General features: G+C 48.5%; 167 protein-coding genes, 1 tRNA gene and 2 riboswitches. Of the genes, 6 read left to right on the forward strand and 162 right to left on the reverse strand.

The features are described 5' to 3' along the window. Positions 1–72: 72 nt before the first annotated feature. Both GF409_01450 and GF409_01455 read right to left on the reverse strand, forming a co-directional pair. The gene (locus GF409_01450; protein ID MBD3425878.1) at positions 73–492 is read right to left on the reverse strand and encodes a DUF296 domain-containing protein; all 420 of its coding nucleotides are present in this window, start codon (positions 490–492) and stop codon (positions 73–75) included. Positions 493–527: 35 nt separating this feature from the next. Next, positions 528–815: a hypothetical protein gene (locus tag GF409_01455; GenBank protein ID MBD3425879.1), complete on the reverse strand. Its 288-nt coding sequence runs from the start codon at positions 813–815 to the stop codon at positions 528–530. A gap of 132 nt (positions 816–947) precedes the next feature. Between GF409_01455 and GF409_01460 the strand changes: the two genes are divergently transcribed. Continuing rightward, positions 948–2258 carry a hypothetical protein gene (locus GF409_01460; GenBank protein ID MBD3425880.1) on the forward strand — a complete coding sequence of 437 codons (1311 nt, stop codon included), beginning with the start codon at positions 948–950 and terminating at the stop codon, positions 2256–2258. Positions 2259–2413: 155 nt separating this feature from the next. Next, positions 2414–3040 carry a hypothetical protein gene (locus GF409_01465; protein MBD3425881.1) on the forward strand — a complete coding sequence of 209 codons (627 nt, stop codon included), beginning with the start codon at positions 2414–2416 and terminating at the stop codon, positions 3038–3040. 55 nt (positions 3041–3095) lie between these two features. On the opposite strand, the gene GF409_01470 is transcribed toward GF409_01465, so the two are convergent. The 18 genes from GF409_01470 to GF409_01555 all read right to left on the reverse strand — a co-directional run bounded on the left by GF409_01470 (position 3096) and on the right by GF409_01555 (position 20138). Further along, complete coding sequence (locus tag GF409_01470; GenBank protein ID MBD3425882.1) at positions 3096–3281, reverse strand: hypothetical protein; 186 nt, start codon at positions 3279–3281, stop codon at positions 3096–3098. A 230-nt stretch (positions 3282–3511) separates the two neighbouring features. Beyond that, positions 3512–3712, reverse strand: a complete 201-nt coding sequence (locus GF409_01475) for a cold-shock protein (GenBank protein MBD3425883.1) — start codon at positions 3710–3712, stop codon at positions 3512–3514. Between the two features lie 255 nt (positions 3713–3967). Next, on the reverse strand, positions 3968–4780 hold the full coding sequence (locus tag GF409_01480) for a hypothetical protein (GenBank protein MBD3425884.1): 813 nt from the start codon (positions 4778–4780) through the stop codon (positions 3968–3970). Between the two features lie 141 nt (positions 4781–4921). Continuing rightward, positions 4922–9028, reverse strand: coding sequence for a hypothetical protein (locus tag GF409_01485; GenBank protein MBD3425885.1), 4107 nt, complete (start codon positions 9026–9028; stop codon positions 4922–4924). 435 nt (positions 9029–9463) lie between these two features. Then, on the reverse strand, positions 9464–10207 hold the full coding sequence (locus GF409_01490; GenBank protein ID MBD3425886.1) for a PAS domain-containing protein: 744 nt from the start codon (positions 10205–10207) through the stop codon (positions 9464–9466). Beyond that, entirely contained in the window at positions 10135–10833 is a 699-nt protein-coding gene (locus tag GF409_01495) for a CPBP family intramembrane metalloprotease (protein MBD3425887.1), read from the reverse strand. The genes GF409_01490 and GF409_01495 overlap by 73 nt, the downstream gene beginning before the upstream one ends. 18 nt (positions 10834–10851) lie before the next feature. Beyond that, on the reverse strand, positions 10852–11715 hold the full coding sequence (locus GF409_01500; GenBank protein MBD3425888.1) for a rubrerythrin family protein: 864 nt from the start codon (positions 11713–11715) through the stop codon (positions 10852–10854). 41 nt (positions 11716–11756) lie between these two features. After that, entirely contained in the window at positions 11757–12092 is a 336-nt protein-coding gene (locus tag GF409_01505) for an FMN-binding protein (GenBank protein ID MBD3425889.1), read from the reverse strand. Between the two features lie 66 nt (positions 12093–12158). Then, on the reverse strand, positions 12159–12455 hold the full coding sequence (locus GF409_01510) for a hypothetical protein (GenBank protein ID MBD3425890.1): 297 nt from the start codon (positions 12453–12455) through the stop codon (positions 12159–12161). 150 nt (positions 12456–12605) lie between these two features. Beyond that, positions 12606–13421, reverse strand: a complete 816-nt coding sequence (locus GF409_01515; protein ID MBD3425891.1) for a hypothetical protein — start codon at positions 13419–13421, stop codon at positions 12606–12608. An 18-nt stretch (positions 13422–13439) separates the two neighbouring features. Further along, the gene (locus GF409_01520) at positions 13440–14423 is read right to left on the reverse strand and encodes a trypsin-like serine protease (protein MBD3425892.1); all 984 of its coding nucleotides are present in this window, start codon (positions 14421–14423) and stop codon (positions 13440–13442) included. Positions 14424–14449: 26 nt separating this feature from the next. Beyond that, positions 14450–14872 carry a peptidylprolyl isomerase gene (locus tag GF409_01525; GenBank protein ID MBD3425893.1) on the reverse strand — a complete coding sequence of 141 codons (423 nt, stop codon included), beginning with the start codon at positions 14870–14872 and terminating at the stop codon, positions 14450–14452. A 191-nt stretch (positions 14873–15063) separates the two neighbouring features. Then, positions 15064–15720: a hypothetical protein gene (locus GF409_01530; protein ID MBD3425894.1), complete on the reverse strand. Its 657-nt coding sequence runs from the start codon at positions 15718–15720 to the stop codon at positions 15064–15066. A 2-nt stretch (positions 15721–15722) separates the two neighbouring features. Then, on the reverse strand, positions 15723–16985 hold the full coding sequence (gene umuC, locus GF409_01535) for a translesion error-prone DNA polymerase V subunit UmuC (protein MBD3425895.1): 1263 nt from the start codon (positions 16983–16985) through the stop codon (positions 15723–15725). Beyond that, positions 16982–17533, reverse strand: coding sequence for a translesion error-prone DNA polymerase V autoproteolytic subunit (gene umuD / locus GF409_01540; protein ID MBD3425896.1), 552 nt, complete (start codon positions 17531–17533; stop codon positions 16982–16984). Before umuD ends, umuC begins: the two co-directional genes overlap by 4 nt. Positions 17534–17642: 109 nt before the next feature. Beyond that, on the reverse strand, positions 17643–19205 hold the full coding sequence (locus GF409_01545; GenBank protein MBD3425897.1) for a hypothetical protein: 1563 nt from the start codon (positions 19203–19205) through the stop codon (positions 17643–17645). Position 19206: 1 nt separating this feature from the next. Next, positions 19207–19695: a hypothetical protein gene (locus tag GF409_01550; GenBank protein MBD3425898.1), complete on the reverse strand. Its 489-nt coding sequence runs from the start codon at positions 19693–19695 to the stop codon at positions 19207–19209. A 14-nt stretch (positions 19696–19709) separates the two neighbouring features. Next, the gene (locus GF409_01555) at positions 19710–20138 is read right to left on the reverse strand and encodes a pyridoxamine 5'-phosphate oxidase family protein (protein ID MBD3425899.1); all 429 of its coding nucleotides are present in this window, start codon (positions 20136–20138) and stop codon (positions 19710–19712) included. 116 nt (positions 20139–20254) lie between these two features. On the opposite strand from GF409_01555, the gene uvsE reads away from it, so the two are divergent. Then, positions 20255–21142, forward strand: coding sequence for a UV DNA damage repair endonuclease UvsE (gene uvsE / locus GF409_01560; protein MBD3425900.1), 888 nt, complete (start codon positions 20255–20257; stop codon positions 21140–21142). 60 nt (positions 21143–21202) lie between these two features. Here the strand turns inward: uvsE and GF409_01565 are convergent, their stop codons facing one another. The 30 genes from GF409_01565 to GF409_01710 all read right to left on the reverse strand — a co-directional run bounded on the left by GF409_01565 (position 21203) and on the right by GF409_01710 (position 62860). Next, positions 21203–21400: a DUF378 domain-containing protein gene (locus GF409_01565; GenBank protein ID MBD3425901.1), complete on the reverse strand. Its 198-nt coding sequence runs from the start codon at positions 21398–21400 to the stop codon at positions 21203–21205. 109 nt (positions 21401–21509) lie between these two features. Beyond that, positions 21510–22859, reverse strand: coding sequence for a deoxyribodipyrimidine photo-lyase (phrB, locus tag GF409_01570; GenBank protein ID MBD3425902.1), 1350 nt, complete (start codon positions 22857–22859; stop codon positions 21510–21512). After that, positions 22850–23095, reverse strand: a complete 246-nt coding sequence (locus tag GF409_01575) for a hypothetical protein (GenBank protein MBD3425903.1) — start codon at positions 23093–23095, stop codon at positions 22850–22852. The genes phrB and GF409_01575 overlap by 10 nt, the downstream gene beginning before the upstream one ends. Positions 23096–23203: 108 nt before the next feature. Then, a complete protein-coding gene (locus GF409_01580) occupies positions 23204–25945 on the reverse strand; it encodes a hypothetical protein (GenBank protein ID MBD3425904.1) in 2742 nt (913 codons plus the stop codon). After that, a complete protein-coding gene (locus GF409_01585) occupies positions 25837–27441 on the reverse strand; it encodes a TrkH family potassium uptake protein (protein ID MBD3425905.1) in 1605 nt (534 codons plus the stop codon). Before GF409_01585 ends, GF409_01580 begins: the two co-directional genes overlap by 109 nt. After that, on the reverse strand, positions 27438–28802 hold the full coding sequence (gene trkA / locus GF409_01590; GenBank protein ID MBD3425906.1) for a Trk system potassium transporter TrkA: 1365 nt from the start codon (positions 28800–28802) through the stop codon (positions 27438–27440). Before trkA ends, GF409_01585 begins: the two co-directional genes overlap by 4 nt. A gap of 71 nt (positions 28803–28873) precedes the next feature. Then, positions 28874–29314 (reverse strand): hypothetical protein, encoded by a 441-nt coding sequence (locus tag GF409_01595; protein ID MBD3425907.1) that lies wholly within the window; start codon positions 29312–29314, stop codon positions 28874–28876. A 41-nt stretch (positions 29315–29355) separates the two neighbouring features. Further along, on the reverse strand, positions 29356–30369 hold the full coding sequence (locus GF409_01600; GenBank protein MBD3425908.1) for a hypothetical protein: 1014 nt from the start codon (positions 30367–30369) through the stop codon (positions 29356–29358). Positions 30370–30400: 31 nt separating this feature from the next. Further along, entirely contained in the window at positions 30401–31747 is a 1347-nt protein-coding gene (locus GF409_01605; GenBank protein MBD3425909.1) for an MATE family efflux transporter, read from the reverse strand. Positions 31748–31775: 28 nt separating this feature from the next. Beyond that, the gene (locus tag GF409_01610; GenBank protein ID MBD3425910.1) at positions 31776–32951 is read right to left on the reverse strand and encodes an MFS transporter; all 1176 of its coding nucleotides are present in this window, start codon (positions 32949–32951) and stop codon (positions 31776–31778) included. Continuing rightward, entirely contained in the window at positions 32948–33532 is a 585-nt protein-coding gene (locus GF409_01615) for a hypothetical protein (GenBank protein ID MBD3425911.1), read from the reverse strand. Before GF409_01615 ends, GF409_01610 begins: the two co-directional genes overlap by 4 nt. Further along, positions 33510–33791: an acylphosphatase gene (locus GF409_01620; protein MBD3425912.1), complete on the reverse strand. Its 282-nt coding sequence runs from the start codon at positions 33789–33791 to the stop codon at positions 33510–33512. The genes GF409_01615 and GF409_01620 overlap by 23 nt, the downstream gene beginning before the upstream one ends. Further along, complete coding sequence (locus tag GF409_01625) at positions 33788–33988, reverse strand: hypothetical protein (protein ID MBD3425913.1); 201 nt, start codon at positions 33986–33988, stop codon at positions 33788–33790. Before GF409_01625 ends, GF409_01620 begins: the two co-directional genes overlap by 4 nt. Then, positions 33985–34671: a response regulator gene (locus GF409_01630; protein ID MBD3425914.1), complete on the reverse strand. Its 687-nt coding sequence runs from the start codon at positions 34669–34671 to the stop codon at positions 33985–33987. The genes GF409_01625 and GF409_01630 overlap by 4 nt, the downstream gene beginning before the upstream one ends. Before the next feature lie 15 nt (positions 34672–34686). Continuing rightward, positions 34687–35205 carry a thiol peroxidase gene (locus GF409_01635; GenBank protein MBD3425915.1) on the reverse strand — a complete coding sequence of 173 codons (519 nt, stop codon included), beginning with the start codon at positions 35203–35205 and terminating at the stop codon, positions 34687–34689. Positions 35206–35297: 92 nt separating this feature from the next. After that, positions 35298–48362: a hypothetical protein gene (locus GF409_01640; protein ID MBD3425916.1), complete on the reverse strand. Its 13065-nt coding sequence runs from the start codon at positions 48360–48362 to the stop codon at positions 35298–35300. 178 nt (positions 48363–48540) lie between these two features. Next, entirely contained in the window at positions 48541–50061 is a 1521-nt protein-coding gene (locus GF409_01645) for a 4Fe-4S binding protein (protein ID MBD3425917.1), read from the reverse strand. Next, positions 50058–51044, reverse strand: coding sequence for a DUF362 domain-containing protein (locus GF409_01650; GenBank protein ID MBD3425918.1), 987 nt, complete (start codon positions 51042–51044; stop codon positions 50058–50060). Before GF409_01650 ends, GF409_01645 begins: the two co-directional genes overlap by 4 nt. A gap of 88 nt (positions 51045–51132) precedes the next feature. Then, positions 51133–52401, reverse strand: a complete 1269-nt coding sequence (locus GF409_01655; GenBank protein ID MBD3425919.1) for a malate dehydrogenase — start codon at positions 52399–52401, stop codon at positions 51133–51135. 18 nt (positions 52402–52419) lie between these two features. Beyond that, on the reverse strand, positions 52420–52692 hold the full coding sequence (locus GF409_01660; protein MBD3425920.1) for a hypothetical protein: 273 nt from the start codon (positions 52690–52692) through the stop codon (positions 52420–52422). A 93-nt stretch (positions 52693–52785) separates the two neighbouring features. Further along, positions 52786–52995: a hypothetical protein gene (locus GF409_01665; protein MBD3425921.1), complete on the reverse strand. Its 210-nt coding sequence runs from the start codon at positions 52993–52995 to the stop codon at positions 52786–52788. Between the two features lie 7 nt (positions 52996–53002). After that, entirely contained in the window at positions 53003–53389 is a 387-nt protein-coding gene (locus GF409_01670; protein ID MBD3425922.1) for a hypothetical protein, read from the reverse strand. A 33-nt stretch (positions 53390–53422) separates the two neighbouring features. Next, on the reverse strand, positions 53423–54223 hold the full coding sequence (gene purQ, locus GF409_01675; GenBank protein MBD3425923.1) for a phosphoribosylformylglycinamidine synthase I: 801 nt from the start codon (positions 54221–54223) through the stop codon (positions 53423–53425). Then, positions 54210–57092, reverse strand: a complete 2883-nt coding sequence (gene purL / locus GF409_01680) for a phosphoribosylformylglycinamidine synthase subunit PurL (GenBank protein ID MBD3425924.1) — start codon at positions 57090–57092, stop codon at positions 54210–54212. The genes purQ and purL overlap by 14 nt, the downstream gene beginning before the upstream one ends. Next, complete coding sequence (gene guaA / locus GF409_01685; GenBank protein ID MBD3425925.1) at positions 57092–58645, reverse strand: glutamine-hydrolyzing GMP synthase; 1554 nt, start codon at positions 58643–58645, stop codon at positions 57092–57094. The genes purL and guaA overlap by 1 nt, the downstream gene beginning before the upstream one ends. Positions 58646–58666: 21 nt before the next feature. Then, complete coding sequence (locus GF409_01690) at positions 58667–59875, reverse strand: isocitrate/isopropylmalate dehydrogenase family protein (GenBank protein MBD3425926.1); 1209 nt, start codon at positions 59873–59875, stop codon at positions 58667–58669. 187 nt (positions 59876–60062) lie between these two features. Next, entirely contained in the window at positions 60063–60257 is a 195-nt protein-coding gene (locus GF409_01695; protein ID MBD3425927.1) for a hypothetical protein, read from the reverse strand. Then, positions 60254–60430, reverse strand: coding sequence for a hypothetical protein (locus GF409_01700; protein MBD3425928.1), 177 nt, complete (start codon positions 60428–60430; stop codon positions 60254–60256). Before GF409_01700 ends, GF409_01695 begins: the two co-directional genes overlap by 4 nt. Positions 60431–60519: 89 nt before the next feature. Beyond that, positions 60520–61254 carry a SagB/ThcOx family dehydrogenase gene (locus tag GF409_01705; protein MBD3425929.1) on the reverse strand — a complete coding sequence of 245 codons (735 nt, stop codon included), beginning with the start codon at positions 61252–61254 and terminating at the stop codon, positions 60520–60522. Between the two features lie 187 nt (positions 61255–61441). Further along, on the reverse strand, positions 61442–62860 hold the full coding sequence (locus tag GF409_01710; GenBank protein ID MBD3425930.1) for an amidophosphoribosyltransferase: 1419 nt from the start codon (positions 62858–62860) through the stop codon (positions 61442–61444). A gap of 27 nt (positions 62861–62887) precedes the next feature. Here GF409_01710 and GF409_01715 point away from each other — a divergent pair, with 27 nt between their 5' ends. Then, on the forward strand, positions 62888–64762 hold the full coding sequence (locus GF409_01715) for a hypothetical protein (protein ID MBD3425931.1): 1875 nt from the start codon (positions 62888–62890) through the stop codon (positions 64760–64762). Here GF409_01715 and GF409_01720 read toward each other — a convergent pair whose 3' ends face one another. The 24 genes from GF409_01720 to GF409_01835 form a co-directional block, all read right to left on the reverse strand. Further along, positions 64763–78136, reverse strand: a complete 13374-nt coding sequence (locus GF409_01720; protein MBD3425932.1) for a DUF2341 domain-containing protein — start codon at positions 78134–78136, stop codon at positions 64763–64765. Positions 78137–78170: 34 nt separating this feature from the next. Beyond that, a riboswitch (cyclic di-GMP riboswitch) is annotated at positions 78171–78255 on the reverse strand. A 221-nt stretch (positions 78256–78476) separates the two neighbouring features. Continuing rightward, the gene (gltA, locus tag GF409_01725; GenBank protein MBD3425933.1) at positions 78477–79889 is read right to left on the reverse strand and encodes an NADPH-dependent glutamate synthase; all 1413 of its coding nucleotides are present in this window, start codon (positions 79887–79889) and stop codon (positions 78477–78479) included. Next, entirely contained in the window at positions 79856–80707 is an 852-nt protein-coding gene (locus GF409_01730; protein MBD3425934.1) for a sulfide/dihydroorotate dehydrogenase-like FAD/NAD-binding protein, read from the reverse strand. Before GF409_01730 ends, gltA begins: the two co-directional genes overlap by 34 nt. A gap of 67 nt (positions 80708–80774) precedes the next feature. Continuing rightward, a complete protein-coding gene (locus tag GF409_01735; protein MBD3425935.1) occupies positions 80775–81722 on the reverse strand; it encodes a radical SAM protein in 948 nt (315 codons plus the stop codon). Positions 81723–81790: 68 nt separating this feature from the next. Beyond that, positions 81791–81928, reverse strand: a complete 138-nt coding sequence (locus GF409_01740; GenBank protein MBD3425936.1) for a hypothetical protein — start codon at positions 81926–81928, stop codon at positions 81791–81793. Between the two features lie 90 nt (positions 81929–82018). Continuing rightward, on the reverse strand, positions 82019–82705 hold the full coding sequence (locus tag GF409_01745) for a hypothetical protein (GenBank protein MBD3425937.1): 687 nt from the start codon (positions 82703–82705) through the stop codon (positions 82019–82021). Next, on the reverse strand, positions 82702–83694 hold the full coding sequence (locus GF409_01750; protein ID MBD3425938.1) for a DUF21 domain-containing protein: 993 nt from the start codon (positions 83692–83694) through the stop codon (positions 82702–82704). The genes GF409_01745 and GF409_01750 overlap by 4 nt, the downstream gene beginning before the upstream one ends. Next, positions 83691–84911 carry a DUF21 domain-containing protein gene (locus tag GF409_01755; GenBank protein ID MBD3425939.1) on the reverse strand — a complete coding sequence of 407 codons (1221 nt, stop codon included), beginning with the start codon at positions 84909–84911 and terminating at the stop codon, positions 83691–83693. Before GF409_01755 ends, GF409_01750 begins: the two co-directional genes overlap by 4 nt. Before the next feature lie 13 nt (positions 84912–84924). Further along, entirely contained in the window at positions 84925–85368 is a 444-nt protein-coding gene (locus tag GF409_01760) for a GatB/YqeY domain-containing protein (protein MBD3425940.1), read from the reverse strand. Beyond that, positions 85313–85888 carry a peptide deformylase gene (gene def / locus GF409_01765; GenBank protein ID MBD3425941.1) on the reverse strand — a complete coding sequence of 192 codons (576 nt, stop codon included), beginning with the start codon at positions 85886–85888 and terminating at the stop codon, positions 85313–85315. Before def ends, GF409_01760 begins: the two co-directional genes overlap by 56 nt. Beyond that, positions 85889–86242: an aspartate 1-decarboxylase gene (locus GF409_01770; GenBank protein MBD3425942.1), complete on the reverse strand. Its 354-nt coding sequence runs from the start codon at positions 86240–86242 to the stop codon at positions 85889–85891. Positions 86243–86284: 42 nt separating this feature from the next. Beyond that, positions 86285–86650, reverse strand: coding sequence for a hypothetical protein (locus tag GF409_01775; protein ID MBD3425943.1), 366 nt, complete (start codon positions 86648–86650; stop codon positions 86285–86287). An 18-nt stretch (positions 86651–86668) separates the two neighbouring features. Continuing rightward, positions 86669–87037 carry a hypothetical protein gene (locus GF409_01780; protein MBD3425944.1) on the reverse strand — a complete coding sequence of 123 codons (369 nt, stop codon included), beginning with the start codon at positions 87035–87037 and terminating at the stop codon, positions 86669–86671. Positions 87038–87193: 156 nt separating this feature from the next. After that, a complete protein-coding gene (locus GF409_01785; GenBank protein ID MBD3425945.1) occupies positions 87194–87619 on the reverse strand; it encodes an exosortase system-associated protein, TIGR04073 family in 426 nt (141 codons plus the stop codon). 56 nt (positions 87620–87675) lie between these two features. Continuing rightward, entirely contained in the window at positions 87676–89502 is a 1827-nt protein-coding gene (locus tag GF409_01790; protein ID MBD3425946.1) for a hypothetical protein, read from the reverse strand. Then, on the reverse strand, positions 89499–90068 hold the full coding sequence (locus tag GF409_01795) for a hypothetical protein (GenBank protein MBD3425947.1): 570 nt from the start codon (positions 90066–90068) through the stop codon (positions 89499–89501). The genes GF409_01790 and GF409_01795 overlap by 4 nt, the downstream gene beginning before the upstream one ends. Before the next feature lie 77 nt (positions 90069–90145). Further along, a complete protein-coding gene (locus GF409_01800) occupies positions 90146–90712 on the reverse strand; it encodes a DUF4416 family protein (protein ID MBD3425948.1) in 567 nt (188 codons plus the stop codon). Continuing rightward, on the reverse strand, positions 90681–91097 hold the full coding sequence (locus tag GF409_01805) for a YjbQ family protein (GenBank protein ID MBD3425949.1): 417 nt from the start codon (positions 91095–91097) through the stop codon (positions 90681–90683). Before GF409_01805 ends, GF409_01800 begins: the two co-directional genes overlap by 32 nt. Positions 91098–91104: 7 nt before the next feature. Then, positions 91105–91467: a hypothetical protein gene (locus GF409_01810; GenBank protein ID MBD3425950.1), complete on the reverse strand. Its 363-nt coding sequence runs from the start codon at positions 91465–91467 to the stop codon at positions 91105–91107. Between the two features lie 54 nt (positions 91468–91521). Beyond that, positions 91522–91869, reverse strand: coding sequence for an HIT domain-containing protein (locus tag GF409_01815; protein ID MBD3425951.1), 348 nt, complete (start codon positions 91867–91869; stop codon positions 91522–91524). A gap of 148 nt (positions 91870–92017) precedes the next feature. Then, entirely contained in the window at positions 92018–92515 is a 498-nt protein-coding gene (locus GF409_01820) for a hypothetical protein (protein ID MBD3425952.1), read from the reverse strand. Between the two features lie 19 nt (positions 92516–92534). Beyond that, complete coding sequence (locus GF409_01825) at positions 92535–92930, reverse strand: hypothetical protein (protein MBD3425953.1); 396 nt, start codon at positions 92928–92930, stop codon at positions 92535–92537. Positions 92931–92994: 64 nt separating this feature from the next. Then, on the reverse strand, positions 92995–93321 hold the full coding sequence (locus GF409_01830) for an exosortase system-associated protein, TIGR04073 family (protein MBD3425954.1): 327 nt from the start codon (positions 93319–93321) through the stop codon (positions 92995–92997). Positions 93322–93408: 87 nt separating this feature from the next. Then, the gene (locus tag GF409_01835) at positions 93409–93777 is read right to left on the reverse strand and encodes a hypothetical protein (protein MBD3425955.1); all 369 of its coding nucleotides are present in this window, start codon (positions 93775–93777) and stop codon (positions 93409–93411) included. Positions 93778–93912: 135 nt separating this feature from the next. Between GF409_01835 and GF409_01840 the strand changes: the two genes are divergently transcribed. Further along, the gene (locus tag GF409_01840) at positions 93913–94734 is read left to right on the forward strand and encodes an AAA family ATPase (protein ID MBD3425956.1); all 822 of its coding nucleotides are present in this window, start codon (positions 93913–93915) and stop codon (positions 94732–94734) included. Next, positions 94731–95384: a hypothetical protein gene (locus GF409_01845; GenBank protein ID MBD3425957.1), complete on the forward strand. Its 654-nt coding sequence runs from the start codon at positions 94731–94733 to the stop codon at positions 95382–95384. The genes GF409_01840 and GF409_01845 overlap by 4 nt, the downstream gene beginning before the upstream one ends. Before the next feature lie 15 nt (positions 95385–95399). On the opposite strand, the gene GF409_01850 is transcribed toward GF409_01845, so the two are convergent. From GF409_01850 to tuf, 88 genes are all read right to left on the reverse strand, one after another. After that, positions 95400–95795 (reverse strand): YbgC/FadM family acyl-CoA thioesterase, encoded by a 396-nt coding sequence (locus GF409_01850; GenBank protein ID MBD3425958.1) that lies wholly within the window; start codon positions 95793–95795, stop codon positions 95400–95402. Between the two features lies 1 nt (position 95796). Beyond that, entirely contained in the window at positions 95797–96192 is a 396-nt protein-coding gene (locus tag GF409_01855) for a YjbQ family protein (protein ID MBD3425959.1), read from the reverse strand. 1 nt (position 96193) lies between these two features. Further along, positions 96194–97288, reverse strand: coding sequence for a 3-dehydroquinate synthase (gene aroB / locus GF409_01860; protein ID MBD3425960.1), 1095 nt, complete (start codon positions 97286–97288; stop codon positions 96194–96196). A gap of 42 nt (positions 97289–97330) precedes the next feature. Then, a complete protein-coding gene (locus tag GF409_01865) occupies positions 97331–98149 on the reverse strand; it encodes an NAD(P)H-hydrate epimerase (GenBank protein MBD3425961.1) in 819 nt (272 codons plus the stop codon). Continuing rightward, positions 98085–98405 (reverse strand): methionine--tRNA ligase subunit beta, encoded by a 321-nt coding sequence (locus tag GF409_01870; GenBank protein ID MBD3425962.1) that lies wholly within the window; start codon positions 98403–98405, stop codon positions 98085–98087. Before GF409_01870 ends, GF409_01865 begins: the two co-directional genes overlap by 65 nt. Positions 98406–98416: 11 nt before the next feature. Next, a complete protein-coding gene (locus tag GF409_01875) occupies positions 98417–98728 on the reverse strand; it encodes a small basic protein (protein MBD3425963.1) in 312 nt (103 codons plus the stop codon). Positions 98729–98771: 43 nt separating this feature from the next. Next, positions 98772–99407: a hypothetical protein gene (locus GF409_01880; GenBank protein MBD3425964.1), complete on the reverse strand. Its 636-nt coding sequence runs from the start codon at positions 99405–99407 to the stop codon at positions 98772–98774. A 97-nt stretch (positions 99408–99504) separates the two neighbouring features. Continuing rightward, on the reverse strand, positions 99505–100065 hold the full coding sequence (locus GF409_01885) for a hypothetical protein (protein ID MBD3425965.1): 561 nt from the start codon (positions 100063–100065) through the stop codon (positions 99505–99507). Beyond that, positions 100049–100324 (reverse strand): hypothetical protein, encoded by a 276-nt coding sequence (locus tag GF409_01890; protein ID MBD3425966.1) that lies wholly within the window; start codon positions 100322–100324, stop codon positions 100049–100051. Before GF409_01890 ends, GF409_01885 begins: the two co-directional genes overlap by 17 nt. Beyond that, a complete protein-coding gene (locus tag GF409_01895; protein ID MBD3425967.1) occupies positions 100324–101811 on the reverse strand; it encodes an HD domain-containing protein in 1488 nt (495 codons plus the stop codon). The genes GF409_01890 and GF409_01895 overlap by 1 nt, the downstream gene beginning before the upstream one ends. A gap of 7 nt (positions 101812–101818) precedes the next feature. Further along, positions 101819–102982: a deoxyguanosinetriphosphate triphosphohydrolase gene (locus GF409_01900; protein ID MBD3425968.1), complete on the reverse strand. Its 1164-nt coding sequence runs from the start codon at positions 102980–102982 to the stop codon at positions 101819–101821. A 32-nt stretch (positions 102983–103014) separates the two neighbouring features. Then, positions 103015–103992, reverse strand: coding sequence for a hypothetical protein (locus GF409_01905; GenBank protein MBD3425969.1), 978 nt, complete (start codon positions 103990–103992; stop codon positions 103015–103017). 13 nt (positions 103993–104005) lie between these two features. Beyond that, complete coding sequence (locus tag GF409_01910) at positions 104006–104497, reverse strand: YfcE family phosphodiesterase (protein ID MBD3425970.1); 492 nt, start codon at positions 104495–104497, stop codon at positions 104006–104008. Then, complete coding sequence (locus tag GF409_01915) at positions 104494–106134, reverse strand: hypothetical protein (GenBank protein MBD3425971.1); 1641 nt, start codon at positions 106132–106134, stop codon at positions 104494–104496. Before GF409_01915 ends, GF409_01910 begins: the two co-directional genes overlap by 4 nt. A gap of 307 nt (positions 106135–106441) precedes the next feature. Beyond that, positions 106442–106999 (reverse strand): RNA 2'-phosphotransferase, encoded by a 558-nt coding sequence (locus GF409_01920; GenBank protein ID MBD3425972.1) that lies wholly within the window; start codon positions 106997–106999, stop codon positions 106442–106444. A 12-nt stretch (positions 107000–107011) separates the two neighbouring features. Further along, entirely contained in the window at positions 107012–107260 is a 249-nt protein-coding gene (locus GF409_01925) for a hypothetical protein (protein ID MBD3425973.1), read from the reverse strand. Between the two features lie 17 nt (positions 107261–107277). Next, a complete protein-coding gene (locus GF409_01930) occupies positions 107278–107958 on the reverse strand; it encodes a hypothetical protein (GenBank protein ID MBD3425974.1) in 681 nt (226 codons plus the stop codon). A gap of 290 nt (positions 107959–108248) precedes the next feature. Continuing rightward, on the reverse strand, positions 108249–108497 hold the full coding sequence (locus GF409_01935; GenBank protein ID MBD3425975.1) for a hypothetical protein: 249 nt from the start codon (positions 108495–108497) through the stop codon (positions 108249–108251). 62 nt (positions 108498–108559) lie between these two features. Next, complete coding sequence (locus tag GF409_01940) at positions 108560–109204, reverse strand: thioredoxin fold domain-containing protein (GenBank protein ID MBD3425976.1); 645 nt, start codon at positions 109202–109204, stop codon at positions 108560–108562. A 98-nt stretch (positions 109205–109302) separates the two neighbouring features. Next, positions 109303–109617, reverse strand: coding sequence for a hypothetical protein (locus GF409_01945; protein MBD3425977.1), 315 nt, complete (start codon positions 109615–109617; stop codon positions 109303–109305). A gap of 30 nt (positions 109618–109647) precedes the next feature. Continuing rightward, positions 109648–109953 (reverse strand): hypothetical protein, encoded by a 306-nt coding sequence (locus tag GF409_01950; protein MBD3425978.1) that lies wholly within the window; start codon positions 109951–109953, stop codon positions 109648–109650. 164 nt (positions 109954–110117) lie between these two features. Continuing rightward, positions 110118–110191 (reverse strand) — tRNA-Gly (locus GF409_01955). Further along, positions 110191–111090, reverse strand: a complete 900-nt coding sequence (locus GF409_01960; GenBank protein ID MBD3425979.1) for a sugar kinase — start codon at positions 111088–111090, stop codon at positions 110191–110193. Before GF409_01960 ends, GF409_01955 begins: the two co-directional genes overlap by 1 nt. Before the next feature lies 1 nt (position 111091). Continuing rightward, positions 111092–112351: a phosphomethylpyrimidine synthase ThiC gene (thiC, locus tag GF409_01965; protein MBD3425980.1), complete on the reverse strand. Its 1260-nt coding sequence runs from the start codon at positions 112349–112351 to the stop codon at positions 111092–111094. A 2-nt stretch (positions 112352–112353) separates the two neighbouring features. Further along, a complete protein-coding gene (locus GF409_01970) occupies positions 112354–112779 on the reverse strand; it encodes a thiamine-phosphate pyrophosphorylase (protein MBD3425981.1) in 426 nt (141 codons plus the stop codon). Beyond that, positions 112772–113260: a D-glycero-beta-D-manno-heptose 1-phosphate adenylyltransferase gene (rfaE2, locus tag GF409_01975; GenBank protein MBD3425982.1), complete on the reverse strand. Its 489-nt coding sequence runs from the start codon at positions 113258–113260 to the stop codon at positions 112772–112774. Before rfaE2 ends, GF409_01970 begins: the two co-directional genes overlap by 8 nt. Positions 113261–113276: 16 nt before the next feature. Beyond that, positions 113277–113849, reverse strand: coding sequence for an SIS domain-containing protein (locus tag GF409_01980; protein ID MBD3425983.1), 573 nt, complete (start codon positions 113847–113849; stop codon positions 113277–113279). Between the two features lie 12 nt (positions 113850–113861). Continuing rightward, complete coding sequence (gene amaP, locus GF409_01985; GenBank protein ID MBD3425984.1) at positions 113862–114458, reverse strand: alkaline shock response membrane anchor protein AmaP; 597 nt, start codon at positions 114456–114458, stop codon at positions 113862–113864. 50 nt (positions 114459–114508) lie between these two features. Then, positions 114509–115858, reverse strand: coding sequence for an acetyl-CoA carboxylase biotin carboxylase subunit (accC, locus tag GF409_01990; GenBank protein ID MBD3425985.1), 1350 nt, complete (start codon positions 115856–115858; stop codon positions 114509–114511). Positions 115859–115881: 23 nt separating this feature from the next. Next, entirely contained in the window at positions 115882–116337 is a 456-nt protein-coding gene (accB, locus tag GF409_01995) for an acetyl-CoA carboxylase biotin carboxyl carrier protein (protein ID MBD3425986.1), read from the reverse strand. 26 nt (positions 116338–116363) lie between these two features. After that, entirely contained in the window at positions 116364–116921 is a 558-nt protein-coding gene (gene efp / locus GF409_02000) for an elongation factor P (GenBank protein MBD3425987.1), read from the reverse strand. Next, the gene (locus GF409_02005) at positions 116918–117982 is read right to left on the reverse strand and encodes a M24 family metallopeptidase (protein MBD3425988.1); all 1065 of its coding nucleotides are present in this window, start codon (positions 117980–117982) and stop codon (positions 116918–116920) included. Before GF409_02005 ends, efp begins: the two co-directional genes overlap by 4 nt. Further along, positions 117975–118406, reverse strand: coding sequence for a type II 3-dehydroquinate dehydratase (gene aroQ, locus GF409_02010; GenBank protein ID MBD3425989.1), 432 nt, complete (start codon positions 118404–118406; stop codon positions 117975–117977). The genes GF409_02005 and aroQ overlap by 8 nt, the downstream gene beginning before the upstream one ends. 9 nt (positions 118407–118415) lie before the next feature. Continuing rightward, positions 118416–119426: a flippase-like domain-containing protein gene (locus tag GF409_02015; GenBank protein MBD3425990.1), complete on the reverse strand. Its 1011-nt coding sequence runs from the start codon at positions 119424–119426 to the stop codon at positions 118416–118418. Between the two features lie 7 nt (positions 119427–119433). Continuing rightward, a complete protein-coding gene (locus tag GF409_02020) occupies positions 119434–120231 on the reverse strand; it encodes a hypothetical protein (GenBank protein ID MBD3425991.1) in 798 nt (265 codons plus the stop codon). A 9-nt stretch (positions 120232–120240) separates the two neighbouring features. Then, a complete protein-coding gene (gene amrB, locus GF409_02025) occupies positions 120241–121041 on the reverse strand; it encodes an AmmeMemoRadiSam system protein B (protein ID MBD3425992.1) in 801 nt (266 codons plus the stop codon). 105 nt (positions 121042–121146) lie between these two features. After that, positions 121147–123717 carry a hypothetical protein gene (locus tag GF409_02030; protein MBD3425993.1) on the reverse strand — a complete coding sequence of 857 codons (2571 nt, stop codon included), beginning with the start codon at positions 123715–123717 and terminating at the stop codon, positions 121147–121149. 97 nt (positions 123718–123814) lie between these two features. Next, positions 123815–126955 carry an AcrB/AcrD/AcrF family protein gene (locus GF409_02035; GenBank protein ID MBD3425994.1) on the reverse strand — a complete coding sequence of 1047 codons (3141 nt, stop codon included), beginning with the start codon at positions 126953–126955 and terminating at the stop codon, positions 123815–123817. Then, entirely contained in the window at positions 126952–128445 is a 1494-nt protein-coding gene (locus GF409_02040) for a hypothetical protein (protein ID MBD3425995.1), read from the reverse strand. The genes GF409_02035 and GF409_02040 overlap by 4 nt, the downstream gene beginning before the upstream one ends. After that, entirely contained in the window at positions 128442–128888 is a 447-nt protein-coding gene (locus tag GF409_02045) for a MarR family transcriptional regulator (GenBank protein MBD3425996.1), read from the reverse strand. The genes GF409_02040 and GF409_02045 overlap by 4 nt, the downstream gene beginning before the upstream one ends. A 106-nt stretch (positions 128889–128994) precedes the next feature. After that, complete coding sequence (locus GF409_02050; GenBank protein ID MBD3425997.1) at positions 128995–129606, reverse strand: hypothetical protein; 612 nt, start codon at positions 129604–129606, stop codon at positions 128995–128997. 101 nt (positions 129607–129707) lie between these two features. Next, complete coding sequence (locus GF409_02055) at positions 129708–131732, reverse strand: TonB-dependent receptor (protein MBD3425998.1); 2025 nt, start codon at positions 131730–131732, stop codon at positions 129708–129710. A 108-nt stretch (positions 131733–131840) separates the two neighbouring features. Beyond that, positions 131841–132024, reverse strand: a riboswitch (cobalamin riboswitch). Beyond that, positions 132025–132534 carry a hypothetical protein gene (locus tag GF409_02060; protein ID MBD3425999.1) on the reverse strand — a complete coding sequence of 170 codons (510 nt, stop codon included), beginning with the start codon at positions 132532–132534 and terminating at the stop codon, positions 132025–132027. Between the two features lie 57 nt (positions 132535–132591). Beyond that, a complete protein-coding gene (locus GF409_02065) occupies positions 132592–133536 on the reverse strand; it encodes a DUF368 domain-containing protein (GenBank protein MBD3426000.1) in 945 nt (314 codons plus the stop codon). After that, on the reverse strand, positions 133457–134104 hold the full coding sequence (locus GF409_02070) for a protein-L-isoaspartate(D-aspartate) O-methyltransferase (GenBank protein MBD3426001.1): 648 nt from the start codon (positions 134102–134104) through the stop codon (positions 133457–133459). Before GF409_02070 ends, GF409_02065 begins: the two co-directional genes overlap by 80 nt. Continuing rightward, positions 134067–134786: a glycosyltransferase gene (locus GF409_02075; GenBank protein ID MBD3426002.1), complete on the reverse strand. Its 720-nt coding sequence runs from the start codon at positions 134784–134786 to the stop codon at positions 134067–134069. Before GF409_02075 ends, GF409_02070 begins: the two co-directional genes overlap by 38 nt. Beyond that, positions 134780–135631, reverse strand: coding sequence for a hypothetical protein (locus GF409_02080; GenBank protein MBD3426003.1), 852 nt, complete (start codon positions 135629–135631; stop codon positions 134780–134782). The genes GF409_02075 and GF409_02080 overlap by 7 nt, the downstream gene beginning before the upstream one ends. Positions 135632–135633: 2 nt before the next feature. After that, the gene (locus GF409_02085) at positions 135634–136749 is read right to left on the reverse strand and encodes a glycosyltransferase (GenBank protein ID MBD3426004.1); all 1116 of its coding nucleotides are present in this window, start codon (positions 136747–136749) and stop codon (positions 135634–135636) included. Between the two features lie 32 nt (positions 136750–136781). Then, positions 136782–137018: a hypothetical protein gene (locus GF409_02090; GenBank protein MBD3426005.1), complete on the reverse strand. Its 237-nt coding sequence runs from the start codon at positions 137016–137018 to the stop codon at positions 136782–136784. Then, positions 137009–137668 carry a lipoyl(octanoyl) transferase LipB gene (gene lipB / locus GF409_02095; protein MBD3426006.1) on the reverse strand — a complete coding sequence of 220 codons (660 nt, stop codon included), beginning with the start codon at positions 137666–137668 and terminating at the stop codon, positions 137009–137011. The genes GF409_02090 and lipB overlap by 10 nt, the downstream gene beginning before the upstream one ends. 15 nt (positions 137669–137683) lie before the next feature. Beyond that, the gene (locus GF409_02100; GenBank protein ID MBD3426007.1) at positions 137684–138184 is read right to left on the reverse strand and encodes a 3-isopropylmalate dehydratase; all 501 of its coding nucleotides are present in this window, start codon (positions 138182–138184) and stop codon (positions 137684–137686) included. A 17-nt stretch (positions 138185–138201) separates the two neighbouring features. Then, entirely contained in the window at positions 138202–139464 is a 1263-nt protein-coding gene (locus GF409_02105; protein MBD3426008.1) for a homoaconitate hydratase family protein, read from the reverse strand. Positions 139465–139501: 37 nt separating this feature from the next. Next, the gene (locus GF409_02110; GenBank protein ID MBD3426009.1) at positions 139502–140674 is read right to left on the reverse strand and encodes an aminotransferase class I/II-fold pyridoxal phosphate-dependent enzyme; all 1173 of its coding nucleotides are present in this window, start codon (positions 140672–140674) and stop codon (positions 139502–139504) included. A gap of 129 nt (positions 140675–140803) precedes the next feature. After that, positions 140804–141664: a hypothetical protein gene (locus GF409_02115; GenBank protein MBD3426010.1), complete on the reverse strand. Its 861-nt coding sequence runs from the start codon at positions 141662–141664 to the stop codon at positions 140804–140806. After that, the gene (gene nth / locus GF409_02120) at positions 141595–142245 is read right to left on the reverse strand and encodes an endonuclease III (GenBank protein MBD3426011.1); all 651 of its coding nucleotides are present in this window, start codon (positions 142243–142245) and stop codon (positions 141595–141597) included. Before nth ends, GF409_02115 begins: the two co-directional genes overlap by 70 nt. A 9-nt stretch (positions 142246–142254) precedes the next feature. After that, positions 142255–144012, reverse strand: coding sequence for a DNA mismatch repair endonuclease MutL (gene mutL / locus GF409_02125; GenBank protein ID MBD3426012.1), 1758 nt, complete (start codon positions 144010–144012; stop codon positions 142255–142257). A gap of 16 nt (positions 144013–144028) precedes the next feature. Then, entirely contained in the window at positions 144029–146641 is a 2613-nt protein-coding gene (gene mutS / locus GF409_02130) for a DNA mismatch repair protein MutS (GenBank protein ID MBD3426013.1), read from the reverse strand. 161 nt (positions 146642–146802) lie between these two features. Continuing rightward, on the reverse strand, positions 146803–147423 hold the full coding sequence (rplQ, locus tag GF409_02135) for a 50S ribosomal protein L17 (protein MBD3426014.1): 621 nt from the start codon (positions 147421–147423) through the stop codon (positions 146803–146805). Between the two features lie 15 nt (positions 147424–147438). Further along, complete coding sequence (locus GF409_02140) at positions 147439–148416, reverse strand: DNA-directed RNA polymerase subunit alpha (protein MBD3426015.1); 978 nt, start codon at positions 148414–148416, stop codon at positions 147439–147441. Between the two features lie 52 nt (positions 148417–148468). After that, positions 148469–149098 carry a 30S ribosomal protein S4 gene (gene rpsD / locus GF409_02145; protein ID MBD3426016.1) on the reverse strand — a complete coding sequence of 210 codons (630 nt, stop codon included), beginning with the start codon at positions 149096–149098 and terminating at the stop codon, positions 148469–148471. A 23-nt stretch (positions 149099–149121) separates the two neighbouring features. Continuing rightward, positions 149122–149514 carry a 30S ribosomal protein S11 gene (rpsK, locus tag GF409_02150; protein MBD3426017.1) on the reverse strand — a complete coding sequence of 131 codons (393 nt, stop codon included), beginning with the start codon at positions 149512–149514 and terminating at the stop codon, positions 149122–149124. A 25-nt stretch (positions 149515–149539) separates the two neighbouring features. Next, positions 149540–149941, reverse strand: coding sequence for a 30S ribosomal protein S13 (gene rpsM / locus GF409_02155; protein ID MBD3426018.1), 402 nt, complete (start codon positions 149939–149941; stop codon positions 149540–149542). A gap of 12 nt (positions 149942–149953) precedes the next feature. Next, positions 149954–150067, reverse strand: coding sequence for a 50S ribosomal protein L36 (gene rpmJ / locus GF409_02160; protein MBD3426019.1), 114 nt, complete (start codon positions 150065–150067; stop codon positions 149954–149956). 2 nt (positions 150068–150069) lie between these two features. Next, a complete protein-coding gene (gene infA / locus GF409_02165) occupies positions 150070–150291 on the reverse strand; it encodes a translation initiation factor IF-1 (GenBank protein ID MBD3426020.1) in 222 nt (73 codons plus the stop codon). Next, complete coding sequence (gene map, locus GF409_02170; protein MBD3426021.1) at positions 150288–151031, reverse strand: type I methionyl aminopeptidase; 744 nt, start codon at positions 151029–151031, stop codon at positions 150288–150290. The genes infA and map overlap by 4 nt, the downstream gene beginning before the upstream one ends. After that, positions 151012–151710: an adenylate kinase gene (locus GF409_02175; protein MBD3426022.1), complete on the reverse strand. Its 699-nt coding sequence runs from the start codon at positions 151708–151710 to the stop codon at positions 151012–151014. The genes map and GF409_02175 overlap by 20 nt, the downstream gene beginning before the upstream one ends. Then, a complete protein-coding gene (gene secY / locus GF409_02180) occupies positions 151707–153056 on the reverse strand; it encodes a preprotein translocase subunit SecY (GenBank protein ID MBD3426023.1) in 1350 nt (449 codons plus the stop codon). The genes GF409_02175 and secY overlap by 4 nt, the downstream gene beginning before the upstream one ends. A 40-nt stretch (positions 153057–153096) precedes the next feature. Then, entirely contained in the window at positions 153097–153582 is a 486-nt protein-coding gene (rplO, locus tag GF409_02185; GenBank protein ID MBD3426024.1) for a 50S ribosomal protein L15, read from the reverse strand. A 1-nt stretch (position 153583) separates the two neighbouring features. Then, positions 153584–154015 (reverse strand): 30S ribosomal protein S5, encoded by a 432-nt coding sequence (gene rpsE / locus GF409_02190; GenBank protein MBD3426025.1) that lies wholly within the window; start codon positions 154013–154015, stop codon positions 153584–153586. A gap of 291 nt (positions 154016–154306) precedes the next feature. Continuing rightward, a complete protein-coding gene (locus GF409_02195; protein MBD3426026.1) occupies positions 154307–154669 on the reverse strand; it encodes a 50S ribosomal protein L18 in 363 nt (120 codons plus the stop codon). 31 nt (positions 154670–154700) lie between these two features. Then, positions 154701–155237, reverse strand: coding sequence for a 50S ribosomal protein L6 (gene rplF / locus GF409_02200; GenBank protein MBD3426027.1), 537 nt, complete (start codon positions 155235–155237; stop codon positions 154701–154703). A gap of 28 nt (positions 155238–155265) precedes the next feature. Further along, the gene (rpsH, locus tag GF409_02205; protein MBD3426028.1) at positions 155266–155664 is read right to left on the reverse strand and encodes a 30S ribosomal protein S8; all 399 of its coding nucleotides are present in this window, start codon (positions 155662–155664) and stop codon (positions 155266–155268) included. A 40-nt stretch (positions 155665–155704) separates the two neighbouring features. Further along, on the reverse strand, positions 155705–155890 hold the full coding sequence (locus GF409_02210; GenBank protein MBD3426029.1) for a type Z 30S ribosomal protein S14: 186 nt from the start codon (positions 155888–155890) through the stop codon (positions 155705–155707). Positions 155891–155907: 17 nt separating this feature from the next. Next, positions 155908–156450 (reverse strand): 50S ribosomal protein L5, encoded by a 543-nt coding sequence (gene rplE, locus GF409_02215; protein MBD3426030.1) that lies wholly within the window; start codon positions 156448–156450, stop codon positions 155908–155910. Between the two features lie 23 nt (positions 156451–156473). Continuing rightward, positions 156474–156785, reverse strand: coding sequence for a 50S ribosomal protein L24 (locus tag GF409_02220; GenBank protein ID MBD3426031.1), 312 nt, complete (start codon positions 156783–156785; stop codon positions 156474–156476). Between the two features lie 13 nt (positions 156786–156798). Then, positions 156799–157167, reverse strand: coding sequence for a 50S ribosomal protein L14 (rplN, locus tag GF409_02225; protein ID MBD3426032.1), 369 nt, complete (start codon positions 157165–157167; stop codon positions 156799–156801). Between the two features lie 5 nt (positions 157168–157172). After that, positions 157173–157439 carry a 30S ribosomal protein S17 gene (gene rpsQ / locus GF409_02230; protein ID MBD3426033.1) on the reverse strand — a complete coding sequence of 89 codons (267 nt, stop codon included), beginning with the start codon at positions 157437–157439 and terminating at the stop codon, positions 157173–157175. Beyond that, positions 157417–157623 (reverse strand): 50S ribosomal protein L29, encoded by a 207-nt coding sequence (gene rpmC, locus GF409_02235; GenBank protein MBD3426034.1) that lies wholly within the window; start codon positions 157621–157623, stop codon positions 157417–157419. Before rpmC ends, rpsQ begins: the two co-directional genes overlap by 23 nt. A 5-nt stretch (positions 157624–157628) precedes the next feature. Continuing rightward, positions 157629–158039, reverse strand: coding sequence for a 50S ribosomal protein L16 (gene rplP, locus GF409_02240; protein ID MBD3426035.1), 411 nt, complete (start codon positions 158037–158039; stop codon positions 157629–157631). Between the two features lie 6 nt (positions 158040–158045). Further along, entirely contained in the window at positions 158046–158729 is a 684-nt protein-coding gene (gene rpsC, locus GF409_02245; protein MBD3426036.1) for a 30S ribosomal protein S3, read from the reverse strand. A 1-nt stretch (position 158730) separates the two neighbouring features. Continuing rightward, positions 158731–159108 carry a 50S ribosomal protein L22 gene (gene rplV, locus GF409_02250; protein MBD3426037.1) on the reverse strand — a complete coding sequence of 126 codons (378 nt, stop codon included), beginning with the start codon at positions 159106–159108 and terminating at the stop codon, positions 158731–158733. 18 nt (positions 159109–159126) lie between these two features. Continuing rightward, positions 159127–159411, reverse strand: coding sequence for a 30S ribosomal protein S19 (gene rpsS / locus GF409_02255; GenBank protein MBD3426038.1), 285 nt, complete (start codon positions 159409–159411; stop codon positions 159127–159129). A gap of 16 nt (positions 159412–159427) precedes the next feature. After that, entirely contained in the window at positions 159428–160261 is an 834-nt protein-coding gene (gene rplB, locus GF409_02260) for a 50S ribosomal protein L2 (protein MBD3426039.1), read from the reverse strand. Between the two features lies 1 nt (position 160262). Beyond that, the gene (rplW, locus tag GF409_02265) at positions 160263–160541 is read right to left on the reverse strand and encodes a 50S ribosomal protein L23 (protein ID MBD3426040.1); all 279 of its coding nucleotides are present in this window, start codon (positions 160539–160541) and stop codon (positions 160263–160265) included. Further along, positions 160538–161173, reverse strand: coding sequence for a 50S ribosomal protein L4 (rplD, locus tag GF409_02270; protein MBD3426041.1), 636 nt, complete (start codon positions 161171–161173; stop codon positions 160538–160540). Before rplD ends, rplW begins: the two co-directional genes overlap by 4 nt. Next, on the reverse strand, positions 161170–161973 hold the full coding sequence (gene rplC, locus GF409_02275; protein ID MBD3426042.1) for a 50S ribosomal protein L3: 804 nt from the start codon (positions 161971–161973) through the stop codon (positions 161170–161172). The genes rplD and rplC overlap by 4 nt, the downstream gene beginning before the upstream one ends. A 43-nt stretch (positions 161974–162016) precedes the next feature. Then, positions 162017–162340, reverse strand: coding sequence for a 30S ribosomal protein S10 (gene rpsJ / locus GF409_02280; protein MBD3426043.1), 324 nt, complete (start codon positions 162338–162340; stop codon positions 162017–162019). Positions 162341–162412: 72 nt separating this feature from the next. Next, on the reverse strand, positions 162413–162755 hold a 343-nt coding region (tuf, locus tag GF409_02285), incomplete at its 5' end, for an elongation factor Tu (GenBank protein ID MBD3426044.1).

A 162755-nucleotide genomic window follows, 5' to 3' on the forward strand; every position in this document is an offset into this window, starting at 1 on the left:
CTCCCCCTGCTCCGCATAATGGCTCTAGACAATTAATTGCGGAGCCAAGAACCTTGGCGCTCCCTTGCCTGCTCACCGCCAAAGGCTCAATCCCGTCTCCTGATCGAACTCTCTTGATAATTTACCTCCCGTAAGCTCTTTTATGTAATATTCGCCCGCGAATATCCTCGCTTCCGGCATGAGATGCCCGCCGTAACAGCTGCCTTTATGATCGGCCAGTGTAATATGCGCGTGCACGAAGACCTCCCCGTCCTTATCGGATATATTGCCGGTGCATGAGGTTATCTCAAGTTTCTTATCCAGGCTCGCGCATTCTGTGTATTCCTGCTCATTCTGTTTGTAATATCCAAGCTTCACCGAGTCCAGCGCCCCTATGACCGAGAACACTCCAAGGCGTATATCCTCTTTTTTACAAAGAGATGTTAACTCCTCCAGCAGGTCTGACCTGTGCTTGAGCCTGCCCATGAAGATCCTTCCCTGTTTCAGCTGCATAAAAACTCCTCCTTGCCGATTTCTCTTCCCTGGAACTACTCCACATTCCCCTCTTCATCACAGTAACAGGCATCCGTCTGGAACTTTTCCCAGAGAGCCTTGAATTTTTCAAGTTTTTCAAGGTGTTTACGTATATTATCGCTTCCTTTGACGACTTGCTTCTCATCTACCAGAACAGGCGGTTTTGAGCCCTCTGGAAGGCTCTCAGGGAGCTTTTCTCCCTTTTCGAGGGTGATTACCTTATGGGCGAGCACCATCTCCTCCAGGGCGTCCTGGACGGCCTGGCACCACTTGCAATCCCTGGTCCTGTAAAAATAGATCATATCCCCTCCCCCCTATAAACCAAAAAGGCAACCCCTCCTTCCGGAGAAGTCGCCTCACCCAGTAGTTGTTCATTTACCCGCGGTCACTTACTGTCCCTCTATTGGTGGTCAATATCCATAAAGGCTGAATAAATGTATTATACACCCGGGATCTCTCTATTACAAATCCTCAGGGGGGATCTCCTGTTCTCTCACCCGCCTGCAGTATCCTTATCTTCACTGAAAATAAATACCCAGCTGGTTGTACAAACTATAAAATATGCTATAATTTCTTTAAATTGCACAATTAAAAGAAAAGAGGCCGCTATGTTGAAACGCATTATCCTTTGTTTTCTTTTCGTTATATTCTTCAGCCCCCTGGCGTCTGGCGAAAAACCCGCTGAAGTCCGGAAAAAGGACATAGTCAAGGAAGCCGCCCGCGAGATTGATCAGGCCGTTGATGAAGAAGCGGTAAAGGCCGTTTCCGCAGACATAGTCGAGGAGGTAAAGCAAGCCCACGTCCAGAGGGACGTACAGGTAACCCGCCCGCTCAGGGACCAAGGCCCCACTCAGGTCCGGGTCTCGGTCTATGTGGTCGATATAGACGACGTTGATACGGCAAGCCAGAAATTCGACGCGAACGTGTATTACGAATTCACCTGGAACGACCCCCGCCTCGCCGGGCAGTATGATGAAAAGGTGCGTAAACCCCTCGGTGCGGTGTGGCACCCCCAGATGCAGTTCATCAACCAGCAGCGACTCTGGGAAACCTATCCTCGGCAGGTTGAAATATATCCCGACGGAAGGGTCGTCTACAAGCAGCGCTCCTGGGGTTCTTTCTCGCAGCCTCTTAAGCTGAAGGATTTTCCATTCGACAAACAGTCCTTTAACATCCTCCTTACCGCGTCCAGGTACACCGATCAGGAAGTGCGGTTCCAGAATAATGAGGATCTCCCGTGCGGGATAGCGGAGGAGGTCTCCGTCGCCGACTGGAGGATAATCGGGCTGGAAGCCGGCCCCGTTCCCTCTCCCCTTGCTCTTGACAAGAAAGTATTTTCCCTGTCAATAAAAGCCGCCCGCGTTTCAGGGTATTATATCATCCAGATAATAGTGCCTTTACTCTTCATTATCATGATGTCCTGGATCGTTTTCTGGATAGACCCCACGGAAACGGGCACACAGCTTTCGATAGGGACAACGGCCATGCTCACGCTCATCGCTTTCAGGTTCATGACCGGTATTACCCTACCTAAAATAGAATACCTGACAAGGCTTGATTATTTTATTCTGGTCGCGACCATCCTGGTCTTTCTGGCCCTTATAGAAGTGGTGATAACATCCTGGTTCGCGAGGTCCGGCAGGATCGGAACGGCCAGGAAAATCGATCTTGTGGCCAGGGTCGCTTTTCCCCTGGTCTTTGTTCTTGCTGCACTGGAAACTCTCTTATTCCGGGTATTGATGTAGCCGGCTCGGGATCATTACCCTGACCAGTGAAGGGCCCTTCCCAGGTTAAGGGCCTCGATGTTCACCTGGTCCAAGGGTTCTGTCCGTTTGAAATGTACGCGGCAATGGGTTACAATAAATCATTGATATATTTGTAGGAACATAAGGTTATCGACATGTCCATGACCAAAGCCGGAATTATAATAGTCTTATTGAACCTCATAGTGGTCGCCACTGCCCTTTTCCTCGGGGAGACCCCGGATGAGTATTTTGCCGAAGGCGCGCTGGCCACTTATATCTCTTTTATCCAGCTCGCGTTAATATCCGTTCTCTGCTGGTTCGTCTTCAGGATCAAAAGAACGGCTATATGGATCGTTATTTGCGCGGGGTTCGCTTTTCTGGCGCTTGATGAGGTCATAATGATCCATGAGAAGATAGATATGTTCATCCACTGGCTTTTCCGGATGGAGGAGACCGCCCTTACCGACAGGATAGATGACCTTGTTATACTTGCCTATGCCGCAGTGGGATTGGGAGTTCTCTATCGCTACCGCAAAGAGTTCTACTCCCTCAAAAAAGCGGCCCCCGCCCTTATCGCGGGGGTTCTTTTCATGGGGATAATGGTTGCCGGGGATATTATCTCGAACCGCGCGGACATACTTACCGACCCCCTTCTCCGCTCCTGGGTATCGGCCATGGAAGATGCGTTCAAGCTTTTCGCCGAAGGCGCCTTTCTTTTTGCCGCGTATTACTCTTACCGGATGAATAAAGTCTCTTTTCCGGGCAAGTGGCAGGTTGTTTGATCGTTATATCTGCCGCGTGCAGCCTCTCGGCGTTACCTTTTTCCGGTGACTTATATCATTCCTCGAAGTGCACGCTTTTATTTATGTCCCTTCCAGCTGCCCTGTTGGCAAGCCAGCATATCGGGCAGATCTTTTCAAAAACCCGCGCCATGCGGTAAAGGAAAGTAGGCCTCCTGCAGCTTCTTGTGTACCTGCAGGTCGGGCACTTGGAGCAGATCTTTATCCAGATGTTAGAATGCATGTCAGCTCCTCTTTTTAAACCATATCTATTATACTGCTCGGGGCTATATCCCCGGGTTTCATATTGATCATCTTCCCCCTGCTCCGCATAATGACGCAAGCCAATTAATTGCGGAGCCAAGACCCCTGGCGCCAGACTCGGTCAACCTGAAACGCCCCATACCGGTCCTTGTAAAAAAAACAAGGCCCGGCGTTATGTAACTTTACCGGACCTTGTTTATCTTGAGCGGATTACAGCTTTACTACATTTACGGCCATCGGCCCCTTGGCGCCCTGCTGAATCTCGAATTCAACAGCTTGCCCTTCTTCGAGGGACTTGTAACCTTCACCCTGGATCTCGTTATGATGCACGAATACATCATCACCGGATTCAGGAGCAATAAATCCATAACCTTTTTGGTTATTGAACCATTTTACTGTGCCTTTTACCATTATAAACTACCTCCTTCCGCATTTTTTATAGTAAATAATGGTAAGTATAAAAAAACCACAAGGTGTACGTTTCCAACCTTGTGGGATAAACTTTACGCCTTATTTACTAACTTTCATATATTATATCACAATTCCCGGAACTGTCAAGAAAAATATCCGCCATGACCGGTCTTAATCCTGTTCCGCATAATGAGCCGCATACCATTAATCGAGGAGCCTCTTCCACGGGTGATTTCCTTCACCGGTCAACCCGGACTACCTGTACTCGACCGGCTTTATATCGGGTGAGGGGCCTTTATACCGGCGGTACCTTTCAGTGTCCCGGCTGGCCTTGTCAACGAGAACCGCGAAAGCCGGGCAGAGGTTGTAGCACTTCATGCAGAGGATGCATTTATCCCCGAAGACAGCGCCCTTGCCGGGGTCTATCTCTATGTTCTCCACAGGGCACATCCTGTAGCAGAGGCCGCACCTGGTGCACCTATCGCTGTCGCAGATAAAGAACTTCCTGGCATAATCGGTGAATGGCTTAAGGCCCGCTCTCTGGACCCATCCGAAGAGCCTTGAAAAGGGGCTCACCCCGTCAACTTTCCCCTCGCCTTCAAGGACCGAGGAGCATATTTTCTCAAGGCGCCGGGAAGCCTCTTTCAGTATTTTCTGCTTTTTATCCTCATCCGGCACCTTCCACAGGTTCCACCCGGGTATATTTATGTTTATCGGCATGAACAGGTGGTCTATGTAGAACGCATCATAGCCCTTTTTCCCGAGGAGCTTTTTCCAGTACATGCCGGTATCCCCGGTAAAGACAGCGCAGTTTCCCACCAGGAAGACCTTCCTGCCCTCTGCTCCAGGCAAACCTTCCAGCCTCTCCCTCACGGGATCGGGCATGTTGGATCCCCAGACGGGATAGAGAACCCCCAGCATATCACAGTTTTCGCTGAATTCCTTTCCCGCGGTGACCGCGTCGAAGAGCCTGACCGTGTGCCCCTCTTCTTCCATGAAGCTCTTTGCTTTCCGGGCAAGCCAGAGAGTGTTGCCGGTTGAAGTAAAGTACAGGATATTTATGACCACCTGTGCCCCCTTTAGGTATTTACAGGATATTCTATCACTTTATTCTGCCGGGTGCCATCTAAAAGGTGGGAGTTTCACTTAAAAGATCGGGATAGAGTGAATCCATCCAGGGTGGAATATATGAGCCGCGAAAAACTATTATTACGCGGCCTGTATAAGGGCAAGCATGTTCTCGTTCAGGTCGCGCAGCTGGTCGTATTTAAGTCTTTCCACCGGCGGCAGGTAGAAAATAACTGTTTTAGCGAACTCCTTAACGTCGCTTACCGCGGGAGGCAGTTTGCCCGTGAGGAGCCTGTATATATTCCTGAGTGCTGATATGTTCTCGGCATGATATGCCCTTAACGCAGCCAAAACGCCTTCGAACTGCCTGAATTCGCCAAGTTCTCCTTCGAAAACAAGGCCCTGTATTCCTTTGGCGTCAAGTTCAAGCATGATATCCCTGCTCGTGCAGGCCGCCATTACTATGTTATTGGGGTCCTGCGCAAGTTCTGCCGCTTTTGGTATGAGTTTCTCCCCCTCTCCCTCGACAAGAAGTATCCTCTCGGGTGAACCCGCTTTTATAAGAGCCTGGCTCAGGCTTTGCATGGCCGTTTGCTGGCCGGCAGGTATCATCGATACCGGTATCACGTGCCACAGCGTCTTATCTTCAGAAATAGCCGGTTCTATGGAGAGATTGGTAAGGTGTATCTTCTCTGCCGTTATCCTGATAACTGACTTGCGTATGTCGGATATCACATCGGGAGCAAGTTGCGTACGGCAGCTTTCCATCTGGGGTATCCTCTCCCTGAGCTCGGCCACCTCCTCTTCGGTAAGGGCTGCGACCATCGGGCTGAGTTTGTAGATGTAAGCCTCGCCCCTGTTGCGTCTTGTGAGGTTCGTGACCGCTAAGAACCCAAGGTTCTTGAGAAAGTCAAGCTCCCTCTCCACCGTGACCGGTGAATACTCCTGGCCGTTATCCTTCCGGCTGCGCCACGAGGCGGAATTCTCCGCGGAAATATCCTTGCCGGCTAAGGCTTCACGGTTGCGGATAAGGTCGGCTAAAGCCTCCCCCGGAGAGCCGAGCCCGTCCTTTTCAGCTATGAGCTCCTCTTCCGCTACGGACCTTACCCTCAATAACTCCGCCGCTTCCACTACCTTGCCTTCGGCCATGTATTGTTCTATTGGTTCGTTGATAAGAGCGAGAATTTCCCTGAGAGAACGGATACGCAGCCATTTCATGAAGGACTCGCCATCGGCGAGCTCCCTTAAGAAACTGAGCTGTTCTTCGCTCATTCCCTCAACATCATGGAAAGTGAGGTCCTCAATGGTCTCCGATTCCGAATCCTTGTATCCCCAGAGCCTGAGTCCGGTCCTTCTGCCGTCCTTATCCCTCTTGAGGAAAGTAAGCACCGCACCTCTGTTGGCGTATCCTTCGGACATCTCGTAGTCTATATGCAAAATGCCGCTGCCAGTGTCGGTAAATATGTTCACGAAAGGCATTTGGGTATCGCCCTTGGCGAACTTCTTACGTTCATTGTGCCCCAGTATCATCATGAATGACACCGGACGGGCTGAATACTCCTGTACGGGGAAACCGAGTATATCCGCTCCCAGTTCGGCCGGTCCGCCCAGGTCGACGAACTCCCTGACCGCGGCCGCTTTAGCGTAGGCTTTCTTGTCGGAATACCATTCATTTATGATGGTAAGGGCCTCGCCCACCTCTTCCCACATCTTTTTCCGGAAAGCGTGGGAATCGGGTATTTCCCGGTAGCCGATGAAAAAATTGCGTATGTCTTCCTGCATCATTTCAAGCGCGGGAAGGCCTTTAAGCTCTTTGTATTCGACCGTCAGTTTTTTCGTCTCCGGGTCAAAAGGCAGTATCCCGTGCATATGGAGGTTCCCGAACATGTCAACGTAGAAAAGCCTGAGGTTCTGCAGGTCCCAGAGGGTTTTCTCCATCACTTCAGGAGCTCTCCTGTAATTGTCCAGTGTGACTATGTCTATCTCTATCGGCTTTATGTCAAGCCCGTGTCCGGCATTTATCTGGGCTATGATCTCATTCCTCCGGTCCAGCTCGGCTCTGAGATAAGCAAGTGTCTTTTTCAGGATATTGGGGAGCTTGACCTCCTCCTTGCGCTGGTAATCCGGATCGTTCCTGTGGGCTTCATTCTCCGACCGTATCTTGGCGTTTATCTTTTTCTTGGCCTTGAGGTCGCTGTCGAACTCGCAGCGCTTTGAAGCTATATCGATCTTTTCTATCTCATCTATGCCGTTAAGCCGCAGCACCTCGTTAACGCGGCTAATCGCTTTGTTGGCCCTGCGCTCGTTTACCTGGTCTATTTCTATATTCCCCCATCCGGCATGCTCAAAAGCGTCCCGCGCCCAGTACCCTATATGATGGTTCTTATTGGCCTTGAGACGATAGTCCACTTCAACAAGCCTTTCTTCCAGTTCTTCGCGGAGCCTTTGCGCCTCTTCCTTCTCGCCCTTCTCTTCGGCGATGCCTATAAGTTTACCGTAGGTATCGCGCAGCCTGTCCGTTACCACATCAAAGTATTCGTGGACCCCAAGAACTGAGATGGCCCTCCAGAAATCATGATTGCCGGTTATGGGCTTGAGTTTACGAGACTGGTTGAGCCAGGATACAAGCTCGTAAGTGCCGACCGGGTCATTGCCCCTGTCGTATTTATCGCTGAGCCCGGCGAACCTGAGGTTAAGTTCGTCCACGTTGATGTTTTCCTCGGCAAGTATCCTTTTGAGGTCTTCAACGTTATTTATCCTGCTGTAGCCACCTTCATCAAGACCGAGAGCGAAACCTATAAGAGAGGCCGCTCTTCGATGTCCGCCGTGAAGGTCCTGCATGGTCACCAGTTTCGGCAGGTTCCCCCTTCCCGGCATGTCCAGTTCTTTTTCGATCTCTCCTATCAGCCACCGGAGCTCTATTATTCTTCTTTCCTTGGCGGAATTATCGAAAAGTATCTGGTTGAAGGCGAATTTGACGTTCTTGTTGTCTATAACAGAATATCCCCTGCCTACTTTTGAGAGCGTGTTAGCGAGATAGCGATGCTCCTCCGGAGACAGCATCCTGTCACCTTTGTCCATCTCAAGATGCATCTTTTTGAATATGAGCCTTATCATATGCTGCACGTTCGGAAACTGATCGTTATCGAATATCGACATACAGAAAACGAACCTCCCGTGCATCTTTAACTGGTGTATATTATATTTGTTATAAAGCTCAAAGGCTTTCTGTTGGAGATTCGTCCAGAAAAGATTGCCCCCGGATCTTTCGTTAAGGGCTCCGGCATTGCGCATTTTCCACTCATTAAGTTCCTTTATAGCCTTGTCGGGGTCGGGTTTAAGGTCCTCGGCATTGACGGTATTGTTATAATCCCTCTGACGCAGGGCATTCAGGTCAACGAAGCGGGCATTTTTGAGGTCTATTTTTTGGTCCGTACGCATGGAAATGCTCTGCAGGAGCGGCTCTGGATCGAATGCGGCGCTGGATGCTTTTGAAGAGGCTTCGGTAAATGCAACATAGGCCTCGCGTACGTCCTTTTGCATGTATTGGGCGTTATTGACCGCGGAGGGTAGCCCCGCTTTGGCAAGGACCTCATGGAGTAGCGCCAGCTCAAGCTCAAGCGCGCTCTCTCTGTCCTTTACATGAATGGCAATATTAGATGCGTGGTCTACGTGTTCGGCAGGAACATCACGAAGTCCGACGACTTTGAAAATGCGGTTCTCGCCGGCAAAGTTCTCCAGATCTTCGGCTAGCCCTCCGCAACCCAGACCGTTAAGAAAACTCAGTATATTGCGCACACTGATATCGGCGCTTCCGATTATTACTCTCTGACCGGGCTCAAGCGCATCCAGAACACTGTCGGTATTCTTCTCATGTTCTATGTAAGCTTCTATCTCTTCCCTTTCGGCGCGTTCTCCTTTAGCTGAAACAAGCTGTGCGGGTTTCAGGGCCACTACTTCCTTTTCCGTGAAGATCCTCACGGTGGGCGAGCTTAGATCATTTTCAAGTGATATGTACGCCGTATAATTATTGCTGTTCACTTTACACGGAAGCAAAAGAGCTTTATCGTTCAGTCTGACCCTGTTCTCAAAATCCATGAAAGCTTTTGTCTGTTCGCTGATCCTCTCTTCAATGGAAAGGTCGGTCTCCATAAATACGCGCGGAGATTTTTTCAGGTGACACATTAAAAGATATTCCAAAAGAGCGACATCTTTTATCTGGTGGTCCTCAAGAGGTGAGAAAACCATCTGTGGAGCGAGATTCTGAATATTTTGTGAGGCTTTAAAAGGCTTCACTTCGGGTAGGGCATATCCCGGTACAGAGGACAATATCGTAAATACCGTAAATACAACAGAAAAAACGAGTTTGACAGCCTTATTACGCATATCTTCTCCCTTCGGAGTTTAACTATTATAATTAGATAGATTGATTCAAAATCAAATTCACCCCATTATACCATATCTGGGTATTTAATAAGCTAACTATATCTAGCTATTTTTTCTCTAACTTTTAAATCTATTAACCGAACTGCTAATAGGGATCGACACGTATAATTATAGTCAAATAGGGGCTCTATCGGTCTTTTTGTGGGGATTTTATGCTGGTCTACGCTCTAAAGAGCGATTTTGGGCCCAATCGCTCCCGCATAAAGCTGAAAGAGGTGAAAATGTTCAATTAGAAGTTCAAGTGAGCTGGTCGGCCAATTCCGGGTATAGCTTTTTCAGGCAATCAGGACATATGCCATGCGATAGATCGGTTTCTACGGCCTTTAAAAAACGCTTCTCCACTTCCACCCAGTCTTCTTCCTTGAGCTTAAGTTTTTTACAACTTGCACAGATGCGGATAAGCTGCTCTTCCCGTCCTTTTGGGATAGCCTTGCGCAATAGAGCCAGAATGGTTTCATCCTTTGTCTTTTTCCTGAGTTCGGAGCCAAGGTCAAGGACTATACCCCTGAGCATGAGAGGCTCTCCTGATCCTGATCTTTCCATGATCACGCCCCGGTCCACATACCATGTATAGGTTCCATCGGCTTTTCTTATTCTGTAATCTATCTGGTACAACGGCGCTCTGCCTTCGAGGTGGTCCCTCATCGCGTCCATTGCACGTTCATGATCATCAGGGTGCAGCAGGTCCGTAAAAGCCTGGTACCCAACGTCGGCGAAATCCTTCGGGTCGTATCCTATCATTGTGACCTTAAGGTCGTTAAAGGTTACTTTGTTGTCGGGAATCTCCCACTGCCACCAGGCGAATTCGGACGTGCGGAGGCTTTCATCAAGCAAACGTTTAAGTTCTTTGTCTGTGTTTTTGGACATGTTTTTTCCTTTGCGTTTTACCTTCAAAAAAAGCTGTTCGATCAAGATCCTGAAAAAATAAAATATTTCCAGGATATGAACGCGATAAGCCCGTGTGATACCGCTGGAGCCCATATATTACCGAAATATCTGTAGAGATATCCCCAGAACGCCCCTAGAAGGGCGATAACCGCTATAAGAGCGGTTGCCGCCAGAGGCGGGATTATGATAAAAAGATAAAAATGCATTAGACCGAATACAGCCGCCGTTATCCAAATTGCCACGTGTACCGGAAAAAAGTTCTTCATTTTCGCCTGGAAAAAACCACGCCAGAACATCTCTTCGCCCAGCCCCACCAGCAGAACACTGTAAAAAAGCGAGGCCAGCCATATTGACGGCCGGTCGTTCGCCCTGAGAAGACGGAACCCCAGTTCGTTCTTTATTGAAATATCAAGCCCCAGGGATCTTAGTATTCCGTTCATCTCGGTGACCTTGTCCAGGGCATATCCTGTTAACCCCGCGGTTTTAAGGACGGTCCCTCCCAGAAAAGCCAGAACAACCCCTGAAAGCAGCCCCGCCGCCAGAGAAGCCCAGATCCGGTCTTTCCTGATGCCGAGCGTGGATATATCCTTTCCCCGAACTGCTACCTGCCATAAAAGAGGTATCGAGAAAGTCACGGTAAAAGTGCCGTAAATACCGAAAATGAGCGATATTAACGGCAGGAGAAAAGCTATCATGCTGATAAATATGCGTTTGTTCATGAATTGACTCTGCTTAAGCTACTCGATCCCGAGCCCCATCCTCACGATAAGGCCTATCAGGAAGGACACAAGAGCGACGCCCATGCTTATCGTGATCATCTCCAGGAAACGTTTCTTGAATGAGACTTCCTGGGCGACGGATACATAGAAGGTAAATATGAATATTATCAACACTGCCATTATCAGTGAGACCCCCAAGCATAGATAAAGGTGGCCAAGCACCAAAAATGGCAGGATAAGAAGAGCCACGGCGAAGATATACGCGAACCCCGTATACGTAGCCGCTTTGACGGGATTTTTATCGCTTGGCTCGCTTCTGGTAGAGAGATATTCACTGGCTGCCATGGAGAGCGATGCGGCGATACCGGTGACCAGGCCCGCGGTCGCCACAAGGCGTGTATCCTGCAAGGCAAATGTAAGACCCGCAAGAGCGCCGATGAGTTCGACCAAGGCGTCATTAAGCCCCAGAACGATGGAGCCCACGTATTTAAGGCGTTCTTCATCAAGCAGGCTTAACAGCTCCCTCTCATGTTCGTTCTCATCCTCTTTTATGTCCCTCGCTTCGGGGAAGCTTTCAGTGATACTATCATATGCCTCTTGAGCGTTCTCCTCGCCCTTTTCCATGAGCTTGACCCCGAAGGTGAGTCCCAGGACCCTTGAGATCGTTATATAATACCATATCCTGAACCTGTCGGGCTTTACCTCGGTACCGGTATGCTCACGCAGTATATCGTAATGCTTTTTCTCTTCATCGGCTATTCTTTGAAGAACCTGGCTGTTATTGGGGTCTTTTATAAGAGTGGCAAGTTTTCTATAGATGTGGTATTCGGTTATCTCGTTCTTCTGAAAAACGAGCATCTGTTCGCGTACGGCATCATCCATTATTCACCCTTTCCGTTATTTGGGATCTTTATAAAGGCTTCCTACCTGCTCTGGGCTTTTTCCAGAGCGCTTTGCACTGCGTTTATGGTATTGATGCTGCTTACCGTAGCTCCGGTGACCGCATCGACATCAGTGGACTGCTTGTTTATTATTTCGTCCAATAAAGGTTCGACCATTTCCTCGTATTTTTCACCTCCACCGCCGTGATGCAGTATCTTTATGTCGGAAATACTGCCCTGGTCCACGGTAACCTTTACTTTAACGAAGGAATACTCCCCCTCGTATGTCCCGTCGGTATAATTCCCCGCACCGAAAGAGACCGAAACGATCCCAAAAACGAACAAAACAGTTAAAAATATCGTTCGATAATAAGTCATGATCTCCCCTTTATCTTGCCGTAGACAGCAGTGTCGTCGCGTGCAGCCATAATAAGATTCTGACAACTAGCGAACTCTCTCGCCCGGCGGATTGGAAGCACCACCAGCCGCCCTATCTTCTATCCATATAGGCTGAACTACATTGGTCCATAACTGGCGCATGAACAAGAAAGCGAAATAAAATATACCAATGATCAGTATCGACCAGAGAATGAAAGCCAAAACTCCCTTGAAACTTCTTTTCGGGGGAATATCCTCACTCTCCGGGGCCTGTTCTGGCTCTTGCTTTGTTCTCCCTGCGAACAGGCACGCTCCCCAGAAGTCCCTGCACCGTTCTTTATATTTCTCCAGCCTTTTGCCCATGTTTTTCCTCCGTCGTTTTTACGCCGGATGTAGTGTCCCCGGATAACCGAAAATATTCCTCATATCCAATGAAAGGACCCTGAAAAGCGGCGTGGCAGCGGTAACGACATTTTAATTTCGGCAGACTCATGATGTAAATTTGCATGTTTATCATCTATCAGAGCCTTCCGGGCTCGTACCGGCATCCGGGAGAAAAGTCCCACCTTTTTTAACCCCGCCCCTGTGTTCAACACCCTTATGCATAACCGCGAACTCGTTGAACTCTTTACGCAGCCCCTCAGGGAGCTTTTCTATAGAGACCGTCACCCTGGACCTTTTACCGCTTCCTATGTGCTCGACTGTGAGCTTGACACCTGTAATTGTCGATGCCGTTTCCGGGTCAAGTTTGAACAGCGCCTTCTGCCCGGTTATCTCACCTCGTGCCTGTGAAGCGAGCAGCCCCAGCGATACCGCCATGCCAACGGTATCTATCCCCCTTGCGGTGCCGCCCCTGGCGTGTTCCTGTCCTGTCACGTGACATGACCCGCCGGAGGTGCACCTGTTCCCGTAAGCGCCGTAAGCCGCGCCGATGGCCGTGAATACAACGGTCGCGGGCATCCTGAAAAGGGATTCCTTGGTACCGTATATTTCATTGTAGCTCTCAGGCCGTAGTCGCCGACTACCGGCAAGAAGTTTGGTATCGATGACCTTCCACTTTCTTGATTCAGCTCCTTCTCCGGTAGCTAGGGATGCTACTTCAATGTTGACTTCACCTTTTTTCGTTACCTGATAGAGGATGCCGACATTCGCCTTGAAGTTCCTTTTTTCTGAGGATCTGAATTCGATCCATTCCTCAGAGATACCCTTTAACTGTTCTTCTCTTGCTTTTTGCAGATCATGCATCGTGGGTTTGCCGGGCGCTCCCTGGGCACAGGACTCGTGAAAAGGAATGACCAGCAAAGCGATCAAGGCTATTTTCAGGATCATGCCGTATACCTCCGGTATTTAATCGACCTTTGTCCCAAGATACTTTTGTAGAAGAGTTACGACCTTGTCCACTTTCACCGCGAAACCTATATTCTGGGCTTTCTGGATCACGGCAAGATTGATGCCCACCAGTTCCCCGTCCAGGTTGAGAAGAGCCCCGCCGCTAGAGCCGAGGTTGATGGATGCATCTGTCTGCAGAAGGTCCCTGCAGACATATTTATCGCAGTTGGGATGCTTGAAAGCCCTGTCTATTCCGCTAATGACACCTGCGGTGACCGAATTCTCAAGTCCGAAGGGATTACCTATGGAAACAACGGTCTCGCCGATCATGATTTTCCTGGGATCGGCAAAATCGATCTCGGGAAGTTTTTCCATGGAATCGGTCTTTATAAGTGCGAGATCGTTAACGAAATCCTTGATAACCACTTCTCCCTCCATGACCTTGCCGTAATCAAGGACCACCAGGATATTGGTAGCTTTCTGAACAACATGGAGATTGGTGCAAACGAGGCCCCTTGAATCGACTATTACCCCTGAGCCGAGACTTGTCGTGGTCAAAGTACCCTCTGAATAAGATTCTCCGAAGTACTCCTCGAAGAATTTATCGAAAAAGCCGCCGTAACTGCCCCATTCCTCGAAGTCTTTGAGATTTATGACCTTTTCTGTACGGATATTAACAACGGCGGGGCCTGACTTTTTAACAACCTCTACAATAGGTGTCTTCCTCAGATTTTCCGAATAGGAAATCCCCGCCACGAAAGAAAATACGAGGATCAAAACTGTAATGCCCAAGAATCGTTTCATCCGGCGTCTCCTTATTATTATTACTATTAGGGAAAACACTGGCCTCTCATTCGGGTGTAATCGACCCATCTCCCCTGAACTCAAAGGAACCAGCACATACTGAATTATTATAACAGAATACGCGTCAAAATGATATCGTGCAATGAAAGGCGTGTTTGATGGAAAGAAAAGGGCCCGTATCCTGATCCCCGAGACCATGATAGAGCCCTGTTGATATTCAGCCGTTAGTCCACTGACATGATCTCAACATCGAATGTCAGTGTCTTGCCCGCAAGAGGATGGTTGAGGTCAACCACGACAGTATCCGGTTTTATCTCAGATATCCTTATTACGGAAGTCGCTCCCGAGGGAGATTTTGATTCGAGAAGCATGCCTACCTGGGGCTCCACGTTACCGGGAAGCGCGGTTCGGGGCAACTCCTTGAAGGCCGCTTCGCTCCTTGCCCCGTATGCTTTTTCCGGCGGGATTTCAATGGACTTCTTTTCCCCGATTTCCATGCCCTCGAGGTTTTCCGCAAGAGCGGGAAGTATTTTTTCTTCGCCGTGCACATATACGAAAGGTTCGGTGCCTTCTGTGCTGTCTACGGTCTGACCCTCGGTAGTTACTGTATAGTTAAGTGTGACTTTTTTGCCTTTTTCGATCCCCATGATGCCTCCTTTTTTTGTGCGTCATAAAAAAGAAAGCCACAAGTGCAAATATCCTCTTACTTGTGGCTTTTAAGATATTCAATCATGCACGCGTATCATTCCAGCCTTGATATAACATCATTGTTATATATTTAGCGGGTATTGTCAAAGGTTTTCGGGATAGACATGAAAAACGAATAGAACCGGATGCCCTATGCCGGGCGGGTTACCTCTTCCTGATCGTTCTGAGGTGAATTGACCAGCCTCGAGACCTCATGCGCCCGCATGCTGCCCTCAAAAGGTCTCAGCAAGCCGATCACATTCTCCAGAGAGGTATTGCTGTCGAGATACGCGTGCTCCCCATCTTCCGGCAGAATGACTGGCATCCTCTGATGTATTTCTCCCATAAGAGCGTTAGGAGACGTGGTTATGATCGCGCATGAGTATACTTTCTCCCCGTCCGAGGTCCACTTATCCCATATACCGGCAAAGCTGAAAAGAGAGCCGTCTTCAAGTTCGATTCTGTAAGGCACCTTCCCCGAAGGTGTGCTTTTCCATTCGTAAAAAGAATCGCCTATCACCAGACACCTGTTATTCCGTATCGGCCCCTTGTAACTGGGCTTCTTTAGTATCGATTCCGCACGCGCGTTTATCATGCTGTAACGGGCGTCGATCTCTTTTGTCCAGTGAGGCACCAGCCCCCATCTCATGTGTGTTATTTCCTCAGGGGATTTGTTCGATATGACCGCTATCTTCTGTGAAGGCGCAATGTTGTAGCGAGGTTTCAGATCCCGGGACATTTTCCTCACCTTGAACCTTTTCGCAAGCTTTTTTTTGCCAGTTTTGGTAAGACTGTATCTTCCGCACATAACTAAGCCTTTACGATCGGTATCTCATCCCAGCGAGTGGAATATCCGGGGGAAAGTATCCTCCGGCGCATCGCCCATTTCTTCATGATTCCGTTGGAGGCATATGAAAGAAGCCCCCTGCCCCATCTTGAATTCAATTTATCCACGGCGTGCATCAGCGCCTCGCTTTTACTATTATAGTAACCGGCCTCGAACAAATCCAGCTGTAAATTCCTCCTGCCGGATATATCCATGAGGATCACGCCCGCCTTCGCGTACCGCTTCCCTTCGAGGTATATACGATCTATTATCCCGTGCGCCGCTCTTATGATCGCCGAAGTTCCGGCCGTGGGCGTTGCCAGTGACCGGTAAGAGCCGTTATAATAGCGGTCTCTGTCATAAGAAGAGGTCATGATAAAAACGAACAGTCCGGAACAGACGCTTCCCTGACGCCTGAGTTTTACGGCTGCCCTTGTCGCATAATCCGAAACGGCTTCTTTTATCTGGTTTATATCCGTGATCTTCCGTCCGAAAGACCTGCTCGAGGTTATTTCCTTCTTGTTCTTTGATACGGACTCTATATCCATGCAGCAGGTCCCGTTAAGCTCGCGGACAAGCCTTTCTCCGGTAACGGTCATGTGGGCTCTTGCCCACCGGGGATCAACCCTTTTGAGATCCAAAGCGGTGCTTATGCGGTGCCTTTTGAGGTATTTCGCGTATTGGGTGCCTACGCCCCATATACCCTCAACGGGAAAACTGCCGAGAATCTGCTCGGCCTTCTTTGCAGGAAGCGCCGAAAGATCGAACACACCGTCATGCCGGAGGTCCTTCTTGGCCAGTTCATTCGCGATCTTGGCAAGCACCTTGGTGCCGGCTATGCCCACTGAGACGGGTATTCCGGTCCACGCCAGAACAGTTCGCCTGATCTTGCGGCCCTGACCGGTTAAATTCCCGCGCGCATCCGGAAGTTTAAGGAAGGCCTCGTCTATGGAATAGACCTCTATGTCAGGAGCGAAACCCGAGAGGGTCTCCATGACCCTTTTTGACATATCCGCGTACAAGGCGTAGTTTGAGGAGAATATCTTGACTCCGTGCTCCCGGAGAAATGTCTCGCATTTGAACAGCGGCGCGCCCATTTTGATCCCGAGATCTTTGGATTCCTGCGATCTGGATATGACACAACCGTCATTATTGGAAAGAACGACAACGGCTCTTCCGTTTAGGGAAGGTTTGAATACCCGTTCGCAGGATACATAAAAATTATTACAATCGACCAGTGCTATCATACCGGATGTATCACGTTGGTCACCACGCCCCAGACCACGAATTCCTCTTCCCCGGTTATCTCTATCTCGGAGTATTCCTCGTTTTCAGGGACAAGGTAAAGTTTTTTGCGTGTTTTTCGTATGCGCTTGACCGTAAGTTCCCCGTTGAGGACCGCTATGACTATACTGCTGTTCCCTGGGGTCCTGGACCTGTCGACCACGAGTATATCCCCGTGATTTATGCCGGCATCCTGCATCGAGTCACCCGAAACCCTGACGAAAAAGGTCGAGGCGGGATTTTTTATGACAAGGTCGTTCAGGTTAAGCCGTTTCTCGATATAATCGTCCGCCGGGGACGGAAATCCCGCCGATATATGCGATGTGTATAAGGGCATTCTGCGGATCGGCACGGTAGCGTCGCCATAAAGCGTTAATGCCCCGGGAACGGTAACCCCCGCGAGATCACCCGCGCTTACCTTGAGGACGCGGGCAAGACGGGCCAGTTCGGACACCTTGGGCTCCCTTCTTCCGCCCTCCCAGTTGGCAACGCACCCCTGCACCACCCCCATAAGAGCGGCGAGTTTCTGCTGGGAATATCCTTTTTGCTTGCGTATCCTTTTGAGGTTCTCTGAAAATCGCATGTAAAGCATATTATCACATATTGTGATAATATGCAATTCAGAATGTGTGGGAGAATTTGACGGTGAATTGCTGGGTTTTCTGGAAAGAGGCGCCCACGTGCCACAGGGACCGGGTCCTTACGAAAACCCCCGAAATGGAGTCCGCCTTGGTCAGTTTCCAGCGGATCTCGGTGTATATCATATTGTGGAGAGAGCTGTCGTGCGGTCTGTATGAAAAACTGTCGCTGAAGATCGCCTTAAAACGGCCGTCGAACAGCTCGCGCGAGACGAACAGCGTCGCCGCATGCGATACAAGCACTTTCGGACTGTAATAGTTATATTCAAAGGGTGAATTGTTAAGCGTTATGTCCTTTCTCAAAAAATCCAGTCTGTGGTATGTATATGAAAGATCGACCGTCGAAGGTCCCTTCAGTATATGCATTATGGGTGAAGCGCTGATCGACAGGCTCGCGTTATTGTCGGGGGCCTGCCCATGGGTATAAGAATCGGCTTCCACATCTGCGTTGAAGCTCAGGTATCTGGCAAGATCCACATGCGCCCCAAGCACAAACCCGTGCCTATCCACCCGTTGTGTCAGTATTTCCTTTTTGGCATCCTGGTGTTCTTTCTCGTAGGCGAAGTTGATGCTCATATGAGGCCCTATATTCTTCAGGCCCCGGAAATAACAATCGAATATCGCCTGTTCATCCATGCTGTAATACTTGAAGACACCGCCGCCGAAAAGTACCAGGTCTTCGGTAAAGGCTTTGCTGATCTCGATAGTGCCTATTTTCCTCGAATATCTATCTACCCCGGGCTCGGTCCTGCGCTTATCGACAAAGGTCGATTCCATCTGGTATCCGTCCTGCAGATACATCGATCCCCCGTAGGTCTGCACGAGATGTCTGGCGTCCCCCTTGACCTTGAAAAAATCTATCTGCGTGAATACCTGAGGTTTCATGAGCCTTTCTATCTGGTCCAGTCTCCTCTGCGCGCGCACGTTGCCCGGGTAAAGCTCAAGTATGCCCAGATAATATTGCCGGGCCTTTTCATAGGCGCTCGTGTGCAGATACTCGTCCGCCAGCTTTTTATAGGTTTCAAGCTGTTCCGGATGCTTTCGTATCCGGTCGACTACATGCCCGTGACGCGTCCGTGTGTCATGGTGGGAATGCTTCATGGAATCCAGGTGTTTCAGTGTTCTTTTTACGAATATCTTGTTTGGATCTTTTTCAAGAACTTCTTTTAAAAGTTCCCGCGCCTTGCGGTAATGGCCCGTCCACATATATTCAAGCCCAAGACCTTCCTTGGCTCCGATATCATCGGGGTCTATTTCAAGTATCCTCTTGAACTGTTCTATGGCTTTCTCAGGCTTGTCCACGGTTATGTAAAGCGCGGCAAGTCTTTTTCTGAGATCCTTGTTCCGGGGCTCCTCTTTTATTTTTTCCTTCAGCCGGGCGATGCTCCCGGCCTTGTCCTCGGCGTGGCATCTCTTCGCCGCTCCGAAAAGCAAAATAAGCGCCAGGCTCGCCAGAAGAGCCTTCCAGATAGCACCGCGGAATCCATACCGGCGTGAAGGGGGTATCGCGCATTTTCCGGTTATTGATCCTCTCACTCGAAACATCTTAAAGCTCTCCCTCCATTCTATATGCCAGGTGGTCCTTGAGCTTCACCCGGGATAAGTATTCATCGGTAAGCCGTTCAGTGACTTCTTCAGGGAAACTCACTATATCAACAATGCCTTTATGTGAGGCCTTCCTGCGCTGCTCGAGAACAAGTTCCCTGAATTGCTTAACACCCTTTGTGATCTTGATGAAGGAAAAATGCGTATTTGTGAACTTGTGAAGGATCTTGTAGATCTTCTGTTTGCCGACAGCACCGCATTCGCCCCAGAATACCGGTTTACCCCTCACATCGAGCATTACAAGATCCGGCTTGTATCTTTCCCCTATGCGCATCTCTATCTGCAGGTCGGGATAAAAGGGGTAGTATAAAGCGTAGCACAGTATTTTGCCCGCTACATGCGCGAATGTTTCATGACTTTTCTTGATAAGGACTATTTTCTTATCACGTATTTTGAACGTGAATTTCTTTCTGAGATCTATGTCGCCCATTTAAGATATGCTATTTAAGGGATAAGCTCGGTAACTTGCCTGAGCCCCGCTACCAGAATATACTTCTCCACCCGGATATTTATCATTATACAGGATGGGTCCATCACAAAGTCTTCAAGGGAGGGGAACCTCTCAAGATACGGTTCCGCCATTCTGTCTTTATCAGCTCTCCGGGCGGCACCAAGCACTGTTACCGCGTGTGCCTGCCTGAAATCAGATGCGCGAGCCCCAGTATTTACCAGGAGTGACACCATCGGGTCCTTTTTTATGTTCGAATACTTGCTCGTATCCTCAAGGGTCGGGAAATACACGTTGAGTAGATCCGGGGTTCCCGCAAAACAGATAAGTGACGTGTAGGGGTATGGCTCTCCTTTTGTAGCAAGAACGCCAAGTCTTTGCTCGCGCAGGATATTTTCTATGGTCTGCCGTGTGTCCTTTTCCATCAAACGTTACTTTCCTTTGCCTGATATTTTTCAATCATTTTACACCCTTGCAGGTCATATTGAAAGTTTTATGATTTATATTTTTTTATTTCGATTAATATGATTAAATAGTATCTATGAGGATAGGCTACCCCTGCATAAATAGAAGCATAGACTGCAGAGCAAGCAGCACTTTCCGGCTGGCTTCTTATTCCGAAAAAAGGCTGAAACAGACCGTTAGGAACAACCTTTCCTGCTTGTTGAGGATCCTTGAGTACAATCTTTCCCACGATATACTGTTTTTCAGGATAAGCTCGGATCTGGTCCCTTTTGCTTCCCACCCCGTCTGTAAATTCGACTGGAAGAAGCATTTCAGAAAAGACCTGCACCGGATCGGTGATTTCATTAAAGAAAACCGGATGCGCATATCCATGCACCCTGACCAGTTCATTCTCATTAATTCTCCTAAAGAAGATGTCATAAGACGAAGCGTGGCAGAACTTGAATACCATTGCACCCTTCTGGATGTGATGGGGCTGGACCGAAATGCCAAGGTTCAGATACATGTAGGCGGAGTATACCAGGACAAGCCGGGCGCGATCGAAAGGTTCTCCAGAAACTATAAAAATCTCGAAAGAAAAATCAAAAAAAGGCTTGTAATCGAAAATGATGACAAGCTTTACAGTCTCAGGGACTGTCTTTCAGTTCACGAAAGAACGGGCGTTCCCATCCTTTTCGATGTTTTTCACCACAAGTGCCTGAATAACGGTGAAAAACTTCGAGATGCCCTGCTCAAGGCAAGAAAGACCTGGCAGAAAAAGGACGGGATGATCATGGTCGACTTCTCCAGCCAGGAAAAAGGCCGGCCCAAAGGCACCCACACCTCAACTATAAACACACGTTCATTTAAAGGATTTATCCGCGATATCAGCGGCATAGACGCGGATATCATGCTGGAGATAAAGGACAAGGAAAAAAGCGCCTTGAAAGCTGTCAGGGTTCTAAAAGATCTCCGTAGAATATAAAAATAGGGACGGTCCGGTCAAAACTGGAACCGGACCGTCCGTTCTTTTGTTAGGGTCGCTTTATTCCTTTATTATCTTACCGAGGATAACAAGAGAATATATCGCCGCAAGCCCCACGAGCGAATACACTATTTTCGCAGGAACCGTCATATCACCTAAAAGAGCGGCAACCAGGTCAAAATTGAATATGCCCACAAGACCCCAGTTAACGCCCCCCACTATAACCAGAATAAGCGCAATGACATTCAAGGCTTTCATACATATCCCCCCTTTTTTTAGCCTGCACAACCATAATGAACCTTCTGATAAAGTATATATTCTTTTTCGGAAAATACAACAGCAGGAAACGATTTTCCAAAAAGGCGGTTCAATCCTGCTGCTTTTCTATGTACTTATCAACATTGAACTTTGATTTGCATCCGTTATAGCTCATATAGCGGATCTTACCGAATATTGCCCGTTCTGGCCAGGCGCGGTCGTGAATACCGCCTATCGACCAGGCAACACCCGCGTATCCATTAGGATCTCTCCCGTCAAGTTCATACTTATCATTCAGCGAAATAGCCACCTTGAACGCTTTTTCCGGGGACTGGGACCATTCAAGTATCTTTTTGCCCCAGTACATGCGCAAATAACCGTGCATCTTCCCCGTTCTTACAAGCTGGGTCTGCGCTGCGTTCCACAGGGGGTCATGCGTTTTGGACTCTTCGAACCGCTTTAAAGAATAAGTGTATCCCCTTTTATCCTTACGATGCTCGTTTAGCGTCTTTTTCGCCCAGGGCTGCAATCCCCGGAATTTATCATAATCCTTATTGTAATAGCAGAGGTTATCCGAAAGTTCACGCCTTACTATAAGTTCTTCCAGGAACGCTTCTTTGGCTTTTCGGGGTGCCTTCGCATCACGGATCTTCAAAGCGACCCTTTGCGCGGAGATCTGTCCGAAATGCAAATAAGGCGAAAGATCGGAAGTCCCCTCTTCTGTAGGGTCATTCCTCGCATCGTCATAATCGGCAAGTCTTTTCTTGATAAATCTATTTAAAACATAGGTCGCAGCTCTTTCCCCCGGGCTCAACCAGGAGATCTCAGGGACGGATGTGTCGATCTTGAGACTTTTCCGGGCTTTAGCCCAGTCCGAGGTGCTTTTTTGCCTCTTCCACGGGATATTATGCGGCCTGAGGGGCGGGAACTGTTCCAGATACTCCGGCAGTAGGCTGTTGATCTTCGGCCGGAAAGTATAAGCGGCATACTCTTGTTTATCTGATGCGACCCAGCAGGGAACTATATTATGGGCATCCACTTCGTAAAAAGGGATGGATATTTTATTTGAAACTTTCTTTTTCCAAGTCCGTTTTATCTTCAGGGGGTCAAAATCAGTGACCAGTGCTCCCGCTCTATATTTATCGATGAATTTTGGTATTTCCCCAGATGGATCTCCCTGGAGCAGATAGAAGGGTATGTGTTTTTTCTCGAGATCCTCTTCGGTGGTCTTTAAGCCTTCCAGCATAAAGCCATATTGCCTGATCGCAGCCCCCAAAAAGTCCGGCACAAAACAAAAGACCACGGCGAGCGGCTGCCCAAGTTCCTGAGCTTTCTGCTTAGCGAATAAAAGAGCCCAGTTATTCTTAGCGCGCTGGTCCCTGCTCATCCAGTAGATGACAGGCCCCTTGCGTTCGTTGCCCTTTTTGAGGAGTCTCGTTCGTTCGGGTTTTACATGCATGGGGTGTCCTCCGGGGAAGGTTCGCCGATCTCGTCTTCACCAAAAGCGCTGGCGCTCTTAACTTTCCAGATGTTCATCTGGCGGTCAAAAACCAGATTCACCCTGTATTTGGATTTTTCTGTCGTGATATAGACAAGCGCCATGCCATTGCAGTCGGACATCAGTTCAGCCCTTGAATAGCCGGGGTCCCTGGCCGATTTCTTAATGAAATGCCGGGCGGCCTCGCTGGGTGTCATTCGCTCTGGCGACCGGCGGAAAGAGGCACAGCTTGTAAGGAAAAACGCCAAAAAGATTAAAATGAAGTATCGCGGCATGTACAGTCTCCTGCTGATCTCTTTGACGTCTCAGAGCCCCAGCATCTTTTTCAATTCTTTTTTCTTTTCTTCTAGCTCTTTTTTGGTCCGTTTCAGGTCACGCACCGCATGGGCAGCTTTCCTGCGGGTTTCGTCAAGGTCTTCGATAACAGGGGCCAATTTCTGCTTGACGGCGGCCTTTATCTTCTCTTTGATGCCGTGCTCAAGTTGTTCTTCCATTCCGGCAACGTGAACATCGGTAGCTGTCTCGTTATTTGCCTCATTAACTTCCTGGATTTTATTTGCCGGATCCACTCTAACTTTTACATGAAAAAGTCCTTTTTCCCTCGCATTCTCCAAAAAAGAGAAGCTCTCGCTGCTGCCGCTTTTAACAAGCGGTAATGACCTGCGGTCGATCTCGCTTTGGTCAGCGGTCACCAGAACCTCGACGTTACGGATATCCACCGGACCGTTATTGCGAACCGTGATCCTGGCCACTACGTCATCACCGACCTCAGGATTCTCAGGGATGATCTTTAGATCCTCGGCAAAGATCGCGAGATCGGCGCCTTTTGACCTGTAATAGCCCGAAGGGAGCTCGGCGCCTTCGGCGGGAACGGTGAAATAGGCGCTTTTTGTAACTGTATTTTCAGTTCCCTTATCGTTTACCACGGCCTTGGCCGTAACCCTGAACCTGCCCGGATAAACCGCTTTATAAGGGAATACGAGCTGGAACGTGCCGTTATTCACTATCCCCGGGCGAACCTGTCTTTTACCACCCGCACCGTACTTGGCCAGGTACTTGCGCACGTCCATGTTCTCCACCTTGACCTGGACATGTATATCTTCAAGAGACTCTCCAGATACATTCTTGAAATAAGCGCCTATCTCTCGAGTCTGGCCAAGCGACAGAGCTTTGTCCACACCGGTGAAACCCGTGACTTCTATGGCCGTTGTTTCTGCCTGTTCGGCTTTTTCCCGGGCCTCGCGCAGGATCTGCTGTCGCTTTTCGACCTGCTTCTTTTCATAATATTCTTCAGAGCCCGGCTGGACTGTCTTTTCCGGTGCGGGTTTTACCCTGATCTTTCTAATAAGCGTGTTATCGGAAGTCTCTTCATCGGCATTGCCGCCAATCACTGAGACCTTCACTGCGTGCTCCCCTTCAACCGCATTCCACTGGAGGGAATCCCCCCGTGGGAAGCCATCCCCAAAGGTCTCTTCTTTACCAGGCGGCGTATTTACCGTAAGCGTTTTGATCTTCCTGTTGTCCACATAAAGATCAAGGCGAGAGGTTACGTTCATTGTCCCCTTATTGGCGACATCCACCAGAAAGCTGATCTTTTCACCCTCTTCAGGCAAAAGCGGAAGATAACTTATATCGTTCACCGACCAGTCATACCTGTGACCCAAGACTTCCGCTTCGAGGATGCCGGTATTATTAGCCTCATTCTCCTCTTCAATCGAATCATCTGGGTCTGCCATCGCGCTGAAAATATATTTGCCGGGCCTCTCCGGGTTCCAGGGGATATGGATCGTCCTGTCGTGGCCGGATTCAATCAGATCAAGCATCTCGGTTTTTACCATGCGCTCTCCTTCGCGGACGTTTACTCTGACATTTCGGGCTTCAGCACCACCCAGATTATATATATTGAAATATATCCCGGCACTTTCTCCCACCCTTATATTCTTGCCTGACCCGGGAGTGATCGTCGAATACTGAAAAAGAAGGTCCGGTTTAGACGGAACTGACGGTGGCAAGGGTTCCGGTTCTGATGCGGGCTGGGGCATCTGCTCTTCTTCGATTGAAGGCAATCCCTCCGGCATATTTACACTTACTTCACTGACACCCAGCCCTCTTGTAGAGAGGATCCTGCCGTTGTCATCCCCGAAATGCGGAGAATGGTTGTAAAAATCTATGTAGGCGTTAACACTGCCAACGCCTACGCCGACACAGGCCACGTAAGAATCCAGTGACACGTAACATCTGTATACCTTGTCCGCTTCAACTGGAAGACCGCTGAATTCCACCCAGACGTTCTGCGCGATGGCTTCGTCAACATCAAGCGCGTCAAGCGCGAATGAAGCTGTATCCCAGACAACACCGACAGCAACACCCCCTGCTTCCCCGGCAGCTTCGCCAATTATTTCCCCGGCCGTTGTCCACAACACTTCATCACTCCAGTCTTTCCAGGACTTTTTATTTGTTCTGGCCCACAGAACAGTTTCCGCAAGAGGCGAATCCCAGTTGCCGAAAGAACCTTCGAGGATCCCTGCGGTGATCTTAGCCTTGTAATGCGAAGCCGCATTGGCATAGGTAGTCGAATTTATCAGGCCATACAGGGAGACCTTGAATCTTATGTCTGTATTGAATTTCGTACCGTCCTTGATGTTATCGAAGCGGAATCCGCGATAATGGAAAGCTCGGACCGAACCATGCACACCACCTATCCAGGCGTTAGCATAACACCAAGACTTGAGCCCCAGCGGACCGTCTTCCACGTCCCATTTACTCTCGACTCGCCGGAGTTTGAGCCCTTCTTCTTCGGCGTGATCCTTGTCGAAAAAAGCCCCATTCGAGTAGATGCGGACCTGCGGTTGCCCGGCAAGAGCATTTCCGGCCGGGAATGTACAAATCATAACTAACAATATGATTATTAGGGGTTTCATATGAATGCTGAAATATCTCATTTTCGCCAGGATATCGGTGAAAAAGCTATAAGAACGGTATATATCTCCAGTCTGCCCAGGAGCATGCATGCGACAAGTATCCATTTGCCGGGTATGGGTATCCATGCGTAGTTTTCCGTTGCGCCTACCGCCGAAAGTCCCGGGCCTATGTTACACATGGTCGCCACTACAGAAACAAAAGCTGTAGTAAGATCCTTTATAAGATAGCACATCATTGCGGAAAATATCACAAAACATCCCAGAAAAAGCGCGATAAACCCCAGAATATTCATTATCTGTTTATCTTCTATGGCTTTGCCGGCGATCTTTATCGGAGCTATGATCCTGGGCTGGATGATCGTCTTTATTTCGCGCAGGGCAGTTTTGAGAAATATCATTATCCTCACCATTTTAATCCCGCCGCCCGTCGAGCCGGCGCACCCGCCGAAGAACATGAGAACGACCAGCATGAAGCGAATGAAGTTCGGCCATATATCAGAATCAGCCGTCGTATAACCGGTGGTGGTCGTAATGGATACCACCTGGAAAGCGGCGTGACGCACGGTGTCGTACGGGGTGCGTATCTTAGCCTTTTCTGTGTCTACCTTCTCAATGAGCTCGCTGGCCGAAAGCGGTTCATGCCGGTAACTCATCCTGATCTGTTCCGGCGAAGAAACGCCGCCCATTTTTAGAACTACCGATGCAAGGATGATCGCGGTGACAAGCACGCCTGCATAGAAGTGGAATTCCCGGTTATTTTTAACCAGATCCAATTTACGCGTAAAAAGTACCTGGTAGTGTATAACGAAGTTCATTCCTGCAAGGAACATGAACACTAGGACAACCCAGTCTATATAGCTTGAATTGTAGTATCCGATGGATGCATTCTTCGTTGAAAACCCCCCGGTAGCCATGGTGCCGAAGGCGTGGCAGAAGGAGTCGAACATGGTCATCCCCCCGAACCTGAGAAGGATGACCTCGGCAAGCGTCAGAACCGCATAAGCACCCCATAATATCTTTGCCGTTTGGGCGAGTCTGGGCCTCAGCCTTTCAGCCGTTGGTCCAGGCACTTCACCGCGGAACATCTGGTAACTCGCGATACCGAAAGCAGGAAGTATCGCCAGGGCGAGCGTCACTATCCCCATTCCTCCCAGCCAGTGTGTCAGACTGCGCCAGAAGAGTATGCCCCGGGGTATGACCTCCACATCGTTGATAATAGTAGCTCCGGTTGTGGTGAAACCGCTCATTATCTCGAAATATGAATCGGTGAAAGCCCGGATAAGACTGGAAAGATTCACCGTATCTCCCTGCGAAAGAAAATATATGACCAGCGGTATGGAACCGAAGAAAGTAAGGATGATCCAGCTGAAAGTTACGATCGCGAAACCGTCACGGATACCGTTGCCTACGATCTCGCCGCTGCCGAAGAACCTGAGCACCAGACCGGTAATGGCCGAGGATATAATAGCTATCAGGAATCCCGCAAGACGAGGATCGATGAGTACTTGCGGAATACTTTTGGGGGATATCTCGAAAAAAGCTATGCCTGCAGGAATAAGCAGTATGAGCGCAAGCACTTGGAGCAGTTTGCCTATTGCGGATATTATGAATTTCGTGTTCATTCTTTTGAAGAAGGATTGAAAAGTTTATGGACCCTCTTAAGATGTTCTTTCTGGCAAAAGACCAGGGCTTCGTCTTTTTCCTGTATGGTCGTTTCGCCCCACGGTATAATTACTTCTTCGTCACGGATGATGCAGCCGATGATCACGGATTTCTTGAAGTCTCTATCTAATTGTTTCAAGGGCTTGCCTATAAGAGAACTTTTTTTCCGCACTTCGAGCCTGATGACTTCAGTATCCGTTGATCTTAACTTCAGGTAAGTGCCGATAGAAACGGTCTGTATTCTCTCAATTATCGAGTTTAATGTTATCTCGCGCGTATTGATCACGTGGTCAAGACCGATAGAATCAAAAAGACCCGAATACCGGTCGTCATCCCTTATGGCTATGACCATCTGGGCTCCTTCCGCTTTTGCCAGAAGGCATGACATGATGTTGTCCTCGGCATCCTTGCCAGCCGCGATAAAGCAGTCGGCCCCTCTTACGTTGATCTCATCGAGAATCGTGGCATTCGTGCTGTCCCCGTGAAAAACATCTATCCCCTGAAGCACGGAGGCTGCGTATTGGCCGTGTTCGGCATCGGGATCGACCAGAAATACCTGCTTGGCGAAGGGTCTCAGGGCTTCTGCAAGATGTATGGCGGTTATGGAGTTACCGGAGACGACTATTTTATTCATCATGGAAGACTTGCTGTTGATCATCTCGCGGAAGACCGGAAAGGATTCACGGGGCATTATCGCCGCGATCTTGTCGCCGGGCTGAAGTATCTTGTCTCCCGTCGGCGGTATATCCTTATCTCCCCGCGCTATCGCCACAACAAGCATCGGGGAATCGCCCGCCATCACTTTTATCTCTTTAAGGGTCTTATTGGCAATAGGCATATCCTCCTTTACCATATAACCGCGGAGATATATTTTATTGGACTGGAAGTTTGCCGTCTCAAGCACGTTTGGAAGTTCAACATACTGGAGTATGCGGTCCACAACACCCCGTTCAGGTTCGATAACACTGGTCACCCCGACCCTCTCAAGGCTTATATTAGGCACGTTCGCTGTATATATAGACGCCTTGATACGTGCGATGCGTTTAGCGACACCGTTCTGCATGGCGAAATTACAAGCCAGAAGGTTGGTCTCATCGTTGGAAGTGACAGCAATGAGCATATGGGCGTTCTCGATCTTTGCCTCGGCAAGAACACTAGGGTCGCTACCCAGACCGGGCACGACGAACACGTCTAGTTTGCTGTTCACCTGGTCGCAAAGATCCCTGTCCTGGTCTACCACGGTGATCTGGTGTCCGATGGCGGAAAAATATTCCGCCAGGTTGAATCCCACGTTACCTGCGCCTACGATAATAATATTCATAATAGGTCCAATTTTATCATGTACTGTGCGTTGATTCAATAAATTGAGCTATACTAGTAAAAAAAGGAGCCCTAAACACCGGATGATCGCGGATCACCGCCGAGGTGTTCGCTTTTTTCGTTTCGCCCGGCTGACCCCTGTCCTTCTGGTATGATCACAAGCTTTGCTTTTTTCATGAAGACCGCTGCGGCCAGGACAACGGGAAAGCAGAGTGTACCCAGCACCCACCAGGCTATGAAACTCCTGCCTTTCAGCTTTGCTATACCGGCCGGCAGAAGAGCTATCCCCAGGGCGAACAGGACCAGTCTCAGAACTAGACCCTGGCCTCTAGTGAACGGGATGTCCATTCCGGTCTTTTTGGGAGCAGCGGGTCTATCCAGCCCCATCTGCTGCCTCGCTTCGCTTCTTGCCCTAGCTCTTATTTCATCAAGATTCTGCGCATGAGAACCGGATGGAACCATCATATAACAAAAGATAAGAACTGCAAGAACAATAAATGCGGTTTTTTTCATATATGCCCCCATGAGTTATCGACCGATAAATTATTATTTATCTAGAGCTTGAACCCTGCGCCCAAATAAACAGACTTTTCAGACGCCCTTGAAAAGAGTCTCAGAAAAGCCTCACCGTCGCCGCCTATCAGCTCGCGTGAGAGTTCCACCCTAACCCCCATGTCCTGCTCATCCAGATAGTGCCTTAGTTTGAAAGAGACCCTGCCGGTATCCTTGAGATGGGCTTCAGCGCCGAAAACCATCGAATAAGGTTCCCTCCCTCTGTAATCCGCCTCAAAGACCAGACCGAGGCCTTTTGTGACCTTCCATCTTCCGGAAAACCGTATTTTGCGTTCAACGGGCTTCTGGGCACCGGATACCCTGATACCCAGTTCGTATTTTATCTGTCTGCCAGTGAATACCCCGGCTCTGGTCATGAACTCGAATGCCGAATCGGATTTCTTACTCAGCCTGTAGGAGAGTCTATACCTGCCGCTGATCTGCCATTTCCCCCGAAAAACAAGGGTATGTAGCTTTTTCCTTTTACGGACCATCCGGGCGCTTTCATATTCGTACACGATCGAGTGATCCTTGTTGATATCCCAGGCTCCCTTGAATATGAGCACGTCGTGCTTGCCCTTTTCTTTTTTCACCCTGAAATTCAACCGATTCCGGCTGTCGGCCTGCCACCTGCCCTTAAGCTCCAGAACGTAAGTAAAGGGTTCGTCCTTCTTTGACCGTGAAGACACTGCGAAAAGAAGAGCATTATCCCTTACATCGAGAATCTCCCCTCTTAAGGTAATCTTATCTCCCAGGGTTTTTCTTCCCTTCTTGTCAACCGTGAATCTCAGTTCATGCTTATCTGTAAGGCTCCATTCGCCTTTCAAACTGATCTGATGTGGAACATCCGCACCTGCATCTTCAGGAGACCTTACCTTATAGGTGAGGTTGTTGTCCTTGTCTGTGCTGAACCTACCTTCAATGACCTGTCTGAAACGCGGAAGACCGCTTTTTCTGCCCGATGCAAGGAGCACAAGCCGATTGTACGGGTCGATCTCGATCTTTTGTTTATACATATGTGTCCTCCGACTGGCTCATATCGCCCGTTTAGACAGCGACGTCCATCCCCATGGATATCCATCTTTTCTGCCAATAGCGATATGTCATCAGTATCGCATGGACGATTATGGATATATTCATCGACCACCATATGGACACAGCCCCAAGACCAAGTTCTATGCCCAGATAATAGCAAAGCGGAATTCGAATCAACCATATACTTATGAACATTATCAGCATAACGCTTCTTGTGTCACCTGCCCCGTTAAGGCCGCCGGCAAGTATAAGCCCCCAGGCGAGAAAAGGCTGGCCGATGAGGGCGATGTGGATATATTTGACACTTTCTCTGGTGACTATGGGGTTATCGGAAAGAAAAGAAGCTACATGGCGAGCATTTAGCATGACAAGGAGTATAATGGCTATCACCATGGCAACGCCCATGACGGCAGTTATGACGCCTCCACGGAAAGCGCCTTGTTTGTCCCTTATCCCCAGATGTCTGCCCACTATCACGGCAGCCCCCAGATTAAAAGCTATAGCAGGCAGAAATATCGCGGATTCTATCTTGAGACCGTTGGTCAGGGCGGCCATTATTTCGGTGTTATACCTGGGCAGCATGCCCAGGATAAGGAAAAGAACAAGATATCCAATTTGCAGGAAAGCCTGAAGCAAGCCTGACGGCCAGCTTATATTGAGCACTTCCTTAACTATCCTGATGGAGAAGCTGAATACCCCGGAAAGCCTTCCCGTGAAATATAAGGTGAGGGCCGCTCCGGTAAAGAGACTTATAACCGTAGCCACCGCTATTCCGTTCAGGCCTAGTGGCGTGCGGAAGGCGAGCAGAAAATTCAGAGCTATGTTCATCATGCAGACTATGGTCATTACCCAGAGGGATCTTTTGACCATACCGCATGCACGTAATATGCCGTTATTGTTCATCAGAACGTAATCGAACAGGAAAGCCAGAGAGTATATCCTCATGAACGGTATCGCAAGGGACTTGACCGGTAAAGGGATATTCACGCCGCTTATGATATTGCCGGACAGGAAAAAACCCAGGATAACGAATATTATACCCAGAGCGGCTGAAGTGCCCACGCAGGAAGCTACCGCCGATCTGAAAGCGTGTGTCCTTTCCGCGGAATAAAGCCGTGAGACGACAGAAACCGTGCCTATACTAAGAGCTATCCCGATGATTATGAACACAAAGTACAGCTGGAAGGAAAACCCGTAAGCCGCCTGCGCGGTCTTGCCGAATCTTCCGGCCACGTAAATATCCGCAAGGCCTATGAGGAACTCATAGAACATTATGAAGGTCATGGGCCAGCTCACGGACCAGCTCTCACGCGCGATGTCGCTTAAAGTATGGATCTTTGAAGCGTTATCGGAGTTCATTTTTTTTATTCAACCGGTTTACAGCCCGTCAGGCTCTGCGAATGTCCATCCGGAACCTTTTAAAAACGAAATACCCGAGCCCCAAAAGGCCGAACAATGCCAATAGACCGAAAAGGTAAAAAACAGTATCCACGCCCCAGTGGTCCATGAATATGCCCGCCAGCAGAGGGGTTATGGCTAATCCAACGCTTCTTGCCGTATTAATTATCCCCATCCAGGCCCCCATCCCGGCTTTGTGGCCTATAGTGACCGAAAGGCTGCTTATAGCCGGTACCGCTATAGCCGCTCCCAGCCCCACAAGAGAGCCCGCAACAAGCAGCGCGTCAAACCCGGGACAGAAAGGCATGGCGAAAAGAGCCGTCATGCCTATGGTAGTGCCTGATCCGATCTGTATGAACTTGCCTGCCCGGTCAAGCCTGTCGGAGAACCTGCCGAAAGGGACCTGGAGAACTCCGGCAAGGAATATTCCTATGGATATTATAATGCCTATGTGATCCGGGTCAACATCAACCAGAGTCGCAAGAGACGGAAGAAACGATATGAAAACCGCTGTGGTAAGGGTTATTAGAAGCGCGCTTAAAAGGACGGCTTTCACGAAATTGTAGCGCATAAGCGCTCTGAAGCCCCATTCCGCGGGATCGGACACGAGAACACCCTTGCTGTCCGGCAGAAAGAAAAGCACTATAAAAAATGTAAAGGCGCCTATGATCCCCATAAGATGAAATACCGCGTCGAAACCATAGTTCTCGCCGATAATACCTCCGAGAAAGGGTCCGGTGGCAAGCCCTATATAGAAAACCATGTTCAGTGTGCCCATCCTCAGACCTTCCCTGCCCTTTTCGGCGATCTCCCCGACATAGGCCATGACGATGGGCATGATCAGGCCTGCGGCAAGACCGTGAATAAGCCTTATCGCGGTCATTTCGTAGACGTTACGCGCGAGGGGATAAAAAAGCGATATGATCGTGAATATGAGCAGGCCCGAAGAGACAAAGACCTTCTTTCCGGTCTTGTCAGATACCCTGCCGACCAGGGGCATTATTATCGCCCGGGAAATCCCGAAACCGGCGAAGATCATTCCTATCCAGAAGCCGTTAGCCCCGTGCTTTTCTATGAAAGCCGGCATAAATGGCGAGATGATACCGAGACCGATGACCGCGGAGAACGCGCAAATAAGAAGGATACAATACGTGCTCTTTTTCATAAAGCGGGTTCTTCATAGGTAAGTTCTTCGTGACCGGGATCAACCACTCCTTGCGGCCCCTCGGGCATGCTGTCCAGGGCTTTGACCTGTTCCCGGTTGAGTATTTGCAAAAGTTCATCATGCGCAGAGACCATCTCCAGTTCCTTTTTTCGCATAAGCTGGTGCTTCTGCGCGATCAGTTCGTTTATCGCATCAAGGTCGAATTCCTCCCAGCTCATCGTGTTGATCTGAACGTCAAGCGTAGAGATCTTCTTGTTGAGCGGTTTGAGAGCGTTCTTTGCATTATTGCGAAGCTCGGTTATTTGCTGGACCTGTGAGTCCCTAAGAGAGAGTTTCTTTTTATTATTCAGTATTATGCCGATCCTTTCGAAGAACCTGCTCTCAAAGTCCCCCTTCGACCATATCCTTGAGATCTCTTCGTGAGTCTCTAGTATCTTTTTCGGAGCTTTTGCCGGACTTCTTTGCGCAAAAGACTGGGTACAAGCGCACATGCTGACAAGAACCGTTAAAGACCATATTACAAGCAGCTTCGCACTCTTCATGATTGCTCCTTTTACATTAGTATTTGACCGCAAAACCATCAAATTCCCCGGTGGCTTTTTCCCAGACGACCTCAACCTTATCAACTCTCGCTGAAGGAGGACCTTTGTAGAACCAGGAGATTATTTTATCTATATCGCTCTTTTCTCCCTCAACATAAGCCTCGACGCTTCCGTCCCACCGGTTCTTTATCCATCCAGTAAGCCCATAATGCTCGGCCATATCCCTCGCATTTGAACGGAAAAGAACTCCCTGTACCGCTCCGGATACAATAACATGCGCCCTGTCGATCTCCCTCACCTGTAAGCCGCTCCCAGTATTCCCACGAGAAGATATAATGCCAGTGAACAGAATATCCCCTTGGCCAGCATATACCAGGCGATCGCATCATTGGTGAATTTTCCCTCGAATGCCTGATTGCCGAGCAGGAAACTGTACACGCAGATAAGGAATACCATAACAGCGGCTATTATCGTCAAAACCCTGAGCTTTTTCATTTCTCCTCCAGCTTGTACCCTATTCCTCTGACGTTCTTGATCATTTCACCGGTCTTACCCAGTTTTTCACGGAGATGGCGGATATGCACGTCCACGGTCCTTTCGACCACGACCTTCTCCTCTCCCCACAGGTAATCAAGTATTCTCTCCCTTGTGAAGACCTGTCCTTTTCTGGAAGCCAAAAGCTCGAGTATCCTGAACTCCGTCGGTGTAAGGTCTACCTCTTCGCCGCATGAAGTGACAATATAACGTTCAAGGTCTATGGTAAGATCCGGGCTCACTTCTATCTTGTTCTCTTTAAGGTCACTGTACCTTCTTCTTAAAACGGCCCTCACGCGCGCGCCCAGCTCCTCCACCGAAAACGGCTTGACGACATAATCGTCCGCTCCCAGATCAAGACCCGAAATCTTATCTGATTCTTCGGCTTTTCCTGAAAGGATAATTATGGGTATAGCGGTTGTCCTGTCCTTCTCCCGCAATTTTTTGCAAACCTCGAACCCGTTCATGCCCGGCAGCATCAAATCGAGTATTATAAGGTCCGGCAAAGTGTTTTCCAGATAGGCGAACAGGCTTTCCGCGTCATCCATCCCTTTTGCCTTGAAGCCGTCCTTTGTCAGGTACTGGGATACCAGGGACTGTATTTCCTTGTCGTCATCGACTATTGCGATAAGCTTATCTGTCATGATCTCCTCTCGCTCCTATTCCGTTGCCACCGAACCCAAAGCTTCCAGCGCATTGTCGTAATCCGGAGGCGAACTTATCTCTTTTACATACTGGCTGTACGTGACCTTGTTTTCCTTGTTTACAACGAACACAGCGCGGGACAGGAGCCTCAGCTCTTTTATGAGAACGCCATATGCCTTGCCGAATGACGCCTCACGATGGTCGGAATATGTTTTTACCCTCTTGATCTCATAGGTCTGACAGAACCGCTTCTGTGCGAACGGCAGGTCCATGCTTATAAAGAGCACGACTATATCTTTGGAAAGGTTCACCGCTTCGTCATTGAACCTCTTGATCTGAAGATCGCAAACAGGAGTGTCCAGCGAGGGTACAGAAGCGAGCAGCTTGATCTTGCCGGAGAAATCATTCAGGGATACTTCGTTAAGGTCTGAGTCAAGAAGTTTGAACCCGGGAGCATCGTCCCCGGGCTTTATTTCGTCACCAATAAGTGTCAATGGCTGTCCCTTGAAGGTAATTACGTCGCTTCTTTCCATGGCCCTCTCCTTCATTTGCTTGAGATTAATCGATAATATTTATAATATTATACGTAATAATCCCGCAAAAGGGAAATATTTAGACGTGATTTTTAGGCAGCTTTAAGGAATCTTTTTATTCCGGCGTACCGTTTCAGAAGGTCTGCTGTATCGCAGGGCTCGGCATCGGGAAGGAGTTTGAATATAAGGGTCTTACCCTGTCTTGTAACTGATTCGATATTTATCCGCGATAGATCGAGTCCGCTGGACAGACTTTTGAGAGGAGCATTTTCCACGATAGGGTCTTCAAATAACTGTGAAAGGGCCATGGCAACTATTTCCGCCAAGGGATAATACGAGCTGTACGGGAAATCCTCCTCGTCGATATATACCGCTCGCAATCTTGATTCCAGTTCGCAAAGTTCCTGCCTTGAAGTTTCAAGCGCGAACATGAACACTTCAGTATCTTCTTTATCTGCATATTCGCCCAGCAGATCACCCAGCTCTTCGCCGGGAGCGCGGACAATGATCAGGTTCTTGAGTATCCGGGCATATCGTGGATCCTGCTTCAACTTCTCCAGTGAAGAAAAAATACTGACCGGATCGGCAGAGTGGCACGAAGCTATCGTGCTGTCAAATCCCAGAACAAGTTTTCTGTTGAATGTAACAGAAAGCAGCATTTCCACAAGCCCCAGCGAAAGCTGCTGGGGATCGTTAAGCTGCCTAAGAGGAGACGCAACAAGGGTGCGCTCATCCTGGTGGAGTTCACTATCCTTATCCTTCCGAGTTTCCTCAACATCACCGGGAGACATTTGACCGTCGGGCCTTCCTATCCCGGAGGGAAATGCTTTTATGCCATAATTCTGGTTGTCACATCCTCTTACCAGATATTCCCATATCGCGGCTCTTACCTCTCTTTCATTCATGGGAATAAGACTGTACAAGAACCTGAAATACCCGTTTGAACCGTACCTGTCCTTGAGGTTCTTAACATAAAGTTCCACTCTGTTTTTCAGTTCACCGTTCATGGGTGAAAGAAATATGTACTTGAGGAAGAAATAATCCCTGTGCACGCATTTGGCTTCCTCTTTCAGTTCTTCCTCAATACTGTCCTTATATTTATCGGAGTGGGAGAGCTCATGGTTCAGCCGTTCGCATAACAGCCAGATAGATATGTATTTATTCTCGAGTCCTTTTGGCGGGAAATAATACCCCAGCGCCGCATCTTCAAAGAATGCCCTGTTTAACACAAGCACGCTCACCCCGCCTGTTTCATACAAGGCCGAGTCCCAAGGCAGGTTCTCCGCCACACGCACAAGAAGCCCCTCATGTTTTCTAACATCGTTCCAGAAAGCATCGTATAGGTCCATAATTGCGGTTTGGTTATCATCATCCGCCTGAAGGCTCTTTAAAGCGGTCTCCCTGAAAAAGCCCATCGCTACCGCTAGCGTCTCCCTGACAATATGAGCGTCCCGGCCGGTTTTTTCCATGTATTTCAATGCTCTATATGGCTGGAAGTCTTCACATTTTCTGGCATCGTACTTCTTGCTGTCGTGCCCGAAAGCCACACCATCATACTTCTGAACGAACCTGAGGTCCTTATAACGGACTTTCCCGCTGCCCCTACGACCGGAATTGAACCTTTTGGGCAAACCAGCTTTACCCGCGCTATTATCCACAAGTGAAAAACTGAAAAAGCTCCCGCATTTATCGAGAAAATCCCTGCCGAAGACCTGTATGGGCTCCTCGAGACGGAATTTTCTGTCCAGAAGCCAGGGAACGAGGAATTCATCGACCACCTTCTTTCTTGCAACAGCGTCTTCTGGCAGGTATCCCCGGCGAACATAAAAGAAGAACGCGTCCCATGAAGTTATTTGTTCAACAGGTACTTTGAACTCTTCCGGTTGGTATAGCTGGCAGAAAAGCGACTGGCGCATCTCAAAGAAGACTTGCATATGCCCCTTTCCCTTGAAGGTGGGGTCATCTATCCCCATGAGCATCTTAACCGAGGTCTTTCCGTTCTCTTTTTCTATTGGTGAAACAGCATGTGCAATAAATGTATTGTCGACGTAAAAATACTCCACGAATTCATCGCAATCTCTCCCCGTTCCGGGATCTACCTGGAAAGATATATGCAGATGCTGATGACCACCTCTAGAGGTCTTGGCAATGTATGCCTGTTTCGTCTCGTTTTTAAGCACATCAAAGAAATGTTCTATGAAAAAACCCAGTGAATTGGGTTCATGACCTATGGGAAGGCCTTCCAGCGAGAGAAACTCAACGAGAGCATCCTTCCTCGAAAAGCTATAGTACTGGTGGTCGGCATCCTGCAGAAGCCTGGCCCTGTTCTTCAGAAATCTCTGCTTACGAGCTTCATCGGGATCAGATGCATCCAGCTTCAGGTGCCAGAGACTCGCCTTTCTCCTGCCGAGAGTCTTTTCCGTTTTATGCCAGTCATCCCTGAACGGGCGCCTGTAATTCCCCTTGAGATTACCCTGGCTCAAGGACTTGTCATTTCCGTACCGCGCGCGGATCTCTTCCTCAGTTGAGGCGTAAAGTACCTTGAATCCGGCCATTCTTGCCAGATTTATCAGGTGATCAACGGCAAAACGGTTCCAGTCTCGGAATTTTTCACGTTTCCCCGCCGGTTTTATTCTTCTTAGGCCTATACTGGGCTGGACTTCATCTATCCACAGCGCGGCCTCTTCTCCGTCCCTCAATTCCTGGATGCGGACAACCCCGAAAAGACCCTTATCCGGGACATATGCGTCAGTGGCTTCTTCCTCGAGCTTTTCAAGCTCAGGATTACTGACCAGGGTCTCTCGGTCCGGAAATACCTGCAGGCATTTTTCCTCGGCGTCATACAATATCAACGCACCGACCTTATCGGAGGCTTCACCCCATTCATACCTCATATTTTTCAGTATCAGCTGTTCAAGGGTTCTGAATTCTTTTCCCTCTTTCAGAGCAATATACAATCTTTCGTCAGGGCTTGCGGGAACCGCAGGCTCCCCTTCTACCGTCAGCCCCATCCTGGCCAGAACATAGATCCACTTGGCGAATTCAACGGGATTTCTGAGAACCTTGTTGAGAGCTACTGTAAATTCCCTTATCGTATATTCGCCTTCAGCAAGGTTGTCAACAACCTCCGGAACAATGGCATTCATCTGTTTATTGTCATGGGCATGGCTGATCCTATTTATCACCGCATCAAGCGGAGTATCGGCTTTTTTACGCCATAATCTTGTCTGCCTCCTGCCCAGAGCAAAATCTATTTTTTCCCAGTTCTCCCTGAAGGGCCGGTTGTAATTCTCCCTGACGTTGCCCTGGTTCAGCAGATCGCCGTATTTCTGGCGCAGTTCGGTTTCCGTTGAGCCGTAAACGGTCTTAAATCCCGCCTTCATGGCCAGCTTCGCTATATGTTCTATGGCCGCGGTGTTCCAGTCCCTGAACTTCTGTCTGGCCGAAGCGGGTTTTATCTTTCTGATACCTATACTGGGCTGGACCTCCTCTATCCAAAGTATGTTTTCATTACTGGTTCTGATCACATCTATCAATATGTGACCGAAGACCCCTTCAGCGGGCACAAGTATGGAATCAGCAGGCATATCCAGCATCTCAAGTTCTGGAAAGGACTTTTTGGTATTTTCAGCGGGGAATATCTGGATGGTCCTGTAACCATCATAACGGATGCGGGCATTTATCCTGTTCTGTCCTTCCCCCCATGAGAAATCCGGTTCGGCGAGCAGCAGTCCGTCCATCCTGTCGAATTCCGGACCCATTACAAGCGGCATATACCCTCTGGTGCCCTTTCTCTGTTCGGGTCTAACCAGAGTTTCACTGCCGCAGGCCCCAAGCCGGTCCAGCACGTATTCGAACCTTCCCCGGTAAGGAAAAGTGTCCCCAGAGGTGCCGGAACTTTGAGATTCCGACAGGACATATTTGATCTGGTAATTGATCTGCCCGAACTCTAAAAGATTCCTGTCCATGAGTTCCATGGTAAGCTTGACCATTGCGTTGAGTCTCTGGTCAGTGTCCGCCTGTTTGATGGCTTGCATGAGACGGCCGGTCCTAGAAGCTACATGTTCTGCCGGGGACTTTTTATGCAATCTGGCGGGTTCTTCCTCGACAACGAACAGCCTCATGTCCTTGAATGTATCAGGCGCCCGTGAAATCATCGGCGTTCCCCAGAATCTCTCGTCAAACTGTTCAAAAGTAAAACACAGATCGACCTCATCAATACGGAGCCAGAAGTGGTCCCTCCATTCGTCTTTTTCGGGGCTATACCACATGCCGTAGATCTGTTTTACCCGTGATGGCGACAATACATCTTTCAACGCTTCGGCGGCGACCGAAGAAACAGTGTCACAGAACTCCGCACCGGGGGTCCTTACTCCCTTGAGATAGTCCTCTTCGGTCGTAATGTCCGAAGCGCGCGTTAACTGGTACTGAAGGTCTGTGATCTTGTATTCCGCCAGTTTTCGGTAAAACTGTTCTTGCCCGTTAGCGAAAACGGTCGAGATCACCTCCGCATTTAATTTTCCGGTGTATGCACCAAGCGGCATAAAAATACTTTTGATAAGCTGTTTCAGTTCTCTGGCCCTCTGCAGACGCTCGCGGAAGAGCTCCCTTTCCAATTCAGCTTTATGTTTTTCATCGATGAATATGCTGCTGTCCCTGTAAGGCTTGACCTCTTTGCGGACCATACGGAACCATTCTTCCTGTGTCAATGGCATGGTGTTGCCGGCTGATGCCGTTTCTTTTGTTAGACCCGTCCGCCCGGGCTTGGCGGGGTTATGTTCCGAAAGGGAACATGTCTGCCCGGGCGCGGGGTCCTCTTCAGTTATCTGTGCCGAGGGATTGACTACCCGGTAAAACCGGTTCATGCTGTTCATGCCCTCATAATCGCCGTTGAAATATTTTCCGTCTGACAAAAGTTCATGTTCAGGGAATTGCTCGCTGAGAGCCTCCGTAAGCCACTCGTCACGCTCGTCTATCAACAGATACCCTCTTCTTCTTAAAAGCTGCGCGGCTTTAGCCAACCATTGCTTCGGCTCTCCGATGGGGCCCGCCCCGATCAGGTCGACGAAAGTAAGTAGATCCACGCTGTTCTCTTCAAGACCATGTTCTGAAAGGCCCACTGAACCGATCTCCCCGGTTATAACCTTTATTTCGACGGAGCCTTCTATTCCCGCGTCTGCGAGATCGCTGTTAAGGTCCGTAACGAAAAGCTCCATAGCGTCAACCATTACCGGATCAAGATTGACGAAAGTAACATTCTTGCCCATAAGCGCCAGCAGAAACGGTAATGACGAAAGCCCAGCCCCGATTATCATTACATCATCTATTCCGTGCTTTACGAGCTCTTTGGCGAATTCGTTTGAATACACAAGATCCCTCTTGTAAACAATTCCTGCGAATTCACGGAAGAACGAACAGGCATCTTCCAGGCTCATATGAGGCCTGGCGGTCTCATCTTTTGCCATGTCCGGGGCTTCAGGCTTCTGCAGATGCTCCCTGCTTTTTCGCTGTTCTTTAGGAAGAAGAGAATTCTTCCTTTTCTCTTCCTCGGAGGATATCGCTGTATCCTCACTAGGTAGTTGCAGCGCGACCGGACCGATATTTTTTTTGCCTGCAAGGTTTTTGCGTAAGCGGGGCAGATAATTCTTGGAAAGGATGTCGGCATATCCCCCGTCATGCCCGTCCAGAAGAGCTTTCTCTTCCTGCTCAAGGTCCCACTTCGAACCGAATGCGCTCTCTTCAGCATAGGTTTTTTTGACCAGCTTAATGCGTGGCAGATTATGATGTTTGAGGGCTTTGAATACCGCAAAAACGCGGACACCGGATCTTCTGCGGGGAAGATCAGCGATGTATTCAAGTTCTTTATGGCTCGGGTAGGAACCGAATCTTCTGTAATATGCGGAAAAAGCGAGAAAGAGTTTTCTGGCAGGTGAATTGGCAGGTCCCATCTCCTCAAGTGCCGAGAAGAGAATATCCAGCATTTCCTCTTTCACATCAAGCTTGAATGCTCCTTCGGGCTTTATGCTTTTTTGAAGATCAGGCACATCATTCTCATCTATACTTTCCTTTCCGTTCCGATCGTCTCCGATGGAGGCAGGGGAATATCCCTCCTCTTCAAAGGCCATCTCGTTCAGGTATTGGTGAACGTCGGCATTGATACTGTACATGATGTATATAAAGACCGTGAAAAGTCCCGTTGCCAGTAGCGGATTCTGGCATAACGGTCCTGAAATGGGAACAAATACCGAGAAAAGCAGCCCCGTGACGAAATGCATCAGGCCTACGGCCAAGGGAGCCTTGAAAGCCCAGGACATCCTGTATAGAACCCCTTTTTCTTTTACTTCAGGAGGCGCGCGGAGGTAATTGACAAAGTGAGATCCGATAAATACTGCCGAAAAAGCGCCAATAAGATAGGAAGCGCCCCAGAATCCGATCCTGCCGGATATCACAAGCCCGGATATCACAGCCAGCGGCCCCGCCAGGAAGAGCCCTGTTTCAATGCGTGGAGCTTTTTCTATCGCGTAATCCTTATCCAGAGAGAACAGGCTGGCGGGAGGATCACCTTTTATCACACTTTCCCCGGAAAGTTCATTTTTAGTGATTTCCAGTTTCGCCTGTACGCCTTTTGAGATCCGGCTTCCTCCGGTCATTCTGAACTTGCCGGTACTGGCATCAAGCACCCAGGACTTACCATTCGTGTTGTAGACCACTCGCCCCTTTCTGAAAGGTGAACTTTCTCCGGTAATTGTCCTGAACCCATGCCCCCGCCCCTTATACATATATCCCTCGTCAAAGCTCATCTTTCTGGTTCTTTCAAGGTCTTCTATCCCGGGGCCCAGGTCACGAGCCGTGATCCTGAAAAGAACATCATCATCCTGTTCTTCGGTCTCGATAAGTATGATTCCCCCGAAACCGTTTCTAATACAATTGACAGCCAGTTCATAGGCACATCTTCCGATCTCTCCAAAAACCCGCCTCGGAACAGCTTCTGAAGAGAGGCATATTTCGCTCAGTTGCGCTGCCTTCCTTTCAGCTAAAAGGGCCTGCCTATAATGCCCTTTTTCGGTCGTAGTTTTATTTATAGCCGCACATACAGCATTTTCCCGAGGTGATAACCCGAGTTCAACCATAAGGCTCCGAACATTCTCATCGCTGTTTGCGCCATGTCTTTTCATGTATTCGATAAGCTCGCATAGGATACGGTCGGTATCATCGATCGAAAGTTCTTCACTTGCCATATCAGGCGCTTCTGGCTTATTATCATGCCCAGCAAACAGCACGGGAAAAGATTTGCGTATCATATTGCTGAAACTTCCTTCAAAATATGGCGCCGCAGCCCTGTTTGTTGCATGCTTAAGACCTTTTTCCCTTACGTCCTTGAACTTTAAGTTGCCGAATCGTGCCCGCAGATCCTGGCGAAACGCCTCATTTGCGGGATCTTCTTCAAGCCGCAGATAATCCCGGTAAAGCCCGGGAAAGATACGTTTGAATTTGTGGCGTACCGAATCTATCCCGTCCTGTTCCGTTTTCCAGGAGTTATAGATATCAAGCTCGTCCAGATCGAACTTTTCCGTCCTGAAGCTTTCCGCTACAACACATGGCAGGGAACCTTTGAACCACGGACACAGGTTACTGTTTCCCGCTGAACCTGCCTGCCATCTGCTTAAACGAGTTTTGCCTATTTTGCGGAGTTTTTTCCTCAGAGCCTCCTGTTCGTCTATCGTCCCGCCTTTAAAGGCTATTCTTTCCCATTCAAGGTAAAGGTCGGGGTCATATCTTGAAAGCTTGAATCTCAGGTTCGCAACAGATTCCTCCTTTGATCCCCAGGAAAGCTCAAAGTCCCTTCTTTCTAAGGGTATGTTCGGGGTGGAAAAAGCCTCAATGAAAACATCCATAGCTCTTTTCGTTGGGGTCTGTATCCTGCCATCCTTGAGTCTCTTAAGCGGCCCGCCCCATTCACGGAAGTCTCTGTCGGTCAGGGCCTCTATGCATTCACGAACCTTTATCGCTTCCTCGAGGGAAACAGGTTCGGTCTTTGATGCCTCCCATAGATCATATATCTCAGGATGTCTCCTTTTGAAGTGATGCCAGACGAATCTGATCACTTCATCCATCACCTTTTCCTCATCGGAGGAGACGGTCTGATAACTTACATCTTCCGGAAGAAGTTCGAACCCAGGACAGGAAAAGCTCTTGCTTATCATAACGGCAACGGAACCTTCGAAATACGGAGCCGCTTCATCATGAAGACCGCCGGCAAGCCGCATCCATTCAATATCGCCTTCCCACTCGGTCGAGGCGAACTCCTGCCTCAGAAGCTGCTTCTCTTTTTCATTGAGCTTACCATCCCGAGCGAGAGTCCATCTGTAAAAGAATTCAGGCCTGTATTTCTTGAATTTGTGGCGAACGTTCTTGATGCCCATTTGCTCATCTTCCATGTTCCCGCGAATATCCTGCCACCAAAGGACAAAGTCCCGGACATCCATCTTCAGCTCCGGAAAAGCTCCCACCACCATAAGCCTGTGGTTACCGATAATATGCGGCTTCAGTCCATATGCAAGTCTTATTCGGGTTGACTGACCGAAATCCTTTGCCTGCAGCAAAGAAAGGATATATTCGGCCTGTCCGGGGAAGTTCTTGAGCACGAAATCGAAACCTTTTTCGGCGATAACCCCCATGATCTTCCGCGCTTTGTTCTTGCCGTGCTTTTGTAGCATCGGGTCATCATACCTGGCGAACCATCTTTTAAGCGTCTCTTCAAGTGGAACATCTCCTCTGCCGGGTTTTTTCACGTTCCGTGCTATCTCCTCGATGAACTTAATGATCTTAGCCCTGAAGAACGCGTTCTTGAAAGTCATCGACTGTTTCCAGACATGATGCCGTCTATCCTTGTTCTCATAAAGTTCGAAGACCTCCTGGAAATGGCGAGAAGAAGCAAGGTCCTCTAAATAACGGCCTTCTGGGTTCTGAAATAGTCTCCTCTGATCGCTTTGCGGAAAATACGTGCCCCTGAGGCCGAGCTCTTTTCTTACGTGGTCGAGTTTTCTTGTGCGCTGTTTAAGTTCACTCGTGCTTATGCCGAGCCTTGCGGCGACATCTTTAAGGGACGGGATATCACCGGCCTCCAGATACAACTGCCAGGCTGCCTCTTCCATATTCTCGGTTGAGAGTTCTTCTTCCCGGTGGGATAGGCCCCCGTAGTCGATCTTACCCAGGCGCCCTTTTCTGATGGCACCGTTATCACCATATCTGGCCATGTCCGCGGGTTCCGGCTTGAAACTGACAGGTTGTTCGGTAACGCCCCTTTGCGGGAATATCCGTTCCTGCTCAGAGATCGGGGAAATATCGATAGAGTCAAGGAGGTCTTCATCATGCTCGATAACAACTGAGGGATCAGGGGCCACGGAGATACTGCCATGGAGATTCACCCATTCACCACCGATCTTGCGGGGCGGTTTTAGTATATGCTGCGCTTCTTCCAGTAAAAGCTGCGCGAGTTGCTGAACAGAGATCCTTTCCAGGAGCACTTCACCCAACCATATCGTCGGCTGAAGACCGTGCCTGTTTTCGCTGAAACCGGTCCTGACATGAGTAATAACACTGCGGGTTATGTGCCGTGACCCTCTCTTGACGCTCTTTTTGCCTATAATGACCTTGCCGATGAGTATACTCAATGATACATTCTGGATTATATGCACTAGGTGCAGTTTTTCAATATTCGTGAGGTTACGGAAGTTCTCTTTCCCGGCGAGTATTTGCGAAAGGAGCGAGATATCTTTGGCTTTTCTGATCTTCGCAAAAAGACCGTTATCCCTGAACTTCTCTTCAACAGGTGGCGCTCTGGAAATAGTTCCATCCAGACGTATATTCTGGACGGTCTGGCTTTTTTCATCAACCTCGACTGCGATGCCCTTGCGGATATGCTTGATCAAAAGCGGATTAGTGGTATCACCGTCAGTAACCCCGCTTCGCAAGGAGGTGTCTTTATCTGCACCAGCCATATCCGGGGACTCCGGTTTTGTTTCAACGCCTCTATTCCGACTTTCAGGATCGCGTTTCAATATTTCTCCGTAGCCCGGCTCCGGCTCTCTCCTGCCGAACTCAACGGTATCGGACTTTTGTGCAGGTCTTATTCTCTGTATTCTCTCATGCGGCTGGTCAAAATACTTCTTCACCTCTTGCTCTATCAGGAACCTGTTATCCTTAATCGATTGCATAAATTCCGCCAGGGGGATCGCGGCCACCGATGAAGCAATTATGCTGGGGGAGATATCAAGCAAATATTGCTGCATATCGGCTGAAAGACGTTTTACGGCCTTGATTCGCTTTGCTATATGTGCCGCGCTGGTGGCGAGGATCCGTTCCGCGCGTGCTCTGAAAAAGGGATCCGAATCCAGCAGCTCCCTTACTTTCTGACCGATGATCGGCCTGATAATATCCTGGTCCGGCAGAGGCATACTGCCACCGATGGGCCCTGCTCCGCTGACCATCTTGAATATTCCGCCGGTAAGATAAAGAAGTGCTACGGTAACAAAGACGGGGGTAAAACCGTGAAAGAAGCCGGAGCTTCCCGCAGAAGCAGAAACCGCAGCCGGAACACCAGAAGCTGCTATCGCACCCAGAGCTGGCAGACTGAATACGCACAGGGACATCAAGATCCCCTTTTTGTTCCTGCCCAGCAACGAGATGATCCTTTTGGCAAATCCATTGATATGCACGAAGACGATAGTTTTTAAGAGGATCTCGATATCGTATATCCAGGACTTTTGCCTCAGGTATTCAAGGTCGGTCTCTTTCTTCGGTATGTCGGTATTTCTCTGCCATCCTTCTCCATGGACTTTAAGCGCACGAAGACTGAATAAACCGGGTTTGATCCCGTGCAGAACATCATCTATGTATGCCTGGTCTATTTCGTCAGGACTGTACGGCCTTGGGCCGAACCACTGCATATCCCCGTTTATTATCGAAAGAAGCTGCGGCAGCTCATCAAAACCCGGCAGTCTCACGAGCTTTCCGTAAAAGGTGACCTTTCTTTGAGCGGGGTCTTTCTCGGTCGTCATCGTTCGGAACTTCCATACGGTTATGGGCTTTCCTCTTTCCCCTATCCTGCGCTGTCTGTAGAATACCGGCCCTTTTGAGGTAAATATGATCACCGGCGCGGATACCAGAAAGACAAGAAAAGCTAGAGGTAGGAGGGCCATAGCGAAGAGTTTGCCTACTTCCTGAAGCAAGTTGTCAAGTTCGTGCACGCGGCTTAACGGGCTGAATCTGGCCACCACTTTCCTGAGAGGGTCTTTAACCGTACCGTCCCTGAGGTCAAGCATGACAGAACTTCCTTCGGTAACAGCTGTCTTGAACGGAAGCTTCATGCGGTAAAGAGCTCCGGCCAGAAGCCTGTGATTATCGAGAGAAAGCTTTTGCGCAAGCCCGCTCTTTTTAAGATCGCGCCTTATGATAATGAACTGCAGCCTTGCCTTATTGGCACCGAGACTCGAAAGCACGTTCGACATGTCCTTAACGCCCAGCGCGACCGCTCTCACGGCTTTATCATAGGATAATTCATGCAGGTTTGACAGGTTAGTATGGGTAATCGCGCCTATATGCTTGACCGGATCATATGCCAAAAGATAATTACAGTGTATCGCACCGCCTTCTGAGAGCACTTCGGGGGATTCGCCTGTTTTAAACCAGTTGGGACCTGTGATCTCTGTGCCGGGAACCTTGAACTGGTAGATATTGTCTGCCGGACCGGAACCGGTTCTCTTTTTGGATTTATCCCCGGGCACGCCTCTCGTATCATCTGAAAGCGGCAGTTCAATCGTGAACTTCGCGCCTCCGGCCTCTGCATTTTCCGCGGTAATGGACCCTTTACATTCTGTGACTGTAACCCAGGCTTCAGCAAGTCCTATGCCTGTTCCGCCATCCCTTGCGGTGGCTCTCAGTCGGAATAAAACGGGTCTTCCGGTTTCGGGATCCTCGCGAAGCATTTTTTCATCGATCCCGGGGCCGTTATCAGAGATGGTCACCCTGGCCCACTTATCCTCTCGGTCAAGGGATATCCTGATCTCGGCGGAATCGCCTCTCCTGTCACGGGCGAAATGCAGCGCGTTATTTAGAATATTTATAAGTGTGCTCCTTAACGACAATTTATCGCCGAGCACGTTTACTTTTTCAGGTTCACCCTCTATTCTCAAATAATCCTTGAACTGATCCTCTTCCGCCAATTCACGGACCATCTCATCGAGCGAGACCTGTGCCTTGCGCATCTCTCCCGTGGCAAAGGCTATGCGGTTATCGACAAGTGTCATGGCCTCATCAAGTGTTTCTACTGCTATTTTCAAGTAATCGTCCTGGGTATCAGGATCTTTAGCTTCGGGATATATACGCTTCTTTTCCAAAAGGTCACGTCGAATAAAACTTAACCGGTCGTAGATCTCAACTAGTTCCGTAAGAAACCCCACCGCTTCATCAAATGACAGGGTCCCTTTCCGCTTTAAAGCATGGCTCAGCGTATTAGAAAGATCCTTGAACCTTAATGCGATCGATAACCCGCTCATATGCAAATCCATGAAAGCGCGGGATTCGGCACCAAGCAGCGTAAATTCCTTTATCATCTGCAGGGAGGTCGCGAATATGGACAAAGGCTCCATCGCATCAAAAAGACCATCATTATGCCCCAGAGAAGAAATGCTTATGACCATTCTCTCCACCTGAGCATCGATATGGGAGGAATCTTGGGTGTTTAAGGACCCCGCGATGTCATCCGAGGGAATACGTAAGGAATTGTCTTCCGGGTTAATCAGTACATTGAATTTTTTATTCTCGACAAAACAAGGAACAAGCCATTCTTTGCCTATCCGGATCTTCCTGTCGAAATGGATATCTACTCTCTTGCCTTTTATATTTGGGTATAAATGCAGCTCCAGGTCTTTAAGCGGCATATGGAAAGATTCAATGTAAGACTGAATACTGAATTCAAGGAATGCGCGGTCCGGTGTAGCCCATGAAAGTAATGCTGGCTGGAGTTTTTGTATGCCGGAATCAGACCGGAATATGTCAGGATTGGCCCAAGCGATATTGTTGACCATGAAAAGACACAATACAGCTAACACCACAATCCTTGTAAATATTTTGTATTTTGTTAAATACCCCGACATAAATGTTTCCCCGCCAATAATGATCTTTCTTGCACTGGTATCTCTGGTTAATATATAAGAAAGTTATAATATTATAGCAAAATACCGAAGTTAGCACAAGAAATAGTTAGATAGCTTTTATTTTCCTAACGTATTTGTAGGTTGTTTAAATATAATATGTTATGTGGAGTTAAAAGGATCAGAGCCTGTCGGCTGTTGAGGGGTCAACTCTTATCGCCCGATCCGGTCTGACCGGACATTTCGCCTGGCATATGCCGCAGCCAACACAGAGAGTTGGATCGACAAAGGGTTTTTTGAATATCTTGCCATTGTGCCTTTCTTCTGTCACCTTTATAGCTTTATCCGGCACAGGACAATGCTCTTCGCATACAATGCAATCTGACTTATGATTCCATGGAAGACATATCGACCTGTCTACCATGGCCGTGCCCAGCTTTATGGTTAACTTGCGCGAATGAGACAGTTCCGTGATAGCCCCTGTCGGGCACACGCTCCCGCAAAGAGTGCATTGATATTCGCAATAACCTATCTCGGGAACAAGAGCAGGGGTCCACAGGCTTTCAACCCCTGCCTGCAGCATTACAGGCTGAAGTCCGTTGGTCGGGCATACCTTCATGCAGTTACCGCATCTTATACAGCGGTCATTAAAATCTTTTTCTTTCAAGGCTGCCGGTGGCCTTATAACCGGGCCGGCACCTTTTTTCATGTTAGGGTTCCGCCTTTTGTATCCCAGCGCGAAAATGGAAGTAAGCAAAAGAAAAAGAAAACTTTTGCGTGAAAGGCCTCTACCCTCCTCCCTGTCATCCCCTTCTTGGGCTTTTTGCCGTTTTATAAATGAAAACCGGGTGGTTTTCTGGGGACAGGAATAAATGCAATCCATGCAGAGAATACATTCACCGGAGTTATAAGAAGCTGCTCCGGTTATGGCCCCTGTCCTGCACATCTCCACGCACACACCGCAATCAGTGCATTTATCCACTACACGCCGAAGAAGTGAAAATCTTGCCACCAGCGCGTAAAAAGCACCCAGGGGGCACACGCTCCTGCACCATAACCTTGAGATGAATAGTGACCCCCCGCAGACAGCGGCAAACACAGCAAATATTATAAGTGAATTCGAAAAATAATGGACATTTACCCCGAGAAAGGTGGTTTTCAGACCACGGTAGAGGTCATAAAAACCACCATATAGTTCAAAATTCCGGATGATCAATACGAACGTCCTGTCGATAAGTAACGTCACCGTTGGTATCAGATTGAGCGAGACGAACCTCGCGACTATTGTCATCGGGTCAAGTACCCATGCTAGCTGTATACCAGCAAGCGCGAATATGAAAATAACGCCCAGGATAATGAATTTTCCCTTGCGGATCCTGCTATTCAAACCGTTATCAGGGATATATTTCCGCTTTTTAAGAGCCCCTGTTACATCAATCATCGTACCCAGGGGGCAAACCCATCCGCAGTAGAACCTGCCGAAAATGAACGTGAGCACCAGCATCAGCCCCGCAAAAATGAGACCGGCCAGGAGTACTCTTTCGCTAATTGATGTAAAGAGCATGATCGAAGGGTTCGTCTTAAAAAAAGTCTCTGGCGGCAATAACCCCGTCAATGGATAGGTGGTTGACCATAGTATATATATGAAAAGCAGCAGGAAAAAGCCTTGGGAGACCCTTCGCAAAAAGATGAGTTTTTTCATCTGCCCCCCTTGACCTTGAGTATATCCGCCTTGGTCAGGTCAGCCGACCCGTAGCCGAGCCTGACGGCCTGTTCAATATAGGTTATGGACATGGGATCCCTGTCCACAAGCGTGCAGGCATAGGAATCGGCGAGAACGGGATCGGTGCCCGCGATAACTGTGTCCATCCTTGCGACATCATCAAGACTGCCCCCGCTGGGTCCGTTCCTCAAAAGCACCCGAGTAGCATCGATCACGGTTAGTTCCGGACTTATGTAATCGGTCAGGTCCGCGAGCTTGCGCCCTATTCCCGCATGGATCAGCCCCCGGGTACCGCTGCAAACGCCCATAAGGTTCTTCATCGAGAGCGTGAGCCCTGTTAGCCTGTGATGCTTGAGAATGGGCACGTTTATGAAGACGTCACATTCAACCGCTTCCCTGTAGATCGGCCAGTCATGCATGGGGCTGCGATAGGGGAACTCTGCTTTGACAACGTTCCAGTTATCGACAAAGTGAACATAAGCGCCTTTTTCACGGGCGACCCTGGGTATCTCGGAGTTGTCATAAGATCTGCGAGCTTCGTTACATGTATTATCTGACATATTGACGCGTTTGGCACCCGCTGCGTAACACATATCGACAAGTGCGGCAACAACATAGGGGTTAGTGTTGCCCGCCTGCTCGGGAGACCGGTCCCAGGAAATATTCGCCTTGAGGAAGACCACGTCCCCCTTTTTGACAAAACGGTCCATCCCCCCAATGCCCTCAATGGCCTTTTCTGTATTATTGTAGGGATCCGGTCCTTTGGAAACGACCAGGTCGTGGTCTCCCTTTATGTTCTTCTTGGGCCTCCCACCGGATCGCGCTGTTCTGGCGAAAGCATATTTCAGGAGGGCATTATTCGAAATAAAGTAAAGAGCCCCTCCCAGAAGCAGCTTAATGAATCTGCCTCGCGAGATATGCTGCTTCAAAAAGCATTCAAGATTATAGAAGAATCTGTCCATCCTCCCCCTTTCGGATCGTAAATCACGATGAATGCCGCATAATTAATATTACATTATGGTCATAACAAAGGCAAACTTACCTGGAAGTTCACTGGTAGGAGGGTATTTCTCGCAGGGAGGCGGTTCCTTCTTCAATGGCCGCCCGGGCGACGGCAGCAGACTCCCATCTCTTTATCCTGGGGTCAAAGGGCGTGGGGATAATATAATCGGTGCCGAAGACGAATTCGCGGTTATATGCTTTTTTTACGACGTCGGGGACGAATTCCTCTCTTGCCAATGCTGCGAGAGCTTCTGCTGCGGCGATCTTCATACCCATGGTTATCTTGCTCGCCCTGACATCAAGCGCTCCGCGGAAGATAAAAGGAAACCCGAGCACGTTGTTCACCTGATTGGGGTAATCCGACCGGCCTGTCGCCATCACGAATTCACGCCCCTGCATGCATTCCTTTACGGTATCCGGCATGATCTCCGGCACCGGATTGGCCATGGCGAATATGGCCGGATAATCCGCCATGGAAAGCACCATCTCTTTGTTGAGGCAACCAGCCACGGACACGCCGATAAAGACGTCAGATCCTTTTATCGCGTCCTCAAGAGTGCGTTTATCGGTATCTACCGCGTGCACCTGCTTGTATTTATTGAGGTCCGTCCGGGACATGTTGAGCGTCCCCTTGGAATCACATAATATGCAATCGGTTACGCCTTCTGCTTTTATCATTTCTGCTATTCTCAAACCGGCTGCCCCGGCGCCGTTTACGACAACTTTAAGGTCCCTCGGCGACTTGCCGGAGAGAATACAGTAATTCTTAACAGCAGCAAGGGTTATTATGGCCGTTCCCCACTGGTCATCATGAAATACCGGTATCTCCAGCATCTGGTCAAGCCTGTCCTCTATTTCAAAACATGCCGGAGCCGCGATATCTTCCAGGTTTATGCCTCCGTACATACCGGACACATTCACCGTCGCTTCAACGAACTTATCGACATCGGTCCGTCCATCGTCACCAAGCACTCCCTCAAGGGGCACCGGCCATCCGTCAACGCCGGCAAAAGCCTTGAATAGAACACTTTTACCCTCCATTACGGGAATGGAGGCCAGTGCTCCTATGTTGCCAAGACCAAGAACAGCCGTGCCATCGGTCACAACGGCCACAAGGTTCCCTTTTGAGGTAAGAGAATAGGCGCGCCTGGCATCATTTTTTATGGCCTCGCATATCTTTGACACACCGGGCGTGTAGGCCATGCTGAGGTCTTTCTGGTTAGCCAGTTGCTTCGTAAGATCCAGAGCTATCTTACCGCCCAGATGATATTCGAATATCTCTTCATCGGTAAGCTTGAATTTATTGGTTATGGACATATCTTCCCCGTTTTCCCCTTAAACAATATCCCTGTACGCGCACCCATGCCTTAAAGTCCCCGCGCCTATATGTTCGCGGATCGAGACGCAGTTGAATTCCTTGCCCGATACGGTTCTCTGCGGTCCCAACCTGTTGTTGTAATCCCTGCAGAAGTACTCGCCGCTTGCCACACGGACAAGATTGGCGCAGGGGTCGTCTGAAGCCCCGCAGCATCTGCCGCATCTTTTGCAGAGGGACTCGAACTCCCGTTCTTTTAACGAAGTGTATTTTAAGTATGTTGCAGAATCCATGATCGATCTCTCAGCAGGATTTAACCATGGCGGCCCTACATCCTCAAACTGGAAGAGTTGACCGCCCAGACCGGAACTTATGATCCCGGCCGATCATTTCCTTGTAATTATCTGCCTGGTAAGATGCCCCACAAGCACGACGATATAGAAAAGGAGGACCACGAAAAGTATGCCCGCCAGGACCGTCAAGAGGAACGAGCTTATCCCTATAAGCACCGGCCATGCCAGGAATACCAACGCGATTATTATCAGTGAGAGCAATATAACGAAAAGGCCAATAAAAAAGTTCTTCAGTGTTTCCATATCTGCCTCATTCTTTCAAAAGCTGTTTGATTTCTTCTTCGGTCATGTCCTTTTTCCGCAGGAAACAGATGCCGATATCGTATGATTTGCCGGGCTCGCCTTCGGCTATCCTCACGACCCGGCCGTAGACACCGTTATTGTGGATCACAAGGTCATTCTCTATTTCGGCGCATATGTTCATCATTTTCGGGTCAAGCTCTATCCAGACAATACTCGAAAGCGATGGTATTGACGCATCTGTAGATGTGCGGAAAAGCAGCCCGCAGGCGCTTATATTCCGTGATTGCACATCGGATTTTGCCGTGAGTTTGTCTTCTTTAAGAACCTTGAAGTTCAGCGGGGTTTCATAATCCACCCTTAAGAATTCTCTTTTGTCATCGCCCTCTGCGTTCATCTTGTGCTCCTTTTACCATTTACTGATAATATATTATAGATGATTCTTAACGTAATTGACACCATTTTTAAAGATTTTCAGGCCAATGCCCATGTTATCTGCATTGGGCGAGAGCCTTCTCCAATTTGGATGCTGCAGGTAGCTGATATGTCTTTCCGGATGCGGCATCATTCCAAGTATCCGGCCGGTAGGATCGGTTATGCCGGCTATGTCATCGACCGAACCGTTGGGATTGTACGGAAAGCCCCTGCGTTCCCCCTTGCTGTCACAGTAGCGGAACACAACCTGCTCGTTCCGCTTCAGCGTATCGAGCACGCTCTTATTCCTGGGTATGAATTTGCCCTCGGCATGGGCTATCGGTACATATACGATATCCGGAAGTCCCACTGTCCAGACGCATCCGGTTTCATCCTCCCGCTTAAGGTGGACCCATTTTGCCTGGAACTTACCGCAATCGTTCAGGCTGAGAGTGGATTCGACCGGGCTGTCTTTTTTCCCTGAAAGACGCGGAAGAAGGCCCATTTTCACGAGCACCTGAAAACCGTTACAGATACCGATCACCAGTTTGCCGTGATCGACAAAATCGGACAACTGCCCCTTTAACTTGAATCTGAGCTCGTTGGCGAGGATCTTGCCGCTGGCTACGTCATCCCCGTAGGTGAAACCGCCCGGGATGGCAAGAATATGGTAGTTGGCGAGTTTCTTTTTCCCGGAAACCAACGTGTTTATGTGCACGAGATCCGCTTCGCTTCCAGCCTGCTGGAAGGCATAAGCGGTCTCTTTGTCGCAATTGGTGCCAGCCGTGCGCAATACTATTGTTTTAACTTTTTTCATGCATCAGCCTTTTGAAGGGTTTTTGCCAACTTTTCTTCAATGATCCGACAGGGACATTCACAACGGTTTTTCCATTAAGCCCATTAATAATAAGCCTGCCCGTCCCTTCCACCTCGCCGATCAATCCAATGGGCATGCCTTTTAGCGCCTTTTCGAACTGCTCCTTTTTGCCGGGTTCTATCTCGACAATGAACCTCGAATTGGATTCGGAAAAAAGCAACACGTCATCCCTTTTTATGGAACGCGTTCTGGACACCTTCCTGAGGTTCACGCTGCCACCGAATCCTCCGGCGAAGAGCATCTCGGAGAGGGCAACACCAAGGCCTCCTTCGGAACAGTCATGGGCCGATTCAACAAGCCCCTCGCGTATGGCGCCGGAGAGCTTCCGCATCAACTTGAGGGACTTGACCGGATCCACGCGCGGGACCATGCCTCCCTTTTTGCCCCGGACACGGAAATACTGGCTGCCCCCCAGCTCCTGGTATGTCTTACCCACCAGATAGATAAGGTTACCCGGGCTTTTCGCGTCGGAGGAGATCGTCTTGGCGACATCATCGACAACGCCAATGGCAGAGATCAAAAGCGTCGGCGGTATCGATTCGGTCTTTTTGCCTGTATTGAACTCATTGTTCAAGCTGTCCTTACCGGATATGAACGGGGTCCCGTATACCTTCGCCATGTCGTAACATGCCCGGGATGCCCTGACCAGTCCGCCCAGCTGCCGGGGTTTTTCGGTATTTCCCCAGCAGAAATTATCGAGGATGGCGGTTCTTTCAATGTCGCCGCCCACGGCTACGATCTGCCGCAACGCCTCGTCAATGACGCTGGCGGCCATCCAGTAAGGGTCGATATCCCCGTAAGATGGATTTATCCCGTTCGAGAGGATTATCCCCTTTCGGCTGCTGAAAAGCGGTCTTGTTACTGAAGCGTCCGCAGGCCCGTCATTATCAACTCCCACCATAGGTTTGAGGACACTGCCTCCCTGAACCTCGTGATCATACTGGCGGATGATCCATTCCTTGCTGCATACATTCCATGCGGAAAGAACACTCAGAAGGTCATTTGACAGATCCGCTCTTTTCCTGGGAAGGGCGTTCCTGTCCTCTTTTTTAGGCTTCCACACGGCTTTACGCGTTACTTTCGGAAGACCGTCATGCAGAAATGACATATCAAGGTCCGATACCATGTGCCCCTTGTAAAAAAGCCGCAGTTTTTTCGTATCGGTAAACTTGCCTATAACGGTAGCTTCCACGTCCTCGCTTTTGAATATCTCCATTATGCGCCTCAAGTTCTTCGGCTTAACGGCAAGGACCATCCTTTCCTGTGCCTCGGAAACCCATATCTCCCAGGGTTTCAGGCCTTCATACTTGAGCGGCGCCTTCTCAAGGTGCACTTCCGCCCCGGTATCTTCGCCCATTTCACCGACCGCGCTTGAAAACCCGCCGGCCCCGCAATCGGTTATAGCCTCATAGAGCTTGAGGTCACGCGCCTTGATAAGGGTATCCAGCATCTTTTTTTCCGTGATGGGATTGCCTATCTGCACGGCGGTCGAAGAAATATTCTCGGATTCGGTAGTAAGTTCGGCCGATGAGAACGTGGCTCCGTGAATACCGTCACGTCCGGTCCTGCCGCCAACGGCCAGTATAAGATCACCCGGGCAGACCTTCTTTGTCGAGAATTGTTTAGGCATTATTCCAACATTGCCGCAGAAGACCAGGGGATTACCGGTGTATCTCCGGTCAAAACATACCGCGCCGTTGACGGTTGGTATCCCCATTTTGTTCCCATAATCGCGCACGCCGCTGACGACGCCTTTAAGCACCCTCCTGGGATGCAGGGCGCCTTTAGGGACCTTTGACTGCGGCATATCAGGCATGCCGAAACAAAAGACGTCAGTGTTGATTATAGGCTTGGATCCCCTGCCTGTACCCATGGGGTCGCGTATGACCCCTCCGATACCCGTCTCCGCGCCTCCGTAGGGCTCGAGCGCTGAAGGGTGGTTATGGGTCTCCACCTTGAAACAGATATTGTTCTTTGAATCGAATTTAATGATACCCGCGTTATCCTTGAAGACCGAAACGCACCAGGGACGGTCCAACTCCCCGGTAACTTTCATAACGGTCTCCTTCAGGAGGTTCTTTATGGTCTTTCCGTTGTATTCTATCGACCCCATCATCGTTTTATGCTTGCAGTGTTCGCTCCATGTCTGCGCAAGGGTCTCAAGTTCGCAATCGGTAGGATCTCTTTTAAGGTCCGTGAAATGCCGCTGTATGGCCTTCATTTCCTCAATGTTCAGATACAGCTGCCCATCCCGGGAGATCTCCATCAGCTGCTTGTCGCTGGCCCCGATGATCCCGACCTGGACAGGTTCGAACCTGTAAGTGGCTGTCTTTTTTTGTTCTTCCTTGTGGGTCACTACATGCTGAATAACCTTATTGTAAAGGAGCTTTTCTGTGATCTTCTCAAGCTGAGCGCGGGGAACTTTCCCAGTAAGAACATATTTTTTGGAAGTGCTTACCGATTCTATCCCTTTCACCCCCATATCCTTTATGGCTTTTTTCACGCTTTCTTCCACCGGATCCATGACCCCGGGATTATATGCGATTTCGACTACATGTCTGTTCCCGGAGACATCCCTGTGGAAACCGCCTTCGCAATGGTATTCCTGCGAGACCTTGTCGGTAAGGATATCGCTGGCTATCTTTTTTATGGTATTTTTGGTGAAATCACCGAGAAAGGTGTAAACCTGCACATACTCGGCATCCTGGACCGTCTTTATGCCCAGGTCAAGTATATCCGTTTTAAGAGCTTCGGCAACAGCGTCATAGACGCCTTTTTTGTCACGGACTTCTACTCTTGCGTATCTCATCATTCCCATTCTATGGTGCTTGGAGGTTTTGAACTGATATCATATACTACCCTGTTGACACCCTCGACCTGATTGATTATCCGGTTGGACATCTCTCCGAGCGCCTCATAGGGTATCTTCGCCCAGTCCGCTGTCATGCCGTCGACACTCGTGACCGCCCTGATAGCGATGGTATTCTCGTAAGTGCGGTCGTCTCCCATCACCCCCACACTCTTTACCGGAAGAAGTACTCCGAATATCTGCCATGTCTTTTTATAGATCCCGCGGTCCTTGGCCACATCCATGATTATCCAGTCGGCTTCCTTAAGGGTTTCGAGCCTTTTCTTTGTGATGGCCCCTATCACCCTGACCCCCAGGCCCGGACCCGGGAAAGGCTGGCGATCGGTTATTTCGCTCTGCAGGCCCAGTTCACGCCCCACCTCACGGACCTCGTCCTTGAAAAGGTCCCTGAGCGGCTCGACCAGTTTAAGCCCCATTTTCCTGGGAAGACCTCCCACGTTATGATGGGATTTAATGGTCTTGCTGGGACCGCCGAAAAAGGTCTGTGACTCTATGACATCGGGGTACAAGGTCCCCTGCGCAAGAAAAGTAGCGTTCTTGATCTTCTTGGCGTTCTCCTCGAATACCCTTATGAAGGTATTACCTATTATCTTGCGTTTTTTTTCGGGATCTGTAACCCCCTCTAGCGCTTTGAGGAAACGCTTTTCTGCATCCACTACCCTGAGGTCAAGGCGTATATGCTTACCGAAAAGATCCTTGACCCTTTCAACCTCATCCTTTCTGAGAAGCCCGTTGTCGACCAGTATGCAGTGAAGCTTTTTGCCGAGAGCCATATGAAGCAGAACGGCGCTCACGGTCGAATCAACGCCGCCGGAAAGCCCCAGAATGACGTCCTGATCACCGACCTGGTCCTTTATAGCGTCTATCTTGTGCTGTATGAACGATTTCATGGTCCAAGTCCTTTTGCATCCGCAGACCTCGAAAAGAAAATTCTTCAGCATCTTCCTGCCGTTTTCGGTATGCACGACCTCAGGGTGGAACTGGACACCGTAGATCTTCATTTTGTTATTGCTGAATGCGGCGCAACTGGTGTTCTCACTGCCGGCTATCGCCCTGAAACCGTCGGGGAGGGCTTCAACCTTGTCCCTATGGCTCATCCACGTAACGCCTTCCGGGTCTATCCCCTTGAAAAGCTTATTGTCTCTCTTGAATTTGACTAGGGTACGCCCATACTCGCGTTTACCGCTTCTTCGTATATGGCCACCCATGAGCTTGCCTATGAGCTGCATGCCGTAACAGATGCCTAGAACTGGAATGCCAAGTTCAACGAATTTCTTGTCAAAGGAAGGAGCTTTTTTGTCATACACGCTTGAAGGACCGCCCGAAAGAATGATCCCGCAGGGATCTATCCGTTTTATCTCCTCCACGGATATCGTAGGAGGAACAACTACCGAATGGACATGGCTCTCTCGTATCCTTCTTGCGATGAGTTGTACATACTGCGACCCGAAATCTATGACCAGTATACCTTCTTTTTGCTGAATGTTCTTCATTATCGAATAGACCCGTGTTTTTTACGCGCCCGTATATTCCTTCCATTTTTTTTCTAGCTTGGGGTTTTCTACCCACTCAAGGATATATGAGGTGAATTCCTCGCCCGTTGCGCCGGTATCACGTCCGGTAATTTTGAGCTTTTTCTCGAACTGTCCGCATACCTCAAGCGCCATCTCAAGCTGGTGGGCTCTTTCTGGAAAACCAATATGTCGTATCAGCATTGCGCTTGCCCTTATCATGGAGGAGGGATCGGCGTAGATATCCCTGCCTTCATCCACCATGCGCGGAGCGCTTCCGTGGATCGCCTCGAACATGGCCCACTTTTTCCCTATGTTGGCACTGCCGGCCGTGCCGACTCCGCCCTGCATCTGGGCGGCCTCATCGGTAAGTATATCACCGTAAAGATTGGGCAGGACCATTACCTGGAAATCCTTCCGTCTTGCCGGATCGAGCAGCTTGGCGGTCATTATGTCTATGTACCATTCGTCCTGCTCTATGCCGTGCTTTGCGTATTCTTCCGCTATGCGCTTGGCCGCACGGGAGAATCTTCCGTCGGTCGTCTTAACCACATTGGCTTTGGTCACAGCAGTAACCTTTTTATACCCGTTCTGCCGGGCATATTCAAAGGCAAGCCGTATAATGCGTTCGGCCCCCGGTTCAGTTATCACCTTGAAATCCACGCTCAGGTCCTCGCTGACATCCAACCCCCTCGAACCAAGAACATAGGCCCCTTCGGTATTCTCCCTGAAAAATGTCCAATCGATCCCTTCTGAGGCTATTTTTACCGGGCGCACATTAGCGAAAAGGTCCAGTTCACGCCTCATAGCAACATTGGCGCTTTCGATATTGGGCCATTTGTCGCCTGCCTGCGGTGTCGTGGTAGGCCCTTTGAGAATGACGTGACAGGCCTTGATCTCTTCGAGCACCTCATCAGGTATGGCTTTCCCGTGCTTGACACGGTTCTCTATGGTAAGACCCGAGATCTGGCGGAATTCCACCTTCCCGCGCGAAACCTCCTCTTTGAGCATGTGTTCCAGAACGCGCTGGGAATGCTTGGATATTATCTTACCGATACCGTCGCCCCAGCAGACCCCGATCAATATCGGTTCCAGCTCACTGTAATCGGTCCAAGACTGCTCTTTTTTCATTATCTTGATCCGGTCCAGCTGTTCCCTGACAAGTTCAGCGAAATGTTCCGTGGCGTTGTGTATAAGATCTTTCTCGTTCATGTGAGGTAATCTCCTTGCATCAAATATAGTGGATTTTATTATGCCAGTTTGAGATGGATATTATAGTATGTATAACATTAAAATTCAATGGATAAAAAGCGCTGTGAGGGAGAAAATGAGGCTATAAACCGAAAATTATGCAGATATTGGCCAAAAACTAATCGTTTAAAAAATGCCTGACCGAAATCTAGTCACTCTTTATCGCCCGATACAGTTCTTCAACCTGGCTCTTGTAGTACTTTTTATAAATATCACCGATACTCTTCTTGTGAGGTTCAACGCTTTTGTGGTTGGGGCTGACGAGCTTCTTTCCGGTAATCCTTTTCCTGCCACAGTATAGTTCTGTAACCGCGCAATAATGCGTATATTTGCGCTTTTTCATCCCTTCACCTCCTTCTTATTGTTCTTGAGAAATATCACTTTACCGTTATCTTCAACGACGAAAACCACTTTGTCGCGCGAATTTATATTAAAATACTCCTGAAGAGCCTTGGGTATGAAGATCTGTCCCCTGTCCGAGACCGTTGCGGAAAATTTAAATCTGTTCTTTTTCATAACACACTCCTTGTTACAAGTATATAGCAAGTTTTTATACTTGTCAAGCTAATATATTTTTTTAATGAGTACTTTAGGGAAAATAGTTGTTATTTGCTGAAAGGTCGGCCTACCGCGCTCATGTAAAGGACACTCTCCTCTTTGCCGTCAACACCCAAAAGACCGTTGACCTCGTCATCGAAAAGAGCTCCTATCTGACAGCTTCCCAACCCCAGGCTTACAGCGGCAAGGGATAGTTGGGCCGCGATATGACCCGCATCAAGGTAGACATATCGGTATGCACGCTGGCCGTATTTCCATTTCGATCTCTGGAAAACAGCAGTCCACATGAAAATGACCGCAGCACGGGCGCACATACCCTGCCCCAGCGCAGCATCAGCGGTCTTCTGTCTCATGTCGCCTTTGTTTAGAAGTTCCAGCTTGTGATCTTGCACCGAATAGTGGTAAATGCCGGGGGTGTTATCCGAGATATTATTCGAGGCGATATAGGTTTCAATGGGATACAACGCACCCGCCGAAGGTGCCGTGCGGAATTCATAACCATGTTCCTCCCTGGATAGACCTGTTGAAGCCCAAAGCAGATAAGAGACTTCTTGCAAGGAAAGTGGCTCGTCAGTGAAATCCCGCTCGCTCTTTCTCGTCTTCACGACATTATGGAAATCAAGGTTTTCCGGAGGTTCCGGTGAAGGAAGGCTTGTTGTTTCGGCCTCAGAATATGTCTTATAGACCCCTGGGCGTGAATCAAGGTCAAGATAGCCCCCGGGCATCCTGTTCCGGAGATATTTGGTCTGGTTCTGGAACCTGTCCCCTGCGCCTTCAGCCATGTTATGAGATGATCTCCGGTTAAAAGACTTATTTTTCGTTTTTTAGTTCTTTCAGGTCCTCGCGAAGTTTCTGGATCTCGAGCGTGAGGCGCTCGACTTCTTCCTGCAGGATCCTGAGGTTACCTTTGACCTCATAATATTCCCACCATTCAAGTGACATAGACATGCACTCCCTTCATGAGAGACACTATTTACTGTCAAACGCTTCTTTTACGGACCTCTTCCGTACCTTAGTCGGATATCTCCCGCTGAAACAAGCTGCGCAGAACGTGCTTTTATCCCCGCATACCGCATCCATCATGCCTTCAAGACTCAGGTATTTGAGGCTGTCAACCCCGATGAACCTCGCGATCTCATCGATAGATTCAAGCTGGTTTGCAATAAGCTCTTTTCTGCTGGGGAAATCTATACCGTAAAAACAGGGGAACTTGATCGGAGGACAGCTTATTCTCATGTGTATCTCTTTCACTCCTGCTTCACGTAAAGCTCTTATCCTCCCGCTCGTGGTCGTACCCCTTACTATGGAGTCTTCGACGACCACCACTTTCTTGCCTTTCAATATATCTTTAACGGGATTGAGCTTGATCTTGACCCCGTGTTTTCTCATCTCCTGAGAGGGCTGGATGAAAGTTCTGCCGATATAATGGTTCCTGATCATACCGAATTCGAAAGGCAGGCCGCTCTGCTCAGAATATCCCAGAGCCGCGTAATTACCCGAATCAGGGATTGACATGACGATATCGGCGTCAGCCGGATGCTCTGCGGCCAGTTTGCGCCCCAGTCTTTTGCGGACCTCGAGAACACTGTCTTCGAATATGCGGCTGTCCGGGCGGGAAAAATAGATGAACTCGAATACGCAGGGAGACGGCTTCCTTGCCCCGAAAGGCTTGACTGATTCCAACCCCTCCTCGGAAATAATAACCATTTCCCCCGGCGCTACATCACGCACGTACTCGGCGTCAATGAGATCAAGTGAACATGTTTCGCTCGCAAGCACATAGGAGCCGTCCTTTTTACCGAGACAAAGAGGCCGGAAACCATAAGGGTCTCTCACCCCCACCAGCTTGTCCTCGGTGAGAAACAGCATTGTAAAAGCTCCTTCGCACTTGGTTAACGCGTCTTTAAGGCGTTCTTCGAAGAGGTCCTTACCGGAACGGACCAGAAGGTGCAGCACGATCTCCGAATCCATGGTCGTCTGGAAGATAGCTCCATTATCCTCGAGTTTCCTTCTCAATTTCACAGCGTTGGTGAGGTTGCCGTTATGAGCAATGGAAACGGATATCTTGTTGTGGCTTATCATGAAGGGCTGGGCGTTCCTCAGGATGCTTGAGCCGGTCGTGGAATAACGAACATGACCTATGGCGCGCATGCCGGTGAGGCCGTTCAGTTTATCATCATTCTTGAATACCTCAGAAACCAGGCCCATCCCTGTATGCTGCCTGATACGTTTCCCGTCAGAGACGGCGATCCCGCAGGACTCCTCTCCCCTGTGCTGGAGAGAGTAGAGTCCAAGGTAGGTGATCTCCCTGGCATTTTGATGGTCGAATATGCCGAAAACCCCGCAGTATTCTTTTTTGTCGCTTTTGTCACTAAGGAAAGTTTCCATATGTTGAGATTACCATCCTAGTTGGTGATGATGGGGACACTCACATATTATATGGATATATACCGAAAATTCAACCGCTATTTACAAAACCATTCGGCTGAAAAGCTGCAAAAATGTTTGAATACCGTGAACCTCTTATGTAAACTATATAGAAATCCGAAGAACGTGATTGGATATTTTCGATTTTTTAAGGAGTCTCCGACATTGAAAACCTCGACAAATCGCTTTTTTTTGATATTTATCCTGGTATTCCTGCCTTTATTTTTCTCAAAGCGCATTACTCACGCCCAGCCTGATGTGGGACAGGCCACACAGGAAGTCGACCGTAAGATACGCCGTGAGGTCCAGAAAGAACTTCAGCCTCCTCCTCCGGAAAAACCGGACATAGAGGAAAAAGAAGCTGAAAAAGTAACCAAGGGTCCCAGTTTTTCTGTCAAAAAGATCATTCTTAAAGGCACCAAGACGTTCAAACCGGAACAGTTCTCCCACCTTATCGAAAAATACGAAAATCGCGAAGTTAACATGGGAGAGCTTAATTCCCTGGCAAAGGAAGTAGAAAGAGAATACCTGAGAAAAGGTGTTATAGCCGCCTGTTATATCCCGCCTCAGGAGGTCCGCGACGGAGTGGTTACCCTCCAGGTCGTGGAGGCCAGATTCGGTTCTCTCAAGATCAAAGAACATAAATTCTTCGAAGAAGAACGCCTGCAGTATTACTGGAGTACCCGCCCCGGGGAAGTCCTGCGCTATGATAAAATGGCACGTGATCTATATGAAATGAACAAAAACCCAGACAGGGTCGTGAAATCCACACTTTACGCCGGTGATAAACCGGGAACCACGGATGTGCTGCTCGACGCCCAAACAACCTTCCCCGTTCATCCGAGCTTCACTTATGACCGAGAGGGAGTGGTTTCCTCCGGCAAGGACAGGCTGGGATGGGGGCTGCGGCACAATAATCTGCTTTTTGTGGATGACATACTGATAACCGGGTATAATTTCGGTGAGCATTTCTGGGGCATCTACGGGTATCATTCGGTCCCCATCACCCCTTTCGGGACTTCTGTAATGTACGGGTACAGCTACAGTGAATCTTCCCCAAAAAAAGATTTCGCGCCACTCCTGCTCGAATCCCGCTCCTCCAACAGCAGTTTTTTCGTGCACCAGGACCTTTTCACAAAAGGACGGTACATTGGCGAGCTATACACAGGCTTCGAAGCCAAGGACAAGACTTCCACCATAGCCGACGGAACTCTGAACAGGGACAGGCTCAGGCTTCTCAGGTTCGGGGGTAATTTCATTATCCAGCGCCCCGGCAGCGTTACCTACATCAATCCCGAACTTACGCAGGGGATAAACGGTTTCGGTGCCCGTGGAAAGACGCCATTTTCTTCGAGGGACACGAGCAATACTTTTTTCATAGCAAAAGGCGACCTGACACACAGGGTCGCACTTGATCTGGGCATTCAAGGAGTGGTGCGTCTTTCTGGGCAGGTCGCCGGTGAAATGCTTCCGCCCCAGGAACAATACAGCCTTGGAGGCATTGACACTATTAGAGGATATCCTCCTGGAGACTATCTAGCCGATAACGCGTTCCGGTCGAATTTCGAGCTTCTGCTTCCGGGATCATTTCTGCCCATCCACATCAAACTGCCTTTTTCCGATAAGCTTCTCCGTGACGCGGTTACCGGAATCGTTTTTTTTGACTACGGATACGGCGAAAAACGCGGCGATCGCACCACCGAGGAAAAGAACATGAACCTCGCCAGCATAGGCACCGGAATGCGGATCAATCTTTACGACAAATTCACGCTCAGGCTCGAATGGGGTTTTGTTACCGGAGATAAGCCTATGACCGAATACGCTAAAAGCAGGTTCCACATATCCCTTGACCTTAGGTACTGATCAGGGAGTTATGTTCCAGTCCACATTGTCGCCGCCATCAACAGAATCTGTGGCGTTAATAACCGTTCCGCTTACGTTAACCGAATCGCTTACATTGACATAATTCACGCTTCTCGAACCCTGGGGATCGATATACCAGGGGGTACCTGGTGAAGTGCTTGCCAGGTATACCGGATTCCCGGAAGCGCCGATAATGGTCAAGGTCCCGGCAATGGTCTGAGTGGATCCCGCCTCGAAAAAGAGTCTCTTGCCGGCAGTAGAACAGGTCAGGTTATAAAAGATAGTATCGCCGAGTATATTAGATATCCTGCTCGCGTCATCGAAAGTAATAGTTCCCGAACCACTGAATCCTCCGGCGGTAGTGTCGAGATCCCCTCCGATAGTTATATTATAACCTGTTGTTCCTATATCTATCGATCCGGCCTGGGCATCAGCGCTGAAGAAAGTTCCGGGATCGGACTGGTTGTTAAATTCGGTAAGTATCCAGTTGGCTGATCGGGCCGTATCAAGGAGCTTAACCTCATCCACCAGACCATCCCATCCGTCCGTTCCTCCAGTATCGAGAACTCCCTTACCGATAAGCAGTTTGGTCGCGCCGAATAATGTAGTCGTTCTTGGAGGAGTATTGTAAGTAGGTGCTGTAGCTGCGCCATCGATGTAAAGTGCCGCTTCCTCTCCCCTTGACCAGGTAAGAACAAGATTCTGCCATGATGTAGACTGGGCGCTGTCGGCACTTTCGATCCTTACCTGACTCTTATCGGGATACCCCAACACTCCCACGCTCCCGCGGATTACATCCGATCCACCTCCGTCCTGCCCTTCGGCGTCATAACGAAGGCCTATTCCGTGTATCTCGAGGCCATCCGCGTCGGGATCGCCGCATGTAACTATACCTTTATCGACCCCCGTAACATCCGATTTGGCCCACAACGAAAGCGTGAATGATTTCATTCCGTTTATATAAGAACCCGCGTCAGGATCTTCAAGATACGACCCGTTTTCGAGATCCCGACCCTGTCCCAGTATCCCTGCAGCTGAACCGGCGCCGTTATTGGTGAGATGCCGGGCGGCAGAAGTAGAATCATTCTCGTCGTCTTCCAGATGCCAGACCCCCCTGTAGGCGCCTGACCAGAGATCCGTATCGTTCGAAAGGTCGGCGGTAACATTACCCGCGTAAACATAGAAGCTCGTATCAGCGCTTGCGCTGATCCTGTCCGCCTTGAACCAGAGCTCCCCTGTCTGGGCGTCTTTATCAATGGACACGAGCTCACGTTTAAGTACGGTTACGCCGTCAAATGAAGTGACAACTATATCGGACCCGTCGGATTTCACCGCATCGAAAAAATCGGGACCGAACTGCGAAAGGTCAACGTACAAAATAAAATCTTCGACGGTTTCGGGAACCTTCGCCGAGTCAACGGCTATCTTTGTTCTGTGGGACCAGTTCACGTCATACCAGTCATCAAGGGCAAGAGTGAGGTTATTATTGACGTCAAGATCGGCCGTCAACTGGTATGTCCCGCCCCCCGTAAAAGTAAGATCGTAATAATTGTTCCCCGCGACTAGTCCTGTATAGAGGTCATCGCCGTAATATTCGACCTCTCCCGAATCGGAGTCCATTGTAAGGCCGATTATAGTCTGGCTGCCTTCAAGCCTCAATTTGCCGTCATTAGAAAATGTCGATCCCGTAGCATCCAGATCAAAATCCACCAAATCAAGCACCGCGCCCGGGCCTATCTCTATGGCACCGCTTATTGTTGTATCCTTGTCCAGCGAGATGGGCGTTCCCGAAGCATTAAGGACTTTAAGTCCGGGGAACGACAGATTAAACGTCTCGAATGACTGCGCCACGGAACCGTCTAGAACAAGGGCCCCGCCGGCGCCAGATGTGAAATCTGCCCCGTCCCCGCTGAAATCGGTGGCCAGTTTCATGTCACCCCCGTTGAAATGTATAGTGGTTACGGCCGACGGCTGGTCCGTGACAGAGTAGAATGTTCCAGGTGAAGACTGGTTATTATACTCCGTTTCGACCCATCCGGGACTCCTGGCCACATCCTGTATGCGAACCTCATCCAATGTCCCCTCCCAGCCGTATCGACTGACAGCGGGAACAGAATAAGCGCTGATATTTAGATATCCGTCATTAGTAACCAGAGGATTCGTAGCAGAACTATTCACCAGGCGCGCTCCATTCACGAATACGCTCGCGTTGTCCAAAGAATCGTTGTAGGTTGACGCCACATAATACCACTGTCCCGTTGTTAGACCCGCTCCTGATGTCACGTACTGCTGCTGTCCTCCGTTTACATAGCCGAAACTCAATTCTGTTCCCTGAACGGCGAGACTATAATTAATCTCGGTAAGGGTGCTGCCTTTCGCGATAATGCTCCTGATCCCTCCAAGAGCGTCGGCATAAACCCATGCCGAAAGCGTAAGTTCACCGGTTATGTCCAACCCGGCATTATCCCCGATAAGTATATATCCCGGGTTGCCGGGATTGCTCTCAAGCGTGAATTCGTCTCCCGTGCCGATCTGTCCGGAAGCTGATCTGTCAACTTCCCCTATCGTAAAAGCGAATACTGTACCGTCGTTCATGTTTTGCGTGGAATCCGCCACCAGCCCTGAGGTATCGTCCATGTGCCATACGCCCTGGTAATCAACCCCCCAAAGCCCGGAGGGATCTTCGGTGGAAGAAGTGATCCTGTCGTTACCATACCTGAGATGAACTGTCGTCGCAAGGCTCGCAGAAACATTCGGCACCTTCACCCATGCTATAACAGTACCCGTGGCAGGATCGTAATATTCTATTTCATGATCATAAGCCGTTCCGTCTTCGGAAGTGAACACTATATCATAAGCCTCGGCGCTTGTAACGCTGCCTCCGTTCGCCATGGTCCTGAGATCGCTATCGGTCATGTTCACCAGAAGCGGATAATCCGTCAGGTCCTCTGCGACCAGTGACGGATCGATGTTTATCACTTTAATGCCTGTATAGCCGGAAGCACCGGCAAAGGTAAGCGCTCCGTCGATATCTATATCGCTGTCAAGCGAATATGTTGAGGTATTGGCGAAAGTCACGTCATTGAACGTGGCGCCGTTCGGATCAAGTACATTGTCAGTGTCGGAGGCGTTAAAAACAAAGGTTCCGGAATTATGCTCGAAAATGCCTCCCGTGCGGACAAAATCCCCATCAAGAACAACCTGCCCCGAAGAAGCCACGAAATGTGAATCAACCTGGCTAAAGTTTCCGTTCACAGTGACCGCGTAACTTCCGCAATCGACTTTAGGTGACGCTTCCGCCTGATCTCCCATAGCGTAAAAAGTCCCGGGAGAAGTGATGTTATTGTATTCAGTGCTCATCCAGCCTTCGGTCTTCCTCGTTGTGGAAAATCTCACCTCGTCAAGAGTGCCATCAAGATACCGGGTCTGATCGCCAGAAACATTGAAGGTATCAAAGGTCGTACGGCCTATCTCGAAAGCCGCCTGACCGCTGAAATCCTGGTTCGCCGCGACCGAATTCTCTTGCGCGCCGTCCACGAATACATATGTTTCGGCATTGCCCCAGGCCACCCCGACATGGTACCACTGTCCGGCGTTCCATGTGTTCGTGGTCGAGGAGATATATTGCGCCCCGGATTCTTCCATTTTAACCTGTATGTTCCCGGTGGTCCCATCACCCGAGGCATAGTCAGCTCCCCTCAATGCTATGCTGAAATTGTCGTTTCCGTCGACATACATGCCCACTATTCCCTGAGTTTCCGCAGAAGAGGTTCCGAATGTCGAATCAGGCTTCATCCAAAAGGATACAGTACCGGTATTCTGGTTAAACAGTGTCCCGAAATCTATATAATCATCCGTTCCGTCGAAGTTATCGGCCCCGTCTATTATCCCCGCAGCGTCCATATTCGAATTAGGGCTTATATTCTCTGTCCCGTCATTAAAGAAAGCAGAAGAATCAACGACCGTACCAGACTTCTCATCCAGGTGCCAGACACCGATATACGCTCCTCCCCATGTTCCCGCCGGATCCTCCTGTGGGGTCGTGACCGAGCTGTTCTTGTAGTACATAAAGATCATTGTATCCTCGGCATCGGAAAGATTCGGCACTCGTATCCAGGCAATAACGTTTCCAGTTGAGGGATCGTAAGCTTCTATCTCGTGATCAAGGGAATTGCCGTTCTGATCGGTAAAAACTATATCATCGCCGGTTGAACTGGTAACTTCCCCTCCGTTGGCAACGGTAGCCAATGATGGATCAGTCACGCTGAAAAGAACCGGATAATTAACAAGCGTCTCATTCACCTGGGAACTATTTATTGTTATTAGTTTCCTGTAATAATAACCGTTAGGCCAGGGGATGCCGGCCGTTCCCTTAAGGCTGAGGTCACCCGCAACGTTGAGGTCGGCGTCAAGGATGTAAACCCCTACTCCGGAAAATGACAGGTTGAAATAATCATCGCCTAGCAAAAGACCGGTATAATAGTTATCTCCCGTATATTCTATCGTGCCGGAATCGGTGTCCATCACAAGACCCGTAACGGTCTGTCCGCCGTGCAGTTTCAGTGTGCCATCATTAGAAAAAGAGGCGCCTGTAGCGGTAATATTGAATCCTTTGACATCGAGCACACCGTCAGTTTCAATATTGAAAATATTGGTAACGATAAGGTCGTCCATCATCTGCACGCCGTCCGATGACTGGTTCACGATGTTCAGGTCGTAAAAAGTGAAACTGCCCGGTGTTATTTCCTGCTTGGCCGTTCCGTCGAATATGAAATTACTATTCCCGTCCAGGCCGTCACCGGAGTTGACCAGGTCACCTGCCACGTTAACGTTGTAATTGACCGTGTGCAACACACCGATCGGGGTTTCCTCAGAACCGGCAGAAGAAAAAGCTGAGGGAGTCTTGACGTTATCGTACTCGGCGGCTATCCATTCAGGGGACATAGCCTCCTGGGCTATCCGGACCTCGTCTATCCCGCCGAACGAATAGTCCGGCTCCAGGTCTATAACACCTATATAGAGATCAGAACCGTTATTGGTAGTATCCCCCGCCGGGGCGGTGTTGTTCCCGATCTCAGCCCCATCCAGGTACAGTCTCATTGTCCCGCCGTCGTATGTGCCTGCCAGATGATGCCACTCGCCGGTAACGATGCTTCCGGCCCTGATGTAATCGAGCCCGCCGAACCTGGTGTTGATCGTAAAAGCATATTCCTCCCCGGGATTGCCTCCCCTGAGATACAAGTTATACCCATCCCCGTTCCAGCCATCGGACGTGCCACCAAGATCGTAGAAATCCGTGTTGTCCTCCGGATATATCCACATCGAAAAGGTGAGCGCGGACATACCGTTATTGCCGATCGAATTATCATCAGGAATGACTATAAAATCGTCATCGTTATTATCGCAGAATACCGCCCCGTCCACTATGCCCTGGTAGTCCTGGAGCCCCGGGAAAGTAAAGTCCGGAGTGCCGTTATTCCCGTTGGAAGTTGAATCGAGAACACTCCCTGAAGTCTCGTCAAGATGCCATATCCCCTCATATTTGCCGTCCCAGACACCGTTTATATTCTCCTGGGAGGTGGTTATGGACGAATTGCCGTAGTAGAGATAAAAGGTCGTATCAGATGCCGATGTAACTGTCGGGATCTTTACCCATGCTATGATCTTGCCCGAAGTATTATCGTAATACTCTATCTGGTGATCATATTGCGCGCCGGCAAGGTCCGTGAATATGAGGTCGTAACCACTATCTTCGGTCAGATGTCCGCCGTTCAGTATATTAGCGAGTTCAGAATCGGTTAGGGAGAAAAGGAACGGAAAATCCTCAAGATCAGCATCTATATAAGAGGAATCTATAGTGACCAGACGTCGGTAGGAATAACCATTCGGCCAGGGCACAGAGGTGGCGAATATAAGATCTCCGTTCACGTCCAGGTCCGCGTTCAGTGTGAACTCGCCTCCCCCGGCAAAAGTAAGATCGTAATAGGCGTTGCCGGCTGCAAGGCCTGTATACGTCCCGTTACCCACGTAACGGACTTCACCCGAATCGCTGTCCATTGTGAGTCCGGTAATGGTCTGGCCGCCATCAAGCTTTATGCGGCCTTCATTGGAAACTACGCTCCCAGTAGAAGTTACATTTTTATCAGACAGATCAAGGACCCCGTCAGTGTAAACTTCGATCGGACCCGATATAGAAAGATCATCGGCCAGCACAAGGCCGGCGGATGAGGTATTCGTCACCCTGAGGCCGTAAAACTGCGCACCGCCCGATGTCAGGTTCTGCTGTCCTGTACCGTTAAAGACCACGGTCGAAGTGATGGCATTATATGTGCCCCCGTTCACCATGTCTCCCGAAATATTTATAAACCCTCCTGATGCACCGTTTAAGACGGCTCCTGACTGTATCAAAATGTCCTCGCAGGTAAGATCCCCTCCCGGAGCATAGGTATAATTCTGGCGGACAATGAAGTCCGGGCCCGATACAACGGTTACGTCATTCCCACTTGCCGAATAAAGTATATCGACGTCTGACAGGGAGCCTATAGCCGAAGCCAGTTCGACGTTAGATATTGGTCCGGCGTCTTCGTGTCTTACCATAACTGCGCCGCCCCATATATCGAGGTCCACTATATCCGAATCCTCAGGCATGGTTACTGTATTACCATCAACGGCATTGTTGTTAATATACACCATGAGGCCTTGATCCGCGAAAACGGGGATATTCGTGAAGGTATACCTGCTTGAACCGTTCGTATCTGTATTGCCGCGGTCGGTACCGTTCACGAGAATGACTATATTAACCCCGGAACCTATGAGAGTGCTCCCCAGGTCGGAATAAACGTCTCCGGACACATTAATGAAGGACAGGCCCGGATAGATCCAGTAGGACCCTGTCGGACCAATATCCACGTTAGCACCGGGGGCAGAATTATTAGCCGTGATGCTGCTACCCGCATCGTCGACATCCGAATTGGAAACACTCACATAATCCACTGTCTGCGGACTGTCCACTTTAATGATAAACTGGCTGACACCATCCTGGCTGTCTAGAACCACATCCTGGGAGACTGATCCCGTCAGGGTCAGGGCGCCGTTTACGGTGAACTTTTCCCCTTCTTTGAACCTCAGCGTCTTGCCCGGGGTCGTAGAACTCAGATTATGGAAAGTGATACCCCCGGTGATGTCGGACGGGGCCGTTCCGTCAAATACGAAAGTGCCCGATCCGATAATATTATCACCTTCGGCGGTGAGGTCTTCGGCCACGCTGACGTTATAAGTTCCGGTATCAAGGGTGGCAGAGGCCTCGGCCCCGGTAGCGCTTACCGAATGAAAGGATCCGGGATCGTCCTGGTTGTTGAACTCGGTCTCTATCCATTGCGGTGTTCTCGCGGAATTGGATAGCCTTGCTTCGTCCATTGAACCGTTGAAATAGTTCGTGGGTCCCTTGTTGGCATCAAAGGAAGACGATTCAGACCCCACTCCCAGATAACCGTACCTGGTTTTGCCCCGCCCCAGAGTGGAACCCCTTGTTGTTGAATTATCGACCGAACCGTCTATATAAATGATCACGTCACCGTTATCATAAACTCCGGAGACGTGGTGCCATGTACCGTCGTCGACCCTTGAATTGCTCCCGAAGTCCTGTTGTCCCGCCTCTGTCATGACATCCCAGCCGATCTCGCCTGTTCCCGCGCGCCCGTTAACTTCCAGGCGCCAGAACTCGTTCCTGTCATAGGAGCCTATGATCTGATTGCCTCCGTCTGCTGTATTGATCCACGCGCTGAAAGTAACAGCAGGGTATCCCGTCCCGGTATAGAAGAAATTGTCCAGAGCCACATAATCGTTGCCCCCGGCAAAAAGGCTGCCGCCGCCTATCTTCCCCGCCGCCGTTTGGTCCAGGCCGTTCCTTGGAGTCCCGTCAGTTCCGTTCGAAGTCGAATCAGCCATCGTGCCGCTCGTTTCGTCCATGTGCCATACACCCTGGAAATCACTGTCCCATACCCCGTTTACGTTCTCCTGTGAAGTAGTCACGGCGCTATTCCCGTAATACAGGAAGAATGTAGTATCCGTTGAACCTGAAAGAGATGGGGCTCTTGTCCAGAATATCACCTGTCCGGTCACCGGGTCGTAGCTTTCAATCTCGTGATCAAGCTGATTATTGTTAGAATCGGTGAGTATTATGTCAAACCCGTTCGCACTTGTAACATTTCCACCATTGGCGGTCGTGGCAAGCTCGGGGTCTATAAAGCTCAAAAGAACAGCGAAATCCGCGAGATTACCCGCCACGAGAGAGCTGTCAATAACTACAAGTTTTCTGTAGGAATAACCGTTCGGCCACACACCTCCCGCCTCAAGCAGGAGATCCCCGTTGATATCCAGATCATTATCCAGGGCCCATACACCGTAACCCGAAAAGGTAAGGTCATAATATGAATCACCCGCGGCAAGTCCCGAGTAAACACCATTGCCCGTATATTCGACCAGACCGGAGTCGGTATCCATCGTAAGGCCGGTTATGGTCTGTCCTCCGGTAAGCCTGAAAATGCCTTCATTGTCAAGAGAACCGGAAGCGCTCAGATCGTTCCCCTCGATATCAAGAACCGCCGCATTTTGAATGAAAATATTATCTGCCGAAACCTCACCTGCAGGAGTGAAACTATCCGACTGCCACACAAGAAGATCCGTCCCGGTGTTCACGGAAAGATCTGGCCCTGTTACCGTATACAGTATTTCAGTATCAGCAAGAGCTCCCTTTGCCGAGGAGAGTAGCACGTTTGAGGCGGGGCCGGCGTTCTCATGCCTTACTGTAAGCGTATCGCCGTAAATATCCACACCGGACATGTTCGCGGATATCGCTGATGTCACGGTATTCCCCTCAACAGTTGCATCGTCGATATAGACCAGAATAGCATCACCAGAAGAAACGCTCAGGTTGCTGAACTTATAACGGCTGTCGCCTCCGGTATCGGTATTAGCAAGCTCTGTCCCCTCTATAACCAGAACCACGTTGGTGCCGCTGCCTACCAGCGTGATACCCCTGTCAGAATACACATAACCTTCAAGCTTGGCTCTAGCCCCGAAAACGACCACTGCCCCCGTGTAACCGTCGTCATTATTGCCGCCGTTTATCGAGTTAAGAGCGATAATATTCTCTCCTGTGTCATCCACCTCAAGGTCGGAAATATCCGTAAAGTTCACCGTCTGTTCGGATAACACTTTGAGCGTGAAACGAGTCACACCATCCTGACTCTCAAGAACTATCTCGTTGCCGGACGCACCGGTCAACGCAAACGTCCCTTCCACCGTAAAGGTATCCCCCTCTTTGAACTTAAGTGTTTTACCTGCGGCAGTGCAGGAAAGACCGCTGAAAACCGTATCGCCCGTGATCGAACCTGTTCCCGATCCGTCAAAGATCACCGTATTGCCGTTATGCGTGAAAGTCCCCGAATTATCCCAATCCCCCCCGACCGTTATCGTCTCTCCGGAGGCGTCTAACCCGCCCGAAGATATGTTCAGGTCCCCGTCCACTTCTAGTGGATCCAGCAACCCGTATGTACCCGTCCCGGTAAGAGTGAGATCGTTGAAAGCCGAACCGTTCGATGTTACCGAACGGCTACCAGAGCCTGTAAGCGATACCACGGATGTCCCTGGATTGAAAGCCCCAGAATTGATCCAGTCACCCGTGAGGGTTATTGTGGAGCCGGAAGCCGCGTTAAGCGCCGATCCGGCGCCTATCAAAAGATCAGTCGAGTCAATATCGCCTCCGGGAGTAAAGATATCTCCGTCCCGGAGAACAAGGGATACGCCGCTGTCCAAGAGGAGGTCGTTCCCCGTAACCGAGTAAACGATATCGATATCGCTCAATGCTCCTTTTGCCGTTGCCAGATCCGCGTTCGACACCGGACCGGTTCTTTCGTGCCTTACTATCACCGAATCGCCGTAAATATCAAGATCTGTTATATCAAGATCCCCGGGAAGTGTCACAGATGCCCCATTTACCGCGTTATCGTTGATGTAGACAAGCGCGATCTCGGTCCCTTGCAAGATCAACCCTGTAAACTCATAGCGGCTCGACCCGTCGGTGTCGTCACTGCCTATGACAGACCCGTCGATCACGAGCACTATCTCTGACCCGGGACCGATCAAGGTGACGCCCCTGTCCGTATAAACCAGTCCGGATAAGTTTATCGGATTGGCAAATATCCAGTATGAGCCGACCGGCCCTGTATCGTTATTCGTATTATCGATCGAGTTCTGGGCTATTATGTTGCTGCCGCCGTCATCGACATCCGAGTTCGACACGTCCACATAATCTACGGTCTGCTCTGATGCCACGGAGAATGTGAAGCGCGTGGAGCCATCCTGACTGTTCAGGACTATCTCATTGCCCGAAACGCCGGTAAGAGTGAGCGTGCCGTTGAATGTAAAGATATCCCCCTGCATGAATTCAAGGGTCTTACCCTCGGTTGTGCATGTGAAATTGTAAAATACAGTACTTCCGGTTAACTGCGACGTTCCGGCACCATTAAAAGTGACCGTCCCGGAATTGGCTGACCAGGTTCCCGTATGTGTCCAGTTGCCGGAGACGGATATATTCGCTCCCGGATCGGGTTTCATTATTCCGTTCGTGCCGATAGACACATTGTTGTATGTATCGCCGGTCGAAGGAGACCACTGCCCGTCAGTTACCGAAAGGTTATTTATTACGGTCTGAGCGGCATTAGGATCAACGTCTATCGAATCGCCAGGTGAAGAGGCGGTATTGTTTATTGTCAGGTTATACCAGGTATTCGTTCCCGTTATCGCCTGGGCTGCCGAACCGTTAAAGACCGCCGTGCCGGAATTGTGGGCAAATGTGCCTCCTGTCCTGCTGAAATTGCCGCTTATGTTAAGACTGCCTGCCGGAGCGGTAAAACTGCCTCCGGACTGGCTAAAATTCCCGTTAACGGTAACATTTGTAGCCCCGGAACCGCCCACGAACGTGCCTCCGGCCTGCTGGAAGTTATTGGCCGTTATGCTAACACCCGTATTCTGGGTTATAGTACCTGTATATCCGGCCTCTATTATGAAGTCACCCCCCGACCAGGACCCTACATTATCTATAATACAATCATCCCCTGATGTACCGTTAAATCTGACTTCGTCCGTTCCTGTGGGGAGTGCATTCCCGGACCAGTTCTGGTTCCTGGACCAATCATTGTGCACCGGATGCCCCCCGTCCCAAACAGGGTCGATATCAAGATTAACATTATTCCCCGCGTTAACGCCATCGGGGATTATGACCGTATCCAGGGCATGGCAATCGCTCCCATTTACCTTGTCGAGCGTGTAATTTTCGGACTTGACATCAAGAAACCAAGCTGAGCCCTTTTCATGCGACCTCAGTTTAATGTAAAATTCCTCCGGCCCCTGGTCAGGAGCACCGATTATTCTTAAATCGCCCTTGAAAGTATATGTCTTACCCGGATGAAAATAGATCTCTTTGTCCGGAATAAGACATTCGAAGTTATGGAAGGTTATATTTCCGTGCAAATGGACAGGCTCATCCCCCGTGAGGCGGACATTTTCCGCTTCGAGGACGAGGTCGGATCCTTTTTTATACCCGACAGCACCCCAGCTGTCGAGGGTGGTGTGAGGGTCGGGACCCCTGATGAAAATTGTAGACCCGAGCCCCCAGATCTCTGATACGTTTATATCACCCTGTATTCTGTGAATATAAGTGAGGTTGGCAGAAATACCCACAGGATTGTCGGGCGTACCTATACGGCGGGCAACGATCTTTGCCTGGTTTGCCGGTATCAAGACCCCGGGGGCCGTGTCCATGTCTCTGTTCGTCTTTATAGTTATATTGTGTGTTTTTATGTACGTAACCTTCCCGAATCCGCTGCCCTCGATAGCAACGGCATCCTCAAGGATCTCTATTATTTTATCTATGTATATATCACTGTCATTATCATGCACCAGGGTGGTTAATGCCCCGGTATTAATGTCAAAGTGTCCGGCCTCAAGTTCGATATTTTTACCCGGCAAGGGCACCGGATCGATCTGAACGATACTGCCCTCCCGGGCTTTGAGTTTAACTTCTCCGCTGGATGCATAAAGAAGCTTATCTCCCCGTTCGGTATGAAGAGAGGTGATATTTTCGCCCCTTTCGACCTTATTTATGCGCATATCGCCTTTTGAGTGAATATATTCCGGGCTTCCCGTTATGCTATCAGGCATCCTTCTGGCACCAATTTTGATGGCCCCCAACTCCGAAATTAAGGTTTTGAGGCTCATTTCACCGGAACCGTCAATATAGATATCTCCCTTACCCGTAGCCTCGATAATTCCCACCACCTGAGTGAAACTGCCTTTTCCGTCACCGTCACTATCGGCGAAAAGGTCTATGTCACCTCCATATGCCTTTATATCGGCAAGGATATTCACATCTTGCTCTGACTTTACCTCAACGGCCGATGCCTCTATTTCGGTGGCTACATTAACATTACCGCTGGCGGTAATACGGACCACTCCGTCCTTCTTTTCTATCCTGTTCGCGGAAACACATCCTTCAAGATTAATTGCATTGCGGAATACATCTGTAACATGTTCCGCCTTGAGAACAACTGTACCAGCCTCAAGTTCGCCGGTATTCTTGATCTGGTCTGTTATCGGATTGCCCTGGTGATCAAGTATATTTGATGCTGTCTTCTCGAGTATAGCTACGGAGATAAGACCGTTCCCGGCAATATCAAGCTTGATCGCGTCCCCGGCAGCGAGAACGATCTTTCCTGCGGGTGCGATGATTTTCCCGCGGTTTTCGATAGCACCCGCTATCAATACCCCGAAACCGCCTTCGCGTATATTGATCTTACCCTCGTTCAAAAGAAGGCCATCAACTTCTTCTTTTGTGAGTTTCTTGAAAACGTGTTTTCCCGAAAGAAAATCGGAATCGGTAATATCCCTAGTGGAAAGAACAAGGCTCTGCACGTCTACATTCGCGTTGGGGCCGACATATACCCCGGACTTATTCACGAGAATGAAGATGCCGTTACACTCGAGTCTTCCCATGATTTCGCTGCGCGAAGACCCAAGAACCCTGTTCAGAACCTTGGAATCGACCTTGGGAAGAGAAACTATAACTGATTCGTTCTCTGCTATATCAAATGTGGAATAATTGATGATAGTGTTATCGGCAGCGTCTATGCGCATGGTATTATCGGAAACATTAACTTCCGCCTTGCCTGAGACCACTTCATCCACCTTGGGAAGGGCATAGAGAGAGGTGGCGAACGCGATAACGATCGCGAGCACGAACACCGGTATTTGTAAAATACGCCTGTGATCTGCCATTTCTGCCAACCTCACTCCGTTCAAATACAAAAAACCCATGTACCTAGGTCCATGGGTTTACAATAGTTCGTCAATTCGCAACTGACTACCGTAGCCTTCAGGCCTTAGGCTCTAGAGCTTTGCGTCCCCCGCTTTCACGGGTTTTGCCCTAATCGAATAAAAAGCAATGTATTCGCAAACTTTTATATCAAAATAACTTACATATCTATTTTACCTTATGTCATTATGATAGTCAAACATATAGATAATATATTTTGCTGTCAAAAACGAGTTATAAAATGAACAGATCACTCGATTTCTAACTATCTATATCTGTTGGGATTATGAAAAGCACATGCCTTTTTGTATTCCTAACGAGACAAAGAAAAAATTTTATTCTTTATTTTTTCTTTGATCTGAGGTATTCATCGATCGATCGAGCGGCCCTTTTTCCCGCTCCCATAGCGGCGATAACGGTTGCCGCCCCGGTAACGATATCACCACCGGCGAATATGTCTTCAATATTCGTCCTGCAGGTCTCTTCATCAGCGTCAATATTGCCCCATTTGCCGAGTTTGAGATCATTTATCGTATTTACAAGAACTGGGTTCGGGGAGTTACCTATCGCGATTATGACCGTATCCATATCCATTTCATATTCGGAGCCCTTTACCGGAACAGGCCTTCTACGTCCGCTTGCATCCGGCTCGCCGAGTTCGTTCTTTATACACACGAGCTTCTTGACCTCGCCCTTTTCATCACCGATGATCTCAACTGGCGTGGTCAGAAGGTGGAATTCAATGCCTTCCTGCTGGGCGTGATGTATCTCATCTATCCTCGCGGGCATCTCTTTCTCGCTGCGCCTGTAAACGATATAAACCTTTTCCGCACCGAGACGCAAAGCGCTCCTGGCCGAATCCATTGCAACATTACCGGCGCCGACAACGGCTACACGTTTTCCGACATTAACGGGTGTATCGTATTCGGGGAACTTGTAGGCCTTCATAAGATTGACCCTAGTGAGGAACTCATTCGCCGAATAAACACCGTTCAGGTTCTCGCCCGGGATACCCATGAAATTCGGAAGCCCCGCGCCGGTTCCGATAAAAAAGGCTTTGAACCCTTCATCCCTAAGCTCTTCAATGGTCTTTATCTTGCCTATTATATAATTGCACTTGATGTCCACGCCAAGCTTCTTGATACTTTCGACCTCATCCATGACTATGTCCTTAGGGAGCCTGAACTCCGGGATCCCGTAAGTCAGCACCCCGCCCGGCTTGTGAAGAGCCTCGAAAACAGTGACATCATAGCCCATTTTGGCAAGATCCGAGGCACACACCAGCCCTGCCGGACCGGCCCCTATGACACCGACCTTCTCTGGCTTATCATGTTCGGGTGCCTTCTTCTCGATCGCCTTCTGCCTGTTCTCCCTCTCCCAGTCCGCGGCGAATCTCTCAAGCGCGCCTATATTGATGGGCTCACCTGTCCTTGCCAGGACACATTGGGCTTCGCACTGGTCTTCCTGGGGGCATACCCTGCCGCAAACGGCGCCGAGATTATTGGTCCTTTTGATGATCTCTATGGCCTCGGCGAACCTTTTCTCCTTGATCGCTTTTATGAACGCGGGTATATCCACCTCAGCCGGGCAGCCGGCAACGCACGGAGCCACCTTGCACTGAAGGCATCTTGATGCCTCCCTGACAGCTTCCTCTTCGCTGTAGCCCCTGGGCACCTCGTTGAAGTTCTTGACGCGCTCCTCGGGGGACTGCTCTCTCATCTCTACTTGTTGTTTTTTTTCAGGCCTATCTTGCATTGTTCCTCGTAATGGCTAGCAGCTTCTGTTTCCTTGTCCTTGTACCTATCCCCTCTTTTCATAAGGTCAGCAAAATCCACCAGATGAGCGTCGAATTCCGGGCCGTCCACACAGGCGAACTTGGGTTTGCCGTCAAAAAGAAGCCTGCACCCGCCGCACATTCCGGTACCGTCTATCATTATGGAATTAAGCGAGACAAGGGTCCTCACCTCAGATTCGCGCGTAAGATCAGAAACGGCCTTCATCATTATGACCGGTCCGATCGCGAATACCAGGTCGTGCTCTTCCTTCTCCAGCAGCCTTTTCAGGACATCGGTAACGAAACCTTTTTCGCCGTAGCTGCCGTCATCCGTCGTTATGTATACGTCGTCACAGAACTGGCGTATATCATCCTCGCAGATAACAAGGTCCTTCGTCCGGGCCCCGATAATGACCGTGACATCATTACCGCTTTCTTTCATGGCTCGGGCGATCGGGTAGGCTTCCGCCGTGCCGACACCGCCGCCTATGCATATGACCTTTCCGATATCCCGCGTTTCAGTGGCATGCCCCAGCGGTCCGACAGCGTCAAGTATTGAATCGCCGACCTCCAAAGCGCAAAGTTTCTTCGTGCTGACACCCACCGCCTGGCAGACAACGGTGACAGTCCCCTTCTCGCTGTCCCAGTCATAAAGCGTCAGGGGGAATCTCTCTCCCGTTTCATCGATCCGGAGAATGACGAACTGCCCCGCCTCAGCGGCCTTGGCAAGGTCAGGCGCCTTGAATTCCACAAGACATATTTCTGGATTAAGCTGTTCTTTTCTGGTAATTTTGTGCATATTAACCTCTGGTTAGTTCCATCAGCGTCCTATTATTATTAATTAGGCTACAGCTGTCAAGGAAAAATCAGATATTCGGCTTGAAATTCTCCCCCGCGAATCTTTCGTCGAAGCCCCCGTGGTAAGACTGCACCCATCCGTTATCAAGCCCCCGCTGCTCCATTTTGTCGATTACAGCGTGGTAATCATCAAGACTAATGCTGCCGGCCAACTCGGCGTACTCCCCGGCCTTATACGCCGGGTAGTACTGGCTCATAACGCTTATATACGTGTCTTTGCCCAGTTCCTCCGCGATGAATTCGAGAGTATTTAAAGTTCCCGAGATGTTTCCCGGCAGTATCAGAAGTCTTATGATAAGGCCTCTTTTGGCCACGCCGTCTTCAGTGACCAGTCTACTCACCTGGCTATTCATCTGACTGACTATAGCACGATTATTGGCGACATAGTCCGGTGAGCAGGAATATTTTTCGGCCATCCGGTCATCCGAATAACGCATATCGGGCAGGTAAATATCCACAATGCCATCCAGGGCCTTGATCACCGCAAGAGAATCATACCCACCAGTATTATAAACAACCGGTATTTCCAATCCTCTGATACAAGCCTCCCTCAACGCCTCCAGGATCGGATAAACAAAATGAGTAGGTGTGACCAGGTTGATATTATGGGCCCCTGTATCCTGCAGCTCCATCATGATCCCGGCAAGTTCACTTGAGGTTACTTCCCGGCCAAGTTCGGATTGGCTGAACTGGTAATTCTGGCAATAGACACAACCCATGCTGCAGTTGGAAAAGAATATCGTCCCTGAACCTCCATACCCCGAGATGGGTGGTTCTTCACCGTGATGAAGGCCATAACTGTGGATGACCGCATTAAACCCGGAGCGGCAGTATCCCCCCTGACCTTTAGCACGCTCGGCGCGGCATTCCCTCCTACAGAGAACGCACACTTCCAGCATCTTTCTAATGTCGGGAAGCACTTTTTCGATCCGGACTCTTTTATCGTCGGTTGCCATTCGGAACACGCAAAACGAGCCGAACCCGATTTAACGGTTTTCGGCTCGCCTCCTGATTTAAACGAACTTTAGTCCCTTACAAAGACAGTTTTTACGCCTTTGCCGATGCGTTTGGTGTCCTTGATCATCCCGTTTACGGTCTCTCCACAACCGGCAAGAAAAGCGGTTATGACAAGAATCGCAACGAGAGAATAGAGTCTATTCATTGATCCCTCCGTTCGGCTTTTATAAGAATATATTTCCCGGAATTTACAATAAATGTAACATAAAAAAGCAATTTGTCAAGAATGGCTAATTTATTCGTTTTCTGCTTCGGCGGTGATCTTCTCTATATTGTGCAGCTTACCGTAACAGATAAGAGTGTCCCCAACAAGCAACTTATCGGAAGCGTGAGGAGCCGGGATGACCCCGGAATGCCTCTCAATGGCGATTATGAGAATATCCTTCTGCCTGAAAGAGGAATCGAACAGGGTTTTGCCTATATCGCCGCATTTTTCGTCAAGGGTGACTTCGGCGATACCATACCCCTCCGCAAGCCTCAAGATCTCCTCAACGGGTCTCTTGGTAAAAGTAGGGCTTTTTATGAGCTTCTGCTGTATCTTTTTAGTAAGTTTCCTTGTTATGCCCTTATGCAGGGATACTCGGATGATAAGAAGTATCGCCAGCAGGATCACCACCACATTGATCAATACCGGGGTTATGCCCCCTTTCTGGAAAGACAGTATCAATGTAGTTATGACGGTAATGAAACCAGCGTTACCTAGGATCATGAGGAAAATGATAATCTTCCTTCTTATATCATTATTGACCACGAGTTCGGAATCTCTTGTCGTGAAACCTGTTCCCGTGAAGGCCGACAGGGCCTGGAAGAACGAACGCTTATCGTCAAGCCCGGTAAGGTTAAGGGCCACCGACCCGATCTTGACTATGAATACCGATATAACAATGATGACAATTACGGGTATTACAAAAAGTGAAGTCATAGTTCCTGTCCTGTGTCTTCTATTTCACCTACGATCTCTTCAAGAATGTCCTCTATCGTTACTATCCCGACTACCTTTTCATCTTCCCCGGTCACAATGCCCATAGGCTGTTTTTTGTGCCTCAAACGGGCTAGCGCGATATCAAGCCCGTCTTTTCTGTTAATGTAAACAGGGTCCCGGAGGAAGTCTTCTATCCCCTGGGTCTCTTCCTCCATATGGAAAAGTATATCATAAATGTTCACTATGCCGGCGATATTATTCTTATTTCCTTTATAAATCGGAATTCGCGAGAAACCCGTCATGGAAACAAGTCTTTTTAGATTGTCAGTAGAATCCTCTATGTTCAGGGAGGATACCCGGTACATCGGTACCATTATGCTTTCGACCTTCTTTTTGCCAAAATCAAGCACTCTGTGGATCAGCTCAACCTCATCAGCCTCAACCTCGCCGGTTTCGTGGCCGAGAAGCAGCACCTTCTTAAGATCGCTCTTGGTGAATGTAACGTCCCAGTTGACACGGCGGCGTCCGAAAGGAAAAAGAAGTATCTTGGCCGTGGTGTTGACCGCCAGGATTATTGGAGAAAAGATTCTCCTGAACCCGCCCAGAGCGGACTGTGCCTTAAGCGAGAATTCCGTTGCATACTGCCGGGATATCATCTTGGGCACTATCTCGGCAAATACAAGCGAAACCGGAACCATGATGATCGTGGCAAGAAGCGGCGCAATGGCGGTTCCGCAATACTCGGCAAATATCCTTGTCGCAAGCACACTAGATATAATAACAGCAATATTCGTTCCTACCAGGGTGGTTCCGAGATAGCCTCCCTCTTCATGGAGAAAAGCGTTGAGCTTAACGGCTTCCGGATCCCCAGACTCCATCAGCCCCTTCAGTTTTATGCGGTTCACGCTCGTAAAGGCCATTTCTGAGGCAGTAAAAAAGGCCTGCATAAGGATCGCCCCGATTACCAGTATGGTGTAAATAGTGATCATTGCATTCTTTCTATGACAAGACCCGTCACCCTGTTCTTAGAAACATCCTTGACCGTTACCACAAAATCGTTGACATCGACAGTATCCCCGGCCTGCGGGATCTTCCCGAACTTGAGTATGACGTACCCACCAATAGTGTCGACCTCTTCGGTCTCAATGCCCATATTGAGCTGCTCGTTAACCTCGTCGATATGGGTCTGCCCGTTCACCTCAAATGTTTTCTGGTCTATTTTTTTTATGTTAGGGGTCTCAAAGTCAAGCTCATCCCGTATCTCACCCACTATTTCTTCCAATATGTCTTCTATCGTAACAAGGCCTGAAGTGACCCCGTACTCGTCGGTCACAACAGCAGCATGAAGATGATGCCTCTGCAGCTCCTGTAGAAGGTCATCTATCTTCATGCTCTCGGGCGCAAAATATGGTTTTTTTACAAGATCTTTTACCGGTTTATTCTCACTCAGGAGAAAATCCTTTGAATGTATTATCCCGACTATGTTGTCGATCGTGTGCACGTAGACAGGCAACCTTGAATACTGACTCTCCTTTATCTGGCGGATCAGGTCTTCTCTTCCGGCTGTCATGTCGAGGGCCACCATTTCGATCCTCGGGGTCATTATATCAGCCGCGTTAAGCTCCTTGAATTCGAGGATACTGTCGATCATGTCTTTTTCTTTTTCCTTGACGATGCCCCTTTTTTTACCCAGATGCAGAAGGGACCTTATCTCCTGTTCGGTTATCCCGGGCTTTTCAAGCGAAACGTTAACGCCGATGCTTTTTACTATCCTGTGGGATATCCCGCTCAGGACGTACCTCAGTGGAGCGAAAAGTTTTTCGAAAAACAGAAGCGGAAAGGATGCGAAGAAAGAAACCTTCATGGCGTTGGCAAGAGCAAACATCTTAGGGGTAACTTCGCCAAAGACCAGCACTATGGCTGTCATCGATATAATCGATACTATTATCCCTTTTTCCCCGAGGGTTTTATAGGAGATCTGCGTGAATACGCTACTTGCGGCAATATTTACAAGTGTATTACCGACAAGGATAGTAACAAGAAGCTTATGGGGATTTCGGAGAAGGGAGACGACTTTTCTGGCGGCTGGGCGGCCCATCCCCTCTATCTGCTTGAGCTTTATCTTGCCTATTGAAAGAAAAGCGGTCTCCGAACTCGAAAAAAATGCGGAAGCGACCAATAATAAAATAAATATAGTTATATACACTTCGTTCTGCTTGTTATGACAACTTCTCTTTCACGATCCTGCTAACAGTCTTCCCGTCAGCCCGTCCCGACACGCGTCCGAGAACTTCCCCCATGACCTTGCCCATGTCCCGGGGCGAAGAAGCACCTGTTTTATCTATCGCCTCATTGATTATCCCTATCAGCTCTTCCTCGGGCAACTGTTCTGGCAGATATTCATCCAGTACCTTCATTTCTGCGGACTCTTTGTCTACGAGATCCTGTCTTTCTCCTTTTTTGAACTGTTCTATGGATTCTTTATGTTTCCGGGCCATTTTCTGTATAACGGAAATGACCTGCTGGTCACCGAGCTGGTCTACCCTTTCTGCGATCTTTTTATTCTTGATCTCGCTCAGTACCATCCTGAGAACGGATACTTTCGTCTTATCTTTTGCCTTCAGCGCCGCGGCCAGGTCTTCCGTTATCTTTTTTTCCAACATGGCATATTACCTCACATGTTTTGATGTGCTGTTTACGTTTATGTGTAGAGAGTTTGAATTTAGCGATAAAGTGCCTTACGGGATCCAAGTAATCAATAATGAGTTTTCCGGCAAGGTGGTCGATCTCATGTTGCACTGCCTTGGCTTCAAGGGCATCCAGCCTTTTAATGAAGAATTCGCCCCTTGCATCCTGAGCCCGCACTTTGACATTAGCAGGACGAGAAACGTTGACCAGAACGCCAGGCAGGCTAAGACACCCTTCTTCCATGCTGGTCTTGTGGTCGGAAACTTCGATGATCTGCGGGTTAATGAAATTAACTAGACCCGAACCGGTGTCCATGACGAAAATACTGAGACCAAGCCCTACCTGCGGCGCTGCAAGACCGATGCCCTGGTTCACATACATAATGTCCGCCATAACACGCAGGATCTTATCGAGATCTTTATCGAATTGCTCGACCGGTTTGGTCTTGATCCTAAGACACGGATCGGGATATGTTTTAAGTTCTAGCTGCTCCACTTATTTAGACTTACACTGGTTGTTCTTGCCGAGAGCGACCTTCCTCATATTGAAATTATGGCGTTCCTTGGTTTCCATAATGCAATAAGATAGGATGACAAGCCCGTCTCCTACCTCGCCTTTTCTTGCAGCGGGGCCATAGAGTATTATCTTGCCCGAATTCTCCTCTTCTTCTATCACGTAGGTTGTCAGACGTTCGCCGTTGTTGGCATTAAGCACCTGGACCTGTTCGCCCGGCATAATATCAGTTGCGTCAAGTATCGCTTTATCTATACCAATGCTTCCGTTATATTCAAGATGTTTATCCGTAATCGAAGCATTTGTTATCTTGGACTTGCAAAATATCCTTAACATAGTTGAGAGCTCCCATGCGGAAAAGACCCCAAGGCGGCATGATCACTTTATATTCAGATCATCGGCACTTTTGCCCATTGGTCTTTTGCTTATATTCGTCAGATTGTCTCCATCAAAGTAAAGGTACAGGTCATCCGAAAGATATCCGGCATTCATCGGCAGGGCCGATACTGTAGCTTTGTAGAACCATTCCTCCCTCGGCTCTTTCCATTCACCGGACTTTACCATACGTTTGCCGTTCGGCTCCCCGTACATATCCTCAACATGATCCTTCGTCATACCAAGTTCAAGCCCTCCGTTACCCAGAGGTTGTTTAAGGAATTCGTCCGTGTTTGGCGACTCTATTCCGGAACAGCCCGCAAGCATAAAACACACTAACACAACGGCAACTAAATCGGGATACTTCAAGTTACACCTCCGGGAAGATTAAGTGCGCTCCTTGTACGTGGAAGAATACAGAAGGTCACATAAGTATTTCAAAAATACGTTCTTATTCTCATCTTTGATCTGGGTTATCTCTATACCGACATCATAAGGAGCGTTATCTTCCAGGCTGGTCTTTGTCTGCCAGATAACCTTTCCCACGAGACCAATGGGTTCTTCGCTCGTGGGAAGATAAAGTGACATCTTAAGGTCCTCGTCCTTCTCAAACTGCTTATCCACCGTAAATCGCAGACCCACAGGGGAAACGTTCTTTGTAACGACCTCCTCCTTGCGTCCATCAGTGTTAACAATGACCTTCAGAGGTATTTCAACTCTTATGAAACGTCTTCTTTCGGGTAACTTCAGCTTCATATTATCCCTAAATTTAATTGAAAGCGAGCGACATCAACATGTTCAGAGCGCTCGCTTTCAAATTTGTTAAACAAAAAATAGAAAGAACTGACAACTACCTGCCCAACAAAATTATACATATTGTAACATATAGACTGAGTTGAACTAAACTTAAAATCAATCGCGTGCCGCGGGCATATCCGGTAAAACGGCAGGTTCCTCGTATCCACCTATTGGGAAAGTCGCCAGATCCGCTGCTCCTGAAACAGTCCTCGCGAACGCCCTGCAGACACCCTGCCATCCGCCCACCAAAAGACCGGTTATGGGATTGCTCGCTTTTGTCTTGTCAACCACACCCCTGGGGATTTCGCTCCATCCGAAAGCGAGGTTCATAAATCCCCTTTCGGCCTTCTGTATCGGTCCTGCGGGATATCCCGAAGGCGTTTTGGCAGAAGAAGCCGGCATTCTTTTCATTTCGGTCTTTTCCGGCATATCAGCAGCGAATGCGGTGAAAGTGATAGATAAAACTAATATAGCGAGAAAAAAAACGGTTAAAAACTTTTTCATCTCCACCCCCTTAATTATTTGTCTGAAATATAACATAATATAACCCAAAAGTCAAATAAACCATAATTAATAATATTATATAGTATAGCCATTTACGGCTGTGGAGCACTCTTGGTTGGCTCCGCCGGAACGGGCGCGGAACTATCGTGTATCCATTTACTGATCGTACGCAAAACATCCGGATTTATGAGAAACTCCCATGAATCATCTTTTGCGGCCATTGCCCCCATATACCGTCCCGGATAACGAAATTCAGCGACTTTGTTGAGTTTATTCTTCTGTTTAAGCGCAACTTTTAGTCTGGCGATCAACCTCGGATCAAAATATTTATCGTCCCGACCCACAACCAGGAACAGGGGCTTATCATATGACAACATAAGTTCATACGGTTTTCTTTCGATGAGCTGCCTGTATTCTCTCACGGGCATTTCCATCCCCATGAAATATGTCACATTTTCACCGGATTGCAAGATCGATAAAAGATGTTCTCTGACCATATCCGCGATGGTTTGCATGAACTGGTCATCCAAGGGGCCTATACCCTGCTCTTCAAGCAGTTTTTGCACGGTTTTCGACAGATCAGTTTCCGAAAGTATCTCTTTTTCAAATCCAGTGGGAAGGCCCAATAATATGCAGGAATGGATATTTTCATCCAAGTAAGCGGTCTTGATCGCTATGAACCCGCCTTCAGAGTAGCCTACAAGGGACACTGAAGCGGCATTGGCCCCGGGTTGCTGGCTCAAGAACCGAACTGCGTCCTTTATAATCGCAATCCGCTTGCCGTCATCCATACTGGAAAAAGATCCCTGGCTTTTCCCCTGCCCCGGCCCGTCGTAAACCATAGCAATTATGCCGTAAGTTGACAAGTTCCTTGCGATCGCTTTCAGCATGGACCTCTCTCCGGTGGTAACAGGACCGTCCTCCGGTATAAGTAGAACGGCAGGAAAGGGTCCCTCCTCTGCGGGGGGATACCAGATCTTACCCGAAAGGATAAGATTGTCGCTTTCGAAGAAAACTTCTCGTGAACCGTTGATCTTTCTATCAGGACTTTTGTGAACGTCAGTTCTTTCAGCAGCCCGCCTCTCCGCATCCGAGTGCTTTCCACCGAACAAAGAGCCGCCTTTTTTCAGCAAATCCACCCATTCACTGAATTTCTCCATGAAAGGCCTGAGCCGTTTTCCGGGTCCTTCTATATATCCGATAAGATCGAATCTCATCTTCCCCTGTCCTACATCAAGTGCAAGCACCCGGTGGCCATACTTTGAGACAACTACCGTCGCCTCGGGTATACCCCTTGCGCTGATCTTGTAGCTTTCCCCCTCTATCCTTCTGCCCATAACGGGTATATATTCGTCACGAAGATACCTCACCTCTATCTTTTCACGCAAAGGAGGTATCGGACTTTCCGGTGGGATCATGACCTCGAAGAACTGAGCGCCTTTTTTCCAGTAATTGTATTTCTCCATGAGCGGCATATATGACAGGACATCCCGAGGCGAAAAGATCATTGTCTTTTCACCGGTTTCAAACTCCTTAAGGGTTATGTACCTTGGGTGTTCCAGATAGAGGAAATCCGTCAATTCATCATTCTGGTCGAGCATGATGATACGTTTCCGCCCGCGAGTGCCGACAGACTCACTAGTGAACTTAATAGGCATCTTTGTCCTCTTGTTAAGGAAGAGTTTTTCGCTGGTTGTCGGGTACCCCATTGAATACGGAAAAATAGAAGAGCTCTTAAACACTATTTTGTTCTCGGTAACGTACCTGTCGACCTTGACGGAACCGTAAAGCCTCCCTCCCACGAAGACTTCATAGGCGAAATTCCTGTGACCGCTCATATCGATGTATAAAAATGCGGTCACGAAAAGTAGTATTACAAGAATGACCGCTGCGACGAAGGATATGACGAGCTTTTTCATATTACATCCAGCCCCACTACGGAGCATGTTAAGGTCAGGTTGCCGTAGGAATCGCGCTTTGCGAACCTTGACTTCCTTGAAACTTCTGAGATAACTTTCTTGGGACAATTTAGCAACGGATAAGCGAACGAGATCTCCTCGCCGGGAGAAAGTATGTTCTTCTTGGGCTGTGTCCCGAAGAACACCGAAGGATCCCCGTAGGGCTCCTCCCCCAGGGGATAGAACCAGCGCCTGTAAATCACGTTGCCGTCGGGTTCCTGGATATATACTTCCACTAAAAGTGAAGTGATGGTCTTATCGGTGTTATTCTTTATAGTACCCTCGAAAAGCGGTTTTCCCGAAAAGGGCTCCTTCTGTTTCATTCTAAGGCTGACGTTCTTTATAAGAACGTCGCTCTTAAAAAGTTCCGCGGTAAGTTTATATATTGAATTACGGTAATCCAGCGCGAAACTGTCTTTTTTCCACTGGATATACAGCATGTACCCGGCAAAGGTGGCCATAAGCACGACCGATATGATCAGTGAAGAGAATATGGCTACCAGTATATGCTTCTTTTTAATTGGCATGGCAAGTAAATCCAAAATAATCGCTTGTAAAAGTGAAATTAATATTTATCATCCAAAGGCTCTAATGTCAAGAGCCGTCATAAATCTTTTCGATCCAGCGCATAAAGCTCTCGCACCTCATTAAAGTAAGCTATGGACTCCTTGGACGCGTAATCCGGATAAGTCCATGGCCAGCTTTTAAACGTTCCGCCCTGATAATGAAGAGTGGATTCGGCGAATATGTTATTGCCAATATGTATCCTGTGACTGTAATCCTTGGTCGTAAGGAGTACTAGCTTGGCTTCAGTAACATAGCCGGGGTCTATATTGAATCTCCTTTTACCATCCTGCCTGAAACCGTCTTCGATCCTGTTCGCAGCTATCTTGACCAGAGGCATTTTCTCTAGCCCCACAGGTCTCTTGAAACATATAAATCTGCGTTCAAGGGGCTTGCCGAATTCCTTCTGGTAATAATCGGTAAAATCGAAGGGAAGTTTCCTCGTCAGGCCCTCCAGGAAGCCGAATTCGTCCACAAGAGAACTCTCGACCCAGGAGGTGGATTCACCTTCTCTGCAGATGATACTGGCGATGAGTTTGACTGGTTTTTGATCGACGATAACGCCCATGCTAATATCATTCCCCGATAACCTGAACAACGAGTTCACGCCTGCGAGGACGCGTATCAAAGTCGCAGAAAACGATCTGCTGCCATGTTCCCAGGGTCAACTGCCGGCCCGTAAAAGGAACCGTTATGGACGGCCCCATAAGTGAAGCCCTGACGTGAGATGATCCGTTATCATCGTGCCAGGTCTTTGCGTGGTGATATGTTTTATCAGAAGGGGCGACTATTTCAAGTGCCTCGCGAAAGTCCTTCACCAGGTTAGGCTCAAATTCAATGGTCGTGAGGCTACCCGTAGACCCAGGATTGAAAATGATCATCGATCCGTTATCCAAACCGGTCGAATCCAGTATTTCGCGGCAATCCGTTGTTATATCTATAACATCGGTATTTCCCTTGGTATCAACAGAAATACTTTTGGTAATAACCATAGTAAGGTCAATTGCCTTTGGATTCGATGTATTTTACCAGGATATCCCTCTCTTTGGGGAGTAGAGAGCTGAAAAAGATCGCGACATCATAATGTTCTACCCGTCCGTCCTTCATAACAGGATGTTCCCTTACGACAACGCCGTCAATGTTCATGTTGAGCGACCTCGATGATCTGTTTTTGCCGGGTATGGTGAGAACGACCTGCACCTTAGTCATGACGGGAATCTTTTCGGCAACTTTACAGTAGACACCTGATGCGCTTACGTCAAGGCTCTGAGTTATGGCGTTAAAGCCGTCACCGGAGAGTTTTATTGATATGTCCTTATCCTTTACACGCGGATATTTACGCCTTTCGGTTTTTTGGGCCATTTTTCCTCCAAGAAATGTTATTTATCTTTTCACGACGCTTTTGACAAAAAGATCTTATCCGGGCGGCCACTCGAACTTCCTGCCGCCAAGAAGGTGTACATGGATATGGAACACTTCCTGACCAGCATCCTGATTACAGTTTATAACGACCCTGTAACCCTTCTCCGCCACATCGCTTTCGCCGGCTAGATCCTTTATCTTTACAAGGATACGTCCGATGAGCGAAGCGTCTTCATCGGATACGTCATTCAGATTTGCTATATGTTTTTTCGGTATGAAAAGAAGATGTACCGGCGACTTGGGATTGATATCCTTGAAAGCTATCATTTGATCGTCTTCATAGACGATATCTGCCGGTATTTCTTTATCAATTATTTTACAAAATAGACAATCTTCACTCATAACAAGATTATTATAACATGGCAGAAGTATTTTTCAATGCATTCATTACGGCTTTATTCTTCAAGGAAGTGTTCTACATAAAAAAAGACCCAAGGTCCGATCTTCATAAAAACGAACCTTGGGCCCATGATCCACTTATGGAAAGATCCTATTCCTTGGGACCTTCTTCAGCAGCCTTCTTTGCTTCTTCTTGGGCCTTTTGGGCCTCTTCCTCGGCCTTTTTGCGATCTTCCTCAACCTTACGCTTAAAGCATTTTTTCGTGCAATAGAATCCACCGTTCCTGTAATACCAAAGGCGCTTCCTCAAAGGTTTACCGCATCCGGCACATTCGGTGGGTTTAGGCGGCTTTGTGGCCTTGGGCTGGCTTGATGGTCCTTTCTTGGACTCTTCAGTTTCTTCCTTCTTCTCTTCTTCCGCGGGTTTCTCTTCGGCCGGCTTCTCTTCCTTCTTTTCTTCTTTCGTGGGTTTCTCCTCAGCCGGCTTCTCTTCCTTCTTTTCTTCTTCCGCGGGTTTCTCCTCAGCCGGCCTCTCTTCCTTCTTTTCTTTTTCCGCAGCCTTCTCAGGAGCTTTTTCTTCTACAGGTTTTTCTTCTTTGCCGGCTTCTTCAGGTGTTTTCTTTTCATTTTTTTCTTCATTCGAAACCATTATACTCCTCCAATTCCGTTTATTTTATATCAGCACCGGAAGGCATTATCCAATTCTGATAGATGTACTCCAGTATCCTGCCCCTGTCGCCGTTGCATACTTTATGGAATTTCATCCCGCTTTTCCGATGAACGTTATCAGCTATGGGATCACCTGACCATGCGATCTCCCCCTGCAACATGACGGGCACATTATCGCCCGGTATCATGAGCTCTATTTCGACCTTCTCCCCCGGGGAGAAAGATTCTTTGCTAAGCAGGCCTATCCCTTCTTTACTGAAATTATTGACTTTTAATTTCCGCTGAACACCTTTTCTGTGGCATATTGCATCCAGCAGGACATTGAATCGCATGTACTTTCTTTTTTCTTCTGCCATTTGTTCCTCGTTAAAATCAAATATTCCGGTTAAAGCCATAATAACAGAAAAGGGACGATGTGAAATCGCCCCCTTTCTGTATATCAATCTAACCTTTGGTGCATTATTCGCTGAACACAAATTCCGGTTCGAGAACAGGCTGGTAGTCCTCAGGTATCGGAAACGGGAATGTCACTGTTTCATATACACCAGCACCCGTCCTGACTATTGTCATACCGACGCCTTTGGCCAGACCCATCGTAAGCCCGGAAAGTACGTTTTCTTCAACACTCGTATCATAGATGTTCTTAGGAAGCTCTACCCAACCCGTGAGAATGTTGGCCAGACCTCTGCCAAGCTTCTTCGCAGGATCCTGTGCATAACACTGGGTAGCCATACCTACCATCGCTATGATGACAAAACAAATCATTAAAGTTTTTATCGCCTTCATGTTTTCACCTCCTCCTCAAAAAAAAATACAATTTATAAACATCTATTATTAAAATTACCAGAAGTATATCATGGGTATATTGGTATGTCAAGTTTTGGCCCTTAATATATCTTCGACCATCCTAGAAATCCTGAGACGGTCCTTTTCGGATATGTCCGTGAACTCTATACCCATGTCATACCTCGGCTTCTCCTCTCCGGTTGTAGGATGTCTTTTTACGACCCAGACCACCGTACCGCCGCATCTGAACGGCTCCTTGTCTTCCTGCAGATATATCTCCATCGAAACATTCTCAAAGAGCTTGAATTCTTTCTCGAGCACCACGCAAATGCCACCGGCACCGATATTTTCAGTAAAAGTTTCAATAAGTTCTTCCTTGCCGCCCCTCGAAAAACGAATACGGCATTTGTAACTTATCCGGGGAAACCTTCTCTGGTCTATTCCATCCCACATCATAACAATTAAATATTACCTTAGTATTCATCCAAATTCAAGCGCTTCGTCGAAACTTACCAAGGGTGCTCTCAGATTTCGCTTTACAGCAATATCTAACGAGGTATAATACTATTGTAAAAGGAGGTTGTCCGCTAGATGTATCTTGATTTTTTCGGCCTTAAAGAAAACCCTTTCAACGTCACCAGCGACCCGGATTTTCTTTATCTTAGCCATACCCACAGAGAAGCGCTGGATCACCTTCTCTACGGCATACATGCCAGGAAAGGTTTCATCGAAATAACCGGTGAGGTCGGTGCCGGCAAAACTACATTATGCAGGGCTCTTATCAAGCAGCTTGACGAAAAGACCAAGACCTCACTCATCTTTAATTCGAGCCTGCCGGAAACACAGCTACTTGAAGCTATAGTAACTGATTTCGGTATCGAACCTGAAAGACGCAACAAAGTGGCATTCCTGAAACAGCTTAACCAGTTCCTTCTGGAAGAACTCGCACTGGGCAACAATACCGTTCTTATAATAGATGAAGCTCAAAACCTGCGTAAGTCAACTCTCGAGACCATTCGAATGCTGTCCAATCTTGAAACAGACAAGGAAAAACTGCTGCAGATAATACTTGTGGGACAACCGGAACTTCATGACAAGCTGAATTCCCGTGCCCTTGTACAGTTGCGCCAGCGAATAAGCGTCCGGTTCCACATCAGGGCCCTTGAACGGAATGAACTCGACGGATACATACATCACCGGCTGGCGATCGCGGGCTCTTCACAGAGCATAAGTTTCTTTCCCGAGTCCTGCGACCTTATATACTCATATTCCAACGGAATCCCTCGTCTTATAAACCTTCTCTGCGACAAAGCGCTGCTGATGGGGTTCGTGCAGGAGACACATGATATAGGTCCGGGCGTGATCGAAAAGAGCATAGAGGAAATAGAAGGACGGTACAGTATCGCATTATGAGCATAATAGCCAAGGCATTGCAAAAAGCCCAGAAGGAACGGGCTGAAAAGATTAAACGCGAAGAAGAAGAGCTCAAAAAGGTCCGGGCCGAAGCTGCCGCCCGCATGCAGCGCATGGAAAAAGCCGCTGGCCCCGAAACAATCGATAATCCCGGACCCATTCAAGAACACACAGCAACCTCTAAAACAGAAAAAACGAACAGAAAAAAAAGCCCCCATGCGCATTACCTTATAACCATCGGTATAATAGTAGCCTCCGGGGCCTTCATCCTGTCTTTCCTTCTTTTGCGACCCTTTTTAGATAAACGGGCTGGAACTTCCGAACAAGCACCTGAAGTCACAAGAGCGGGCTTGAACGAGGCTGCTGAGCGGACAGCGATCCCAGCCAAAGAGAACGCCAAAAAGAATGAAATGCCTGTGGCAAGTGAAGAGCTTGCTCCTACGGCTAAAAATCCTGTCCCGGCGCCCGAAGCATCTGATCTGCCCCAGATAAGCGGTATAATGTATTCCCCCTCTGCGCCCCAAGCTATCATCGGCGGCGTCCTCGTAACCGAAGGTGAGACCGTCAACGGTTATACCATTATCAGGATAGAGCCTTCGGTAGTGATCATATCCTCACAGGACAAGGAATACGAACTTCATATGCGTTAAGTTCAGGAATAATTGTTATCTCGAGAGATTCTCCCTGATCGTCTCCGGGATGGAGATAGGTCTGCCGCTGCCATTGACGAAAACGTGCTTCGTATAGCCTGTTGTAGTGATCGCACCGTCCCTGGTTATCTCATACTCAAAAACCATCCTGGACCGCACTATGTCGCTTAGCCTGGTTTTGACCCTGACCACTTCGTCATATCTGACCGGAGCCCGGTAGACGCAGTGAGATTCGACTACAGGCAGGAATATCTTTTCCTTCTCTTCCAGGTCCTTATATACAAGACCCCTTGACCTGAAATATTCGGTACGCCCCACCTCGAACCATACCAGGTAATTAGAATAATAAACGACCCTCATCTGGTCTGTTTCTTTATATGTGACCCTGTGTTCTATGGTGTGCTCTCTCACTCTATCCTTCCAGTACCTTTATATGGACCTTCCTGGTGCGAGGCCCGTCATATTCACAAAAATATATTCCCTGCCAGGTTCCCAGGACCAGTTTACCGTTATCTACTATGACCGAAACCGAGATACCGGTAAGAGAAGCCTTTATGTGGGAGGGTGAATTTCCTTCCATATGGCTGTAATCCAGTCCTTCGGGAACGATCTTGCCAAGTCCCATGAGAAAATCGGATTTGACATCCGGGTCGGCGTTCTCGTTGACCGTCACAGCAGCGGTGGTGTGGGGCACGTAAACCATACATATGCCCTCTTTTGCGCCGCTTTTTCTGACGGCGTCGGCCACCTGTGAAGTGATATCAACGATCTGGTCTTTCCGTGAGCTCTTGACGTTTATGGTGGTCATGTTACGGGGTGACATATTCTTTGACAACGGTCTTGATCAAAAGGTCCGGTATGTCTTCGACCACTTCGACCTTGCCTATTTTTCGGGGTAATACCATGCGATTACCACCTTTGGTGAATTTTTTATCATACTTATAGGATTTCAGGATTTCCTTTAGCGGGATCTTCCTGACCCTGGTCGGCAGACCCGTCTTTCTTAAGAGTTTTACCAATCTCCCGAGCTGCTCATATTTCAGCATGTCAAGCCTGACTGCTATCTCGCATGCCAGCAGCATGCCAATAGCCACACACTCGCCATGGTTGTATCGTTTGGAATATTCCGAAGCGGCTTCAATGGCGTGCCCCAGAGTATGACCGAAATTGAGGGCTATCCTAACGTCCTTAAGGTCGTACTCATCCTTTTCAACGACACGGGCCTTGATCGACACGCAGTCGGATATAATTTTCTCAAGAGGTTTTTTCTCCAGCATCAGAATGCGTTCGATGTTCTTCTCAAGATATCCAAAAAGGGAAGGACTGCTGATCACTCCATACTTTATAACCTCCGCCATCCCGTTACGTATCTGTTTCTTTGGCAGCGTATTAAGCAGCTCCGGGTCCATAAGGACCGCTCTGGGCTGGTAAAAAGCGCCTATAAGATTTTTCGCTTCCGGAAGATCGATACCGACCTTCCCGCCAACCGAAGAATCCACCTGCGCCAGGAGAGTTGTCGGCACCTGAATGAGTGGGACCCCCCTTCTATAGGTTGCTGCGATGAAGCCGGCCAGGTCACCTACCACCCCGCCTCCGAGGGCTACTATCAATGGACGGTGAGTTCTGGTCTTTTTGCTTATTTTCTGGACAGAATCCCGAAAAATGGAGATCGATTTTGATCTTTCGGTAGCCGGAACGGATATGGTGACAAGCTGGTTCTTGACTCTCTTCAGTACCGGGTTTATTAACGCGGAGGTTTTGGACTTGACCTTATTATCAGTCACGACCACTACCGGGCCGGTGTGGTTATAGGAACGTAATAGTTCCGGCAGCTTTCCGGCGGCACCGGAACCTATAAGTATATCGTAGCTTTTTTCCGCAAGGTCAAGTCTGATTTTCTTCATGGTCCCGTCAAATATAACACATAAAACATCAAAAGGCAAAAATCAGGATATGTACTCCCGGAGAAGACTCTGGGGAAAACCTATATCCTTGACGACCACCTGCCCGCAAACTTCAGGACCATCCTGGAGAAAGAACCCCTTCTTGGCGAGACCGAAGGTGACGGTCTTATCCGCCCGGAAACAACCCGAAGCGGCCTTACCTGTAGTGGCATCCAGTCCGGAAGGAACATCTACAGCATATACTTTAACCGGACCATTATTCACCATTTCAGAGACTTTCCTTATTTCCGGACGCAGGTCCCCTTTGAATCCCGTACCGAATATCGAATCGACCACAATAGTAGGACTGTTGTCCGCAACAATGAACTTATCAAATGGTTTTACGCTAATCCCCATGTCAAGGATCTTCTTCAGATTATCAAGTGCCGCCCCCTCTTTGACGGATGATCTATCTGTAATGTAAACGGTAAGTTCGCCTGGGATTTTTTCGGTCAGATACCTGGCAGCGACAAAACCGTCCCCTCCATTGTTACCCTTACCACAAAGCAGCGCTATTTTCCGGGAGCCTGTTGGATAATTATCGGCCAGAACCTCCTCGGCGACAGAACGCCCGGCGTTCTCCATGAGAAAAGACTGCGTGATGCCGTATTCCTCCCGGGCTTTTCTGTCTATTTCGGACATCTCGCGGGATGTAACGCTTTTTTTCATGAAATATATGTCTCCTCCAGGATAAATCAAAGAGGCAGAGATGAAAATTCTCTGCCTCTTTTTAATCTGCAACCCATACCTCCGAATCCTATGATATCGGCGAGCCTTCAGGGACATCACGTTCAGGCACAAGCAGCACTGGCTTGCCGTCATCGCTGGCGGCAAGCAGCATTCCGTTGGACTCCTCGCCCCTTATGGTCGCACTCTCAAGGTTATCAATGACGATAACCTTTTTGCCCACCAGATCCTCCGCCGAATACTCTGAACGCAAGCCCGCTACGATCTGCTTTGTTGCACATCCCGTATCGATCGAAAGTACGTAAAGCTTATCGGCGTCGGGATGCTCCTTGACCTCTATCACCCTGGCAACACGAATATCAAGTTTTTTGAAATCTTCGTAAAGCACCATATGGGCCCCCGTTATTTTTTCTCTTCTTTTTTTGCTTCGGCTTGGGGCTTCTTCTCGCCAGCACCCTTTTCGGCAGCTGCACCTGGAGCAGGCACCCCTTCTGCTGCTGCGGCCTCGGCTTCTTCAGGTTTTTCTTCGGCAGGCCCCTTGGCCTTTTTAACCTTGAACTTTATGCGTTTTACCTTTGGCAGGCCGTAGATCGAGTCCTTTTCCTCGTCCCACTTATCCTTATCGGAAAGTTCTTTGATCTTTTCGTATCTTTTCAGAACGGAACGAAAAGCACCTTCGCCCTTGCCTCCTTTTAAACTTGGATGTTGTGACATCTGTTTCTCCTCCTTGGATTTATTCTTCCCGATGATCGGGATCTTATTTTAAACGTCTTATGTAACAGTCCTTATAGTCTGCGCTCAAGAGCCTTTTGGCTTCCCTTGCGTCCTCGATAGTAGCGTACCCAGATGCGTAAACCTGGTACCAGGAGCCTTTTTTGTTTATTCCCGCCTGTATGTCGTTCCTGCGGAGCCTTTCAGCTTCTGTTTCGGCATTCTCCCTGTTCTTGAAAGAAGCAAGCTGGATAACGTATTTTTTTGTGTCATACTTTTCATCCTGCTCGGTCGGTACTGGCTCTTCTTCCGGGAGCTCCTTCTCCTTCAGCTCCTCCACCTCTTCTTCCGTCTGAGTTTCAACTACCGTAACCGTCTGTTCCTCAGCGATCGGTTTATCTCCAGCTTCCTGCGCCGCGACAGAAGACATCGCGTAGTCCTTGCTTTCCGGAACATCACCTGCTATACCAATGAGCCTCTTGCCCCTTTCGACCCCGGCAGCATATGCGATTATTATAAGAACCAGCACGCTGATAGAAATAATAACAGCGTATTCAACCGGTATCTTTAAATGGGGCAAGAATATACGATCGGGGTGCCGCCTCGGGAAAAGAGGTTTTCTTCCTTTTTCTTCGTATACCTGCCCTTCAAAAAAATCCTTCTGGAAGTCTTTTTCGGTCATTTGGGCTTATATTTTAGCATATTGCCGTTAAATAGCAAGGATAGTATTATACTGATTTTTATTTAACAGGCAAGAGTTTAATTGACATGTAAATTATTTATCTAATGGTAGATGTGAATTCCTTGGCCCGGATCTCGATCTGGTCGGAGTATGCCCGAAAATCATACAGGGTCACCCTCTGGCATTCGAGAACAAGCAGAAAGGATATATTGTCGTACCTCTGGCCGGGACCGAAAGGATCGGCCAGAGAATCTGAAACGGACTCGGTGAGGTCTTTCGGGGGATCATCGGCGCTGGCTGGTTTTAATTTATCCGCCTCTTCAGTTGACGAAAACGATACATCCTGGAGCACGCAACCCATTCGCAGTTGCATGCTCTTGAGGGATTCCTTCATTTTGAAATCCATTAGGACCGTCTGTGCCTTTACCAGAAGTTCGTCCTCTTGCGAAACCAGCGCAATATCCTCTATCCGGCTCTGCCCCAGAAGATTCCCCGACCATTTTCCGTAATTCAGATCATAATCGGTCAGGCCGTTGATGCAAAGAGTCGCGACCCTGTTAATGTTGATGTATAGGATTCCGGCGAGCAAAACAAAAAAAGCCAGGACGATCAGATATCCCAGTCGGGCAGAAGCTTTTTGACTACTTAATATCTTCATCTGGCATCAATTCCTGGATAATGTTCATTATATCTTCGTCACGGGTATAGCAATAACCCCGTGTCGAGCCCTCAGCATCCCGGTTAAGCACTCCAATTTCAACCAATTGGTCCAGTGCCTCCTGCACCTGATCGGTGTCTTTACCAACCCAGGCAGCTATCCCCTCAGCGCTATCGACGCTCCTCTGGTTCTTGTAAAAGAAACGGAGGATATCCCTGTAGATCTTTTTTTCTAAAAGTTCCTTGAGCGTATTTTCCATTATGATTTTCCCAGTTCTTTCTTCAGCAACTTCTTGACGTCTTTGCGTTTTACAGCATCGCAAAAGACCTCGACTATCCCGGGATCGAACTGCGTGCCGGCGTTGCGTTTTACTTCCTTGACTGCAGCGCTTATCGAAAGGGCCCTTCGATAGGGCTTTTTCGTTATCATCGCTTCAAAAGCGCTGACAACGGCAAGTATACGTGCCGCCAGGGGTATTTCCTCACCCTTTAAGCCTTTAGGATAACCGCTTCCGTCATAATTCTCATGGTGGTAAAGAATGATCGGAACGATCGGCTTCAAGGGCTTGAACTTTGAGAGGATGTTCGCACCTCTAGAAGGATGTTTCTTGATAATATCAAGTTCCTTGCCCGTCAACTCTCCCCTTTTCATGAGCACCTTTTCAGGAATACTTATCTGGCCGGCGTCATGCAGCATAGCCGCGTATTGCAAAAGCTTAATTTCCAGTTCGTTCATGTTATATTTGCGCCCGATGATATTGATCAGTTTCAGGAAAGACCCTTCGGCTCGATGTGTCCCATGCGGACGGGATTCCATAAGATGAGCGATACACCTTATGCTGCTCATGGTAAGGTCTTCCTGTTCACGAAAAAGCTGAGCGTTCTTAATGGCTATCGCCGCCTGTTCGGCCAGGGTCTTCATTATCTCTTCGTCAAAAGCACTGAACTCCTTGCCATCGAGCTTGTCATAAAGAGTTATGACACCGACAACATCCTCGTCTATCATGGGCGTGGCCAGATAGCGCGCAGACCGGACGGACATACACTGCTTGACAGCTTTACCGGGGGCGTATTTGCCTATCACCACCTTCTTCAGCTTTGTCTTTTCCTTGCGCAGGTCCACCGTGGCCACCGGCAAAAGCACCTTCCTCTTCCTGTCCACCAGTTTTATCGAACAACGGTTAGACCTGATCACCTGCAGGGAAAGCCTGGCTATCCTCGGCAACAGCTCGTTGATATCAAGCGTCGAGGACATTAACCTGTGTACCGTGTGCACCGTTGACAAAGCCACGGCTCTTGGCCTTATGGTCTTGTTGATCTCTTCCAGCTCTATCTCCTTCTGACTCTCTCTTATAACCGCGTCGGTGAAGGACGTGAATATGACCTGAAGGTCCTTTGGCATCGGCTTTTTGAGACCCGCAAGGATTATAAAGCCTATCACCTCCTCTTCTGCCATAAGAGGATAACAGACCCCGTGCATCTTTCCGTATCTGAACTTCTCAAGGGACATGTCTTTTTTTGACTTTTTTATGACCTTGAGTATGTTATTAAGTTCTTTTTGAAGCGTCCTAGTGTTTTTCACGCAGCTTTTCACGCTTTTGCCCAGTTCGGTGTTCTTAAGCTCGTTGACGCCACCGGAAAAAAGTGGCAGGATCGTCCATACGGGATTCTTTAGGTACTTGGTGAATGCGTCGATCTCCCGCCTAAGATCCCAGTTCTCTTTCAACTTATCGAACAATTTTTCCATTATCTAATCACACTCTTTCGTAAGGCTCGAAAAATTTCTTGTATTGATCCAGCGCGTACCTGTCTGTCATACCGGCCATATAATCGCGGATAACCTGATATTTGCCTATCTTTTCGATCTTCTCCTGCGCTTGCGGCGGGAGCTGCTGCGGATTGTCATTGTATGCATGGAACAGGGCCTTAAGGAAACGGGAGGCTTTGTTGGACATCCGTACCACCCTGTAATTCCTGTAGAGCTTGTTGAGTAGGACCTCGCGGAAAGGGGCCCTGTTAACCGACACCTCAGGAGAAAAATCAACAATTTTCTTTTTCTGACCGTCGATGTCTTCCACGCTTTTTATCCCGAGAGATCGAATCCTCTCCATTGTACTTTTGACCGCATCGGAAACCTGCAGGTTTATCAGGTGTCTTACTATCTGCGATCTTTCAGTCTGTTCATCAAGGCCTTTTCCGTATTTTCTGACCGAGGAAACAGCCTCTTCCCAAAGAGCCAATCCAGCCATATCCTCTTCGCTCAGAAGACCGCTCTTGAGGCCGTCATCAAGATCGTGGTTGTCGTACGCTATTTCATCAGCTATGTCGACCACCTGTATCTCAAGGAGCCATGGACCTTCGATGTTGACCTGGCCGGATCTATAAGTGTCATAAGGAGTGGAATGTCGCATAATGCCCCTGCGGACTTCCTGGGTCAGATTCAATCCCGGAAATTCCGGATATCTCTTCTCCAGCTCATCCACCACGCGCAAACCGTGCGTATTGTGATCGAAACCCCCGTGTTCCTTGAGAATCTCGTTAAGGGTATCTTCACCCGCATGTCCGAAAGGTGTGTGCCCCAGATCATGCGCCAGGGCAATGGCCTCAACAAGATCTTCGTTCAGGCGCAAGCTTCGCGCGAACGTCCTTGCGATCTGAGCTACTTCCAGAGTATGCGTAAGACGTGTCCTGTAATAATCTCCCTCGTGGTTAACGAAAACCTGTGTCTTGTATTCGAGCCTGCGGAACGCGGTCGAGTAAATGATCCTGTCCTTGTCCCTCTGGTAGACCGTGCGGTAGGGGTGTTCTTTCTCTTTATATTGGCGGCCCCCGGATGCGGAACTTTTCATCGCGTAGGAAGCGAGCCAATCGTGCTCTTTTTCTTCTATTTTTTCTCGGGTCAGAATAGTATCAGTCATACAGCCAGTTTTTTTGAGACAGTAACTGTTATTTATTTTACAAAGTATAATATCACAAAGCCGAGTAAACCTACAATAAAAATAAGTCCGGTGTCCGGGTTCACCCTGCTTGTGGTCTCTTTGCGGATATACAGGCCGGCTGCGGTAATACCGCAGAGTAAGACCGCGAAAATGGTGGCAAGGACCTGTCCCCCTGTGAGCATACCAAGTATAGGCCTTTCGGTCAAAAGGTCAAGGAGCGGTATAATGCAAAGATCGAAAAGGTTGCTGCCGAGTATATTGCCCACGGCCATGTCTATGGATGAAGCCCTTAATGCGGTAAAAGATACGATTATTTCAGGCAGCGAAGTAGCCAGCCCGAGCAGCAGCGTGCCGGTAAAGGTCTGGGACAGCCCCGTTTCCACCACTATCTTCTCCCCCGACTTTGCCATCCAGACACCCAGCACCATTACCGTAAGAAGGAAAAATATGAATTTGCCCCATATCTGCCAGAAGGATTCCCTGACCTCCGGAAAGATATGATGTTCCGGGGGCCTGCCGCTTCGCCTTATCACCCCGAGCGCGATAAGATATATCGCCACAACAAATAGGTTCTCCAGGCCGAACCTGCCGATCGAGGGAAAATCTACACCCGCAAACCGGATCAGCGCGACCAGCATGATAATAAGTCCCGCCACGAATACAAAGACCCCGGTCATCTTATTCACTCGGGAGACGCAAAGAAGTATCCTGCCTTTTCCGATGGCGAAATCAAGCGCCAGGAGTATCATCAGGTTAACCATTACCGAACCGATAATGTCACCGTATCCTAGTCCTATCCGCCCCAGGGTGAATATCGCGGCGGCGGAAGTGACTATCTCGGGAAAGGATGTCGCGATGGCAAGAAAGAGCATGCCGATAAGTCCTTTTTCGATATTGGTCTTTTCCGAAAGGACAACGCCTTCTTTACAGAGGTTATAGGCAAAGAAGGTCAGGATCGAGCCGCAGAATATAAATTCAAGCCAAACCATGGGAACAAGTAATTCAACCGTCTATCTTGATTATCTCAGAACGGATATCATCCCCTTCTATTTCTATTATGCCTATCGAACGATAAGGGGAAAAGACCGTATCTGTAGGGCTTCCGGGATTAAACAGAAGAACTCCGCCCTTTCTCTCGTTGCGCGGATTATGGGAATGTCCGAATATGATTATATCGGCCTTCTTGCCGAAAGCCTCCCTGACTATCTGCCACACCTTCATAGCCGGACCGCGGCCGTGCATGACACCGATCTTCTTTCCGGCAAACTCGAAAAATAATTTTTCGGGAAGTTTCTCCCGCACCTCATGCCCGTCCATGTTGCCTCTGACGGCCTTTGTCTCGGCAATTTTCTCAAGTTCGGTCAATACTGACAGGCTGACAAGGTCACCCGCATGGATTATCAGGTCGCATCCCTTGAAATTCTCATAAACCTGTGGGGGAAGTTTTTTGGCGGAAACGGGAATATGTGTGTCGGCTATAACGCCAATTTTCATAATACCAGCTCAAATTTGCCGTACAAACGCAGTATCTTATTAAGCTGCTGAATATCCCATACCCAGATATTCTGTTCTTTCGCCAGCAGGAACGCGTTCTGTTCAATACCCTTCAGGGATATGAATATCTTCCGTATTACCTTGGATCTTTCACCCTTGAAACGGACGTCGTTCAAGTTATAAATATCGTACTCTTCGGTGATGTCGCCCGTTTTGACATGGCATACCCATTTTTTTGTTTTGACGGTACCGCTTATCTGAAAAACATTTTCTCCGAAAGACTGAACCTCCACTTTTTCGAATTTCGGAAGGACCCTGTCTTTTATGCTGACTTTCGCCTTTTCACCGGAGAAACTCGAGAACAGTTCGGATATAACATCAACTATGCTCTTGGAGCTGAACCTGCAATAACGGCTGTAGTCCTCCTCGAACATACGCTTGAATTCCAGGTATTTTATATCCAAATCATCAACTACCGTGCGGGTTTTCATGCTGTAAACGCATCTTAACCAGTACTCGAAGAGCTTGTCATCGATCTTATAGAAGATACCGCTATTGTATACCAGGTCCATGTCCTGCAGTTTCTGGAGTTTCCTGCCCAGATCCTTGTCCGTCCTGCCCAGGTCATCCTGGATAGCCTTGGTGGTACTGTTACCCCTTGCAAGCGCGATAAGAAGCGGTATGAACTTCCTTCGGGATTTTTTCTCAAGGAAGAAATTCACGCTGTTGGAGAAATACTGGTTCAGTATTCCGCTGGATTCATACAGAAGTTCCGCAAAAGTGTCCAAAAGATGCTCCTTGGCGTCGGCATTCTCCTTATTCCGCTTCATTACCTCGGAAAACTTATTGGCCAGTGTTTCAAGATAGAAAGGACTGCCCTGTGATATCTGGATAAGATAGTTGCGGATATTCTCATAAGAAGCCTTGTCAACATCCTCAATCTTGTCGGAGATAAAGGACCGCGCCGTCTGATTATCGAAACCATTGACCTCAAGTATTTCGAAGTTGCCGAAAAGAAGGGATAGTTTATCGGAAAGTATCTCTTTAAGAAGACTCTTCTGGGAGCTGGAGACTATATACATGGTATTTTTCTGGACCATGATGAATTTCCCGAAAGTCTGGAAGGGCCTTCTTAAGGAAAAATTCGAAAGGTTATGGAATTCATCCAGAATGACCAGACAGCTCTTGCCGGTCTCCTCCTTGAAAACCGAGGTCAGGGCAAGCACCCTTTCATAAGCCATGTTCGTTTTGCGCTGTTTGAGGGCCTTCATAACCTGCTCGGCAGACCCGACGGTCCTGGGGATCAGGCGGCGGCATGACTTCTTGAGTTTCTTGAAATCCTCATTGGGCCTTTCACCGATCGATTTAAGGTATTGGTAAAACAAAGATCCCATGAAACGCATGCAGAAATTATTGAAATCCTCCTCCCCCATCTCGATGTAAAGAGGGATTATCTCTGAATCCTCGACGTTCATGAGAAAATGCCGGAGTACTGAGGATTTTCCCGCGAGCATGGGGCCGGTAAGAGCCAAGTTCTGGCGGTAACCGCCTTTAAGAGCCGTGACTCGCTTGTGAAGCGTTGCCAGAACTTCTTCTCTTCCAAAAAATTTCTTGCCGAAGACAGGCTCAATAAACATAACTAAAAAATGAGGATGAATTGAACAGGCCAAGAGCAGGCATTGAATTCGAATGTCTACCCGTCCCGCTTATAAAATATAATAAAAAAAATATTGTCCCGCCAATCAAGGCGCGACAATTATTATAAATCTTTAGCGATGGTTGTCAACCGTTGAAAAATATTTTTAATTTCGTGACGTGATCAAAAAATGAAAAAAGTCCTTGACTAAGCCCCTTAAATTATCGCACGTTACAGTTGAGCCTGTAACCCCCATGAAACAAGGGCCGTGGAGAATATTTTTGCGGAACGAATGGAAAAGTAAGTTCTTAACCCTCTCCGCTTTCTTCGATAAACTCCGCCGGCACATGATCAACAAGAAACACGCTCCCGGCTTTGTAGAACTTTATGCCCTCTTCTGCGGCCCTGGCCGACAATATCCGGAGAACCACCGGTTCAGGATCATGCCTGTTCCCGACCGCATAGGCGTCACTGGATGAAAGGCTGAGATGCACGTATTTGCGTCCCATCGGATGAAGGCCAGAGGCTAGTATCTTGTTCGCGTTCTGCCTGGAAGTTCCATGAAAAAGAGCTTCGGGGGGGTCTGTCTGTTCACCAGTCGGCAGAACATCATATGAGTGGCCGTATCTGGCACGGATCCTTCTTTCTTTGATCTCGAAACGGCCTTTGGGATCGCTTTCAACAAGTTCGAGGAGCTCCTCGCCGGTAAAACCCTTATGCCTTTTTTTCAACAAGTTCAGGATTTCCGTAAGGCTCACGAAACCGTTTTTGCCCGGCTGGAGATGATACTTACCGGGATCATGCCTGAGAACATACGAGAGGAATTTACTGATCCTTATCTTTTTATCCTGGAAATTCCTCATCATTCACCGGATTTATCATGGCCGAGCGGGGAACTGCGCCTTTTTAACAGGTCTGATCAGTTTGAAGGTGCGCGCAGAAACACGCCTGAAAAATTCGTCATGCCCGCCGGGGTTACCCTTCCTGTGCTTGTATAGATACGCATAATATGTGCCGTCACCGAAACCGGGACAGGCTTTCCTGAAATCATCCTCCGTGAAGGGTTCCTTCAGTCTTCCCTGTTCTACCGCTTCGACGATAGCTTTATATACTTTTTTCCCGGCCACGTACGCCCCCCGAGGGTTCAAACCCCGTTATTCTCGTTCAATTGATGAAGATACATCCCGACAAGCCTTGAAATAAGCAGTGCCGTGAATAAAACACCTGTTACCGCTTCCAGTATCGCCAGGGACTGGGCGCGTATGTTAACAGGTGTTATGTCCCCGTACCCAAGAGTGGTGAGAGTGCCGAAACTGTAATAATTGAACATGGACCAGCTCCTCTGGTAAGTGTGCAGCAATTGATCGCTTATCTTGAATGAACCCGGCTTAGTTCTTTCCACTATAGTGTACAGAAGGCTCCATCCGAAACCCAACATGAGGTAAACGCATGCTGCTCCCGCAAGGATATCTGCCGTTACTTTCCTGGCTTTCATCAGATGGAGAAGCACGCAGAAGATCGTATAGAAAACGAACAATATTATGAGCGAATAAGTAGCAATATCGAACCAGCCCCTGAGAACCGTGCCTTCGGGGATCATCTGATCCACCCAGAGAACTAATACAGAAGGTACCGCCAGGAAAATGGATATTGTCAATCGCCTTCTGTCGCCTCCGCTGGCCACGTAAACACCGGCGACAAGGACTATGGTGAAAAATAAAGCAAGTAGCTTGCCTGACCATACCCCTATTTCGAAAAGAGGATATGCAAAAAGGATGAAAAGAAGGCTAACGAGAAGATAGAAAAAAGCGCCTTTTCTGCCCATATATTCTCCTCCCCGCCGCTAATGAACGACTCGATCACTAACCCTTGATATGCCAGTGAATGAACCTTCCGATCAGATACAGAACGTACAAGAACACGAATATAAAAGAAATGGCTATTTCACCGGAAACGTCTTCCGTCGGCGTCAATTCTATTCCCGAAAACTTGAATACCGCACTTCTCAAAAAAAGAAACGCATAAAGCACGGCAACAAAACAAACCAGTACAATGATCTCCCTGAAAATAAATCTGATAACATCCCTTAACATCGATCAGCTTTCTCGGAACCTTCTACCATGGATACACATTCTTTCTGATCCACTGAAAGAGCTTATTCCCCTGGCAGAGCAGATAAAGGACCAGGAACCCAATAGATACATAAAGCTGAAGTGTTCTGGCATGTTCCCTGGTAAGTTCTATTCCGGTAATCTTGAAAAGAACGACCCCGAACAGGATGGTAACGTACAGAAAAACCACGAACATGGTCAAAAAGGCAAGCTCCTTGATAACTATTGGGATTATCTCCCTGAAATCTTTCATGCAACAGCCCCGCTTTCACATCCCATAAAATTAATTATAATGTTATTCAACCCCGTTGCAAGCTACTCAAGCTCGAGCACGACTTTGCCTTTATCACTCGATAAAGTCACACTATATTGGGTTATCTCGGTGATCTTCGCTCCCCCGACCGTATCGCCCACACCGGCTATCTCATTGTTAATGATAGCTTTAGCATTATCCTGTGAAAATATTATACCGGAGAGCCTGTATCCACCGTTAGAGCTGGGGGCCTTGTCTTTTGTAGATGATTTATAACGTGACCTGATCGCTCTCATCTTCGTAAGCATAGAATCCGGCGGAAGGTATCCGCGTATTCTTTCGATGGGAATACCTCTGCCGTTAAGAAAAAGCGTGGTCGGATAGGCTTTAATATTGTATTTCCTTACAAGGCCCCTATGCCTGCTGCCGTCCACCTTGACGCAAATAAAATTATCTGCCTCCTTTTGAACAGCTCCATTGGAATAAGTATCCCTGTCCATCTTCTTACACCACCCGCACCAATCGGTATAAAAATCAACAAGAACGGGCTTACCGCTCGCGCTCGCTTTTTTGATCGCTCTATCCAGATCTCTGTGCCACTGCAGAGCCTCTGCGGTCGAGGCGAGAATCATAATCACTAGAATAGATAACAAAAAGGTCCTAAATAAGTTCTTATTCATATAAATGAATATACCTGATGTGGGCATGTGTGACAAATCCCAAAGCAAAAGTGCTGGATAAATAAAAAACCGGGGATCTTGATAATTTGATCCCCGGTTTTCGGACAATCAGTCTTGAGAGTGATTTACTGTTTTCGACCTGTTACGGTCTTGCCTGTATTTACAGTAGCGTCGTGTATCGTCTTTCCGCCTTTATTTACCGGATCAGTAACTATTTTTTCCGGTTTGTCCTTACCGGTAATAGCGTTCCAAAACGCAACGATCGGGCTTACGGCCGTTTCAGCAGTGCCTTGAGTGGCTTTACCCACTGTGTTTACGCTGCCTGTTACTACGTTGCCAGTATACTCTACCGGATCATCCGCCTTATCCTGAGCCATCACCGGCAATGAATATGCGCACAGAACAGCCACTACTAAACAAAAGATCAAACCTCTTTTCATGGTACTCTCCTTCCTGTTTTCCGGTCAGGTTCATTCGACTTTCTGACCGGTTACGGTCTTTCCCGTATCTCGAGTAGCATCATACACTGTTTCACCGCCTTTTTCAACAGGAGAAGTTATTATTTTATCCGGGGTCTCCTTTCCCTGCATGCTTTTACCCATCGCTTCCACAGGAGAAGCAACTGTTTTAGCGGTCCCTTCGGCAGCTTTGCCTACGGTTTTCACAGAACCTGAGATTACATTTGTAACCGGGTTATCCGCTTCTTCGGCTATCACCGCAAAATTCAATACACAACTGAAGCTGATAATGATGGAGATAACTATAATAGTCTTCATTTTTCCCCTCCTATTGTTAAATATTCCCAAAAATCCCCTTACAATATCAAGTATACCCGCAAAATCCGCTCAAGTTTCCTACTTTTTGCAATATTTACTTGCCGGAGAAATCACAATAGTCATAGAAAAAAAGCCCCTTGAAGTGTCTCCAAGGGGCTTATATCTGGAGCGAGTGAGGGGAATCGAACCCCCGTAGCCAGCTTGGGAAGCTGGTGTACTGCCATTGTACTACACTCGCTAAAACCTGGTCAATTTTTCAAAGTGTCTTATCCTGCGCTGCACGTCAGCGGGCTTGGTCTTCAAAAGACCGTCAGCGGAAAATCTTTCAACCGCGAAAGATGCCATTATACTACCATATACAAGTGCCCTTCTCAAGACCTTATCGGTGATTCTGGAATGCTTGGATATATAACCCAGCATCCCACCTGCAAAGGTATCGCCTGCGCCTGTCGGGTCCTTGATCGTCTCCAGAAGATATGCGGGGACCATAAAGCGAAGCCCCTCTGAAAAGAAAAGCGCCCCGTGTTCACCTTTTTTGATAACGATCATCTTCGTGCCTTTGGAGGCTATGAACCTGGCAGCTTCAATCAGATTGGTCTCACCTGAGATCTGACGCGCTTCAGCATCGTTCAAAAGGAAAAGGTCCACTTTTCCGAGCAGTTTCAGCAAAGACTTTCTGCTGTTCTCGATCCAGAGATTCATAGTATCACACGCCACCAAACCCGTGGGATTTATCTGGTGAAAGATGTAGCTCTGCAATTCAGGATCGATATTCGCAAGTAAAAGATTGCACTTTGAGCTGACATTCTTGGGTATCACCGGCCTGAAATCATCAAAAACGCCAAGCCGCGTATCGAGCGTCTCGGCATAGTTCATGTCATAACGGTATTTCGCCTTCCACCTGAAGGTCTTCCCCCTTTTTTTCTCCAATCCGGTTATGTCGATATTCCTCTTCTTGAAAAGCCTGATATATTTCTGCGGAAAATCCGAGCCCACAACGCTTATAAGGTTGACAGGGGTGTAAAAAGAAGCACTTATGGAAGCGTATGTGGCAGACCCTCCCAGTATCTCTTCCTTTTTACCGAAAGGGGTTTCAATGCTGTCCAATGCGGTCGATCCGATAACTGTAAGTTTCATTTTACTTCTTTTTCTGTTTCAGGCTTTTTTCCATGATCTTTATTGAACAATAATCCTCGCACATGCTGCAGACGTCCTTTTCCTTAGGTTTGTCCGCTTTACGTCTGATCTGGGGATCAACAGGATCAAGCGAAAGAGCGAACTGTTTTTTCCAGTCACGTTCTGAGCGCGCCTGGGATATTTGCCTGTCCCGTGCGTACGCGGAGGGTATGCCCTTTACTATGTCAGCGGCATGCGCCGCTATTTTTGAAGCGATAACTCCCTGACGCACGTCCTCCTCCATGGGTAGTCTCACATGCTCGGCCGGGGTCACATAACACAGAAAATCAGCTCCGTGCCAGGCCGCGATCGCTCCGCCTATGGCGCCGACTATATGGTCATACCCGGGAGCTGAATCGGTCACCAGCGGTCCCAGCACGTAAAACGGTGCGCCATGGCAAACGGTCTTCTGGAGCTTGACGTTCGCTTCTATCTGATCCATCGGCACATGCCCCGGCCCTTCTATCATGACCTGCACCCCCGCGCCAAAAGCCTCCTGCTGCTGCTCACCCAGCACAAAAAGCTCTCCTATCTGGAAACGGTCCGTAGCGTCGCAGATGGTCCCGGGCCTTAGGCTGTCGCCCAAACTTAAGGTTATATTGTGTTTTTTCGCTATCTTCAGAACTTCGTCAAATCTCGACAGAAACGGGTTCTCTCTCTGGTTCTTCAGCATCCATGAAGCCAGAAGAGCCCCGCCGCGGCTTACAATATTCATGACGCGTGGCTTCTTTTCCATGAGGCGGGTAGCTTCTAGAGTAATGCCCGAATGTATCGTGAAAAAATCCACCCCTTCTTCGGCCTGCCGGATGAGAACATCGATAAATTCCTGTTCATCCGCAGCAGCCATATCTCCCCGTGAAGAGGCGACCTCGTAAACGGGTACGGTACCCACCGGAACGGGACACTCATCAAGTATTTTCCTGCGCAATTTACCTAGCAGGGGCCCCGTGGAGAGGTCCATCACGGCGTCGGCTCCTGTCTCTACCGCGACCTTCATTTTTTTCATCTCTTTACCGATGTCAGAGTGACCGGGAGAGAGGCCGAGATTGGCATTTACCTTGGTTTTCATTCCCCTGCCGATAGCACAAGGTTTGCCAATCCTCCGCTTCTTGTTCGATGGGACCACTACCAGGCCCTTCTCAAGGCCTTCCACTATTTCGAAAAGGCTGGCGTCTTCACCACCGGCCGCTTTTTTTATGAGGGGTTCTTTCACTTTGATCATGATCACAAATCGATTCCTTCCAGGTCCTTTACCGCTGATTTTTCTATTCCGTAAAGCTTGAACCGCAGCTTCTTGTATTTCTGGGAAAGTTCACCGTCAAAAAGCTTAAGAACTTCCTCAAGAACCCGCAGGGATTCCTTCCCCCTCTGGGTGTTTGCCAGAAAAAGGTCAACAAGGCTTTCCCTGTTCTTCTCCGAAGCATTGGATTTAATGCCTACGTCATTGAGATTTCGGGCATCCACCAGTTCTTCAAGGTGCTCTTTACGCAAGTCCCTTATTGAATCGAATACCTCATGCCTCAGGTCCTTGAGCCGGGCGGTGAGTTTCTGGTTATCGGAGGCGAACCGTATAATATCTTCACAGACGCGTATGCCCTCCATCACCCTGTTCAAATTAGCATCGATAATCCTGTATACTCCCTTATCCATCCTGCAGTTCTTTCATCCTTTCGATGATATTCGTTGTGGAAAACCCTTCAAGGTATGGTATGACCTTTACCGAGCCCCCGTTCTTTTTTACGTAACCGGCTCCCACTATGTCCTCCTCTTTCCAGTCACCACCCTTTATGAGGACATGGGGATTTACCAACTTTATAAGCTCTTCCGGAGTATCCTCCTCGAACATGACAACATAGTCCACGCACTCAAGTGCCGCAAGGACCTCCATCCGTACCCACTCAGTGTTAACGGGCCTGGAGGATCCTTTTATGCGCTTGACGGACGCATCGCTGTTTACGCCCACAACCAGATTGTCGCAGAGCGACTTGGCCTCGGAGAGATATCTTACATGACCCAGATGGATTATATCAAAGCAGCCATTGGTGAATCCGATTTTCCTGCAGGAAGACCTTTGGTGTTCTATTACGGATATAAGTTCATCCCATGTCTTGATCTTAGAATTATCCACCATATCGTAAATATTAGGGTCAGGCGAAAGCGTCTTCGACAAGTTTACAGATGATATGAATGACAGTCACGTGGATCTCCTGGATCCGGGCAGTATTGTCGGAGGAAGCTATTATCGCAATATCCCCTAACGGTGCGAGCTTGCCTCCGTCCTTTCCCGCAAGCACGATGACCGGCAATTCCTTGGATTTAGAGGTTTTAACCCCTTCCAGCACGTTAAGAGAGTTGCCGCTGGTCGAAATGGCAACTACAACATCTTCATCTGAAGCAAGAGCCTCGACCTGTCGGCTGAACGCCCTGTTAAAATCGTAATCGTTGGAAACTGCTGTCAATATTGAGGTATCAGTGGTGAGAGCCACAGCCGGAATGGCTTTTCTTTCTTTCTCGAACCTCACCACAAGCTCAGCGGCAAGATGCTGGCTGTCAGCAGCACTGCCCCCATTACCGAAAACAAGGACTTTTCCGCCTTTTTTGATGCTTTCTGTGATGATATTGGCCGCCGAGACCACCGCCTGGAGGTTCTTCTCCCCGGAGATGAATCTCTGTTTGCTCTGAATACTGTCATTGAATATCTCTCTTGCAGTCTCTATCATGGTCCTCCGCGTCTATTCTCTGAAGGGTATGTGGGCTTCTTCCTGCGCATCGGAAGGCGCTACATCTTCCGGATAACCGGATTTTGTCATCACTTTCTTGATATGCATCTTAACATTTACCTTCTCTTCTATGCCGAGCATACCCTGCACCTTGTCACGCACCTCCATCTGTATCGCCTCGGTCACCTGGGGTATGTTCGACCCCGCCGAAAGAGTTACATCGGTTATTATCTCAATACCTTTCTTGCTTATATCTACCTTTGAGCGCACATCCTTTATCCCGGGAATGCTTTTGGCCACCTTATGAATGTATTCTTCAATGGCGTTCAGAGAAACCGTGACCTCGCCGTCAGGGTTCTGGAACGAAAGCACGCGGCTTCTTTTCATTGATTTCGACTGGCGATATGGCGCCACAAGACCTATAAGCAAAAAAAGCGCGCCCACCGCAGCTACCGAAGCCCGGACAGTAATGTCATCGTTGACCGCGGCCACCATATCGGACCATTGCTCTGGGGTCACTATGTTCAGGGAGACCGTTATCAATACCGCCCCGACGCAAAACATCATCACCATGAATACCAGCATTCCGATCCTTCTGAAAAAATTCATGGACCCTCCTTCTCCGCGCCTGGCACGGATCACTATTGCGGTTTATACAGCTACTTCTCTTCCTTTGGAAAATATTTTTCCACGAAATGCGTGGAAACATCGCCGTTCTGGAAATCAGAATCAGTCATTACCTTTTTGTGGAAACCAACAGTTGTCTTTATCGGCTCTATCAGGAACTCATCCAGAGCACGATGCATCGTCGTTATGGCCTGATCCCGGTCTCTGCCGTAAGTTATGAGCTTGGCTATCATCGAATCATAAAATGGGGGTATCTCATAGCCGGCATAAACATGCGTATCCACGCGAACACCAAGTCCCCCGGGAATATGCAGAGCGGCAAGTTTTCCGGGTGAAGGACGAAAATCGTGATCGGGGTCTTCCGCGTTGATGCGGCATTCTATCGCATGTCCGGTAATCCTGACGTCTTCCTGTTTTAACGAAAGCTTCTGACCGGCAGCTACCTTTATCTGTTCCTTGATAAGATCCACACCGGTGACCATTTCAGTGACAGGGTGTTCAACCTGTATCCTGGTATTCATCTCCATGAAATAGAAGTCATCCCCGTCCACAAGGAATTCTATAGTACCCGCACCACGGTAATTAACCGCCTTTGCTCCATTGACCGCCGCCTCGCCCATTTTTTTACGCATGTCCTCGTTCAGCACTGGTGAAGGCGCTTCCTCTATCAGTTTCTGGTGCCTTCGCTGGATAGTACAGTCCCTTTCACCGAGATGGATCACATTGCCTTTTTCATCGGCGAGTATTTGGAATTCTATATGGCGCGGGGCCTCTATGTACTTCTCCATGTATACCGCGGGATTGCCGAACGCCGCCTCTGCTTCGCTCTGAGCGGTGAGAAACGCGCTGACGAGCCTTACATCGTTATGGCAGACCCTCATTCCCTTGCCGCCACCTCCCGCGGATGCCTTTATGATAACGGGGTAACCTATGCGTTTGGCTTCTTTAAGAGCGTCCTCCTTTGTCTTCAGAACACCCTCGGAACCGGGTATCACCGGTATACCGGCCTTTTTCATTGTTTCCTTGGCGGTCATCTTATCCCCCATAAGACGCATATTCTCAGGGGTGGGCCCGATGAACTTGATCTGGCAGGATTCGCATATTTCGGCAAAATGCGCGTCCTCGGCGAGAAACCCGTATCCCGGGTGCACGGCCTCTACGTCAGTTACCTCGGCGGCACTGATGATCGAGGGTATGTTCAAATAGCTAGATGACGGCATCGCCTTGCCGATGCACACCGCTTCGTCAGCCAGGCGAGCATGTAGCGAAGATGCATCCGCGGTCGAGTAGACGGCAACGGTCTTTATCCCCATCTCCTTACAGGCACGTATTATCCTCAGAGCTATTTCCCCTCTATTGGCTATCAGAATTCTTGTAAACATATCCCGCTTTCGTTTTTTTGCAATTATTCAATAATAAAAAGAGGTTGCCCGAACTCAACCGGTTCGGCGTTCTCCACGCAGATCTCGATCACTTTGCCCCCGAATTCGGCTTTGACCTCGTTCATCAGCTTCATGGCTTCCACTATGCAAAGCACATCCCCTTTCTGGATAGTGTCACCTACTTTCACATAGGCATCAGCATCAGGGGAAGGAGACTTGTAAAACGTGCCTACCATCGGAGATGTGACCTCCTTACCGGTCTTCTGGGGCGGGGCGGTTTTTTCAGCGACACCCCCTTCGGCCGCGGGTACAGCGGCAGAAGGCGCCTGCGGCGCCGCGACAGGCGAAACCGTTTTTTCGATAACGCCTTCTCCTTTTTTGGTGAGTTTTACTTTTGTCCCCTCCTGTTCGATCTCGATCTGGGTGAGATCATTATCATTCATCAGCTCCACAAGTTCCTTGATCTTCTTGATATTCATATCCTCTCCCGTTTTGCGCGATAAAACTAAGCTCTTTCTATGTACTCCCCAGTACGCGTGTCCACCTTGATGTTTTGTCCTTTCTCGACGAACAAAGGTACTTTTACCACTTTTCCCGTCTCAAGTGTTGCTGGCTTTGTCGCACCGCTTACCGTATCCCCCTTAAATCCCGGATCTGTCTCAGTGACCTTAAGGATCACCGTCAGAGGAGGATCGATGCTCATTATCCTGCCTTCATGTATCTTGGCCGTTATGGTCATGTTCTCCTTCAAATAATCGGCCTTTTCTCCGAGAAGTTCCTCAGAGACGTGAACCTGCTCGAAGGTCTCCTCATCCATAAAACAGTACCCTATATCATCTTTGTATAAGTACTGCATATTCTTCTGCTCAATAAAAGCCTCTTCGAAAGAATCATCCGGCCTGAGAGTCTCCTGGAAAATCGCCCCCGTATCGATGTTCTTGAATTTAGCACGGACGAAAGCCGGGCCTTTCCCGGGTTTGATATGCTGGTACTCGACCACCTCGTGAAGCGCACCCTTGAAGGTTATGATCTTTCCCGGCCTGAGATTGACTGCTTTTATCATTTTGTTAACACCTCGCATCCTTTGGAAGTGACCAGGACCATGTCCTCATGCCTTACGCCGCCCAGGCCAGGCATGTACAGTCCCGGCTCAACAGTGATTACCATCCCTTTCCTGAACCGTTCCGTGTTATCAGCACGCAATAAAGGTCTTTCATGCACGTTCAAACCTATCCCATGTCCCAGACCGTGAAGGACGAATTCACCCGCGTTATTATTAATAAAAAAATCATTAACTGCCCTGACCACCGAACAAATAGCAACTCCTGGTTTTATCGCCTTTATGGCCTTATCCTGGGCCTGAAGGACCAGTTTCCCGAAATCCGCAATTTTTCGGTTTATTCTACCTTTGGAGTATGTTCTTGTCAAGTCAGAACAATAGCCATCCAAGAGGATACCTAAATCCACCAGGAGGTGCTGCCCGCTTTTGAAACGTTTACCGCCCGCTATCGCATGAGGATAAGCGGTATTCGTACCGGTAGCAACTATTGTGGGGAATGAATTTTCAAAACCCAACGCTCTAACAAGGACATCCACCATATCCCTGATATCTTTTTCGCTCATGCCGGGCTCTATGTTCTTTTTGACCTCTTTCCATATCTTTACGGTCTTACCGGCGGCCTTTCTGATTGTCTTTATCTCATCTCCGATCTTTATCTGGCGTAACGACTCCATAAGTAACGGTAAATGCACCAGCCGGCACCTGATGCCCGAAAGAAGGCGCCTGTATTCAAAGGCGGAGATGGATCTTTCGTTAAGACCTATTTTCCTGATCTTGTTCGCCTTGATATAATGCTTCAGACTATCCATCACCCGTCCCTGAATAATTTCACCGACGCCACTTTTGCTGAGCTTCGTGGAACATAGGTTGTAGTTCATGGTATCTATGAAATATACAGGCTTTTTCCCGGCCGGAACGAGCAATTTAGCCCCGGCAGAATAAAATCCGGTCAGATATTGTATATCCTTTTCATCGACAAGTAGGAACGCATCAAGCCCGGTGTTCCCGACCTTCCTTTTCAGTCTACGGATGAATCCATTCCTTTGATCACGTATCCTACGCATTGATTATCCCTATCAGGGCCTTCAGTCCCAGAAAATAACTATCTTTACCGAATCCGGTTATCTGCCCGTTCACTACCGGCGCAATAAGAGATTTATGGCGGAACTCCTCCCTTGCATAAATGTTAGAAAGGTGGACTTCAACGGCCGGTATGTTCTTAGCGCTGATAGCGTCACATATGGCCACACTTGTATGCGTGTACGCGGCCGGGTTGATCATAATACCTTTCGCGTCGGTCGAACCGATCTTATCCACCAGATCTCCCTCGTGATTGGATTGGAAGAACTCGATCTCAAAACCGTCTTCAGCGGCCATTTTGGTGATATCTTCGTTTATCTTCTCCAAAGTTTCGTTACCGTAAATGTCTGTCTCGCGTTTGCCCAATAGATCAAGATTGGGACCATGCACCACCAATATCTTTTTCATATCCTCCCCCTATATGTTCGCTTCCCTCTCTTCGACCTCTTTTTCGATATTAATGATATCCTTGACTTTCCCGGTCCTCAGGCCGGAAAGACCCCACCATAAATAAATGGCGCCGCCGATAAGACTGATGAAGAAAAGCCCGAACAACAGCATCAGGCTTACCGCGAACGCGGTTTCCTTGCCTGTCAACCCGGCGAAAAGAGCCACGAAAGCCCCTTCTCTCACTCCCAGCCCGCCAAGGGACGGGATCATGCTGACAAAGGTAACCACAGGCATGATAAGGAAAATATTGCCCAGGTTCACTTCATGCCCCAGTGACCTGAAAAAGAGGTACACTGCGGTAAAATACAACGACTGCCCCAGTATGGAAACAGCGAAAGACTTCAGAACCACATCCAGTCTGTTCCTGTAATCATGCACTATGTTATACAAAGCTCCGAGTTTCTCTCCCAGATCCATGACTTTGAGCCTCTTGAGCGACCGTCCTATGAATCTGGCCACTCTCCTGTTGGTCGCAACCACGAACCCCACGATTCCCAGAAATATAAGGATAAAGACCAGCGTCCGCACAGCGTCTAGATGGAACCTGCCCCTGTCTACCGCAAGAGCTGCAGCCGCCACTAGCAAAAACGTATACAGCCCTATGAACCTGTCCATGAACACGCTCGCATATGCCTTGATCCGTTCATCGCTGCCATGCGCGGCATAATAAGCCTTGACGATATCCCCGCCTACTGCCGTCGGCATGAAATTGTTGAAAAAATAACCCACTGTGGTCAGCTGAAAGGCCTCTCTCATATTGATCTTGAGATCCTCCCCGAGGAAGATTATCTTGAAGCGATACGCCAGCATAGCTACATTGACAAGGATAAGAGCCAGCCCCGCCAGGATAAAGCCCATGTCCCCGGCGATCACGGTCTGCCACATATCCAGGATGTCATCCCGCATGATCCAGAAAAGAAGGGCCAGTAGCCCGAAACTTATCAGAATGCGTATCAAATTACTTATCTTTGATTTCATATGCTTGTTACCAGTGAAAGAAGAGTTTTCTTTTCAGTTTAGGCATAACTCTTTCTGCGGCTTCCTCTCCCTGTTTGATTATCTCAGCGGTCTTTTCAAAATCGAACTGTTCAATATCTTTAAGCTCGGGCTTGATGACGATATTGGCGGCACTCGACTGATAATTATTCAGTTCCTCTCCCATTATCTGGACCATCTGAACCGTTACCTGCATCAGGCTGTTTATTTTCTGGTTCTTAACGGCGAATCCGGGATTCACCGCTATAAGGAAATTCGCCCCCATATTACGAGCGGCCTTGGTGGGGATACTGTTCCGGACACCTCCGTCAGCTAATAGGCGGCCCTCGATCTTTACAGAAGAGAAGATCGCCGGCCAGGAACAACTTGCGCGTATAAGCTTTATCAGGTTCCCCGAGGTATGGGTAAGTTCCTCTCCGGTCTCTATATCCGTCGTGGTCAGGGCAAAAGGATATTTCATGTCCTCAAAACCCCTATTGCCTATAACGCTTCTGATTATCTCTTCCAGGCGATCCCCCTTTATCAATCCGGTGGGATGCATGCCTATATCGACAAGTTTGACAAGAGAGAATTTAAGTGATTTCTCCTCCATCTCCTTCGGGGTTACCCCCAGAGCATAGGCCGCGCCTATCAGACTGCCTATACTCGTTCCCACTATTATATCGAACGGCATTTTATCCCGTCCGAAATATTTTTCCATGACCTTGAGCACGCCTATATTGCAGAGCCCCCTTGCACTGCCCCCGCCGAGCACCATCGCCACTTTTGGATTTCTGAATATACCCATTTATCACCCCTAGAATATTATGATGCCCGCGTAGCCGACCACCTGCTCGGTATCTCCTGTTACCTCACCGCTGTCGGTGTAACGTATCAGCTCACTTTCTCCAGCATCCATGTCCTTTGAATACATCAACATCATCGCCACCGGTACATATCCGCACATGGATATATTCCTTGCTTCTACCATTTCAATAAGCCCCTCGGGGTCCAGATCAAGTATCTTCTGTATCGCCAACTTGTCTTTCTCGCTTGCCGATCTCCTTGATTCGTAATGGGTCATGTCGCTGCTGGCGATGACGGTAACATCCCTCTGGAGGTCTTTGACCGAGGTTGAAAGCGCCCCGGAAACCTCGCAAAGCTGTTCTATGCCCGCCCTCTGCACGGTCAAAGGCAGTATCTTCGCTTTAGGAGCAACGGTCTGGATGAAAGGGATCTGCACCTCGACGGAATGCTCATATACGTGTGCTTCCGGATCATCTTCGACCAGATCGGTATTCTTCCTTACCAGGTCCACCAGTTCAGCGTCAACTTCAACTTCTCCAATGGGAGTATTCCAACTCTCCGAAGAAACAGCGAAACGGCTGCCGTAACCGGTGTGATTGGGGCTTATGACCACATAGGTTTCGCTGGAGGTAAGACGCGAATAAACCTCACCGGCCACTCTGCCCGAATACATGTAGCCGGCATGGGGCACCATGGCACCCACGACATCCTTCTTATTCACCGAGCCAGATATGAGTTTCTGCATCTGCTCAACAAGCGCCTGCCGGTTGCCCGGATAGAACTGTCCCGCTACAGCTGGTTGTCTTACCATGGCATACCCCCTAAACAGAAAAGATAAAAGATCTCTGAGTATATAACGTAATATTATAAGCGAAAGTTTCTGGTGGGTAAAGGAAAAGAAAAGAATAAAGTCTTTTTAGAGTTCCGAATGAACGATCACCTGAACATATCTATCCAGATCCAGCACTTTTTCCGCGACACGGGAGATATCGTGCCTCTTGACCGCTCTGATCATTTCCGGATATTCAAGATAATTCTCCGCTCCCAGACCATAAAGCTTATCTAAAGTTACGACCATGGAAACGGCGGAATTGGCTTCTAATGACTGCGCGTGTTGGGAGATGAGCCGATTCTTGGCCGCTTCGATCTCCTCCTCGCTTATCTGACCATTAAGGACCGTCTCAATAACCTCCGCCACGGCTTTCTTCGCTTCGTCTATCCTCGGCTCGACGGTAGCCGCGTAAATAACAAAATAACCCCTGTCGACCTGCGGGACCGAAACGGCCCCTGAAGTGTAACTAAGGCCCTCTTGTTCACGCACGGCATGGAACAAAAGCCCGTCAGTACCCGACATCAGAGCGCTTATAACTTCCAGTACATATCTATCCTCGTCGGTGATCTTAACCGACTGGAACCCCATGAGCAAAAGGGCCTGTTCCTTGTACATGTAAATATCCTCTTTTATTGTATCCTCCAGGGAACTTACTGAGACAGACTCCACCGTTTCGGTCGTGCCCTGCCACCTGGTGAACCTTCTCTTAAGAAGGTTTTCCGTATAGCCAACATCCACATCCCCCACAACGGTCAATACGGCTCCGGAAGGACCCATATGATGTTCATAAAACTCGATAATATCCTGCCTGGTTATTTTACTCACTGTCTGCACCTCCCCAAGCACTCTCATGCCGTAGGGGTGTGAACCGTAAAGAGCACCCTTCAGATAAAGCATGCCTTTCTCGAAGATATCCGCATCCTGTTCGCGTATAGCCGCGATAATTTTCTTTTTCTGCTTCTCGAGCTCATCTTCCGGGAATGAAGCGTTCTTGATAACATCCTCGAACAAGGTAAGCCCTTCATCTAAATCTTCCGGCATAAGGGTCATTGAAAGTCCTATGCTGTTCTTGCCGCTGAAAGCGCTGATCGTACCTCCCATTTGCTCTATAACGGGTATGATCTGGCTCTCGTCTCTCCTGCGGGTCCCCTTCAGCATGGATAAAGCGGTAAGGTTCGATATACCGTTATTTTCTTTGTTCTCTGCCCTGAGCCCGCCAGCGGTCGCAAGAGTTACCGACACCAGAGGCACCCTGTTCCTTTTTTTGATTACAACATTTAGCCCGTTATCCAGCTTGAACGATCTTTCCCCGCCGATGAAGGCCTGTTCCTCGACAACGCTTTCCGGGGCTCTCTTTTTCTGGAATCCCTCGGGCAGAACTTCAACGGTAGTGGAATTATCCTTTTTCAGGTATTTTTCAGCTATCTCTTTTATCTGGCGCGGTGTCACTTTCTGGACCTGATCAACGTACCTCTTGAAAAAGCCGGGATCACCAGTAAGAAGCTGGGAACTTGTCATGGATGAATTAACACTTTCTATCCTTTCCTGTGAACGCAGATAATCTGAAACTACCATGGTCTTGGCCCGCTCCACCTCTTCCTCCCGGATCCTGCTGTCTTTAAATTGCCTGATAATATTGAATATCTCTTCCCGGGCATTTTCCAGATCTTCAGGTTCTCCGGCAGCCCGTATGATGAAAAGACCCGGATATCTGGGTGTATAATTCACGCTGGTAATTGTGTAGAGCATCTGCTTATCCTTGACCAGATGCCTGTATAGCCACGAATCGTTCCCCCCTCCAAGCATTATGGCCAGCACATCAGCCGCATAGAGGTCAGGAGAATATACGCTGGTCGTGTGGAATCCCATGGCAAGATAGCCTAATCCCACTTCCGCGGAAGCTGCAGCACGTCTGGGCGCTAACTGTCTGGGTTCTTTCTGGATCGTGGTATTCCACGGAAGCCCCCTTTTATATTCACCAAGTTTTGTCTTCGCGATCAAAAGAGCCCTTCTGGGATCAATACCGCCTGTTACACCGAGAACCATCCTGTCCGGAGTATAAGCTGCCCCATGATACTGCATGATGTCTTCGCGGGTAAGTTTTTTAAAGGTCTCCTCATAACCTATCACGGGGAATTTATATATGTTCGCGCGGTAAGCCTGGGAAAAAAGCAGCTTCATCCTGACCCTGGCCGGGTCATCCTGGTTAAGCTTGAACTCCTTGAGTATGACCTGTCTCTCCTTTTCCATTTCTTCTTCTGAGAAGACCGGCTGCATCACCATATCAACCAGAAGGTTTAGGGCTTTTTCATAATTCTCATTCGGAACGGTTATATGGTATTCAGCCGAGTCCAGGCCGGTGGAGCCGTTAATGAACCCACCCATGACCTTTATCTCTTTGCGGATCTGTTCAGAATCGAGGTTTTCCGTTCCCTTGAACAGAAGATGTTCAAGAAAGTGGGATATCCCCGTTCCCGCGAACCTGCCTTCGTTGGAAAGGCCGGAAAGCACTCTCAGCTGTATGGTGACCAGAGGTGAGTCCGGAACATGGTTGAAAACGACCGTGGCGCCGTTATCAAGAACTGTTTTCTCGATACGATCCGGCTTAAGGTCCTCCGCGGCGGATAAAGGAGAAACCAACAACGAAATGACCATTATGAAAGCTATAAAATATCTGATGATGAACCTCCCGGGGTTATCTTTCCTGTTGTATTATACACCCGCATCAGGCAGTTAGCAACAGATCGCCGGATCAACTTTTCTGATCGCATTCAAGATTGTGTGTCTCTATCATGCTGGTCTGGTGAGCTATCCTTATCGCCAGATCATCTATAATAGAATAAATACAGGGGATCACAATGAGGGTCAATACTGTCGCGAAAACCAGCCCCCAGCAGAGCGACAGGGCCATAGGAACAAGGAACGGGTCCTTGCCTCCGATCCCATATGCCACCGTGGAAAGTCCTCCAGCAGTAGTAACGGTCGTCAGGATGACGGGTCTCAATCTCATCTGACCGGCTTTTATGATGGACTCATTCCTGCTCACGCCGCTTCTCCGAAGTTTATTGATAAAGTCAACAAGCACTATGGAATCGTTCACTACTATGCCGTTGAGGCCCACCACTCCCAAAATGGCCATGAAGGAGAAAGCCTGCCCATGCAAAAGAAAAGCGACCACGACTCCGATAAGGCCGAAAGGTATTGCCATCATAACCACGGCGGGCTGAATAAGCGATTTAAAGAATGAAGCAAGTATGAGATATATCACCAAAAAGGCGAAAAAGAACGCTTTGGCGAGATCCTTAAGCGATTCTATGGTCTCCTCCTGCTCACCGCCGTATTTTACGTTATAGCCTATGTACCTTTCGTCAATATCGCTGAATTTCTCCATCAGCATGCGGTTTACTTCCAAAGATGTGATCTTATCGTTATCCACGTTACAGGAAGCGGTAACGACCCTTTTACCGTCAAGATGTTTTATGGTGGTGGTTCCCGGGACCTTTTTTATCGTGGCGATCTTTTTCAGCGGTATAAGGTTCCCGAACCTGTTCCTAATAAGGACTGCGTCGAAAATCTCCATATCGAACTTCTCATCTTCATCGAACATGACTGTGACATCCGTCTCCTCCTCAGCCTTTACCGGTTTTATCTTAGTAGCGATATTTCCCTGGAATACACCCCTGATGGTCTTGGCAACCTGCTGTATGGAAAGTCCGGCCATCGTGGCTTTCTGATGATCGACCTTAACGCGTATCTCTTCCTTGCCTGGCTTGTGGTCCCAAGTTACGTCCGTGACGCCGTCTATCGTATTAAGGTAGTCCATGTATTCGTGCGCGATCTTGTCCAGCACCTCAAAATCCTCACCTCTTATACGAGCCTCGACAGGCTTGCCTACAGGAGGCCCGGCCTCTGGCATATCGAAACGGAGGTCCTCGAACCCCTTTATATCCCTTGTCTTACGGCGCACCTCGTCTATGATCTGTTCGACTCCGCGTTTTCGGTCCTGCTCCGGCACAAGATATACCGTTATCTGAGCGTAGTTACTGCCCTGTCCCGCGAAAGGATCCTGCCGGTCCTCCTCGATCTTCCCTATGGTAGTTACATACGTATCCAGTTCTTCACCCGGAAGGCGGGATACAATTTTCTCGATCGGCTTCATGAGCTCTTCTGTCTTTTCAAGGGGTGTACCGATCGGTGCTTCACCCCTTATGAAGAAGTAATTTATGCCCGCGCTGGGAAAAAGTATGAATTTCATAACGTTAGTGGCCAGAAAGAAACACAGGCCCAGCGCCAGCAGCAACCCGATAAGAACCTTGTATTTGTTCCTCATGGCGGAAGCGACCAGGTTCGTGTATGAACAGACCAGATTCTTGAACCACGGCATCTCTTTTTTTAGTCTGGGTTTTCCAGCTTTATCGGTGTTTATCTTCACGAAATCCGCCATGTGACTGGGAAGGATTATGAGGGCCTCCCCGAGCGACGCCAGCAGTGCGGTGATTACGACCGCCGGGATGTTCCATATGAACTTTCCGATTATCCCCGACATGAAAAGCAGCGGAGAAAAAGCCGCGATGGTGGTAAACACCGCCGCCGTTATGGCTCCCATGACCTCCTCAGCACCTTTTATGGCGGCTTCCTGGGGCTTGACACCCTCTTCCATGTACCGGTACACGTTCTCAGCGACGATTATGCCGTCATCGACCAGCATGCCGAGGACCACGATCAACCCGAACATGCTTATCAGGTTTATCGTAATACCTAACATGTCCATAACGATAAAGGTCGCGAAGAAAGAGATAGGTATGCCCAGAACCGTGAAGAAAGCCACCCTTTTCTGGAGGAACACCAGCATAATCGCTATAACGATAATGATACCCCACCAGGCATTGTTCCTCAGGACATTTAGGCGGCGCCTTGCAAAGAACGAATAATCATTGACGTAAGAGACCTTCAAAGGCCCCTTGACACGCTCAAGGAACTTATTGCTAAAGTTCTTGATCCTGTCAACGATGGAAATAGCATCGCCCGACTCCTTTTTCAATACTACAAGATTTATAGATCTGGTACCCAGGGTCTTATTTATTACGTCTTCTTCCTTGAAGGTATCGACCACGTCGGCTACATCTTTTATCTTAAGCCAGTTACCCGAATCATTGGCCCTTATGATAACGTTCGCGACCTCTTCCGCGGTCTGGAATTCACCGGTCGTCCTCACGCTATACTCGGTGGTCTCAGTATCGATCTTGCCCGCGGGCAAGCTTACATTACGTCCGGCCAGAGCGGTTTCGATCTCGTCCATTGAAACATAATATTCCTCCATCTTTTCGGGGTCTACCCTGACCTGGACTTCACGGTCCCGGTATCCGCTTTTCTGTATGCGGGCGACTCCATCTATGTACTCCAGGTCATCCTCAAGAGCGTCCGCGTATTCCTGGAGTTTCTGTTCGGACATCTCTCCGGAGAGAGACACCTCTACTATTGGGTACTGTTTACTAGTGACTTCCACGACCTGAGGCTCGTCATCTATCTCCCTGGGCAGGTCTTTCACTTTATCGACCGCCGTCTGAATATCCCTTACGACCTTCTGTTTATTAGGTTCATCTGGGTCGATCTTGACAAGGACAAGAGATGTGCTCGAAGCAGACGTCGAATTTATCTCCTTAATACCGTCCACTTCCCTAAGCTCTTTTTCAACGGGAACAGTTATGAGTTTTTCAACATCCTCTGGTGTAGCCCCAGGGAACACTGTTGTTATCGTGACCAGATCAAATGAAACATTAGGGAATATCTCCCTGTTCATACCCAGCACGACTATCAGACCGATTATTATGATGATAACCGATACCAGATTCACGAAAAGTGAGTTATTTACGCTAAACCTTGGAATGCTCATATATGATCCTCATACCCCTCTAGCAGCACGTTCATTGACCTGAAAAGATCAACCTTGGCTTTCCGATGGTCCTTGATGAACCCCACGTTCTCCAGTTCGGCGCGCAGAAGGTCCCGCTGATAATCTATAAGTATCTTGGTCATGGAGCGTCCGTAACGGAACCGTTTCTCTTCTTCTTCCAGTTTCTGCGACTGTAACCGAACCGCCTTGCCGGTGAATTCCAGGCTTCTTCCGTAAGATCTCGTGTCATTATACGCGTTGACAACGTCGGTGATTATCTTTCTTTCTACCTGTTTGAGGCTGACCAGGGCCTTCTGTTTTTTCAAGGAAGCCCGGTCATACTGACTTCTAGCTTCAGAATTCTCTATCGGAATATTGAACTCGACCCCGGCAAAATACTCGGCGTGGTCAGAGGCAGTAGCCTTGCCCGCGGCCGTATTGAAATCCCTATTGATACCGTTCATCTTCATACTCAGGAGCAGATCGATCTCAGGCCATAGCTGGTTGCCCTTCATCCTCAGATCGAGCCCCCTTATATCGACATCGCGCTTTTTTATCATATAATCACGCCTTTTCCGGAAAGCCTCTTCCAGGCATTGCTTAAGATCCCTGTCGATTGGATAGGTACTGAGTTGCTGCGCCGGTTCAACCCGAGCCTTCTCCTGGACGTTCATCAACAGTTTAAGTATCTCTTGTGCCCGTTTATAATTATTCTCAGCGATTATCACCTCGGCCTGCCGGTTGGCAACATTGGCCTCGACCGCATAAAGATCCACCTTTTCCTTCAGGCCTATGTTAAAATTCCTCTCTTCGACATCGTAGAGCTCAATCGCCTTATCCAAAATATCCTGGAAGATACTGAGAGTTTTCTCAGCCGACATTAGATCGATGTACGCTTTTATGGTATTCGCCAGATGATTTTCTATGCGGTCTTTTGTCTGCAGGTCAGCATTCTCAATAGCAAGTTTTGTCAACGTAACAGTGTTCCGGTCAATGAACCCGAAGGAATTCTCTCCAACGGGCTGTCTCGCTTCAAGAGAGATCTCCGTGTCATGTGCCGGGTTCTTGGACACGAAGACGGTATCAGACCAGGTCCGGGTATCACTCCAATTGACCGTTATGGTGGTACCTGTGGGAAGCTTCTTGCTGGCGCCAAAAGAATATATATTCGTCTGGTCATCATCGGGAGCAAAGACCGAAAGCTCCTGTCTTTTATCCTCGGTATAACTTACGTTACCGAAAAAGAACGTGTCAAAAACCGCCTCCGAGAATAATAGGTCTGTCTCAGCCACATAAAGATCCAGCTTGGCCAGTTTTACCTCATAACTGTTCTGTAGAGTGAGTCTGATGCAGTCCTCAAGTGAAAGCACGATACTCGTGATTTCAACGGGAGACTTTTCATCCTCCGGCTGCTGAACCGCCAGAACCGTGCCCGCTCCCAGGCTCATCATTATCAGCAAAATGATCAGATTAAAGGATATTCTTTTCATCGCTCTTTGGTTATATTGTTGTATATCTTGCGTATCATTCTCAGGTAATCGTTTCTTTCTGATTCGTTGAGAACCGAATAAAGTTCCTTGGTGGCCTCTACCCGCATCTTATTGACCTCTTCGGAGATTTTACTTCCCTTTTGGCGCATGGTCACATTGACAACCCTCCTGTCCTCGCTGGAACGCGCTCTCTCCACAAGTTCCATCTGTATCATCTTATCTATTATCGCCGTGGCGGCCCCCATGGAGAGATTAAGCGCCTGCGCGAGTTCGCTCATAGAGCACGGGCCCTTTTCCCGGAGCATGTCCAAGACAACTATGTGTGAGACGGCAAGGTTCGCATCGGTAAGACATGCCTCCATCCTTCCGGTCACGGCTCTCATCAAGGTCGGCAGCATCCTGCTCATTTCTACAGCGAAATCTTCTTGTTTACCAGTTGCCATGCGGACCCCCCTTTTTAATAAGCAAAATATTTATTTTGCGAATAGTTTAATTGCTAAAATATTCCTTAATTAAAGTATAACCCGGATCGCCTGATCTGTCAACTTTTTAGGAAGTAAATTTAATGGTAAGTGCGAACGTCAAAGGGTTTTCCCCCAGCTGTTCGGGAAACGCTGGAAACGGCTGAGATCTTCGAATAGCCTTAATAACACCCCTCTCGGTATCTCTGGGCAGAACGGTATGGATTTGATCTATCTTCTGGAGAGCGCCATTACTGGAGACAGTGAAAACGACTTCCACCGTTCCCTTTTCGTCCCCCGGGGCATATGAATGGATGCATGATCGAATCTTTTCTCTGAGAACGTTGAAATAATCAAGATACGCCTTTTCCTTTTCGTTTTGATGTTCCTGCGGGGCTGTTTCCTCCTGCAAAGAGCTTTGAATCGATTCTTTTGAATCAAGTGCTAACCCTTTGCTTGTTGAGTCCCCGGTCTTTTCGTTTTCCTGTTCTTTATTATCACATGAAGCAGTAGCATAGATTTCTTCTTCCAGCGCGACGCGGGGGTCGTTGATGATGATATAATCCAGTTCCACCATATCGGCTTCGGCGTCTTCACGGTCGGTGGTCTGCAGTAAATACGACGGCGATATCACCGCTAAATGCGCGATAACCGACAAAGTAAGCGCTAGTCTGAATGCGGGGTCCATGAACATTTTCATATAAGGTGTTGCTGAGATACAGTTGCAATGATCGCTCTATTATAATATTTCCAACAGCGGTTTTCAACTTATAGCTAAGAAGATGGGTCCGTTCCTTAATCCTAGAATTTCAGAGTGCCTTCCAGGAACAAGTTTATCCCTTCAGCGGGATAATAATTGATCCTGCCATTATTAGCGTTACGCACGCTGTAATGATAAAACTTCTCATTGAACAGATTATTTATGCCCGCGCCGAGCCTGATCTGATCATTCTCATAAAAAAAGTTTAAATCAAAAGTCGCATATGGTTTTAGGGGTTCATATATATTCTGCTGGTCGTTTATACAGTGTCTCTCCCCCACGAAAAGAGCCACAAAGTTAAATGTAAAATATTCTAGAAAATATACCCTGATACCTGCAGAACCTTTATTGCTAGGGACCATGGGTATGTATTTATCATCGTATGTATCATCAACGAACTTTGCGTTCGTAAAAGTATAATTGCCGAATAGTTCGATATTTTCAAAGACTTCCGCTTTTGCGGACACTTCCAGGCCCTGGTGACGTGTCTTTCCGTAATTCTCGTTGGCGCCCGTGCCGAATATCCCCCCCAGAGGATTGTAGAAGATCTCGTTCTTCAGGTTCATCCAGTAACCTGTTATCTCCACTCTGGCCTTTTCCCCAATAGCCTGCCTAATCCCGACCTCGTAATTCCTTGATATCTGTTCCTTGAGATTCGGATTCAGTGCCCCCCAGACTATGTATTCATCGGTCGCAGGAAAACGGAAACTGGTATTATGCGTGCAGAAAATCTCAGAATTACCCATGTATTCGTAAATGATTCCAAGATTGTACATTCTAGCTATCTTTTTCTTATGAGTATCTATAGTGGGGTTCCACCCCGTTAGGTCCTGATAATCGAGATCATACCCCGCGTGCTCATACCTGAATCCACCAACTACTGTAAGTTCCGGGAATACGGAAAAAGAATCCTGTCCGTACCAGGCGATCGTGTTCTTTTTCACAGCGGTAATGCTCTGGATAAGATCGGCCGCCGTATATACATCGGAATCGTTCTCCTCCCTGTAATAATCAAGTCCGGTGACCAGCTTATTGGCGAACCCGAAAAAGTCCCTATCCATCACGTATTTGGGTGTGATGCCGTAAGTGTCTATGGTAGCACGCCTTATGGGATTCCATCCTGCATTCGCGCCTATGTAATTGGAGTAAACGTACCTTCGCCTGTAAAAAAAGTCACATGAGGCGGAACCCCAGCTCCCGAAGGTCTTGTCGAACCCCCCCGAAAAATTCCAGTCGGTATTCTTGACGTAATCATCTCCAAATGAGGAAAACGTACGGTCATGAGCCTCCAGGTCGGTGGCTGATATCGCTCCAGGCAGACCGTATTCTGATCTGTGCCAGGACTGGCTTACCCTCAAGGCAAACTCAGGATCAATATCATAGATCAGTTTTGAGAAAAAATCCCAGTTGTTAAAATAACTGTTATTACGGTATCCATGTATAGCCTTCCGCCCTCCCCTGAGAATAAAACTCAGGTTCTCCACCGAACCGCCAAGTTCTATTTTCTCTTCGTTCATGTCATAACTGCCGTATCTCTGTGTGTAGTTGACGTACGGCTCTCCTCTTCCGCTTTTAGTTATGATATTGATGACGCCGCTTGTAGCGTTATCACCGTAAAGAACAGCCCCTGCACCTCCGCGGATGATTTCGATCCTCTCTATCTGGTCTATCGGTATCTGCGTCCAGTCCACCCCGCTGAGGTCCACTTCATTAACACGCCTTCCGTCAACAAGAACGGCAACATTCATCTGGGCCTGCTCACCGAAACCACGGATATCGACCTGGGCGCTCGTACCGTTTCCTATCCAGTCCTTAACGAATATCCCCGTCTCGTTCCTGAGCAATCCGATCGTGGACTGCGCGTTGGAGTTTTCGATCTTTTTTCTGGTGATCACCGAAACGCTGGCCGGCGTTCTGCTCTCCAGTTCACGGGACCTCATGGGAGTCACGAATATGGGGTCCAGCCTGATAAAATCCTGATCATCCTGCTGCGCGCACACGGAATCATCTAAGGATGCGCTCAAAAGCACAATGGCCGCGCATAGAATCAATGCCACTTTGTTCATTTAATTTCCTTTCCGTAAAACAAAAAACCCCGGCGTCCTTACGAACACCGGGGTTAACCGCATTTATAACCCTTCAATATGAACCCAAAAGCCTCCTCGGGCTTTCTTAGGATATGTTATCATGCAGGCAGGTCTTCTGACTCCCGTGTCAACCTACTTGTTCCGGCCTTCCCGCCTCCATGGCAGTGGCCTTTCTGGAACTTTCGTCTCCGGTAACAGCGGCGGGACCGTGTCCGACTCTCACGGACTTCCCTTTTAAAACCTTGCGATTACCCGCATGTTTGCAAGCGCTCTACTCAGCACCAGCTAAAAGAACACGACTGAATCTGGTATTATCTACCAGCTTCCTTGCCATTTCATAGGAACCGAAAAGCAACAGCCCAAAAGCAGCATTTGAGATCATGGTGTTCCTGAAAAATGGTATAGCCTTGACGTAGCAGCTGGCCAATCCTTCCAAGGTATGGGGATACCATGCCAGCCATACTCCGAAATTAGTGATCAGGAAGAACAAAAATGCTGAAAATATTGTCGTCCCCAGTATGTTGGCGGGGGTTCTGCGCTTCTTCAACCACATGCCGATAAAGCCTATGAGAATGAACGAACCCCAGGTATACAGGAAAACTCCATGCAGTCCTAAGATTAGGTCGCTCACCATCATTATGGCGAGGGGAACCCACGGAACCACCCTTTTATCCAGGTAAGCACCCGCAAAAAGGGCTATTGCGGCTACAGGTGCCATATTAGGCATATGGGGAAGCATCCTGAGAAGAAAACCCAACAATATAAGTATATAAGCTACCATGATCCTCCCTTTTTGAAAAATATATTACTTCATTAAAATCATTGTTTCAAGGAAAATCTAGTCGGCGTTCAACCTGGACACAAAATAGGACAAAGCGGTACCGCCGATAAAAACAACAGAACAGTAAAATATCGATATTGCCTCGTCGGGTTTACCCGGGAATATCTTGTAAAAAGAGGCGAAAATAAGCCCCAGAATGAAATAATATGTCTTGGAAGGTATCCTTTCCAGGCAGAATTCGATGATCCTGGAGAAAATGATTATGCCCGCTATAGCCCCGAGGGAAACAGCGCCTATCGGTTTCAGGGCAAAATCTTTGATCGCCGCTATAACCACAGCATATTGGCCTAAAAGAACCAGAATGAATGAACCGCTCACCCCGGGCACTATCATGGCCCCGCCAGCGAAGAACCCTCCGATCAAAAGCATTAAATATGGACCGACTCCTTCAATATTACTAAGGGACATAACCTGTCCTTGTCCTTTGGCTTCCCCGATAAGAGAGATGCCCAGGACAAGTATCATGCCTACAATAAAAGCGAGTATTCTTGATGTCCTTATCTTCATGTCCCCGTGAGAACGCACCACTGAAGGAATACCTCCCAGTATGAGACCCATAAACAGGAACATGGTCTCGTGGAAATATTCCTTGAGCAATACATCCATCACTTTGGCCAGCAGACCCACCGCGACAACAGCACCGAAGAATACCCTGAAAAGCAGAAGAACATATTCCCCCCGTTTTTCAGGCCTTTCAAAGAACTTGGATATCGCCTCAATAAGCCGGTCGTAAATTCCCAGGACCACGGCTATTGTGCCGCCAGAAACTCCCGGTATTATGTTCGCAATTCCTATTCCTCCGCCCTTTAAAAGGAGCACCAAAGTCTCGCTTATGCTTTTCTTCATCAAGAACCTTTCTTTTCTATTCGGCCAGATGCCATCCATCCTCGCCGATAAGCGGCACAAAAACACAACCACAGACATTTTCCCGCGCAAAATCATTGCCGCGTCTGGTCACGACGGACAGAACCTGGCTGTACTGTTCACCTACCGGTATGACGAGCCTTCCCTCCTCCGCAAGTTGGTCTTTCAATCTCTCGGGAACCTGCGGTGCGGCTGCGGTTACTATTATCCCGTCATAAGGGGCGCCTTCATCCCATCCGAGCGTGCCATCCCCGCACATGAAATGAATGTTCCTGTATCCCTGCCTGTCCAGCAACTTGCGAGTACGCTTTAAAAGACGTTCCTGTCGTTCTACGGTATAAACCTCCGCACATATTTCAGCAAGGATAGCCGCCTGATAACCACTGCCGGTCCCAACTTCAAGCACCTTTTCGCCACCCGAAAGACCAAGACATTCGGTCATAAGAGCTACGATATAAGGCTGTGAAATGGTCTGCCCTTCCCCTATGGGCAATGGCCGGTCCGCGTAAGAAGCAATATTATACGGTCTGGGAACAAAGGCTTCTCTGGGCACCTTCAAAAAAGCTTCGATCACTCTGGGGTCTTTGATCCCCCGGGGCAGAAGCTGTTCATCTACCATTCTTTTTCTTTGAATACCGTAATCCATTAGGACTCATATGATGCGTGAAGATGAGCTTAAAGAATCTTATGGTGTCCCTTACCGGATGTATCTCGGAGATCTCTTCCCCGTAAATGGTCTGTATCTTAACAGACGCTATATTCATCCCGTGATGGGCAGCCTGCATCAACATCTCGGATTCTATGTCATATTTCTGGGAAGTGAGCTTGAGCATTTCAAGCACTTTGGTTTTGATAAGCCGGAATCCACATTGTGTATCGGGTATCTGCTGCTTGCATATACCCGAAATGACCCAAGACATGAACTTGTTGGTCCAGAACCTGGCTGAGGGCATTGTCTTAGTCTGGAGCATGCGGTTACCTATGACAATTTCAACTTCCTCGGAGCGGGTCCTCTCCATAAGCGCCGGTATATCTTCAGGATGGTGCTGCCCATCACCGTCCATCATTATCATCCATTCGAAATTCGTCTTCTTGAGAACATGTCTGATGCCTTCCCTTACAGAAAATCCCTTGCCCAGATTCCTCCGATGACGGATAACAATCGCACCGTTATCCAGGGCGGCCCGCTCCGTGTTATCAACGGAACCGTCGTCTATCACAAGCACAGTGAGCCCCATACCCACGATATGGCGCACTATACTCCCTATCGTGCGCGCCTCGTTGAAAGAGGGTATTACTACTATAGTATTATCTGTTGTCGCTACCATATCTTCCTGAACACGTACCACTGGTTTGGATATTTTCGTATATATTTTTCGAACTTCTCCAGATAGATTCCCATCAGTTTTCTGACATCCCGCTCATAATCACCGCTTGGTTCGTAGATTATTGGCTCTTCGAAGGTCAGCACAAAAGAATCATCGCTCTCTCTGGTAAGCATGGTTACCACCACCGGAGCTCCTGTTTTTACGGAAAAGGCTGCCGGTCCCTTGGGTATTAACGCCTTCTTACCGAAAAAGTCCACGTATATACCACCGGAAGTATAATCCTTATCTCCCGCGATCGCAAGCACTTCGTTGCGTTTCAGCGCTCTGAAACACTCTTTCATGCTGAGGCCCAAAGGTATCGGCTTCATATTATTTATCGCCCTCTGCCTGTTAAAGAATTCGTTTATATGTTTATTGGTATGCTCAAGTACGATAGCATTTATGGGGTAATTGAGCCCTCCTACCACCGCTGCTCCAAGTTCCCAGTTGCCCAAGTGAACGGTAGTGGCTATGACACCTTTACCGTGTTCAAGGGCCCTATCAAGATTTTCTTTTCCGTTCACGGTAATATGTTTGTCGATGTACTCCTCGGTGAACTTGGTGAACTTGAAAAAGTCAACAAGATACTTGCCAAAGTTCTTGAATATCGCGCGCACATGTCTATCCAGCTCCTTTTCGCTTACATCCTCCCCAAGAACCACCCTGAGGTTCTCCTTGATCTCCACCTGATCCCTCCGGGCAAAGAACCAGTAGACCCTCGCGGCAAATACGGCGATAGCGTAGCCCGCTTTTAACGGCAGCATGTTCGCCAGAGAAAAACCCAGGATATAAAGCGAATAAAGCATATTTACCTCAATGCCAGTTTTGCGATCTCCAAGGCGCTTTCAGGCCTTGAAAGTTTTTCAGCTTTTTTCCTCATCCTTTGCAGAGCGCCCTTTGAATCGAACAGTTCATTTATTTTATTGGGTACCCTGGCAAGGTCTTTTACCTCGACCGCGGCGCCGCTGGATGTAAGATAATTAGTATTCATCCGCTCATGTCCAGGTATCGGATTAACGATTAACATGGGCAGATGTTTTACCATAGCTTCAGCGCTCGTCATCCCGCCCGCCTTACTTACGATTATCTGCGAGACCTCCATTAATTCCTCAATATTCTTATCAAAGGATAGCACGCACATATTCTTATCGTTCTCTTCCTGACCTAAGCGCTTCAAACGTGAATATAGCCTCTTATTGGAACCGGCAACGATGATAAGCTGATAATCATGGCTTTCATCCTTGAGAAGCGACTTGACAATAAGTTCCATTTCACCCAGTCCCTGGGAGCCCCCCATTATCAGCACCGTAGGGAGGTCTTTTTCAAGACCGTATTTAGCGCGGATCTCTGAAGGATCATGGATTGCGCAGAATTTCGGGTCTACCGGGATCCCGGTTATTACTATTTTCTCCCGGGGAACGCCTTTTTCCGCAAGAGCATCACGCGTCCCGTCTGAAGGCACCGCGTAAACATCCACTTCATCATAAATCCAGAAGGAATGAGGCGCATGATCCGTCAAAACGCCTATAAGCTTGACGTCCTTGCCACAGGAACGTTTATAATCAGCTACCATGCCGCAAGGCATGGCCTGAGTGCAAAATACCGCTTCGGGTGAATGCTTTTCAATAAGCCTTCGTATCTTGGACATATTGTATTTATGAAGGGCTTCCCGGGCTTTCTTGGTCTTTTTGACCACCTCAGGACTATCATATATAGATCCCCAGAGTTCTGGTTTCTTCTTGATGATCTCAAGGTAGGCTTTGTTGATGATCTTGCCGAGAATTGGATTGGTATAATCAAGGGCGTTGACCTTTTCTATATTCAGGTCCTTTTTCGTCTCCCGCAGACCACTCTCTATCGCACAGGCGGCATGGAAGTGACCCGAATATTCCGATATATAAAAGATTATTATCCTTTTATTCATGGCCAGATCTTTTTATCGATCCAGAAACTCTTTTATTCCTGCTCAAGTATCACTGCGACAACTTCATCCGTTCTGACCGTTTCGCCAGCTCGCCTTTTTATGCTGCCCAGCACACCATTACAGGGACATGGCACATCGAAAGTCGCCTTGTCAGTGACAACTTCCAGAAGGTCCTCTCCTCTGGACACATTGTCCCCCTGCCGATTATGCCATATAGTTATAGTCGCCTCTTTTGCGTCCTGTGAAATCCCAGAAAGCGTCAATTCCATTGTAACTGCATATTTCCTTTACCGTATTCTCGTTCCATACTAGTTCGGAATTCCTCACGAAAGACTCTCTTCACCTCGTCCATGTCCAGCTTTTGCCCCAAGAACTCTTTAGCACTGGTTACTTGTATATCCTGCTCGCCACATGGGTATATATGCCTGAAGGGTTCCAAATCGTTATTTATATTTACAGAAGAACCATGGTAAGTGACCCATCTTTTAACGCCAATGCCGGTAAAAGCTATCTTGCGCCCGCTTACCCAGACACCTCGCCTCTCGGGGGTCCTTTCAGCGGGGACCCCGAATCGGTTCAAAGCACGGGAAACGGTCTTCTCAAGAAAATCGATATAAAACGAGACATCCTTCTTTTTATCGCTCAGATCAATGACCGGATACAGAACAAGCTGCCCGGGCATGTGTATGGTGATATTGCCACCTCTGGAGGTGGAAAGAACCGGAATGCGCCTATCACTGAAAAAACGACGGTCAACCAGTCCTTCGCCTGAATCAATACGCCCCAGAGTAACTACCGGTCCATGTTCAAGCATAATGAGAGTATCTCCGATGTCACCCTTGATGCGCTTATGTAAAAGAGCTTCCTGCAGCTTTACCGATTCTTCGTACCCTATCAATCCAGGATCAATGATTCTCATGGCTTGATTGTATCATCAGATCATTTCATCAAAACTGCCGTGTTTTTTGAAATATTCCACAACGCCGCCCATTTCGAGAAGTTTACGCATGACCTTCGGCACGGGGTTTATCTCTATATTCACGCCCTTGGTCAGATTTTTAAGGATATTCTTATCCAGATCAAGCTCAAGCTCGTCCATGTCGTCTATGTAATTGGTCTCGCATTCGACCAGGCACAATCCTACGTTGAACGCGTTCCTGTAGAATATCCTGGCAAAACTCTTCGCGATAATTGCGCGCAATCCGCTCGCCTTCAGCGCAACAGGTGCCTGTTCCCGTGAAGAGCCGCACCCAAAGTTTTCACCGGCAACCAGAAAATCTCCCGACTTGATCTTTTTATGAAAGTCCTCTTCAAGGTCTTCAAAAATATGCTTGGCAAGCTCTTTCTCATCCTGTATCTTGAACTTGTACCTGCCTGAAATTATATAATCTGTATTAATATCATCCTGTATCTTTAATCTGTGCGCATGCGCCACTTCGCCCTCCCCGTAAATTATAAACGTCTTTTATGTTCACGCGGGTCAGAGATTTTCCCTTCTATGGCCGTTGCTGCGGCGGTTGCGGGACTGCCCAGATAGATCTCCGCGTTGGGATTACCCATGCGACCCTTAAAATTCCGATTAGCTGTCGAGAAGGCTTTTTCACCGTCAGCAAGTACACCCTGATGGGTGCCCACGCATACACCGCATCCGGGGTTATTCACAACGGCACCGGCATTTATGAATATCTCGATATACCCTCTTTTAAGTGCATCCAAATAGATCTTGCGGGATGCCGGGGTTATCAGTACCTTAAGTCCCTGAGCCACCTTTTTACCCTTTAGGATCTTTGCGGCTATTTCAAGGTCCTCAAGCCGTCCGTTCGTGCAGGTTCCGATGTTCACTTCATCCACCGGAGTGCCGAGAACTTCATCGATACCGCAGACGTTATCCACCGTATGGGGTTTTGCAACTTGTGGAACCAATTGTGAAAGGTCATACTCTTTTACGTCAGCATACCGTGCATCATCGTCTGCTTCAACGGGCCTCGGTTCTCTTTTGGAATGTTTCTTCGCCCAATCCAAAGTCTTTCTGTCCGCCCTCATAAGCCCGCATTTAGCGCCCATTTCAACAGCCATATTGGATATGGTCAAACGCGCGTCAATACTAAGCGCGTCAACGACTTCTCCATAGAACTCGACAGCTTTGTAGGTCGCGCCATCGGCCCCGACATCACCTATAAGATGTAAAATAACATCTTTCGAATATACTCCTTTGGGCAGTTCGCCTGCAAGAACGAATTTTATCGTCTCGGGCACCTTGAACCAGTTCTTGCCGCTGGCCAGAGCTATAGCAAGGTCCGTTGATCCCACACCTGTGGAAAGGATGTTCAACGCACCATAAGTGCATGTGTGTGAATCGGCGCCAAGAACAAGGTCCCCGCATGTTACGTAACCGGCTTCGGGTACGAGCTGGTGACAGACTCCGCATCCGATATCAAAGACCTTTACACTGTGTTCTTGACCGAACCCCCTGATCTTGTCATGTATCGCGGAAACTCCGATATTCGGACTCGGTGCTGAATGATCGATAACCATGCAATAGCGTTCTTTATCAAAAATATCATCCACTCCGAGTTTACGGAAACTGTCGATGATCATGCCGCTTGTTCCGTCCTGACCGAAACAGAAATCGACATTGGCTATAACTATATCCCCGGCCCTTGCCCTTTTCCCGGAATGTTCGGATAATATTTTCTCAGCTATGGTCTGTCTCATATCTATATCTCCTGGATTTGCGCCTGAAAACAGGCGTTCACGCCGCCAATCCGTCAACCCACTCGCTTATCCTGTCGACGCCTTTATTGATCGTATCCATATCCGTGGCAAAGCTTATCCTTATTGATCCGTCTTCACCGAACGGACCGCCCGGTATGACCGCGACCTTTTTCTCCTTGAGAAGCCTTTTAGCGAATTCCAGTGAATCTAAACCACACTCGGATACATCACAAAAAAGATAAAAAGCCCCTTCTGGCACAAATGGTTTCAGCCTGGGGTTCTCCGTAAGTCTTTTCACAAGAACATCCCGGCGGTCCTGAAAAGTCTGCCTATTCTTCTCCATCTCGGAATCGAGGTCCTCGGTGAGAGCGCATTCAGCGGCAGCCTGACTAATAGAGCACGGATTAGATGTGGCATGGCTCTGCAAGGTAGACACCATATTGACCAGATCTTTGCTGGCAGCCATGTATCCTATCCTCCATCCGGTCATTGAACAGCTCTTGGAAACACCGTTGACAAGAACCGTCCTGTCCTTGACCTGTTCTGATAAGGATGCTATGGAAAAATGTGTTTTTCCGTCGAATATGATCTTTTCATAGATCTCATCACTGATTATTGCCAGATCATTGGATACACATACATCAGCGATCTTTTCAATCTCATCTCTGTCATATACCACCCCGGCCGGGTTCGAGGGGCTGTTAATTATCAAGGCTTTTGTCTTTTCCGTGACAGCTTCCGCAATATCATCGGCAGATACCTTGAAACCGTTCTTCTGTCTGGTTTTGACCGTTACTGGCACCGCACCGGCAAGTTTGACCATCTCAGGATAACTGACCCAATAAGGGCTTATGATCAAAACCTCATCATTCGGATTACATAAAACCTGGAGCGCATTATAAAGAGAATGCTTGGCGCCATTCGATACAACTATCTGTCCGGATTCGTATTTTAAACCATTATCCTTATTCAACTTACGGCATATCGCTTCTTTCAGGCTCTTTGTCCCGCTCGCTGGCGTATATTTTGTCCTACCCTGTTTTATGGCCTCAATGGCGGCTTTTTTGATGATATCCGGCGTATCAAAGTCCGGTTCGCCGGCTGCAAGTATAATTACATCTTCACCTTCGGCCTTCATGGCTTTGGCTTTAGAAGTTATGCTTAAAGTCGCTGAAGGTTGTACTTTGCTCACTTTTTCTGAAAAAAACATGTAAACCTCCCTATATAATATTAAGAATAATAAACTAGTCCTATTAACTGGTTAAGATAAAATATCATAATATTATGAATATTACAAGCGGTATTAACGCCTTCTGTTGCTCTGATGAACCCGGAATTATCATTTACTCATGACACGTATCTGTGAAGGATGATAAACCACCAGTTCAAGGCCATTGCGCTTGCGTATTTTACCGGTGATCTCCAGTTCTTCACCCCGGTATCTGCTGACCGGCATATCAGTGAAATATTTCAGGTTACCGCCGTAAATAATTACTTCAAGACCAGTTACGCCGGTTTTCAATAAAACTGCGGCTCTTCGGGAGCTTGTTACCTCCTGTATCTTACACTTAAGAGTAACCAGCCTGCCTGCATAACGATGAGCTTCCTCCGGCGGTATGGTTCTCATTTCTTTCCATAGACCGAGTTTCGCATTCTTGGCCTTACTCTGCGCTTGTAATAGTTCTTCCAGATACTTGTCGTTCGGCGGATAGACCATAAGATACGCATAGCCCTCGCGGAGCAGCTCGGCATTGGCCAATTTACCGTTCACAATCACGTATACCAGCCAACGACCGTATTTATCCACGCGTTTTTCATCGAATTCCAGATCAACCCTCCTGCCTGAAACAAGAGCCCTGTTGAAGGCTTTTGCTTCCAGGGCCAAAGGTTCTGGATCGAATATCCAGTTTCCGGAGAACTTCTTCATGATCTCGGGAGTATCCACACCGAGATACCGGATCTTCTGACCTGTGGCAAGTTCTGCCGTATCCCCGTCGACAACATCTCGGATCCTATATCCTTCCCCGGAAAGATCCTCCAACCCACAGCTGGAACATATTAAGCACGCAATAAGAAAAAAAGCCAGTAAATTGATCTTCTTATGTATAGACTTAGAAACTATTTTCTTCATTACTTGAAAACCTCCGGATATAAATCTTTTGCCGAAGGACATAACTTGTTGAGGGCACATTCCTGGCATGAAGGCTTCCTGGCCGAGCAGACTTTGCGTCCGTGCGCGATAAAAAGATTGGTCAATAAGCCCCATTCATCTCTGGGGAAAAGTTCCATTAGGTCTTTTTCTATCTTTACCGGATAGGTGTGCCCGGAAAGATGCAATCTGCCGCTGAGACGTTTTACGTGGGTATCCACCGCGATTCCTTCATTTTTATTGAATCCGTGGAAAAGCACGATATTCGCGGTTTTCCGAGCCACCCCTGGAAGCTGCACAAGCTCCTCCATAGCCTGGGGCACTCGTCCGCCGAATTGCCGAATTATCATTTTGGAGGCGGCGATGATATTCTTAGCCTTGTTCTTGTAAAAACCGGTCGATTTTATTTGATCTTCAAGGGCCTTCGAGTCTGCCTGGGCAAAATCACCTGGATCCCGGTATTTTTTAAACAGACCTTTTGTTACCATATTGACCCTGACATCCGTACATTGCGCGGATAAAATGGTGGCAACAAGAAGCTGGAAAGGATCTTTGTGGATAAGCGCGGTTGTCGCTTTGGGATAGATCTTCTGGAGGATTCTATATATTTTCTGGGCTTTCTTTCTGTCCACCTTTAGGCCTCATTTCCGCCTGAACATCTTTTCCAGATCCTTTTTCCCGATCGTGGTCATCGTAGGCCGCCCGTGTGGACAAGTGAAAGGAAGCTCGCATTCCTCCAGTTTCTGAACTAAAGAGTGCATTTCTTCCCGGCTCAACTTGTCCCCTGCCTTTATTGCCGCCCTGCAGGAGGTAAGTTTGATCAACTCGTTAACAGGGTCCACTTTGGAAAGATCTACGGAAAAAAGATCGTTCAGAATCTGCTCTACAACTGTTTTGATATCCCGGTCCTTGATCAGAGCCGGCACGGACTGGACTATAAAGGACCTCTCCCCGAAAGGTTCTATCAAAAAGCCGATATCCCTAAAATTATCTATTACCTTTTCCATAAGTATGGTTTCCCTCGCCGAAAGTTCCATCCTGATGGGAAATAAAAGGTTTTGCGTTTCAATAGGCGAATTTTCAGTCGTGCCCCGCAAATACTCATAAAGTATTCTCTCGTGAGCCGCATGCTGGTCGGTTATGGTTATATCTTCTCTGGCAAGGCGCACTATATAACAATCCGCGACCTGATAAATATTATCAGCGGGCGTCTTCCGGTCGTCCCTGAAACTGTTCACCTCCCTCAATATGTATTCCTTCTTCTGTGACTCATCCTCATTGACGGTAAAATCATAAGAAAATTCCGACTGCTCCTCCGGTGGTCCCCCCGAAGAATCTGCATTGACCGTCTGCGAGCGGAGATCTGTCTCGGATGAAAGATCCGGTGAACCCTCTTCGGCCTTTCTTGCTGAATCAAACTCGTTTTTTATACTTCGTATCACGGCGTTCTTAAGGGTCTTCTCGTCATCGAACTTTATCTCCAGTTTCGCAGGATGTACGTTAACATCTACACTTGAAGGGTCTATCTCCGTAAAAAGCACGACAGAGGGGTATTTCCCTCTTTCAAGCATGCTTCTATACGCAACGAATACGGCATCCGACAAAAGCTTGCTCCGAACGAAGCGGCCGTTGACAAAGAAGAGCTGTCCACGCTTATCCCTCCTCGTACAGGATGGAAGACTGGCGAAGCCCCTAATGCTAAAACCTTCTCCGGAGCATGAAACGCCCATAAGATGGTCCGCGAAATCACCGCCAAGAACAAGTCGTATCCGTTCGGCCGCATCAAGATCACCCCCCGCATGCAACAGGCACCTGTCGGATTGTTTGAGCCTGAACTCTATATTCTCATATGATAAAATAAACCTGCCGACCACGTTGGCGATCTCGGCCAGTTCCGTTGACTCCCTATTCAGGAACTTCCGCCGTGCCGGAACGTTATAAAAAAGGTTTCTGACCTCAACGGTGGTACCTTTGGAACGACCCGCGGGCCTCGACCTCAACAGCTGGCCGCTTTCAAGGTAAACGTAGAACCCGCTGTCGCTGCCCTCGCAGCAACTTGTGAGCTCCATCTGTGAGACCGCCGCAATACTCGCCAGAGCTTCTCCCCTGAAACCCAGAGAACGTATGTTGTCCAAGTCAGGGATCTGGCGTATTTTACTTGTAGCGTGAGGCAGACAGGCCATCTTCAACTCTTCGGGATTCATCCCGCGACCGTTATCCGCGACCCTGATGAGCATCTGGCCAGCGGATTCGACCTGGATCTCTATACTGTCAGATCCTGCATCGATAGAATTTTCTATGAGTTCCTTTACGACCGATGCCGGCCTTTCGACGACCTCTCCTGCGGAGATCTTACCGACCACTTCTTCGCTAAGAATGTTAATCCTGCTTTTATCCATATTTTCAGCCTTTAGTTCATTTATCTTTTTCCACTTGCTGTTTCATGTTGTGCAATGTCCTCAATGCTTCGATAGGAGTCATATTCTCGATATCCATAGAGCGCATCTTCTCCAGCAGAGGATGTTCGGCATACTTCTGTTCGAAAAAGTCAAACTGTTTTTCCCCTGAATCCACTTCCGCGAATCGCGATCTAATATTCCCCCGCAGAGAATCCTTTTGGAGATTATCAAGTATATCCCTTGCCCTTTGGATGACCTCTGTAGGCAGTCCCGCGAGCTTTGCAACATGTATCCCAAAACTTTCGTCACAGCTTCCTTCGGACACCTTATACAGGAACACTATCTCATCTGCCCACTGTTGTACCGCGAGATGACAGTTCCTGACCCCTTTCATGACCTGGGCCAATTCCGTAAGCTCATGATAATGAGTGGCGAACATGGCCTTGGCTCCACACAGATTGTGGTGTATGAATTCCACTACGGCCCATGCGATAGAGACCCCGTCAAATGTACTGGTACCCCTTCCTATCTCATCAAGTATTATAAGACTCTTGCCTGTGGCATTATTGAGAATATTGGCCGTCTCCAGCATCTCAACCATAAAAGTGCTCATTCCCCGGTACAGCCTGTCAGAAGCGCCCACACGCGTAAAGATGCGATCTATTACTCCTATATGAGCTTTAGCGGCCGGTACAAAACTGCCGATCTGTGCCATTATGGTGATCAGCGCGACCTGTCTTATATAAGTGGATTTACCCGCCATATTAGAACCAGTAATGATGAATACCCTGTTCTCCCCATCATCCATAAGAGTATCGTTGGGAACGAATTGCTTGTCTTTTAGGATATTTTCAAGTACAGGGTGGCGTCCTTGTTCCACGTATAACCGGTCGCTGTTATCGACCTTTGGCTTCGTGTAACCTCCTCTGGAGGCTACTTCGGCGAATGAAACAAGCATATCCAGTTCGGCAATATTTTCTGAAGTCTTCTTAAGGCGATCGATCTGGTTCCCAACCTGAGCTCTTACACCCGAGAAGATCTCGTATTCCAGGGATCTGATGCGTTCCTCAGCACCTATGATCTTAGATTCCTGGTCCTTAAGCTCCTGGGTAATGAATCTTTCCGCGTTAGACAAAGTCTGTTTACGCACATAGTGTTCAGGAACATTATTTAGATTGGCCTTGGTGACCTCGATGTAATAACCGAAGACCTTGTTGTACCCCACCTTCAGCGAACTGATGCCGGTTGTTTCTATCTCCTTTTGCTGAAGCGCAGCAACCCAGTCCTTTCCGTGTGTAACAAGATGACGGAGCTGGTCAACATCTTCGTTATATCCGGTTCGGATTATACCCCCATCTCTGATATTTGCCGGGGGCTCCTCGCTGATCGAACGGTCTATAAGCCCGGTAACGTCAGCTAGCTCATCCATTCCCTGTAGGATTTTTTCGATGCGCGCGCAACCCGCGTCCTTAAGTTCGTTCCGTATCGTGCTGATATGTTTAAGAGACGCTGATAAAGCGACCATATCCCTCGCATTGGCGGTAGCAAGACTGATCTTGTTGGACAGCCGCTCGATATCATAGATCTCATTGAGGCTTTCCCTCAGTTTTTTCGGTTTATTGGAGTTCTCATGAAAATATAGTACCGCCTGTAACCTTTCGTTTATTTTTGCGACCTCGACCAGGGGGTTAAGAATAGCTCGTTTGAGTTTTCTTTTGCCCATTGGTGTCTTAGTCTGGTCAAGAACATCGAACAGAGTGTTCCGCGTGGTCAGATCCTCCTGATTCTGTACGAGTTCAAGGTGGCGGTGGGAATTGCGGTCCAGGAACATGAACTGGTTAGAACGATAGGTTGAGATGACGTCTATATTCTTAAGATCTGATTTCTGCGTATCCTTCAGGTACTTAATCAGCGCACCGGCCGCCCCAACAGCAAGAGGCAATCCCTCGCACCCGAACCCCTCAAGGCTCTCCACAAGAAAATGATCCTTGATGTGTTTAAGTGCTATCTGGTAATCGAACGCCCAATCGTCATTAATCGTTATCGAACCGAGGTTTATGTCGCTTATCTGACGGAATCCTCTGTCTTTGGCGCAACTTTCCGGAACGAGACATTCCGAAGGAGATATCTTGTAAAGTTCCGCGAAAAGATCCTCCTTATTATCGAGTTCCGTCACTCGGAATTCGCCTGTCGAAATATCGGCATAGGCCAGGCCACAGCCATCTTGGGACATGTTGAGCGAGAGAATATAATTATTCACTGAATCCTCAAGCAGAGAATCGGCTATAAAAGTACCCGGGGTGATTACTTTGGTTATCTGGCGGTTTACAAGTTTTTTCCCGGGACCGGGCTCCTCGGCCTGTTCGCAAATAGCGACTTTCCTGCCATGCCTGACAAGTCTTGCGATATAATTCTCAGCGGCATGATGGGGGACCCCGCACATCGGCGCTTTCTTGCCCTTGCCGGCATTACGCGAAGTAAGGGTGATATGCAGTATCTTGCTGGCAGCGAGGGCGTCATCATAGAACATCTCATAGAAATCACCCAACCTGAAGAAAAGTATCGCGTCTTCCTGCTGGGCTTTGATGTCCATGTATTGCTGCATCATTGGTGTGATTTCGGACGTCATTTACGAACCTTCCGTGCTTCTATTGCTATTGATCGGCGGGTCTCCAGTAAGATATTATACTACACTGGCTGTATGAAGAACAGACCCAAAACCTGCATTTTTAGGGTTTTGGGTCCGTTTTTATCCAATATGTGCACTGTAAGTGAACTAAAGAGCAAGGATCATCCCATGGACTTGCGCCTGAATCTCTTGAAAAGACCGCCTTTTTTAGAGACTTTTTTCTGTTCTTTCTTAGCCTTTTCCTTTTTTACGTCTTCGATAGCCCTTTCCTCTTTCTTTTCGATATCAACATCAGGTGCCGCATGAGCCTTTTCTTTTTTACCCTCGGGCTGTTCCCCGGCCGTTTCGGCCTCTTTCTTTTTCTTCGGCTTTTTCTTAGTTGTCTCCTTCTCAAGACCCAGCAGCTTCTCATCCGATATCGTTCTCTTGGTAAGTTCGATGATGGCCATTTCTGCGCCGTCACCCTTGCGCGTCCCCAATGTCATTATGCGAGTATACCCTCCGGAAATATCCTTGTATAAAGGACCAAGCTCGTCAAAAAGGCTTTTTACCACCTTTCTGTCACACAGCTTCTGGAATGCCAGCCTTCTGGCGCTGACAGATTCGGGGTTTTTCTTCGCCAGCGTAATAAGGGGCTCAGCGAATCTTCTCAGCGCTTTCGCTTTTGCCTTTGTGGTCTCGATCCTCTGGTATGTAAAAAGATCGTTGGCAAGACTTTTCATAGTGGCTTTCCTCCAGCTGGTCCGCCTGCCCAATCTTCCTTTAATCTTACGGTGTCTCATCTATCTATCCCTTTCTTATTCTTCTTCGTCGATCTCCATTCCAAGGTGCATCCCCATGGAACTTAGGACCTGGTTTATCTCGTTAAGTGATTTCTTGCCGAAATTCTTGTATTTAAGCATTTCTGTCTCTTTTTTCTTCACCAGGTCTCCAATGGTCCTGATGTTTGCTTCAGCCAGACAGTTCGAGCTTCTAACAGACAGTTCCAACTCGGAAATTGGCTTGTTGAGCTTTTTCATCAGATCTTTTTTCTCTTTGCTCTCCTCTTCCTCTTCTTCTATCTCTTCTGGCAGTTTCCCTATGGTCAGGAATACGTCCAGATGTCTCTGGAAAATATTTGCCGCATAAAGAAGTGTGTCCTTGGGTTCCATGCTCCCGTTGGTCCATATCTCGAGAATGAGCTTGTCATAATCGGTAATATGGCCCACCCTGGTGTTCTCAACATCAATATTGACCCTTTTCACCGGTGAAAAGAGCGAATCTATGGCTATTACGCCTATTGCATCATCGTCGTCCTTGTTCCCGACCGAAGTAACATAACCGCGTCCTCTTTCCACCTGCATCTCTATCTCAAACTTTGTATCCTCTGTAAGTGTGGCTATATGATGATCCTTATCAATGATCTCGACCGTTTCATCGGTCTGAATATCCTTGGCTGTGACCTTGCCTTTCTTACTGGCGCTCAGGAACATCGGTTTGGGGGTCTTGAAATGCGACCTGAGAACAAGGTTCTTTAAGTTCATTATGATCTGTGGAACATCCTCAAAAACACCCTCGATCGCGCCGAACTCGTGAAGTGTACCGTTTATCTTCACCTTCGTAACAGCCGTGCCCTCTATCGAAGAAAGGAGTACTCTGCGAAGAGAATTACCTATGGTAATACCGTAACCCTTTTCAAAGGGTTCAGCAATGATCTTACCGTAGTTAGGGCTATATGTCTCCTCTTCAAAAGTTATGTTCTTGGGTAGTTCAAAGTTCTTAAGTTTCATCCCCATTACGCAAATCCTCCTCTTTTCTAATTATATATGCGAAAAAGCTTTTCGCTCGTTACTTCGAATACAACTCAACGATGAGACTTTCTTCTATCGGTATGCCAATCTCAGCCTTCGTCGGCAGCCTCTTGATCTCTATTGAAAGGTTGTCACCCGAAACATCCATCCATTCGGGCATGATCCTTTCTTCGAGTATTTTCCACGTTTCATTAAAAGCCTTTTTCTGCTCCTCATTCCCCGTAAGCTCAATCTTGTCACCCTTTTTTATCAGGCATGACGGGATATTCACTTTGCGCCCGTTCACCTTGACGAACCTATGCCCCACTATCTGGCGGGCCTTGGCGCGTGATTCGGCGAAATTAGCCCTGAAAATAACGTTGTCGAGCCTCCTCTCGAGCAGCTGGAAAAGAACTTCACCTGTTGGTTCTTTGGCCTTTTCGGCCTTTTTGAAATAATTGGCGAACTGCCTTTCCAGAATGCCGTATATCCTCTTGGCCTTTTGTTTTTCCCTGAGCTGAATAGCATAGTTAGAAGGTTTCCTTCGACGCATCTGACCGTGCTGGCCTGGCGCGTATTCCCTTTTGACGACCGCGCATTTATCACTTGTACACTTGGTCCCTTTAAGGAAAAGCTTCTCACCCTCTCTCCGGCAGAGCCGACAGGATGCTGATGTTCTTCTTGCCATTTATTACACTCCTTGTTTTCGGTTTATACTCTTCTGCGCTTTTTGTGCCTGCAACCATTGTGGGGTGTAGGCGTTAGATCCGTTATGTTCTTGACGAAGAGCCCTTCGGTTCTTATGCTCCTGGCCGCACTTTCCTTCCCGGAACCCGGACCCCTTACAACAATATCCACTTCTTTCATGCCGTGGGCCTTGGCCTTTTTCACGGCATCCTTTGCGGCGATGCTTGCGGCAAACGGAGTAGATTTCCTTGAGCCCTTGAACCCTACTATGCCGGGAGAACTCCAGCAAAGCACTTCCCCCTTGGGATCGGTAACCGTCACTATGGTATTGTTAAAAGTCGCGTTAACGAAGATCTTTCCGCTTGAAAGCTTCTTGGTTATCTTTTTACGTCTTCTTGTTTTCGCTTTTTTCTGCACTTGTAACCTCGTTTTGTTAATTTTGCTACTTGCCGCCCTTGAGGGCGCTCCTGGCGGCTTTGTCCTTAAAAGCTCCTATGGTACGCTTGGGCCCTTTTCTTGTTCTGGAATTCGTTTTGGTCCTCTGCCCCCTCGCCGGCAGGCTCCTTTTATGCCTTAGGCCCCTGTAAGTGCCAATGCTCATCAATCTCTTGATATTGGAAGCGTACATCCGCCTGAGATCACCCTCTACCTGATACTTTTCCTGTATAATGTGCGTTATGGTCGTCACCTCTTGGTCTTCCAGGTCCTTGGCTCTCTTGTTGGGATCGACCCCCGCTTCCTTCAGTATCTGGTTGGATTTGCTCCTTCCGATGCCGAATATGTATGTAAGAGCTATCTCTATGCGTTTATCTTTGGGTATATCTATTCCTATTATTCTGGGCATTTCCTCTCCTTGTTAGCCTTGTTTCTGCTTGTGCTTAGGATCCAGACAGATCACCCTGACAACACCTTTGCGCCTGATGATCTTGCAATTCGAACACATTTTTCTTACACTTGATCTTACTTTCATGATTACTTCTCTCTTTTTATTATTCTTCCTCTCTCCAAATCATAAGGTGACATCTCTACAGTCACTTTATCCCCCGGAACGATACGTATAAAATACATCCGCATCTTACCTGAAACATGCGCCAGCACAACATGCCCGTTGTCCAATCGCACCTTGAACCTCGCGTTAGGCAAGGTTTCGATTATTTCACCGTCAGCAACAATTGGTTCTTCTTTTGGACTCATGTTATTATCTCCGATCTTTCGCGCCCCACCATTACAGTATTCTCAAAATGGGCCGATAATTTCCCGTCCTTGGTAACAGCTGTCCATCCGTCCTCAAGAACATCTATTTTTCTCGTACCGGCATTTATCATCGGTTCGATAGCCAGCAGGAGTCCTTCTTCAAGCACGGGTCCTTTGCCGGGTTCTCCCCAGTTGGGGACTTCCGGAGCCTCATGCAGATTTCTTCCAATACCGTGCCCTACGAAGGTTCTGACCTCTTCAAGAGACTCTCTTCTCGCTACCGATTCGATCGCGTGTGATATATCTGAAACCCTGTTGCCGGCGATGGCCTTCTTAACTCCTTCTTCCAGGCACTCCCGGGTAACATCCATAAGACGCCTTGCCTCGGCGCTGATGGTTCCAACCGGGTAGGTCCTGGCAGCATCGGTATAAAAACCGTCCTTTCTGACACCGACATCGACCCCGACAATATCCCCGTCCTTCAGTATGATCCGGTCCGATGGTATCCCGTGAACAACGACCTCGTTCACTGAAGCGCAGATAGCGGCCGGATACCCCTTGTATCCCTTGAAAGCCGGCTCCCCGCCCCCTCCAACAATGATCTTTTCAATCTCGCGGTCCAGTTCCTCTGTCGAGACACCTGCCCGCACGTTCTCCTCCAACCAGCTGAAGATCTGTTTTATGATCTTTCCCGATGCACGAAGTTTTTCAATATCCGCTTTACTGGTCAGAACTGTCATCTATCAGGCCTTTTTTCCTGAAAAGAGAGTCTATATCTTCAAAGAGCTCATCGGCCTCAAGGTCCCCATCGACTTCTACGAGCAGCCCCTGCCGTTTATAATAATCGATAAGGTCCTTTGTGCTGTTTTTATACACTTCAAGACGTTTTTTGACGGTCTCGGCCTTATCGTCATCCCGTTGAATAAGCTCAGAACCACACTTATCACATATGCCCTCTTTTTCAGGGGGCATGTTAGTCACATGATATATCTTCCCGCAATTAGGGCAAAGTCTCCTGCCCGATAGTCGTTTAATTACAACATCATCCGACACCCTGACGTAGAGAACAATATCCAACGAACTTTCATCCTTTTCGAGTGCTGAATCTAGCGATACTGCCTGAGCCTCAGTCCGGGGAAAACCGTCCAGAATAACGCCTCTTTCGGCATCAGGCTGTCCCATTCTATCAACGACCAGCTGGGTAACTATCTCGTCCGGGACAAGTTCGCCCCTGTTCATGTATTCCTGCGCCTTGAGCCCGGTCTCTGTGCCTTCTTTTATAGCATTTCTGAGCATATCACCGGTCGAAATATGCAAGAGTCCATAGGCCTTTACCAATATCGAGGCCTGTGTGCCCTTGCCCGCGCCTGGAGCTCCCAAAAGAACGATATTAACTGTTCGCGTCAGCTTCTCCGTCATCCCAGTCTTCCCTTGACTCTCCCCTTTTTCATAAAACCCTCATAATGTCTCATCAGCATATGAGACTCGATCTGCCTCATCGTATCAAGCATGACCCCCACGATGATGAGAAGTCCCGTGCCCCCAAAAAAGCTGGCGACCAGGAACGGTATGCCTATCTGACTGTTAATGACGCTTGGAAGCACCGCAATGATGGTCAGGAATATCGCACCTGGTAATGTTATGCGCGTCATTATGAAATCCAGATATTCCGCTGTCTGTTTTCCAGGCCTTATGCCCGGCACGAACCCCCCGAACCTTTTCATGTTGTTCGCCATGTCAACAGGGTTGAAAGTTATGGCCGCATAAAAATAGCAGAAAAAGAGTATCAGAAGCGAATACACTACATAATAAAGCGGCCTTCCCATCATAAGGGAACTTGCCAGCCCCTGAAGAGCCCTGTTTGGAACAAGTCCCGCTATAGTGGCGGGAAAAAGAATGATCGACTGGGCGAAAATAATGGGTATGACACCGCTCTGGTTCACGCGAAGTGGTATATAAGTGCTCTGCCCTCCGTATATTCTCCGGCCAACGACCCGTTTCGCGTACTGAATCGGTATCTTCCTCTGCCCCTGGGTTATCAATACCACGGCTACTATAACCGCAATGAACATGACCCCTAGAAAGACCAGTTTGAATGGATCTATCTGCGCTTCGCCCTGTGTCCCCGGAGTCGCGAGGGAAACAAGCTGGATAACTGCAGCGGGCATCCTGGAAATAATGCCGGCGGTGATTATCAGGGAAATACCGTTACCTATGCCTTTTTCCTGGATCTGTTCGCCGAGCCACATAATAAATGCCGTACCGGTCGTTAACGTTATCACGGTCAGTATCCGAAAACCCCATCCGGGATACTGCACTATCTGAAGCCCCTGGAACCTCGCGGGATTCTCAAGCCACAACGCTATGAAGAAAGACTGTATCACCGACAGTACCACGGTGCCGTACCTGGTATACTGAATGATGGCCTTGCGCCCTTCTTCTCCCTGCTTCGCCAGCCTCTCAAGCGCCGGTATCACCGTCGTAAGAAGCTGCAGAATGATAGATGCGGATATGTAGGGCATGATGCCGAGGGCGAATATAGTCAACCGCTTCATGGCACCGCCGGAGAACATGTTCATGATCCCAAAGAGAGTTCCTCCCTGCGACCTTGCGATATTATCAAAGAACTGGGCAAGTTTCACACCGTCTATACCCGGTGTGGGTATGAAAGCGCCTACCCTGTAAACAGCGATGATCCCTAAAGTGAACAGTATCTTCTTTTTGAGATCCGGGATCTTGAATATGTTAGAAACCGCTTCAAACACCTGACTGCTCCTTTACAATCAATTCAAATCTACTTGCCGATCACTCCGCCTTCTTGCTGGGAGCATCGGTAACCACTTCCGTCTTGCCGCCCGCCTCTTCAATAGCTTTCTTCGCACTCTGACTGAACGCATTCGCCTTGACCGTAACGGATTTACTGAGCTTGCCTTTGCCGAGCACTTTAAGCGGCAGGCGCCTCTTTTTCAGTATCTTCTCGCTCAGAAGAAAATCCTTGTCGACAACAGCTCCGTTATCAACCGAATCCATGTTCTGAAGCGTTCCGATATTGATTATGTTCCACTCTGTCTTCCATTTATTTGTGAAACCCCTTTTCGGGACACGCCTAATAAGCGGCATCTGGCCGCCTTCGAAACCCGGATTATAAGTGCCTCCGCCTGACCTGGACTTCGCGCCCTTGTGTCCTCTGCCGCTTGTCTTCCCGCGACCCGAACCTATTCCGCGGCCTTTCCTCTTCCTGCTCCTTTTTACCCCTCGGGGTTTTCCTATATTTTCTAGCTTAAGAACCATTTTATCCTCTTCTTTTTAGTCTTAGTCTCTCGAATCCGTTAAGCGTGGCTTTGACCACATTTATGGCGTTCCTTGATCCTAGACTTTTAGTCAATATATCCTTTATCCCGGCAGCGTCGCACATTGCCCTTACAGGACCCCCGGCTATAACGCCTGTTCCGGGCCCTGCCGGCTTGAGTACGACCCTGGTGGACTTGAACCTACCGGTGATCTCGTGCGGGATCGTGCTTTCTTTCATGTTAACTTTAACAAGATTGCCTCTTGCTTTGGAAGAACCTTTTTTGATCGCCTCGATAACCTCGTTCGATTTGCCGAATCCTATGCCGACTTTGCCGTTTGCGTCACCTACTACGACAAGCGCGTTGAATGAAAAGTTCTTACCGCCTTTCACGACCTTGGCCACGCGGTTTATGGTGACAACGCGCTCTACCATCTCTTCTGCGGACTTCTCTTCCTTTTCCGCTGCTTTGGGTCCGAATTCCGCTTTCCAGGCTCTGGCGGTTTCCTTGAAGTCTTCTTCCTCTTCTTCTGCGGATTCTTCTTCCGTCTTCTCCTCCTCCGGAGATGCCTTTTCTTCCGCGGAAGGCTTCTTTTGCTCTTCGCTTTCGCCTTGCGCGGTCTCAGGCTCTTTGACTTCAGACTGCTTATCCTGGGCGCCTTCTTTTTCCTCGGCTGTTTTCATTTCCTTTTTTTCCTCTTCGGTCATCTTTCTCTCCTGTTTATTTTAGAACTCAAGTCCGTTCTTTCTCGCTGCATCGGCCAGAGCCTTGATCACGCCATGATAATGGTTACCGCCCCTGTCAAAAGCAACCTTTTTAACGCCTTTCTCCGCCGCTTTCTTTGCGATAACTTCGCCAAGCATCTCTGCGAAATTAAGGTTTTTCCTGGTATCGGCCGCCTTTTTGCCCTTTATCTCTTTAGAAAGGGTCGAAGCCCCGCAAAGGGTCTTCCCCTCAACATCATCAATGATCGACACAAAAAGATTCCTATTGCTTTTACGAACCGCCATCCTCGGCCTTTCGCTCGAGCCGGAGATTTTCTTTCTTATCGATTTTTTTCTTCTTTCCGCTAGTTTCTTTTTATCCATGTTTTCCTCTTATTTGACGCTTTTAGCAAGATCAAGCGATACTTTTACCCTGTTTCTGTCGAACATATTCACCTTCATATCTTATCCCCTTACCCTTATAAGGTTCTGGGGGATAATAATCCCGAATTTCCGCAGCCACTTCACCCACCTGCTGTTTGTCAATACCCTTGACAACTATCTCGGTCTGGCTCGGCGTCTCGATAGTAACCCCTTCAGGAGGAGTATACTCCACACTGTGACTGAAACCTATATCAAGAACAAGTTTCTTACCTTTGACCTGCGCCTTGTACCCAACGCCTTGGATCTGCAGTTTTTTTTCGAAACCTTCTGTCACACCGATTATCATGTTCTGGATAAGACTGCGTGTGGTCCCGTGCAAAGCCTTGTGCTCCCGGGAATCTGAGGGCCGGGATACTTCCAGCTTGTTGTCCTTTACCTCAGCCTTGTACCCTTCAGGGATAACATGCTCCAGTGTCTTGCCCTTGCCCTCGACCTTTACAATGTTCGCCTTAACCTCGAGCTTGACCCCTGATGGTATGTCTATCAGCCGTCTTCCTACTCTTGACATCTATCTATCTCCTCTTTTTGAGCCGTCATTACCATATGTGGCAGATTACCTCTCCGCCAACACCCTTTTCTCTCGCTTCCTTATCGGTAAGCAACCCCTTACTTGTAGAAATAATGGCCAGCCCGACACCGCCCATCACGCTCCTTACCTTTTTCGCAGGCATATATTCGCGCCTTCCGCACTTGGAAATTTTCTTCAGGTTTTCCAGTACGGGGGTTCCATCATCAAGGTACTTAAGATAGACCTTGATCTTTCCCTGCTTATTATCCTCGATAACCTTGAAGTTCTCTATGAACCCTTCCCTCTTGGCTATCTCTATGATCCCTTCGAGGGTCCCTGATCTTTTAACTATGACGTCCTTCTTGCCGCCTTGTATGGCATTTCTTATGACAGTCAGCTGATCAGCTATCAAATCCGTAACACTCATCTAAATATTCTCCTGTTTTGTAGAGCGCCTGTTCAGCTTATTACCAGCTAGCCTTCCTCACCCCGGGTATAAGACCTTTTGAGGCCATTTCCCTGAAGCATATGCGGCACATCTTGAAGCGTCTCATATAACCTTTTTTCCTGCCGCATATCTGGCATCTGGTTATTACCCTGGTGCTGAATTTCGGCTCTTTTTTTGATTTCTCTATTAATGCTTTTTTTGCCATATTGTTCCCTTACCGATTTACTTCTTGGCGAATGGCATTCCAAAGCCTTCCAGAAGGCTCATTGCCTCTTCCCTAGTCTTCGCCGTTGTCACAAAACATATATCCATACCGTGCGTCAACGGTATCTTATCTAGTTCGAGCTCGGGAAATATTGTCTGCTCTTTAATTCCCAAAGTGTAATTCCCGTTGCCATCGAAAGCAGTGCGCGAAACTCCCCTGAAGTCCCGGATCCTGGGTATCACGAAATTTATCAGCCTATCCAGAAACTCATACATCCTCTCCTTACGCAGGGTGACTTTAACGCCTACAGGCGCTCCATCACGTATCTTGAAGTTAGAGATAGACTTCTTGGCCCTGGTAACTAGCGGTCTCTGTCCGGTCAACGCAGCCAGTTCGTTCCTGATCGGCTCAATGAGCTCCTTCTGATGGGCCATCTCGCCAAGCCCCACGTTGACAACGATCTTCTCAAGATGCGGTACGACCATCACATTTGCATATCCGAACCTTTCTTTCAGTTCGGGCATTATTTTATTATGGTACTCTTCCTTTAATCTTGCCATTGAATGTCTCCCTGATTAATTCTTTACAGCACTTCCTTGCATTTTTTGCAATATCTGGCCTTCGAGCCGTCTTTTAGTACCTCCACTCCCACGCGGGTAACACGGTCGCATCCCTTGCACACTACACCGAGATTCGAGATGTTTATGGATGCCTCCCTCTGTATTATGCCTCCCTGGTCATCCTGCCGCGTCTTCCTGGCGTGCTTCTTCGTAAAGTTAACGCCCTGCACTATAGCCCTGTCAGCAGCCGGATAGACTTTGAGTACCTTACCCGCCTTGCCTTTATCCTTACCAGCAAGGACCTTTACCGTATCATTCTTCTTTATATGAAGCATCTCTATTCCCTCCTTACAGGACCTCAGGTGCCAGTGAAACTATCTTCATAAAATTCTTTCTCCTGAGCTCGCGAGCCACAGGTCCGAAAACACGGGTCCCACGTGGGTTACCGTCCTTATCGATAATAACCACCGCGTTGTGGTCGAACCTGAGAGAGGTGCCGTCCTCCCTCGTTATCGGATAAGCGGTCCTGACAACCACTCCCCGTACGACCTCTCCCTTTTTGACCTCCGCCGTTGGGGTGGACTCCTTAACGTTACATGTTATAACGTCACCGACTTCGGCGGTCTTTTTGCCGGACCTTCCTATAACGCCTATCATTGAGGCCTTTTTTGCTCCGCTGTTATCAGCGACATCCAGAACACTTCCCATTATAATCATCGCAGTTAACCCCTTTGCGCTTTCTCTAATATTTCAACCAAACGCCAACTCTTTTCCTTGGAGATAGGCCTGGCTTCCACGACCTTGACCAGGTCACCCATACCAGCCTCGTTCTTTTCGTCGTGGGCTTTTATCTTTGTACGCGCCTTTACGAACTTTTTATACAAACGGTGTTTTTTACGCGTTTCCCAGAGCACCGTTACTGTCTTGTCCATTTTGTCGCTCACTACAGTGCCGACAATAGTCCTTTTATTCGGTCTTCCCTTCTTCACCGCTTTTCTCCTTTAAGATTGTATAACATCTTGCTATATCCCGTTTGAGCAACCTGAAACGATGCGGCCTTTCAACCCGGCCGGTCGTAACTTCGGCTCTTATCTTGAACATCTGCTCTTTGAGCGATATGAGTTTCTGTTCTATCTCAGCCACTGTCATGTTCCGTATCTCGGTCGCCTTCAAGACGGTCACCCCCTTGTAACATATTTTGTTCTTATCGGCAGCTTGTGAGCAGCTCGCCTAAAAGCTTCCCTCGCCATTTCGTTCGGAACACCTTCCATCTCGAACATTATTCTGCCTTTTTTCACGACAGCTACCCAGCCTACGGGTGAACCTTTACCTTTTCCCATACGCGTTTCGGCTGCGGTCGCGGTTATCGGCTTATCAGGGAATATCCTTATCCATAGCTTGCCGGCCCTTCCGGTCTCTCTCATCAGGGCAACCCTGGCCGCCTCGATCTGTCTGTCGGTTATCCACCCTGATTCCAGAGCTTTCATACCGAATTCGCCAAAGCTGAGAGTGCTGCCAGAGTAACTCTTGCCTTTTCGGCGCCCTCTCTGCTGTTTTCTGAATTTTACTCTTTTTGGCATTAACGCCATAACGATCTACTCCTCTTTAGTATCTTTTTGGCTTTTCTTGCTCTTCAAGCTTTCTCTATCGAATTTTTCACCCTTATAAATCCAAACCTTGACACCTATGATGCCGTAACTCGTCTTAGCTTCTGAAAAGCCGTAATCGATATCGGCCCTTATGGTCTGAAGCGGGATCTTGCCCCACTTGTAACCCTCGGCCCGGGCGATCTCGGCTCCGCCTATCCTGCCGGATATCCTTATCTTGATGCCTTCGCCTCCGGCGTCTTTATGCGCCTGTATGGTCTTTTTGAGAGCTCGCCTGAAGGCAATCCTTCTGACAAGCTGGAAAGCTATGTTATCAGCGGTTATCTGTGCGTCGAGCGTCGGATTGGAAACCTCCTTAATATCAACGAACAACTTCGTCTGCTCGCCGACGATCTCCTGGAGAGATTCCTTGATCTTTTCTATTTGGGCGCCCTTGCGTCCTATCACCATACCGGGCCTCCCGGAATGGATAAAAACTCTGACGCGATTGCTCGCTCTTTCGATATCAACGCGTGAGACCAGTGCCGCCGAAAGCTCATTATCAATAACCTTGCGTATTTTTGCATCTTCCAATATGTTCTTGGCGAACTCCTCTTTTGTAGCGTACCATCGGCTGCTCCAGTCGCGGATAACGCCTAATCTAAAACTAGTAGGGTGAACTTTCTGGCCCATATTATTTACTCCCCTTCTTTACCTTCTGGGGTTTAGCCCCTTTTACCTGATCCAGCTCAATGTAAAGATGAGCCGTTCTGTGCCTTATGATAGCTGCCCTTCCCATCGTAGCGGCTCTGTATCGCCTCAGCATGGGTCCTCCATCGGCCTTAATGGTCGAAATATAAAGGTCTTTTGAAAGCAGTTTTTCCTGTTTGTCCTGGTTGGCGTTGGCAAAAGCCGAATTAAGAACCTTCTTAAGTACCGTACATGCCCTTTTGTTGACATTGTCCAGTATTACATTGGCTTCTTCTACGGTTTTACCCTTTAAGAGCTCGGTCACGAGCCTTACTTTCCTTGCCGATATCCTAACATATTTTGATTTCGCGCTTGCTATCATCTTGATCCTCTGTCTTTATTAAGTCTTTTCCATCGACTGCTTGGTTGCGGCACCATGGCTCCTGAAGGTCCTGGTTGCCGCGAACTCACCCAGTTTATGGCCTACCATGTTCTCCGTAATAAAAAGCGGGTGGAATTTCCTGCCATCATGCACGGAAATGGTCAGACCGACGAATTCCGGCAATATGGTCGACCTTCGCGACCAGGTCTTGATGGGCTTCTTGCTGCCGCTTTCGATTATCCTGTCAATCTTCTTTTTAAGGCTTTCGTCTACAAAAGGCCCTTTTTTTACCGACCTTGACATATTTACGTCCTCCGTTTTACTTTTTTGCCGTCCGGCGCTTAACAATCTTGCTGTCAGAGGCTTTCTTTTTCTTTCTAGTCTTAAGTCCCTTGGTTATCTTCCCCCACGGCGTTACAGGGTGTCTTCCTCCAGAGGACTTACCTTCCCCTCCACCCATCGGGTGGTCAACGGGGTTCTTAACAACGGCTCTCGACTTGGGTCGCTTCCCGCGGTGTCTCGACCTTCCGGCTTTCCCAAGAGAGATATTTTCATGGTCTGAATTACCCACTTCGCCGATCGAAGCATAGCATTCTTCGCTTACCAAGCGGACTTCACCGCTGGGCAATCGCAGATGGATGTTCTTCCCGTCCTTCGCCTCAACTATAGCATTATTGCCGGCCGACCTTGCTATCTTGGCGCCTCTGCCGGGCTGTAACTCTATACAATAAACTTCAGCTCCCAGAGGCACATCTTTGAGGGGCATAGAGTTGCCTGTTTCATACTTGGCGCCAGGTCCGCACTGCACATTGCTGTTGACCTTAAGCCCCGCGGGCGCTATGGCATATGCCTTCTCTCCGTCATCGTAACGGATAAGAGCAATTCTAGCCGAGCGGTTCGGATCATATTCGATCGCCTCGACAACACCGGAATGACCCTTTTTCTTATAGCGGAAATCGATTATCCGGTATCTCCTTTTATGGCCTCCACCTTGCGAACTGACAGTCTTCCTGCCGTTGTTATTTCTGCCGCCCTTTTTACGCAACGGCCTGGTCAGGGATTTTTCCGGCTTCTTTTTTGTTATTTCGTCAAACCCGGATATATCCGACCATCTCTGGCCAGGTGTTCTTGCTTTAAGTTTTCTGGTGCCCATATTACGTTACCTCTATCCTGTTGTCAGGTTTAAGCGTCACTATCGCTTTCTTCCAGGAGGACGTCATCCCTTCTCGGAACCTGACCCTCCTTTTCTTTCCTTTGATATTCACTATATTCACTGATTCAACTTCGACCTTATATATCTCCTCAACGGACTTCTTAACATCTATCTTGTTCGCCCTCTTATCCACGCGAAAGAGATATTTATTCTGCATCAGTAGCTCAGTGCCCTTCTCGGTCCGGATCATATTCTTTATTACATCGTGCGCGGTCTTCATTTTAACCTCTCTGCAATTTTCTCAAGTGCCTCTTTTTCTATAACAAGATAGTCGTTTACAAGCACGTCTCTGGCGCAAACGCTGCTTCCCTCCTTGAGGCTGACCTGTTTGATGTTCCGCGAAGAAAGTTTAACCGTATCTGAAATGCTATCCACGATAACTAACGCCCTGCCCTCGACTTTAAGGTTGTCCAGCATGGCCTTGAACTTCTTGGTTTTGGCCTCTTCCATTTCTATTTTAACTACAGGTTTTATCAGTTCCTCTTTCAGCCTTGCGTTAAGACTTGAAAGAAGCGCCTTTTTCAAGGCTTTCTTGGGAAGCGAATATCCAAAATTGCGCGGCTTCGGCGGAAAAGTCACTCCGCCATGTGTCCATATGGGATTGCGTGTCGAGCCGACTCTCGCCCGTCCTGTACCTTTCTGCCTCCAGGGCTTTTGCCCTCCGCCGGAGACTTCAGATCTGGTCTTTGCGGAAGCTATGCCCCTGTGTGCATTAGCTTCATACATTTTCTTGACCTCATAGAGAAGCGCCTTGTTGACCTTGCCGTCAAAAAGCTTACCGTCAAGCTGTATATTATCCACAGCTTTGCCGCTCATGTCATAGACCTGTAACCTGGTATTCACCTTCTTCATTTTTTATCTTCGTTTCCTTCTTTGGTCTGTTCCTTTTCTTTGCCGCCTTTATTGTCTTCCTGGGGCTGTGCTTTTTCCTCTTTCTTCTCCTGCTGCTTCTGGGTAGCGGCCTCCGGCTGTTGTTCTTGCTGTTCTGCTTCCGGCTCTTCCTGCTGCACTCGCTCGGCAAGAGGCTTCTTCTTGGCATACCTGATCACCAGGTAGGTTCCGTTTGCCCCGGGAACTGAACCCTCGACGGATATAGTGTTATTCTCCGTGTTGACATCAAGCACTCTCAGGTTCTGAACAGTCTTGGTCTGTGAACCCATATGCCCGGCCATTCCCATTCCCTTGAAAACGCGTGAAGGGTTTGAACTCTGGCCGATCGATCCCGGCGCGCGGTGAGACATTGACCCGTGTGTCTGCTTTCCTCCGCTCCACCCCCATCTTTTCATGCCCCCCTGGAATCCCTTACCTTTGGAAACTCCTGTAATGTCCAGATAATCGCCGTTCTGAACGATCTTGTTGGTGATAACATCCCCTATCTTCACCTCGGGATCACCCTCACATCTAATCTCGCGGACAAATTTCATGGGCTTCAGTTTCTTGGCCTTGATATATGCTCTCTGGGGTTTCTTCAGTCTGTGCTCTTTAGTATTGTCATATCCCATCTGAACGGAGTCATACCCATCCTTCTCTTTAGTCTTTATCGCCTGTACCGAACAGGGGCCTGCCTCAAGGACCGTAACAGGAACCCGAACACCGTCTTCGGTGAATATCTGACTCATCCCTATTTTCTTTCCCAATATTCCTGGAACCATCGTATATGCCTCTCTTAAATGCTTTGACCGCGGTCTGTATCTTCTAATCTTGTCTTATTTCGACATCGACTCCGGCCGGCAGGTCCAGTTTCTTTAATGAATCTATCGTCTTTGCCGTCGGATCGACAATATCCAAAAGTCTTTTATGTGTCTTTAGCTCGAACTGCTCCCTCGATTTTTTATCCACGTGAGGTGACCTGAGAACCGTAAAGAGCTCACGTCGTGTCGGAAGCGGCACCGGCCCGATTATTGAGGCCCCGGTTTTCCGAACCGTTTCAACGATCTCAGCCATTGACACATCCAGAAGCTTGTGGTCGAACGATTTGAGACGCAGTCTAATTTTTGCTGATTTTGTCTTTTTAGCCATTTTTTTCCTTACGCTAACTGTACTCGCGTTTCAAGTGGCCGGTGCTGTCTGCACCGGCCACTGTTTTTTCAATTATTCAAGTATCTCCGATATAACACCGGCACCCACGGTATGTCCGCCTTCTCTTATGGCGAACCTCAGCTCCTTCTCAAGAGCCACCGGCGTTATAAGTTCGACTTCCAGCGTCACGTTGTCGCCGGGCATTACCATCTCGGTGCCTTCAGGCAGCTTCGCCACACCGGTCACGTCCGTGGTCCTGATGTAGAACTGCGGTCTGTATCCGTTAAAGAACGGCGTGTGACGTCCACCTTCTTCCTTGCTGAGGATGTATACCTCCGCCTTGAACTTCTTGTGCGGCGTGATCGATCCCGGAGCGGCCAGTACCTGACCTCTTTCCAGATCTTTCTTCTCTATA

It is taken from the genome of Candidatus Omnitrophota bacterium (assembly GCA_014728045.1).
In the GTDB taxonomy this organism is placed as follows: domain Bacteria; phylum Omnitrophota; class Gorgyraeia; order Tantalellales; family Tantalellaceae; genus WJMH01.

Coding starts and splice junctions, on each gene's coding strand:
- GF409_01450 (MBD3425878.1), bottom strand. CDS start 492: ATGCAGCTGAAACAGGGAAGGATCTTCATGGGCAGGCTCAAGCACAGG.
- GF409_01455 (MBD3425879.1), bottom strand. CDS start 815: ATGATCTATTTTTACAGGACCAGGGATTGCAAGTGGTGCCAGGCCGTC.
- GF409_01460 (MBD3425880.1), top strand. CDS start 948: ATGTATTATACACCCGGGATCTCTCTATTACAAATCCTCAGGGGGGAT.
- GF409_01465 (MBD3425881.1), top strand. CDS start 2,414: ATGTCCATGACCAAAGCCGGAATTATAATAGTCTTATTGAACCTCATA.
- GF409_01470 (MBD3425882.1), bottom strand. CDS start 3,281: ATGCATTCTAACATCTGGATAAAGATCTGCTCCAAGTGCCCGACCTGC.
- GF409_01475 (MBD3425883.1), bottom strand. CDS start 3,712: ATGGTAAAAGGCACAGTAAAATGGTTCAATAACCAAAAAGGTTATGGA.
- GF409_01485 (MBD3425885.1), bottom strand. CDS start 9,028: ATGGTTTTCTCACCTCTTGAGGACCACCAGATAAAAGATGTCGCTCTT.
- GF409_01490 (MBD3425886.1), bottom strand. CDS start 10,207: ATGGGCTCCAGCGGTATCACACGGGCTTATCGCGTTCATATCCTGGAA.
- GF409_01495 (MBD3425887.1), bottom strand. CDS start 10,833: ATGAACAAACGCATATTTATCAGCATGATAGCTTTTCTCCTGCCGTTA.
- GF409_01500 (MBD3425888.1), bottom strand. CDS start 11,715: ATGGATGATGCCGTACGCGAACAGATGCTCGTTTTTCAGAAGAACGAG.
- GF409_01505 (MBD3425889.1), bottom strand. CDS start 12,092: ATGACTTATTATCGAACGATATTTTTAACTGTTTTGTTCGTTTTTGGG.
- GF409_01510 (MBD3425890.1), bottom strand. CDS start 12,455: ATGGGCAAAAGGCTGGAGAAATATAAAGAACGGTGCAGGGACTTCTGG.
- GF409_01515 (MBD3425891.1), bottom strand. CDS start 13,421: ATGATCCTGAAAATAGCCTTGATCGCTTTGCTGGTCATTCCTTTTCAC.
- GF409_01520 (MBD3425892.1), bottom strand. CDS start 14,423: ATGGTCTCGGGGATCAGGATACGGGCCCTTTTCTTTCCATCAAACACG.
- GF409_01525 (MBD3425893.1), bottom strand. CDS start 14,872: ATGGGGATCGAAAAAGGCAAAAAAGTCACACTTAACTATACAGTAACT.
- GF409_01530 (MBD3425894.1), bottom strand. CDS start 15,720: ATGTGCGGAAGATACAGTCTTACCAAAACTGGCAAAAAAAAGCTTGCG.
- umuC (MBD3425895.1), bottom strand. CDS start 16,985: ATGATAGCACTGGTCGATTGTAATAATTTTTATGTATCCTGCGAACGG.
- umuD (MBD3425896.1), bottom strand. CDS start 17,533: ATGGGGGTGGTGCAGGGGTGCGTTGCCAACTGGGAGGGCGGAAGAAGG.
- GF409_01545 (MBD3425897.1), bottom strand. CDS start 19,205: ATGTTTCGAGTGAGAGGATCAATAACCGGAAAATGCGCGATACCCCCT.
- GF409_01550 (MBD3425898.1), bottom strand. CDS start 19,695: ATGGGCGACATAGATCTCAGAAAGAAATTCACGTTCAAAATACGTGAT.
- GF409_01555 (MBD3425899.1), bottom strand. CDS start 20,138: ATGGAAAAGGACACACGGCAGACCATAGAAAATATCCTGCGCGAGCAA.
- uvsE (MBD3425900.1), top strand. CDS start 20,255: ATGAGGATAGGCTACCCCTGCATAAATAGAAGCATAGACTGCAGAGCA.
- GF409_01565 (MBD3425901.1), bottom strand. CDS start 21,400: ATGAAAGCCTTGAATGTCATTGCGCTTATTCTGGTTATAGTGGGGGGC.
- phrB (MBD3425902.1), bottom strand. CDS start 22,859: ATGCATGTAAAACCCGAACGAACGAGACTCCTCAAAAAGGGCAACGAA.
- GF409_01575 (MBD3425903.1), bottom strand. CDS start 23,095: ATGACACCCAGCGAGGCCGCCCGGCATTTCATTAAGAAATCGGCCAGG.
- GF409_01580 (MBD3425904.1), bottom strand. CDS start 25,945: ATGGATACCCATACCCGGCAAATGGATACTTGTCGCATGCATGCTCCT.
- GF409_01585 (MBD3425905.1), bottom strand. CDS start 27,441: ATGAACACGAAATTCATAATATCCGCAATAGGCAAACTGCTCCAAGTG.
- trkA (MBD3425906.1), bottom strand. CDS start 28,802: ATGAATATTATTATCGTAGGCGCAGGTAACGTGGGATTCAACCTGGCG.
- GF409_01595 (MBD3425907.1), bottom strand. CDS start 29,314: ATGAAAAAAACCGCATTTATTGTTCTTGCAGTTCTTATCTTTTGTTAT.
- GF409_01600 (MBD3425908.1), bottom strand. CDS start 30,369: ATGTATAAACAAAAGATCGAGATCGACCCGTACAATCGGCTTGTGCTC.
- GF409_01605 (MBD3425909.1), bottom strand. CDS start 31,747: ATGAACTCCGATAACGCTTCAAAGATCCATACTTTAAGCGACATCGCG.
- GF409_01610 (MBD3425910.1), bottom strand. CDS start 32,951: ATGAAAAAGAGCACGTATTGTATCCTTCTTATTTGCGCGTTCTCCGCG.
- GF409_01615 (MBD3425911.1), bottom strand. CDS start 33,532: ATGGTTTTGCGGTCAAATACTAATGTAAAAGGAGCAATCATGAAGAGT.
- GF409_01625 (MBD3425913.1), bottom strand. CDS start 33,988: ATGAAAAAGCTCAGGGTTTTGACGATAATAGCCGCTGTTATGGTATTC.
- GF409_01630 (MBD3425914.1), bottom strand. CDS start 34,671: ATGACAGATAAGCTTATCGCAATAGTCGATGACGACAAGGAAATACAG.
- GF409_01635 (MBD3425915.1), bottom strand. CDS start 35,205: ATGGAAAGAAGCGACGTAATTACCTTCAAGGGACAGCCATTGACACTT.
- GF409_01640 (MBD3425916.1), bottom strand. CDS start 48,362: ATGTCGGGGTATTTAACAAAATACAAAATATTTACAAGGATTGTGGTG.
- GF409_01645 (MBD3425917.1), bottom strand. CDS start 50,061: ATGAAAAAACTCATCTTTTTGCGAAGGGTCTCCCAAGGCTTTTTCCTG.
- GF409_01650 (MBD3425918.1), bottom strand. CDS start 51,044: ATGGACAGATTCTTCTATAATCTTGAATGCTTTTTGAAGCAGCATATC.
- GF409_01655 (MBD3425919.1), bottom strand. CDS start 52,401: ATGTCCATAACCAATAAATTCAAGCTTACCGATGAAGAGATATTCGAA.
- GF409_01660 (MBD3425920.1), bottom strand. CDS start 52,692: ATGGATTCTGCAACATACTTAAAATACACTTCGTTAAAAGAACGGGAG.
- GF409_01665 (MBD3425921.1), bottom strand. CDS start 52,995: ATGGAAACACTGAAGAACTTTTTTATTGGCCTTTTCGTTATATTGCTC.
- GF409_01670 (MBD3425922.1), bottom strand. CDS start 53,389: ATGAACGCAGAGGGCGATGACAAAAGAGAATTCTTAAGGGTGGATTAT.
- purQ (MBD3425923.1), bottom strand. CDS start 54,223: ATGAAAAAAGTTAAAACAATAGTATTGCGCACGGCTGGCACCAATTGC.
- purL (MBD3425924.1), bottom strand. CDS start 57,092: ATGAGATACGCAAGAGTAGAAGTCCGTGACAAAAAAGGCGTCTATGAC.
- guaA (MBD3425925.1), bottom strand. CDS start 58,645: ATGAAGAACATTCAGCAAAAAGAAGGTATACTGGTCATAGATTTCGGG.
- GF409_01690 (MBD3425926.1), bottom strand. CDS start 59,875: ATGAACGAGAAAGATCTTATACACAACGCCACGGAACATTTCGCTGAA.
- GF409_01695 (MBD3425927.1), bottom strand. CDS start 60,257: ATGAAAAAGCGCAAATATACGCATTATTGCGCGGTTACAGAACTATAC.
- GF409_01700 (MBD3425928.1), bottom strand. CDS start 60,430: ATGAAAAAGAACAGATTTAAATTTTCCGCAACGGTCTCGGACAGGGGA.
- GF409_01705 (MBD3425929.1), bottom strand. CDS start 61,254: ATGGCTGAAGGCGCAGGGGACAGGTTCCAGAACCAGACCAAATATCTC.
- GF409_01710 (MBD3425930.1), bottom strand. CDS start 62,860: ATGGAAACTTTCCTTAGTGACAAAAGCGACAAAAAAGAATACTGCGGG.
- GF409_01715 (MBD3425931.1), top strand. CDS start 62,888: ATGATGGGGACACTCACATATTATATGGATATATACCGAAAATTCAAC.
- GF409_01720 (MBD3425932.1), bottom strand. CDS start 78,136: ATGGGTTTTTTGTATTTGAACGGAGTGAGGTTGGCAGAAATGGCAGAT.
- gltA (MBD3425933.1), bottom strand. CDS start 79,889: ATGCAAGATAGGCCTGAAAAAAAACAACAAGTAGAGATGAGAGAGCAG.
- GF409_01730 (MBD3425934.1), bottom strand. CDS start 80,707: ATGCACAAAATTACCAGAAAAGAACAGCTTAATCCAGAAATATGTCTT.
- GF409_01735 (MBD3425935.1), bottom strand. CDS start 81,722: ATGGCAACCGACGATAAAAGAGTCCGGATCGAAAAAGTGCTTCCCGAC.
- GF409_01740 (MBD3425936.1), bottom strand. CDS start 81,928: ATGAATAGACTCTATTCTCTCGTTGCGATTCTTGTCATAACCGCTTTT.
- GF409_01745 (MBD3425937.1), bottom strand. CDS start 82,705: ATGACTTCACTTTTTGTAATACCCGTAATTGTCATCATTGTTATATCG.
- GF409_01750 (MBD3425938.1), bottom strand. CDS start 83,694: ATGATCACTATTTACACCATACTGGTAATCGGGGCGATCCTTATGCAG.
- GF409_01760 (MBD3425940.1), bottom strand. CDS start 85,368: ATGTTGGAAAAAAAGATAACGGAAGACCTGGCCGCGGCGCTGAAGGCA.
- GF409_01770 (MBD3425942.1), bottom strand. CDS start 86,242: ATGTTAAGGATATTTTGCAAGTCCAAGATAACAAATGCTTCGATTACG.
- GF409_01780 (MBD3425944.1), bottom strand. CDS start 87,037: ATGAAGCTGAAGTTACCCGAAAGAAGACGTTTCATAAGAGTTGAAATA.
- GF409_01785 (MBD3425945.1), bottom strand. CDS start 87,619: ATGTTATATTTCAGACAAATAATTAAGGGGGTGGAGATGAAAAAGTTT.
- GF409_01790 (MBD3425946.1), bottom strand. CDS start 89,502: ATGAAAAAGCTCGTCATATCCTTCGTCGCAGCGGTCATTCTTGTAATA.
- GF409_01795 (MBD3425947.1), bottom strand. CDS start 90,068: ATGCCAATTAAAAAGAAGCATATACTGGTAGCCATATTCTCTTCACTG.
- GF409_01805 (MBD3425949.1), bottom strand. CDS start 91,097: ATGGTTATTACCAAAAGTATTTCTGTTGATACCAAGGGAAATACCGAT.
- GF409_01810 (MBD3425950.1), bottom strand. CDS start 91,467: ATGGCCCAAAAAACCGAAAGGCGTAAATATCCGCGTGTAAAGGATAAG.
- GF409_01815 (MBD3425951.1), bottom strand. CDS start 91,869: ATGAGTGAAGATTGTCTATTTTGTAAAATAATTGATAAAGAAATACCG.
- GF409_01820 (MBD3425952.1), bottom strand. CDS start 92,515: ATGGTTTCGAATGAAGAAAAAAATGAAAAGAAAACACCTGAAGAAGCC.
- GF409_01825 (MBD3425953.1), bottom strand. CDS start 92,930: ATGGCTTTAACCGGAATATTTGATTTTAACGAGGAACAAATGGCAGAA.
- GF409_01830 (MBD3425954.1), bottom strand. CDS start 93,321: ATGAAGGCGATAAAAACTTTAATGATTTGTTTTGTCATCATAGCGATG.
- GF409_01835 (MBD3425955.1), bottom strand. CDS start 93,777: ATGATGTGGGATGGAATAGACCAGAGAAGGTTTCCCCGGATAAGTTAC.
- GF409_01840 (MBD3425956.1), top strand. CDS start 93,913: ATGTATCTTGATTTTTTCGGCCTTAAAGAAAACCCTTTCAACGTCACC.
- GF409_01845 (MBD3425957.1), top strand. CDS start 94,731: ATGAGCATAATAGCCAAGGCATTGCAAAAAGCCCAGAAGGAACGGGCT.
- GF409_01855 (MBD3425959.1), bottom strand. CDS start 96,192: ATGACCACCATAAACGTCAAGAGCTCACGGAAAGACCAGATCGTTGAT.
- aroB (MBD3425960.1), bottom strand. CDS start 97,288: ATGAAGAAAATCAGACTTGACCTTGCGGAAAAAAGCTACGATATACTT.
- GF409_01865 (MBD3425961.1), bottom strand. CDS start 98,149: ATGACGGCAAGCCAGTGCTGCTTGTGCCTGAACGTGATGTCCCTGAAG.
- GF409_01870 (MBD3425962.1), bottom strand. CDS start 98,405: ATGGTGCTTTACGAAGATTTCAAAAAACTTGATATTCGTGTTGCCAGG.
- GF409_01875 (MBD3425963.1), bottom strand. CDS start 98,728: ATGTCACAACATCCAAGTTTAAAAGGAGGCAAGGGCGAAGGTGCTTTT.
- GF409_01880 (MBD3425964.1), bottom strand. CDS start 99,407: ATGACCGAAAAAGACTTCCAGAAGGATTTTTTTGAAGGGCAGGTATAC.
- GF409_01885 (MBD3425965.1), bottom strand. CDS start 100,065: ATGAAGATATTAAGTAGTCAAAAAGCTTCTGCCCGACTGGGATATCTG.
- GF409_01890 (MBD3425966.1), bottom strand. CDS start 100,324: ATGGAAAATACGCTCAAGGAACTTTTAGAAAAAAAGATCTACAGGGAT.
- GF409_01895 (MBD3425967.1), bottom strand. CDS start 101,811: ATGGAAAAATTGTTCGATAAGTTGAAAGAGAACTGGGATCTTAGGCGG.
- GF409_01900 (MBD3425968.1), bottom strand. CDS start 102,982: ATGACTGATACTATTCTGACCCGAGAAAAAATAGAAGAAAAAGAGCAC.
- GF409_01905 (MBD3425969.1), bottom strand. CDS start 103,992: ATGGTTTGGCTTGAATTTATATTCTGCGGCTCGATCCTGACCTTCTTT.
- GF409_01910 (MBD3425970.1), bottom strand. CDS start 104,497: ATGAAAATTGGCGTTATAGCCGACACACATATTCCCGTTTCCGCCAAA.
- GF409_01915 (MBD3425971.1), bottom strand. CDS start 106,134: ATGTTTATTGAGCCTGTCTTCGGCAAGAAATTTTTTGGAAGAGAAGAA.
- GF409_01920 (MBD3425972.1), bottom strand. CDS start 106,999: ATGATGAGGAATTTCCAGGATAAAAAGATAAGGATCAGTAAATTCCTC.
- GF409_01930 (MBD3425974.1), bottom strand. CDS start 107,958: ATGGGCAGAAAAGGCGCTTTTTTCTATCTTCTCGTTAGCCTTCTTTTC.
- GF409_01935 (MBD3425975.1), bottom strand. CDS start 108,497: ATGAAAGATTTCAGGGAGATAATCCCAATAGTTATCAAGGAGCTTGCC.
- GF409_01940 (MBD3425976.1), bottom strand. CDS start 109,204: ATGCCCACATCAGGTATATTCATTTATATGAATAAGAACTTATTTAGG.
- GF409_01945 (MBD3425977.1), bottom strand. CDS start 109,617: ATGAAAAGAGGTTTGATCTTTTGTTTAGTAGTGGCTGTTCTGTGCGCA.
- GF409_01950 (MBD3425978.1), bottom strand. CDS start 109,953: ATGAAGACTATTATAGTTATCTCCATCATTATCAGCTTCAGTTGTGTA.
- GF409_01960 (MBD3425979.1), bottom strand. CDS start 111,090: ATGAAACTTACAGTTATCGGATCGACCGCATTGGACAGCATTGAAACC.
- thiC (MBD3425980.1), bottom strand. CDS start 112,351: ATGATCAAAGTGAAAGAACCCCTCATAAAAAAAGCGGCCGGTGGTGAA.
- GF409_01970 (MBD3425981.1), bottom strand. CDS start 112,779: ATGGATAAGGGAGTATACAGGATTATCGATGCTAATTTGAACAGGGTG.
- rfaE2 (MBD3425982.1), bottom strand. CDS start 113,260: ATGGTGGATAATTCTAAGATCAAGACATGGGATGAACTTATATCCGTA.
- GF409_01980 (MBD3425983.1), bottom strand. CDS start 113,849: ATGATAGAGACTGCAAGAGAGATATTCAATGACAGTATTCAGAGCAAA.
- amaP (MBD3425984.1), bottom strand. CDS start 114,458: ATGAATTTTTTCAGAAGGATCGGAATGCTGGTATTCATGGTGATGATG.
- accC (MBD3425985.1), bottom strand. CDS start 115,858: ATGTTTACAAGAATTCTGATAGCCAATAGAGGGGAAATAGCTCTGAGG.
- accB (MBD3425986.1), bottom strand. CDS start 116,337: ATGAATATCAAGAAGATCAAGGAACTTGTGGAGCTGATGAATGATAAT.
- efp (MBD3425987.1), bottom strand. CDS start 116,921: ATGATAAAAGCAGTCAATCTCAGGCCGGGAAAGATCATAACCTTCAAG.
- GF409_02005 (MBD3425988.1), bottom strand. CDS start 117,982: ATGCGTAGGATACGTGATCAAAGGAATGGATTCATCCGTAGACTGAAA.
- aroQ (MBD3425989.1), bottom strand. CDS start 118,406: ATGAAAAAGATATTGGTGGTGCATGGTCCCAATCTTGATCTATTGGGC.
- GF409_02015 (MBD3425990.1), bottom strand. CDS start 119,426: ATGAAATCAAAGATAAGTAATTTGATACGCATTCTGATAAGTTTCGGG.
- GF409_02020 (MBD3425991.1), bottom strand. CDS start 120,231: ATGGGTATATTCAGAAATCCAAAAGTGGCGATGGTGCTCGGCGGGGGC.
- amrB (MBD3425992.1), bottom strand. CDS start 121,041: ATGGTAAGACAACCAGCTGTAGCGGGACAGTTCTATCCGGGCAACCGG.
- GF409_02030 (MBD3425993.1), bottom strand. CDS start 123,717: ATGGTCATTTCGTTGTTGGTTTCTCCTTTATCCGCCGCGGAGGACCTT.
- GF409_02035 (MBD3425994.1), bottom strand. CDS start 126,955: ATGAGCATTCCAAGGTTTAGCGTAAATAACTCACTTTTCGTGAATCTG.
- GF409_02040 (MBD3425995.1), bottom strand. CDS start 128,445: ATGAAAAGAATATCCTTTAATCTGATCATTTTGCTGATAATGATGAGC.
- GF409_02045 (MBD3425996.1), bottom strand. CDS start 128,888: ATGGCAACTGGTAAACAAGAAGATTTCGCTGTAGAAATGAGCAGGATG.
- GF409_02050 (MBD3425997.1), bottom strand. CDS start 129,606: ATGAAAATGTTCATGGACCCCGCATTCAGACTAGCGCTTACTTTGTCG.
- GF409_02055 (MBD3425998.1), bottom strand. CDS start 131,732: ATGAACAAAGTGGCATTGATTCTATGCGCGGCCATTGTGCTTTTGAGC.
- GF409_02060 (MBD3425999.1), bottom strand. CDS start 132,534: ATGGTAGCTTATATACTTATATTGTTGGGTTTTCTTCTCAGGATGCTT.
- GF409_02065 (MBD3426000.1), bottom strand. CDS start 133,536: ATGATTTTGCGCGGGAAAATGTCTGTGGTTGTGTTTTTGTGCCGCTTA.
- GF409_02070 (MBD3426001.1), bottom strand. CDS start 134,104: ATGGATTACGGTATTCAAAGAAAAAGAATGGTAGATGAACAGCTTCTG.
- GF409_02075 (MBD3426002.1), bottom strand. CDS start 134,786: ATGGTAGCGACAACAGATAATACTATAGTAGTAATACCCTCTTTCAAC.
- GF409_02080 (MBD3426003.1), bottom strand. CDS start 135,631: ATGCTTTATTCGCTTTATATCCTGGGTTTTTCTCTGGCGAACATGCTG.
- GF409_02085 (MBD3426004.1), bottom strand. CDS start 136,749: ATGAATAAAAGGATAATAATCTTTTATATATCGGAATATTCGGGTCAC.
- GF409_02090 (MBD3426005.1), bottom strand. CDS start 137,018: ATGGAATTGACGCTTTCTGGGATTTCACAGGACGCAAAAGAGGCGACT.
- lipB (MBD3426006.1), bottom strand. CDS start 137,668: ATGAGAATCATTGATCCTGGATTGATAGGGTACGAAGAATCGGTAAAG.
- GF409_02105 (MBD3426008.1), bottom strand. CDS start 139,464: ATGAGACAGACCATAGCTGAGAAAATATTATCCGAACATTCCGGGAAA.
- GF409_02110 (MBD3426009.1), bottom strand. CDS start 140,674: ATGTTTTTTTCAGAAAAAGTGAGCAAAGTACAACCTTCAGCGACTTTA.
- GF409_02115 (MBD3426010.1), bottom strand. CDS start 141,664: ATGCCAGGAATGTGCCCTCAACAAGTTATGTCCTTCGGCAAAAGATTT.
- mutL (MBD3426012.1), bottom strand. CDS start 144,012: ATGGATAAAAGCAGGATTAACATTCTTAGCGAAGAAGTGGTCGGTAAG.
- mutS (MBD3426013.1), bottom strand. CDS start 146,641: ATGACGTCCGAAATCACACCAATGATGCAGCAATACATGGACATCAAA.
- rplQ (MBD3426014.1), bottom strand. CDS start 147,423: ATGAGACACCGTAAGATTAAAGGAAGATTGGGCAGGCGGACCAGCTGG.
- GF409_02140 (MBD3426015.1), bottom strand. CDS start 148,416: ATGGGGATGAAACTTAAGAACTTTGAACTACCCAAGAACATAACTTTT.
- rpsD (MBD3426016.1), bottom strand. CDS start 149,098: ATGGCAAGAAGAACATCAGCATCCTGTCGGCTCTGCCGGAGAGAGGGT.
- rpsM (MBD3426018.1), bottom strand. CDS start 149,941: ATGCCCAGAATAATAGGAATAGATATACCCAAAGATAAACGCATAGAG.
- rpmJ (MBD3426019.1), bottom strand. CDS start 150,067: ATGAAAGTAAGATCAAGTGTAAGAAAAATGTGTTCGAATTGCAAGATC.
- infA (MBD3426020.1), bottom strand. CDS start 150,291: ATGAGTCCAAAAGAAGAACCAATTGTTGCTGACGGTGAAATAATCGAA.
- map (MBD3426021.1), bottom strand. CDS start 151,031: ATGACAGTTCTGACCAGTAAAGCGGATATTGAAAAACTTCGTGCATCG.
- GF409_02175 (MBD3426022.1), bottom strand. CDS start 151,710: ATGACGGAGAAGCTGACGCGAACAGTTAATATCGTTCTTTTGGGAGCT.
- rplO (MBD3426024.1), bottom strand. CDS start 153,582: ATGGTTCTTAAGCTAGAAAATATAGGAAAACCCCGAGGGGTAAAAAGG.
- rpsE (MBD3426025.1), bottom strand. CDS start 154,015: ATGGTAGAGCGCGTTGTCACCATAAACCGCGTGGCCAAGGTCGTGAAA.
- GF409_02195 (MBD3426026.1), bottom strand. CDS start 154,669: ATGGATAAAAAGAAACTAGCGGAAAGAAGAAAAAAATCGATAAGAAAG.
- rplF (MBD3426027.1), bottom strand. CDS start 155,237: ATGTCAAGAGTAGGAAGACGGCTGATAGACATACCATCAGGGGTCAAG.
- rpsH (MBD3426028.1), bottom strand. CDS start 155,664: ATGAGTGTTACGGATTTGATAGCTGATCAGCTGACTGTCATAAGAAAT.
- GF409_02210 (MBD3426029.1), bottom strand. CDS start 155,890: ATGGCAAAAAAAGCATTAATAGAGAAATCAAAAAAAGAGCCGAAATTC.
- rplE (MBD3426030.1), bottom strand. CDS start 156,450: ATGGCAAGATTAAAGGAAGAGTACCATAATAAAATAATGCCCGAACTG.
- GF409_02220 (MBD3426031.1), bottom strand. CDS start 156,785: ATGCTTCATATAAAGAAGAATGATACGGTAAAGGTCCTTGCTGGTAAG.
- rplN (MBD3426032.1), bottom strand. CDS start 157,167: ATGATTATAATGGGAAGTGTTCTGGATGTCGCTGATAACAGCGGAGCA.
- rplP (MBD3426035.1), bottom strand. CDS start 158,039: ATGGCGTTAATGCCAAAAAGAGTAAAATTCAGAAAACAGCAGAGAGGG.
- rpsC (MBD3426036.1), bottom strand. CDS start 158,729: ATGGGCCAGAAAGTTCACCCTACTAGTTTTAGATTAGGCGTTATCCGC.
- rplV (MBD3426037.1), bottom strand. CDS start 159,108: ATGATAGCAAGCGCGAAATCAAAATATGTTAGGATATCGGCAAGGAAA.
- rpsS (MBD3426038.1), bottom strand. CDS start 159,411: ATGTCAAGGTCGGTAAAAAAAGGGCCTTTTGTAGACGAAAGCCTTAAA.
- rplB (MBD3426039.1), bottom strand. CDS start 160,261: ATGGGCACCAGAAAACTTAAAGCAAGAACACCTGGCCAGAGATGGTCG.
- rplW (MBD3426040.1), bottom strand. CDS start 160,541: ATGAAGACCGCGCACGATGTAATAAAGAATATGATCCGGACCGAGAAG.
- rplD (MBD3426041.1), bottom strand. CDS start 161,173: ATGAAGAAGGTGAATACCAGGTTACAGGTCTATGACATGAGCGGCAAA.
- rplC (MBD3426042.1), bottom strand. CDS start 161,973: ATGGTTCCAGGAATATTGGGAAAGAAAATAGGGATGAGTCAGATATTC.
- rpsJ (MBD3426043.1), bottom strand. CDS start 162,340: ATGGCTAAAAAGACAAAATCAGCAAAAATTAGACTGCGTCTCAAATCG.